General features: G+C 63.0%; 211 protein-coding genes, 6 tRNA genes, 1 other RNA gene, 7 pseudogenes and 2 riboswitches (2 of these 227 running past the window's edge). Of the genes and pseudogenes, 132 read left to right on the forward strand and 93 right to left on the reverse strand.

Features of this window, described 5'->3' with window-relative positions:
• A protein-coding gene (locus BLW25_RS07985; protein WP_092897967.1) for a Zn-dependent hydrolase crosses the window boundary here: on the reverse strand, positions 1 to 143 show its 5' end (the start). 1135 nt of this gene lie to the left of the window's left edge; 143 of the gene's 1278 nt are visible here — the first part of the coding sequence; the start codon lies at positions 141 to 143; its stop codon lies beyond the left edge, outside the window.
• A gap of 123 nt (positions 144 to 266) precedes the next feature.
• Here BLW25_RS07985 and BLW25_RS07990 point away from each other — a divergent pair, with 123 nt between their 5' ends.
• Together BLW25_RS07990 and BLW25_RS07995 are read left to right on the forward strand one after the other, a co-directional pair.
• Positions 267 to 911, forward strand: coding sequence for a TetR family transcriptional regulator C-terminal domain-containing protein (locus BLW25_RS07990; protein WP_092897969.1), 645 nt, complete (start codon positions 267 to 269; stop codon positions 909 to 911).
• 94 nt (positions 912 to 1005) lie between these two features.
• Entirely contained in the window at positions 1006 to 1311 is a 306-nt protein-coding gene (locus BLW25_RS07995; RefSeq protein ID WP_092897971.1) for a hypothetical protein, read from the forward strand.
• 215 nt (positions 1312 to 1526) lie between these two features.
• On the opposite strand, the gene preA is transcribed toward BLW25_RS07995, so the two are convergent.
• From preA to BLW25_RS23930, 4 genes are all read right to left on the reverse strand, one after another.
• Positions 1527 to 2828 carry an NAD-dependent dihydropyrimidine dehydrogenase subunit PreA gene (gene preA / locus BLW25_RS08000; protein ID WP_092897973.1) on the reverse strand — a complete coding sequence of 434 codons (1302 nt, stop codon included), beginning with the start codon at positions 2826 to 2828 and terminating at the stop codon, positions 1527 to 1529.
• 126 nt (positions 2829 to 2954) lie between these two features.
• Positions 2955 to 3491, reverse strand: coding sequence for a DedA family protein (locus BLW25_RS08005; RefSeq protein WP_092897975.1), 537 nt, complete (start codon positions 3489 to 3491; stop codon positions 2955 to 2957).
• Between the two features lie 141 nt (positions 3492 to 3632).
• Positions 3633 to 4949 carry an NAD(P)-dependent oxidoreductase gene (locus tag BLW25_RS08010; protein WP_092897977.1) on the reverse strand — a complete coding sequence of 439 codons (1317 nt, stop codon included), beginning with the start codon at positions 4947 to 4949 and terminating at the stop codon, positions 3633 to 3635.
• Positions 4946 to 5224, reverse strand: coding sequence for a hypothetical protein (locus BLW25_RS23930; protein WP_143040473.1), 279 nt, complete (start codon positions 5222 to 5224; stop codon positions 4946 to 4948). Before BLW25_RS23930 ends, BLW25_RS08010 begins: the two co-directional genes overlap by 4 nt.
• A gap of 63 nt (positions 5225 to 5287) precedes the next feature.
• Between BLW25_RS23930 and accB the strand changes: the two genes are divergently transcribed.
• The 3 genes from accB to aat are packed head-to-tail and all read left to right on the forward strand — an operon-like array spanning position 5288 to position 7801.
• Positions 5288 to 5782, forward strand: a complete 495-nt coding sequence (accB, locus tag BLW25_RS08015; protein WP_092897979.1) for an acetyl-CoA carboxylase biotin carboxyl carrier protein — start codon at positions 5288 to 5290, stop codon at positions 5780 to 5782.
• Positions 5783 to 5791: 9 nt separating this feature from the next.
• A complete protein-coding gene (gene accC / locus BLW25_RS08020; protein WP_092897981.1) occupies positions 5792 to 7147 on the forward strand; it encodes an acetyl-CoA carboxylase biotin carboxylase subunit in 1356 nt (451 codons plus the stop codon).
• A gap of 6 nt (positions 7148 to 7153) precedes the next feature.
• Positions 7154 to 7801 carry a leucyl/phenylalanyl-tRNA--protein transferase gene (aat, locus tag BLW25_RS08025; protein ID WP_092897983.1) on the forward strand — a complete coding sequence of 216 codons (648 nt, stop codon included), beginning with the start codon at positions 7154 to 7156 and terminating at the stop codon, positions 7799 to 7801.
• Here the strand turns inward: aat and BLW25_RS08030 are convergent.
• The 6 genes from BLW25_RS08030 to BLW25_RS08055 form a co-directional block, all read right to left on the reverse strand.
• On the reverse strand, positions 7741 to 8160 hold the full coding sequence (locus BLW25_RS08030) for a DUF2155 domain-containing protein (RefSeq protein ID WP_092897985.1): 420 nt from the start codon (positions 8158 to 8160) through the stop codon (positions 7741 to 7743). The two genes, aat and BLW25_RS08030, sit on opposite strands and share 61 nt — an antisense overlap.
• Positions 8160 to 8642, reverse strand: coding sequence for an outer membrane lipid asymmetry maintenance protein MlaD (gene mlaD / locus BLW25_RS08035; RefSeq protein ID WP_092897987.1), 483 nt, complete (start codon positions 8640 to 8642; stop codon positions 8160 to 8162). The genes BLW25_RS08030 and mlaD overlap by 1 nt, the downstream gene beginning before the upstream one ends.
• 40 nt (positions 8643 to 8682) lie before the next feature.
• Positions 8683 to 9060, reverse strand: a complete 378-nt coding sequence (locus BLW25_RS08040; protein WP_092897989.1) for an NADH:ubiquinone oxidoreductase subunit NDUFA12 — start codon at positions 9058 to 9060, stop codon at positions 8683 to 8685.
• 216 nt (positions 9061 to 9276) lie between these two features.
• Positions 9277 to 10542, reverse strand: coding sequence for an ATP-dependent Clp protease ATP-binding subunit ClpX (gene clpX, locus BLW25_RS08045; RefSeq protein WP_092897991.1), 1266 nt, complete (start codon positions 10540 to 10542; stop codon positions 9277 to 9279).
• 202 nt (positions 10543 to 10744) lie between these two features.
• Complete coding sequence (locus tag BLW25_RS08050; protein ID WP_092897993.1) at positions 10745 to 11377, reverse strand: ATP-dependent Clp protease proteolytic subunit; 633 nt, start codon at positions 11375 to 11377, stop codon at positions 10745 to 10747.
• A 123-nt stretch (positions 11378 to 11500) separates the two neighbouring features.
• Complete coding sequence (locus BLW25_RS08055) at positions 11501 to 12814, reverse strand: ATP-binding protein (protein ID WP_253188294.1); 1314 nt, start codon at positions 12812 to 12814, stop codon at positions 11501 to 11503.
• 24 nt (positions 12815 to 12838) lie between these two features.
• Between BLW25_RS08055 and BLW25_RS08060 the strand changes: the two genes are divergently transcribed.
• The 5 genes and pseudogenes from BLW25_RS08060 (at position 12839) to BLW25_RS08080 (ending at position 17449) form a co-directional block, all read left to right on the forward strand.
• The gene (locus tag BLW25_RS08060; protein ID WP_092897997.1) at positions 12839 to 13783 is read left to right on the forward strand and encodes an MBL fold metallo-hydrolase; all 945 of its coding nucleotides are present in this window, start codon (positions 12839 to 12841) and stop codon (positions 13781 to 13783) included.
• Positions 13784 to 13863: 80 nt separating this feature from the next.
• Positions 13864 to 13938, forward strand: a tRNA-Asn gene (locus BLW25_RS08065).
• Positions 13939 to 14172: 234 nt separating this feature from the next.
• Positions 14173 to 15320, forward strand: a pseudogene (locus BLW25_RS08070) (IS3 family transposase).
• Positions 15321 to 15395: 75 nt separating this feature from the next.
• A complete protein-coding gene (locus tag BLW25_RS08075) occupies positions 15396 to 15794 on the forward strand; it encodes an HVO_A0114 family putative DNA-binding protein (protein ID WP_092897999.1) in 399 nt (132 codons plus the stop codon).
• Complete coding sequence (locus BLW25_RS08080) at positions 15791 to 17449, forward strand: recombinase family protein (protein WP_092898001.1); 1659 nt, start codon at positions 15791 to 15793, stop codon at positions 17447 to 17449. The genes BLW25_RS08075 and BLW25_RS08080 overlap by 4 nt, the downstream gene beginning before the upstream one ends.
• On the opposite strand, the gene BLW25_RS08085 is transcribed toward BLW25_RS08080, so the two are convergent.
• From BLW25_RS08085 to BLW25_RS08130, 10 genes are all read right to left on the reverse strand, one after another.
• Positions 17420 to 17496, reverse strand: a tRNA-Arg gene (locus BLW25_RS08085). The genes BLW25_RS08080 and BLW25_RS08085 overlap by 30 nt on opposite strands.
• 56 nt (positions 17497 to 17552) lie before the next feature.
• Positions 17553 to 18776, reverse strand: coding sequence for a cysteine desulfurase (locus tag BLW25_RS08090; protein WP_092898003.1), 1224 nt, complete (start codon positions 18774 to 18776; stop codon positions 17553 to 17555).
• Positions 18766 to 19356, reverse strand: coding sequence for a Yip1 family protein (locus BLW25_RS08095; RefSeq protein WP_171909510.1), 591 nt, complete (start codon positions 19354 to 19356; stop codon positions 18766 to 18768). The genes BLW25_RS08090 and BLW25_RS08095 overlap by 11 nt, the downstream gene beginning before the upstream one ends.
• Positions 19353 to 19868, reverse strand: a complete 516-nt coding sequence (locus BLW25_RS08100) for a hypothetical protein (protein WP_092898007.1) — start codon at positions 19866 to 19868, stop codon at positions 19353 to 19355. The genes BLW25_RS08095 and BLW25_RS08100 overlap by 4 nt, the downstream gene beginning before the upstream one ends.
• A 59-nt stretch (positions 19869 to 19927) precedes the next feature.
• The gene (gene sufD / locus BLW25_RS08105) at positions 19928 to 21199 is read right to left on the reverse strand and encodes a Fe-S cluster assembly protein SufD (protein WP_092898009.1); all 1272 of its coding nucleotides are present in this window, start codon (positions 21197 to 21199) and stop codon (positions 19928 to 19930) included.
• The gene (gene sufC, locus BLW25_RS08110; RefSeq protein WP_092898011.1) at positions 21199 to 21954 is read right to left on the reverse strand and encodes a Fe-S cluster assembly ATPase SufC; all 756 of its coding nucleotides are present in this window, start codon (positions 21952 to 21954) and stop codon (positions 21199 to 21201) included. Before sufC ends, sufD begins: the two co-directional genes overlap by 1 nt.
• A 10-nt stretch (positions 21955 to 21964) precedes the next feature.
• Positions 21965 to 22522, reverse strand: coding sequence for an O-methyltransferase (locus BLW25_RS08115; RefSeq protein WP_092898013.1), 558 nt, complete (start codon positions 22520 to 22522; stop codon positions 21965 to 21967).
• Between the two features lie 39 nt (positions 22523 to 22561).
• On the reverse strand, positions 22562 to 24097 hold the full coding sequence (gene sufB / locus BLW25_RS08120; RefSeq protein WP_092901736.1) for a Fe-S cluster assembly protein SufB: 1536 nt from the start codon (positions 24095 to 24097) through the stop codon (positions 22562 to 22564).
• A gap of 31 nt (positions 24098 to 24128) precedes the next feature.
• Positions 24129 to 25172 carry a cysteine desulfurase family protein gene (locus tag BLW25_RS08125; protein ID WP_092898015.1) on the reverse strand — a complete coding sequence of 348 codons (1044 nt, stop codon included), beginning with the start codon at positions 25170 to 25172 and terminating at the stop codon, positions 24129 to 24131.
• A gap of 112 nt (positions 25173 to 25284) precedes the next feature.
• The gene (locus BLW25_RS08130; protein WP_092898017.1) at positions 25285 to 25794 is read right to left on the reverse strand and encodes a Fe-S cluster assembly transcriptional regulator IscR; all 510 of its coding nucleotides are present in this window, start codon (positions 25792 to 25794) and stop codon (positions 25285 to 25287) included.
• Between the two features lie 329 nt (positions 25795 to 26123).
• On the opposite strand from BLW25_RS08130, the gene BLW25_RS08135 reads away from it, so the two are divergent.
• From BLW25_RS08135 to BLW25_RS08185, 12 genes are all read left to right on the forward strand, one after another.
• Complete coding sequence (locus BLW25_RS08135; RefSeq protein ID WP_092898019.1) at positions 26124 to 26783, forward strand: alpha/beta hydrolase; 660 nt, start codon at positions 26124 to 26126, stop codon at positions 26781 to 26783.
• Positions 26783 to 27052, forward strand: coding sequence for a hypothetical protein (locus BLW25_RS08140; protein ID WP_092898021.1), 270 nt, complete (start codon positions 26783 to 26785; stop codon positions 27050 to 27052). The genes BLW25_RS08135 and BLW25_RS08140 overlap by 1 nt, the downstream gene beginning before the upstream one ends.
• Positions 27053 to 27075: 23 nt before the next feature.
• Entirely contained in the window at positions 27076 to 27825 is a 750-nt protein-coding gene (map, locus tag BLW25_RS08145; protein ID WP_092898023.1) for a type I methionyl aminopeptidase, read from the forward strand.
• 96 nt (positions 27826 to 27921) lie between these two features.
• Positions 27922 to 28554 carry an HD domain-containing protein gene (locus tag BLW25_RS08150; RefSeq protein WP_092898025.1) on the forward strand — a complete coding sequence of 211 codons (633 nt, stop codon included), beginning with the start codon at positions 27922 to 27924 and terminating at the stop codon, positions 28552 to 28554.
• 197 nt (positions 28555 to 28751) lie between these two features.
• The gene (locus BLW25_RS08155; RefSeq protein WP_092901739.1) at positions 28752 to 29966 is read left to right on the forward strand and encodes an NADP-dependent isocitrate dehydrogenase; all 1215 of its coding nucleotides are present in this window, start codon (positions 28752 to 28754) and stop codon (positions 29964 to 29966) included.
• A 237-nt stretch (positions 29967 to 30203) separates the two neighbouring features.
• Positions 30204 to 31373, forward strand: a complete 1170-nt coding sequence (locus tag BLW25_RS08160; RefSeq protein ID WP_092898027.1) for a Hint domain-containing protein — start codon at positions 30204 to 30206, stop codon at positions 31371 to 31373.
• A gap of 95 nt (positions 31374 to 31468) precedes the next feature.
• Positions 31469 to 33286 carry a translational GTPase TypA gene (typA, locus tag BLW25_RS08165; RefSeq protein ID WP_092898029.1) on the forward strand — a complete coding sequence of 606 codons (1818 nt, stop codon included), beginning with the start codon at positions 31469 to 31471 and terminating at the stop codon, positions 33284 to 33286.
• A gap of 246 nt (positions 33287 to 33532) precedes the next feature.
• Positions 33533 to 33700, forward strand: a complete 168-nt coding sequence (locus tag BLW25_RS24310) for a hypothetical protein (protein WP_171909511.1) — start codon at positions 33533 to 33535, stop codon at positions 33698 to 33700.
• A 383-nt stretch (positions 33701 to 34083) separates the two neighbouring features.
• Positions 34084 to 34326: a hypothetical protein gene (locus tag BLW25_RS08170; RefSeq protein ID WP_092898031.1), complete on the forward strand. Its 243-nt coding sequence runs from the start codon at positions 34084 to 34086 to the stop codon at positions 34324 to 34326.
• Positions 34319 to 34753, forward strand: coding sequence for a DUF4326 domain-containing protein (locus BLW25_RS08175; RefSeq protein WP_143040474.1), 435 nt, complete (start codon positions 34319 to 34321; stop codon positions 34751 to 34753). The genes BLW25_RS08170 and BLW25_RS08175 overlap by 8 nt, the downstream gene beginning before the upstream one ends.
• A 98-nt stretch (positions 34754 to 34851) precedes the next feature.
• Positions 34852 to 35037: a hypothetical protein gene (locus tag BLW25_RS08180; RefSeq protein WP_092898035.1), complete on the forward strand. Its 186-nt coding sequence runs from the start codon at positions 34852 to 34854 to the stop codon at positions 35035 to 35037.
• A gap of 111 nt (positions 35038 to 35148) precedes the next feature.
• Positions 35149 to 35553 (forward strand): BrxR family helix-turn-helix transcriptional regulator, encoded by a 405-nt coding sequence (locus BLW25_RS08185; protein ID WP_092898037.1) that lies wholly within the window; start codon positions 35149 to 35151, stop codon positions 35551 to 35553.
• Between the two features lie 468 nt (positions 35554 to 36021).
• On the opposite strand, the gene BLW25_RS08195 is transcribed toward BLW25_RS08185, so the two are convergent.
• Positions 36022 to 36372 carry a tyrosine-type recombinase/integrase gene (locus BLW25_RS08195; protein WP_253188296.1) on the reverse strand — a complete coding sequence of 117 codons (351 nt, stop codon included), beginning with the start codon at positions 36370 to 36372 and terminating at the stop codon, positions 36022 to 36024.
• A 653-nt stretch (positions 36373 to 37025) separates the two neighbouring features.
• Between BLW25_RS08195 and BLW25_RS08200 the strand changes: the two genes are divergently transcribed.
• Positions 37026 to 37340 (forward strand): GNAT family N-acetyltransferase, encoded by a 315-nt coding sequence (locus BLW25_RS08200; RefSeq protein ID WP_366267945.1) that lies wholly within the window; start codon positions 37026 to 37028, stop codon positions 37338 to 37340.
• A gap of 17 nt (positions 37341 to 37357) precedes the next feature.
• Here the strand turns inward: BLW25_RS08200 and BLW25_RS08205 are convergent, their stop codons facing one another.
• Entirely contained in the window at positions 37358 to 38236 is an 879-nt protein-coding gene (locus BLW25_RS08205) for a lytic transglycosylase domain-containing protein (RefSeq protein WP_092898043.1), read from the reverse strand.
• Between the two features lie 373 nt (positions 38237 to 38609).
• Here BLW25_RS08205 and BLW25_RS08210 point away from each other — a divergent pair, with 373 nt between their 5' ends.
• The 13 genes from BLW25_RS08210 (at position 38610) to BLW25_RS08270 (ending at position 50990) form a co-directional block, all read left to right on the forward strand.
• Positions 38610 to 38831: a Flp family type IVb pilin gene (locus BLW25_RS08210; protein ID WP_092898045.1), complete on the forward strand. Its 222-nt coding sequence runs from the start codon at positions 38610 to 38612 to the stop codon at positions 38829 to 38831.
• A gap of 288 nt (positions 38832 to 39119) precedes the next feature.
• A complete protein-coding gene (locus BLW25_RS08215; protein WP_092898047.1) occupies positions 39120 to 39329 on the forward strand; it encodes a hypothetical protein in 210 nt (69 codons plus the stop codon).
• A gap of 58 nt (positions 39330 to 39387) precedes the next feature.
• Positions 39388 to 40221: a Flp pilus assembly protein CpaB gene (gene cpaB, locus BLW25_RS08220; RefSeq protein ID WP_092898049.1), complete on the forward strand. Its 834-nt coding sequence runs from the start codon at positions 39388 to 39390 to the stop codon at positions 40219 to 40221.
• A gap of 227 nt (positions 40222 to 40448) precedes the next feature.
• The gene (locus BLW25_RS08225) at positions 40449 to 41858 is read left to right on the forward strand and encodes a type II and III secretion system protein family protein (RefSeq protein ID WP_092898051.1); all 1410 of its coding nucleotides are present in this window, start codon (positions 40449 to 40451) and stop codon (positions 41856 to 41858) included.
• A gap of 4 nt (positions 41859 to 41862) precedes the next feature.
• The gene (locus tag BLW25_RS08230) at positions 41863 to 42519 is read left to right on the forward strand and encodes an OmpA family protein (RefSeq protein ID WP_092898053.1); all 657 of its coding nucleotides are present in this window, start codon (positions 41863 to 41865) and stop codon (positions 42517 to 42519) included.
• Between the two features lie 241 nt (positions 42520 to 42760).
• Positions 42761 to 44092, forward strand: coding sequence for a CpaE/TadZ family protein (locus BLW25_RS08235; RefSeq protein WP_092898055.1), 1332 nt, complete (start codon positions 42761 to 42763; stop codon positions 44090 to 44092).
• A 23-nt stretch (positions 44093 to 44115) separates the two neighbouring features.
• Positions 44116 to 45564, forward strand: coding sequence for a TadA family conjugal transfer-associated ATPase (locus BLW25_RS08240; protein WP_092898057.1), 1449 nt, complete (start codon positions 44116 to 44118; stop codon positions 45562 to 45564).
• Positions 45565 to 45573: 9 nt separating this feature from the next.
• Positions 45574 to 46542, forward strand: a complete 969-nt coding sequence (locus BLW25_RS08245) for a type II secretion system F family protein (RefSeq protein ID WP_092898059.1) — start codon at positions 45574 to 45576, stop codon at positions 46540 to 46542.
• Positions 46543 to 46551: 9 nt separating this feature from the next.
• Entirely contained in the window at positions 46552 to 47535 is a 984-nt protein-coding gene (locus BLW25_RS08250; RefSeq protein WP_092898061.1) for a type II secretion system F family protein, read from the forward strand.
• 22 nt (positions 47536 to 47557) lie between these two features.
• The gene (locus tag BLW25_RS08255; protein WP_092898063.1) at positions 47558 to 48118 is read left to right on the forward strand and encodes a tetratricopeptide repeat protein; all 561 of its coding nucleotides are present in this window, start codon (positions 47558 to 47560) and stop codon (positions 48116 to 48118) included.
• Positions 48119 to 48179: 61 nt separating this feature from the next.
• Entirely contained in the window at positions 48180 to 49037 is an 858-nt protein-coding gene (locus tag BLW25_RS08260; protein WP_092898065.1) for a tetratricopeptide repeat protein, read from the forward strand.
• Positions 49038 to 49040: 3 nt separating this feature from the next.
• Entirely contained in the window at positions 49041 to 49538 is a 498-nt protein-coding gene (locus BLW25_RS08265; protein WP_092898067.1) for a prepilin peptidase, read from the forward strand.
• A gap of 120 nt (positions 49539 to 49658) precedes the next feature.
• Positions 49659 to 50990: an ATPase gene (locus BLW25_RS08270; RefSeq protein WP_092898069.1), complete on the forward strand. Its 1332-nt coding sequence runs from the start codon at positions 49659 to 49661 to the stop codon at positions 50988 to 50990.
• A 91-nt stretch (positions 50991 to 51081) separates the two neighbouring features.
• Here BLW25_RS08270 and BLW25_RS08275 read toward each other — a convergent pair whose 3' ends face one another.
• On the reverse strand, positions 51082 to 51372 hold the full coding sequence (locus tag BLW25_RS08275; RefSeq protein ID WP_092898071.1) for a head-tail connector protein: 291 nt from the start codon (positions 51370 to 51372) through the stop codon (positions 51082 to 51084).
• Between the two features lie 624 nt (positions 51373 to 51996).
• Between BLW25_RS08275 and BLW25_RS25315 the strand changes: the two genes are divergently transcribed.
• On the forward strand, positions 51997 to 52194 hold the full coding sequence (locus BLW25_RS25315; protein ID WP_171909512.1) for an AAA family ATPase: 198 nt from the start codon (positions 51997 to 51999) through the stop codon (positions 52192 to 52194).
• Here BLW25_RS25315 and BLW25_RS08285 read toward each other — a convergent pair.
• From BLW25_RS08285 to lon, 4 genes and pseudogenes are all read right to left on the reverse strand, one after another.
• Positions 52175 to 53107 (reverse strand): annotated as a pseudogene (locus tag BLW25_RS08285) (IS5 family transposase). The gene BLW25_RS25315 and the pseudogene BLW25_RS08285 sit on opposite strands and share 20 nt — an antisense overlap.
• Positions 53108 to 53339: 232 nt before the next feature.
• Positions 53340 to 53414: transfer RNA gene (locus tag BLW25_RS08290), tRNA-Val, on the reverse strand.
• Positions 53415 to 53426: 12 nt separating this feature from the next.
• Positions 53427 to 53831, reverse strand: coding sequence for an HU family DNA-binding protein (locus tag BLW25_RS08295; protein WP_092898075.1), 405 nt, complete (start codon positions 53829 to 53831; stop codon positions 53427 to 53429).
• 146 nt (positions 53832 to 53977) lie between these two features.
• Positions 53978 to 56383, reverse strand: coding sequence for an endopeptidase La (gene lon, locus BLW25_RS08300; RefSeq protein WP_092901742.1), 2406 nt, complete (start codon positions 56381 to 56383; stop codon positions 53978 to 53980).
• Between the two features lie 306 nt (positions 56384 to 56689).
• Here lon and BLW25_RS08305 point away from each other — a divergent pair, with 306 nt between their 5' ends.
• Positions 56690 to 57628 (forward strand): hypothetical protein, encoded by a 939-nt coding sequence (locus tag BLW25_RS08305; RefSeq protein WP_092898077.1) that lies wholly within the window; start codon positions 56690 to 56692, stop codon positions 57626 to 57628.
• 20 nt (positions 57629 to 57648) lie between these two features.
• Here the strand turns inward: BLW25_RS08305 and tgt are convergent, their stop codons facing one another.
• On the reverse strand, positions 57649 to 58779 hold the full coding sequence (tgt, locus tag BLW25_RS08310; protein ID WP_092901745.1) for a tRNA guanosine(34) transglycosylase Tgt: 1131 nt from the start codon (positions 58777 to 58779) through the stop codon (positions 57649 to 57651).
• Positions 58780 to 58958: 179 nt separating this feature from the next.
• Between tgt and BLW25_RS08315 the strand changes: the two genes are divergently transcribed.
• The 3 genes from BLW25_RS08315 to BLW25_RS08325 are packed head-to-tail and all read left to right on the forward strand — an operon-like array spanning position 58959 to position 64107.
• Positions 58959 to 59579 carry a TetR/AcrR family transcriptional regulator gene (locus BLW25_RS08315; protein WP_092898079.1) on the forward strand — a complete coding sequence of 207 codons (621 nt, stop codon included), beginning with the start codon at positions 58959 to 58961 and terminating at the stop codon, positions 59577 to 59579.
• Positions 59580 to 59582: 3 nt separating this feature from the next.
• A complete protein-coding gene (locus BLW25_RS08320; RefSeq protein WP_092898081.1) occupies positions 59583 to 60806 on the forward strand; it encodes an efflux RND transporter periplasmic adaptor subunit in 1224 nt (407 codons plus the stop codon).
• 10 nt (positions 60807 to 60816) lie between these two features.
• Positions 60817 to 64107 carry an efflux RND transporter permease subunit gene (locus BLW25_RS08325; RefSeq protein ID WP_092898083.1) on the forward strand — a complete coding sequence of 1097 codons (3291 nt, stop codon included), beginning with the start codon at positions 60817 to 60819 and terminating at the stop codon, positions 64105 to 64107.
• A 75-nt stretch (positions 64108 to 64182) separates the two neighbouring features.
• On the opposite strand, the gene BLW25_RS08330 is transcribed toward BLW25_RS08325, so the two are convergent.
• The 4 genes from BLW25_RS08330 to BLW25_RS08345 all read right to left on the reverse strand — a co-directional run bounded on the left by BLW25_RS08330 (position 64183) and on the right by BLW25_RS08345 (position 67292).
• A complete protein-coding gene (locus BLW25_RS08330; protein WP_092898085.1) occupies positions 64183 to 64575 on the reverse strand; it encodes a Fur family transcriptional regulator in 393 nt (130 codons plus the stop codon).
• A 457-nt stretch (positions 64576 to 65032) separates the two neighbouring features.
• The gene (locus BLW25_RS08335) at positions 65033 to 65551 is read right to left on the reverse strand and encodes a DUF2478 domain-containing protein (protein ID WP_092898087.1); all 519 of its coding nucleotides are present in this window, start codon (positions 65549 to 65551) and stop codon (positions 65033 to 65035) included.
• A 66-nt stretch (positions 65552 to 65617) separates the two neighbouring features.
• Positions 65618 to 66730, reverse strand: coding sequence for a 3-dehydroquinate synthase (gene aroB / locus BLW25_RS08340; protein ID WP_092898089.1), 1113 nt, complete (start codon positions 66728 to 66730; stop codon positions 65618 to 65620).
• 19 nt (positions 66731 to 66749) lie between these two features.
• Positions 66750 to 67292: a shikimate kinase gene (locus tag BLW25_RS08345; protein WP_092898091.1), complete on the reverse strand. Its 543-nt coding sequence runs from the start codon at positions 67290 to 67292 to the stop codon at positions 66750 to 66752.
• A gap of 198 nt (positions 67293 to 67490) precedes the next feature.
• Between BLW25_RS08345 and BLW25_RS25230 the strand changes: the two genes are divergently transcribed.
• The 5 genes from BLW25_RS25230 to BLW25_RS08370 all read left to right on the forward strand — a co-directional run bounded on the left by BLW25_RS25230 (position 67491) and on the right by BLW25_RS08370 (position 72786).
• Complete coding sequence (locus BLW25_RS25230; protein WP_092898093.1) at positions 67491 to 67625, forward strand: hypothetical protein; 135 nt, start codon at positions 67491 to 67493, stop codon at positions 67623 to 67625.
• 79 nt (positions 67626 to 67704) lie between these two features.
• On the forward strand, positions 67705 to 69261 hold the full coding sequence (locus BLW25_RS08355; protein ID WP_092898095.1) for a hypothetical protein: 1557 nt from the start codon (positions 67705 to 67707) through the stop codon (positions 69259 to 69261).
• A 4-nt stretch (positions 69262 to 69265) separates the two neighbouring features.
• Positions 69266 to 70252 carry a site-specific tyrosine recombinase XerD gene (locus tag BLW25_RS08360; protein ID WP_092898097.1) on the forward strand — a complete coding sequence of 329 codons (987 nt, stop codon included), beginning with the start codon at positions 69266 to 69268 and terminating at the stop codon, positions 70250 to 70252.
• A gap of 227 nt (positions 70253 to 70479) precedes the next feature.
• Complete coding sequence (gene ctaD, locus BLW25_RS08365; protein ID WP_092898100.1) at positions 70480 to 72150, forward strand: cytochrome c oxidase subunit I; 1671 nt, start codon at positions 70480 to 70482, stop codon at positions 72148 to 72150.
• 123 nt (positions 72151 to 72273) lie between these two features.
• Positions 72274 to 72786, forward strand: a complete 513-nt coding sequence (locus tag BLW25_RS08370) for a DUF2244 domain-containing protein (protein ID WP_092898102.1) — start codon at positions 72274 to 72276, stop codon at positions 72784 to 72786.
• Between the two features lie 51 nt (positions 72787 to 72837).
• Here the strand turns inward: BLW25_RS08370 and BLW25_RS08375 are convergent, their stop codons facing one another.
• Positions 72838 to 73299, reverse strand: coding sequence for a GatB/YqeY domain-containing protein (locus BLW25_RS08375; protein ID WP_092898104.1), 462 nt, complete (start codon positions 73297 to 73299; stop codon positions 72838 to 72840).
• Positions 73300 to 73494: 195 nt separating this feature from the next.
• Here BLW25_RS08375 and carA point away from each other — a divergent pair, with 195 nt between their 5' ends.
• Complete coding sequence (gene carA, locus BLW25_RS08380) at positions 73495 to 74652, forward strand: glutamine-hydrolyzing carbamoyl-phosphate synthase small subunit (RefSeq protein WP_092898106.1); 1158 nt, start codon at positions 73495 to 73497, stop codon at positions 74650 to 74652.
• 121 nt (positions 74653 to 74773) lie between these two features.
• Entirely contained in the window at positions 74774 to 76747 is a 1974-nt protein-coding gene (locus BLW25_RS08385) for a glycosyltransferase (RefSeq protein WP_253188298.1), read from the forward strand.
• A 3-nt stretch (positions 76748 to 76750) separates the two neighbouring features.
• Here the strand turns inward: BLW25_RS08385 and BLW25_RS08390 are convergent, their stop codons facing one another.
• Positions 76751 to 77386, reverse strand: coding sequence for a GntR family transcriptional regulator (locus BLW25_RS08390; RefSeq protein ID WP_092898108.1), 636 nt, complete (start codon positions 77384 to 77386; stop codon positions 76751 to 76753).
• 205 nt (positions 77387 to 77591) lie between these two features.
• On the opposite strand from BLW25_RS08390, the gene BLW25_RS08395 reads away from it, so the two are divergent.
• The 7 genes from BLW25_RS08395 (at position 77592) to BLW25_RS08425 (ending at position 84774) form a co-directional block, all read left to right on the forward strand.
• The gene (locus BLW25_RS08395; RefSeq protein ID WP_092898110.1) at positions 77592 to 78242 is read left to right on the forward strand and encodes a pyrimidine 5'-nucleotidase; all 651 of its coding nucleotides are present in this window, start codon (positions 77592 to 77594) and stop codon (positions 78240 to 78242) included.
• A gap of 187 nt (positions 78243 to 78429) precedes the next feature.
• Positions 78430 to 78675 carry a hypothetical protein gene (locus tag BLW25_RS08400; protein ID WP_092898112.1) on the forward strand — a complete coding sequence of 82 codons (246 nt, stop codon included), beginning with the start codon at positions 78430 to 78432 and terminating at the stop codon, positions 78673 to 78675.
• A gap of 114 nt (positions 78676 to 78789) precedes the next feature.
• Positions 78790 to 80004: a UbiH/UbiF family hydroxylase gene (locus BLW25_RS08405; protein ID WP_092898114.1), complete on the forward strand. Its 1215-nt coding sequence runs from the start codon at positions 78790 to 78792 to the stop codon at positions 80002 to 80004.
• Positions 80005 to 80032: 28 nt separating this feature from the next.
• Positions 80033 to 80111, forward strand: a riboswitch (SAM riboswitch).
• 57 nt (positions 80112 to 80168) lie between these two features.
• Positions 80169 to 81347 (forward strand): O-succinylhomoserine sulfhydrylase, encoded by a 1179-nt coding sequence (metZ, locus tag BLW25_RS08410; RefSeq protein WP_092898116.1) that lies wholly within the window; start codon positions 80169 to 80171, stop codon positions 81345 to 81347.
• A 202-nt stretch (positions 81348 to 81549) separates the two neighbouring features.
• Entirely contained in the window at positions 81550 to 82641 is a 1092-nt protein-coding gene (gene folE2 / locus BLW25_RS08415) for a GTP cyclohydrolase FolE2 (protein ID WP_092898118.1), read from the forward strand.
• A 3-nt stretch (positions 82642 to 82644) separates the two neighbouring features.
• Positions 82645 to 83268, forward strand: a complete 624-nt coding sequence (locus BLW25_RS08420) for a DUF1287 domain-containing protein (RefSeq protein WP_092898120.1) — start codon at positions 82645 to 82647, stop codon at positions 83266 to 83268.
• Between the two features lie 57 nt (positions 83269 to 83325).
• Positions 83326 to 84774 carry a TrkH family potassium uptake protein gene (locus tag BLW25_RS08425; RefSeq protein ID WP_092898122.1) on the forward strand — a complete coding sequence of 483 codons (1449 nt, stop codon included), beginning with the start codon at positions 83326 to 83328 and terminating at the stop codon, positions 84772 to 84774.
• Positions 84775 to 84832: 58 nt separating this feature from the next.
• On the opposite strand, the gene BLW25_RS08430 is transcribed toward BLW25_RS08425, so the two are convergent.
• A complete protein-coding gene (locus BLW25_RS08430; RefSeq protein WP_253188300.1) occupies positions 84833 to 86650 on the reverse strand; it encodes a serine protease in 1818 nt (605 codons plus the stop codon).
• Positions 86651 to 87239: 589 nt separating this feature from the next.
• On the opposite strand from BLW25_RS08430, the gene dnaG reads away from it, so the two are divergent.
• Complete coding sequence (gene dnaG, locus BLW25_RS08435) at positions 87240 to 89246, forward strand: DNA primase (RefSeq protein WP_092898124.1); 2007 nt, start codon at positions 87240 to 87242, stop codon at positions 89244 to 89246.
• A 90-nt stretch (positions 89247 to 89336) separates the two neighbouring features.
• Positions 89337 to 91346: an RNA polymerase sigma factor RpoD gene (rpoD, locus tag BLW25_RS08440; RefSeq protein ID WP_092898126.1), complete on the forward strand. Its 2010-nt coding sequence runs from the start codon at positions 89337 to 89339 to the stop codon at positions 91344 to 91346.
• 144 nt (positions 91347 to 91490) lie between these two features.
• On the opposite strand, the gene BLW25_RS08445 is transcribed toward rpoD, so the two are convergent.
• Positions 91491 to 92600: a GlxA family transcriptional regulator gene (locus tag BLW25_RS08445; RefSeq protein WP_253188302.1), complete on the reverse strand. Its 1110-nt coding sequence runs from the start codon at positions 92598 to 92600 to the stop codon at positions 91491 to 91493.
• Between the two features lie 178 nt (positions 92601 to 92778).
• Between BLW25_RS08445 and BLW25_RS08450 the strand changes: the two genes are divergently transcribed.
• Positions 92779 to 93477, forward strand: a complete 699-nt coding sequence (locus BLW25_RS08450) for a glutathione S-transferase N-terminal domain-containing protein (RefSeq protein WP_092898130.1) — start codon at positions 92779 to 92781, stop codon at positions 93475 to 93477.
• 112 nt (positions 93478 to 93589) lie between these two features.
• Here BLW25_RS08450 and BLW25_RS08455 read toward each other — a convergent pair whose 3' ends face one another.
• The 3 genes from BLW25_RS08455 to ftsY are packed head-to-tail and all read right to left on the reverse strand — an operon-like array spanning position 93590 to position 96586.
• Positions 93590 to 94207: an inner membrane-spanning protein YciB gene (locus BLW25_RS08455; RefSeq protein ID WP_092898132.1), complete on the reverse strand. Its 618-nt coding sequence runs from the start codon at positions 94205 to 94207 to the stop codon at positions 93590 to 93592.
• A 33-nt stretch (positions 94208 to 94240) separates the two neighbouring features.
• Positions 94241 to 95287 carry a hypothetical protein gene (locus BLW25_RS08460; RefSeq protein WP_092898134.1) on the reverse strand — a complete coding sequence of 349 codons (1047 nt, stop codon included), beginning with the start codon at positions 95285 to 95287 and terminating at the stop codon, positions 94241 to 94243.
• 36 nt (positions 95288 to 95323) lie between these two features.
• Positions 95324 to 96586 (reverse strand): signal recognition particle-docking protein FtsY, encoded by a 1263-nt coding sequence (gene ftsY / locus BLW25_RS08465; RefSeq protein WP_092898136.1) that lies wholly within the window; start codon positions 96584 to 96586, stop codon positions 95324 to 95326.
• Positions 96587 to 96777: 191 nt separating this feature from the next.
• Between ftsY and BLW25_RS08470 the strand changes: the two genes are divergently transcribed.
• The 3 genes from BLW25_RS08470 to BLW25_RS08480 all read left to right on the forward strand — a co-directional run bounded on the left by BLW25_RS08470 (position 96778) and on the right by BLW25_RS08480 (position 98927).
• The gene (locus tag BLW25_RS08470; RefSeq protein WP_253188303.1) at positions 96778 to 97887 is read left to right on the forward strand and encodes an alkane 1-monooxygenase; all 1110 of its coding nucleotides are present in this window, start codon (positions 96778 to 96780) and stop codon (positions 97885 to 97887) included.
• A 94-nt stretch (positions 97888 to 97981) separates the two neighbouring features.
• Entirely contained in the window at positions 97982 to 98416 is a 435-nt protein-coding gene (locus tag BLW25_RS08475; RefSeq protein WP_092898140.1) for a hypothetical protein, read from the forward strand.
• 1 nt (position 98417) lies between these two features.
• Positions 98418 to 98927, forward strand: a complete 510-nt coding sequence (locus BLW25_RS08480; protein ID WP_143040477.1) for a hypothetical protein — start codon at positions 98418 to 98420, stop codon at positions 98925 to 98927.
• A 27-nt stretch (positions 98928 to 98954) separates the two neighbouring features.
• Here BLW25_RS08480 and xseA read toward each other — a convergent pair whose 3' ends face one another.
• The 13 genes from xseA to BLW25_RS08545 form a co-directional block, all read right to left on the reverse strand.
• Positions 98955 to 100595, reverse strand: coding sequence for an exodeoxyribonuclease VII large subunit (gene xseA / locus BLW25_RS08485; protein WP_092898144.1), 1641 nt, complete (start codon positions 100593 to 100595; stop codon positions 98955 to 98957).
• A gap of 58 nt (positions 100596 to 100653) precedes the next feature.
• Positions 100654 to 100860, reverse strand: a complete 207-nt coding sequence (locus BLW25_RS08490; RefSeq protein WP_092898146.1) for a hypothetical protein — start codon at positions 100858 to 100860, stop codon at positions 100654 to 100656.
• A gap of 42 nt (positions 100861 to 100902) precedes the next feature.
• Positions 100903 to 101547, reverse strand: a complete 645-nt coding sequence (gene scpB, locus BLW25_RS08495; protein ID WP_092898148.1) for an SMC-Scp complex subunit ScpB — start codon at positions 101545 to 101547, stop codon at positions 100903 to 100905.
• Positions 101548 to 101560: 13 nt separating this feature from the next.
• Complete coding sequence (locus tag BLW25_RS08500; RefSeq protein WP_092898150.1) at positions 101561 to 102373, reverse strand: segregation and condensation protein A; 813 nt, start codon at positions 102371 to 102373, stop codon at positions 101561 to 101563.
• Positions 102370 to 103401 carry a glycoside hydrolase family 3 N-terminal domain-containing protein gene (locus BLW25_RS08505; protein ID WP_092898151.1) on the reverse strand — a complete coding sequence of 344 codons (1032 nt, stop codon included), beginning with the start codon at positions 103399 to 103401 and terminating at the stop codon, positions 102370 to 102372. The genes BLW25_RS08500 and BLW25_RS08505 overlap by 4 nt, the downstream gene beginning before the upstream one ends.
• On the reverse strand, positions 103398 to 104639 hold the full coding sequence (locus BLW25_RS08510) for an SPOR domain-containing protein (protein ID WP_253188305.1): 1242 nt from the start codon (positions 104637 to 104639) through the stop codon (positions 103398 to 103400). Before BLW25_RS08510 ends, BLW25_RS08505 begins: the two co-directional genes overlap by 4 nt.
• A 74-nt stretch (positions 104640 to 104713) precedes the next feature.
• Complete coding sequence (gene argS, locus BLW25_RS08515; RefSeq protein ID WP_092898153.1) at positions 104714 to 106456, reverse strand: arginine--tRNA ligase; 1743 nt, start codon at positions 106454 to 106456, stop codon at positions 104714 to 104716.
• 150 nt (positions 106457 to 106606) lie between these two features.
• Positions 106607 to 107068, reverse strand: coding sequence for a cytochrome c maturation protein CcmE (gene ccmE / locus BLW25_RS08520; protein ID WP_092901757.1), 462 nt, complete (start codon positions 107066 to 107068; stop codon positions 106607 to 106609).
• Between the two features lie 114 nt (positions 107069 to 107182).
• Positions 107183 to 108211: an N-acetyl-gamma-glutamyl-phosphate reductase gene (gene argC, locus BLW25_RS08525; protein ID WP_092901760.1), complete on the reverse strand. Its 1029-nt coding sequence runs from the start codon at positions 108209 to 108211 to the stop codon at positions 107183 to 107185.
• A 189-nt stretch (positions 108212 to 108400) separates the two neighbouring features.
• Positions 108401 to 109522: a peptide chain release factor 2 gene (prfB, locus tag BLW25_RS08530; RefSeq protein ID WP_092898155.1), complete on the reverse strand. Its 1122-nt coding sequence runs from the start codon at positions 109520 to 109522 to the stop codon at positions 108401 to 108403.
• Between the two features lie 127 nt (positions 109523 to 109649).
• A complete protein-coding gene (locus tag BLW25_RS08535) occupies positions 109650 to 112205 on the reverse strand; it encodes a penicillin-binding protein 1A (protein WP_092898157.1) in 2556 nt (851 codons plus the stop codon).
• 130 nt (positions 112206 to 112335) lie between these two features.
• Entirely contained in the window at positions 112336 to 113598 is a 1263-nt protein-coding gene (locus BLW25_RS08540; RefSeq protein WP_092898159.1) for an N-acetylmuramoyl-L-alanine amidase, read from the reverse strand.
• 90 nt (positions 113599 to 113688) lie between these two features.
• On the reverse strand, positions 113689 to 114840 hold the full coding sequence (locus BLW25_RS08545; RefSeq protein ID WP_092898161.1) for a pyridoxal phosphate-dependent aminotransferase: 1152 nt from the start codon (positions 114838 to 114840) through the stop codon (positions 113689 to 113691).
• A gap of 87 nt (positions 114841 to 114927) precedes the next feature.
• Between BLW25_RS08545 and BLW25_RS08550 the strand changes: the two genes are divergently transcribed.
• Positions 114928 to 115677, forward strand: coding sequence for a DsbA family protein (locus BLW25_RS08550; protein WP_092898163.1), 750 nt, complete (start codon positions 114928 to 114930; stop codon positions 115675 to 115677).
• A 69-nt stretch (positions 115678 to 115746) separates the two neighbouring features.
• Here the strand turns inward: BLW25_RS08550 and ispG are convergent, their stop codons facing one another.
• The 3 genes from ispG to hemA all read right to left on the reverse strand — a co-directional run bounded on the left by ispG (position 115747) and on the right by hemA (position 119645).
• Positions 115747 to 116871, reverse strand: a complete 1125-nt coding sequence (gene ispG, locus BLW25_RS08555) for a flavodoxin-dependent (E)-4-hydroxy-3-methylbut-2-enyl-diphosphate synthase (protein ID WP_092898165.1) — start codon at positions 116869 to 116871, stop codon at positions 115747 to 115749.
• A gap of 126 nt (positions 116872 to 116997) precedes the next feature.
• A complete protein-coding gene (locus BLW25_RS08560; protein WP_092898167.1) occupies positions 116998 to 118233 on the reverse strand; it encodes a helix-turn-helix domain-containing protein in 1236 nt (411 codons plus the stop codon).
• Between the two features lie 182 nt (positions 118234 to 118415).
• A complete protein-coding gene (gene hemA / locus BLW25_RS08565; RefSeq protein ID WP_092898169.1) occupies positions 118416 to 119645 on the reverse strand; it encodes a 5-aminolevulinate synthase in 1230 nt (409 codons plus the stop codon).
• A 282-nt stretch (positions 119646 to 119927) separates the two neighbouring features.
• Here hemA and BLW25_RS08570 point away from each other — a divergent pair, with 282 nt between their 5' ends.
• A complete protein-coding gene (locus BLW25_RS08570) occupies positions 119928 to 121322 on the forward strand; it encodes a M20/M25/M40 family metallo-hydrolase (protein WP_092898171.1) in 1395 nt (464 codons plus the stop codon).
• Positions 121319 to 121783, forward strand: coding sequence for a GNAT family N-acetyltransferase (locus BLW25_RS08575; RefSeq protein ID WP_253188307.1), 465 nt, complete (start codon positions 121319 to 121321; stop codon positions 121781 to 121783). The genes BLW25_RS08570 and BLW25_RS08575 overlap by 4 nt, the downstream gene beginning before the upstream one ends.
• Before the next feature lie 129 nt (positions 121784 to 121912).
• Here the strand turns inward: BLW25_RS08575 and BLW25_RS08580 are convergent.
• From BLW25_RS08580 to BLW25_RS08590, 3 genes are all read right to left on the reverse strand, one after another.
• A tRNA-Asp gene (locus tag BLW25_RS08580) sits at positions 121913 to 121989 on the reverse strand.
• Positions 121990 to 122021: 32 nt separating this feature from the next.
• Positions 122022 to 122098 (reverse strand) — tRNA-Asp (locus tag BLW25_RS08585).
• Positions 122099 to 122226: 128 nt separating this feature from the next.
• Complete coding sequence (locus BLW25_RS08590) at positions 122227 to 123165, reverse strand: pirin family protein (protein WP_092898173.1); 939 nt, start codon at positions 123163 to 123165, stop codon at positions 122227 to 122229.
• Positions 123166 to 123436: 271 nt separating this feature from the next.
• Between BLW25_RS08590 and BLW25_RS08595 the strand changes: the two genes are divergently transcribed.
• A tRNA-Val gene (locus BLW25_RS08595) sits at positions 123437 to 123512 on the forward strand.
• A gap of 314 nt (positions 123513 to 123826) precedes the next feature.
• Here BLW25_RS08595 and BLW25_RS08600 read toward each other — a convergent pair.
• The gene (locus BLW25_RS08600) at positions 123827 to 124084 is read right to left on the reverse strand and encodes a glutaredoxin family protein (RefSeq protein WP_092898175.1); all 258 of its coding nucleotides are present in this window, start codon (positions 124082 to 124084) and stop codon (positions 123827 to 123829) included.
• A gap of 260 nt (positions 124085 to 124344) precedes the next feature.
• Between BLW25_RS08600 and BLW25_RS08605 the strand changes: the two genes are divergently transcribed.
• A protein-coding gene (locus BLW25_RS08605) for an IS3 family transposase (protein WP_092898177.1) occupies positions 124345 to 125471 on the forward strand; the annotation gives its coding sequence in 2 pieces (ribosomal slippage) (positions 124345 to 124609 and positions 124609 to 125471; 1128 coding nt in all).
• A 116-nt stretch (positions 125472 to 125587) separates the two neighbouring features.
• Here the strand turns inward: BLW25_RS08605 and BLW25_RS08610 are convergent.
• Together BLW25_RS08610 and mnmH are read right to left on the reverse strand one after the other, a co-directional pair.
• On the reverse strand, positions 125588 to 125968 hold the full coding sequence (locus BLW25_RS08610) for a hypothetical protein (RefSeq protein WP_092898179.1): 381 nt from the start codon (positions 125966 to 125968) through the stop codon (positions 125588 to 125590).
• A gap of 3 nt (positions 125969 to 125971) precedes the next feature.
• Positions 125972 to 127015 carry a tRNA 2-selenouridine(34) synthase MnmH gene (mnmH, locus tag BLW25_RS08615; RefSeq protein WP_092898181.1) on the reverse strand — a complete coding sequence of 348 codons (1044 nt, stop codon included), beginning with the start codon at positions 127013 to 127015 and terminating at the stop codon, positions 125972 to 125974.
• 232 nt (positions 127016 to 127247) lie between these two features.
• Here mnmH and BLW25_RS08620 point away from each other — a divergent pair, with 232 nt between their 5' ends.
• The 8 genes from BLW25_RS08620 (at position 127248) to BLW25_RS08660 (ending at position 136025) form a co-directional block, all read left to right on the forward strand.
• Complete coding sequence (locus BLW25_RS08620; RefSeq protein WP_092901766.1) at positions 127248 to 128420, forward strand: M24 family metallopeptidase; 1173 nt, start codon at positions 127248 to 127250, stop codon at positions 128418 to 128420.
• A 162-nt stretch (positions 128421 to 128582) separates the two neighbouring features.
• Positions 128583 to 130187, forward strand: a complete 1605-nt coding sequence (locus BLW25_RS08625) for an ABC transporter substrate-binding protein (protein WP_092898183.1) — start codon at positions 128583 to 128585, stop codon at positions 130185 to 130187.
• 78 nt (positions 130188 to 130265) lie between these two features.
• Positions 130266 to 131273: an ABC transporter permease subunit gene (locus BLW25_RS08630; protein WP_092898185.1), complete on the forward strand. Its 1008-nt coding sequence runs from the start codon at positions 130266 to 130268 to the stop codon at positions 131271 to 131273.
• Positions 131270 to 132172 (forward strand): ABC transporter permease subunit, encoded by a 903-nt coding sequence (locus BLW25_RS08635; RefSeq protein ID WP_092898187.1) that lies wholly within the window; start codon positions 131270 to 131272, stop codon positions 132170 to 132172. Before BLW25_RS08630 ends, BLW25_RS08635 begins: the two co-directional genes overlap by 4 nt.
• A 4-nt stretch (positions 132173 to 132176) precedes the next feature.
• The gene (locus tag BLW25_RS08640; protein WP_092898189.1) at positions 132177 to 133013 is read left to right on the forward strand and encodes an ABC transporter ATP-binding protein; all 837 of its coding nucleotides are present in this window, start codon (positions 132177 to 132179) and stop codon (positions 133011 to 133013) included.
• A complete protein-coding gene (locus BLW25_RS08645; RefSeq protein ID WP_092898191.1) occupies positions 133010 to 133864 on the forward strand; it encodes an ATP-binding cassette domain-containing protein in 855 nt (284 codons plus the stop codon). The genes BLW25_RS08640 and BLW25_RS08645 overlap by 4 nt, the downstream gene beginning before the upstream one ends.
• Positions 133865 to 134492: 628 nt before the next feature.
• A complete protein-coding gene (locus BLW25_RS08655; RefSeq protein ID WP_092898195.1) occupies positions 134493 to 134825 on the forward strand; it encodes a hypothetical protein in 333 nt (110 codons plus the stop codon).
• Positions 134826 to 135401: 576 nt separating this feature from the next.
• A complete protein-coding gene (locus tag BLW25_RS08660) occupies positions 135402 to 136025 on the forward strand; it encodes a nicotinate-nucleotide adenylyltransferase (protein ID WP_092898197.1) in 624 nt (207 codons plus the stop codon).
• 61 nt (positions 136026 to 136086) lie between these two features.
• Here BLW25_RS08660 and BLW25_RS08665 read toward each other — a convergent pair.
• Positions 136087 to 136322, reverse strand: a pseudogene (locus tag BLW25_RS08665) (IS5/IS1182 family transposase); the annotation flags it as partial.
• A 150-nt stretch (positions 136323 to 136472) separates the two neighbouring features.
• Positions 136473 to 136646 (reverse strand): hypothetical protein, encoded by a 174-nt coding sequence (locus BLW25_RS24315; RefSeq protein ID WP_171909513.1) that lies wholly within the window; start codon positions 136644 to 136646, stop codon positions 136473 to 136475.
• 1531 nt (positions 136647 to 138177) lie between these two features.
• Between BLW25_RS24315 and BLW25_RS08680 the strand changes: the two genes are divergently transcribed.
• Positions 138178 to 138828, forward strand: a complete 651-nt coding sequence (locus BLW25_RS08680; protein WP_092898203.1) for a hypothetical protein — start codon at positions 138178 to 138180, stop codon at positions 138826 to 138828.
• 100 nt (positions 138829 to 138928) lie between these two features.
• Here the strand turns inward: BLW25_RS08680 and guaD are convergent, their stop codons facing one another.
• Positions 138929 to 140203: a guanine deaminase gene (gene guaD, locus BLW25_RS08685; RefSeq protein ID WP_092898205.1), complete on the reverse strand. Its 1275-nt coding sequence runs from the start codon at positions 140201 to 140203 to the stop codon at positions 138929 to 138931.
• Between the two features lie 165 nt (positions 140204 to 140368).
• Between guaD and mgtE the strand changes: the two genes are divergently transcribed.
• From mgtE to BLW25_RS08700, 3 genes are read left to right on the forward strand one after another with little or no spacing between them, the layout of a single operon-like run.
• Positions 140369 to 141739: a magnesium transporter gene (gene mgtE / locus BLW25_RS08690; RefSeq protein WP_092898207.1), complete on the forward strand. Its 1371-nt coding sequence runs from the start codon at positions 140369 to 140371 to the stop codon at positions 141737 to 141739.
• A complete protein-coding gene (locus BLW25_RS08695; RefSeq protein ID WP_092898209.1) occupies positions 141736 to 142281 on the forward strand; it encodes a 5-formyltetrahydrofolate cyclo-ligase in 546 nt (181 codons plus the stop codon). The genes mgtE and BLW25_RS08695 overlap by 4 nt, the downstream gene beginning before the upstream one ends.
• Complete coding sequence (locus BLW25_RS08700; RefSeq protein WP_092898211.1) at positions 142278 to 142835, forward strand: hypothetical protein; 558 nt, start codon at positions 142278 to 142280, stop codon at positions 142833 to 142835. Before BLW25_RS08695 ends, BLW25_RS08700 begins: the two co-directional genes overlap by 4 nt.
• Before the next feature lie 7 nt (positions 142836 to 142842).
• Here BLW25_RS08700 and BLW25_RS08705 read toward each other — a convergent pair whose 3' ends face one another.
• A complete protein-coding gene (locus BLW25_RS08705; RefSeq protein ID WP_092898213.1) occupies positions 142843 to 143928 on the reverse strand; it encodes a substrate-binding domain-containing protein in 1086 nt (361 codons plus the stop codon).
• 196 nt (positions 143929 to 144124) lie between these two features.
• On the opposite strand from BLW25_RS08705, the gene BLW25_RS08710 reads away from it, so the two are divergent.
• From BLW25_RS08710 to BLW25_RS08720, 3 genes are all read left to right on the forward strand, one after another.
• Positions 144125 to 145582: an aldehyde dehydrogenase family protein gene (locus BLW25_RS08710; protein WP_092898215.1), complete on the forward strand. Its 1458-nt coding sequence runs from the start codon at positions 144125 to 144127 to the stop codon at positions 145580 to 145582.
• Positions 145583 to 145699: 117 nt separating this feature from the next.
• Positions 145700 to 146662 carry a methionyl-tRNA formyltransferase gene (locus tag BLW25_RS08715; RefSeq protein WP_092898217.1) on the forward strand — a complete coding sequence of 321 codons (963 nt, stop codon included), beginning with the start codon at positions 145700 to 145702 and terminating at the stop codon, positions 146660 to 146662.
• Positions 146663 to 146939: 277 nt separating this feature from the next.
• Positions 146940 to 147149: a hypothetical protein gene (locus BLW25_RS08720; RefSeq protein WP_143040479.1), complete on the forward strand. Its 210-nt coding sequence runs from the start codon at positions 146940 to 146942 to the stop codon at positions 147147 to 147149.
• Between the two features lie 35 nt (positions 147150 to 147184).
• Here the strand turns inward: BLW25_RS08720 and BLW25_RS08725 are convergent, their stop codons facing one another.
• From BLW25_RS08725 to BLW25_RS08735, 3 genes are read right to left on the reverse strand one after another with little or no spacing between them, the layout of a single operon-like run.
• A complete protein-coding gene (locus tag BLW25_RS08725; RefSeq protein WP_171909514.1) occupies positions 147185 to 147703 on the reverse strand; it encodes a periplasmic heavy metal sensor in 519 nt (172 codons plus the stop codon).
• A gap of 12 nt (positions 147704 to 147715) precedes the next feature.
• Complete coding sequence (locus BLW25_RS08730) at positions 147716 to 148150, reverse strand: hypothetical protein (RefSeq protein WP_092898223.1); 435 nt, start codon at positions 148148 to 148150, stop codon at positions 147716 to 147718.
• 3 nt (positions 148151 to 148153) lie between these two features.
• Positions 148154 to 148768 (reverse strand): RNA polymerase sigma factor, encoded by a 615-nt coding sequence (locus BLW25_RS08735; protein ID WP_092898225.1) that lies wholly within the window; start codon positions 148766 to 148768, stop codon positions 148154 to 148156.
• 468 nt (positions 148769 to 149236) lie between these two features.
• Between BLW25_RS08735 and BLW25_RS08740 the strand changes: the two genes are divergently transcribed.
• Positions 149237 to 149584 carry a DUF983 domain-containing protein gene (locus tag BLW25_RS08740; RefSeq protein WP_253188540.1) on the forward strand — a complete coding sequence of 116 codons (348 nt, stop codon included), beginning with the start codon at positions 149237 to 149239 and terminating at the stop codon, positions 149582 to 149584.
• On the forward strand, positions 149556 to 150188 hold the full coding sequence (locus tag BLW25_RS08745; RefSeq protein WP_253188309.1) for an NUDIX hydrolase: 633 nt from the start codon (positions 149556 to 149558) through the stop codon (positions 150186 to 150188). The genes BLW25_RS08740 and BLW25_RS08745 overlap by 29 nt, the downstream gene beginning before the upstream one ends.
• Before the next feature lie 81 nt (positions 150189 to 150269).
• Here BLW25_RS08745 and BLW25_RS08750 read toward each other — a convergent pair whose 3' ends face one another.
• The 3 genes from BLW25_RS08750 to BLW25_RS08760 form a co-directional block, all read right to left on the reverse strand.
• Positions 150270 to 150806 (reverse strand): lipocalin/fatty acid-binding family protein, encoded by a 537-nt coding sequence (locus BLW25_RS08750; protein ID WP_253188311.1) that lies wholly within the window; start codon positions 150804 to 150806, stop codon positions 150270 to 150272.
• Positions 150794 to 151378 (reverse strand): hypothetical protein, encoded by a 585-nt coding sequence (locus BLW25_RS08755; protein WP_092898233.1) that lies wholly within the window; start codon positions 151376 to 151378, stop codon positions 150794 to 150796. The genes BLW25_RS08750 and BLW25_RS08755 overlap by 13 nt, the downstream gene beginning before the upstream one ends.
• A gap of 95 nt (positions 151379 to 151473) precedes the next feature.
• Positions 151474 to 152514, reverse strand: coding sequence for an aldo/keto reductase (locus BLW25_RS08760; RefSeq protein WP_092898235.1), 1041 nt, complete (start codon positions 152512 to 152514; stop codon positions 151474 to 151476).
• 330 nt (positions 152515 to 152844) lie between these two features.
• Here BLW25_RS08760 and BLW25_RS08765 point away from each other — a divergent pair, with 330 nt between their 5' ends.
• The 6 genes from BLW25_RS08765 to BLW25_RS08790 all read left to right on the forward strand — a co-directional run bounded on the left by BLW25_RS08765 (position 152845) and on the right by BLW25_RS08790 (position 158224).
• Positions 152845 to 153594 (forward strand): SDR family NAD(P)-dependent oxidoreductase, encoded by a 750-nt coding sequence (locus tag BLW25_RS08765; RefSeq protein ID WP_092898237.1) that lies wholly within the window; start codon positions 152845 to 152847, stop codon positions 153592 to 153594.
• A gap of 242 nt (positions 153595 to 153836) precedes the next feature.
• Positions 153837 to 155555 (forward strand): methionine--tRNA ligase, encoded by a 1719-nt coding sequence (metG, locus tag BLW25_RS08770; protein ID WP_092898239.1) that lies wholly within the window; start codon positions 153837 to 153839, stop codon positions 155553 to 155555.
• 223 nt (positions 155556 to 155778) lie between these two features.
• Positions 155779 to 156210, forward strand: coding sequence for a hypothetical protein (locus tag BLW25_RS08775; protein ID WP_092898241.1), 432 nt, complete (start codon positions 155779 to 155781; stop codon positions 156208 to 156210).
• 280 nt (positions 156211 to 156490) lie between these two features.
• Positions 156491 to 156757, forward strand: a complete 267-nt coding sequence (locus BLW25_RS08780) for a hypothetical protein (RefSeq protein ID WP_092898243.1) — start codon at positions 156491 to 156493, stop codon at positions 156755 to 156757.
• Between the two features lie 390 nt (positions 156758 to 157147).
• Positions 157148 to 157786: a hypothetical protein gene (locus BLW25_RS08785; RefSeq protein WP_216279343.1), complete on the forward strand. Its 639-nt coding sequence runs from the start codon at positions 157148 to 157150 to the stop codon at positions 157784 to 157786.
• 135 nt (positions 157787 to 157921) lie between these two features.
• On the forward strand, positions 157922 to 158224 hold the full coding sequence (locus BLW25_RS08790) for a DUF2218 domain-containing protein (protein WP_253188312.1): 303 nt from the start codon (positions 157922 to 157924) through the stop codon (positions 158222 to 158224).
• A gap of 113 nt (positions 158225 to 158337) precedes the next feature.
• Here the strand turns inward: BLW25_RS08790 and BLW25_RS08795 are convergent.
• The 3 genes and pseudogenes from BLW25_RS08795 to dusA all read right to left on the reverse strand — a co-directional run bounded on the left by BLW25_RS08795 (position 158338) and on the right by dusA (position 161640).
• A pseudogene (locus BLW25_RS08795) lies at positions 158338 to 159172 on the reverse strand (IS5 family transposase).
• Between the two features lie 320 nt (positions 159173 to 159492).
• Positions 159493 to 160521: an IS110 family RNA-guided transposase gene (locus BLW25_RS08800; protein WP_092898245.1), complete on the reverse strand. Its 1029-nt coding sequence runs from the start codon at positions 160519 to 160521 to the stop codon at positions 159493 to 159495.
• Between the two features lie 135 nt (positions 160522 to 160656).
• The gene (gene dusA, locus BLW25_RS08805; RefSeq protein WP_092898247.1) at positions 160657 to 161640 is read right to left on the reverse strand and encodes a tRNA dihydrouridine(20/20a) synthase DusA; all 984 of its coding nucleotides are present in this window, start codon (positions 161638 to 161640) and stop codon (positions 160657 to 160659) included.
• 866 nt (positions 161641 to 162506) lie between these two features.
• On the opposite strand from dusA, the gene dhaL (BLW25_RS08815) reads away from it, so the two are divergent.
• The 8 genes from dhaL (BLW25_RS08815) (at position 162507) to BLW25_RS08850 (ending at position 172834) form a co-directional block, all read left to right on the forward strand.
• Entirely contained in the window at positions 162507 to 164237 is a 1731-nt protein-coding gene (dhaL, locus tag BLW25_RS08815) for a dihydroxyacetone kinase subunit DhaL (RefSeq protein WP_092898251.1), read from the forward strand.
• 1 nt (position 164238) lies between these two features.
• Positions 164239 to 164892, forward strand: a complete 654-nt coding sequence (dhaL, locus tag BLW25_RS08820) for a dihydroxyacetone kinase subunit DhaL (RefSeq protein ID WP_092898253.1) — start codon at positions 164239 to 164241, stop codon at positions 164890 to 164892.
• Positions 164892 to 166943, forward strand: a complete 2052-nt coding sequence (locus tag BLW25_RS08825; RefSeq protein WP_253188321.1) for a bifunctional sugar-binding transcriptional regulator/dihydroxyacetone kinase subunit DhaK — start codon at positions 164892 to 164894, stop codon at positions 166941 to 166943. The genes dhaL (BLW25_RS08820) and BLW25_RS08825 overlap by 1 nt, the downstream gene beginning before the upstream one ends.
• A gap of 154 nt (positions 166944 to 167097) precedes the next feature.
• Positions 167098 to 168081: an ABC transporter permease gene (locus BLW25_RS08830; protein WP_092898255.1), complete on the forward strand. Its 984-nt coding sequence runs from the start codon at positions 167098 to 167100 to the stop codon at positions 168079 to 168081.
• 77 nt (positions 168082 to 168158) lie between these two features.
• Positions 168159 to 169160, forward strand: coding sequence for a substrate-binding domain-containing protein (locus tag BLW25_RS08835; RefSeq protein ID WP_092898257.1), 1002 nt, complete (start codon positions 168159 to 168161; stop codon positions 169158 to 169160).
• Positions 169161 to 169242: 82 nt separating this feature from the next.
• Positions 169243 to 170835, forward strand: a complete 1593-nt coding sequence (locus tag BLW25_RS08840) for a sugar ABC transporter ATP-binding protein (RefSeq protein ID WP_092898259.1) — start codon at positions 169243 to 169245, stop codon at positions 170833 to 170835.
• A complete protein-coding gene (locus BLW25_RS08845; RefSeq protein ID WP_092898261.1) occupies positions 170832 to 171851 on the forward strand; it encodes an ABC transporter permease in 1020 nt (339 codons plus the stop codon). The genes BLW25_RS08840 and BLW25_RS08845 overlap by 4 nt, the downstream gene beginning before the upstream one ends.
• A 38-nt stretch (positions 171852 to 171889) precedes the next feature.
• Positions 171890 to 172834, forward strand: coding sequence for a carbohydrate kinase family protein (locus BLW25_RS08850; RefSeq protein WP_092898263.1), 945 nt, complete (start codon positions 171890 to 171892; stop codon positions 172832 to 172834).
• A gap of 79 nt (positions 172835 to 172913) precedes the next feature.
• Here the strand turns inward: BLW25_RS08850 and BLW25_RS08855 are convergent, their stop codons facing one another.
• Complete coding sequence (locus tag BLW25_RS08855) at positions 172914 to 173894, reverse strand: sugar-binding transcriptional regulator (RefSeq protein ID WP_092898265.1); 981 nt, start codon at positions 173892 to 173894, stop codon at positions 172914 to 172916.
• A gap of 162 nt (positions 173895 to 174056) precedes the next feature.
• Between BLW25_RS08855 and BLW25_RS08860 the strand changes: the two genes are divergently transcribed.
• Positions 174057 to 176105, forward strand: a complete 2049-nt coding sequence (locus BLW25_RS08860) for a bifunctional aldolase/short-chain dehydrogenase (RefSeq protein ID WP_092898267.1) — start codon at positions 174057 to 174059, stop codon at positions 176103 to 176105.
• 264 nt (positions 176106 to 176369) lie between these two features.
• A complete protein-coding gene (locus BLW25_RS25235) occupies positions 176370 to 176504 on the forward strand; it encodes a hypothetical protein (protein ID WP_290438669.1) in 135 nt (44 codons plus the stop codon).
• Positions 176505 to 177313: 809 nt separating this feature from the next.
• Here BLW25_RS25235 and bluB read toward each other — a convergent pair.
• Positions 177314 to 178084, reverse strand: a complete 771-nt coding sequence (bluB, locus tag BLW25_RS08875) for a 5,6-dimethylbenzimidazole synthase (protein WP_092898273.1) — start codon at positions 178082 to 178084, stop codon at positions 177314 to 177316.
• A gap of 49 nt (positions 178085 to 178133) precedes the next feature.
• Positions 178134 to 178317: riboswitch (cobalamin riboswitch) on the reverse strand.
• 349 nt (positions 178318 to 178666) lie between these two features.
• Between bluB and BLW25_RS08880 the strand changes: the two genes are divergently transcribed.
• Positions 178667 to 179068 (forward strand): bactofilin family protein, encoded by a 402-nt coding sequence (locus BLW25_RS08880; RefSeq protein ID WP_092898275.1) that lies wholly within the window; start codon positions 178667 to 178669, stop codon positions 179066 to 179068.
• 76 nt (positions 179069 to 179144) lie between these two features.
• Here BLW25_RS08880 and BLW25_RS08885 read toward each other — a convergent pair whose 3' ends face one another.
• A complete protein-coding gene (locus BLW25_RS08885) occupies positions 179145 to 179573 on the reverse strand; it encodes a DUF1489 family protein (RefSeq protein ID WP_092898277.1) in 429 nt (142 codons plus the stop codon).
• Positions 179574 to 179757: 184 nt separating this feature from the next.
• On the opposite strand from BLW25_RS08885, the gene BLW25_RS08890 reads away from it, so the two are divergent.
• Positions 179758 to 182064 (forward strand): adenosylcobalamin-dependent ribonucleoside-diphosphate reductase, encoded by a 2307-nt coding sequence (locus tag BLW25_RS08890; RefSeq protein WP_290438705.1) that lies wholly within the window; start codon positions 179758 to 179760, stop codon positions 182062 to 182064.
• Positions 182065 to 182073: 9 nt separating this feature from the next.
• Here BLW25_RS08890 and BLW25_RS08895 read toward each other — a convergent pair whose 3' ends face one another.
• Positions 182074 to 182817 carry a YoaK family protein gene (locus BLW25_RS08895; RefSeq protein WP_171909515.1) on the reverse strand — a complete coding sequence of 248 codons (744 nt, stop codon included), beginning with the start codon at positions 182815 to 182817 and terminating at the stop codon, positions 182074 to 182076.
• Positions 182818 to 183065: 248 nt separating this feature from the next.
• Positions 183066 to 183421: a transfer-messenger RNA gene (gene ssrA, locus BLW25_RS08900) on the reverse strand.
• A gap of 322 nt (positions 183422 to 183743) precedes the next feature.
• On the opposite strand from ssrA, the gene BLW25_RS08905 reads away from it, so the two are divergent.
• From BLW25_RS08905 to BLW25_RS08925, 5 genes are all read left to right on the forward strand, one after another.
• Entirely contained in the window at positions 183744 to 184337 is a 594-nt protein-coding gene (locus BLW25_RS08905) for a TetR/AcrR family transcriptional regulator (RefSeq protein WP_171909516.1), read from the forward strand.
• A gap of 11 nt (positions 184338 to 184348) precedes the next feature.
• Positions 184349 to 184681 carry a DMT family transporter gene (locus BLW25_RS08910; protein ID WP_249497138.1) on the forward strand — a complete coding sequence of 111 codons (333 nt, stop codon included), beginning with the start codon at positions 184349 to 184351 and terminating at the stop codon, positions 184679 to 184681.
• Positions 184682 to 184762: 81 nt separating this feature from the next.
• Complete coding sequence (gene ppk2, locus BLW25_RS08915) at positions 184763 to 185671, forward strand: polyphosphate kinase 2 (protein ID WP_092898287.1); 909 nt, start codon at positions 184763 to 184765, stop codon at positions 185669 to 185671.
• Between the two features lie 158 nt (positions 185672 to 185829).
• Positions 185830 to 186207 (forward strand): DUF1428 domain-containing protein, encoded by a 378-nt coding sequence (locus BLW25_RS08920; protein WP_092898289.1) that lies wholly within the window; start codon positions 185830 to 185832, stop codon positions 186205 to 186207.
• A gap of 11 nt (positions 186208 to 186218) precedes the next feature.
• On the forward strand, positions 186219 to 186974 hold the full coding sequence (locus tag BLW25_RS08925) for a VOC family protein (RefSeq protein ID WP_092898291.1): 756 nt from the start codon (positions 186219 to 186221) through the stop codon (positions 186972 to 186974).
• Positions 186975 to 187751: 777 nt separating this feature from the next.
• On the opposite strand, the gene BLW25_RS08935 is transcribed toward BLW25_RS08925, so the two are convergent.
• A complete protein-coding gene (locus BLW25_RS08935; protein WP_092898295.1) occupies positions 187752 to 188135 on the reverse strand; it encodes a transposase in 384 nt (127 codons plus the stop codon).
• Between the two features lie 2 nt (positions 188136 to 188137).
• Here BLW25_RS08935 and BLW25_RS23940 point away from each other — a divergent pair.
• A pseudogene (locus BLW25_RS23940) lies at positions 188138 to 188245 on the forward strand (IS5/IS1182 family transposase); the annotation flags it as partial.
• Between the two features lie 155 nt (positions 188246 to 188400).
• On the opposite strand, the gene BLW25_RS24645 reads toward BLW25_RS23940, so the two are convergent.
• Together BLW25_RS24645 and BLW25_RS08945 are read right to left on the reverse strand one after the other, a co-directional pair.
• The gene (locus tag BLW25_RS24645) at positions 188401 to 190377 is read right to left on the reverse strand and encodes an OmpA family protein (protein ID WP_092898297.1); all 1977 of its coding nucleotides are present in this window, start codon (positions 190375 to 190377) and stop codon (positions 188401 to 188403) included.
• 218 nt (positions 190378 to 190595) lie between these two features.
• Entirely contained in the window at positions 190596 to 191522 is a 927-nt protein-coding gene (locus tag BLW25_RS08945) for a LysR family transcriptional regulator (protein WP_253188322.1), read from the reverse strand.
• A gap of 94 nt (positions 191523 to 191616) precedes the next feature.
• On the opposite strand from BLW25_RS08945, the gene BLW25_RS08950 reads away from it, so the two are divergent.
• Complete coding sequence (locus tag BLW25_RS08950) at positions 191617 to 192849, forward strand: acyl-CoA dehydrogenase (protein WP_092898300.1); 1233 nt, start codon at positions 191617 to 191619, stop codon at positions 192847 to 192849.
• 321 nt (positions 192850 to 193170) lie between these two features.
• Positions 193171 to 194094, forward strand: coding sequence for a hypothetical protein (locus BLW25_RS08955; RefSeq protein WP_092898302.1), 924 nt, complete (start codon positions 193171 to 193173; stop codon positions 194092 to 194094).
• A 70-nt stretch (positions 194095 to 194164) separates the two neighbouring features.
• On the opposite strand, the gene BLW25_RS08960 is transcribed toward BLW25_RS08955, so the two are convergent.
• Together BLW25_RS08960 and BLW25_RS08965 are read right to left on the reverse strand one after the other, a co-directional pair.
• Complete coding sequence (locus BLW25_RS08960) at positions 194165 to 194572, reverse strand: lysozyme inhibitor LprI family protein (RefSeq protein ID WP_092898304.1); 408 nt, start codon at positions 194570 to 194572, stop codon at positions 194165 to 194167.
• Positions 194569 to 194925 (reverse strand): GFA family protein, encoded by a 357-nt coding sequence (locus BLW25_RS08965; RefSeq protein WP_092898306.1) that lies wholly within the window; start codon positions 194923 to 194925, stop codon positions 194569 to 194571. Before BLW25_RS08965 ends, BLW25_RS08960 begins: the two co-directional genes overlap by 4 nt.
• 80 nt (positions 194926 to 195005) lie before the next feature.
• Between BLW25_RS08965 and pyrC the strand changes: the two genes are divergently transcribed.
• The 16 genes and pseudogenes from pyrC to BLW25_RS09045 all read left to right on the forward strand — a co-directional run bounded on the left by pyrC (position 195006) and on the right by BLW25_RS09045 (position 211298).
• Complete coding sequence (gene pyrC / locus BLW25_RS08970) at positions 195006 to 196049, forward strand: dihydroorotase (RefSeq protein ID WP_092898308.1); 1044 nt, start codon at positions 195006 to 195008, stop codon at positions 196047 to 196049.
• Between the two features lie 100 nt (positions 196050 to 196149).
• The gene (locus BLW25_RS08975; RefSeq protein WP_092898310.1) at positions 196150 to 196827 is read left to right on the forward strand and encodes an orotate phosphoribosyltransferase; all 678 of its coding nucleotides are present in this window, start codon (positions 196150 to 196152) and stop codon (positions 196825 to 196827) included.
• Between the two features lie 263 nt (positions 196828 to 197090).
• On the forward strand, positions 197091 to 198596 hold the full coding sequence (locus BLW25_RS08980; protein WP_092901775.1) for a replicative DNA helicase: 1506 nt from the start codon (positions 197091 to 197093) through the stop codon (positions 198594 to 198596).
• Positions 198597 to 198773: 177 nt separating this feature from the next.
• Positions 198774 to 199823, forward strand: coding sequence for an alanine racemase (gene alr / locus BLW25_RS08985; RefSeq protein ID WP_092898312.1), 1050 nt, complete (start codon positions 198774 to 198776; stop codon positions 199821 to 199823).
• 5 nt (positions 199824 to 199828) lie between these two features.
• Entirely contained in the window at positions 199829 to 200620 is a 792-nt protein-coding gene (locus BLW25_RS08990; RefSeq protein ID WP_092898314.1) for an MlaE family ABC transporter permease, read from the forward strand.
• The gene (locus BLW25_RS08995) at positions 200617 to 201363 is read left to right on the forward strand and encodes an ABC transporter ATP-binding protein (RefSeq protein WP_092898316.1); all 747 of its coding nucleotides are present in this window, start codon (positions 200617 to 200619) and stop codon (positions 201361 to 201363) included. The genes BLW25_RS08990 and BLW25_RS08995 overlap by 4 nt, the downstream gene beginning before the upstream one ends.
• Before the next feature lie 7 nt (positions 201364 to 201370).
• Positions 201371 to 201748: a hypothetical protein gene (locus BLW25_RS09000; protein WP_092898318.1), complete on the forward strand. Its 378-nt coding sequence runs from the start codon at positions 201371 to 201373 to the stop codon at positions 201746 to 201748.
• A gap of 156 nt (positions 201749 to 201904) precedes the next feature.
• Positions 201905 to 202699, forward strand: a complete 795-nt coding sequence (locus BLW25_RS09005) for a DNA repair protein (RefSeq protein WP_253188323.1) — start codon at positions 201905 to 201907, stop codon at positions 202697 to 202699.
• Positions 202700 to 202887: 188 nt separating this feature from the next.
• A complete protein-coding gene (locus BLW25_RS09010) occupies positions 202888 to 203337 on the forward strand; it encodes a paraquat-inducible protein A (RefSeq protein ID WP_253188325.1) in 450 nt (149 codons plus the stop codon).
• Complete coding sequence (locus BLW25_RS09015; protein WP_092898322.1) at positions 203330 to 204331, forward strand: LLM class flavin-dependent oxidoreductase; 1002 nt, start codon at positions 203330 to 203332, stop codon at positions 204329 to 204331. Before BLW25_RS09010 ends, BLW25_RS09015 begins: the two co-directional genes overlap by 8 nt.
• A 208-nt stretch (positions 204332 to 204539) precedes the next feature.
• Positions 204540 to 205415 (forward strand): annotated as a pseudogene (locus BLW25_RS09020) (IS110 family transposase).
• Between the two features lie 318 nt (positions 205416 to 205733).
• Positions 205734 to 206703 (forward strand): annotated as a pseudogene (locus BLW25_RS09025) (IS5 family transposase).
• A 164-nt stretch (positions 206704 to 206867) separates the two neighbouring features.
• Positions 206868 to 208226, forward strand: coding sequence for a DNA repair protein RadA (gene radA / locus BLW25_RS09030; protein WP_092898324.1), 1359 nt, complete (start codon positions 206868 to 206870; stop codon positions 208224 to 208226).
• 24 nt (positions 208227 to 208250) lie between these two features.
• Positions 208251 to 208910 (forward strand): CvpA family protein, encoded by a 660-nt coding sequence (locus tag BLW25_RS09035; protein WP_092898326.1) that lies wholly within the window; start codon positions 208251 to 208253, stop codon positions 208908 to 208910.
• A 121-nt stretch (positions 208911 to 209031) separates the two neighbouring features.
• A complete protein-coding gene (purF, locus tag BLW25_RS09040) occupies positions 209032 to 210507 on the forward strand; it encodes an amidophosphoribosyltransferase (RefSeq protein ID WP_092898328.1) in 1476 nt (491 codons plus the stop codon).
• A gap of 131 nt (positions 210508 to 210638) precedes the next feature.
• Positions 210639 to 211298 (forward strand): SDR family NAD(P)-dependent oxidoreductase, encoded by a 660-nt coding sequence (locus BLW25_RS09045; protein WP_092898330.1) that lies wholly within the window; start codon positions 210639 to 210641, stop codon positions 211296 to 211298.
• Here BLW25_RS09045 and BLW25_RS09050 read toward each other — a convergent pair.
• Positions 211291 to 212781: a MocR-like pyridoxine biosynthesis transcription factor PdxR gene (locus BLW25_RS09050; protein WP_092898332.1), complete on the reverse strand. Its 1491-nt coding sequence runs from the start codon at positions 212779 to 212781 to the stop codon at positions 211291 to 211293. The genes BLW25_RS09045 and BLW25_RS09050 overlap by 8 nt on opposite strands.
• Before the next feature lie 645 nt (positions 212782 to 213426).
• Here BLW25_RS09050 and BLW25_RS24650 point away from each other — a divergent pair.
• The gene (locus BLW25_RS24650) at positions 213427 to 213912 is read left to right on the forward strand and encodes a hypothetical protein (protein WP_092898334.1); all 486 of its coding nucleotides are present in this window, start codon (positions 213427 to 213429) and stop codon (positions 213910 to 213912) included.
• Between the two features lie 343 nt (positions 213913 to 214255).
• Here the strand turns inward: BLW25_RS24650 and BLW25_RS09060 are convergent, their stop codons facing one another.
• The 5 genes from BLW25_RS09060 to tam all read right to left on the reverse strand — a co-directional run bounded on the left by BLW25_RS09060 (position 214256) and on the right by tam (position 219001).
• The gene (locus BLW25_RS09060) at positions 214256 to 214915 is read right to left on the reverse strand and encodes a GntR family transcriptional regulator (RefSeq protein WP_092898336.1); all 660 of its coding nucleotides are present in this window, start codon (positions 214913 to 214915) and stop codon (positions 214256 to 214258) included.
• Positions 214916 to 215126: 211 nt separating this feature from the next.
• The gene (locus tag BLW25_RS09065) at positions 215127 to 216050 is read right to left on the reverse strand and encodes an NUDIX domain-containing protein (RefSeq protein WP_092898338.1); all 924 of its coding nucleotides are present in this window, start codon (positions 216048 to 216050) and stop codon (positions 215127 to 215129) included.
• A complete protein-coding gene (locus BLW25_RS09070) occupies positions 216026 to 216472 on the reverse strand; it encodes a TrgA family protein (RefSeq protein WP_143040480.1) in 447 nt (148 codons plus the stop codon). The genes BLW25_RS09065 and BLW25_RS09070 overlap by 25 nt, the downstream gene beginning before the upstream one ends.
• A 217-nt stretch (positions 216473 to 216689) precedes the next feature.
• The gene (locus BLW25_RS09075) at positions 216690 to 217922 is read right to left on the reverse strand and encodes an aminotransferase class V-fold PLP-dependent enzyme (RefSeq protein WP_092898342.1); all 1233 of its coding nucleotides are present in this window, start codon (positions 217920 to 217922) and stop codon (positions 216690 to 216692) included.
• A gap of 281 nt (positions 217923 to 218203) precedes the next feature.
• The gene (gene tam / locus BLW25_RS09080; RefSeq protein WP_092898343.1) at positions 218204 to 219001 is read right to left on the reverse strand and encodes a trans-aconitate 2-methyltransferase; all 798 of its coding nucleotides are present in this window, start codon (positions 218999 to 219001) and stop codon (positions 218204 to 218206) included.
• 271 nt (positions 219002 to 219272) lie between these two features.
• Between tam and BLW25_RS09085 the strand changes: the two genes are divergently transcribed.
• A complete protein-coding gene (locus tag BLW25_RS09085; protein WP_092898345.1) occupies positions 219273 to 220325 on the forward strand; it encodes an ABC transporter substrate-binding protein in 1053 nt (350 codons plus the stop codon).
• A gap of 452 nt (positions 220326 to 220777) precedes the next feature.
• Here BLW25_RS09085 and BLW25_RS09090 read toward each other — a convergent pair whose 3' ends face one another.
• Both BLW25_RS09090 and BLW25_RS09095 read right to left on the reverse strand, forming a co-directional pair.
• Positions 220778 to 221251, reverse strand: a complete 474-nt coding sequence (locus BLW25_RS09090; RefSeq protein ID WP_092901781.1) for an Hsp20 family protein — start codon at positions 221249 to 221251, stop codon at positions 220778 to 220780.
• 202 nt (positions 221252 to 221453) lie between these two features.
• Positions 221454 to 222425, reverse strand: a complete 972-nt coding sequence (locus BLW25_RS09095; RefSeq protein ID WP_253188327.1) for a trypsin-like serine peptidase — start codon at positions 222423 to 222425, stop codon at positions 221454 to 221456.
• 244 nt (positions 222426 to 222669) lie between these two features.
• Here BLW25_RS09095 and BLW25_RS09100 point away from each other — a divergent pair, with 244 nt between their 5' ends.
• The 5 genes from BLW25_RS09100 to BLW25_RS09120 all read left to right on the forward strand — a co-directional run.
• Positions 222670 to 223557 carry a LysR family transcriptional regulator gene (locus BLW25_RS09100; protein WP_092898347.1) on the forward strand — a complete coding sequence of 296 codons (888 nt, stop codon included), beginning with the start codon at positions 222670 to 222672 and terminating at the stop codon, positions 223555 to 223557.
• 229 nt (positions 223558 to 223786) lie between these two features.
• Positions 223787 to 225016 carry an FAD-dependent oxidoreductase gene (locus BLW25_RS09105; RefSeq protein ID WP_092898349.1) on the forward strand — a complete coding sequence of 410 codons (1230 nt, stop codon included), beginning with the start codon at positions 223787 to 223789 and terminating at the stop codon, positions 225014 to 225016.
• Positions 225006 to 225458, forward strand: a complete 453-nt coding sequence (locus BLW25_RS09110; protein WP_092898351.1) for a YbaN family protein — start codon at positions 225006 to 225008, stop codon at positions 225456 to 225458. Before BLW25_RS09105 ends, BLW25_RS09110 begins: the two co-directional genes overlap by 11 nt.
• A gap of 96 nt (positions 225459 to 225554) precedes the next feature.
• Positions 225555 to 226772: an efflux RND transporter periplasmic adaptor subunit gene (locus BLW25_RS09115; RefSeq protein WP_092898353.1), complete on the forward strand. Its 1218-nt coding sequence runs from the start codon at positions 225555 to 225557 to the stop codon at positions 226770 to 226772.
• Positions 226773 to 226796: 24 nt separating this feature from the next.
• Positions 226797 to 226953: the 5' end (the start) of a MacB family efflux pump subunit gene (locus BLW25_RS09120; RefSeq protein WP_092898355.1), read on the forward strand. It continues 1802 nt past the right edge of the window; 157 of the gene's 1959 nt are visible here — the first part of the coding sequence; its start codon is at positions 226797 to 226799; its stop codon lies off the right edge, out of view.

Consider the following 226953-nt stretch of genomic DNA (forward strand, 5'->3'; position numbering starts at 1 on the left):
GTCAACGCCTGGCGGTTATTGCCACCCGCGACACCCGGCCCGATCCTGGCCATCTCCATCAGGCTTTCCCACAGCCGTTCGGAATTGATACGGAGGTTTTCACCTGCGCCTGTTCTGGCCCCGATTCTGCTGGTGTTGGCCATGATGTTCCCGTCCTGCTGTGGTGTCAGCCAGAAGCCAGCACAGCCTGACCACATGGTCAAGAATTTTCCCCGGACGCGCGACAGAGGTTTGACCGAATGCCCCGCGCCTGATTTAAAAACTTTATGGAGAACCAGACCGTCCGCGCCCCGCGCCGCAGCCGTATCCAGCAAAAGAACCGCGAGACCATCCTCGCGGCAGCGCTGGAGGTGTTCTCGGCCCAGGGGTTTCGCGGCACCACGCTGGATCAGATCGCGCTTGAGGCCGGGCTCTCGAAACCCAATCTGCTGTATTATTTCGGATCCAAGGAAGAGATCCACCGCGACCTGCTGACCGGGCTGATGACCTCCTGGCTGGAGCCCCTGCGGGCGATGCGCGAAGACGGTGACCCGCTTGCCGAGATGCTGGCCTATATGCGTCGCAAGCTGGATCTGTCGCGCGATTTTCCCCGTGAAAGCAGGCTCTTCGCCAATGAGATCCTGCAAGGTGCGCCGCGTATCTCCGAGGCGATTCAGGGGGAATTGCACGATCTGGTACAGGAAAAAGCGCGGCTGCTGGCGCGCTGGATGGATCAGGGGCGGATCCGACGTTCGGACCCGGTGCATCTGATCATTTCGGTCTGGGCCCTGACCCAGCATTATGCCGATTTCGAAAGCCAGACGCGCGCGGTGCTGGGCGCGGGTCACGATCCCTGGACCGAGGCCGCGGGCTTTCTTGAAACCCTCTATCTGCGGCTGTTATCGCCGCAGCCGGGCATGGGCATCCCCTGAAAGACCATTAAAAAGCAAGACATTAACCCCTAGGGAGACAGGCTGATCTGTGTCAGGCTCTTCGGGTGGGGCTTTCTATCGTGGGGTGACGGTTATGGAATTCATTTCCGCCGTCCGGCCGGTCATGGCAGCCGTGGAACCGGTTGCGAATGCCCAGGCCGGGACTTCTGCCGGATCAGCTCCGGCATCACAAAGCGGCAGCCGCGCTTCGGCCGCCGCCGCAAGCGAGATCGCGCGTCCGGTGGCTCAGGCCTCGGGGACCAACAGTTCAAGACCGCCTTTGACCGATCAGAGCCTGCTCTCTGAAGCCGCGCGCGACAAGGTCGCGGCTGCGCAGCGGGCTTATATGATGACGCTCCGCGCGGTCGGAGTGAATCCGCTGGCAAACCGGGTGCCCTGAGGAACACAGGCAAGCCGCGACCTCCGGCGCGCTCCTATGGCCCAGGGGCCCCAAACGGCCCACGCACTGCCTCATGTGCCTCTGCCGCACGCAGGGTCGCGCGTGATCTTTTGCTGCGAACGACTGGCTGCACACCAAGCCCGCCGGAACAGGGTTTCCTGACCGGAGAGTGGCGCCGAACCGACATCTGCGGACGGCGCCAGAGCCCGTTCCGCCTATTCTGCCGCCGGGCGTGAGGACGGGTTGTTCGGATGCGTCGTCCAGTTCGCGTAATCGCCGACCACAAGCCCGGTGCGCGGATCGACAGAGCCCTTCGCCATCGGCTCCATCGTGATGCAATTCTCGACCGGGCAGACATTGACGCAAAGATTGCAGGCGACGCATTCATCGTCTTTCACGGTGAAGACACGCCCCGGGCCCATCGCAATCGCCTGATGGCTGGTATCCTCGCAGGCCGCATAGCAGCGGCCACATTTGATGCAATCATCCTGGTTGATATGCGCCTTGGCGACGTAATTAAGGTTCAGATATTGCCAGTCGGTGACATTGGGCACCGCGCGGCCGCGCAGCTCATCCAGCGTCATTCCCTTCTCATCGAGATATTCGCTGAGGCCCGAAATCAGCTCCTGCACCACTTTGAACCCATAGGTCATCGCCACAGTGCAGGCCTGCACCGTGCCACAGCCAAGGGCGATGAACTCTGCCGCGTCGCGCCAGGTGGTCACGCCACCTATCCCCGAAATCGGCAGGCCCGCAGTTTCCCGCGACCGCGCGATCTCGGCCACCATATTCAGCGCGATGGGCTTCACCGCCGGGCCGCAATAGCCGCCATGCGATCCCTTGCCGTCGATCATCGGCTCGGGCGAAAACGTATCGAGATTGACCGAAGTAATCGAATTCACCGTATTGATCAGGCTGACCGCATCGGCGCCGCCGCGTTTGGCGGCCTCGGCCGGCAGGCGGATATCGGTGATGTTCGGCGTGAGCTTCACGATACAGGGCATGCGCGAATGCTGTTTCACCCAGCGGGTCACCATCTCAATATAGTCGGGCACCTGGCCCACGGCCGAGCCCATGCCGCGTTCCGCCATGCCATGCGGACAGCCGAAATTCAGCTCGACCCCATCTGCTTCGGTATCCTCGATCTTCTTAAGGATGTCTTTCCAGCTCTCCTCATCGCAAGGCACCATCAGCGAGATGATCAGGGCGCGATCCCGCCAGCGGCGGCGTACCGATTTGATCTCATCCAGATTGACCTGCAAAGGCCGGTCGGTGATCAGCTCGATATTGTTGAGCCCCAGCAGCCGCCGGTCCGCCCCCCAGACCGCGCCGTAGCGCGGGCCGTTGACGTTGACCACTGGCGGGCCATCGGCCCCGAGGGTCTTCCACACCACACCGCCCCAGCCCGCCTCGAATGCGCGCTCGACATTATACTCCTTGTCGGTCGGTGGCGCCGAGGCCAGCCAGAACGGGTTGGGCGAGCGGATGCCGAGGAAATTCGTCGAAAGATCAGCCATTTGAGCCTCCCTGGAGATGAACGGCTCTGCGCCGTCTCTGGTGTCTGGGAACAGGTTTCGCACAAGAAAAAGGCGCGGTCGGATGCAGATCCGCCGCGCCGTAAAATGTGGTGCAGGAAGGGGCGTTCAGCCGAAGAGCCAGCCCCAGGCCCAGCTGATGAGCCAGCCGCCGACCTCGCCGAACTTCAATACGACCCCGGCCCAGGTGATACAGCCGAGGATGTTCCAGAAGGCAAAGCGTGGCAGCGTCATGCCGCTCATCCCCGCCATCAGAAAGACCACCGGGCGCAGCAGGGTGGCAAAGTGACCCGCGAAGATCGTCACCGGCCCCCAGCTGAGAAACGCCGTATTCGCCTTCGCCTTCCATTCCGGATGGTCGCGCATTGGCCGCATCTGCAGAATAGACGCGCCGTAGCGCCATCCCAGCCAATAGGAGAAGAACGAGCCGACCATCGCCCCGATCGAGGCCCCGATCCACAGCGTTGTGAAGTTCAGGATGCCATTGGCCGCAAAGGCGCCCACCCCGACCATGATCGCCGTCGACGGGATCAGGATCGACAGAAAAGCGGTGGTTTCGGCGGCCGCGAAGACCAGCATGATCCAGGGGGCAAACGCATGATGGCGCTCGATAAAGTCGATTATCTGGTCGATCAGATCGGTCATAGTGCCTCGCTAGTTGCGAGACCTTTGGACGAGAAAAACCCTGGGAACAAGACCAAAGCTCCGGCGCACCGTCGCAGTTACGCAAACTTCGCGTATAAGGCCCTGACCGGATTGCGATGCCACTTTGCTGTGCAGCCATGGTTACAATCCCGAGAGCTGGCGATGGATCGAGAGCGCGGCGTCACGGCCTTCGGCCACGGCGGTCACGGTCAGGTCCTCGCCCCCGGCGGCGCAATCGCCCCCGGCCCAGACCTGCGCGGGCGCGGTGTCGATCTTGCCGCCTTTGGCAGTCACCCCATCGGGCAGACCGGTGAGGCGCTGGCCGATGGCGCGCAGCACCTGATCGGCTTTCAGCGTGAAGGTCTCGGGCAAAAGCCGCAACCCATCGGGCCCGTCCTCGGTATAGGCGAATTCCACGGCCTCGGCGCGGGTTTCGCCGATCACCCGCAGGGGCGCCGCATTATGGATGATTCGAACGCCTTTGCTGGTGGCGTGATCCTGTTCATGTTCGGAAGCCGACATTTTCTCCTGGCTGCGGCGATAGACGATGGTGACGTTTTCCGCCCCCAGAAGCCGCGACTGCACCGCCGCATCCACCGCCGTCATGCCGCCCCCGATCACCACCACATCGCGCCCGACCGGCAGCGTCGAGAGATCATCTGACTGGCGCAGTTCCGCGATGAAATCGACCGCATTGCCGACGCCTTCCAGATCCTCGCCGCCGGCGGAAAGGAGATTCACGCCCTGCAAACCGATCCCGAGGAACACCGCATCATAGGTCTGGCGCAGCTCGGCCAGCGTGATGTCACGGCCAAGCTCCACCCCATTGCGCAATTCGATACCGCCGATCTGCAACAGCCAGTCCACCTCGGCCTGCGCGAAACCGCCGGTCGATTTGTAGCTCGCGATGCCATATTCATTCAGGCCCCCCGGCCGGGGGCGGCGTTCAAACACCACGATATCATGACCGAGCATCGCCAGCCGATGCGCGCAGGCGAGCCCCGCAGGCCCTGCCCCCACCACAGCCACCCGGCGCCCCGTGGGCGCCGCGCGCTGGAACGGATGCCCCTTCGGCATCGCAAAATCGGTGGCAAACCGCTGCAAACGGCCGATTTCAACAGGTTTTCCTTCGGCCACCTCGCGCACACAGACCCCTTCGCACAAGGTCTCGGTCGGGCAGACGCGGGCACAGATGCCGCCAAGGATGTTTTGCGACCAGATGGTCTTTGCCGCAGCCTCCGGCGTGCCGGTTGCGATCTGGCGGATGAAAAGCGGGATATCAATCGCAGTCGGGCAGGCCGTCATACAGGGCGCGTCATGGCAGAAATAGCACCGGTCTGCGGCCACCCGCGCCTCATGCACATCAAGAGCCGGCAGGTGGTCGAGAAAATTGCGGTCATATTCCTCGGCTGGCAAACGTCCCGATGCGATACCGGGGGTCAGCGGGCTGTTGCTCATCGCACAAGACCTCTCTGTTGGGGGATAGTTGCTGGTTTCGGCTCTTCCTGGGCTTCTTCTTCCGGACTCAGCGTCTCACAGGTCTTAAATTTTACCAAATGGAAAAATTTTAAACCTTGTTCCGGCTGGCATGCCGCGCGCCCGCAGCTGAAAAAAGCGCCAATCAGCGCCTCAGGCCCGGGGTGATGGATCGGCGCTTTTCTCTGGTGAATGGCTGCCCTATAAGCGGAGATCAGCAGAAACGGGGCCTTGTGAGCGCTGACAATCGCGCCCATATCCGCGCCGTTCAATCAGGTGCAACAAAGTCAACAGGCGATGAAACGCCATCAGAGGACGGCATGAGCAAACATTCTTCCGACGCAGACGTCGCATTCATCTCGGCACTCGCCGAGCTTCTGAACAAGAACGAGCTGACGGAGATCGCCGTCAAACGCGAATATGGCGAAGATGACAGCCTTGAGGTCCGGGTCGTCAAACAGGCGAATATCGTGACCACGGCTGTCGCCGCGCCTGCGCCGGTCTATGCAGCGGCACCCGGGCTCGCCCCCGCAGCCGCAGCGGTCGCAGCCCCGGCCGCCTCGGAAGATCCGACCCAGCATCCGGGCGCCGTGACCTCGCCCATGGTCGGCACGGTCTATCTGTCGGCAGAACCCGGCGCCGCGCCTTTCGTCACCGTGGGCGCCCAGGTCAAGGAAGGCCAGACGCTTCTGATCATCGAAGCGATGAAAACGATGAACCACATCCCGGCGCCGAAATCCGGCACGGTGAAGCGCATTGTCGTCGATGATGCGACGCCGGTCGAATTTGGCGCGCCCCTGATGATCATCGAGTGAGGCCATCGGATGTTTGAAAAACTCCTGATCGCCAACCGGGGCGAGATTGCGCTGCGCGTGATCCGGGCCTGCCGGGAAATGGGCATCAAATCGGTCGCGGTCCATTCGACCGCCGATACCGATGCGATGCATGTGCGGCTGGCGGACGAATCCGTCTGTATCGGGCCGGCTGCCTCTTCGGGGTCCTATCTGAACAAGGCGGCGGTGATCTCGGCCTGCGAGATCTCCGGCGCCCAGGCCGTGCATCCGGGCTATGGTTTCCTGTCGGAAAATGCCGATTTCGCCCAGGCGCTGGAAGATCACGGCATCACCTTCATCGGCCCGACCGCGCAGCATATCCGCATCATGGGCGACAAGATCACCGCGAAAGAGACCGCGAAGGAACTGGGGATCCCCGTGGTTCCCGGCTCGGATGGCGGTGTGCCGGATTACGAGACCGCGCAACGCGTGGCCAAAGAAATCGGCTATCCGGTGATCATCAAGGCGACGGCCGGTGGCGGCGGGCGCGGTATGAAAACCGCGCTGACCGAGGCCGATCTGGAAGTCGCCTTCCGGACCGCGCGTTCCGAGGCCAAGGCGGCCTTCGGCAATGACGAGGTCTATATCGAGAAATACCTGCAAAAACCGCGCCATATCGAGATCCAGGTCTTCGGTGACGGCAAGGGAAATGCGGTGCATCTGGGCGAGCGTGACTGTTCACTGCAGCGCCGCCACCAGAAGGTTTTCGAGGAAGCGCCCGGCCCGGTGATCACGCCGAAGCTGCGCGCCGAGATCGGTAAAGTCTGTGCCGATGCGGTCGCGAAGATCAATTATATCGGCGCCGGCACCGTCGAATTCCTCTATGAGGACGGCAAGTTTTACTTCATCGAGATGAACACCCGCCTTCAGGTCGAACATCCGGTGACCGAGTTCATCTATGGCGTCGATCTCGTGCGCGAACAGATCCGCGTCGCGGCCGGCCTGCCGATGTCCTTCGACCAGGCCGATCTGGAAGTGAACGGCCACGCGATTGAAGTCCGTATCAATGCCGAGAAGCTGCCGAATTTCACCCCGTCTCCGGGTCGGGTAAAGACCTTCCACGCGCCGGGCGGGCTTGGGGTGCGGATGGATTCGGCGCTTTATGGCGGTTATTCGATCCCGCCTTATTATGACAGCCTGATCGGCAAGCTGATCGTCCATGGCCGCGACCGGCCCGAGGCCCTGGCACGTCTGCGCCGCGCGCTTGGCGAGCTGGTTGTCGACGGGATCGAGACCACGGTGCCGCTCTTTGAGGCATTGCTGAACGAGCCGGACATTCAGAGCGGGGATTACAATATCCACTGGCTCGAAAAGTGGCTCGCGGCCCAGTTCGCGCCCCGCGACTGAGTCCGGATGACGGCGATTACCCCGGAACTCCTGCTGCACGCCTATGCGGCGGGAGTTTTTCCTATGGCGGATTCGCGCGTCGATCCCGAAATTCACTGGGTCGATCCGCGCAGGCGCGGCGTACTGCCGCTGGACGGGTTCCATATCTCGCGCAGCCTTGCGAAAACAATCCGCCGCGCGCCCTGGCGTGTCTCGGTCAATGAGGCATTTCGCGATGTGGTTCTGGCCTGCGCCGACCGCGAAGAGACCTGGATCAACCCGCAGATCCTGGCGCTTTACCAATCGCTTCACGAGATGGGCTTTGCCCATAGTCTTGAGGTCTGGGAAGATGATGCCCTGGTCGGCGGTGTTTATGGCGTCAGCCTCGGGGCGGCGTTTTTCGGCGAAAGCATGTTTTCGCGCCGGACCGATGCGTCAAAACTGGCGCTCGCCTATCTGACGCACCGGCTGCGGGCCGGCGGCTATCTGCTGCTCGATACGCAATTCATCACGCCGCATCTGGCGAGCCTTGGCGGCGTCGAAATCCCGCGCGCCGCCTATCATGAACGCCTGCGTGCGGCCCTGGGCCGCAAGGCCAGCTTTCTCCCGACGGGTTACTCGCCTTCACCCTCTTCGGTCTCTTCCGGCGTCTCGATTGTCTCGGGCGGCTTATAGCCCGGCACGATGCAACGCAGCACCCAGACGTCATAGCGCGGGTGATCCATCGCGGACAAAGCCGGTGCCGAAGCCAGCATCCAGCCCGAAAACACCGGGTCCTGGCGGCTGGAATCAAGAATGGTCAGATGGGCCTCGGCTTCGGCGGCCGGGTTTTCCTGGGGGTAGCGGCACTGGTTCAGCTGGATCGTCAGCCGCCCATTGGTCGCCGCCTGGCCGCGCGACAGCTCCAGATCGCCGGTGCGCCCGGTCAGCGTATCAAGCCAGCGGATCTCGGCGCCTTCGCCTTCTGCAAATCCCTGCGCGAAAGCAGGGCCAGCGGCGCAGATCAGAAGTAAAGCCAGAGCCCGCCGCCGCATCAGCCGCCATCCGCCGGCGCCGCCGCGCCGCTGTCAGAGGAGCCGCTGCCCACGAATTTCAGCAGGAGCGAAATCAGCGAAACCGAGCCCTGGGTATCCTCGATCTCATCGCCCGGGCCCAGCACATCCGCCATGCCGCCCGGTTGGATCTCGACATAACTGCCGCCCAAAAGCCCGTCCTGCGAGATCAGAATCGCGGAATCACTCGGCAATTCGATGCCCTGCCGCATCGAGATCGTGGCATCGGCGAAGAAGGTTGCCGGATTCAGTTCAAGCTTGGTGATCGTGCCGACCTTCAGCCCCGCGAGCCGGACATCCGAGCCAACCTGGATCCCGTCCACCGCACGAAAAGAGGCGGTCAGCGGATAGGTCTGGGTGGCGCCAAAGCCACGCCCTGCCCCATTCGCGGCCCAGACGGCAAAACCGATCCCAACGGCGAGCACAGCGGCCCCGGTCAGCACTTCTGCAACAGAATGGCTCATCCGTGAAACCTCACCCTGCCCCCTGGCCTGCGCGATCCCGTCATTCGGGCGCCCAGGCCTCGTAATCCTTGCGCTCTGCCGGCACACCGCGCCGGATCGAGCCGGGCGGCGCATAGGCCAGATCCGACCCCGAGAGATTCTCGTGATGCGGCTTTTCCCAGACCTTATGTTTCAGCGGCGCCTCGGTCGGCGGCTTTTCCCAGGTGTGGTGCAGCCAGCCATGCCAGTCCGGCGCGACACGGCTCGCCTCCATCTCACCATTAAAGATCACCCAGCGTTTCTTACCGTCTTTCGACTGGTAGAACACATTGCCCTGATCATCTTCACCCACCTTCACCCCGTTTCTCCAGGTGAAGAACCTCGTGTTCAGCGTCTCGCTGTTCCACCAGGTCAGAAGGCTGAGCAGGAACTTTTTCATACCTGTTTCTCCGGGCATATCTTCGTCCCCCCATATGAACCAGCCATCACCAAAGGTCCAGAGCCAGCGCGCCGCCTCCCCCTACTGGCGCGCCGTTCCGCCTTTCATCTGTCTGAAAATATCCCCGCCGGAGGCATCCGCAGTTGCGACAGCCTCAACAACAGAAAAAGGGCGCGCCGTTCCCGGCACGCCCCCTGACTTTCACCGACCAATGCCTCAGGCGCTGGCGGCCTGCTTTTTCTTGCCCGGCGTTTCGGTATGGACCAGCAAAGGCACCGCCTTGCCACCGACCACTTCCTCATTCACCACAACCTCCTGCACGCCTTCCATGCCCGGCAGTTCGAACATGGTGTCGAGCAGGATATCTTCCATGATCGAGCGCAGACCACGGGCACCGGTTTTGCGCTTGATCGCGCGCTGCGCAATCGCCGACAGCGCCTCGGTGGTGAATGTCAGCTTCACATTCTCGATCTCGAAAAGCCGCTGATACTGTTTCACCAGCGCGTTTTTCGGCTCGGTCAGGATGGTGACCAAAGCTGCCTCGTCAAGGTCTTCCAGCGTTGCCAGCACCGGCAGACGGCCGACGAATTCCGGGATCAGACCGAATTTCAGCAGATCTTCCGGCTCCAGCTCTTTGAACAGCTCGCCGACACCGCGCTCATCCGGGCCTTTGACCTTGGCACCGAACCCGATCCCCGACCCTTTGCCGCGCTGCGCGATGATCCGGTCAAGACCGGCAAAAGCGCCGCCGCAGATGAAGAGGATATTGGTGGTGTCGACCTGGAGGAATTCCTGCTGCGGATGCTTGCGCCCGCCCTGCGGCGGCACCGAGGCAACCGTGCCCTCCATGATTTTCAGAAGCGCCTGCTGCACCCCCTCGCCCGAGACGTCGCGGGTGATCGAAGGATTGTCCGACTTGCGGGTGATCTTGTCGACCTCATCGATATAGACGATGCCGCGCTGTGCGCGCTCGACATTATACTCCGAGGCCTGCAGCAGTTTCAGGATGATGTTCTCGACATCCTCACCGACATAGCCCGCCTCGGTCAGCGTGGTCGCATCGGCCATGGTGAATGGCACATCAAGGATGCGCGCCAGCGTCTGCGCCAGCAGCGTCTTGCCGGTCCCGGTCGGGCCGATCAGCAGGATATTCGATTTCGAAAGTTCGATATCCTGTTTCGACGAATGGTTCAGACGCTTGTAATGGTTGTGAACCGCGACCGAGAGCACCCGTTTCGCATGGGCCTGGCCGACGACATAATCGTCGAGAACTTTGCAGATCTCGCGCGGTGTCGGCACGCCCTCACCGGTTTTCAGCCCCGAAGTCTTGGTCTCTTCGCGGATGATATCCATGCAAAGCTCGACGCATTCATCACAGATGAACACGGTCGGTCCGGCGATCAGCTTGCGGACCTCATGCTGGCTTTTGCCGCAGAACGAGCAGTAAAGCGTGTTCTTGCTGTCGCCCGAATTGGTGGCCATGCGTAACCCTTTGCAGTCGCCGCGCAGATAACGCGGCCATTTCAGTGGAGAAGTCTAGGACAGGTCCGAAACCTCCACAACGCCAAATCGCCCGAGGATGGCCCGCTCCCGGGCCAATCTTCACATCGCTGTCATTATGCGGTCACGGCAGGCGATAAACCTGCCGCGCCGGTGCCAGAAATGATTCTTCCCTGGCCGGTTCTCACTTGGCGAGATCGTCGGCCTTACCACGCTCGGCCACGATCTCGTCGATCAGCCCCCAGGCTTTTGCCTCTTCGGCGGTCATGAAATTGTCGCGCTCCAGCGCGTCTTCGACCGTTTTCAGATCATTGCCGGTATGTTTGACATAGATCTCGTTCAGGCGCCGTTTCAGCCGCTCGGTATTGCGGGCGTGAATCAAGATGTCGGTCGCCTGGCCCTGGTAGCCGCCCGAGGGCTGGTGCACCATGACCGAGGAATTCGGCAGGCTGAACCGCATGCCCTTTTCGCCGGCCTGCAACAGCAGCGAGCCCATCGAGGCTGCCTGGCCGATCACCAGCGTCGAGACCTTCGGGCGGATATATTGCATCGTGTCATAGATCGACAGACCCGAGGTCACCACGCCGCCGGGGCTGTTGATATACATCGAGATTTCCTTGGTCGGGTTTTCCGCCTCAAGGAACAGAAGCTGCGCGCAGATCAGCGAGGACATGCCGTCATGCACCGGACCGGACAGGAAGATGATCCGTTCCTTCAGCATGCGCGAATAGATGTCATAGGCGCGCTCGCCCCGGCTGGTCTGTTCGACGACCATGGGGACCAGCGTATTCATATAGTGTTCAACGGGATCGCGCATCGGGACCTGCCTCTTCAGTTCAATCTCTGTGTTACTGCCGTAAAGTTTCCGGAATCTTAGTCATGCGACAGAGGGGCTGCAAGGGAGGGCTCCCACCTTTCCCCGCCCCGTCGCATCGCGCCCCTAGCGCCGCAACCGCATCTCGGCTCTGAGCCCGCCCAGATCCCTGCTTGTCCCAAGCCAGAGCGCACCGCCATGGCTCGCCGCAATATCCGCGGTGATCGAAAGGCCAAGCCCGACACCACCGCCCCGGTTGGGGTCACGCGCACTGCCGAGCCGGGTAAAGGGCTGAACCGCTTTTTCACGCTCGGCCTCAGGGATGCCGGGGCCATTGTCTTCCACCGCGAAGACAAGGGTGTGAGGCGAAAAGCTGAGGCTGATCTGCGCCATGCTGCCATGGCGGAGCGCATTGCCGACCAGGTTTTCAAGCGCACGGTGCACCCCCTGCCCCCGCAGCTTCGCCCGCCGGGAGACACCGGTCACCACAAGATCCGCCACAGTGCCGCCGCCGCGCCTGGCAGCCTGGATCACCTCGGTCGCGATGGCGGCGGGGTCGCAATCCTCCTCCCCCTCGGTCGCATCGCCGCGCACAAAGGCAAGAAACTCATCCACGAGGCGCTCCATCTGGATCACATCGGCCTGGAGGTCGCGGCTGTCCTCATCTTCCGGCATCAGCGACAGCGCCAGCCGCATCCGGGTCAGCGGCGTCCGGAGATCATGACTGACGCCCGATAGCATCAGCATCCGCTGTTCAATCTGGCGCTCGATCCGGTCGCGCATCTCGACGAAAGCCCGCCCTGCCGCCCGCACTTCCAGCGCGCCGCGCGGCCGGTAGGCGATCCGCTCGCCGCGCCCGAAGGCCTCTGCCGCCTCGGCCAGTTTCGCGATCGGGCGCAGCTGCCGGCGCAGGAAGAAGAACGAAATCACCGTCATCAGCACCGAGGTGAGCACCATCAGCACCAAAAGCTGATGCGGATTGGTCGCAGACATCCGCCGCCGCGCGATATCGGCCTGGATATCGCCGAAAGGCGTCGCGATTCTGGTGCGCACGATCCGGTCATCCCCCGAGACATCGGCCGCGCGCATCTCGGGGATCTCAGCATGGAGGGTTTCGACAATTGCCTGGCCGGAGAAATCGAAGACCGCGACCGAGTCATCGACCGGCGCAAACGGACCAGGCGGAAAGGTCACCGTGATCTGCAGCGGCCCGCCGATCGCATCGGCCCGCGCCCGCGCCTCTTCCGCGCTGCTTCCGGCCCTGAACTCCTGCAGGAGATAGGCGAGATCAATCGCCACACCGCCCGTCATCTGGCGCGTAACCCCCTCATAATGGCGCTGGATGAAAGCCATGGACACCACCAGCTGAATGATGACGATGGGCAGCACCAGGATCAGGGCGGCCCTGCCATAGATCCCGCGCGGAAGCAGATGTTTCATTGTGATCATGCGAAGAGGCTAGAGATGTCGTCCGAAGAAGAAAAGCCGTCCGTGCTTACCGCGACCGTCGGCGCAGCAGCTGGCGAGGCAATCGGTGAGACAACGCTTGCCGGTCTGCCGCTGCGCAGGGTGCTTGCGGAGAATCCAGGACCGCTGACCGGGCCGGGCACCACGACCTGGCTCGTCGGTCGGGGCGCGGTCACGGTGATCGACCCCGGCCCGGCCTCGCACGCGCATCTGGAGGCAATAGTCGCGGCCCTGGATCCCGGCGAGAGAATCGCCGCCATCCTCGTGACGCACCCGCATCTCGACCATTCGGCGCTTGTGCCCGATCTCGCCCGCGCGACCGGTGCCCCGGTTTACGGCTTTGGCCCTGCCGGATCGGGCCGTTCTCCGGCTATGCAGGCGCTTGAGGCAGCCGGCCTGAGCGGTGGCGAGGGAATCGACCGCAGCTTCGCGCCGGATATCCGCCTCGCAGATGGCGCAGAGTTTCAGATCGGATCCGAGACCTTTCGCACCCTCCACACCCCCGGTCACAGCGCCGAGCATCTGAGCTTCGCCTGGCGCGGCGCGCTGTTTTGCGGTGATCACATCATGGCCTGGGCCCCGAGCCTCGTCTCGCTGCCCGATGGCGATATGGGCGCCTATATGACGTCACTGCAGCGCCTTGCCACAGAAAGCTGGACCTGCCTCCTGCCCTGCCATGGCGAGGTTATTGACGATCCCGCCGCAAGAATCGCCGCGCTGATCGATCACCGCCTGAAGCGCGAGGCCAAACTCCTTGCCGCCCTCACCTCGCACCCGATGAGCCCGGACGACCTCCTGCCCATAGTCTATGCCGATACGCCCGAGGCCCTCTGGCCCGCGGCAAGACGCAACCTTCTGGCCCATATCGCCGATCTGACCAGCCGCGGGCAGGTCACAGCCACAGCCTGGCCCGGCCCCTCACCGCTGGTAACCGCCCGATGACGCAAAAGAATTTTTTCGCATGTTTTTCTGGTTTTGCCTCTTGCCGCCCCAGAATCCTCTGGCTATACGTCGCCCCATGTTCCGGCGTAGCTCAGCGGTAGAGCAGTTGACTGTTAATCAATTGGTCGTAGGTTCGATCCCTACCGCCGGAGCCATAAATCCTTAGGGATTACAGCTACTTAGAAAAGGCCCGCTTTCGAGCGGGCCTTTTCTAATTTTAAGCCGGGGAACACTGGGGGAACAAGTGCGTTCCCTTCATTTCCGCCCTGAAAATGACGCCCCTGCCCCGCCACAGCCGAATCGGAAATCTGAGCTACTCCCCGGAAATCGGACAGTGACGGAAGCTACGATCTGACGTTTGCTGGTCTCCACGGACGAGGAGATCAGGCATGCGAAAACGCAGGAACCATGACGCGGGCTTCAAGGCGCGCGTGGCACTTGAGGCCATCAAGGGCGAGCGCACTGTGTCGGAGTTGGCGGCCGAATACGGCGTGCATCCGACGATGATCCATCAATGGAAGAAATCGCTGCTCGACGGGGCTGCGGACATCTTCGAGCGCGGCGGCAAGAAGCCCGCGACGGAGGTGGATGAAGAGACGGTCCGGTCATTGCACGCCAAGATCGGGGAGCTGGCTGTCGCCAACGATTTTTTGTCACGAAAGCTCAAGCCGTGGAGCGGAAAGTGAGGCGTGGGATGATCGAACGGGACCACCCTGCACTGTCGATCGGGGCGCAGTGCCGCCTGCTGTCGATCTCGCGCTCGTCGTTCTGCCACGAGCCGGCTGGAGAGACTGATCAGAACCTCGGCCTGATGCAGCTGATCGACCGGCAGTTCATGGATACGCCCTTCTACGGCGTCCGGCAGATGACCTGGCATCTGCAAAACGAGGGGCACGGCGTGAACCAGAAGCGCATCCGGCGGCTGATGCGGCTCATGCGTTTGATGCCGATTTACCAGAAGCCCAACACCAGCAAGCCGAGAAAGGGCCACAAGACCTATCCCTACCTGCTGGGCGGGCTGCGGGTCGATCGCCCCGGTCAGGTCTGGTGCGCCGACATTACCTATCTCCCGATGCGGCGGGGGTTTCTGTATCTGGTCGCCATCATGGACTGGTTCACGCGCAAAGTTCTGGCCTGGCGCATATCGAACACCCTGGAAGCGGACTTCTGCGTCGAGGCGTTGAACGAGGCCATCCACCGGTTCGGCGCGCCCACAATCATGAACACTGACCAAGGCAGCCAGTTCACGTCCTTCGCTTGGACAGATCGGCTGAAACGCGTCGGAACCCGCATCTCGATGGACGGCAAGGGGCGGTGCATCGACAATGTCTTCATCGAGCGCCTGTGGCGGTCCCTGAAATACGAATGCGTCTATCTGCATGCCTGGGAGACCGGGTCTCAGGCAAAGGCCGCAATCGGATCCTGGGTCAGCTTCTATAACCATCGGCGGCCACACACTGCCCATGGCGGGTTGCCCCCCGCCGTGGTCTACTTCAACAGCATCGAAACCGACCGGCAGGCACAGGCAGTAGCTTAAACATCCTCGAAAACTGTCCAAGCATCGGGGAGTAGCTCAGGCGGTGGACGCGGTGTTGAAGGAACGAGGTGCCCTATGACCACATTGAAAGTTGGGATTGCCGACTACGAAGAAATGAAGGCCCGCACCATGCGGAACGCGCGCGGCGAGGAAAAACCTGCGCCCAGCGATCCGAAGGTGTGGTTCACCTCGACGGAATCCTTCGCCAAGGTGCTGTCGGCCGGGAATCGCGAGCTGCTGCGCATCATCGCCGAGAAAGCCCCGGCATCGCTTGAGGAACTGGCGGAAATCACCGGCCGGGCCGGCTCCAATCTGTCACGCACCCTGAAAACTATGGAGAGCTACGGCCTTGTGAGGCTTGAGCCGGGCCATGGGCGCAAGCTCGCGCCCAAGGTGGTCCATGACCGGGTGGAGCTGGCATTGCCCCTGATCGACCGCCCCAAGGCTAAGAAGGCTATTGGAGGCCGGCCATGAATATGCACAGCCCAACCGTTACCGCCCGCGCCGCCCTCTACCTGCGCGTTTCGACTGCCCGGCAGGCCGAGCACGATATTTCCATTCCCGACCAGAAGCGGCAGGGTGAAGCCTATTGCGAGCAACGCGGCTATCAGCTCGTTGAGACTTATGTGGAACCGGGCGCAACCGCCACCAACGATAAGCGCCCCGAGTTCCAGCGCATGATCGAGGCGGGCACGTCCAAGCCCGCGCCCTTCGATATAGTCGTGGTGCATAGCTTCTCGCGCTTCTTCCGCGATCACTTCGAGATGGAGTTCTACGTTCGCAAGCTGGCGAAGAACGGCGTCAAGCTGGTGTCCATCACGCAGGAGATGGGCGACGATCCCATGCACCAGATGATGCGACAGATCATGGCGCTGTTCGACGAATACCAGTCGAAGGAGAACGCCAAGCACGTCCTGCGCGCCATGAACGAGAACGCCCGGCAAGGCTTCTGGAACGGCGCACGGCCGCCTATCGGCTATCGCATCGTTGCGGCCGAGCAGCGCGGATCGAAGATCAAGAAGAAGCTGGAGATCGACCCGCTGCACGCCGACACCGTGCGGCTTATCTATCGTCTGTTCCTTGAAGGCGACGGCACATCCGGCGCGATGGGCGTCAAGGCCATCGCCACCTATCTCAACGAGCGCCGCTTCTTCACCCGCGACGGTGGGCGTTGGGGATTGGCGCAAATCCACGCCATCCTGACCCGCACCACCTATATCGGCGAGCACAGGTTCAATACGCGCTCGCACAAAGACCGGGAGAAGAAGCCAGAGAGCGAGGTCGCCATCATGGCGGTGCCGCCCCTGATCGACCGCGAGATATTCGATGCAGTGCAAGCCCGCCTGAAATCCCGCAATCCCATGGTGACGCCTGCGCGTGTCTCCAGCGGCCCCACGCTGCTGACAGGCATTTGCTTCTGCGCCAAGTGCGGAGGTGCGATGACGTTGCGCACCGGCCAAGGCAGCACGGGAGCGACATACCGCTATTACACCTGCTCGACCAAGGCGCGGCAGGGCAAGACCGGCTGCAAGGGCCGCACGATCCCGATGGACAAGCTGGACCATCTGGTAGCCGATCATATCGGGGATCGGCTGCTCCAGCCCAAGCGACTGGAAACTGTCCTCGCCAGCGTCATAGACCGCCGGCAGGAGCGCGCCGAGCGCCGCCGCGAGCATCTTGCCGAGCTTCACAGGCGAATCACGGAAGCCGACCAGCGGCTCGGCCGTCTCTTTGACGCCATCGAAGCGGGCATGGTGGACAAGGACGACGCCATGGCGAAAGAGCGCATGGTGAGCCTCAAGGCGTTGCGGGATCAGGCCGCCGCCGACGCCGAGCGCACCCAGCTCGCGCTCGACAGTTCAGGCAATCAGGGCGTCAGCCCCGATATGCTCAAGGGCTTCGCCCGCAAAGCCCGCAAACGGATACGACTCGATGATGGCGGCTACCGACGCGACCATCTGCGCGCTCTGGCGCAGCGCGTCGAGGTCGCCGACGACGAGGTTCGCATCATGGGATCGAAGTCGGAACTGCTGCGAACGCTGGTCGCCGCTTCTAGCGTAGAAACGGCGGCGTTCGGCGTTCATAGTTCTGTTCTGAAATGGCGCACCCGACAGGATTCGAACCTGTGACCTCTGCCTTCGGAGGGCAGCACTCTATCCAGCTGAGCTACGGGTGCAGCGCCCGGGTTTCTTAACCGCTCCTGCGCGCTGCTGCAAGGCTTGTGGTGCCGCTTCACGCAAAGAGTTCGTGACAGAATTCCAGCGCTTCGACCAGGGCATCCACCTCGGCCAGGGTGTTGTAAAGACCGAAGGACGCGCGGCAGGTTGCGCTCACCCCGAAATGGTCCAGCAGCGGCATGGCGCAATGGGTCCCTGCCCTGACGGCGATGCCTTTTTTGTCGAGAATCGTCGAGATATCATGCGGATGTGCGGCGCCTTGCAGGGTGAAGCTGAAAATCGCCCCCTTATCCGGCGCCTGCCCCTGGACGTTCAGCCAGTTCAGCCCGTTCAGCTTTTCGCGGGCGTAATCGCGCAAAGCGCGCTCATGCGCGGCGATATTTTCCATGCCGAGACCGGTCAGGTAATCGAGCGCCACGCCCAGACCGATCTGATTGACGATGCCGGGTGTGCCGGCCTCGAACCGCATCGGGGGATCTGCCCAGGTGACAGAGTCGCGATGCACCTCGCGGATCATGTCGCCGCCTCCCATGAAGGGGCGCATTTCCGCCATCCGCGCCTGGGAAATCCAGATCGCGCCGGATCCGGAGGGACCATAAAGCTTATGGCCGGTGATCGCGTAGAAATCGGCGCCGATTGCCGTCAGATCGACCGGCATATGCACCGAGGCCTGGCTGCCATCGACCATCACCGGCACACCGCGCGCACGGGCCGCGGCGCAGATCGTGGTCACATCAACCACGGTGCCGGTCACATTCGACATATGCGAGATTGCAATCAGCCTTGTCTTCGGCCCGATTGCGTCGATCACCGCCTGGGGATCGAGCACGCCATTGGCATCGACCTCGACCCATTTCAGCACCACCCCCTGACGTTCGCGCAGGAAATGCCAGGGCACGATATTGGCGTGATGTTCCATCACGGAAAGCACGATCTCATCGCCGGCCTGCAAACGAGGCGCAGCCCAGGCATAAGAGACGAGGTTGATCCCCTCGGTCGCCCCCGATGTGAAGACGATCTCGTCTTCCGAGGGCGCGTTCAGAAAGCGCGCGATCTTGCCGCGCACCGCCTCATAGGCCTCGGTCGCGTGGTTCGACAGGTAATGCAGGCCCCGGTGAACATTGGCATATTCCATCGAATAGGCCTGGGTGATCGCGTCGATCACCACCTGCGGCTTTTGCGCCGAGGCGCCATTGTCGAGATAGACCAGCGGTCGGTCATTCACCTTGCGCGCGAGGATCGGGAAATCGGCGCGGATTTTTGCGACATCATAGCTCACGCGGCAGGTACTCCGACGGGATGAAGGGGGCGAGGATCATCGTCAGGATGAAGACGCTGACGAGGAAGGTCAGGACCGTCCCGAAGAACACCTTCACCGGCGAGGCGAAGCCGTGGATTTCGGCGATGAAATTGCTCAGGAGCACCACGAAGATCCCGACGGCGGCGATGCCGATCAGACTGGAAAGCACGGGCAGGATGACGAGCGCCAGCAGCTGCACCAGCTGGATCGCCAGCATCACCGCCTGAAGCCAGGCGATCGCCAGCACGGCATCGGCAAAGGATCCGCGACCGCCGAACCAGCCGCCCACCAGCCAGGCAAGGAAGGCGCAAAGGAGGAGCGTCAGGAATTGCAGCCCGGCCGTCAGGAAAGGCGTTGAGAACAGCGCCGTGAAAGGGCTGCCATCGGGCATTGGCAGGATCTGCAGGCTCAGCTGCATCAACAGGGCCGAGGCCACCGCCATCAGAAGGAGCGCCACCATTTCGGTGCCACCGGGCCGGTTCAGCGCCTGGATCTGCCGCAGGCCCTGACGCGGGTCATGCAGCGACAAAAGCAGGGTGGAAAAGAAAAAGCCGATCACTGCATCGCCTCGCGCAGAAGTTTCACCCAGAGCCAGAGGAATGAGAGCCCGACCAGAAGCCCGACCACCGTCACCGAAGACCCCGGTCCGCTGAACCCGGCCAGAAGGCCCTGGAACAGCATCAGGGGGGCTGCACAAAGCAGTGCCCAGAACAGCGAGACCCGCGCTTCATAAGCGCCGATCCGGCCCCCGAAGGCGCGGATCACCAGCGCCGAGACCGCTGCGATGCCGTAAAAGAACAGCGGCACCACGAAGAGAAAGACGAAGAAATTGATCCCCATCAATGCCTGGATGCCCGGCACCTGATCCAGCGGCGTACCGGCGGCGGTTGCCGCCTCACGCGCAAGGAAAGCCTCGCGCGAGAGGCGCGGCCATTGAGCCACGAACAGCAAAAGACAGGCCGCAAACAACAGGATCAGCGCCCTGTCCTCGCGCGGGCCATCCGCCAGTTTCTCGCGGATGACCGCACCAGGCCGGGCCCAGGTCCGGAAGATATCGGTGGTGATCGACATGGTCTCTGCCCGTTTCCTGCTGGCCGTTAACGCGTTGGCGGTTCTAGCCCTGAGGGCTCTCAGCCGTCCAGCCCGTGCAGCCAGTCTTCCAGCCTTGCATGGACTTCGGCCGCGATGGCCTCATCCTCGATCTCTTCCAGCGTGCCGGCCAGGAAAGCCAGAACCAGAAGCGCCTGGGCGGTGCGTTTCGGCACCCCCCGCGATTGCAGGTAAAAGAGCGCCGTCTCGTCAATCGCGCCCGAGGTGGAGCCATGCGAACATTTCACGTCATCGGCGTAGATTTCCAGCTCGGGCTTGGCGAGGAATTGCGCATCCTCATCCAGCAGGAGCGACTGGCTCATCTGATAGCCATCGGTCTTCTGCGCGCCCTGTTTGACGAGGATCTTGCCCTGAAACACACCGGTCGCGCCGTTCTTCAACACTTTGCGGAAGACCTGGCGGCTTTCGCAACGCTCTGACGCATGGGTGATGAAGATCGTGTCGTCCTGGAGGAAATCCTTGCCATCCCCCAGCACGGTTCCGGCAACATGGGCCACGGAATCGTCGCCGGTAATCTCGAGGATCGCCTCATTGCGGGTCAGACGGCCGCCTGCGGTCAGGGTAAAGCTTTTGAACAGCGCGTGATCGGCGATATGGGCGAAGATATGGGTGACGCCGCGCCGATCGGCATCCGGTCCCTGCGTGCGGATATGATGGAAGCGTGCATTCGACGCCACATCGACCTCAAGCACGGTGTTAAAGCGCGCACCGGGCGTGCCGCTTTCCAGAAGGGTGATTTCCGCCCCCTCTTCCAGCTTAACAACGTGATGAAGGATCACATCGGAAGCCGCTGATTTCTGGACGTAAATCAGAGAAACTGGTTTTGCGGCCTGCCCGGTCACCCGGATCAGCACACCCTCATTCGCATAGGCGGTGTTCAGCGCCGCAAGCGGACGTTCAACCGGGGAAGAGCCCCGGGTCTCAAGCTGGCCATAAAGCCCCTGCGCCCAGTGGATATCCGACTGACCCGCCAGCGACAGCAGCTCGACCCCGGCAAGCGCCGGATCATCCGAGGCGGAAGCATCGAACACGCCATCGGTAAACACCAGCTTCACCGCATCCAGCGCCGCGAAGGACGGCGCGAGATCGGCGGGCGCACCGCTGATTTCCGGCTTTGTCAGCTGGGCCGGGTCACTGTAGCGCCAGTATTCGTCGCGCCGGGTCGGCAGGCCCTGAGCCGCCAGCCGATCAGAGGCCGAAGCGCGCGCCGCAGCCGTCCAGCCCTTTGCGGGAGCGCTGAGCCCCTGCAGCCGCGCCGTCAGCGCGTCCTGTTTGACCTGTGCCAGTGCCATTACTGCACCCCGTCCAGCAGATCGGCATAGCCGTTATTCTCGACCTCAAGCGCCAGCTCCGGCCCGCCGGTTTTGATGATGCGGCCATTGGACATGATATGGACCACATCCGGTTTGATATGGTCGAGAAGGCGCTGGTAATGGGTGATCACAAGGAAAGACCGACCCGCGCTGCGCAGCGCGTTGACACCTTCTGCGACAAGTTTCATCGCATCGACGTCAAGACCGGAATCGGTCTCATCAAGGATGCACATCTTCGGCTCCAGCATGGCCATCTGGAGGATTTCATTGCGCTTTTTCTCACCACCCGAGAAGCCGACATTGACCGGACGCTTGAGCATATCAGCGTCGATCTTCAGCGTTTTCGCCTTTTCGCGCACGACTTTCAGGAAGTCGCCGGCCGAAAGCTCCTCTTCGCCGCGCGCCTTGCGCTGCGCGTTCACCGCCGTCCTGAGGAAGGTCATATTGCCAACGCCGGGGATCTCGACCGGGTATTGGAACGCCAGGAACAGGCCCGCTGCGGCGCGCTCTTCCGGCTCCATCTCAAGGAGTTCTTCATCATCCAGCGTGGCCGAGCCGTCGGTTACCTCATAGCCATCGCGGCCCGCCAGCACATAGGAAAGCGTCGATTTGCCCGAGCCGTTCGGCCCCATGATCGCATGAACTTCGCCAGGCCCGATTTTCAGGTCGACGCCTTTGAGGATAACCTTATCCTCTTCCTCAAGTTTCACATGCAGGTTCTTGATCTCAAGCATTTTTCTCTCCTCAGACCGGTTGTAACAGCGCCCGCGTATAAGCGCGCAGCCGGTCCGGCGTCAGTGTCACAGGTTCAAGATCGAAACGCGCCATGCGTCCGATCATCTCGGTTGGCCGCGCGATCTGTTCGGCCTTGTGATAGGCTTCGCGCGGGGCATAGTCGTCAAAAAACAGCGTCACCGGACGGGTGATCCGATAGGCCACCGTCAGGAAACAGGCGAGCCGGAAACGGCCATCGATCAGCACCAGATCCGGGTGAGAAAACCCGGGCAAGTCCCAGATTTTCAATGCATAATCCGGCCAGCGGCGAAACGCGGACTCATCCGCAGGATGGCCCCATTCCTTTGTCGGGCCAATATCGGCATGATGGATATGGACACTGGCCTGCGCCGGATGTGCCGCGAACCAGTCGCCCATCATCCTGGCCCAGGAGGCATCGGATTCCACCGACCAGACCTCTGCCCCGGCCTCGGCCGCGACAAGCGTCGATCCGCCGGAGCCATATTCCAGCACCACCCGCGCAGCGGCGCAGGCATCCGTCCATGCCCGGGCAGCCGCCTCGGGCATGGTCAGATCAGGACGCTGAAGCACCGCACCGGACAAGGTTCAGCCCACCGAACCTTCCAGCGAAATCGCCACCAGGCTTTGCGCTTCCATGGCGAATTCCATCGGCAGGGCCTGGAGGACTTCCTTGCAGAAACCGTTCACCACCAGCGCGACCGCCTCTTCCTCATCCATGCCCCTTGAGCGGCAATAGAAGAGCTGATCCTCGTCGACCTTCGACGTGGTCGCCTCATGTTCGCAGCGCGAGGAATTGTTCTTCACCTCGATATAGGGAACCGTATGGGCACCACACTGATCGCCGATCAGCAGGCTGTCACATTGGGTATAGTTCCTCGACCCGGTCGCTTTGGGGTGAACCGAGACCTGGCCGCGATAGGTGTTCTGCGCGCGCCCCGCCGAGATCCCCTTCGACACGATCCGCGACTTCGAATTCTTGCCCAGATGGATCATCTTGGTGCCGGTATCGGCCTGCTGGTAATTATTCGCGATGGCGATCGAGTAGAATTCGCCCTGGCTGTCATCGCCGCGCAGGATGCAGGACGGGTATTTCCAGGTGATCGCCGAGCCGGTTTCCACCTGGGTCCACATCACCTTGGCCCGGTCGCCCCGGCAATCGGCGCGTTTGGTGACGAAGTTGTAGATGCCACCCTTGCCATCCTCATCGCCCGGGAACCAGTTCTGCACGGTCGAATATTTAACCTCGGCATCGTCAAGGATGACGATTTCCACCACCGCGGCATGCAGCTGGATCGTATCGCGCTTCGGTGCAGTGCAACCCTCAAGGTAGCTCACATAAGAGCCCTTGTCGGCCACGATCAGCGTGCGCTCGAACTGCCCGGTATTTTCGGCATTGATGCGGAAATAGGTGCTCAGTTCCATCGGGCAACGCACGCCTTCCGGAATATAGACGAACGAGCCATCCGAGAAGACCGCCGAATTCAGCGTCGCAAAGAAGTTGTCCGATTGCGGTACGACCGAGCCGAGATATTTCTGCACCAGCTCGGGATATTCGCGGATCGCTTCCGAGATCGAACAGAAGATCACGCCGGCTTTCTTCAGCTCTTCCTTGAAGGTGGTACCGACGGAAACGCTGTCAAACACCGCATCCACCGCAACCTTGCGCTCGCCTTCCGGCGCCTCGACGCCGGCAAGCAAAGCCTGCTCTTTCAGAGGAATCCCCAGCTTCGCATAGGTCGCCAGCAGCTTCGGATCGACTTCATCCAGCGATTTCGGCTTTTCGGCCATGCTTTTCGGGCGCGCATAGTAATACTGGTCCTGATAATCGATCTCAGGATAGCTGAGCATCGCCCAACGCGGCTCCTTCATCTCGAGCCAGCGATGGTAAGCCTTCAGGCGCCAGTCCAGCATCCATTCCGGCTCGCCATTCTTCTCGCTGATCAGCCGGACGATATCCTCGTTCAGACCTTTGGGCGCATATTCGGTCGGGATCTCGGTTTCCCAGCCGTATTTATATTTGCCGGCCATCGCCTGGACGGTTTCAATCGTCTCGCGGTCGACGCCTTCCCGGATCGCCTCATCGGGGATGCGGATATTATCCTCGGACACATGGGTATTCATTTCGGTCACTCCATCCTCACGCGGCCCATCTTCACGCAGCACGGGCGCGGGCTTTTCCGTAAGCTCTGGTCCACGCCTCCGCGAACCTGAGCACATTCTCTTCATTCACGCCGGGACCGATCGAGATCCGGATCATCTGTCCGGCCTGATCGCCATATCCCATGGCGCCGAGCACTTTCGATCCCCTGACCTTGCCCGAAGAACAGGCCGATCCGGCCGAGACCGCGAAACCCGCAAGGTCCATCGACATCACCTGTGTCTCGCCCTTCCAGCCCGGCGCGATGAGGCAAAGCGTGTTCGGTAACCGTGCCCGGTCTTTCGAGACCGAGATAATGCCCTCAGCGCTGGCAAACAATGCTGATTCCAGAATATCCCTTATGCGGGCGACCTCTTCCCAGGTCCCGTTCGCCAGATCACGCGCCGCAGCCGTCGCCGCAGCCGCCATGCCGGCAATCCCGATCAGATTCTCTGTGCCGGACCGCCGCCCCATCTCCTGGCCGCCGCCTTTCAGCTTTGCGTCCACATCAAGCCCGCGCTTCAGCAAAAGCGCCCCAATGCCACGCGGCCCGCCGAATTTATGCGCCGAAACCAGTCCCATATCGCAGCCGAGCCAGTTGAAGGCGACCGGCAGCTTGCCCATTGCCTGCGTCAGATCCGACACCGCGAGCCCTTGGGGCAGATTCTGCACGATCCCGGTCTCTGGATTGGCCAGCTGCAGGGTGCCCTGCCCCGGATCCGGAACCGAAACCATACCATCGCGCCCGACAGGCAATATCTCGTCACACCAGGCCGAAACCGCCGAATGCTCGACACCGGCGCAAACCAGCCCCCGCCCCGCCAAAGCCAGCGCCGAGGCCTCGGTCGTTCCCGAGGTGAAGACCAGGTCCGCACCCTCCGCGCCAAAGGCCGCCGAGATTTCTTCGCGCGACCGCTCCATCAGCGCCTTGGCCGCGCGCCCCTCGCTATGGACCGAAGACGGGTTCCCCACCACATCCATCGCTGAAATCATCGCCGCCCGCGCCTCGGCCCGCAAAGGCGCCGTTGCATTCCAGTCCAGATAAAGCCGCGTGCTCATGGCGCGCCCCTTTCATCTGTCGAAAAATATCCTCGGGGGGAGCCGGACGCGCAGCGACCGGCGCGGGGGGCAGACAGCCCCCCGGCGATCTCAGCCATGGCGCGCAACATTCTCATTCCTCATCCACCACCCGGAACAGGTTCGGCACCGCCGGACAGGGCGTCATCTCATTGCCGATCACATCCGAAAGCCGCGCCTGGTGCAAAAACACATAGACATTCGCCGAAAGGCTCTGCCAGAGCCGGTTGGTCAGCGACTGCGCCCGCGTGCCAGACGAGCCCCCCGTGGCGCCTGCGCCGGTATGCATCGCATCGACCGTCTCGTCGACCGCCTGCAGGACCTCGCTCACCCGGATCGAATCCGGTGAACGCGCCAGCCGGTAGCCGCCGCCGGGCCCCCGCACGGCGTCCACCAGCCCGGCCCGGCGCAGCTTGACGAAAAGCTGCTCCAGATAGGGCAGCGAAATATCCTGACGTTTCGAAATCTCGGCCAAAGCCACCAGTTCCTCGACTTCCGCCGCCTCCCCGCCCGCCTTTGCCAGCGCCAGTTTCGCCTTCGCCTCACTCATGGCGAGATCGGCAAGCGCAACCATCGCATACCGGCCCTTCGTCGACAGCTTCATCCCAAACTCTCCTTAACGAGCGCGCCGCAAGGCTTCGCCGACTGCCCCGAACCGGCCGCAAGACTGGCCGCAAGACTGGCCGCAAGACTGGCCGCAAGACTGGCCCCGGATCGCCTCCGACGCCCCTTGCGCAAACCCGTCGTCCCCCGGCAATCCGGCCACATCCCCCCGGGGAACGGGCCATTTCCAGGCAGATCCATTGACGAGCCAGCCCCGGGCCATTACCTCAGGTGCAATCCGGGGGACAAGACTTGCCCCCTTTAGAACAGTTCTAAATTACCCGGGCGTTTCAGTCAAGTTTCGATCCCGGAGAAATCAGGCGAGAGCGTATGCCCGAAGTTATCTTTGCCGGCCCCGATGGACGTCTCGAGGGACGCTACCATGCACAGAAGGAACGCGACGCTCCGATCGCCATCGTTCTGCACCCGCATCCCGCCTATGGCGGCACGATGAACAACAAGGTTACCTATAACCTGCATTACGCCTTCTATAATCTGGGCTTCAATGTGCTGCGGTTCAATTTCCGTGGCGTGGGGCGCAGCCAGGGCGAATATGACCAGGGCATCGGCGAGCTGTCGGATGCAGCCTCGGCGCTCGACTACCTCCAGTCGATGAACCAGAATGCGAAACATTGCTGGGTCGCGGGCTTCTCATTCGGCGCCTGGATCGGGATGCAGCTCCTGATGCGCCGCCCCGAGATCACCGGCTTCATCTCGGTGGCACCTCCCGCGAATCTTTACGATTTCAGCTTCCTCGCCCCCTGCCCTTCGTCAGGTCTCGTGATCAATGGCAGCGCCGATAAGGTGGCCCCGCCGAAAGACACCCGCACCCTCGTCGGCAAGCTGCACGAGCAAAAGGGCATCACGATCACCCATACCGAGGTCGAGGGCGCCGATCACTTCTTCAAGGATGAAGAAGCGCATATGAAACCGATGATCGAAACGGTTTCGGATTATGTCAGGCGGCGCATGACCGAAAGCACCCGCTGATGTCCTTCATCCAGGAGCTTGCCGACCAGCTTGCGAAAGACGTGCTCGCCTCGCAGAACGAATTGCAGGATGACCGTTTTTACGAACAGGTCGGCAGGGTCCTGGGGGCGGCGTCGCCGACGCTGCAAGAGGCCTATATGACCTCGATCCGCATCCGCCTCGCCGAGGCGCGCGGCCGTGACTTCCTCACCCGCGCCCTCAGGGCCAAACGCGAGGGCGCCGCCGCCCCGGATGCGCCGCGCGATCTCAGCCCTGGCAGCGGCCACTGACCCCGAAGCGGAACGGTCCGGCCATGACGATCACCCATCAGGACGAACTCGACAGCCTGCGCCATATCGGCCGCATCGTCGCCAATACCTTGCTTGCCATGGCCAAAGCGATGGAGCCGGGCATGACCACGCTTGAACTCGACGAGATCGGCGCCCGGCTCCTTGACCGCGAAGGCGCGGTCTCGGCGCCACGCAGCGCTTACGATTTCCCCGGCGCCACCTGTATCAGCGTCAATGAGGAAATCGCCCATGGCATCCCCGGCCCCCGCGTGATCGCCGCCGGAGACCTCGTCAATATCGATGTCTCGGCCTCGAAAGACGGGTTCTTCGCCGATACCGGGGCAAGCTGGCAGCTGAAGCCCGAACGCGAGGCGCTGAACCGGCTCTGTCGCGACGGGCGCCTTGCGATGGAGACCGGCATCAATGAGGTCCGCGCCGGCAAACCCCTCGCAGGCATCGGTAATGCCATTGGCAAATTCGCACAGAAACGCGGCTATACGCTGATCCGCAATCTCGCAAGCCACGGCATCGGCCGCAGCCTGCATGAAGAGCCGACCGAAATTGCCACCTGGCCGACCCGCGGCGACCGCCGCCGTATCGAAAAAGGCCTGGTTCTGACGGTAGAGCCGTTCCTCTCGACCGGCGGTCTCTGGGCCGATGCCGGCGAGGATGGCTGGACGCTGTACAGCGAGCCGATGGCGCCGGTGGTGCAGTATGAACATACCGTGGTCGCAACCGGGTCGCGGGCCATCATCCTCACTCTGCCCGGCTGAGCCGCCCCGCCTGAACCCTCGCGCCTGATTTTCCGGCCTGATCAGGCCCCGCCTTCCCCCTTGCCAGAATCCGGCCTTTCGCGCGATGACTGCGGCATGGATATTCCGCTCACCACCCCCGTCCCGCCTGTACAGCCCGCCACCGATCCCCGTCTCGACGCCCAGTTCGCCTTTCTGAACGAGGCCGACCGCCTGAAATCGGTGCTGCGCGCCACCACGCTCTGCGATGGATCGAGGCGCGAGAATTCGGGTGAACATTCCTGGCATCTGGCGCTTTATGCCATGGTTCTGGCCGATCAGGCCCCCGAAGGCGTAGAGATCGACCGCGTCATCCGCATGTTGCTCCTGCATGATCTGGTCGAGATTGACACCGGCGATGTGCCGATCCATTCCGCGAACGGCGCCGCCCATGCCAGCACCGACACCGTCCTTGCCGAACAGCGCGCGGCCGACCGCATCTTCGGCCTTCTGCCGCCTGACCAGGCATTGGCCTTCCGCGCGCTCTGGGATGAATTCGAGGCGGCCGAGACCCCGGATGCCGTCTTTGCCAAATCTCTCGACCGGGTGCAGCCGGTCCTCGCCAATCTGCAATCCGGAGGCGGCACCTGGACCACCTATAATGTCACCTGGGATCAGCTTGTCGCCCGGGTCGGCCAGAAAATCGCGCGCGGAGCACCCGCGATCTGGGCCTGGGTCAGCCAGAGGGCCAAAGCCTGGTTCACGCCCTGACGCGCCTCGGACATTCTTGCCCCCTCCTTCTGACGCAAATGCCCCCGCCGGAGGCATCCCCGGCCAGCCGGAAAGCCGCCGGTTCTACAGGCAGTGGTTGATGAACTTTTTGTATACCATCGCATACCATCTTCCGTGACGCCCGGATTTCCGCTAAATCAGGCCCCAGGCGTAACCCAGTCCAGAAAGGGCGAATGATGACCAGGATCAAGGTGGCCAACCCGGTGGTGGAACTTGACGGCGATGAGATGACCCGGATCATCTGGGATTTCATCAAGCAAAAGCTGATCCTTCCCTATCTCGATATCGACCTGAAATATTACGATCTTGGCATCGAAGAACGCGACCGCACCGCAGACCAGATCACCGTCGATGCAGCGCATGCGATCCGGAAATACGGCGTTGGCGTCAAATGCGCGACCATCACCCCCGATGAGGCACGGGTCGAGGAATTCGACCTGAAGCAGATGTGGAAATCGCCGAACGGCACCATCCGCAACATCCTGGGCGGCGTGATCTTCCGCGAGCCGATCATCTGCAAAAACGTACCGCGCCTTGTGCCGGGCTGGACGAAGCCCATCGTGGTCGGCCGCCACGCCTTTGGTGATCAATACAAGGCAACCGATTTCCGCTTCCCCGGGCCGGGCAAGATCACGATGAAATTCGTGGGTGAAGACGGCACCACCCAGGAATATGACGTCTTTGACGCGCCCGCCGCAGGCGTCGCGATGGGAATGTACAACCTCGATCAGTCGATCATCGACTTCGCGCGGTCTTCCTTCAATTACGGGCTGATCAAGGGCTGGCCGGTTTATCTCTCCACCAAGAACACTATCCTCAAGGCCTATGACGGACGGTTCAAGGATCTCTTTGCCAAGGTCTATGCCGAAGAGTTCGAGGACCAGTTCAGGGCCAGAGGCATCCATTACGAGCACCGCCTGATCGACGATATGGTGGCTTCGGCGCTGAAATGGTCGGGCGGCTATATCTGGGCCTGCAAGAATTATGACGGCGATGTGCAATCCGACACGGTGGCGCAGGGCTTCGGCTCGCTCGGTCTGATGACCTCGATCCTGCTGACACCTGATGGCAGGACCGTCGAGGCCGAGGCCGCACATGGCACCGTCACCCGCCATTTCCGCCAGCATCAGGCGGGCAAACAGACCTCGACCAATTCCATCGCCTCGATCTTCGCCTGGACCGGCGGGCTGAAACACCGCGCCAAGCTCGATGACAATCCGCAGCTGACGCGGTTTGCCGAAACGCTGGAACAGGTCTGTATCCGCACCGTCGAGGACGGGTTCATGACCAAGGATCTGGCGCTGCTGGTCGGGCCGGATCAGAAATGGCTGACCACGACGGGTTATCTGGAAAAGGTAGATGAATATCTGAACAAGGCGCTTGCCGGCTGAGTGGCAGAAACTCATCTGTGCGTTGGGGCGGTATCAGCGGATGCCGCCCTTTTCCATATCCGCACAGGGATCTGGCCTGTCTTACGGCCCTGCTGTCTTTCGGGCGATTGCTGAGATGCGCCTCATTTGAGGCATTATTCGGGTCAGGAGCCAGCCTTCGCCACAGGATGCTAACCGCGGCTTAAGACTGATCTGACAGATTGGGTGTCGCTGCAGCTGACCGGGACGGAGGGTCGGATGAGAACGATCACGGTTCAGGTCTGGACCCTCGACCCCAGCTTCAGCGTGCAGTCACCCGGCATGGTGATCCGGCCCGATGACTGGAGCGCATCGCCGCAGGACGATTTCGTGGATATGCAGGGACAAGGGGTCGACCTCTCCCCCTATCTGCTCAGCGCAGAGCTGACCGATGGCGATGAAAGTCAGATCATCACCTCTGATGAAAGCGACTCTTTTACTGTGGGAGGAACCGCTTATCAGATCTACGCCGTTTATAACGGTGACAGCGCGGTGATTGCCGGTGCCACACAAAAGCTGGTGACATTCTACGGCCAGAGCAGCGCAGGCGAGTCGCGGGCGATCGCCCTGCCGGTCGATGAGGATGGCAAGGTCTCTGCGGCCTATCCCGGCACGATGACAGCAACCAGCTGGCTGTGGGAGCCAAATGAATTCGCGCTGCCATTCTCCTCAATTCCCTGCTTTGTTTCCGGCACCCTGCTCCGCACGCCCGAAGGGGACTGCCGGATCGATGACCTGCGGGCCGGAAGCCTGGTCATGACCCGTGATCACGGCCCCCAGAAAGTCCGCTGGATCGGCGCCGTCACCCTGACCGAGGCGGATCTGCGCCGCGCCCCCGCGCTGCGGCCGGTCATCATCGCCGCCGGGGCACTCGGTCCGGGCATGCCCTCAACTGAGCTGCGGCTGTCACCGCAGCATCGCGTGCTCCTGCGCTCAAAAATCGCCGCGCGGATGTTTGGCGCAGAGGAAATGCTGATCGCCGCAACCCGCCTCATCGGCCAGGACGGGATTTCGCTGGCCGCCGGGACCGGCCCGGTCACCTATCTCCACCTGATGTTCGATCAGCATGAGCTGCTGTTCTCGAACGGCGCAGAAGCCGAAAGCCTCTATCTCGGGACGGAAGCGGCAAAGGCCTTGCCCGCCACCGCCCTGCATGAAATCCTGGACCTGTTTCCCGGCATTCGCCCCGGCACATCCAAGCCGGCCCGCCCCTTCCTGGCCGGCAATAAGGCGCGGATGCTGGTGCAGCGCCACCGTCTGAATCGCAAACCCCTGGTCGAAGCTGCGCGCAGGCCGATGCAGATACCGCCCGGAACGCGCCACACTCTGACGCCCGCAGAGCAGCTTCAGCACCGCCCGGATTGCCATTCAACTATGCCCGCCAGATAGTGATCTGCCCCTCAACGCCAGCTCTGCACGAAACCGCATTTCCAAATCCGGATTTCTCCTGTATTTGCGGCACCGCAGCAAACAGGTAGAGCTTAATGGACCTTCGCAACATCGCGATCATCGCCCACGTTGACCACGGCAAGACCACCCTGGTCGACGAACTTCTCAAACAGTCGGGCACCTACCGCGAAGGCCAGGCCACGACCGAGCGCGTGATGGACAGCAATGACATCGAACGCGAGCGCGGCATCACCATTCTCGCCAAGGCCACTTCGGTCGAGTGGAACGGGTTGCGCATTAATATCGTCGACACCCCCGGCCACGCCGATTTCGGCGGCGAGGTGGAACGCATTCTGAACATGGTCGATGGTGTGGTCCTGCTGGTTGACGCCGCAGAAGGCCCGATGCCACAGACGAAATTCGTGACCTCGAAAGCCCTCGCTCTGGGCCTGCGCCCGATCGTTGTGCTCAACAAGGTCGACAAGCCCGATGCCGAACCCGAGCGCGCGCTTAATGAGGTGTTCGATCTGTTCGCCAACCTTGGCGCCTCGGACGAACAGCTTGATTTCCCGCATCTTTATGCTTCGGGACGCTCTGGCTGGGCCGATGATTCGCTCGATGGCCCGCGCAAGGATCTGACCGCGCTTTTCGAGCTGGTGGTGAAACACGTCCCCGCACCGAAGCAGATCGCCAAGGTCAACGAGCCCTTCTCGATGCTCGCGACCACGCTTTCGGCTGACCCTTTCCTTGGCCGTCTGCTGACCGGCCGTGTGGAATCGGGCACCATCCAGGCCGGCGCTTCGCTCAAGGCGCTGACCCGCGACGGTGAGCGGATCGAACAGTTCCGCGTCACCAAGATCCTCGCCTTCCGTGGCATTGCCCAGACCGCGATTGACGAGGCCGTCGCCGGCGATATCGTCACGCTGGCCGGCATGACCAAACCGACCGTCGCGGACACGCTTTGCGCGCTTGAAATTGACACCGCGCTGCCCGCCCAGCCGATTGACCCGCCGACCATCACGGTGACCTTCGGCATCAATGATTCGCCCCTTGCGGGCAAAGACGGCACCAAGGTGCAAAGCCGCGTGATCCGCGACCGTCTGATGAAAGAAGCCGAACAGAATGTCGCGATCAAGATCGCCGACACCGCCGGCGGCGACGCTTTCGAGGTCTCGGGCCGCGGCGAATTGCAGATGGGCGTTCTGATCGAAAACATGCGCCGCGAGGGCTTCGAGCTCTCGATCTCGCGTCCGCGCGTGATCTTCAAAGAAGAGAATGGCGTCCGGATGGAGCCGATCGAGGAAGTCATCGTCGATGTCGATGATGAATATTCCGGCGTAGTGATCGAAAAGCTGACCGGCGAGCGCAAGGGCGATCTGGTCGAGATGAAGCCGGCAGGCGTCGGCAAGACCCGGATCATCGCGCATGTGCCGTCGCGCGGGCTGATCGGCTATCAGGGCCAGTTCCTGACCGATACGCGTGGTTCTGGCGTGCTGAACCGCATCTTCCACGGCTGGGTGCCGCATAAGGGCCCGATCCAGGGCCGTCGCCAGGGCGTGCTGATCTCGATGGAGAACGGCGTCTCGGTGTCTTACGCGCTGTGGAAACTGGAAGATCGCGGCCATTTCTTCATCGGCGCGCAGGAAGCGGTTTACCAGGGCATGATCCTGGGCGAGCATAACCGCGACAATGATCTGGAAATCAACCCGATCCGCGGCAAGCAGCTCACCAACGTCCGCGCCTCCGGCACCGATGAGGCCGTGCGCCTGACAACCCCGGTGCGGATGAGTCTCGAAGAAAGCATCGCCTATATCCAGGACGACGAGCTGGTCGAAGTGACGCCGAAGATCATCCGGATCCGCAAGCGCTATCTCGACCCGCATGAGCGCAAGCGCATGAGCCGCGAAAACTGATCTCAGGGCTGACGCCCGACGTAACCCGGCCGGCAGAGGACCCCTCCTCCGCCGGCCGTATCCATTCTGCCGCCGGTCCATCGCAGCGGATACACCGGTGCTTCGCCTGTCGGGCGTCCTCTTAACTCTCTGACCTTTGGAGTGCCGGAGGTATCGCGGCCCGGCTTCCACGCACAGGAATCAGACGCCCCCGCGCAGCCCGCCGCAAGATCCACAGCGCTGGAAGCCTTCTTGTGATTACAGGACATGCTGCCCCCATCGCCCGGCGACAGGTTCACGGGTGGCGCGGTCGAGGCCTGGTATCTCAACGTCGAGGCAGAGGTGCGTTATTGGGAAGACGGCACGATCAACGGCCAGCCCGACAATGACGATGCAACCCTCGAGGTCAACATGATCGCGCTTGGGATGAGCTGACCAGTTTAGCAGGCGCGAACGGCATGCCTGCCCCGCGCCTACTCCCCCGGTGGCGCCCTGCCAGGTGACCACCGGGGTTTCTACCCCGACCGGGGCGGCGGGTGATCCGCCCCAACCTCCCTGTTGGACCTCTCCCGGCCAGATCAAAGGCCGGGAGCCTTTTCCCGGAGCAGCCATATAAATTCTGCCTGAGACGCGCTTCCGCAATGCCGTTGTCGCGAATTTGCAGGCACCACCGGGCAACTTCTTCTTTCCCGGTGAGGTCCTCAAGCTGGTGAGGCTGGCCGAAGATCTGGGCATCGCGGAACCGCTTGCCCGTCAGATCATCACATCCACAGTAGCGCGCCCGCGTCACCCGATTACCGCGGGGATCGAATAGCGCCATGGCTGGCCCCACCCTTCATGGCAACGGTCATCCCTGCCCGGCCGGCGAGCTTCGCCGCGAGGTCGAGGACAAGACGCTGATCCTGCGCCCCGGGATAGCCTGTAGTGTCTGCAAGGGTGTCGGCAGCCTCGGCTTCACAGAAGCAGAAATCGTAGCCCGCACGGTCAAAGAAGCGCGCCGCCTCTACTGGCCCGCCTTTGAAGTCCGCGCCACCCGTCAAAATGAAGTCGATCATGCGTGACCACACCCAACCTTCTCGCATCCATCTGTCGCGCGCCAAAGGATCGCGCCTGCCGGCCAATACCGTGCGCTGCGACCGCAGTACCATCCTCGGCAATCCATGGGTGCCGGGAGAGAACGGTGGCCTGCGCATCCCGAACGGATCGCTGCAGGGCAAAATGGACTGGTATCCGCCGATCCCCACGACCGAGATCCTCACGGTCGAGCGCGCCGTTGCACTTCTCGCCGAATGGCTCCTCACTGAGAACTCGTCTCTGCCAGCTGGTCTGAGCGACACAGATGTGACCCGCTGCATTGACGCCCTCGAAGAGCTGCGCATCGCTGTGCTGGACCGCCTGCCCGCCCTGCGCGGTCACAGCTTCACCTGCTGGTGCATGCCGGGCTCGCCCTGCCATGCCGAAACGCTGATGGAGATCGCAAATGGGTGATCGCATCTTTATGCACAACGGCTATGCGCTTTCGTGCCTAAAAAATGCCCAAATAGAGTGCGTATCTTCGGCTCTCATTACAAGTACGGATGTATATTATGTCAGTGAAACGGATCCTGGATCTCGCCAGCTCTCTCGAATTCTCGGTCGCCAATGCCAGGATGAACAATACGACAATCGCATTGACCCCGGAAGCTGCCCAGCGGATCGCTTCGGAGCTCTTTATTGCCGCCGAGATCCTGCAGCGGTCCACACCATCAGAGGACGTCAAAAAAGCTGCCTGACCGGTTCTGACGGCCGGTACAGCACAGCTCTCACCTACAGGCGGTTTCGGCACGACATCAGCGCCAATGTGACGCGCGGGCGCGTCCCGGAGCAAATGCGGGAGGTCGCCAATGGGTGACCTCTCCCATGCCGTCCTGACGCAGATGATCTGGATCGTTGCCCGCGTGATCGGCGCTGGCACCATTGGGAGGCAGGATCTGGTCACTGCCTTCGGCATCAGCCAGTCTCAGGCTGCTATCGATTTCCGCTCATACCGCGCCATCAATCCCGACCGCCTTATGCATGACCGCCAGGCGCGCACCTATCTCGTTTCGCCGGGATCGCTTACGGCATATCCGACCGCCCTACGCACGCGCGTGATCCATGCCGTGCGGATGGTGATGGACCTGATCACCGACGGCAGTCAGCCCGCGAAACCTGCGCCGAGTTGCGCGCGCTGCGAGGACATGCGGTTTCTGGATAGCCACGTGATCCTTGAGCAGTGCCTGGACTGCAATCCGGAGATCCCGAAATGACCCGGGCGAACTGCGCCCATCTGATGGTGAGGGAGGAAGCGGCGTAAGTGCTCCGATGCAGTTCGTGATGATAGAGGCCGACCGACTTGACCGGATGGAGCGCAAGCTTGATGCCCCGACCGAGGCACTGAGGTCGTCAACCGTCATCCCGGCCCCAGAGTGGTGCCCAATTACCGAGGCCGCGAAGCGCAAGGGCGTAAGCACCACCACAATCGGACGCAAAATCGCCTTGGGTCTGATTGAGGCTCGTGGGAATGGCAAACTGAAGGAAGTTCGGATCTAGTCGAGTTTTTTGGCCAGATTTGCCGCGCTCTCATTGCAATAGGTCATGAGCATCTTCAGATCGCGATGCCCGACCATTCTCGCCAACTCCAGCACTCCTGGCTTTTTTGCCAGATTGGTGATTGCCGCATGTCGGCTGTCGCGGAAGGTTAACCCCTTAACTCCAGCCCGATCCCGCAGCTTTCGTCAGAGCGCGTCCAGCTGCGCAGAATTCAGTCCGAACACAGGATCATGACGCCGCAGGCTTTCTATGATCCTGACCGCCTCACCGGAAAGTGGAACATCGCGGGGTCTGCCGATTTTGGTGCGCTCCAGCTTTGCAACGCGTGTTGTGAGATCAATCTTTTCCCACCGCAGACCAACGATTTCTCCGGCGCGCATCGCGGTCTCGGTTGCAAATCTGAAAGCGAGGAAGGTCCTCGCCGTGGCCTTTTTCAGATCATCACCCGCCGAGAAAGCGAAGACCGCCGCCCTGCGGGCACCCAGGCGGTTAATTTGGGCCCGCCATTTGTCTCGATATTTTCTGATCGATGCCATGATGACGCACAGTGCGTTATTTGTGCGTTAATGGATGCCTCGTTTTGCACATCTCAGGCAATCAGAAAATTGCAGACCAATCCGGAAGCATTGATTTTAAAAGAAAAAGCGCCCCAAGGCGCTCATTGCTTTGTAAGTGTGGTGCGGACGACGGGTCTCGAACCCGTAATTCCTTTCGGAAGGCAGATTTTCATCCCACTTCGGCTTTCGCCGCCGCCGGTTTCCCGGCGTTCGTGGGCTGGACTGTCCCTTTGCCATGGCCGCCGGGTCGCCCGCAAAAGGCTTTCCGAAGGCTACAGGCACCACCCGTCCAGTCTCTACACCTTCCCCGGCATAGTCGCGCCGGGGCTTGGCTCGGGATTGGCGTAGGAGCCTGCCTCACGGCCTGCCCCCTTAGCTTTCCCCGAATTTGAGCGGTTCTGCACCGCAGGTTTCCCCACGGGCACTCCAATTGTCAAAGTCTGCTGCGTATACCAGTTTCGCCACGTCCGCCCGGGCCCAAACGGGGCCGGTTGCGCCTCAATACACGGGCGGGCGCGATTCGACAGCCCCGCAGTTATCCCCACTGTCACTGCATCGCCTATCGCGCCGCAGATTGACAGCGCGCGCCTCCGTCCCTTTATTTGCCAGAGATCCGGAGGCGAGACCCCGCCGTGAGACCCAGAAGGAGGCAGACTGTCATGGCCGATTTTACCATAGGGAAAGAGATCACCGACCGGGGAGGCCGTTTTGTCATCTATAAGGAGGGCGAAGTGGCAGAGCTGACCTTCACCCGCCGCGCGCCGGACCTGGTCTCTGCTGATCATACCGGTGTGCCGGATGCCTTTCGCGGCACTGGTGCCGGCAAGGCCCTGGTCGAGGCGCTGATCTCCGATGCAAAAGCGAACAATTACCGCATCATGCCGCTTTGCAGCTTTGTTGACGCACAGCGTCGCCGTCACCCGGAATGGGCCGATCTCTTCGTCTGAACCTCAGCGCCCGTCCTTCATCCCCCCGTCGCCGACAAAACGCGGAAAACGCAAGGATCGGTGACCAGTTCCGGCGGGGTCTGGCAGAGGCCCTGCGCGACCTGCCAGGCCGCGAGCACCTTGGGCACGTAGTCGCGGGTTTCGGCATAGGGGGGCACGCCACCATTCTTGCGCACCGCCCCCTCGCCCGCATTATAGGCCGCCAGCGCCATCAGCGGATCATTGTTGAATTCATCGAGCAGCCAGTCGAGATAGGCGACACCGCCTTTGATATTCTGCACCGGATCGGTGGAATCAGTGACGCCAAAGCGGGTGGCGGTCGCGGGGATCAGTTGCATCAGCCCCACCGCCCCCGCGGAAGAGACGGCATCCTTGCGCCCGGCACTTTCGATCCCCATCACCGCCAGAACCAGCGCGGGTGAGACATCGGTCCCGACCGTCGCAATCAGGATATCGCGGCCATAGGTTTCGGCAATGGTCTGCATCGACTGCATCCGGGGCGCCTTCACCGAGGCCCCGCCCGGTCCTTTGGTCAGCGCCGCCATCGCGTCCGGAAAACGCCCGGCAGAGCTGTTAAGATCCGACGGAATCACATCCCAATACCAGGCGTAATTCGATTTCGGGCCAGGTCCGGGCGTGACATCGCCGTCTATGCCCTGCTCGATCGGTGCCAGCGGGCGCTCTTCATGTTGCAATGCCGGGTCCTTCCAGGCGGTCGCGGCCAGGCGGCGCGCCTGTTCCACCGGATCGATCTGTACCGTGATCCGCTTGCCGGGCAGCGAGTCGCCGACCTTCACCCTCCGGAAGGTGAAATCCTCCTGCTCAGCGCGCCCGGCCCCGGGAATCGCCAGCAAAACCAGAGCCACCGCCAGGGTGCCTGAGACTCGACGCGTCATTTCGGATGCCTGCTCTTCTTATTTTTCTGAGAGAATCGCAGAGATCTCTGCTCTGGCAAAGCAGAAAAGCAGGTCAAAAAAGGCAAAACTGCCCCAATTGATCGAAATGCAACGCAGTTTGCCGGCGGAAATTAATCAAATAGGCCAGAATCAGAATTACAAAAATCACAAAAAAACATCACGTTAACGCAATATCAGCCAGGCCACTGCTCCTGCTGCGAAAATGCCCTCACCTCATCCAAAAGCTGCCACGATCAGGGGGCTATATGCACTCATCCCGAACGGAAGAGACGGACCGGAACAGAGGCCGACCGACAGACACCGTGGCGGAGATGAACAGAAAACATGAGCACCTTTTGAAAGGGACAGACCAATGAACGCTATGAATTTCATCAAAGACGAAGACGGCGCAGTCACCGTTGACTGGGTTGTGCTGACCGCTGCTATCGTCGGTCTCGGCCTGCTGGTTATGAACGCTGTACGCCCGGCCATCTCGGGCCTCGCAACCGATATCGCCGCAGAAGTCACCGCAACCGGCGAATGGATGACCGGCGAAGGCCGCACCGGCGGCGGCGGCGGCGGCGAAGAGCAATAATCCGGATAGTCTGGCATAACGCCTGACTGGACTGAAATCAGACCGCGCCCTTTCCGGGGCGCGGACGCTCCATGTTTAAAGTGCGGCCGGTAAGATCACTGGCGGGGATGTGGCACACAGACAGCGGATGAACAGATCCACCGGTCAGCGTAAACTGCGCAGCAATTTCCTGCACATTTCATGATTTTGCTGCAATATGGCCGCCATCGTCAGGCATGCGCAGCGCTGCCCTGCCAGGAGCACCAAGACCCGGCAGAAATCACGTCAGAACCCTTGGGGAGACGCATTATGACCAAAGCGGTTGAAGCTTTCGTCAGGAGCGAGAACGGGGCTGTTACTGTCGACTGGGTTGTCCTGACGGCTGCGGTCTGCGCGCTGAATATGGTCGTGCTCTTTGCACCTGCCCGCGAGGCGATCGTTGATCTGCTGGCACAGGTGGCAGAATCGATCGGGATTGTGAGCCAGGATTTGCAGGAAGCCGGCAATCGGGATGGGTAGACGGGGGTCGGCAGGCGGTGAGATCTGCGATCCTGCACCTATTGTATAAGAGGTAACAATGCGAGCGATCTTCGGCCTCGTCCTTATCATCGGCGTCGCCCTGGCGGGCTTTGCCGTCTACATGGCGCAGGGCTATATTCAGAGTAACGAGATCAGGATGAATGCGGCCCTGGAGCGCGAGCGCCAGACCGGCAAGCTGGTTCAGGTCTTCGCGCTTAAAAAACCTGTGAAATATGGCGACGGCATCCTGAAAGACAATGTCCAGCTGGTCTGGGTCCAGGAAAAGCTCATGCCGCCGGCGGCCTATACCGATGGCGACGTCCTCTTCCCCCCTAACGCCACCAAGCCGCGTTTCGCAATGCGCTCGATGGAAACCAATGAAATCCTGCTGAGCACGCGCCTGACCGAACCGGGCCAGGTCGCCGGGCTTGCCGGCAAACTTGAGCCGGGAATGAGCGCCTTCCAGGTGCGCGTAAGCGCCGCCTCCGGTGTGGCGGGCTTTGTGATGCCCGAAGATCTGATCGACATCTACTGGACCGGTGCCAGCGGCTCGGGCGAGATCACCCAACTGATCGAAAGCGCCATGCGCGTGATCGCGGTCGATTCCGCCATCGATCAGTCAGAAGCCCGCTCGGGCACGGCCAGAACCATCACTGTCGCGGTCTCGCGCGAACAGGTCGCCCGTCTGGCACAGGCACAGGCCTCCGGACGTCTCACCATGTCGGTGGTCAGCGGACCCGCTGCCTCAGATACCGCAAAGGTTGAAATCAACCGCGATCAGCTTCTGGGCATCGAAGCCCGGCAGGTCGTCGAAGTCGCGCAACCTTGCTACCGCACGACCCGCAAAGGAACGGAAGTTGTCAGGGAAGAGATCGCCTGCGCGACCAACTGATCTGAAAACTCGACCAGGGCCGCGCGAATGCGCGGCCTCAGCCATACCGCATCTGGGGGATACTTTACTGCTGTGTACCTGGAACTGCCCGTCTGTTGCAGGTTATCCACATAAGAAAAACGCTCCAAGAGTTTGATTATTGCAAAAAAATCCATCTTCCGGCACTTTAGGACGATGTAAGGGCGCAAAGACCCACATAACGAGGCGTGGTCGAAAGGGCAGATCACATGAGCATTAAGACCAAAGTTGCGGCCGGTATTTTCGGCCTTGCAGTCGCGGTGTCGGTTGTTCCGGTTTCCGCTGAAGTGTTGCGTGTGATGTCCGGTCAGGCATCAGGCGCGTTGAATGTACCGATGAACCGCGCGGTCGTTGTCGAAAGTGATGTTCCCTTCGCGGAGCTCTCGATTGCCAATCCGGGAATTGCCGATATCTCGACGATCTCTGACCGTACGATTTATGTTCTTGGCAAAGCACCCGGGCGCACCACGCTCACCCTGCTGTCGGCGGAGGGCAAGCTCATCTCGAATGTGGATGTGCATGTCACCCCCGATATCGCCGAATTCAAAGAGCGCCTGGCGCAGATCCTGCCAAATGAGAAAATCGAGGTGCGGACCGCCAATGACGGGATCGTGCTCTCGGGCACCATCAGCTCGGCTGCCCGGCTTGACCGCGCGCTGGATCTGGCCAGGCGCTATGCGCCGGACCGGGTCTCGAACCTCATGGTCGTGGGCGGCACACAGCAGGTCATGCTGAAAGTGCGTTTCGCCGAGATGCAGCGCTCGGTCTCGAAAGGGATTTCGGCATCGATGGCCACCGCTGGCAATAGCGGGAACTGGAACGGTGGGACCATCTCGGGCAGCAACGGGAATGTTAATAACATTATCGGCGGCGGTCTTGTGACCACGGCAGCCCAGGGTGCACTCGGCCTTGGTTTCTCCTCGGGCTCCTTCCAGCTTGGCGTCCTGCTCGAGGCGCTGGAATCGAAGGGCATGGTCCGCACGCTTGCGGAACCGAACCTGACGGCATTGTCGGGCCAGGAAGCTCGCTTCCTGGCAGGTGGCGAATATCCGATCCCTGTCATGCAAAGCGGAAGCGGCACGGGCGCCAATTCGATCACCGTCGAATACAAACCCTTTGGTGTCGAGCTGAACTTCACCCCCTATGTGGTGGATGGCGATATCATCAACCTGCAGATCAACGCGGCTGTCAGCTCGATCGACACCACGGTTTCGGTTCCGACCGGCGCGGGCGGCCAGATCAACGGCTTCAAACGCCGCGAGACCACGACCACTGTGGAAATGCGCGACGGTGACAGCTTTGCCATCGCGGGTCTTTTGCAGGATGATTTCCGCAACTCGGCCAGCCAGGTTCCGTGGATCGGCGATGTTCCGATCCTTGGTGCCCTGTTCCGCTCGACGGATTTCCAGCGCAACCAGTCGGAACTGGTGATCATCGTCACGCCGCATCTTGTTTCGCCGGTGAAAGGCGAGGCCCTTGCCCTGCCAACGGACCGCGTCCGTATCCCGACCGAGAGCGAAATGTTCCTCTACGGAGATATAGCCAAGCCCGCCAGGGGCGCCGCCGGTGAAGTGGCCCGGCAGGACTTTTCGTCTTCCTACGGCTATGTGATGGAGTGAGCCGATGCGCATGACCCCCTCCACGCTCCTCGCCTCTGTCTGCGTGTTGTCGCTGGCCGCCTGCGGCGCCAGTGCCAACCGCGAGCTTGGCGCTCAGGTCGATACCGGCAGTTTCGGCAATTCGACCATGCATAATGCACTGATCCAGACCGGTCAGATGGATTATACCATTGCCCTGGCACAGCGCTTTGCCGCCGAAGTCCCCGATACCGTGACCTTCGCCTTCAACTCGGCGCAGCTGACACGGGAAGCGACGGCCATCCTCGACAGGCAGGCGAATTTCATCCGCCAGTTCCCCGAAGTGCGCTTCAAGGTCTTTGGTCATACCGACCTCGTCGGCAGCCAGGGCTACAATAAAAAGCTCGGCCAGCAGCGCGCCAATGCAGTCGTGGCCTATCTCGTCTCGCGTGGCGTGTCGAAATCACGCCTCCAGGCCGTGGTCAGCTTTGGCAAGACGCGCCCGCTGATCCAGACCAATGCGCCGGAAGAACGCAATCGCCGCACCGTCACCGAGGTGTCGGGATTTGTGAAATCGAACCCGATGGTGCTGAACGGCAAATATGCCGAGATCGTCTGGCGCACCTATTCGCGGGAATCGGCAGCGCGCGATCATGGCGGCACGACCGGCACCGTTTCCGAGGTTGCAGGTTCCGGCGGCTGAGGCGGTTCCACCCAGGATTGCAAAGGCCGGGCTTTCGCCCGGCCTTTTGTTTTTTCAGACCGCGAATGACCAAAGATTGACGCTATTTCGGCCCCAATCTCGCCCAACTCACCAGGCAAATTGCTGCAATGAGAACGGTGTGCGGCCAATTCCGCGCGCGGCGTCTTTGGGGCTTTCTGCGTCTGGCCAAAATCCGGCGCGCGATTTCCCGATGACGCAGGGCAGAACAACGTGAGGCGAGATGACGAGCGTGGCAACAATCCAGCCAGATCCTGCACCGATTGCGGCGTGCACTGTTTCGCGCGATGTGCAGAACTTCGAGATGCTCATCGATGAGATGGAGCGGGAAATGGGCGAAGCCTGGGGCGACCTGAGCTTCGATGACGCACTGGTTTTTCTGGACCAGCCTGAAGCGTCCGAACTGGAATTCATTGCGATCGCGCTGGATGCTGATGACGAAGGGGATCTCTCGCTGATCTCCGGCGTGATCCGGGCGGCGCGGGCCACCGGGACCCATGTCATCCTCGTCGCGAACCAGCTCAGCCCGACGGGATTGCATCAGCTGATGCGTCTCGGCGCTGATGATTTTGTTCCCTACCCGCTTCCCGATGGCGCGCTTCATGATGCGATCAGCCGCGTTCGCGCGGCCGCAACCGCCAAAGCAGCCGCCACAGCAAATGCGGCCGCTGTACGGACAGCGACCGCACAGGCCGCCCCCCCTGCCGCAACCGCGAATGCGCTTGTTCTGGTAGAGGATGCGAGCAACGCACCTTCCTTCCGCGCCAGCGGCAATCGCCATGGCCTCGTGCTGCCGATCCATGGCATGGCCGGTGGTTCCGGGTCGTCCACCTTCGCGGCAAACCTCGCCTGGGAGCTGGCCAATGCCGATAAGCTGAACCCGCCGCGCGTCTGCCTGATGGATCTCGATTTTCAGTATGGGTCTATCGCGACCTATCTCGACCTGCCCAGGAAGGATGCGATCTTCGAGATCCTCACCGATCCTGGCCAGGTCGACAGCGATCTGCTGATCAAGTCGATGCAGACCTTCAACGAGCGGCTTTGCGTCTTTACGGCACCTGCCGAGATGCTGCCGCTTGATATCATCTCGGGCGAAGATCTCGGCCGGCTGATCGACATGGCCGTGGCGAATTTCGATTTCGTGCTGATCGACATGCCGAAAACGGTTGTGACCTGGACTGAAGCCGTGCTGTCGCGCGCCCATATCTATTTCGCGCTGCTCGATCTCGATCTGCGCTCGGCGCAGAATGTCCTGCGCTTTGTGCGCGCCCTGAAAGCCGAGGCGCTGCCGCATGAGAAGCTGCGCTATGTGCTGAACAAGGCGCCGAAATTTACCGATCTTTCCGCTAAGGCGCGGGTCAAGCGGATGTCGGAAAGCCTTGATATCCAGATCGAGGTTCAGCTTCCCGATGGCGGAGCTGCGGTGACGCAGGCCAATGACCACGGCCTGCCGCTGTCCGAAAGCTCTGCCAAAAACCCGCTGCGCAAGGAACTGCAAAAGCTCGCGAAATCGCTGTTCGAGCTCAATAAGGCCCAGGCCAGCGCCCGGTCGTAATTCTTTCCCAAAGGCACGCTTTCATGTTCAGCCGTTTCAAAAAAGATGCTGCCCAGGGTAAGCCCGCTGCGCCTGCCGCTCCGGTGGACAGGGCGCCCGCTGCGGCCACCGCTGCGGGCACCGTCAAGGTAACACGCCCGACCTCGATGATGGGCGGCAAAGCCTCGCCGGCCGAGGTCGCACAGGTCGATAAGGAAGCCAAACGCCGCCACCGGATGATGGAGCTCAAGCTAGAGATCCACAAACGGCTCCTGGAAAACCTGAACCTCTCGGCGCTGGAACATGCCTCCGAGCAAAGCCTGAAATCAGAGATCTCGACCCAGACCTCCGAGGCGCTGGATGAGCTTTCCGTCGCGCTGAACGCCAGTGACCGCGCCATCCTGGTGCAGGAGCTTTATGACGAGGTCATGGGGCTTGGTCCGCTGGAGCCTTTGCTGAAAGACGAAACCGTCAACGATATTCTCGTGAACGGCCCTTTCCGCGTTTTCGTCGAGCGCGGCGGCAAGCTGGAACTGTCGGACATCACCTTCCGCGATGAACGTCACCTGATGCGGATCATCGACAAGATCGTGTCCGCCGTGGGCCGTCGCGTCGATGAATCGAACCCCTATTGCGACGCCCGTCTGCTGGATGGGTCGCGTTTCAACTGTATGGTGCCGCCGGTTGCGGTGGACGGATCTCTGGTTTCCATCCGGAAATTCAAGAAAGAAAAGCTGAAGATCGAAGACCTCGTGCGCTTTGGTGCCTTTACCGAGGAAATGGCCGCCTATCTCCAGGCCGCCGTATCGACGCGGCTGAACATCATCGTGTCGGGCGGCACGGGGTCAGGGAAAACCACCACGCTGAACGCGCTGTCCTCATTCATCGACAATACTGAACGCGTGCTGACCATCGAGGATACGGCGGAACTTCAGCTGCAACAGGTCCATGTCGGCCGGATGGAAAGCCGCCCCGCCAACGTCGAAGGCAAAGGCGCCGTGACGCAGCGTGACTGTCTGCGCAATGCGCTCAGGATGCGGCCTGACCGGATCATCGTGGGCGAAACCCGCGGCGAAGAGGTCATCGATATGCTGCAGGCCATGAACACGGGCCATGACGGATCCATGACCACGATCCACGCCAATAACCCGCGTGACGGCATATCGCGTCTGGAAAACATGGTCGCGATGGCCGGGATCGAAATGCCGCTGAAGGCCGTGCGCAGCCAGATCGCCTCGGCGGTGAACGTGATCGTCCAGGCCTCGCGCCTGCAGGACGGCTCACGCCGCATGACCTCGATCACCGAAATCACCGGCATGGAAGGCGAAGTGCTCTCGATGCAGGAAATCTTCCGCTTCGAACGCCTTGGCGTCGAGCCTTCGGGCAAGATCATCGGCCGTTTTAACGCGACCGGCATCCGTTCGGCCCATTCCGAGCGTTTCCGTTCCTGGGGCTTTGATCTGCCCGCCTCCATCTACGAACCCATCGCGTAAGGCCAGGCCATGACCATTTCGATTGCGCCCCTCATCTATGTCATGATCTTCGTTGCCGTCATTGTACTGGTCGAGGGGATTTACCTCACGGTCTTCGGCAAATCGATCAAGCTGAACAGCCGCATCTCGCGCCGGCTGACGCTGCTTGAGAAGAACGGCAACCGCGAAGAGGTGCTCGCCCAGCTCCGCAAGGAGATGAACCAGCACCTGAACTCGAAGAATATTCCGCTATATTCGATCCTGGCCAAAAAGGCGCAGCGCGCGAATATCGCCTTTTCGCCGGTGCAGCTGATCGGGTTGATGGGGGCGCTTGGGGTTGTGGCCTTCCTGCTGCTGACCATCGGCACCTCCGCCGAATTCGGGGTCCGGATCCTTGCCGCCATCGGGATGGGCGTGGGTGGCATCTATGTCTGGGTCAATGGCAAGGCCAAAAAGCGGATGAACCTTATGGAAGAGCAGCTTCCGGATGCCATCGACCTGATGGTGCGGTCTCTGCGCGTCGGTCACCCGTTCTCAGCGGCGATCAACATCGTCTCGAAAGAGGTCCCCGACCCGCTCGGCACCGAATTCGGCGTGATCGCTGATGAGGCCGCTTATGGCGCGGATATATCCGAGAGCCTGAAGAACTTTGCCGAACGGATGGACAGCCAGGATCTGCGCTTCCTTGCCGTCGCAGTGACCATCCAGCAGCAATCGGGCGGCAACCTTGCCGAGATTCTCGACGGATTGTCGAAAGTGGTGCGGGCGCGGTTCAAGCTGTTCCGCAAGGTACGCGCCATCACCGCCGAGGCGAAATGGTCGGGCATGTTCCTCTCGGCCTTCCCGATCCTCGCGCTGATCATGATCAACGTGATCCAGCCGAACTATTATGACGGCGTAAGGGAAACCCCGGTCTTCGTTCCCGCCGCCCTCGTGGTCTGCGCCTTCCTCATCATCAACGTGATCTTCATGAAGATCATGGTCAACATCAAGGTCTGAGGCACGATCATGCTCCAATCCATCAACTCTGTGCTTACGGGACTGCTCGGGCCACTGGGGCCGCTGATCGCAATCGCCGGGCTCGGGATCGTGCTGGTGCTGATCGCCCTGCCGACAATGTTGAAAAAACAGCGCGACCGTTTCGCCGAACTCGGCGTCCAGGCGGGCATCCGGGGGGCGGCTGCCGACGCAGGCAAATCAAACCGCCTGCGCCGCATGAGCTCGGGCGACCGGCTTGAGAAATACGCCCATCTGCTGGAGCCGCAAAAGGCCGAAGAACTCTCTGCGCTGCGTCTGAAACTGATGCGGGCGGGCTATCCCGACAAGGGCGCGGTGCGCCTGTTCCACGCCGCCAAAATGGTGCTTGGTCTTGGCGGCCTTGTGCTGGGTGTGGCTTTCGCGCTGATCAATTCGACCGATGAGACCTCGACCACCAGTTTGCTGATCTATGGCGCGCTGCCCGGGGTTATTGGCTATTACCTGCCGGTATACTGGATCGAAAAGCGGGTCGCCATGCGCCAGACCGAGATCATCCAGGGCTTTCCCGATGCGCTGGACATGATGCTGGTCTGCGTCGAGGCAGGTCAGTCGCTTGACCAGTCGATCATCCGCGTCGGCCGTGAAAGCCGCGCCGGCTACCCTGCCCTTGCCGATGAATTCGACCTGGTCGCCCAGGAGGTCAAGGCCGGCAAGGAACGCACACAGGTGTTGCGCGATATGTCCGACCGGGTCGGCATCCCGGATGTCGCCTCTTTCGTGACCACATTGGTGCAATCGGCGACCTTCGGGACGCCCGTCGCCGAGGCCCTGCGTGTCTATTCCGCCGATATGCGGGACAAGCGTGTGATGCGGGCCGAAGAAAAGGCAAATATGCTGCCTACGAAGCTCACTCTGGGAACTATGATGTTCACAGTTCCGCCGCTGCTGATTATCCTGATCGGGCCTTCGGTCTGGGGTATCGTGACCATGCTGGGGCAAATGGGCGGCAAGTGAGGTCGGGATTGAGCGTGTTGGTTTGAGATTTGCGGTCAGTGTTGTGCTGATCGCGACCCTGCTGGCCGCCTGTGGAAATACGGGCGGTCCTGGTGCGTCGCGAAATACGCCTTTCGGGGTGAATCCCAAAGGCGCGGCGGTTGACGGGTTGATTGTCGGACATCGTCTGATGGCGGCGGGCGAGCCGGAGCTTGCGCTGAAAGCCTATTACCGTGCCGCCGCCGAAGACGGGATCAGCGTCGATACGCTTTCCGCAATCGGATCGGCCAATCTGGCGCTTGGCCGGCTGGGCCAGGCCGAACAGGTGCTGCGCAATGCGCTGAAACAGGATGAGACCTTTGTCCCTGCCCTGAACAACCTTGGCGTCGTGCTGATGGAGCGCGGCAAGCTTGGCGAAGCGCGGCTTGTCTTCCAACAGGCCTATGCGCTGGACAGTGGCCAATCGGACTCGATACGCGACAATCTGAAACTCGCTATCGCCCGGACCGAAAACAGGGTGTATGATGACGCCAGTGAGGAAAAGGGCGAATTCCAGCTCGTGCGCCGCGAGAAGGGGCAATATGTCCTTCTGACAGAGCTCTGAGACGTCGGGCAAAGGCTGGAACCAGGCCTGAATTGGGCAGTAAAAGATAAAAGGACGCAAAATGCGCCACCTGGTTTTTGTGACACTGTGCCTCGGGGGCGCAGTTTTTCTTGCCGGATGCCAGAAGAATTCCGACGCGCAGGTTCAGCGCGCGCTCAAAGACGTCAATGTCATTGATGAAGCGAACCTCAACGACATCATGCTCACGGTCAGCGATCCCAAAGAGGCCGTGGCCTATTTCCAGGGTGCCCTGCAAAAGGACCCGGGCCGGATCGATCTGATGCGCGGGCTCAGCAAATCGCTGGTGCGCGCCGGCAAGCCGATGGAAGCTGCCCAGGTGCTGGAACGGATCGTCACCATGGAAGGCAGTAATCCCGAAGACAAGGTGATGCTGGCAGACGCGCAGATCCGCTCCAATGAATGGGCCAGGGCCAAGGCGACGCTCGCGACCATTCCGCCGACCCATGAGACCTTTGACCGCTACCGGCTGGAGGCGATGGTCGCCGACAGCGACAAGAACTGGAAAAAGGCCGACAGCTTCTATGAAATCGCGGCCGGTCTGACCACGAAACCCTCGGGCATCTACAATAACTGGGGTTTCTCGAAACTGACCCGCAAGGAATTCGCCGGCGCCGAGCGGCTATTCTCGCAGGCGCTGACCTATGATCCGACGATGTTCACCGCCAAAAATAACCTCGTCATGTCGCGCGCCGCACAGCGCAAATACGACCTGCCGGTGATCGATATGACCCAGACCGAACGGGCCGAGCTGCTCTACACCATGGCGCTGGCCGCGATCAAACAAGGCGATGTCTCGGTCGGCAAGGGGCTCTTGCAGCAGGCTGTCGACACCCATCCGCAACATTTCGAAGCCGCCGCCCGCAGCCTGGCCGCCCTCGACAACAATGTGACCAACTGAGCCATGACAATACCAACCATCACTCAGGCCCTGTGGTTCCTGCCCTTCTGCCTGCCGATTGCGCTCTGGGTCTCTTATACCGACCTGAAATACATGAAGATCCGCAACAATGCCTGTCTGGCGATGATTGCGGCCTATGCCGTTGTCGGCTGGCCGGCGCTTGGGCTGCACACCTGGCTCTGGGGCTGGGCGATCATGGCAATCGTGCTGGTCTTCGGCTTTTTCGGCAACGCGGTCGGCCTTTTTGGTGCCGGGGATGCCAAATTCGGCGCCGCGATGGCCGGCGTGTTTTCCGGCGGCGACCCCTGGCTGATTGCGATGCTCTATGCGGGCTGCTCGATCGCCGCCCTTCTGGGCCAGCGCATCGCGCGGATGATCCCCGCAGTGCGGCGTGCCTCGCCCGACTGGGTGAGCTGGTCCTCGAAGAAATTCCCGATGGGACTGGCGCTGGCGCTGATGCTGATTTTGTACCTTCTCGCCGCCTTCCTGCCCAAAGGCTGACATTATTCCCTGCAAACTGCAGCGATAACGGGCCGCTCTCTCCGGGGCGGCCCTTTGCTTTTCCGGCAGTGCCAAAGGCGCAGACCGGCTGTGGGACAGAGACAGACAGGGACGCGGAAGATGAATGTGCAGCTGACCAATCCAGATGGCGTCACCTCCGGCGTCCAGGCACCGCCTTCGCCGCGCTCGCTGGCCGATACCGGCATAGGCATCGTCATGCTGCGCGATATCCTGCTGAAGACCATGTTCCGCACCAATCTTGATCTTTGTTCGAAGATCAGTCAGGCAATCTCGCTGCCGGTGCCGCTGACCCAGGAGCTGATCGACCTCGCCCGCAGTCAGCGCCTTTTGGAGGCGACCGGCACCATGCATGCCAATGCCGGCAATGAAATGGGCTATCAGCTGACCGACGCCGGCAAGGCACGCGCGCTGGATGCGCTCGCCCAGTCGGAATATTATGGCGCGGTGCCGGTGCCGCTGGATCAGTATGGCGAACAGATCAAACGCCAGTCGATCCGCAATATCTCGCTCAACCGTGACCAGCTGATGGCTGGTATGGGCGGGCTGATCCTGCCCCCGGACCTGATCGGCAATCTGGGCCCGGCCGTGACTTCGGGCCGCTCGATCCTGATGTATGGCCCCCCGGGCAACGGCAAGTCATCGATCTCGCACGGGATCCGCAAAGCGATTGGCGACAAAGTCTATGTGCCGCGTGCGATTGAATATTCCGGCCAGGTGATCTCGGTCTATGACCCGATCGTCCATGCCGCAGCCGAGGCCGCGGTCGACGACCCGAACAGCCTGCGCCGCACCTCGAACCGTTTCGACAACCGCTATGTCTATTGCGAGCGTCCTTCGGTGATCACCGGAGGTGAGCTGTCGCTCGATATGCTCGACCTCGCCTATAATCCGGTGTCGCGCACCTATCAGGCGCCGTTGCAGCTGAAGGCGACCGGCGGCATTTTCATCATCGATGACCTTGGCCGCCAGGCCGAGCCGCCGCAAAAGATCGTCAACCGCTGGATCGTTCCGCTGGAGGAAAGCCGCGATATCCTCGCATTGCAATCGGGCGAGAAATTCACCGTGCCCTTCGACACGCTGGTGATCTTCTCGACCAACTTCCACCCCAACCAGATCTTCGACGGCGCGGCTCTGCGCCGGATCTTCTTCAAGATCATCATCAATGGTCCAAGCCAGGAGATGTTCCTGAAGATCTTCGCGATGGTTGCACGCAAAAAGAAAATGCCGCTGGATGAAAAAGCGCTGATGTATCTCCTGAAGGTCAAATATCCGACCATCGACATGAATTTCGCGAATTATCAGCCGACCTTCCTGATTGATCAGATGATCTCGATGTGTCAGTTCGAAGGCATCCCGAACCAGATGAGCCCCGAGCTGATCGACCGCGCCTGGGGCAATATGTTCGTAGAACAGGCCGATTTCGCGCATTGAAACTTAAGGACGATACGCACGTCAGCACGACTCCCTTCTCACTCGCCTACGTGATCCAGCCGAGCGGGAACGCCGCGACGAAGTGGTGAGCCTAGCCAGTGACGCGCTCTTTCAGGGGAGACAGCAGATCATGGACGCCGAAAGGAAGCTGGTGCGGGCTGGCGAAGGTCACGCCCTCGCGACTTTCATACTGGTGCGCCACCAGAAGAAGCGCGGCCTGCACCATCAGGGCATTGTCAGCGGTGAAGGGCTGGCCGGTATAAGCCGCCACCCACATCGCCGCGACATTGGCGTAATGGGTCAGCAGTTCGGGGTCGACATCACCAAATTCACCTTCGGCAAGGTCGAGATGCGCCCGGTCAAGGGCGATAGACAGGGACATGGCAGCACTCACAACAAACGATTTTGTTATAATACAACACCTCCATGCCAGGGAGTGAATCTGAAAAGAGAAGCTCTGACACAACTTGACCGTGAATTTTCATTGCTTAAGACTACATGCACCAACGCTGCGGCAGGGTGTCGTAGTGGGATGGTGATTTACGCGGAGGCGCTAAACACAGGAGGTTTATTATGAACTACTTTGAGGTTTCTCCGGATATTGAATGGAGAAACAATAATGAAGGTAAAATACAAAACGAAGCAAAATGAAACCGAATATCCTTGCGGAACAAAGGTGAAAACCTTTTCGAGCAGCATTGATTTTGATACTGGGACGGATTGGCTAGCTGTTGTGTCTTCGATCTTTTCTATCATCCCAGTGCTGATGGAAGTTATTTCGAAGTTCTTCTAACATTAAAAAAGGTTCAGCCCCTTGGATATCCTTGGGGCTGGTCACTGAAAAGTTATATTCCGGCGTATCTTGCGCGAAGGACCACACGCCGGTTCCCTGAAAGGGGCGGAAGTTCGGGGATACCCCCATCCGGGCTGATGGCAGAGCATTAAAAATTGACAACGCTCAACCCTACATTGCAGCATGGTGCGCGCAGAGCATCAGGGAAATAAAATGAGAATTTCTAAAATAACTATTGAAAACCTCCGGTCAGTAGCTCACATGTCAGTAAATCTTGACAGCGTCACAACATTGATCGGCGGAAATAATGCCGGAAAACCAACAACACTAAAGACGCGGCTCTGTTGCACAAATCGGCTGCTGACCGGACTGCCCCCTTCCGCAGATAGACCTATCCTGCAACCTCTGTGATAGGTGTGCCAAGTGCGGTGAAGCCGTTCAGGACGGCTACGCGGACTTGGAACTCTGCAACCTGACGGTCGAAGTCCCTGGCTGACAGGCGCTGGCCCAGCAGTTTGACGCAGTGCATCTTGGTCTCTACTCGGCTTCTACGGTGGTAGCCGCTCCATCGTCGCCAGATGATGCGCCCGACCCGCTTCGAAGTGCGCAGGATCTCGTTGCGGGCGATGGCCCCGGGGGTGTCGGGCGTCCAATACTTGGCGTTCTTACGGGGCGGGATGATCGCGGCGGCCCCTCGGGCGGCGATGGCTTCATGGCATTTGCGGGTGTCGAAGGCACCATCGGCGGTGACGGTTGCGATCTCCTGCTCGGGCGGGATCTGGTCGAGCATCTCGGGCAGCAAGGGCGCATCGCCCACATTGCTGGTGGTGAACTCGGCTGCACGGATTTCCAGGGTTTTCTCATAGATCCCGATGTGGATCTTGCGCCAAACTCTGCGTTTCGAGCCGCCATGCTTGCGGGCGTTCCACTCGCCTTCACCCTCGACCTTGATCCCGGTGCTGTCGACCAGCAGGTGCAGGGGCCGTCCGAACCACGAAAGGGAATGTTGACCTTCAGAGCCTTCTGGCGCCGCGACAGCGTGCTGAAGTCGGGCACGGCCCAGTCCAGGCCGATCAGCCGTAGCAGGCTCTCGACGAAGCCGGTCGTCTGGCGCAGCGCCATCCCGAACAGCACCTTCATCGTCAGACAGGTCTGGATGGCGGCGTCGCTGTAGTCGGGATGCCGCCCACGCTTGCCCATCGGCGCGGCCTCCCAGATCATGGCGGGATCGAACCAGATCGTCAGCGAACCCCGGCGCTTGAGCGCCTCGTTATAGGCGGGCCAATTCCTGGTCTTGTAGGCGGGGGGGCGTAGGTCTGCTTATGCCGCCTAGCTACCATGATGAATTCTCGAGATGAATCCCTCAGCCGATTTGTGCAACAGAGCCGCCCGCAAGTCTTTCGGCACCACAAGTCGGGCGAAGAATCTGCCATCGCGGTTAAGAAGGTATCGTTGTGCGCCAGCCATCACAGAACCGTTTTGTAACAGAGTTTGCAACGGTAGAATGGGAAATGCCCAGCAAAACAAGGGATTTCCTTAGTTTGCTGGGCCAATAATGGTGGGCGATAACGGATTTGAACCGCTGACATCTTCGATGTGAACGAAGCGCTCTACCGCTGAGCTAATCGCCCGGTGAGGGGCTTTTAGCTATCCTCTCCGTCCTCCGCAAGAGGCTCTTTCCCGCTTGCCTCTTTCTTTTCTCCGGCGTTCTTCACTTTTACAGTCAGAACTGTCGCGCCCGATTTATCCGATGATTTCACCACCTTGAGCCTGCCGAGACCGGGCAGGTTCAGCTCTTCTCCGGCCGCAAGCGCGGCTCCAAGCACCGCCAGAACAGCCTCGGACACTTCACGCTGCGTCTTTTTCGGAGCGTCGCTCTGCTCCGCCACACGGACCAGCAGCTCCCTGAGCTTAAGCCCCGCGGATTTCACCCGGGCCTCTTCACCGCCCTTGTCCGCCGGCGCAGCCGGGGCTTTTGCCGCTTTGGCGGGCCGCGCCTTTCTGGCCGGGGTCGCCTTCGGTTTCACCGCAGTTTTAAGCGCTGGCATGGCCAAGTTCCCGCATATGTTTCACCTGCACCGAGCTTATCCATCCGCCCCTTGGCCCGCCAATGAAATTGCAGCAGCGCAAGACAAAACGGCGCGGCAGGTGGGGCCTGCCGCGCCGTCTTTGCTGTCAGCCTGTCAGGCAGTGATCAATGAGCGACCTGAGCCCGGTCGCGGCTTTCCGCTGCGCGGGCGGCCGCGGCAGCCTCTTCGGCAGCCTCATCCCAGTCAACCGGCTCGGGCTGACGGGTCAGGGCGCGGGCGAGAACCTCACGCACATGGGTCACCGGCACGATCTCCAGGCCCTCTTTCACATTGGCAGGGATCTCGGCGAGATCCTTTTCGTTCTCTTCAGGGATGAACACCGTGCGGATGCCGCCCCGAAGTGCCGCGAGCAGTTTCTCTTTCAGGCCCCCGATCGGCATCGCATTTCCGCGCAAGGAAACCTCACCCGTCATGGCAATGTCCTTGCGGACCGGAATACCGGTCAGCGCCGAGACAATCGCCGTCACCATCGCGAGACCTGCGGAAGGCCCATCTTTCGGCGTCGCCCCATCCGGCACGTGAACGTGAATGTCCACCGTGTCAAACTTCGGCGGCTTGATCCCCAGCTGCGGGCTGATCGAGCGCACATAGGAGGAGGCCGCGTCGATGGATTCCTTCATCACATCGCCGAGTTTGCCGGTCGTCTTCATACGGCCCTTACCGGGCAGTTTCAGCGCCTCGATATGCAGCAGATCACCGCCGACAGAGGTCCAGGCAAGCCCCGTGACCACACCGACCTGATCTTCCTTCTCGGCCAGACCGTAGCGGTAACGCTGCACGCCAAGATATTCCTCGGCCTTGGCGGGCGTCACATCGACGGATTTCGACTGACCTTTCAGGATCTCGGTCACCGATTTCCGCGCCAGTTTCGCGATTTCCCGCTCAAGATTCCGCACCCCTGCCTCACGCGTATAATAGCGGATGACATGGTTCAGCGTCTCGTCCGGGACAGCGAATTCGCCCTTCTTCAGGCCATTCGCCTTGACCTGCTTGGGCAGCAGATATTGCTTCGCGATCTCGCGTTTCTCGTCTTCGGTATAGCCCGAAAGCGGGATGATCTCCATCCGGTCAAGCAGCGGCCCCGGCATGTTGTAGGAGTTCGCCGTGGTGATGAACATCACGTTCGAGAGGTCATATTCGACCTCCAGATAGTGGTCCACGAAGGTGCCGTTCTGTTCCGGATCAAGAACCTCCAGCAGTGCGGATGCCGGATCGCCCCGGAAATCCTGGCCCATCTTGTCGATTTCATCGAGCAGGATCAGCGGGTTGGTGGTCTTTGCCTTTTTCAGCGCCTGGATGATCTTGCCGGGCATCGAGCCAATATAGGTCCGCCGATGTCCGCGGATCTCGGATTCGTCGCGCACGCCGCCAAGCGAGATGCGGATGAATTCACGACCCGTGGCTTTCGCGACCGAACGGCCAAGCGAGGTTTTCCCCACGCCGGGCGGGCCGACGAGGCAGAGGATCGGGCCCTTGAGCTTCGTCGCCCGCGCCTGAACGGCGAGATATTCGACGATCCGCTCTTTGACCTTTTCCAGCCCGTAATGATCACTGTCGAGCACCTTCTGCGCGGCCGGCAGATCCTTCTTGGTGCGCGACTTCACGCCCCAGGGAACGCCCAGCAGCCAGTCGAGATAGTTGCGCACAACGGTGGCCTCGGCCGACATCGGCGACATCGATTTCAGCTTCTTGACCTCGGCATCGGCCTTTTCGCGTGCTTCTTTGGACAGCTGGGTCTTTGCGATCCGCGCTTCCAGTTCGGCAATCTCGTTCTGGCCGTCCTCGCCATCGCCGAGTTCCTTCTGAATGGCCTTCATCTGCTCATTCAGATAATACTCGCGCTGCGTCTTCTCCATCTGGGTCTTGACGCGGGTCTTGATCTTCTTCTCGACCTGAAGGACGGAAAGCTCGCCCTGCATCTGGCCGTAAACCTTCTCAAGCCGCTCGGAGATCACCAGGGTTTCAAGAAGATCCTGTTTCTGCGCCACATCAATCCCAAGATGACCGGCCACCAGATCCGCCAGCCGCGCCGGTTCGCGCGTGTCGGAGACAGCAGCCATCGCCTCTTCGGGGATGTTCTTCTTGATCTTGGCGTAGCGTTCAAACTCTTCGCCAACGGCGCGCAGCAGCGCATTGACCGCTTCCTGATCGCCGGTCTCTTCCGACAGCGGCTCGACGCTCGCCTCGAAGTAAGACGGGTTATCGATGAAATCGGTGATTTTCACCCGCGACTTGCCCTCAACCAGCACCTTCACGGTGCCATCGGGCAGTTTTAAAAGTTGCAGCACATTGGCAAGCACGCCAGTGCGGTAGATCCCTTCGGGCGAGGGGTCATCAACGGTCGGGTCAAGCTGACTGGACAGGAGGATCTGGCGATCATCCTGCATCACCTCTTCCAGCGCCCGCACCGATTTTTCCCGGCCCACAAAAAGCGGCACGATCATATGGGGAAAGACCACGATGTCGCGGAGCGGCAGGACGGGGTAAGTGGAGGTTCTGATATCGCTCATCATTCATCCTTCATTTCGGCAGACAGTGCGGCCCCGGGTATCGGCAGCCATCGCCATCTCCATCGGATCGCCTGTTAATCTGTGTTGACCACAGTATGAATTCAAGTCTCCCCCCTCTCGCGGGGTCAGCAAGGCAGAATAGCGTGCGGGCATGGCTCTGCAAGAGGGGTTGGCATCCGAAATAGCCAAGTGACCCGGAACTCCATCCCCACCAAAGCCCGGGCCGGGACATTTTTTCCCTGTTCGCGCCACATCATCGCCCGGAAGCCGGATAACAAAAAGGTGACACCAACCAGGAGCCGGGTCATGCTCAGGCGGATCATTCACCAGTATAAGCGCATGCTCTTCGGTGGCACCTTGCTGACCCTGACGCTTTGCTATGCCCTTTATGCGATGGACCAGTTCGACGCGGGCATGGTCGAGAGATTGCAAACGCCAGAGGGGCTCATTGCCATCGCCGTCCTCAGTTTTGGCTTTATCGCTCTGTGCACCGCGCTTCTTGCGGCTTTCACGCAGCGCTTTCTCGACGTGATCGAGGTCCTGCCCATCTCCCTCGCCCTGACAGCGCTGATCGTCTCGGTCCTGGAACGGATCATGCCACCGCTGATGGCGCTGATCGGTCCGAACCTTCCAAAGCCGCGCGACCTGACCCATTGGGGCGAGGTTGCAGGCTGGGCGGAGTGGAGCATCCTTTTTGCCTGTTTCTGCCTTGTTTGTCGTTTTTCAATCGGCCCCTGCCCGGACTGGATGCGCAGCAATGCAGGCCCATATCGGGGTCGCTTCACCTCACCAGAACCACCCGAGGAGGCGTGGAAGCTGCTTTACCCGCTGCCTGGACAGCTGGACCGCTATTTTTACCCCGAAAGCACTGTCAGTGCCGCCCCCGAGGGGATCAGCGCCGATTTCATGCTTCAAAGAAAAGGCGAGGCCCCGCATCTGGTCACCGTCCACGACTATATGCCCGGACGGCAGATCAGCATGGAAATGAACTTCTGGGATCCCGATGGGAAAGCAGCCTTCCCGGCGCGCGGTGGCACATTGTCTTTCACGCTCAGTCCCGACCCAGGTGGCGGCAGCAAGATCTCCTGGCAGGAAACTGTCCGCGGCGCATATCCGATGCTGCGCCTCGGTATGGCGCTGAGCTGCATCGCCCGCGAGGTGAATGACGGCTACGCCGCACGGGCAAACGGGCGCCCGGACCGTTCCCTGCTCGCCACGGGCACCCCACAAATGCCGCCGCGCTGAATTCTGTGGCTGGCACCCGGTCAGAGCGGCTCGATATCGCCCTCTGCCCGTTTTGCATGGAAATCTGCGACAAAAGCTGACAGCCGCCCTGCCCCGACGGCTTCACGCAGGCCGGCCATCAGTTCCTGATAGTAATGCAGGTTGTGCCAGGTCAGCAGCATCGAGGCAATGATCTCCTGCGACCGCAGCACATGGTGCAGATAGGCGCGGGAATAGTTGCGGCAGGCCGGGCAGGTGCATGCCTCGTCCAGCGGGCGCGGATCGTCCTGATGGCGGGCGTTCTTGATATTCACCTGACCGCGCCGGGTCCAGGCCTGGCCCGTCCGGCCCGACCGCGACGGCAGCACGCAGTCCATCATATCGATGCCGCGCTCCACCGCGCCGACGATGTCATCGGGCTTGCCGACGCCCATCAGATAGCGCGGCTTATCCTCTGGCAGGAAGCCTGGCGCATAGTCGAGAACGCCAAACATCGCCTCCTGCCCCTCGCCCACGGCGAGGCCGCCGACCGCATAGCCGTCAAAGCCGATCTCTGTCAGGGCTTTGGCGGATTCTTCACGCAGATCGCGGGTAACGCCGCCCTGCATGATCCCGAACAGCGCATGGCCAGGCCTGTCGCCAAAGGCATCGCGCGAGCGCTGTGCCCAGCGCATCGAAAGCCGCATCGATTTCGCGACCTCTTCCTCGGTCGCCGGCAGCGCCGGGCATTCGTCGAAACACATCACGATATCCGATCCCAGCAGCTTCTGGATCTCCATCGAGCGCTCGGGCGAGAGCATGTGTTTTGAGCCGTCGACATGGGAAGAGAACTTCACCCCCTCTTCGGTCAGCTTCCTCAGCCCCGCGAGGCTCATGACCTGGAAGCCGCCGGAATCGGTGAGGATCGGCTTTTGCCAGTTCATGAACTTATGCAACCCGCCAAGGCGGTCGATCCGCTCCGCCCCGGGGCGCAGCATCAGGTGATAGGTATTCCCGAGCAGGATATCCGCCCCGGTCGCGGCAACCGACTCCGGCATCATCGCCTTGACCGTCGCCGCCGTGCCGACCGGCATGAAAGCAGGCGTGCGGATATCGCCGCGGGGCGTATGGATCACCCCCAGCCGCGCCGCGCCATCTGTCGCCTTCACCTCGAACGAGAACCGCTCCTGCATCACCATCTCCTGCCGCATCCTGGGCCACTCCTGCGGATTTTCGCCCGCCACCGGCCCATATGGGCGGCTTCTGCCACAGTCCGGCAGGATTTGCACTTGCAGAGTCGCTTGCGGTCCGCATTATGAGAATGAACGTTCATTCACGCCCTGCCCCTTCCTGTGCCGCAAGAAAGCTCCTGATGGAATCCCCTGCCGTAACCGCACCGGGTCAGAGCCCGAACCAGCCCCGTACCGCCGGGATCCTCACCGCGATCCGCAGCACCTTTGCCGCGAAGGGGTTTGACGGCACCTCGATGAATGACCTCGCCCGCGCTGCCGGAATGAGCGTCGGTAACTTCTACCGCTACTTCCCGTCGAAAACCGCGATCGTCGAAGCACTGGTTGCCCAGGATGTCGATGAGGTGCGTGTGCAGTTCCAGGCCATATTGGCGGCGCCCGACAAGATGGCGGCGCTGCGCGCCGGCATCGCGCAGCATCTCGAAGAGACAGGCCCGGATGACTGCCGGCTGGCGGCTGAGATATCGGCAAGCGCGCTCCGGCAATCCGAGATCTCCACGACCTGCCAGCGGATGGAAGAAACCGTCTGCGACATGCTGCTTGAGGTTTTCGCCGCCGTCTCCGGGCTTTCTCCCGAGACATGCCGCGCGCGTTTCAGCTCGCAGGCCCGCTTTGTGGTCCTGGTGCTGCGCGGCTATGGCCAGCGCTCTGACCTGAGCCCCGACCCGATGCTGTCCCAGCTGATCCGGCGCAGCATTGACCAGATCCTTGACGATATCCCTCTCGCTCCTGCTCACGGTTGACCGATGCGCCAGCTTCTTGCGATTGCCGCCCTTGCCGCCCTGCCCGCTTTCCCGCTTCTGGCAGAAGACCAGCCTGCGCCCGGGATTGCCCTGCCGGCGATCCATGTCACCCCGGTCACGATGCAGGATCTAACCCAGCGCCTGATCGTCACCGGGCTGATCGCTGCGGTCGAAGAGGTCCAGGTGCAACCATTGATCGAAGGGCAGCCCATCGAGGAACTGCGCGCCGATATCGGCGACTATGTCGAAACCGGCGCGGTTCTGGCGGTGCTGTCTTCATCGTCGCTCGACCTCCAGCGCGCACAAAGCCTTGCGGGTCTGGCCCAGGCAAAGGCGGCGATTGCCCAGTCCGAGGCGCAGCAGATCGAGGCCCGCGCCGCGCGGGACGAGGCAAAACGCGTGTCCGAACGCACTGCCAGGCTTGAGGCTCAGGGCACCGCGACTTCGGCGGCCTCCGACAGCGCTTCGGCGGCGCTCCAGGCGGCCGAAGCGCGGGTTGATCTGGCGCATGAGACCCTGGCGGCTGCACAGGCTCAGGCCGATCTTGCGGCAGCGCAGCTTGCCAATGTCGATCTCATGCTGACCCGGACCGAAGTAACGGCCCCCTATGGCGGGCGCATCACTGCAAGGAATGCCACCATCGGCGCGGTCGCCTCGGCGCAAGGGATGCCGATGTTCGTGCTGGAAAAAGACGGCGCCCTGGAATTGCGCGCAGATGTGCCAGAGGCTGCGCTGCCCGCCTTGCGCGCCGGCCAGGCTGTGCACCTGCGCGCCGCCGGCCTCGCCGACATGCCCGGCGGCACGATGCGCCTGATCGAACCCGCCATCGACACCACCACCCGTCAGGGCCGCGCGCGGATCAGCCTGCCGCCCGAGCCCTCTCTGAGGACCGGCATGTTTGCCGAAGCGACGATAACGCTGGCGCAGGATCACCTGCCCGCCGTGCCGCTTTCGGCGATCAGCAGCAAAGAGGGCGGCGAGATGCTCCTGCGGATACGGGGCGGGATCGTCGAAGAGATCCCGGTGGTTGTGATGATCCGCGATCAGGGGTTTGCGGGGCTTGCGGCGGGCGATCTGCAGCCCGGTGATCTGGTCGTCACCCGCGCCGGCGCCTTCATCCGCCCTGGCGAGAAGGTCAATCCGGTCACGGGAGCATCACCCGCCGCAGCGCCGGCGCCCAAAAATCCGGCTCCCCGGGAACCGGCCAGCCCGACCCCGGCGCAGTGAGGACTATCTGATGAATTTCTCTGCCTGGGCGATCCGCAACCCCGTCGCGCCGATCCTTGCCTTTGTCCTGCTGATGGCGCTTGGCTGGCAAAGCTTCAACAGGCTGCCGATCACGCGCTTTCCCAATATCGACCTGCCGCTGGTCTCGGTCACCGTCGCCCAGGCCGGCGCCGCACCCGCAGAGTTGGAAACCCAGGTCAGCAAAGAGATCGAGGATGCCGTCGCCGGGCTGAACGGGGTGAAGAATGTCACCTCGAACATCTCGGACGGGCTTTCGACCACGCTGATCGAATTTCGTATGGAGATCCCGACCGAAACGGCGGTCCAGGACGTCAAGGATGCGATTGACCGCATCACCGGCGATCTGCCGGCCGATGTCGAGACCCCCATCGTCACCAAAGTCGATGTCGAGGGTCAGGCGATCCAGACCTTCGCGGTTTCCTCTCCGGCCATGACCATCGAGGAGTTGTCATGGTTCACCGATGACACGCTGACCCGCGCCTTGCAGGGCCGGCCCGGCGTGGGCCAGGTCAGCCGCTATGGCGGGGTCGACCGCGAGATCCGCGTCGATCTCGACCCTCTGCGCCTCGGCAGCTACGGCATCACTGCGCTTGCGGTCAGCCAGCAACTGGCCCAGACCAATGCCGATCTCGGATCGGGCAAGACCGAATTTGGCGGTGGCGAACAGGCGATCCGCACGCTGGGGAACCAGCAGACGGTACAGGGGCTGGCGGATGCGACCATCGCGCTGCCGAATGGCCGTTTCGTCCGCCTTTCCGATCTGGGCGAGGTCCGCGATGGTTACAGCGATCCGCAGAGCTTTGTGCGCCAGGACGGCAATCCGGTGGTGGCGCTGGCGGTCTACCGCTCGAAAGGCGCATCCGAGGTCTCGGTTGCGGCCACTGTGGCCGAGGCACTGACCAGGGTGCGTGCTGATCACCCGGAGGTGCAGATTTCCCTGATCGACGATCAGGTCTATTATACCCAGGGCAATTACCAGGCCGCCCTTGATACGCTGATCGAGGGGTCGATCCTTGCGGTTCTGGTCGTGCTGGTTTTTCTCAGGAACTGGCGCGCGACCTTTATCGCCGCGGTCGCGCTGCCCCTGTCGGCGGTGCCGACCTTCCTTGTGATGGATATGATCGGCTTTTCGCTGAATCTTCTGTCATTCCTCGCGCTGACGCTGGCGACCGGGATCCTCGTCGATGATGCGATTGTCGAAATCGAGAATATCGCGCGGCATATGCGGATGGGAAAATCGCCCTGGCGCGCCTCGATTGATGCGGCGGATGAGATCGGTCTGGCGGTGATTTCTACCTCTGCGACGATCATCGCGGTTTTCGTGCCGGTCTCTTTCATGCCCGGCATTCCCGGCCAGTATTTCATGCAATTCGGGCTGACGGTCGCGGTTGCGGTGTTCTTCTCCCTGCTGGTTGCCAGGCTGATCACACCGATGATGTCGGCCTATATCATGCGCCCGAAAGATGCCGACGGCCATACGGATGACCATCGGGATGGTCCGGTGATGCGCTTCTACATGCGGCTCGTAAGACTGAGCACCGGCCCTGCCCGCATGGGCCGCTGGCGCTTTCTCGCCCGCTACCTGACCCTGATCTTTGCCATCGTGCTGGTGACCGGATCGGTGATCGCCATGTCACGGATTCCCGGCAACCTCTTCCCGCCCGATGACGAAAGCCGCTTCACCATTTCGGTCGAACTGCCGCCCGGCTCGGGTCTCGCAGAAACCGACCGCGTGACCGACGAGATGCGCGCCGCCATCGCCCGGACCGAAGGCATCGAACATATCCTCGTCACCGGCGGCGCATCGCCTCTGGGCGACCGCGAACTGCGCCGCGCCACCATCACCGTGCTGCTGGAACGCCGCGATGTCAGCCTCCTGCGAAGGCTCTCAGATGTGATGGGCCAGCTGCCGCTGATCGGGTCCTGGGCCACATTGCCGCCTTCTGACACCCGCACCCGCCCCCAGGACGTGATCGAGGCCGAAGTCTTTGCCCGTCTTGCCACTCTTCCCGATATCCGCGCCTTCAAGCTCGGGGGCCCCGGAGGACCGGGCGGCCGCCCCCTCGCCTATGACATCCTCTCGCCGGACGCCGATGCGCTGAACAAGGCCATCGAACAGCTGGAAAGCGCGCTGACCGGCGAGCCGCTCCTGATGAATGTCTCAACCGAGGCCACTCTGCCCCGGCCAGAGATCCGCGTCACCCCCCGCCTTGACGAGGCCGCGCGGCTTGGCGTCACCACCGGCGCCATTGCGGCCACCCTGCGCACCGCGACCATCGGCGATTTCGATGCGGCTCTTGCGAAACTCTCGATCGACAATCGCCTGATCCCGATCCGGGTGCGGCTGAATGACGAGGCGCGCGGCGATCCGGACCGGCTGGCCGCGCTGAAGGTTCAGACCGCCACCGGCATTCTGGTGCCGCTGGCCTCGGTCGCCGATATCACCATCTCGCAGGGTCCGGCGCAGATCAAACGGCTGAACCGGCTCCGGGTCGCGCAGATCGGCGCCGACCTCGCCCCCGGCGTGGCCCTTGGCGACGCCACCGCCCGGTTCGAGGCGGTCACTGCGGCGCTTGACCTGCCCGAAGGCGTCATCCTGCGCCCCTCGGGCGATGCCGAGATCCAGGCCGAACTTCTCGACAGTTTCGCCAATGCCATGATCATGGGGCTGATGCTGGTCCTTTCGGTGCTGATCCTTCTGTTCCGCTCGGTCATTCAGCCGATCACCATTCTCGCCTCGCTGCTCCTCTCGGTCGGAGGCGTCGCCATCGCCCTGATCATCACCAATAACCCGGTCTCAATGCCGGTGCTGATCGGCATTCTGATGCTGATGGGGATTGTCACGAAAAACGCCATCCTGCTGATCGATTTCGCCATCGAGATGCGCGCGCGCGGCATGGAGCGGATCGCCGCCGTGGTCGAGGCCGGCCATAAGCGTGCCCGCCCCATCGTCATGACCTCGATCGCGATGTCGGCAGGGATGCTGCCTTCGGCGCTTGGCGTGGGCGAAGGCGGCACCTTCCGCGCGCCGATGGCCATAGCGGTCACCGGCGGCATCATCGTCTCAACGGTCCTCAGCCTCGTGATCGTGCCGGCCTTCTACCTGATCATGGACGATATCTCGCGCCTCTTCGCCTGGATCTTCGGCCGCCTGATCGGCAGCCCGGAGCGCGAACCAGAGGCCCCACCAGCCGAAGAACTTGCTGCCCGCATCGAAACCCTCAGCAAAAGGCTCGACAGCCTCACCCCGGCACGACACCGCAGCCACGCCGCCGAATAACCTTCCTCCTGGCCCGGATGCTCCGGGGGGAGGCCGAAGGCCGTGGGGGTCAGCGCCCCCAGCCTCGCTGGCCGCTCACACTTTGCGGCAGTAAAGCTCCAGCCGGTGATGGACGATCTCATAGCCCATCTCGGCCGCAATCCGTCGCTGCAGGTCCTCGATCTTTTCGCTGTGGAATTCGATGATCTCGCCGCTGTCGAGATCAAGGATATGATCGTGATGCCCCTGCGCCGCCACTTCGAACCGGGCCGAGCCGTTCTCAAATGAATGGCGATGGATCACGCCCTCGCGCTCCAGCACTGTCAGCGTTCGGTACACGGTCGCCAAAGACACCGTGTCATCGATCACCTGTGCGCGGCGGTGCAGCTCGGTCGCATCCGGATGATCGGCGGATTCGGTCAGGACCCGGACCAGCGCCTCGCGCTGCCGGGTCACCCGCACCCCGCCATCGCGGAGCGCCTGGGTCATTCTTGCTGCCTGATCGGAGTGTTTTGCTTTCATGCCAGGACCTTACCATGTCCGTTCTCAGATGGAAACCGCAGTTGAGAATCCATCCACAGCTTCCTCGCATCCTGGGCGCATAGCCGCCGCTCCGGATGCCTGTGTGCCTCGATAGGATCCATCCGCACCCTGCGCGAAGCCGGGAACCAGCTGAAGACCATACCGACAATGGCCGAAAGGCGAATGCCATCAGGACCACCAGCGGATCAGCCTCTGCAAGCGTTACATCCGCCGTCTGGAGCCCCACCGCGGCAGAGGACTGGATTGCGTCACGTCAGGATGCGTCATTCCGCCTTGCAGCACCTGGCCCGGATGCCGCAGGTCGCCGACCGGAGGCCGTGTCGCCGTATCACGGCGGGTGCCGGTCAAGAACGGTATCGGAGTTTCAGCCCCCGAGGCGAAGATTTGACCTTCCCCGACCAGCTCAGACGGTTGCGAGCCGGGCCTGATGCGCTTCCAGCACCCAGGCGAAAACCTGATCAGCATCGCGGGGCAATTCCTCGGCATGGCCGGCGGCGTAGTTCAGGAAGCCTTCGAGGAAGTGATCCGCCATGCCGCAGAGCACGGGCTTGCCATCCCCAAGCGCCTCGGCCACGGAATCGGCGAGACCATGGCCGTCGGCCTCCTGCTTGCCGAATTTATTGACCATCAGCACATCCGCCGCGCCAAGCCGCTGCGCCACGATCACCGCCGCCTCTTCCAGCGCCGATGTGTCGAGCCGGCAGCCGGTCGCCGCGTCACCGCGGTCAAGGCTGATGCGGATCTGCGGCCCTTCGGGCAAAACCCAGAGATCCATGTCGCTTTTCGTGCGCCCCGGGCGCAGCGTATTGATCTGCACCGTGCCCGCCGGGGTCAGACCATGCGCGCTCAGGCGGCGCGCAACGTCCTGGAGCAGGAGGTCGGTTTCGCCCTCGGGGCCAGCAGAAATATAGCCGAGCTTCATGGCAGCCTCTCAGGTCGATGCGTTATGTTTCAACAATTATATCGAACCTTTCTGGCAGGTAAAGCCTCAGCGCCGCACCAGCGCGTCCCGCAGCACCGAAAGCACCATATCCGGCGGCACATCATCGGCCACGAAAGCCTCGCCAATGCCGCGCGCAAGAATGAAGCGCAGCTTGCCGTCGACCACTTTCTTGTCCTGGCCCATCAGGCGCAAAAGCCCCTCGGCATCGGGAAGATCGCCTTCGATATCAGCCAGATCGGTCTTCATCCCCATCGCTTTGAGATGGGCGCGAACCCGGCTCGGCGCCTCCTGGGCGCAAAGCCCAAGCCGCTGCGACAGCTCGAATGCCAGCGCACAGCCGATGGCCACGCCCTCGCCATGCAAAAGCCGGCCGGAATAACCGGTCGCGTTTTCCAGCGCGTGACAGAACGTATGGCCGAGGTTCAGAAGCGCGCGCTCGCCTTCTTCGGTCTCGTCGCGCTCGACGATCCCGGCCTTCATCTCGACTGAACGCGTCACTGCCTTCAGCCGAGCCTCGCGGTCACCGCGCGCCAGCGCCGGACCCTCAGTTTCCAGCCAGTCAAAGAACAGCGGATCCCCTAGAAGGCCGTATTTCACCACCTCGCCATATCCGGCCAGAAAGTCGCGCGGTGTCAGCGTTTCCAGCACACCGATATCGGCCAGCACCAGTGAGGGCTGGTGAAAGGCGCCGACCAGGTTCTTGCCCTGGGGCGTGTTGATCCCGGTCTTGCCGCCGACAGAACTGTCGACCTGGGCCAGCAGCGAGGTCGGGATCTGCACGAACCGAACGCCGCGACGCAGCACGGCCGCAGCGAAACCGACGAGATCCCCGATCACACCGCCGCCAAAAGCGACCACGACATCTTTGCGCTCGACCTTTTGCTCCAGCAGCCATTCGACGGTCTGCGACAGAGAGCTCCAGGACTTGGTCGCCTCGCCCGCCGGCAGTGCCATATGGGACATTTCAATGCCGATAATGGCAAGACCGGCCCTTAGCCGTTCCAGATGCAGCGCGCCGACCGTCTCATCGGTGACCACGGCCAGCTTCTTTCTGCGCAGCATCGGCAGGATTGCCGAACCTGCATTATCGATCAGACCAGAGCCGATCCGAACCTCATAGGAGCGCTCGCCCAGATTGACCGGCACAATATTCAACATGTTCTTCTCCGGATTCCCGTCAGAGTTCTTCCAGCACATCGGGGCGCGTCACCAGCGCCCCGACGACCCGCGCCGCCATCTGTTCGACCGAAAGGCCGGCCGCCGAATCCACTTCCAGATCGGCAAGCCGGTAAGACGGCTCGCGCGCGGCACAAAGCTCCATAAGCGTCTGGCGCGGATTGGCGGTGCGCAGCAGGGGCCGCGTCGTCTTGTGCCGCACGCGCTGCCACAGGACTTCGGGCTCGGCCTTCAGCCAGACCGAGATCCCGTGTTCCGCAATCTGGTCGCGGTTGCGGACAGCCAGAAAGGCGCCGCCCCCGGTCGAGAGCACCGCCGGGCGGCCGCGCAACAGCCTGCCGATCACCTCGAATTCGCGGTCGCGAAAGAACGGCTCGCCATCGCGGTCAAAGATCTCGGCAATGCTGCGATCCGCTGCTTTGACGATTTCCTCATCCGAATCGACAAAGGGCACTTTCAGCAGTTTCGCCAGCGCCGTTCCGACGGCGGTTTTCCCCGCCCCCATCATACCGACCATGGCGACGGTCTTTTTCAGTCGATACATTGCCTTCACCATCGCGTGAACGCGGCGGGGATCACGGTAAGCCGCCGCGCTTTTCGTTCTCCAATGGCGTGATCTTGGCCGGAAAGCCATATATATTCACCCGGCGGGCAGACGATCAGGCGGGAAAAGGACCGGATCGGCAGGAATTACCTGTCCGCGAGGCAGCGCTGAGACAGGCGAATACAAAGGGACTGGTTTATGGGGCGGATTATCAAGGCATTGCTGGTTCTGGCGATTCTCGGCTTTGCGGCGCTGGCCGCCTATGCCTATCTCGTCGATATGACACCGACACCGGCCGAAGTGACAAAACCTGTGGTGCTGGATGCGAGTTGATCGCTTTTGCGCGCTGCTGCCGCGGGCGATTTCCCGATCCGCGCCGCATCCCGGCGCCGGGAGGGCTCTGCGCCGGCTGATGGCGTCGGGGGTCGTTGGCCTCGCCTGCAGCATGGGCAGCGCTCCGGCTTTTGCGGCCGGTGATGATCCGCTGTCGGCGATCGACTGGCTGTCACAATCAGTCAGCACGCCGGGCGCGGGCAAAGCAGGCAAACCTGCCGGTCCGGTCAAGACCATCGAGCCACCGGTGACCAGCGAAGGCGCGCTGCCGGTGACGGTGTCGTCAACCTCGCTCGATATCCCCTCGCCCGATTCCGTCGGGCTGATTTCCCCGGCGGTCTCGGGCCTGCCGCGCAATCTCTGGGGCGCGGGCCTCTCGGATGAGATTGCCCGCGCCGTGATCCGCGACCGGATGGAAAGCCTGCCGGCGCTCCGCCAGCTTTTCCTGACCATGTTGCTGGCCGAAGCCGATCCGCCGATTGACGCCGGCAATGACGGGCGCCTGCTTCTGGCCCGGATCGACAAGCTTTTGCAGATCGGCGCGCTGGAACAGGCAGCGGCGCTGATCGACATTGCAGGGGATGGGACACCCGATCTGTTCCGCCGCGCCTTCGACATCGCGATCCTGACCGGGCGCGAGGACAAGGCCTGCGAGAGGATGCAAAAGGCCCCGGGTCTGGCACCGACACTGCCCGCCCATGTCTTTTGCCTCGCCCGTGGCGGGGAATGGGATGCGGCCGCGCTGACCCTGACCAGCGCCGATAAGCTTGGCGATGTCGACAAGGCGCAGACCGCGCTGTTGTCGCGCTTTCTTGACCCCGATCTTTTCGAGGCCGATGCCGTGCCACCGCCGCCCAGCCCGGTGACACCGCTGGACTGGAAGCTTTACGAAGCGATTGGCGAGACCATGCCCACGGGGCGGATGCCCATTGCCTTCGCCTATGCCGAGATCGGACCGCAATCGGGCTGGAAGGCCCAGATCGAGGCGGCCGAGCGGCTGACCCGCGCCGGAACCATCGCCCCCAATGTCCTGCTCGGGCTTTATACCGAACGCGACGCGGCGGCGTCGGGCGGGGTCTGGGACCGGGTCGATGCGTTCCAGGCCTTCGATGCGGCAATGCAGTCGAAAGACAAGACCCGGATTGCAGCGACATTGCCGCCGGTCTGGGCGAGGATGCAGGAAGCCGAGCTCGAAGTGCCCTTCGCCTCGCTTTACGGCCCCCCCCTGGCGGCGCTGGATCTGCCGCCGGATGTCGCGCGGATCGCCTTCCGCATCGGATTGCTGTCACCGCAATACGAGGCCATCGCCAGCGCGCATAAGGCGCTGGACGAGACCGAGATCTTCCTGACGGGGCTGGCGCTTGGCGATATTACTGGGCTGCGTGCGCCGGATATGATGGGCCGCGCCATCGCCCCGGCCTTCCTGACGCCGGAAATCTCCGACGAGGCGCGTATGCTTCTGGAAGGGATGCGGCTTGGCGAGGCGATTTTGCTGGCGATTGAAGACATCCAGCGTGGCGTTGACGGCAATGTTTCGGGGGTGACACGCGGCCTGTCACTGCTGCGCAAGGTGAAGCTGGAAAATGTCGCCCGCCGCACCGCGCTGGAACTGATGATCCTCGAGCGGCGGGGCTGAGCCGATGACAGGCCCGACAGCTGGCACAAAAGGGGGGAAACCGCCGGTCAATCCGGCCTGGCGCTGGATCTCGACCTTTCTCGATGCCATCGCAGCCGAAGCTGGCGCGGCGCGCAATACCAGCCTTGCCTATGGCCGCGACCTCAGGGATTTCGCCGAATGGGTTGCGGCCGAGGGGCATGATATCGCGACGCTCGACCGTATGACCATCGAGGCCTATCTGGTCCATTGCGACGCCCAGGGGCTTTCGGCCGCAACACGCGCGCGGCGGCTCTCGTCGATTCGCCAGCTCTACCGTTTCGCTTTTGAGGAAGGCTGGCGCGAGGACAATCCCGGGCTGCGGATTTCCGGCCCCGGCAAATCGAAAAGCCTGCCGAAGACGCTTTCGGTCGAAGAGATCACCCGGCTGCTGGATGCCGCAGCCGGACATGGCCGCAGCCCGGCAGACCGGCTGCGCAACACAGCCCTGATGGAGCTGCTTTATGCCACCGGCATGCGGGTGAGCGAGCTGGTGACCCTGCCCCAGGCGGCAGTGCGCGGCAATCCGGCGATGATCCTTGTCCGCGGCAAGGGCGATAAAGAACGGATGGTGCCGCTCTCGCCCCCGGCGCGCGCGGCGGTTGCGGACTGGCTGACCGCGTTGGACACGCGCGAGGCCGCCCAGAAAGCCGCTGGCCAGCCCGTATCGAAATACCTCTTTCCGGGCAGTGGCGCAGACGGGCATATGACCCGGCAAAGCTTTTTCGTGCTGATCAAGGCCATGGCGGTTGCCGCCGGGATCTCGCCGGCAAAGGTCACTCCGCATGTGCTGCGCCACGCTTTCGCGACGCATCTTCTGGCAGGGGGCGCCGATCTGCGGGTGATCCAGACGCTTTTGGGTCATGCCGATCTGGGCACCACCGAGATCTATACCCATGTGCTGGAAGATGAGCTGAAAGACCTCGTCTATAATCACCATCCGCTGGCGAAACTGCCGGGAAAACCTGGCTGATCCGTACGGGTCATGCCCCTGCCCCCCACGGCTGAGACACGAAAACCCGGCACTTCAGTGTGTTCGTGCCACAGGCCGGGCCCTGCCTCCTGGCGAATTTGATCCTGATCAATTCATCGTTGCGGCCCTTCGCCGCGCCCGCTAAACACGGATCAGCAAGGGAATGAGGCCCCAGCCACTGGCGTAAGCCCGGGCGTGGGGCCGAAGTGCAATAGCGGGAGACGCCTATGGCGGATGCAGCCATCCACGGGCATGACCATGACAAGCGCGGATTTTTCGTCCGCTGGTTCATGTCCACCAACCACAAAGATATCGGGATTCTCTATCTGTTCACGGCGGCAATCGTCGGGCTGATCTCGGTCATCTTCACCGTCTATATGCGGATGGAGCTGATGGAGCCGGGCGTACAGTATATGTGCGCCGAAGGAATGCGTCTGACCGCAGCGGCGCCCGGAGAATGTACTCCGAACGGCCATCTGTGGAACGTGACCGTCACCGCGCATGGCATCCTGATGATGTTCTTCGTGGTGATTCCGGCGCTGTTCGGCGGTTTCGGCAACTATTTCATGCCGCTGCAGATCGGCGCGCCGGATATGGCTTTCCCGCGCATGAATAACCTCTCCTACTGGCTCTATGTTGCAGGGACCGCGCTGGCCGTGGCCTCGCTCTTTGCGCCGGGCGGTGACGGGCAGCCGGGATCGGGCGTGGGCTGGGTGCTTTACCCGCCGCTTTCGGAAAAAGAAGCCGGTTTCTCGATGGATCTGGCGATCTTCGCTGTTCACCTGTCGGGGGCTTCCTCGATCGTCGGCTCGATCAACATCATCACCACCTTCCTCAACATGCGCGCGCCTGGCATGACCATGCATAAGGTGCCGCTGTTCGCCTGGTCGGTCTTTGTGACCGCCTGGCTGATCCTGCTGGCGCTGCCGGTTCTGGCTGGTGCAATCACCATGCTGCTGACCGACCGTAACTTCGGCACATCGTTCTTCGTGCCCGAAGGTGGCGGCGACCCGATCCTTTACCAGCATATCCTGTGGTTCTTCGGCCACCCGGAAGTGTACATCATCGTGCTCCCGGCCTTTGGCATCATCAGCCAGGTCGTGGCGACCTTCGCGAAAAAGCCGGTCTTTGGCTATCTGCCGATGGTCTATGCGATGGTCGGGATCGGTGTTCTGGGCTTCGTCGTCTGGGCGCACCACATGTATACCGTCGGCATGTCGCTCTCGCAGCAAAGCTATTTCATGATGGCGACCATGATCATCGCAGTGCCGACCGGCATCAAGGTGTTCAGCTGGATCGCAACCATGTGGGGCGGCTCGGTCGAATTCAAAACCCCGATGCTCTTCGCCTTCGGCTTCCTCTTCCTCTTCACCGTTGGCGGTGTGACCGGGGTTGTGCTGTCGCAGGCACCGCTGGACCGTGGCTACCACGACACCTATTACGTCGTCGCCCATTTCCACTATGTGATGTCGCTGGGCGCCGTCTTCGGGATCTTTGCCGGGGTCTATTTCTGGATCGGCAAGATGTCGGGCCGCCAATATCCGGAATTCGCAGGCAAGCTGCATTTCTGGGCGATGTTCATCGGCGCGAACCTGACCTTCTTCCCGCAGCACTTCCTTGGCCGTCAGGGCATGCCGCGTCGTTACATCGACTACCCGGTGCAGTTCGAATACTGGAACTACATCTCCTCGATCGGCGCGTTCATCTCGTTTGCTTCGTTCCTCTTCTTCATCGGCATCGTGTTCTACACCCTGTTTGCAGGCCGCCGCGTGACCGAGAACAACTACTGGAACGAATATGCCGACACGCTGGAGTGGACCCTGCCCTGCCCGCCGCCGGAGCATACGTTCGAAACGCTTCCCAAGCGTGAGGACTGGGACCGTTCGCACAGCCACTGAGCGGATGTGACAATCCTGAATCTGAAAAGGCCCCGGAGATTTCTCCGGGGCCTTTGCCTTTGGCGGCGACGCGGTTTATGCGACAGATCAGACGATCAGGCATAAGTTCAGTTCGGATCCGCCATGCCCTATCACTGGTCAAGGCCCGCAGACGGGCCGGAACATCTGCACCTGGTGCCCTATTCCGCACTGAGCCGGCCGGGCTTTGCCTGGTTCATCGGCGCCACTGCCGCGCTGATCGCGCTGCCGCTGCTTTCCGTGATTGCGACGCCGGTTTTCTGGGGGCTGCTGCCATTTCTTCTGATCACACTGACGATGATCTGGCTGGCGCTGAAACGGTCCTGGAGCGACCGTAGCATCACCGAAGATCTGCAGCTGAGCCGGGATCATATCAGCCTCACCCGGCGCGGCCCGCGTGGCCGGGTCCAGAACTGGGAGGCCAATCCCTATTGGGTCAGCGTGCATCTCTGTCCGAATGACGGGGAAAACAGCGGGCCGGTGCCGGATTACCTGACCCTGCGCGGCAGTGAACGCGAGGTTGAACTCGGCGCCTTCCTCACCCCCGAAGAGCGCCGCAGGCTCGCGCAAGAGCTGCGCGAGGCGCTGGCCCGGGCGAAAGCTGCCGACCGGGCCTGATCCTCAGAAAACAGAGCCGGGGCCGGGCTGGCTCCGACCCGGAACCTGGCCTCAGGCCAGCCTGGCGCGGATCGTGGCACCGACCTGCGCGAAATCCATCTGGCCGGTGTATTTCTCTTTCAGCTCCGCCATCACCCGGCCCATATCGCGGATCGAATTCGCGCCAAGCGCTGCGATGGTCTGGTCGATCACCGCCGCCGCTTCTTCGGGATCCATCTGGCGCGGCAGGAATTCCGAGATCACCTTCACCTCGGCAAGTTCCTTTTCAGCCAGCTCCAGCCGGCCGCCTTCCTCATAGATACGGGCGGATTCCTGGCGCTGTTTCACCAGCTTGCCCAGCAGAGCCAGCAATTCGCTGTCCGCGACGCCCTCATCGCCACGCCCCTCGCCGCGCGCTGCAATGTCACGATCCTTGATCGCGGCATTGATCAGCCTGAGCGTCGAGGTCCGCGCAGAATCGCGGGTCTTCATCGCCTCTTTCATCGCCTCATTCAGGCTGTTGCGCAGGCTCATCGCGGGGCTCCTTCTCGGTCCGGCGTCTAATCTGCCATGCGGCACCGATTCCGGCAAGTCACCACCTTTGAACCAAGACACTGATTTTTCACAACAATATCAAAGACCCCAAAGCCTTGACCCTGCCCTGGCAGAGGCATAGGTTGCGCCCGTTTAGCCAGCACACCAGAATCCTCTCACGCTCCGGAGCCAATCATGCCGCATGCAGCACCCCGTCCTACTGCCTGTCTTGTGCTGGCGGATGGCACGCTCTTTTATGGCTACGGCTTTGGCGCGACCGGCGAGACGGTGGCAGAGCTCGTTTTCAACACCGCAATGACCGGCTACCAGGAGATCATCACCGATCCCTCTTATGCGGGCCAGGTCGTGACCTTCACCTTCCCCCATATCGGCAATACCGGCATCACGCCCGAGGATGACGAAACCGTGGCCCCGGCGGCGGCGGGGATGGTGGTGAAATGGGATCCGACCGAGCCCTCGAACTGGCGTGCAACCGGCGATCTGAGGTCCTGGCTGGCAAAGATCGGCCGGATCGGCATTGGCGGCATCGACACCCGCCGCCTGACCCGCGCCATTCGCCAGCAGGGCGCCCCGCATGTGGCCCTCGCCCATGACCCGGAAGGCAGGTTCGACGTCGAGTCGCTGGTGGCAAAGGCCCGCGCCTGGAAAGGTCTTGTCGGCCTTGATCTGGCAAAAGACGTGACCTGCCCGCAAAGCTACACCTGGGATGAGAAACGCTGGGCCTGGCCCGAGGGCTATACCAAACGCACGGCCCCGGGCCCGAAAGTCGTCGCCGTCGATTTCGGCGCGAAAAAGAACATCCTGCGCTGCCTCGCCTCGACCGGCTGCGAAGTCGTGGTGCTGCCGGCCTCGGCCACGGCCGACGATGTTCTGGCACATAAACCGGATGGCGTGTTCCTGTCGAATGGCCCTGGCGACCCTGCAGCGACCGGCGAATATGCCGTGCCGATGATCAGGGGCGTCCTTGAGAAAGATCTGCCGGTCTTCGGCATCTGCCTCGGCCATCAGATGCTGGCGCTGGCGCTTGGCGCCCAGACCCGCAAGATGAACCATGGCCATCACGGCGCCAACCATCCGGTGAAAGACCTGACCACCGGAAAGGTCGAGATTACCTCGATGAATCATGGCTTTACCGTCGATGCCGATACCCTGCCCGAAGGCGTGATCGAGACCCATGTCTCGCTGTTCGACGGCACCAATTGCGGCATCGCCATCAAAGACCGCCCGGTGTTTTCGGTGCAGTATCACCCCGAAGCAAGCCCCGGCCCACAAGACAGCTACTATCTCTTCGAGCGTTTCGCGGCCGAAATGAATGCGCGCCGCGCCCTGTGAGGGTACAGGCCCGGAGTATTCCGGGCCCGACCAATCAGACTTAACCGCCCGTTAACTGATCCCTGCGCAATCTCGGGCCCGGAAGTGACCCGGGATGCGCAGTGCGATGACGGTTCGGCATTTGATCAGTATCGGTGGCGCCTCGCCCCTGGACTTGGGGTATGAGACTGTCACGCCGCGAAAAGCGCGGTGGAACGGATCCCTTCGTCAGCCCTGCGGCCTTCACGCGGACGTCACACAGGACCGGCCTACGCGCTCTGACGCGCGGCCGGATCCTTTCGCGATTGCACTCCTGCGCCATGGGCTGATCCGGCCCGAACAACCCGGCTCTGCGGCTTCGGCACGGCACAGTTCGGCAGCAGGTGATTGCGTTCCGCCGCATGGCACCCTGGCCGAAGATGATCTCCTCGCCGCAGCCCGCGACCATTTCGGCGCGCCGTTTGTCGATCCGCTGTCCCCACCACCCGAAGCGGCCGCGATTGACCGGCTCGGGCTTGGTTTCTGTCAACGGCATGGCATTCTGCCCTTACGGCGCGCCGGGGCAGTGACGATGGTCGCAACTTCGCGACCCGAGGCTTTCGCCCGGCTGCGCCCGGTGATCGAGGCACAGATCGGCCCGGTTCTGATGGCGCTGGCACCTGCCGCTTCCATCGCCCGGGCGCTGATGCTGGTGCGCGGCTCACAGATTGCCCATACCGCCGAGACCAGGGTGACGGCCGATCTCTCCTGCCGCGACTGGGGCGGGATCGGGCTCAGGCTGATCGCCGCCGCAATGGCGGCCAGCCTTCTGGCAAGCGTTGCGAATTTCCCGATCAGCACCGGGCTTTCACTGTTGTTTTTGGCGCTTGGCTCGATGGTGCTGTCGACGCTGATGAAACTGGTCTGCGCGATCGCCACCCTGCGTCACCGCCCCCTGCCCCCGCCTTGCCCGGCGGCCGGGCCGCTGCCCGGGGTCTCGCTCCTTGTTGCACTCTATCATGAAAGCGATATCGCGCCGCGCCTCATACGACGGCTGTCCCGGCTCGATTATCCCCGCGACCTGCTGGAAGTGGTGCTCGCGGTCGAGGCGGAAGACCATTCGACCCGCGCCGCGCTGGAAAACGCCGGCCTGCCGGCCTGGATGCGGATCGTTGTGGTTCCGCCGGGCCGGGTTAAGACAAAGCCACGCGCGCTGAATGTGGCACTTGACCACTGCCAGGGCGCGATTATCGGCGTCTATGATGCCGAGGATGCGCCCGAAGCCGATCAGATCCGCCGCGTCGTCGCCCATTTTCGCCAGAGCGATTCGGGTCTCGCCTGCATTCAGGGGGTGCTGGATTATTATAACCCGGCGACCAACTGGATCGCGCGCATGTTCACCATCGAATATGCCGCCTGGTTCCGGCTGATTCTGCCTGGCGTGGCACGGCTCGGGCTGATGGTGCCGCTCGGGGGGACAACGCTGTTCTTTCGCCGAGATGTGCTGGAAGAGCTTGGCGCCTGGGATTCGCATAATGTCACCGAAGATGCCGATCTCGGCATCCGGCTGGCGCGCGCCGGCTACCGCACCGGGCTTTTGTCAACGGTCACCCGCGAAGAAGCCAATTGCCGCCCCTTCCCCTGGGTCAGACAGCGCTCGCGCTGGATCAAGGGCCATATGATGACCTGGATCGTCCATATGCGCAGTCCGCTCAGGCTCTGGCGCGAGGTCGGAACCCGCGCCTTCCTCGGCTTTCAGGTGATGTTCCTCTGCGCCGCGCTGCAAACGCTGCTGGCACCGCTGCTCTGGAGCTTCTGGATCATCGCTCTGGGGTTTTCGCATCCCCTGGCCGAAGCCCTGCCCGCAGGCCTCACCTGGGCGATGCTGGGCGCCTTCCTGTTTTCTGCGGCGGTCGATTTCACCCTCGGCTGGCTGGCGTTGAAACAGGCCGGGCACAGGATCTCGAAATTCTGGGTCTTCACCCTGCATTTCTACCAGCCCCTCGCGACCTTCGCCGGTCTCAAGGCGCTGTGGGAGCTGATCACCCGCCCGTTCTATTGGGACAAGACCAGCCACGGGATCTTCGATACTGTAGAGGCCGGCTGCGGTGCTGGCCGCAAGAAACCCTCAGGATGAGGTTCAGCGCAGTTTCAGCTCGCCCGCCTCAACCCTCAGACGCGTCTCAAAGGCCCGGCTGATATGGGTTTTCAGCGCGGTCCAGGCACTGTTTTCGTCACGCGCCGCAATCGCCGTCACAATCGCCTCATGTTCCGTGAGGGCGACCCCGTCCCGCCCCTCGGCGGCGAAAGAGGTCTGTGCCATCAAAGCCATCGAACGGTGCAGAAGATCCAGTTGCTGCACCAGAAAACGGTTATGGCTGGCAAGATGGATCTGGCGATGAAAGCGCTTATTCGCCCGGCTGAGCGCCGCCGGGTCCCCGCCAAGCAGCGCACGGTCATCGGCGACCATGCTTTGCAACACGCGGATTTCCTCTTCCGTCGCGTGACGCGCCGCCAGCCGCGCGGCAAGGCCTTCGAGTTCCGTCCTGACCGCGTAAAGCTCTGCCAGCTGATTATGATCCAGCGTCGCGACGATCAGGCTGCGCCCGTCGCGTTTCAGCATCGATTGCGTCTCGAGCCGCTGCAACGCCTCGCGCACCGGGGTCCGCGAGACCCCGAATCGTTCGGCCAGCTCGCTTTCAACCAGCCGCTCGCCGGGCCGGAACTCACGCGCTTCGATCGCTTCAAGGATCAGCGTATAGGCGTCTTTCTGCACTGGACCCGCTCCTGTTCGCGCATCATCGCGGCGCCATGATCTCGCCCCGGGGCCAACACAGCCGGCCAGAAAGCGCACGCCCCGCAACCCTGGCCGGGAACCCTAGAGGCGGGAACGACGGCAGGCAAGCCCGCCCCGTCCCGAAGCCTCGCGACTGCGCGCAAGTTCCGGCTGCATCCCGCCCGCGTCCATGCTAAGAAAGCCCATGCCAAACGAAGCTTTCAGCAATATCAGCACCTGGGTCTTTGACCTCGACAACACGCTTTACCCCGCCGGGGCCTGCCTCTTTCCCCAGATCGAGCGCAAGATGACCGATTGGGTGATGCGCAATCTTGGCCTCGACGAGGCCAGCGCCGATGCGCTGCGCCATGGGTACTGGCAGGAACACGGCACCACGCTTGCCGGGCTGATGTCCGGCCATGATATTGATCCGTCAGATTTTCTGGCCTTCGTGCATGATATCGATTTCTCGGGTCTCTCCCGCGACAATGCCCTTGCCCACCGCATCGCCGCGCTTCCGGGTCGGCGCATCGTTTTCACCAATGCCGACACGCTTTATGCCACCCGCGTGCTGGAACGGCGCGGCCTTTCCGGCCTGTTTGACGCGATCTATGGCATTGAAGAAGCCGGATATTTGCCAAAACCACGCCGCGATGCCTTTGATTGTATCGTCCGGCTTGACGGGTTCGACCCTGGGCGTGGCGCGATGTTCGAGGATGATCCGCGCAACCTGCTGGAACCGCACCGGATGGGGATGCGCACCGTCCTCGTCGCCCCCGAGCCGCTGGTTGAGGACCATATCCATCACAATACCGGCGATCTGCGCGACTTCCTTGACCGGCTTGCGGCCGGCTGAACCCGCCCCCGGCGGGGCCGACGGGACGCGAGGCAGATTGACGCAGTGCGACACCACGCCCCGCCCCTGCGGCCTGTCCGGCGGATGAAAGCCCGGTGGAAATGCGGTATATCCCAATCAGTCATTGAAGATACGGCTTTCGCCCCCCCCTCTCCGGGGCGGCCAATGCCGTCAGAGGGATCCCGCCATGTCCGACAGCCTCACCCTTGCAGCCCGCCCGGCGCGCCGCAGCCTTATCAGCCGTATCCCGCTGATTGGCCGGATCGCGCGCGAGATTGACCAGGATGTGAACAATTTCTTCTGGCTCCTGCCGGTGGTCATCCTTGGCCTCGTGCTTGGGATCAAGTTTTGGGGCATGGCTGCGCTCACCATGCTGGCGCTGGCCCTGGTGCCGGTTGTGTTCGCCTTTTTCATCGCAATCTCCTGGCCCTGAACGACCGCCTGCAAACGCCCGCCCGGGCGACATCCTGTCCACTGGCCCCGCGCGGGCCGAAGGCGTAGACTGGCGGCCGAAGCAGCCAGAGGGTCCCGAGGGAGTGAAACCGGCATGAAACGCGCGGAAACCGGAATCCTGATCTCGGGCGGCGGTATTGCCGGGCTGACGGCGGCTGCAGCTTTTGGGTCGGCCGGGTTCGACGTGATCTGCGTCGATCCGGCCCCGCCGCCGCAATCCGAAGCGGCAAATGACGCCGATCTGCGCAGCACGGCCTTTTTGCAGCCCTCGGTTTCGGTGCTGGAAGAGGCCGGGATCTGGCAACGGCTTGCCCCCCATGCGGCGGCATTGCAGGTGATGCGGATCGTCGATTCCGGAAAGGCAGATCCGGGCAGCGCGGATGCGACGGCCCGCACCATCCGCGATTTCGACGCGGCTGAAATTTCCGACCAGCCCTTCGCCTGGAATCTGCCGAACTGGCTTTTGCGCCGCGAGATCGCTGCAAGGCTGGCCGAGCTTCCGAATGTGACCTTCCGCCCGGGCATCGGCACGAAAGGCCTGATGACCCGTGACAGTGAGGCGCTGGTCACGCTTAGCGACGGATCCCAGGTCGCGGCGCGGCTTCTGATCGCGGCGGACGGGCGGCATTCTCCGATGCGTGAGGCGCTGAATATCCCGGTGAAAACCATCCGGTACGGGCAAAAGGCCCTGGTGTTTTCGGTCACCCATGATCTGCCGCATGACAATATCTCGACCGAAGTGCATCGCTCAGGCGGGCCGTTCACGATGGTGCCACTGCCCGATCGCGACGGGCGCCACGCGTCCTCGGTTGTCTGGATGGAACATGGGCCCGAGGCCACGCGGCTTGCCGCCCTGCCCGAGGCCGAGTTCGAGGCCGAGATGAATGCGCGCTCCTGTGGCATTCTGGGCAGGATGCGGCTGGTGACAAGGCGCCTTGTCTGGCCGATCATCAGCCAGGTGGCGCAGCGGCTTTCGGGACAGCGCGCGGTTCTGATGGCCGAAGCCGCACATGTGGTGCCGCCCATTGGCGCGCAGGGGTTGAATATGTCGCTGAAGGATCTGCGGGTGCTGCTGGATCTTGTCAGAGGATCTGGCGGCGACCCGGGGGCGCAGGGCATTCCAGACGCCTATCACCGGGCGCGGCACGGCGATATCACGCTTCGGGTCGGCGGCATCGACATGCTCAACCGCGCCTCGATGGCCGGCGCGCCGACGCTGCGCGCCCTGCGCAGCGGTATGCTCGAGATGCTCTATGCGCTGCCGCCGGTGCGGCAGGGGCTGATGCGCGCCGGGCTGGGTGTGTCGTGACGGTTGACCCTGGACTGAGCGAGGCGTAAGCAAGTGCCGTGGCGATTTGTTGACCGGATTGCGGGCCACGTTAAATAAGCCGCTAAAGAGGTGACGGGACGTCTTCGCCCTGCCGCGCTTTCCGGTCATTGGATCTGCTTATGGCCCGGGAGCCTTGTGCTGCGATGACGAACTGGAAGACACGCACCAAACTTGTCCATGAAGGCAGCCGCCGCAGCCAGTACGGCGAGATGGCCGAGGCGATTTTCCTCACGCAGGGCTTCGCCTATCCTGATGCCGAAACCGCCGAGGCGCGGTTCATCAAATCGGGTGCGGATGAATTCATCTATGCCCGCTACGGCAATCCCACCACGCGGATGTTCGAAGAGCGGATCGCGGGACTTGAAGGCACCGAGGATGCTTTCGCCACCGCCTCGGGCATGGCGGCGGTCAATGGCGCGCTGACCGCGCTGCTCAGGGCCGGGGATCATGTGGTCTCGGCCAAGCAACTCTTCGGATCCTGTCTTTATATCCTCGAAGAGGTGCTGACGCGCTACGGGGTGAAGGTCACTTTCGTCGACGGGACTGATCTGGCAGCCTGGGAGGCCGCCGTGACACCGGAGACGAAGGCGGTGTTCTTTGAAAGCATGGCGAATCCGAGCCTCGATATCGTTGATATCAAAGGGGTTGCGGAGATCGCGCATCGTCATGGCGCGCTGGTGATCTGCGACAATGTCTTTGCGACGCCGATCTTTTCGCGGGCGGTCGATCTGGGGGCCGATGTGGTGGTCTATTCGACCACCAAACATATCGACGGCCAGGGCCGCGCGCTTGGTGGCGTGATCTGCGGATCGGGCGACTATATCCAGAAGATCGTCCAGCCCTATATGAAACACACGGGCGGCGCGATGAGCCCGTTCACCTCCTGGATCATGCTCAACGGTATGGCGACGCTGGATCTGCGCTGCCGCGCGATGGCGGCTTCGGCGCTGGAGATTGCGACCTTCCTGGAAGGCCATGACAAGATTGAAAAAGTGCTGTTTCCGGGCCTGAAATCGCATCCGCAATATGATCTCGCCATGGCGCAGATGGGAACCGGCGGTACGATTGTGAGTTTCGTGGTCAAAGGCGGCAAAGAGGGTGCCTTCCGGCTGCAGAATGCGCTGGAGATCCCGAAGATCTCGAACAATCTCGGCGATGCGAAATCGATCACCACGCATCCCGCGACCACCACGCATCAGCGGCTTTCCGATGAGCAGAAAGTGAGCCTCGGGATCGCGCCGGGGCTGATCCGGTACTCGGTCGGGCTGGAGGATGCGGGCGATCTGATCGCCGATCTTGATCAGGCGCTGGCACTGGTGTGAGCAACCGGCGGCGGGGGCCAGCCCCCGCCCCTCCGAAGTAATTCGGTCAGGAGGAAGGCCGCAGCGTTTCGAGCTTGCTTTCGCGGCGCCAGTGCCTATCTCATAGGCGTCCCGGCGATTTATCATTCCGCTGGTTCATCCGGAAATTGACGGCCCGATGCCCCCGGGAAGGAGGCGCGGCCGGAACCGAAAGGATCTTCCCATGACACGCCATGACAGGATTACCGACCGCGCGCCCTCGCGCGAGGAGGCCGCCGCCGCGCTTTTGACTTTGCGTCGCTGGGCAGAGGAAGCGGGCGAAGAAGAGATCGCGGGGCTTGACCCTTCGATTGGCAATCTGCTGCCCGATCTGTCCTATCCCGCATTGCGCCGCGCCTACCCCGAGGATTTCGCGGTTGACCAGGCCTATCGCGCCACGCTTCCCGATCTGCAAAACGGGCCATCGAGCCTGATCGTCGGCGCAAAGACGCAGATCCAGCATGTTGGCATCTCGAATTTCCGCCTGCCGATCCGGTTTCGCTCACGTGAAGCCGGCGAGCTGATGCTGGAGACCAGCGTGACCGGCACGGTGAGCCTGGAGGCAGAGAAGAAGGGCATCAATATGAGCCGCATCATGCGCTCATTTTATGCCCATGCAGAGGAGCAGTTCAGCTTTGAGGTGATCGAAGCCGCGCTGGAGGATTACCGCCGCGATCTCGACAGTTTCGATGCCCGGATCCAGATGCGGTTTTCCTTTCCGGTGAAGGTGGAGAGCCTGAGATCTGGCTTAAGCGGCTGGCAATATTACGATTTCGCGCTGGAACTGGTCGATCTGAACGGCGAAAGGGTCAAGATCATGCATCTTGATTACGTCTATTCCTCGACCTGCCCCTGTTCGCTGGAATTGTCAGAACATGCGCGGCGCATACGCGGTCAGCTGGCGACGCCGCATTCGCAGCGTTCGGTCGCGCGGCTTTCTGTCGTGGTGAAGACCGGCGAGATGCTCTGGTTCGAGGATCTGATCGATCTGGCGCGAAAGGCGGTTGTGACCGAGACGCAAGTGATGGTGAAACGCGAGGATGAGCAGGCCTTTGCCGAGCTGAACGGCGCCAATCCGATCTTTGTCGAGGATGCGGCGCGGTCGTTCTGCGAGGTTTTGCGCAGCGATCCAAGGATCGGTGACTTTCGCGTGATGGCGAGCCATCAGGAGAGCCTGCATTCCCATGATGCGGTATCCTTGCTGACCGAGGGGCCGACTTTTTCGGCCACCAGCCTTGATCCGCGCCTGTTCCAGTCGCTGTTCCATGTGGGGTAGAAGATGATCCGCCGTTCCGTCCTGGGCCTGCTGGCTGTGCCTTTCTTCATGCCGGCGGTGCTCAGGGCGGACGGCGCGACAGCCGGCCAGAAGATCGCGCAAGCGGCCGAAGCACAGGAAGGCGTTGTCCGGATTTATGACCCGGCCTATGTCGCGCTGGATTTTCCCGGCGGTGACGTGGCACCGGATCGTGGGGTCTGCACCGATGTTCTGGTCCGGGCGCTGCGGGTGGCCGAGAGCATTGATCTGCAAGTTGCGATCAACCGCGATATGAAAGCGGATTTCGCGGCCTATCCGAAAAACTGGGGGCTGACGCGGGCCGACCGCAATATCGACCATCGCCGGGTGCCCAATCTCAGGCGTCTTTTCGAGCGGGTGGGCGCAGAGCTGCCGCTCAGCGAGACCGCTTCTGATCATCTGCCGGGCGATGTGATCACCTGCCTGATCCCCGGCGACCTGGCGCATCTGATGGTGGTGGGGACCGGCCTCGCCGGACCGCGCCCGCTGATCGTCCATAATATCGGCGCCGGCACCAGGGTCGAGGACCGGCTTTTTGAGTTTCGCATGACCGGGCGTTACCGGTTTACGCCTTCTGTGCTGGAAAAGCTGCGCCGGCTGAGCGCCTGAGCCCTCTATCCGCCGCAGGGTTTGACGACAGCCCCGCGCGGGCCTAAGCCTTGCCCCATGATCGACCTCAGACCCGTGGCCTATGTGATCGGACGGATTCTGATCGTCCTCGCCATTCTGATGGTCGCGCCTGCGATTCTCGACTGGCGGGCGGGCGATCCGAATGCGCGTGCCTTTTTGCGCTCAGCCCTGATCACCGGCTTTGCAGGCGTGAGCCTTGCCCTGTCGACGGCGAACAGCCAGACAGCGGCGCTTGGGGTGCGGCAGGCCTGGCTTCTGACCTCGGCGATCTGGTTCATCCTGCCCTTCTTCGCCGGCCTGCCCTATGTGCTGGGAGAGCCCGGTCTGAGCTATCTGCATGCCTGGTTCGAAGCGGTCTCGGGCCTCACCACCACCGGCGCCACTGTGATCACCGGCCTTGACCATCTGCCGATGGGGATGAACCTCTGGCGCGGTATGACGACCTGGATCGGCGGGCTTGGGATCGCCTTTATCGCGATGATCTTCCTGCCACTGATGCGGGTCGGCGGCATGCAGTTCTTCCGCACCGAGGGGTTCGATACATTCGGCAAGGCCCTGCCCCGCGCCACCGATATCGCGCGCCAGCTGATGCTGATCTATGCCGCGCTGACCCTGACCTGCATGGCCTCATATCTGATGATCGGGATGCCGGCGCTTGGCGCGGTGGTGCATGGCATGACCACGGTCGCGACCGGAGGCTTTTCGCCTTATGATCAGTCCTTCAACAACTTCCAGGGCGCCGGAGAATATATCGCGGTGTTCTTCATGCTGGCGGGAAGCCTGCCCTTCATCCGCTATGTGCAGATGGTGAATGGCCAGCCCTTCGCGCTCTGGCATGACCCGCAGGTCCGGGCCTATCTGCGCTGGCTGCTGAGCGCCGTGATGATTGTCGCGGTCTGGCGCATCCTTACCGCCGATATGGAGATTGAGCCGGCTTTCCGCGAAAGCCTGTTCAATCTGACCTCGATCATGTCCTCGACCGGGTTCTTTTCCGGAAGCTTCCCGAGCTGGGACGGGCTGATGCTGGTGGTCGCGCTGATTATCGGCATAGTCGGGGCCTGTGCAGGATCGACCGCTTCCGGGCTCTCGGTGTTCCGGGTGCAGATCGCCTTTTCAGTGCTTCGCGCCCAGGTGCGGCGGATCGCCTGGCCGAATTCGGTCGAAGCGGTCAAATATGACGGGCGCACGGTCGAGGATGATCTGATCCAGGCGCTGATCATGTTCATCTCCAGCTATATCCTGATCCTCGGCCTGTTCAGTGTTGTGCTGACCCTTGTGGGGGTGGATCTGGAATCGGCGATGTTCGCGATCTGGACGACGCTTGGGAATGTCGGCTACGGCTTTGGCCCGCTGGTCGAGCGTACCGGCACTTTCGTCGAATTCCCCGATGCGGCGATTGCGGTGATGGGGCTTGCAATGATCCTCGGCCGGCTCGGGCTGCTTGCGGTGCTCGTGCTGCTTTTGCCGGCGTTCTGGCGGTCCTGAGGCGGGCCAAAGATCGGCCCGAAGAAACCGGGGGCATGCCCCCGGTCACGAGGTCAGATCACGGCTGATCCCAGCACGAGACCAGCACCGTCATCCCGCGTGCCTCGCGGGTCAGCGTCTCGGGCGGCAACGCGACCGTGCTCGCGCGCTCCAGCGGCGTGATGCTGGCCTGGCCCAGCACAGCGGCAATCTGCGCCGCATCGGCAGCAAAGGCGACATCGGCGGGCAGGTCGCGTGTGCTGTTGCGCAATTCGGGCAGCAACATGCCAAGCACCGCCCCCGATCCGTCGATCACCGCCCCGCCCGCATCGCCCGGCCGGGTCGCGACCGTCAGACGCAGCATGCCTGCCGCGCCGTCCAGCCCTCCGGCCTCTTCAAAGGCGCCATGGGTCAGAACCGGCGCCGGCAGCCGCCCCTCATAGGGATAGCCCGCGATCACGACCCCCGCACCCGGCCTGGTCCCGCTGCTGAATTCCGCGACCGCAGGCGGTGCAAGCGCCGTCACCGGCTGCAGGACCGCAAGCCCGGACGCGGCATCCTCCACCATCAGCTTTGCCTCGACCGCATGGTCAAGCGTGATGCGGGCGCAGGTTTTCACCGCATCTACCGTGGTCAGCACCGCCCCCGCTTTCGAGACATAAAAGCCCGAGCGATTGCGGATCGGCTGGCGGACCTCAAGCCCGGCCACAAGGCCGCGCCGCGCCGCCTCATCCAATGGCACGAGGCCCGGATCAAGCGCGGTGTCACCAACTGCGCGGAAGCTTGCATCGATCACCTCGAACACCCGCGCATCACGGCCCGCGTTCTGCGGTTTGCCGAACGCCATCCAGCCCTTGATCAGCCCGCCCGAAAGCCTGGCCCAGGCGCGGCCATCCTGATCACCAGTCTGCCCCGTCAACCGGATCTCGGTATCGCTGCGCTCGCGCGCGCCGCCTGCAGGCATCGCGGTCAGCGAACTGATCACCTCGTAAAGCCCGCCTAGACTGCTGGCATCCCCCGGCTGCGAAATCAGCACGATCGACAGGCCCGAGCCGTTTTTCTCGCGGAAATGCACGAAAGGCGGCTCGTAACGGTCGAATTCCACCAAAGCGAGCGGCAGGGTCGCGTCGATGCCGCTTTCCTGTTCCTCGACAAGGGCAAAGCCGAAAGCCGCAACTTCGCCCTGATGCGCCCCGACCAGCGCCGCGCGCTGTGCCGTGGTCAGAATGCCGCTTGCCTCATGGCCGCTGGCCGCCTGCCAGGCCGCCATGGAATTGCGGGTGCCCGGCCCGAAAGCGCCGTCAATGCCGCCATTGTAGAACCCGAACCATTGCAGCGCGACCTGCAATTCCTTGCGTTGATCCAGATCAAGCGCCGCCTCGGAGGCCCGAGCCTCTGCCGGTGTCTCTTCGATGACTGCAGGCTCCGCCACCTGCCCGGCGATCACCTCCGGTTCGGGAACCGGCTCAGCAACCGGATCGGGCAGAGCCCCAACGGCGACCTCGGGCTGCAGGACCGTCTCCGGCACAGACCCCTCCGGTGGCCAGAATTGCGCCCTGAACTCTGCGCCATCGGTGATATAGCTGTCAGCCGGGATCCTTGCACCCGATTTCAGCGCCGAAAGCACCGAGCCCACCTCGGCGCCGTCATATGGGCCAAGCACCACACCATACCAGCCCGATGGCAGACCAAAGCCCCAGACATTTCCGAACTCCGTGGCGAAGTCCGCCGCGCGCTCATTGGCCCGCGCAAGACCCGGCAGCGCCTCGACCTGGATCCAGCGCCGTTCCTGCGCCGCAGAGGGCGCGGCAAATGGCACTGACAGCACCATCGCGGCTGTCACGGCAGTGATCGCCCTGAAGGGCGCAACCAGAGATTTAAAACGGGAAATGATCATACGGTCTCGCTGCTTCCGGCTGGCCGGGGGCGAGGCCGCCCGGTCGTCACATCGTGCTTCACATCTGCGTAACCAATACCTGGCATGCGCCCGAGAACAAGGGCCAGAGGCATGGGAGGGTCCCTCCTCCCCAGCTTGTGACCGGCTTTCATCGCAGCGCGGCCATGGTGCAATGGGCCATGAGGACCGCGCGCGGGCAGATCAGCCTGACCTCCCGGGCTCCGGGACTGCTGAGGCGCATGCACCCGCCCACGTCTTTTCCGGTGCCTGTCGCCCCGATCCCGGGCGATACAGTCCTGAGAAACGGTCAGCCCCCTGCCTGCCAGACCCGGAAATCGACGGAGAGGGAAAGGGCGCGCGCATCACTCGCCCCTGCATCCTGTGCCTCTGTCGATCCCCGCCGCATGGCCGTGCTGACAGCAAGCGCTCCTGCACCCCCCGTCCTTCTGCACTTACCACCGGGATCTGTCCGCGCTTAAGTGCCATTTTTTCGAAAGAAGATCAGTTCAGGTTAGCGAAACCTTACCGGGTGGGCCGTCACTGAGGTTTGGGCTGGCATCCGGGCGCGGCTCGTCCCATATTTGGCACCATGAGCCTGCCCCCTGGTTTCCTTGATGAATTGCGCAACCGCGTCTCGCTTTCCGCCGTGGTCGGCCGGAAGGTCACCTGGGATATGCGCAAATCGAATATGGCCAAGGGGGACTGGTGGTCGCCCTGCCCCTTCCATCAGGAAAAATCCGCAAGCTTTCATGTCGATGATCGTAAAGGGTTTTATTACTGCTTTGGCTGCCATGCGAAGGGTGACGCGCTGACCTTTATCAAGGAAAGCGAAAATCTCGGTTTCATGGAAGCGGTCGCGGTGCTGGCCTCGGAAGCCGGGATGCAGATGCCCGAGCGCGACCCGCGTGCCGCCGAAAAAGCCGACCGCCGCACACAGCTGATCGAGGTCATGGAAGAGGCGGTGAAATGGTTCCGCCTGCAGCTGAAGACCCAGGCCGCCACAGACGCGCGCGCCTATCTCGCGAAACGCGGGCTGTCTGAAGCCGCGCAGGACCGCTGGGAAATCGGCTTCGCCCCCGATGGCTGGTCGGGGCTGTTCCAGGCGATGACCGGCAAGGGCATCGCGAAAGAGCTGCTGGTCGCTGCCGGGCTCTGTGCGACCTCGGCCAAAGGGAAAGAACCCTATGACCGGTTCCGCAATCGCATTATCTTTCCGATCCGCGACGGGCGTGGCCGCGCGATCAGCCTTGGCGGGCGGGCGATGGACCCGAATGACCAGGCGAAATATCTGAACGGCCCCGAGACCGAGCTGTTCGACAAGGGGCGCAACCTCTTTAACCATGGCCCGGCGCGCGAGGCGGCGGGCAAAGGCCAGCGTCTGATCGTGGCCGAAGGCTATATGGATGTGATCGCGCTGTCCGAGGCCGGGTTCCAGGCGGCGGTGGCTCCTCTGGGCACGGCTGTCACGGAAGATCAGCTGCGGCTGTTGTGGCGGATCTCGGATGAGCCGGTGATCGCGCTGGACGGTGACAAGGCGGGGATCCGGGCGGCTTTGCGGGTGATCGACCTTGCGCTGCCGCTGCTTGAGGCCGGCAAAGGGCTCAGGTTTGCGGTGATGCCGGACGGCCTCGACCCGGATGATCTGATCCGGGCGCGTGGTGCGCCTGCGCTGCAGGAGGTGCTGGACGCCGCCCAGCCGATGGTGCGGCTGTTGTGGAACCGCGAAACCGAGGGTCAGGTTTTCGACAGCCCCGAGCGCAAGGCGGCGCTGGACAAAAACCTGCGCACGGCGCTGAAACGCATCCAGGACCCCTCGATCCGCAGCCATTATGGCGAGGATATCAAGGAGCTTCGCTGGGACCTGTTCCGCCAGGGCCGCCGTCCGGCGGCGCGCAGCCCGGGCCGGCCCTGGCAACCGGGCCCGCGCGGCCAGATGCGCGGTGGCAAATTCGTGCCCCCCGCGCTGCCTGCAACCGATGCGGCAAAAAACTCGGCCCTCGCAGGGACCGAGGCCGATCTGCTTTATCCCAGCCGGGTCTCGGACGGGATCCGCGAAGCGGTCGCCTTGGCGATTCTGATGCGTTTCCCGGGCCTTGTCGCGCGATTTGAAAGTGATCTGGAGCGCCTGGAGCTGAGCAACGAGGCGCATTTCCGGCTGCGCAACCTGATCCTGACGCATTTCCATGCCCCGGATTGCCGGGCGCTGATCGAGACCGACAGCCCCGGCCTTCTTGACGAGCTGACCCGCAGTAACCATGTGCGTTCCAACCCCGGTCTGCAGCCGAAGGCCGATGAGGAGTTCGCCGCCGCCTGTGTCGAAGAAGCACTGGCGCGGCTCCAGGCCGATCGTGGTCACCGGGTAGAGCTTGCCGAGGCGGTCGAGGACCTCTCGGGCCTCGTGGACGAGGGTCTGACATGGCGGCTGTCAAAGGCCGCCGAGGCCAAAGTCAGCGCCAGCCGGGGGCCGCAGGACCAGAAAACCGAATCGGTCATTGCGCCAAATGGCGTCGAACTGGACCGCGAGGAACTCGACAGACGCCAGAAATTGTTCGATTCGATTGATTTCAGTGCCGGTGGCAAGGCCAGACCGGGCTGACATGTATGATTCGCCCTTTCCCCCGCTGTGATTCGCGTTATTGATTCGAATAAAAGAAGCGCGATTCGCACCATCCCCACAGGAGCATCCATGGCCCTCAAGGAAAATGACGACGTTAAGCAGGATGGCGACGAGACTGATATCTCGCTCGACATGTCGCAGGCTGCCGTCAAGAAAATGATCGCCGACGCCCGTGAGCGCGGCTATATCACGATGGAACAGCTTAACGCCGTCATGCCGCCCGATCAGGTCTCCGGGGACCAGATCGAAGACGTGATGTCGATGCTCTCGGAAATGGGCATCAATGTCGTCGAAGATGACGAGGCCGAGGAAGCCGAGGATGGCGGTACCGGCTCTGAGCTGATCGATCCGGGCGCAGCCCCAGGCTCGCGTGAAGTGGCCCTCGCCGGCCCTGCAGCCGAGACGCTGGACCGCACCGATGACCCCGTGCGGATGTATCTGCGCGAGATGGGCTCGGTCGAGCTTTTGTCGCGCGAAGGCGAGATTGCCATCGCGAAACGGATCGAGGCCGGTCGCAACACGATGATCGCCGGGCTGTGTGAAAGCCCGCTGACCTTCCAGGCGATCACCATCTGGCGCGACGAACTTCTGTCGGAAGAGATCCTCCTGCGCGATGTGATCGACCTTGAGGCGACCTTCGGGCGCAATCTCGACGGCGACGAGGAACTCGAAGGCCCGCCGCTCGACGAGATGGGTGTGGTCGAGGCAGGTGCTGCCCCCCGCCGCGCGTCGAACGAGCCCGAGCTGGACGCCGATGGCAATCCGATCTCGCGCGAAGACGCCGATGACGAGGATGACGACGGCTCGAACATGTCGCTGGCGGCGATGGAGGCGACGCTCCGCCCCAAAGTGCTTGAGATCCTCGAGCAGATCGCGGCCAATTACGCACAGCTTTCCGAGATGCAGGAACAGCGGATGGCGGCGACAATGTCGTCTTCGACCCGCTTTACCACCACCGAGGAAGGCGCCTATCAGAAGCTGCGCGGCGAGATGGTGTTGCTCGTGAACGAGCTGCATCTGAACAACAGCCGGATCGAGGCACTGATCGACCAGCTTTACGGCATCAACAAGCGCATCATGTCGATCAATTCCGGCATGGTGAAGCTGGCGGATGCCGCACGGATCAACCGCCAGGAATTCATCGCCGAATACCAGGGCTTTGAGCTCGACCCGTCCTGGGTCAGACGCATGGCCGAGAAAGCCGGTCGTGGCTGGCAGACCCTGATCGAGAAGAGCCTCGAAAAGGTCGAGGAGCTGCGCGCTGACATGGCCCAGGTCGGCCAGTATATCGGCGTCGATATCGGCGAATTCCGCCGCATCGTGAACCAGGTGCAAAAGGGCGAGAAAGAAGCCCGGCAGGCCAAGAAGGAAATGGTCGAGGCCAACCTGCGCCTCGTGATCTCGATTGCCAAGAAATACACCAACCGGGGCCTGCAATTCCTGGACCTCATCCAGGAAGGCAATATCGGTCTGATGAAGGCGGTCGATAAATTCGAATATCGCCGCGGCTATAAGTTCTCGACCTATGCGACCTGGTGGATCCGCCAGGCGATCACCCGCTCGATTGCAGACCAGGCCCGCACGATCCGTATCCCGGTCCATATGATCGAGACGATCAACAAGCTGGTCCGCACCGGGCGCCAGATGCTCCATGAAATCGGCCGCGAGCCGACACCGGAAGAGCTGGCCGAAAAGCTGCAGATGCCGCTTGAGAAGGTCCGCAAGGTGATGAAGATCGCCAAGGAGCCGATCTCGCTTGAGACGCCGATCGGCGATGAGGAAGACAGCCAGCTCGGCGATTTCATCGAGGATAAGAACGCGGTCCTGCCGCTGGATTCGGCCATTCAGGAGAACCTGAAGGAAACCACGACCCGGGTTCTGGCCTCGCTGACCCCGCGCGAAGAACGTGTGCTGCGGATGCGCTTCGGCATCGGCATGAACACCGACCACACGCTGGAAGAGGTTGGCCAGCAATTCTCGGTCACCCGCGAACGGATCCGGCAGATCGAAGCCAAGGCGCTGAGAAAGCTGAAACATCCGAGCCGCTCGCGCAAGCTGCGCAGCTTCCTCGACCAATAAGAAAAGGCGCCCTTCGGGGCGCCTTTTTCATGGCCTTTGTGATATCCTGAGTTGGGTGCCGTGGCAGGCAGCCATGGGGGTTCTGTACCTCACCGGACTTCGCTGCATCGCATTCTCGTCGTAAGGAAGAATGCGCGCCGCGGGTCAGATCGACAGCCGCACCGGCATTGCGCCAGGCATACCGCTCTGGGTGCCGCGTTCGCGGTAAGGCGTGGTATTGTAATGCGCGCGGTAGCATTTCGAGAAATGCGAGGGGCTGGCAAAGCCGCAGGCCAGCGCCACATTGATCACCGACATATCGGTCTGCATCAGCAGGTTGCGCGCTTTGGAAAGCCGCAGCTCCATATAATAGCGCTTCGGGCTGCGGTTGAGGTAACGGCGGAACAGCCGCTCCAGCTGCCGCGTCGACATCCCCACCCGCTCGGCCAGATCGGCGGGGGAAAGCGGGTCTTCGATGCTGCCCTCCATCATCTGGATCACAAGGCTCAGCTTCGGATGGCGCACCCCGATCCGGGTCGGGATCGACAGGCGCTGCGTATCCTGATCGGTGCGGATCGTCGAATAGATCAGCTGGTCGGCGACAGTATTCGCCAGCGTCTCACCATGATCGGCCGCAATCACCTTCAGCATCAGATCAAGCGACGAAGTCCCCCCTGCCGTCGACCAGCGATTGCCATCCATCACGAAGACAGATTTCGTCAGCCGCACCTCTTCGAAATCCTCAAGGAAACCGTCCTGGTTTTCCCAATGGATCGTGGCTTTCTTACCGTCCAGCAGACCCGCCTTCGCCAGCGCCCAGGCGCCGGTGCAAAGCCCGCCAATGGTCACGCCCCTGCGCGCCTCACGCCGGAGCCAGGACAGCACCGCTTTTGATGTCGCCTTCTGCACATCCAGACCGCCGCAAACCAGGATCACATCCTCGCGGTCGATCTCTTCAAGGCCGATATCCAGCCGGAAGGCGGTATCATTGGAACAGGTGGCCGATGCGCCGCCCTCCCCCGCCAGCACCCAGGAATAGATCCTGCGCCCCGCAACCCGGTTCGCGATGCGCAAGGGCTCGATGGCCGAAGCAAAAGCCAGAAGCGTGAACCGGTCCAGCAGCAGGAACACGAATCTGCGGTTGCCACCACTGCGCCCTGCTGCGCTTCCGGCACCAGCACCGGCACCACCGAAAGCACTGTCAGCCGCACCACCAGTGGCAGGCTTTGCTGCTCCTGACTGTTGCACCTTGCTCTCGGGGCTGGGCATCTGCACTGACCTTTTCTCAATACGACAGATTCATGTCGTTAATCGCGATGGAAGCAGTAATTTTACACTTGTGCAAGAGAGCAGAATTGCATTTGCCCGCCAACCTGACACGCCTGCCTCGCTTGCATCCCAGCCGGCACTCGCGCAAAGTCATGACAGTTCAGAACTGATGCAGGAAATGCCGATGTCCGCCCCGATCAGCCTCTATTTCTGGCCCACGCCCAATGGCCATAAGATCGCCATCGCGCTTGAGGAACTCGGCCTGCCCTATGAGGTAAAACTGATCAATATCGGCAAGGGTGATCAGTTTGCGCCGGATTTTCTGGCGATTGCGCCGAACAACCGCATCCCCGCCATCGTCGATCCCGATGGCCCTGATGGCGCGCCGGTTTCCCTCTTCGAATCCGGTGCCATCCTGCAATATCTCGCCCGCAAAACCGGCAAACTCTATGGCAGCTCCGAGCGTGAGAGGATCCAGGTCGAAGAATGGCTGATGTGGCAGATGGGCGGCGTCGGTCCGATGGCGGGCCAGGCCAATCACTTCCTGCGCTATGCCCCGGAAATGGATCCGCCCCAGGTGCTGCCCTATGCCCAGGACCGCTATCGCCGCGAGGTCGGTCGTCTCTACGGCGTGCTTGACCGCCGCCTCGCTGACCGCGCTTTCGTCGCCGGTGACAGCCTCTCCATCGCCGATATCGCGATCTGGCCCTGGGCGCGCGCCTGGGAGAGACAGCAGCAAAGCATCGAAGACAAGCCGCATTTCAGCGCCTGGCTCGACCGCCTCGCCGCCCGGCCGGCCTTTGCCAGAGGCATCGCAGTTGCAGCCGATGCCCGTCCCGCTACCCTCGACAAGACCGCCATCGAAAACCTCTACAAACGCTGATGCAAAAAGGCCCGGGAACCATATCCCCCGGGCCTCCTTTCATCTGTCCCTAAATATCCCGGGGGGAATGCCCTTCACGGGCATCGGGGGGCTGGCCCCCCGCTCGCCGCTTTCAGCCCTCGCCGCGTTTTTCATCCTCGGGCTCAATCACATAGCGCCCCAGCATGGTGATCTGCACCATCAGGAACACGAAAAGCGCCGCCGGAAAGGCAAAGGTCTCCAGCGTCACCCAGGTCGCTTCCGACATATTGCGCCAGATCAGCTCATTCGCCACCGCCAGCACCAGAAACACCAGCGCAAGCCGCCGCGTCAGGATCATCCAGCCCTCATGCTGCATCGGCAGCGCCGAGCCGAGCACCCATTCCAGCCAGCTCTGCCGGCGCAAAAGCCCGACCCCCAGCAGCGCCGCGAATGTCCCATAGACGAGCGTCGTCTTCATCTTGAAGAAGCTCGCATCGTTGAAATAGACCGTCAGCCCGCCAAAGAAGATCACCACCAGCCCGGTAAAGACCTGCATCCGCGACAATTGCCCGGTCAGTACCCAGAGCGCTGCGATCGATACCAGCAGGATCGGCACAAACACCACTGCCGCCACGATGAACCCGGAATAGTCGGTGCCAGCGATCAGATATGTCTCATCCTTGATCCACATATAGATCCCGAAAAAGAGCACCGTCGGCCCCAGTTCCAGCACCTGTTTCAGCACAGGATTGATCGCTTTTTCTGCCATATTCGCCTTCCACCTGCCGCGTCCGGCAACCGCTCAGCTGCGGTCGCCCCGACGCCAGTCGATATCAAACCGCGTGCCATCGAACAATGGCGCGAGCTCTTTCATCGTCTGCGGCAGGCCCGTCAGCGCAAAACGCGCAAACCGCGCCGCACCAAAACCGCTGGCTGACCGGAAGTTCACCACCAGCTTGCCGCGCGGGCCCGGCAGATCCGACAACAGCGCCGCAAGCGCCGCGCGTGACGGGGCCGGAAAGGCCGCATCCGGCAGCTGATTGATCGCCGTTCGCAGTTCCAGCTTTTTCTCGCTCACCAAGGCTGCAAAACCGGCATCGCTTTCGGTATTTTCCGTATCCGGGATCATCATGACCAGCACCGGCAGCAAGAGCTGCTCGAAAAGACCAAAACTCCTGATCTCAAGGTCGAGATCGGTCAGCGCCGCCCCCATGATCGCCATCTGCGCAGCACCCGGGGTGGAGAGGTCGATATTCTTTGCCCGCGCCGTGAAAAGGATCCGCGAGTCCCCCGCGAAAGTCAGGTCAAAGCGAGAGATCTCCACCTCTTTCGCCGATCCGTCCCAGGCTGCCCGCAGATCCAGCACCATCTCGCCGACCCGCGCCTGGGCGCCCAGCAGATAGTCCATCCGGGCATCGCCCATCTTAGTGGCAAAACGCATCCCCGTGGCCCCGACCACGATATCCGAGGATGGCATCTGCCCTTTGCGATCCCAGGCAAGAATGCTGCCATAGACCGTCACCGTATCGGCGTAGAAACCCGGGGCATAACGCTCTCCGCCCGTGATCACCACGTCATCAAAGGCGCAGCCGCCATCCTTCAGGCTGCGGGGCGTCGCGCTGATATCAAGCCGGTTGCTGTGCAAAACCTGGCTGAAGTCGTGAAGGATTGCGGCGCAACTCTCATCCGACGGCCCGGCCTGCTGCGCCTGAACCGGCAGCGCGGCCATCCCGAACCAGAGCCCGGTAAGGGCCGTGGCCAGATATGCAAGGGGCGCCCGCTCAGGGTGCGCCCCGGAAACAGCCGGGCCCGTGAAACTGGTGCGACCCGCGAAAACCTTGTAAAACATCACAATTATCCCAGTCTGGCGCCGCCCCAACCGGCGCTATTTGTCCAGCCCGACCAGAGCCCGGGCGAAATCATCCGGATCGAAGGGCGACAGATCGTCGATCTGTTCGCCAACGCCGATCGCATGGATGGGCAGGCCGAATTTATCGGCCAGCGCGACAAGCACACCGCCTTTTGCCGTGCCGTCAAGTTTGGTCATCACCAGACCCGAGACATCGGCAATTTTGCGGAAAATATCGACCTGGGTTATTGCATTCTGCCCGGTGGTCGCATCCAGCACCAGAAGGGTATTATGCGGCGCGGTCGCGTCCTTTTTCTTCAGCACGCGCACGATTTTCGCCAGTTCCTCCATCAGATCCTGGCGGTTTTGCAGCCGGCCGGCAGTGTCGATCATCAGAAGATCCGCGCCTTCTTCCTGCGCGCGGCCAAGCGCGTCAAAAGCGAGGCTTGCCGGATCAGAGCCTTCCGGCGCGGTCAGAACCGGCACGCCGGCGCGCTCGCCCCAGACCTTCAGCTGCTCCACTGCCGCCGCGCGGAATGTGTCTCCGGCGGCAATCACCACCGTTTTTCCGGCGGCGCGGAACTGGCTTGCAAGCTTGCCGATGGTCGTCGTCTTGCCCGAGCCATTCACACCCACCACCAGGACGACCTGGGGCTTTTTCGCGTAAAGCGGCAACGGTTTCGCCACCGGCGTCATGATCCGCGCCACTTCGCCCGCCAGCGCCTCTTTCAGCTCGCGGGTCGAAACCTTCCGGCCAAAGCGTCCCTCGGCGATATTGGCGGTCACCCGCACGGCGGTATCGACGCCCAGATCGGTCTGGATCAGCAATTCCTCAAGGCTTTCAAGCATCTGGTCATCAAGCACCCGACGCGGTTCTGCCGTCTCGCCCCGGCCGAAGAGGCGCCCGAGCAGACCAGGTTTCGCAGGCTCCGCCGCCGCTGGCACCGCAGGCTGCACCAGAGGCGCATGCTCGGCGGCCCGGCTGACCGGAACCGGCGGCACGACATCAGCGGGCGTCGCGCGCTCGGGGGCCTCCGGCACGTGTTTTGCCGCGCTGGCCTCTGTTTCGGGAAGGCTGGTCGCCGCAGTTGCCGCCTGCCGATCTTCGCCATCCCGGGTTCCGCTGCCCCGGGTCGGGCCGGTCTGAACCGGGTCCGCCTGACCCTGGCCAGCATCAACCGCACCATCCTCTGCCGCACCCTCCTGGATCGCCCCCTCCTGGACCAGGGCATCAAGCCCCTCGCCGATCTTGTCGGATGAGCGGAACAGCCGGTCCTTGAGCTTGCGGAAGATCGACATGGCAAAACCCTTCATTCTGTCAGGTTTTACCTGGTCATTTTGACCTGTGAAGTAAAGGGCATTGGGTCTGCGCCCGGCTGTCCTGGCGCGGGTGATGTTCACGCCCGCCCGTCGCCCCGAGCGCCGCGGCCCGCCCCGCGACACGGCGCGGCCTTTTCCCTGCCCGGGTTTCGTGCTTCGGTGCCGTTATCATGTCTGACCCCGCTCCCCCCTCGCCCCCTGCGGCACCGATCCCGATGCCCGTCTTCGCGCTGGCCGCCGCGACGCCGGTGCCGCTTTTGATTATCGGCGCGTTCATGGGCGGGGCCTGTCTCTGGGCCGGGTTCCTTTACATGGCGCTTTTGTCGGTGCTGCTTGATCAGCTGATCCCCTGGGTCGCCGGCGAGGGCGAAGACGGTCAGGAATTTCCCGGCGCTGATGCGCTTCTGGCCGGGATCGGTTTATCCGCCCTGGTGCTGCTGCCGGTGGCGGTCTGGGCGATTGCCGGTGCGTCCGACCTCTCCACCGGCCAGCGTCTTTTGATGTTCTTCGGGTCGGGCTTCTGGCTGGGTCAGGTTGGCCACCCGGCGGCGCATGAGCTGATCCACCGGACCAGACGCCCGCTTTTCCGTCTCGGCCAGGCCTTTTACGCCGCGATCCTTTTCGGCCAGCATGCCTCGGCGCATCGCTTGGTGCATCACCGCTTTGTCGCAACCGACCAGGACCCGAATTCCGCCCGTGAAGGCGAGAGCTTTTACCATTTTGCGCCGCGCGCCTGGATCTGGTCTTTCCGTCTGGGCCGGCAGGCGGAAACCGATCTGCGGGCACGGGCGCAATCGCGCCAGGGGCTGCACCCTTACACGATTTACGCGCTGGGGGGCGTGATTTCGCTGGTGGTGGCCTTTGCCGTCGCAGGGCCAGCCGGGATCTTCGCATGGATCCTTCTGGGGATTCATGCCCAGATGCAGATCCTCGTCTCGGATTATGTGCAGCATTACGGGCTCAGACGCCGCATCCTTGAAAATGGCCGGCCAGAGCCGGTCGGGCCACGGCACAGCTGGAACACCGCGCATTGGTTCAGTTCGGCCATGATGCTGAATGCGCCACGCCATTCCGACCATCACGCCCATCCCGCGCGCCCCTGGCCCGCGCTGCGCCTGCTCGGGGCCGATGAGGCGCCGCACCTGCCCTGGCCATTGCCGGTGGCCTGCACGCTTGCCTTCCTGCCGCGGACCTGGGCGCGGGCCATCCGGCCGCATCTGAAACGCTGGCGCCAAAGCGACACGGGGCCCGGGGCAAATCCCGGGGTAACAGATGCCTGACTGGCATATTCCGCCAGCCTCTGGCAGGTTTCGCCCCAGGACGGACCCGGCCCGGCAGATCCCCCCGTCGCCAGACCGCGTTAAAGGAGTTCAGATGCGTTTCACCCCTGCCCGCTCCCGCGGTCTCTGGCTCGTCTTCGGGATGGCATTGTCCCAGAGCTTCGCGCTGCCTGGCGCGGCCGACACGGTCACACCCATGACCGGGGCGGAATTCGACGCCTATGTCGAGGGCAAGACCCTCACCTGGTCGCAATTTGGTGCGATCTTCGGGATCGAGGAATATCTGCCCAATCGCAAGGTGCGCTGGAAGACCTCGCCCGATGAATGTCAGTATGGCAGCTGGTTTGAACGTGAGGACCAGATCTGCTTTGTCTATGAATACGGGGTTGGCGAGCATTGCTGGACCTTCTGGACCGAAGGGGATGATCTGCGCGCGCTCTCGGCCAATGGCTTTGAGGGATCGGAACTGACCGTGATCAACGAGACGCCGGAGCCGCTGGCCTGCCCCGCGCCGGATGTGGGGGTGTGAAATGACGACAACAATCCGTGGAATGACGCCCGTGCTGGCGGTCCTGGCCCTGCTCGCGGCCCCGGTCATGGCTCAGGACGGAGGCGCACAGCAGTTCCAGTCGCCGCCCCAGGCCGAATTCGGCGATGAGGCCCCTCTGGATTTGCCCGATACTGCCCCTGAAGCGGGCGCGGATCCCGCGCTCGACGCTGCGGCTTTTGATGCGCTGACCCGGGGAAAGACCTTCGACACCTATGATTCCGAAAGCGGGCTTTACGGCGTCGAAAGCTTCCTCTCCGGCCAGAGGGTGATCTGGCGCGACGCCGAACGCTGCATGCATGGCAGCTGGGACCAGGTCGGCGACAACATCTGCTTCCTTTACGAGGACAAGCCGGATCAGCCGGTCTGCTGGACCTATCATGACCGCGCCGGCTGGATTCTCGGGCGCTATGAGGGGCTTTATGAGCTGCCGCCGATCATGCTCTACCCCGCCCAGGGGCCGATCTCGTGCCAGTCCTATCTGGGTGCCTGAGCCGGGTTAAAGCCAAGGCGGAAGCGTTCAGAAAAGCGATCCCTGACCACCGGTTTCCGGACCATCACCGCGGGGTTTCGCCGGTTTTGCCGGCCGGGCCGGGGCGGCTGGTGCCGGGCCCGGCATTGGTCGATCTGTCGCGCCCGCCCCTGACGGGCCTGCAGGCGTGAACCTTCCGCCGGCGAATTCAATTTCGAGATGGGCCGCCTGGCGCGCCGCATCGGCGCTGGTCACGACATGGCCATCGCCCCAGACCACCGCGAAGCCGCGTTTCAGGGTCTCGCTGTAGCCAAGGCTCTGGCGGGTACGATCCAGCCGTTCCAGCGCCTCGCGCGCGCGCGCGATGCGCTGGCCTGGCACGGCGTCCAGTCGCAAAGAAACCCCTTCAAGCCGCTGGCGCTGTTCGGAAATCCGCCGCGATGCATCCTGGGCCAGCCGCGTCAGCGCCGGCTCCAGCCGCGACGACCATTGCGCCAGCTGCATCTGGGCGCGCTCATACCGGCGGGCAAACCGCGCCTCCAGCGCGTCGCCGCGATTGGCCACCTGGCCGCGCCGCTCGCGCACATAACCAAGCAGCAGCCCCGGCTGCACCCGCCCGGCCACCCGCGCGAAATCGCCGCGCCGGCGCGCCACCATCAGGCCAAGCGCACCGCCAAGCCGCCCCGCCACATGATCGAGCCGTTGTGACGCAAGGCCCGTCAGCGCCTCCGGGCGCGGCAGCGCGCGGGAAAGATCGCTCAGACGCTGGCGCTTACGCTCCGCCGCTTGCAGGGTCGAACGCAGGAGCCGCGACGACAGCCCGTCCAGGCCCGCGATCAGCTCAAGGCGCACCGGAACTGCAAGCTCTGCGGCAGCGGTCGGCGTCGGGGCGCGCAGATCAGCGGCATAGTCGATCAGCGTGGTGTCGGTCTCATGCCCGACCGCCGAGATCAGCGGGATCCGGCTTTCCGCCGCCGCGCGGACCACGATTTCCTCGTTAAAGCCCCAGAGATCTTCGAGCGAGCCGCCGCCCCGCGCCACGATGATCAGATCCGGGCGCGGGATCGCCCCCCCGGGCGTCAGCGCGTTAAACCCCCGGATCGCCGCCGCGACCTCGGGGGCGCAGCGCTCGCCCTGCACCGCCACCGGCCAGATCAGCACATGGCGCGGAAAGCGGTCGCGCAACCGGTGCAGGATGTCGCGGATCACCGCGCCCGAAGGCGAGGTTACCACCCCGATCACGCCCGGCAGCCAGGGGATCGGCTTTTTTCGGCCAGGGTCGAACAGGCCTTCGGCCTGCAACATGGCGCGGCGTTTTTCCAGCATCGCCATCAGCGCGCCGGCCCCGGCGGGGGCAATATCGTCGATGATCAGCTGATATTTCGACTGGCCCGGAAAGGTGGTCATCCGCCCAATGGCGATCACCTCCATCCCCTCTTCGGGCCGGACCGTCAGCCGCCCCGCCTGGCCCTTCCAGGTGATGGCCGCGATGACCGAACGGTCATCCTTCAGGTCGTAATAGAGATGGCCCGAGGCCGGGCGCGACACCCGACCGATCTCGCCGCGCACCCGGACCATGCCGAATTCGCCCTCGATCACCCGTTTTACCGCGCCCGAAAGCTCGGAGACGGTGAATTCCGGGCTGTTGCCACCGCCCTGACCGGGCTCGCTGTCATCGAAAAGTTCCATAGGGGCAGTTTTGCCCTGCCCCGCGCCGCAGCGCAACAGGCCCCGTCACTCCGGCCCGTCAGAGCCGCCGCCCGAGCCGCGCCACTTTTTTCGCCCTGTCCGTGAGGTCGCGCATCCTGCGGGCATTTTCGCGCTCCTCCGGCGTCAGCTCCACCTCGGTTTTACCGCGCCGCGCTGCGTAATCGGTTGCCGTGCGGATACCCTTGTTCACCGCTTTGCGCAGGAACATGTTCACAAGCATATTGATCAGCCGGTTCAGATCCATCTCATCCTCCTCGGGGTGGCGCGGCCCGGGCCTTCGGCAGGCTCAGTCCTCAAAAAGCTCGCTCTGGCCGCTTTGCGCTTCATCTTCATCATCATCACGCGGCTGATCGAGGCCCGGCATCGGGCGGTTTTCAAGCAGCCCGGCCGAGCGCAGCTCTTTCAGACCCGGCAGATCGCGCGCGGATTCGAGACCGAAGTGATCGAGGAACCCTTCGGTCACCACAAAAGTCACTGGCCGCCCCGGCGTCATGCGGCGCCGTCCAAAGCGGATCCATTCCATCTCCATCAACTGATCGACCGTGCCACGCGACACGGCAACCCCGCGGATTTCCTCGATTTCCGCCCGGGTGACCGGCTGATGATAGGCGATGATCGCCAGCGTCTCGATCGCCGCGCGCGACAGTTTGCGGGTCTCGACCTGTTCACGCACCATCAGATGGCCCAGATCGCCGGCGGTGCGAAAAGCCCAGGCATCCCCGACCCGCGCCAGATGCACGCCGCGCCCCTCATAGCGTTTGCGCAAATAGGCCAGCGCCTCGGCCGGATCGCAGCCATGCGGCATGCGTTTGACCAGTTCCGCCACCGTCATCGGCTCTGTCGCGGCAAAAAGCATGGCCTCGACCATCCGCTCCTGCTCGCCCATTGGCGGGGCGTCAAAAAGGCTCTGCTCCTCGGGCTCCCTGGTCATCTGATACCCTGGCTCATTCGGGATCCCTCCGCCGGATCTGGATCGGCGCGAAAGTCTCGCCCTGGCGCAGCGTAAGCTGGCCGCGTTTCACCATTTCCAGCACGGCCGCAAAATGCGCCGCCGTGACCGAACGCCGCGCCATTGGCGTCGCATCCCAGCCTTCGGGCATGAACCCCGCCAGATCCGCCCAGTCGCCGACATAACCGATCAGGCCGCGCATACGGTCCAGCGCCTGTTCCATGGTGAACACATTTTCGCGGTCCATGACAAAGGGGCGAAACTCGTCACGGGTGCGGATACGGGCATAGGCGCGCATCAGGTCGAGAAGGTTCGCCTCCCATTGCGTCTTGCGCTGCAGCGACACGGTCTCGGGCTGGCCACGCACAAAGAAATCGCGGCCCTTCTGATCGCGCGCCATCAGCCGCGCGGCGGCCTCGCGCATCGCCTGAAGGCGTTCCAGCTGGAAGGCCAGATGCGCCGCGAGATCCTCGGCCGAGGGTCCGGCCTCGCCAGGTTCGGGCGGCAAAAGCAGGCGCGATTTCAGAAAGGCGAGCCAGGCCGCCATCACCAGATAATCCGCCGCCAGTTCGATCCGCAGTTTCGCGGCCTTGTTCACGAACAGAAGATACTGTTCCGCCAGCTGCAAAACCGAGATCCGCCGCAGATCGACCTTCTGCGTCCTCGACAGCGTCAGCAAAAGGTCCAGCGGCCCTTCGAACCCGTCGACATCAACAATCAGCGCCTCGGCTGCGAGCCGGGCGGCAGGGTCAAGCCGTTCCGGCAGGGACCAGTCTTCGGCCAGAGGCAGCTGTTTCTCGTCACTCATCCATCGGCATCCCGCGACAGAGCAAGAAACTCCGCCCCGAGGCCTTCGATGTCAACCGTATCGGGCGCAACCCGGCGTGACAGCGCCCGGGCGGCGCGTGCCTTTGTGGCCTCAGTCATCTCACCGGCGGCGGTGGCCACTTCCTGCATCTGGTCAAAGTCACCCTTGCAATGCAGCGCGATATCGCAGCCCGCCCGGATCGAGGCAGCTGCGCGGTCGGCAAGACTCCCCGACAGCGCCTCCATATTCAGATCATCCGTCATCAACAGGCCGTGAAAGCCGATCTCGTCGCGGATCACCCGGATCATTTCGGGGCTCTGGGTCGCGGGGTGATCCGGATCATAATCGGCGAAGACGATATGGGCGGTCATCGCCATCGGCAGATCGGACAGCGCGGTGAAGGGCCAGAAATCCACCTCATGCAGTTCAAGGCGCGACGAGGTCACGCAAGGCAGTTCGTGATGGGTGTCCTGGCGGGCAAGGCCATGGCCGGGCATATGCTTAATCACCGGCAGCACGCCGCCGGCAAGATAACCATCGGCCACGGCGCGACCGATCCTTGCTACCGCTTCGGGGCCGGTGCCATAGCAGCGGTTCTTCAGGAACGGGTGGGTGTCGGCGCGGGCCACGTCAAGAACCGGTGCGCAATTCGCATCAATCCCGACGGCGCGCAGTTCACCTGCAATCAGCCGCGCCATGATTTCCATCGCGCGCGGCGCGTTGTCAGGGCCGATGCGGGCGATCAGATCGAAGGGCGGCTCCCAGTCGCGCCAATGCGGCGCGCGCATCCGCTGGACGCGGCCGCCTTCCTGGTCGATCAGGATCGGCGCGTCCCGCCCCACGGCGTCGCGCAATTCAGCGGTCAGGCGCGACAACTGTTCAGGATCTTCGACATTGCGCGCGAAAAGGATGAACCCGAACGGGTCATACTCACGGAAAAAATCGCGCTCCTGCGGCAGGAGATCCGGGCCCGCAAGGCCAAAGATCGCCGCACCGCGCCCGATTTCGGGCCCTGCCGCCGTGCTCATCTGTGGGTCACCGGGATGCAGTTGATCTGTTCCGCCACCGCAGCCGAGCAGAAGCGGCGCGCGTCATCTTCGCTGGCAAAGCCAAAGCCGCGCAGCCGCCAGAAGGTATGGCCACCACTTTCCGCAGATTGCACCACCATCTGTTTTTCCACCATCAGCGGCCCAAGTCTGGCGGCGATCTTCTGCCATTCGGCCCGGGCCTGCGCCTCGCTGTCATAGGCACCGAACTGAACCAGGCGCGCGCCGGCCTCGATGGTGGCGGGGTCTTTGCCGGCACCCGAAGGCGCAGAGGCAACAGCTGCGGTCTGCATCACATTTTGAGGCGTGCCGGCTGCGGAGCCACCGGTTGCGGCAAGCGTAGACGGCCGCGCGCGCGGGCGCGGCGAAGAGGTCATCGCACCGGGCGTTACAGGTGCCGCCGCTGCGACCAGATCTGCCGAGGCCGTCTCATCCATGCCAAGGGCTTCGGCAAGGGCAAGCGCCACCGCCTCATCCTGGCTGATCGTTGCGGGCTGGCTGTCGGTGGCCAGGACCGGCGCGGCGGGAAGCTGATCGGGGCTGACCTCAAGCGGCAGGGGAGACTCTTCCGCCGCCGACATGCGTGGCGCCTCGGCCGATCCCGTCATCGCCACCGCAGGCGCCAGAGGCGCGACCGCAGGCGCGGCAGAGGCCAGCGCAAGGCCCGCCACATCATCCGCCGCCAGATCGACCGGCGCCGGTGCCAGCACCACCCGGTCCGAATTCTTGCCGCCATCGCGTGCTGCCACATCATTGACCGCAAGGCCCTGATGGTCGACCACCATGCCGCCACCCTCTTCCGGCGCGGTCCGCATCGGCCCTTCCAGCGCCCGCACCACCGGCACGCCGCGCACATCGCGCACCGCGAGTTCCCAGCCCCAATAGCCAAGCGAAAGAACCAGCGCGACAGAGCCCAGGGCACCGGCCATATTGACCAGGCGCTGCCCGCGCGTCAGCGGGACCTGCGGGGCCACATGCTGCTGCATCTGCGGTTCGGACTGAGCCCCGTAGCCGTCATGATCGTCATAAGCCTGAAACGCCCCGCGCCTCGCCATTGCGGCCTGAGGCTGTTGCGGTTGTGACTGGGCCCGCGCGGCCTGAAAACCACCGCGCTGAGCCCCGCCAATACGGGCCGGCCGCATCGGAGCGGCTTCGGAAAAATTGCCCGGCCGCGCCTGTGATGCGTAGCCGCCGTAATCGCCGTAATCAGCGTTTGCCATGCCTGCCCTCTGCGCCTGCTCTCAGGGCTTATAATGCCCTTTGCCTGTTCGTGGCCGATTGCGGGCGCTTTTGGTCAGCGCATCTCTTCAACCGGCGTCACACCCAGGATAGCAAGACCTGCGCAAATGACAACGCCCGTGGCACGTGCAAGGGCGATTTTCGCCTGTGAATCAGCCACTTTCTCCTGCACGAAGCGCAATTCCGTTTCATCATTGCCACGGTTCCACAGGGCGTGGAACTCGGATGCCAGTTCATAAAGATAGAAGGCAATGCGATGCGGCTCGTTATTGCGGGCGGCAATTTCCACCAGACGCGGCCATTCGGCGATCTTTTTCAAAAGCCCGATTTCTGCCGGATGCGACAGGGAGCGGTGATCGGCTGCCAGAAGCGTTGCGTCATCGACCGGCGTTCCGGCATCGCGCGATTTGCGCAAAACCGAATTCACCCGCGCATTGGCATATTGCACATAGAAGACCGGATTGTCCTTGGATTGCTCCAGCACTTTGGCGAAATCGAAATCCAGCGCGACGTCATTCTTGCGAGTGAGCATGATGAAACGGGTGACATCGGCCCCCGCCTCTTCCACCACATCGCGCAGCGTGACGAATGTCCCGGCGCGCTTCGACATCTTGAAGGGCTCGCCGTTCTTAAAAAGCTTCACCAGCTGGATCAGCTTGATATCCAGCGGCACGCGGCCCCCGGACAGCGCAGCCACCGCCGCCTTCATCCGTTTGACATAGCCGCCGTGATCGGCGCCGAAAATGTCGATCAGCTGATCGAAGCCGCGTTTCACCTTATTATAGTGATAGGCGATATCAGGGGCGAAATAGGTCCAGGAGCCATCCGATTTCATCACCGGGCGATCAACATCATCGCCGTGATCGGTCGAGCGGAACAGGGTCTGTTCGCGGGCTTCCCAATCTTCGGGCAGCTTGCCTTTCGGGGGTTCAAGCACGCCTTCATAGATCAGACCTTTGGCGCGCAATTCGGCAATGGCGGCTTCGATCTCACCGGTGCCGTAAAGCGCCTTTTCCGAGGAATAGACATCCATCCGCACGCCGAGGGCTGCGAGATCCTCGCGGATCATCCCCATCATCGCTTCGGTCGCGAATTCGCGGATATCCGCCAGCCAGACGGATTCAGGCTGGTCGATCAGGCTGGCGCCATATTTCTCTTTCAGCGCCTCGCCGACCGGGATCAGGTAATCGCCGGGATAGAGACCTTCGCGGATCTCGGGTTCAAGCCCATTGGCCTCGCGGTAGCGTTCATAGGCCGAGCGCGCCAGCACATCGACCTGGGCGCCGCCGTCATTGATGTAATATTCGCGGGTGACATCCCAGCCCGAGAAGGCCAGCAGATTGGAAAGCGCATCGCCCACAACCGCGCCGCGCACATGGCCGACATGCATCGGGCCGGTCGGATTGGCCGAGACGAATTCGATATTCACCTTCTCGCCGCCGCCAATGGCAGAGCGGCCGAAATCATTGCCCGCCGCGAGGGCGGCACGGACGAGCCCCTGCCAGACGGCCTCATCAAGCCGCAGGTTGAGAAAACCCGGGCCTGCGACATCCGCACCGGCAATCCGGGGGTCTTCCAGCAGGCGGGTCGCCAATTCGCTTGCGATCACGCGCGGCTGGAGGCCTGCGGGTTTTGCCAGCACCATGGCCGCATTGGTGGCCATATCGCCATGCGCGGCATCGCGCGGCGGTTCGACCGCGACATTCGAGAGGTCGAGACCTGCGGGCAGAACGCCGTCCTGAGCCATCCGGCCCAGAGCATCCACCACCGCGCCGCGGATATCCGCAAAGAGGTTCATCTGATCAAATCCTGTCCTGATGGATCAGGCATTGCCAGAGGCGGCGGGATTGGTCAAGCGAAGCGCGGGATTTCGGACCGGGAAAGGGGGCGCTGCCCCCTCGCAGCTGCGCCGCTCACCCCCGGGATATTTAGAGACAGATGAATTGGGTCAGGAGGCGGGCTGGTCTTTCGGGTCTTTATAGACGCCCTGCTCCTTCAGCGCATCCATCACCTCTTTCGGCATATAAGTCTCATCATGCTTGGCGAGAAGCGTGATCGCCTCGAAGGTTCCCCCAATGAGATTGCCGGTCGCAATGGTGCCGGTGTTTTCCTTGAAGAGATCGGGACGCGGATCCTTGCCGATGTAGCGGACCGGGATCTCGGCGCCGCCATCGGTGATGATGAAATCGAAATGCACGCCGGCGCGGTTGACGATCGAGCCGGTTTTCACAAGACCGCCAAGCCGGAAGATCTCGGTTTCGGGCGGGGCCTCGGCCAGCACCTGGGTCGGGCTGCGGAAAAAGTTGATGCCGTCTTTCAGGGCGAAGCCGATGAAGATCGTGGCCAGGACCATGGCAAGCGCCGCGAGCACGATGATCTGGATGCGGCGCTGTTTCTTCAGCCCCTTCATCCCCCGGAATTGCGGTTTCGCTGTGCTTTGCATGGCTGTCCTTCCTTCGTCAGGGCAGTGGTGGCAGGTATTGCTTCCCTTTGCCCTGACTTCGATCAAGTCCCCTGAAGGATGTTACGGGAAAACGGGCGCCATCAACAGGCCCGTGGTTTCATCGATCCCAAGCATGAGATTGGCGTTTTGCAGCGCCTGACCGGATGAGCCCTTGGTCAGATTGTCGAGCACCGCGATCACCACCACGCGCCCCGGGATCCGGTCGGCGATCACCCCGATATGGCAATGGTTCGAGCCGGCAATATCCCGCGTCGAGGGCAGCGCGCCGAAAGGCAGCACATGCAGGAACGGCTCTGACGCATAGGCTGCCGCAAGCGCGGCATGGACGGCCTTTGCATCGCCTTTGACATAGGTCGTGGCGAGAATGCCCCGATTCATCGGCAGAAGATGCGGGGTGAATTGCACCAGCACCGGCCGCCCGGCGATTTTCGAGAATTCCTGATCGAATTCGCCGAGATGGCGGTGTTTGCCGCCCGCCGAATAGGAATGGGTGCCGCCGGAAAGTTCGGCATGAAGAAGGTTTTCTTTGAGCGAGCGCCCCGCCCCCGACACCCCGGCCTTGAGGTCGATCAGGATGTCATCAAGGTCAATGATCCCTGCCGCGATCAGCGGGCGCAACGCATATTGCCCGGTTGCGGCATTGCAGCCGGTTCCGGCGATCAGGCGCCCCTTGCGGATATCATCGCGGTAGAATTCAGTGAGCCCGTAAACCGCCTCTTTCTGCATCTCGACGGCCGTATGGGGCTGACCATACCATTTCTCATAATCCGCCGGGTCGCGCAGACGGAAATCGGCCGAGAGATCGACGATCTTCAGATCCTTTGGCAGCTGTGAGATCACCGCCTGGCTGGTGGCATGGGGCAGCGCGCAGAAACAAAGGTCGATCTGCGCGAAATCGATCTCGTCGATCTTCACCAGTTGCGGCAGGTCGAGATGGCGCAGGAAGGGAAACACATCCGCCATCGCCATGCCGGCCTTGCGATCCGCCGAGAGTGCGGTGATCCGCATCTGGGGATGGCCGGCGATCAGGCGGACAAGCTCTGCCCCGGTATAGCCGGAGGCACCGAGAATTGCGATGCGGAAGGTCATGGGCAGCATCCATCAGCAAAGGGAGATTTCTGCCCGCTTTCCTGACGTGATTTCCCGCTGTTTGCAATGCGGCATAGCGGCAAAAGAGCGGGTCCATGCCCCGCATCCCGGAGTATTGAGATCAGGAGGAAAGGGCCCGAAAACGCCATGTTCCTCCTGACAGGAATGCCCCCGCCAGAGGTGCGGCTCTCAGCTCTCGGCGTCGGCGCGGCTTTTGCCGGCCATATCCAGCGCGAGCGTTGCCGCCATGAAAGGATCCAGATCCCCGTCAAGCACGCCTTGCGTGTCCGAGGTCTCATGGTTTGTGCGCAGATCTTTCACCATCTGATAGGGCTGCAACACGTAAGAGCGGATCTGGTTGCCCCAGCCCGCATCCCCTTTGGCATCATGCGCCTCGTTGATCGCCGCCGAACGCTTGTCCAGCTCTTGCTGGTAAAGCCGCGCCTTCAGCGCATTCATCGCAATCTCGCGGTTCTGGTGCTGCGATTTCAGCGAAGAGGTCACCACGATCCCGGTCGGGAAGTGGGTGATCCTGACCGCCGAGTCGGTTTTGTTCACGTGCTGACCGCCGGCGCCGGATGAGCGGAAGGTGTCGATGCGGATATCCTTATCCAGCACCTCGATCTCGATATTGTCATCGACCACCGGATAGACCCAGACGCTCGCGAACGAGGTCTGGCGCTTGTCGCCCGAGCCAAAGGGCGAAATGCGAACCAGGCGATGCACCCCCGATTCCGTCTTCAGCCAACCGTAAGCGTTATGGCCGGAAATCTTATAGGCGACCGATTTGATCCCCGCCTCCTGCCCGGCTTCCTCCGAGAGCATCTCGACCGTGAAACCGCGACGCTCCGCCCAGCGGGTAAACATCCGCGCCAGCATCTCGGCCCAGTCCTGCGATTCCGTGCCGCCCGCGCCTGCATTGATCTCAAGGAACGTGTCATTGCTGTCGGCCTCGCCATTCAGCAAAGCTTCCAGCTCTTTTTGCGCCGCCACTTCCAGGAGTGCCTTCAGCGCATCCTCGGCCTCTGCGACCAGCGCATCCTCGCCCTCGGCCTCGCCCAGCTCGATCAGCCCGAGATTGTCATTCAGCCCGCTCTCGATCAGGCGGTAGCCGTTCAGCGCATCCATCAGGGATTGCCGCTCGCGCATCAGCTTCTGCGCCCGGGCCGGATCATTCCAGAGATCCGGCTGCTCGATCAGCGCATTGAACTCCTCAAGCCGGTGCGGCGCCATCTCAAGGTCGATCCGCTGCGCCAGAAGGCCCAGCGACTTGCGGATCTGATCAACATTGCCTTGCGTCTCGGCGCGCATAACTCACCCTCTCAATCATCGAGCGGCGTCATATCTCCTGGGGCTCTCCGGAACAAGGGGCCTGTGCGCGCGCGCCCCAAGCAACACCACCCCGAGGCGCGGCGCCCGGCGCGCGTCCCTGCCATGGTCAGTAGAGCCCGCCCGATGACACCGTGCCGAAATCCGCCTTGCCCGGGATCACCCGCGTCTCGCCCGTCGCAGTTGTAACCGAAGCCGAGCCGCTTTCCGTCTCGCCATAGGCAAACAAGGGCAGGTTCTGGCCCATCTCGAAGCCGCCATCCACCAGCGCGCCCAGACCGAAATCGGTATCCGTGCCCTCGCGGAAATATTCCGCCACCACATTCGCACCCGAAGCATCATCCGAAAGGCGTGCGCCGGTGAACCGGTCGATCTTCACGAAATAACCCCCCGGCGGCACTTTGAACTTCGAGCCGCCGTATTTCTTCACGACTTCTTTCATGAAATCCTGGAAGACCGGTACGCAAAGCGTCCCGCCATAGGCGCGCGACCCAAGCGTCCTCGGCTGGTCAAACCCGATATAGCAGCCCGCCACGATGTTCGACGTATAGCCGATGAACCAGACATCCTTGGCGTCATTGGTCGTGCCGGTCTTGCCCGCCACCGGCACCGGCAGCCTGACCCCACTGCCCGAGCCGCGCTGCACCACGCCTTCCAGCATCGATGTCAGCTGATAGGCGGTGATCGCATCCATCACCCGCTCGCGGTTCGAGGTGATCTTCACCCCATTGCCTCTCGGCAGATCACCGGCGCCGCAATCCTCGCAAGAGCGTTTGTCATGGCGGTAGATGGTGCGCCCGTAGCGATCCTGCACCCGGTCGACCAGCGTGGGCTCCACGCGCTCACCACCATTGGCGAACATCGCATAGGCCGCCACCATCTTGTAAAGCGTGGTCTCCTGGGCACCGAGGCTGTTCGCCAGATGCTGGCCCAGCCGGTCATAGACGCCAAAACGCTCGGCATAGGCCGCGACCGTCGACATCCCCACTTCCTGTGCCAGACGAATGGTCATCAGGTTCCGCGACTGCTCGATCCCGGTCCTCAGAGGTGTTGGTCCGTAGAATTTGTTCGAGGCATTCTTGGGTGTCCAGAGCCCCTGCGGCGTCTCGATCTCGATCGGCGCATCGACCACGATGGTCGCGGGCGTATAGCCGCTGTCCAGCGCTGCCGCATAGACAAAGGGTTTGAACGAAGAGCCCGGCTGGCGTTCGGCCTGGGTGGCACGGTTGAACACAGAATACTGATACGAGAACCCGCCCTGCATCGCGAGCACCCGGCCGGTATTCACGTCCATCGCCATGAAGGCGCCCTGCACTTCCGGCACCTGGCGCAGGGTCCAGCGGATGAAGGCGCCATCGGCATCCTTCACCATGCGGCGCACCAGCACCACATCTCCGACTTCGACCAGATCAGAGGCGCGTGTCGCCTTCTTGCCCAGCTTGCCATCGGCCAGGCGTTTCCTGGCCCAGGTCACGTCATCAGCCGGAATATCACCGGTTTCAGCCACGCCCTCGATGCCGATTGTGGCAGAGCGCTCGCCCAGCGAGAGCACCACCGCCGGATACCAGCCCTCGATATCGCGCGACACATCCGTCGCACTCAGCGCCGCGCGCCAGTCTTCCTCGCGTGACAGCTGATCGACCGCGATGGTCTTCCCGGTGCCGCGCCAGACGCCGATGCCACGGTCATATTTCTCCAGCGCCTTGCGCAAAGCCGACTGGGCGATTTCCTGCAATTCCTGGTCGATGGTGGCGCGGATCGTCATGCCGCCTTCAAAGAATTCCTTGCGGCCGAAATCCCGCGACAACTGGCGCGAGACTTCTTCGGTGAAATAGGTGCGCCCGGGAAGCTCTTGCCGGAAAGACGGGAAATCGCCGTTCTGCACCGACAAAAGCGGGGCTTCGCGCTCGGATTTCCAGCTGGCCTCGTCGATATAGCCGTTATCGCGCATCTCGCGCAGCACATAGTTGCGCCGGTCGATCAGCTTCTGGCGATTGCGCACCGGGTGGAAATCCGATGGCGCCTTCGGCATCGAGGCCAGGGTCGCCGCCTCATGCGGTGACAGCTCGGTCAGGGATTTGTTGAAATAGGTCTGGGCCGCCGCCGCAACGCCGTAGGAATTCTGCCCGAGGAAGATCTCGTTGAGATAGATCTCGAGGATTCTCTCTTTTGACAGCGTCTCCTCAAGCCGTGTGGCGAGGATGATTTCCTTGATCTTGCGCTCGACCCCGGCTGCGCCCTTACGGGTGCCGTCGAGCAGCATGTTCTTCGCCACCTGCTGCGTGATGGTCGAGGCGCCGCGCACATCCTGGCCGCGCGATTTGACCGCCTCGGATAAGGCGGCGAGCATACCACCGGCATCATAGCCCTGATGGCTGAAGAAATTCTTGTCCTCCGCCGAAACAAAGGCCTGTTTCACCAGATCGGGAATATCCTCGGCCGAGACAAACAAGCGGCGTTCATCGGCGAATTCATCCAGGATCCGCCCCTCACCGGAATAGATCCGGCTGATGGTGGCGGGGGCGTATTTCGCGAGGCTCTCATGGCTTGGCAGATCGCGCGAATACATCCAGAAAATCGCGCCAACCGTCAGGGCACCAAAGAAGATGCCAAGCGTGACAGCTGAAAAGATAGCCCCAAAGAAAGAGGCGATGAATCGCAACACTGCTCTGATCCCCGGATGATGCTGCCTTTCCCTATATCAGACGCGCCCCCCCGTCAAAACCCTGGCCATCACCAGATCGTCACCCCGGCGGAAACCGCCCCCCTGCGCGGCCTGTCACCGGACAGAACGCTCAGTCCCGCGCCGCCCGCAAAGCCGCATCTTCCTTTGCCCAGACAAGGATCCCGTCCCGCATCGCCGCAGCCATCCTGGCCCGCCATTCCGGATCGGTCAGCCGCTTCAGATCCCGCGCCGAAGACAGAAAGCCCAGTTCCACCAGAACCGAGGGAATATCGGGGGATTTCAGCACCGAGAACCCGCCCTCCTGATGTGGCTTGCGGTGCATCCTGAGATCCGCCCCCTTTATCGAGGCCTCCAGCGCTGACACCAGCCGGTCGATCCTCGGCTTTGTCTCGGTCCGTGCCATGTCGATCAGCACTGTCGCCACCAGATCGTCCTGGGCCGAAAGATCGATCCCCGCCAGCAGATCGTCACGCTCATGCCGTTCAGCCAGCGCCTCCGCCGCCGCGTCGCTGGCCGCACCCGAAAGGGTGTAAAGCGTCGCGCCATGCGCCTCGCCTTCGGCCAGAGCATCGGCATGGAGCGAGAGGAACAGATCCGCGCCCGCCGCCCGCGCCACCGAGATCCGCGTCTCAAGCGGGACGAAGATGTCTTCCTCGCGGGTCAGAACCACTTTGAACCGTTCGTCCCGCGCCAGCAATTCCTTGAATTCGCGGGCGAATGTCAGCATCAGATCGGCTTCTTTATGGCCATCCCGCTCGGCACCAGGATCGATGCCGCCATGACCGGGGTCAAGCACCACGATGATCGGCCCGCCCGCGCGCCTCGCGATCACCGCAACATCTGCAGGTGCTGGGAGAGACCATTCCTGAGGCTCCGGCAGCGCGGTGATTTTTGCGAAATTTGCCGCCGAACTCGGGCTGAGACGAATGGTCAGCCGTGCCGTCTCGGCGGCCCCTGCCCGGCCGGTCTCCATCCCCGCCCGGAGCACCTGCCAGGGCCCGTCCAGCTCGATCACCAGCCTCGACCAGCCGGGGCGGAAGATCCCCGCCCGCATCGCACGAACAGGCTCTGCCGCCTGGGGCATCCGTTCAAGGCCCGCCCAGTCGACCTCTCGCATGTCAAGGATCATGCGCGGCGGGTTATCAAGCATCCTCACCCGCCAGGGCACCGGCTGGCTGATCGAAAGATCCAGCACCAGATCGCCGGTCTCCTGCAAAAGCGACGATTTAGCCGGGTCAAACCGGGCCAGCGCGCTCAGCGCGGGCGCGACGGGCGGCGGGCCTGTCTCGGCCCTGAGGTCCGGCACGGATGCACCAGACAGCATGACAGCAAGAGCGATGACAACTGCCCGCGCCAGCCTTGAAACGCCCATAAAGCCCGATCCCCGCAACCCGCATCCGGCACCGATCAAAGGCCGGAAATTGTTCCCGCGACTATGGAAAATCCGCCGCGTGAAGTCCATTCACCTTGCGGCCATGAAGCGCGAGAGCCGCGCCAGCCCCTCGACAATATCCGCCGTCGCCCGCGCATAGGAAAAGCGCAGCCGCTGCCGGCCCCGGATCGGGTCGAAATCCAGCCCCGGCGTCACCGCCACGCCTGCGTTCTGCAGGATCTCGCTGGCAAATTCCAGGCTGTTCTCCGTCAGGTCAGACACATCGGCATAGATGTAGAACGCCCCGTCCGGCGGCGCGATCCGGGTGAAACCGGCTTTCGGCAGGCCTTCCAGCATCAGACGGCGGTTCTCGCGGTAGACGGCGCGATTGGCCTCCAGCTCGTCGGTGCAATCCAGCGCCGCCAGGGCCGCGATCTGGGCAGGATGGGGCGGGCAGATGAACATATTCTGCGCCAGCCGCTCGACCCGGCGGATCTGATCCTCAGGCACCACCATCCAGCCGATGCGCCAGCCGGTCATCGAGAAATATTTCGAGAAGGAATTGATCACCCAGGCATTATCGCTGACCTCCAGCGCCGAAACCGCCCGCGCGCCGTAATGCAGCCCGTGATAGATCTCGTCCGAGATGAAGGGGATGCCGCGCGCCCCGGCCCAGCCGGTCAGCGCCGCCAGGGCCTCGCGGTCAAGCATCGTGCCGCTCGGGTTGCCAGGTGAGGCGACGATCAGCCCGTCGAGATCATGGCCCTCAAGATCCGCCGGCACCGGCTGCAGCCGGTTCTCGTCCTGCGCCGGGATGCCGACCGGCACCAGCGACAGCGCGCGCAGGATCTGACGGTAGCTCGGATAGCCCGGCTCTCCGATCCCGACCCGCTGACCGGCATCGAAAAGCGCCGTGAACGCCAGCAGGAACGCGCCGGAAGAGCCAGAGGTCACGATGACCCGGGCAGGATCGAGATCGATATTGTACCAGCGCCGGTAAAGCGCGGCGATGCCCGCGCGCAGCTCTGGCAGGCCGGTCGCGACCGTATAGCCCAGTGGCTGGTCAAGGGCCCGGATCAGCGCGTCGCGGGCGGCTTTCGGCGCGGGCGTGCCGGGCTGGCCGACTTCCATATGGATGATATGGCGGCCTTCGGCCTCAAGCCGGCGGGCCTGTTCCATCACATCCATCACAATAAAGGGATCGACATCACCCCGCCTGGATCCCTGACTTGTAATGCCCATCCGCTGCCCCCTAAAATGCCGGAAATCACGCGCCAGCCGGCTGACTGGACCCTGCGCGTGCCAAGGTCAACCCGGAAGGATTCCCCTATGCGCCCCGCCCTCGCCCTTGCCGCGCTTCTGACGGCTGTCTCAGTTCCTGCGGTAAAGGCGGAAAGCCTGAAAGACATGATCACCGCCGAGCCGGAGGTTTTCAACGAAGCGGTTGCCGACTACCTTCTGGCCAATCCCGAAATCATCATCGAGGCGATGAAGGTTCTGCAATCGCGCGAGGATGATGCCGCCGCCAGCCGCGATATCGACATGCTGGCCGCGAACCGCGATGCGATCTTCAACAATGCCGCCGACTGGTCGGGTGGCAACCTTCAGGGCGATGTGGTGCTGGTCGAATTCATGGATTACCGCTGCGGCTATTGCCACAAGGCCTTTGAAGAGGTCGAAGAACTGGTGAAAAGCGACGGCAATATCCGTTTCGTGCTGAAGGAATTCCCGGTGCTGGGCGAGCAGTCGGTGCTGGCGGCGAAATTCGCCATCGCGGTCAAGATGCTCCATGGCGACGAGGCCTATAAGAAAGCGCATGACGCGCTTTTCGCGATGCGCGGCGATATGACGCCCGAGACACTGACGCGGCTGGCGGAAGGGCTGGGCTATGACGGTGCGGCGCTGCTGGCAAAGGCCGCGACGCCCGAAGTCCAGGCGGTGATCGATGCCAATTATGCGCTGGCCGATACGATGGCGATCAACGGCACGCCGACCTTCGTGATCGATGACGCGATGGTGCGCGGCTATGTGCCGCTGGACGGAATGCGCCAGATTGTCGAGCGCCAGCGCAAGGGCTGATCTTCACATCTCAGATTAAAAAAGCCCCGCAATCCTTTCAGATTGCGGGGTTTTTTGATGTCTGCGTAATTACTCTGCCGCTTTGATCGTCTCGGCGTCGATCTCGACCGCGCGTTTCTCGACCAGCTCGACGATATGGTCGATCATCTGGTCATTGTTCATCTTATGGCTTTGCTTGCCGGCCATATAGACCATGCCATTGCCCGCACCGCCGCCGGTAAAGCCGATATCAGTCATCAGCGCCTCACCCGGCCCGTTCACCACACATCCGATGATCGAAAGGCTCATCGGCGTCTTGATATGCTCCAGCCGGCGCTCGAGTTTCTCGACAGTTTTGATCACGTCAAAGCCCTGGCGCGCGCAGGAGGGGCAGGAGATGATCTGCACGCCGCGCGTCCTGAGGCCAAGCGATTTCAGGATCTCATAGCCGACCTTGACCTCCTCCACGGGGTCCGCCGAAAGCGAGACCCGGATCGTATCGCCGATGCCGAACCACAAAAGGCTCCCCAGCCCTACTGCCGATTTCACGGTGCCCGACATCAGCCCCCCCGCCTCGGTGATCCCGAGGTGAATGGGCGCATCGGTGGCGGCCGCCAGTTGCTGATAGGCGGCGGCTGCGAGGAACACATCCGAGGCCTTTACCGAGATCTTGAACTCGTGGAAATCGTGATCCTGCAGGATCCTGATATGGTCGAGCCCGCTCTCAACCATCGCATCCGGGCAGGGTTCGCCATATTTATCAAGAAGATGCTTTTCCAGAGATCCGGCATTCACCCCGATCCGGATCGAACAGCCATGGTCTTTCGCTGCCCTGACCACCTCGGCCACGCGTTTCGCATCGCCGATATTGCCGGGATTGATGCGCAGACAGGCCGCACCTGCCTCGGCGGCCTCGATGGCGCGTTTGTAATGGAAATGGATATCCGCCACGATGGGCACCGGGCTTTCGCGGCAGATCTCGCGCAAAGCGGCGGTCGAATCCGTATCGGGCGTCGAGATACGGACGATATCCGCCCCCGCCTCCGCCGCGCGGATCACCTGATCCAGCGTCGCGCGCACATCCGAAGTGATCGTGTTGGTCATGGTCTGCACCGAGATCGGCGCATCGCCCCCGACCGGTACAGAGCCGACCATGATCTTCCGGCTCTGGCGGCGTTCGATATTCCGCCAGGGGCGGATCGGGTTGAGACTCATTCCCGCATACTCCGGTTGATGCCTCGCCTTATGTAATCCCGCCCGTGCCGCACGGCAACCGGCCCGCAACACGGGCCGGGTCACATTGCAGCAATATCGCAGATTACCGCGCCCGGGTTGCCGGGATTACTGGGCGGGCTTTGTGGTCGCACAGCTGGATGCCAGATTCGGCATCGCGCCGCTGGCATCTGCGGTCATGATCCGCGCCAGATCGCGGTCTTTTGCGAGATCGGCCTCGGCATATTTGCCGGTCACCGCTTCGGGCGAAAGCGCGATATTCGACGCGACATTGGCGCCTGGTGCGGCCGGACCATAGGTCTTGCCGCCCACCACGAAATAGACGCCGCCGGAATTGCCGGTGCGCAGGCTTGCCACCTCTTCCAGTGCCGGCACCTGATAGCTTTCGCAGGTGTTCAGGATCTTTTCGAACAGGACCGTGCCATCGGCGGAACTCACGCGCATCCAGGCCGGGCGCACCGCGAGGATCTGCACGCCCTGAGGCGCATCGGCGGTGACCTGGATCACGCCATCCTGCAGCCCGGCTCCGGCCTCGGCCGCGATAACGCCGCTGACAGTGCCGGCCTCGGACCCACCGATGCGCGGGTCAATCGAGCCGATCGGGCCATTGCGCGATTCAAACACCGGCACATCAAGCGCCTGCGGACGGTAAAGCCGGTCCATCAGATCGGGCGCTGCCCGTGCCTGAGCGGTCTGGGTCACCGGGGTCCGGTTCGCCTCATCGCCCATGGCTGTCTGCAGCGCCACATCCTGTTGCAGCGGGTCGATCGAGACGACAACCGCAGGGGCCTCATCCACCGGCGCCAGCTGCACGCGCTGCACTTCCTGAAGGATAGACCAGCCGCCATAGCCGATGGCGCCGATCAGCACGATCAGAACGGCAAGCGAGCCCACGGCCCCCGGCTCAATCTTCGAAAGCCAGCTTTCGCCGCGCGGAATGAAGGCAAGATTGGGATTGGCGAGCGGTTCCGAGAAGTCGCTGCGCGGACGCGCCTGCGCCGCGCGCGGCGTTCCGGCCTGGGCCGACATGCCATGGGCGGGGGTGAAATTCGCTTCCTTGCAGAAGCGCGCAAAAGCGATATCCGAATCCATGCCCAGATAGCGGGAATAGGACCGCACATAGCCCGCCACGAAACCGGGCGATTCAAAAGCGGAGATATCGGCATTCTCGATGGCAGCGATATATGTCGCCTTGATCTTCAGATCGCGCTGAACATCAAGAAGGGACTTGCCCAGCGTCGCGCGTTCACCGCGCATAATATCACCAAGCCGCAAGTCGAAATCGTCAAAGCCTTTCGGCTTTTCGTCTTCCGCTGCCTGAGGTTTCGACCTCCAGCTGATCATGCGATGCCCGTCCCCCAGCCTGCGCCTCTGGACCCGTTTCGCCGCGCCTTATCTGGCATCGGTCTCCTCGGGTTGTCCCACCGGGTGAGTCTCCGCGTCCTTATCACGTTCGCGCGACTCACCTCGCTTCGTATTGCGAAAACGCTAACACAGGGCAAGAGTTTTTGCACATGCGAGAATGCTCAGGCGGATGCTTCGGCGCGATTCAGCGCACAATGCCCCCAGAGCTGATCCATCGCCTTCACAAGCTGGTCAATTTCCGCCGCACCATGCACCGGCGAGGGCGTGAACCGCAGCCGTTCAGTACCGCGCGGCACGGTCGGGAAATTGATCGGCTGCACATAGATGCCGAACTGGTCGAGCAACATATCCGAGAGCATCTTGCAATGGATGGGGTTGCCGACATGAACCGGCACAATATGTGTGTCATGGTCGATAATCGGCAGGCCAAGGCCACGCAGCCGCATCTTAAGGATGCGCGCCTGGTCCTGGTGCTGTTTGCGCAAAGCCCGACCGCCCTCGCCCTTCAGAAACCGGATCGCGGCCGCCGCACCTGCCGCAACCACCGGCGGAATCGAGGTGGTGAAGATAAAACCGGGCGCATAGGAGCGCACGGCATCCACCATCTTCGCAGATGCAGCAATATAGCCGCCAAACACGCCGAAAGCCTTGCCCAGCGTCGCGTTCACAATATCGATCCGGTGCATCTGGCGATCACGTTCCGCAAGCCCTGCCCCGCGCGCGCCATACATGCCAACGGCATGGACCTCGTCGAGATAGGTCAGCGCGCCGAATTCTTCGGCCAGGTCACAGATCGCGCTGATCGGCGCCACATCGGCATCCATCGAATAGATCGATTCAAACGCGATCAGCTTCGGCGCGGCAGGGTCATCCGCCGCCAGCAATTCGCGAAGATGCGCCACATCATTATGGCGGAAAATCCGCTTTTCACCGCCGCCGCGCCGGATCCCCTCGATCATCGAGGCGTGATTGAGCGCGTCCGAGTAAATGATCAGCCCGGGGAAAATCACCTTCAGCGTCGAAAGCGTCGCATCATTGGCAGTATAGGCGGAAGAGAAAACCAGCGCCGCCTCCTGGCCATGCAGATCGGCGATCTCGGTCTCGAGCCGTTTGTGATAGACGGTCGTGCCCGAGATATTGCGGGTGCCGCCCGAACCGGCGCCGGTGGCCTCCAGCGCCTCATGCATCGCGCCCAGCACTTCCGGATGCTGCCCCATGCCAAGATAGTCATTGCCACACCAGACGGTGATCTGCTGCTCGCTGCCATCGGGACGGGTGCGGATCGCATGCGGGAACTGGCCCTTGCGACGCTCGATATCAATGAAGGTGCGGTAGCGCCCCTCGTCATGAAGCCTGCCAAGCGCGGAATCGAGCGCTGCATCGTAATTCATGGGTCCGTCCTCACGTCTTTGCGGCGCCCTTTATGGACCTCAAGCCGCCGCCCGGCTTTGATATGCGTCATGTCACGACACAAGTGAACCTGACGAAATGTCGCTGCCACCATATAATCATTCTAAACCCAGCTTTAGCGTGGTGCGACGCAAAATGCTACCTCTCCGGATTGGTTAACTGATATCCGGACGGCCTCACCGCAAACAGATGGCAGGCGCCGCCTCTGGACAGTTGCGCCCGGTCCTGGCAGGTTTCCTCAACATGACCCGGGAGAGACCGCGATGAGCGCCGCCGACACCAACAATCACCTGGACCAGATCCTTGCAGGGATCGACAGGGCCCTGCCCGACGCGATTGAGCGCCTGAAAGAGCTTTTGCGCATTCCCTCGATTTCGACCGACCCCGCCTGGAAAGCCGATTGCGCCCGCGCCGCCGACTGGCTGGTCGCCGATCTGCAGAGCCTTGGCTTTGAGGCCAGTGCCCGCCCGACGCCGGGGCATCCGATGGTGGTCGCCCATGCCGGCGAGGGGCCGCGCCATATCCTGTTTTACGGCCATTACGATGTGCAGCCGGTGGATCCTCTGGCGCTGTGGCACCGCGATCCCTTTGATCCTGTTGTGGAAAGCACCCCCAAAGGCGATGTGATCCGCGGCCGTGGCACCTCGGATGACAAGGGCCAGCTGATGACCTTTATCGAGGCCTGCCGCGCCTGGAAGGCCGTGAATGGAAGCCTGCCCTGCCGCATCACCATTTTCCTTGAGGGCGAAGAGGAATCCGGCTCGCCCTCGCTGATCCCGTTCATGCAGGAAAACGCCGCCGAACTGACCTCGGATATCGCGCTGATCTGCGACACGTCGATGGTCTCGCCCGGCGTGCCCTCGATCGCGGGCCAGCTGCGGGGGATGCTCAAGGATGAGTTCACCCTGCACGGGCCAAAGATCGACCTTCATTCCGGCCATTACGGCGGCCCGGGCCTTAACCCTTTGCGCGAAATCGCAAAACTCATCGCGAGCTTTCATGACGACCAGGGCCGCGTCGCGGTAGCGGGCTTCTATGAGGGCGTGCATGAGGTCCCGGCCGAGCTGAAACGGCAATGGGAACTGAGCGGCTTTGACGAGAAGGACTACCTCGAATCGGTCGGCTTCACCGTGCCGCATGGCGAGGCCGGCTATACGACTTTGGAACAGCAATGGGCGCGCCCGACGCTGGAGATCAACGGGCTCTGGGGCGGCTATCAGGGTGCCGGGTCAAAAACGGTGATTCCCGCCGAAGCCCATTGCAAGATCACCTGCCGCCTCGTGGGAGATATGGATCCCGATGATCTGCGCCGGAAGGTTCGTGCCCATGTCGAGGCCCGCCTGCCGAAGGACGCGAAGATCACCTGGGATAACAATCTCGAAGGCTCGCCGGCGGCGGTGATGAACACCGACCGCCCGGAATTCGAAGCTGCGCGCCTTGCGCTGTCCGACGAATGGAACCGTGAGGCGGTGATTGTCGGCATGGGCGGCTCGATCCCGATAGCGGGGTTTTTCAAATCTGTGCTCGGGATGGATGCGATGCTGATCGGATTCGCGAATGACGATGACGCGATCCATTCACCGAATGAGAAATACGATGTGAAAAGTTTCCATAAAGGCATCCGCTCCTGGGCGCGCGTGCTGGATCGCATCGCATGAGCGGCGCCGTCACACACAAGGCGATGGAGATTCGCGATCTGACAGCGGCGGATGAAGCCGCCTGGCGCGGCATCTGGGATGAATATCTGACCTATTACGAGGTCAGCCTCGCCCCCGAGGTCACCACCCATACCTGGTCACGCCTGATGGACCCTGCCGCACCGCTGAACGGCCGGGTGGCGGTGCAGGACGGTCGCCAGCTCGGATTCGCGCTTTACCTGACGCATGGATCGACCTGGGTGATCGGCGAGGATTGCTACCTCGAAGACCTCTGCGTCACCGAAGCGGCCCGGGGTGAGGGAATCGGCCGCGCACTTCTGGAAGACCTGGTCGCGCTTGCGCGGGAGAGAGGCTGGAACCGGCTCTACTGGCATACGAATGAGACAAACGCGCGCGCCCGGGCGCTCTATGATACATTCGTGCAAAGTGACGGGCATATCCGCTACCGAATGCGCCTCTGACGGCGGGGGATGCCTCTGGCGGGAGTATAGAAGTCAGGAGGAAATGCCAATTTCCTCCTGATACGAATACGCAAAGCAGCCCTGAACGGGCTGTTTATTTGTGTCTTTCAGGAGAAATTATGTACGAAATGGCGCGGTTGACGGGGCTCGAACCCGCGACCCCCGGCGTGACAGGCCGGTACTCTAACCGACTGAGCTACAACCGCGCTATCGTCCCTGTTCGCATCCGGAAAGCAAGTGGCGCGGTTGACGGGGCTCGAACCCGCGACCCCCGGCGTGACAGGCCGGTACTCTAACCGACTGAGCTACAACCGCGCTTTTGGTCTCTTGCTTCCCCGGCGAACCGGGTGTGGGGGCTAGATACCTGGGGTCGCCCCCCCCGTCAAGCGGCGGAATGAGGAAATTTCACCTTGTCCGCCAATACCTCGATTTTTCGTCAAAAATCATTTTTCCGGCGCGGGGATGAACTCCTGGTCATCCTGCGGCGGCAGGCGGAACCGGCCATGTGCCCAGTCCCCAGCCCGCCAGGCCTCTTTCGCGGCATCAATCCGGTCTTTCGACGAGGCGACAAAGTTCCACCAGATATAGCGTGGCCCATCCATCGTCGCGCCGCCCAGCAGCATGATCCGCGCGCCCTGATCGCCGGCTTTCACCGAGACCCGGTCGCCGGGACGGAACACCAGCATCCGTCCGGCCTCAAAGACCTGACCGCCCTGTTCGACCTCGCCGGTCAACACATAGACGCCACGATCCTCATGATCATCGGGCAGCGGAATTGACGCGCCCGGAGCCAGCACCGCATCGGCATAGAAGACCTCCGAAGGCATTTCGAGATCCATCCGCGCGCCCCAGGCATGACCAAGGATGAGACGCACCTGTTTCCCCTCGCCCTCCAGCTCCGGCAGCCGCGACTTTTCGACATGGATAAAGTCTGCAGGATCATCCTCGCGGTCCTTCGGCACGGCAAGCCAGGTCTGGAGGCCGAACATCGTCAGGGGCGCGCGCCGCGCCGCGCCATCGGTGCGTTCGGAATGGGTGATGCCATGGCCCGCCATCATCCAGTTCACCGCACCCGGCTCGATCCACTGATCGGTGCCGAGGCTGTCGCGGTGATGGAGACGCCCCTTCATCAGATAGGTCACGGTGCCAAGCCCGATATGGGGATGCGGACGCACATCGATCCCCTCCCCGGTCAGGAATTCGGCAGGGCCCATCTGATCAAAGAAGATGAAGGGCCCCACCATCTGACGCTGGGCCGAGGGCAGCGCCCGGCGCACCTCGAAACCGCCAAGGTCACGCGCCCGCGGAACAATGACGGTCTCGATGGAATCAACCTGATTGCCGACAGGGATCGAGGGATCGAGGGCGGGGTTCCAGCTCATGGCTTGCCTCCTGGGGTCTGGTGCGGGGTCTGGCGCGTCTCTGAAAGGCCTGCATGACCCGCGCTGTCCCTGCGCCGGTCCTTGCGGCCCCGATCTGAAGATTAGTCGCCTTTTCGCAGCATTTCACCCTTTGCATCCTGCGGCAGGGCTGTTCAAAACCGCACAACAAACCACCAGACCCGCACCCCGGGTGATCTGCCGAACAACCACCCCGCCTGCTGCGCAAATCCCTTGCGTCCAGGCCCTGTCCGGGTTAGGTCCCCGGCGAGGCGGGCGGTTAGCTCAGTTGGTAGAGCGCTTCGTTTACACCGAAGATGTCGGGGGTTCGAGTCCCTCACCGCCCACCATAAATTCAATGACTTACGAGTTATCTACGAAGAGCCCATAGGTTCACGGAACCTAGCGCTCTGATTCCTCCCCACCACGCAAAATCCTCCGAGCGACAGGCCGAGGGCTTCGCAATCCGGATGCCTGCGGTGATCGGCCCGCGCAGAGCGTAGAATGGGAACGGTGGAGATCGGTGATATATACCTGCTGGTGCATACATTGGATGCCAGCCCATCAACCTTTAGGCTCCGATCAGCCTGTCACAGTATCCCTGTGACCGCCGGGGCTATACCTGCCCCACTGAGGTTTGCCGGGCGCTACCCGGCGCGAGACTTTACGCTACCACATCGGGCGAATCGTGTGAATCCCTTACCAGCAGCCCCGTGATCAGATCCGCCCGAAACCCCGACCGGACCTGATCCCCGGCCGCCACCAGCGGCCCTTGCCGCGCCCCGGCGATCACGGCCAGCCGCTCGACCTCTTCCGGCCAGTCTGCCCCTGCCCGCTCTTCATATGCGAGCCCTGCCCGATCCAGCGCGCGTTTCGTCGCAACGCACGGGCCACAGCCCGGCGAGGTGTAGAGGATGATCATGGGTGCCTCACTGATCCTGAGATCGGCTTTTGAGCAACCAGCCATCGCCGGCTGGCCCGGTGCAGACGGGCAATATGATGGTCGACTGCGGGCGCCCGCGCGTGCCGCAGGCGAGGCAAAGCATCCGTTCGAAGACCTCGGGCCGAATGTTCAGCCGGTCACGTTGCCATGCCTCGGGAATATCCTCAGCGCGGATCTGGCGGTGGTGAAGTGGTCCAGCCACAGGGATATGCTTATCCCGTTTTCAGGAGGACCAGATTATGGCTGGCAAGCGAGAGAAGCCCGAAGCTATCGTTCTGAAGCTGCGGCAAGTTGAAGTGCTGCACGGCCAGGGCAAGTCGGTCTCTGATGCTGTGCGACAGATCGGAGTGACGGTGCAGACCTATTATCGATGGCGCAAGGAATACGGCGGTATGAACCGCGATCAGCTCAAGCGGCTGAAGGATCTTGAGGCGGAGAACCAGCGGCTCAGGCGAGCGGTTTCGGATCTGACCCCGGACAAGATGATTTTGGCTGAGGCTGCCCGGGGAAACTTTTGAGCCCTTCGCGCCGCCGCCAATGCATCGACCATGTGCGGCAGCCCCTGCGGATTTCCGAACGCCGGGCCTGTCGCACGCTGGGTCAGCACCGATCTACGCAGCGCAAAGTGCCCTGCGGCCTGGCCGATGAAGAGCGGCTGACCGAGGACATCATCGAGCTGGCGCGAGAGTTCGGGCGATATGGCTACCGCATGATCACCGGCATGCTGAACAACAGCGGCTGGCATGTGAACCATAAACGGGTCGAACGGATCTGGCGGCGGGAAGGGCTGAAAGTCCCGCAAAAGCAGGCCAGGAAGGGGCGGCTTTGGCTGAACGATGGCTCTTGCGTTCGGCTGAGGCCGGAGCGCCCCAATCACGTCTGGTCCTGTGATTTCGTCCAGGACCGGACCCGGGATGGGCGGATCTTCCGCACGCTCAACATCATCGACGAGTTCACGAAGGAAGCACTGGTGATCCGCGTCAAGCGCAAGCTAAACTCGACCGACGTTGTCGACGCCCTGACTGATCTGTTCATCCTGCGCGGCCCGCCCGAGTTCATAAGGTCCGACAATGGCGCCGAATTCATTGCCAAAAAGGTGCAGGCATGGATCGGGGCGGTGGGTGCCAAAACGGCATTCATTGCGCCAGGATCACCGTGGGAGAACGGCTACTGCGAGAGTTTCAACGCCCGGTTCCGGGACGAAATGCTCAACGGCGAAGTCTTCCACACCCTGCACGAGGCACAGATCCTGATCGAAAGGTGGCGACGGCACTACAACACCGTCAGGCCCCACAGCGCTCTGAACTACCGGCCACCGGCCCCAGAGACCTTCGTGCAAATGGACCACAGGCCGACAATGCACTAACATTCAAACCGGACCACTCAGTGGGGGCATTCCAACGGCGCGTTGTAACGAGTGTTAAGTCGGCGGTGGGCATCACGTCCGCCGCCTCTTTCCCCGTCTTCGGGATCACCTCCGCCTCAACTGGCCAGCTTGTCACCCGCGAAAGCGCCATGCGCGTCCCAGCTGTCTCTCGTGCGGTCTCGCTGATCGCCGAACGTGATCCCCTTCCCTCGCCTCATCGAGGTCGATCCCGATCTGATCGAGAGCAACGTGATCTTCGCGGCGGACCGTTTCGGCGACTTCACCCCGCCGACCGGCGCACCCGCTGCGGCTATACCGAGGGCTGCGTGATGGGCGCCGCAGCTTTCCCCACGCACTTTTTCATCGACCAGGCCGATTATGGCGACAAGCTTGGTGGAATTGGCGGCGGAACCGACTTTGTGACCGACATTGAGGACACCGCTGACATGCTCGGTGAGCTGGAGCGCATGGGGATGCGAGACCGCGCGCGCCTGCATCTGCTACAGGCGCTGTATTTTTTCGGCCAGACTGTCCGCTGCGGCAAGCAGCCCGGCCGGATCGAGGCTCGCCACAAAGATCCTGTGGCGGGCCGTGCCGCTTCTTGCCCGGTGTTTCGCGTAGCGCGGGTCGTAATGGGCGGCGATCAGCGCTTCTGACAGCGCCACGTACTCCGCCCGCCGGGCAAGCATATGCCATTCTGCGACACGCTCAGCCGGATGGAACGGGCGCAGCTGATCGATGGTAGTGCTGAGCCGGTCATGATCGGCCGTCAGGTCGCCATAGGCGCTGGCAAGGTATCTGGCCCGCTCATGCGCCGGAACATCAAGCTCGATCCTTGGCGCCGCACACATCGCTTTCCACAGCTGTGACGGAAGCCGGCACTGACCGATAGCCGAGCTTTCGGCCTCAATGACCACAGGGCGGGCGGGATCGAGTTCGCTCAATGCCCGGGCGATGCGCCCCTCGAACATCCGTTGCGACGGCTGAAGGCCCCTGCTGCCAAACAGCGACCCCCTGTGGTTCGCCATGGCTTCAAGATCAATGGTCTGGATGCCGCGCAGCGCCAGCAGTTGCAGGAGCTCCGTCTTGGCCGATCCGGTATTGCCATCAAGCAAGATGATGCGCGACGGCGGCACGGCCTCCAGCGCGCGCACCACCAGCCCGCGCCAGGCCTTGTAGCCGCCGGTAATGATCTCCGCGCGCCAGCCGATCTGAGACAGGATCATGGCCATTGAACCGGAGCGTTGACCGCCGCGCCAGCAATAGAGCAATGGCCGCCAGCCGCCCGGCATGGCGGCAAGCGGCCCTTCGAGATGGCGCGCGACATTGCGCGAAATCAGCGCCGCGCCGAGTTTGCGCGCCTCGAAAGGCGCGACCTGTTTGTAGATCGTGCCGACGCGGGCGCGTTCCTCATCATCGAGGACAGGAAGACTGATGGCGCCGGGCAGGTGATCGGCTGCAAATTCTGACGGCGACCGAACATCGATGACGCTGTCGAAGCCCTGTCTTATAAGATCATGAAGTGAGTTCAGCATGATGGCCATGCGGCAGCGTTATTCCAAATCCCGCGCCTGGAAAAGACGCCATCAGACCCCGCATGACGAAGGGGACGCGTTTCATGCGCCCCTTCCCACAGGCAGATGGCGGGCGTGGGCCGGGGCGGAACCGGAACACCGCGTCATCGGCACCGAAATTCCGCCGTCACCGGCCGCCGCTCTTGCTCCGGGCCGAAAGGAAAGGGACAAAGGTGGCAGATCAGCCGGGGAGTGGCAGAAGATGAGCTTTGACAAGGCGCTTGGCGGGTTTCGTCCGGTTTCGGTTCCGGCAATTGGCGGCGCGGAATATGAAGCGCGGGTCGGGGCTTTGCAGGCGGGGATGCGGGCGGCGGATATCGGCGCGGTCTGGCTCGACGCCTCTTCCTCGCTGAGCTACTTCCTCGGCCACAGCCTCGGCCTTTCAGAGCGGATCCACGGCGCCCTGATCCCCGCCAGAGGCGCGCCGGTTCATATCAGCCCTACTTTTGAAGAGCCGAAGCTGCGCTCGTTGTTGCGCGAAGACGGGCATATAGCCACCTGGCAGGAAGACGAAGACCCTTATGCGCTGATCGCAGCCGAGGTCGCCCGGATTGCCGGCGAAGGCGCGGTCCTGGCGCTTGACCCCGCGACGCCCTGGCTTTTCGCGGCACCGTTGCAGGCCGCAATGGCGGGACGGATCACGGTGGCGAAACCGCTGATCTCGGCGCTGCGCCAGGTCAAATCGGCCGCCGAGATTGCCATTATCCGGACCGCGATGGAGGCCAGCTATCAGGTCCAGAAAGCCGTCTGGCAGAACCTGCGCGCCGGGATATCGACCTCCGAGACCTGTGCTTTCATCTCGGCCGCGCATAAAGCGCTCGGGCTAAAACCGCTTTTCGCGGCGGCACAATTCGGCGTGGCCACCGCCTATCCGCATGGCGTGCCCGAGCCGCAGATCCTCGCCCAGGGCGATATGGTTCTGATCGATATGGGCGGGGTATTGCACGGATATTGCTCAGATATCACCCGCAGTTACGTCTTCGGCACGCCAAGCGCGCGCCAGCGGGAGCTATGGGGACATGAACATGCGGCCCATGCGGCGGCTTTTAAGGCGGCCCGGATCGGAGCCCCCTGCGAAGCCGTGGATCTGGCCGCGCGCGACAGCCTGACCGCTGCCGGTTTTGGCCCCGGATACGCGGTGCCCGGCCTGCCCCACCGCACCGGACACGGGCTTGGGATGGACATTCATGAAGAGCCCTTTATCGTCAGAGGCAACCGGACTCCGCTCGCCCCCGGCATGTGTTTTTCAATCGAACCGATGCTTTGCCTCTATGGCGAATGCGGCATCCGGCTGGAGGATATTGCCTGGATGGCGGAAGACGGCCCGCGCTGGTTTTGCCCGCCTTCGGCAAGTCTGGACCGGCCTTTTGACTGAATGCTGTCCGGCCTGTCATTGTGGCAGGAATTTCGTTCGCTTTTCGACCAAATAAAGTGGAACATCGACATTCTGACGATGTAAGAAATCAGAATAAAGTCCGGACATTTAGCACGAATCCGGAACAAAAAAAACGTCAACAGTGAGTGAAAGGAACCACTTATGAAGCTTCTCTCGCGCAGCCTGATTGCTGCCTCGGCGCTGGCGCTCAGCGCCGCAGCGCCCGCCATGGCGAAAACCTTCATCTATTGCTCGGAGGCCTCGCCCGAGGGCTTCGATCCGGCCCCCTATACCGCCGGCACCACTTTTGACGCCGGCGCGCATCCGGTTTACAGCCGCCTCGCCGAGTTCAAGAAGGGCACAACCGAAGCCGAACCGGCGCTGGCAGAGTCCTGGGATGTGTCGGAAGACGGCACCGAATATACTTTCCACCTGCGTAAGGGCGTGAAGTTCCATTCGAACGACAAATTCACCCCGACCCGCGATTTCAACGCCGATGACGTGATCTTCTCCTTCGAGCGTCAGTCCAGCGCCGACCACCCCTGGCACCAGTATATCCCCGGTATTACCTACGAATATTACACCTCGATGGATATGCCGAACCTGGTGAAATCGGTCGAGAAGGTCGATGATTACACCGTCAAGGTGACGCTGAACCAGCCTGAGGCCCCCTTTATCGCCAATATCGCCATGCCCTTCATGTCGATCGTGTCGAAAGAATATGCCGATGCGCTGGACGCCGCCGGCACCCGCGAAGATTTCAACAATCTGCCGATTGGCACCGGCCCGTTCAAATTCGTGGCCTATCAGAAAGATGCTGTGATCCGGTATCAGAAGAACGCCGATTACTGGGGCCCTGCCCCGCTGATCGACGATCTGGTCTTCGCGATCACCCCGGATGCGGCCGTTCGTCTGCAAAAGCTGAAGGCCGGTGAATGCCACCTGATGCCGTTCCCGGCGCCCGCCGATCTGGCAGCAATCGCGGCAGATCCGAACCTCAAGCTGGACGAACAGGCCGGCCTGAACGTCGGCTACCTCGCCTATAACACCACGCTTGCGCCCTTCGACAATCCGAAGGTCCGCAAGGCGCTGAACATGGCGATCAATAAGGAAGCCATCGTCTCGACCGTGTTCGAGGGCCATGCTGAGCCCGCCAAGAACCCGATCCCGCCGACCATGTGGTCCTATAACAACGCCATCATCGATGACCCCTATGATCCTGAAGCCTCGAAGAAGATGCTTGAGGAAGAGGGCGTCTCGGGTCTCTCGATGGAGATCTGGGCGATGCCGGTGCAGCGGCCCTATATGCCGAATGCCCGCCGCACCGCCGAGATGATGCAGGAAGACCTGTCGAAAGTCGGCGTCAAGGCCGAGATCGTCTCGTATGAATGGGGCGAATATCTCGACAAGTCGATGGAGCCGGGCCGCAAAGGCGCCGTTATCCTCGGCTGGACCGGCGACAATGGCGACCCCGACAATTTCCTCTCGGTTCTGCTGAGCTGCGCCGGTGCGGCACCTGGCGGTGCGAACCGCGCCTTCTGGTGCAACGAGGATTTCTCGGCATTGCTGCAAAAGGCCAAGGTCACGTCGGACCAGGCCGAGCGCACCAAGCTTTATGAAGAGGCCCAGGTCATCTTCAAGGATCAGGCGCCCTGGTTCACCATCGCCCATTCGACGCAATATGTGCCGATGAGCAACAAGGTGACCGGCTTCGTACAAAGCCCGCTTGGCGATTACACCTTCGACACTGTCGATATCGCCGAGTAATCAGCCCGGAACTCTCCACCCGGACGCGCGGGAAGGCCAGGCCTTCACCGCGCGTCTCTTTCAGGGGCAAAGAGGCGTATGATCCGTTTCATCCTTTCGCGACTTTTGTATCTGGTGCCGACCTTCCTTGGCATCACCATCGTAGCCTTCTCGTTCCCGCGTTTACTGAAGGGCGATCCGGTGCTGCTGATGGCGGGCGAACGTGGCGTCTCGCCCGAGCGCCATGCCGAGATCTCGGCGCAACTGGGATTCGATAAGAACATCGTCCTGCAATATTTCGATTTCGTCGGGCGGCTGTTTCAGGGCGATTTCGGCAATTCACTGGTGACAAAAAAGCCGGTCCTGTCGGAATTCCTGACGCTCTTCCCCGCAACGATCGAGCTCGGCTTTGTCGCCATCGTGCTGGCGACGCTGGTTGGTGTGCCAATAGGCGTGCTGGCGGCGATCAAGCGCGGTTCCTGGTTCGATCAGCTGTCGATGTCTGCAGCCCTTGTGGGCTTTTCGATGCCGATCTTCTGGTGGGGCCTGCTGCTGATCATCGTCTTCTCTGGCAATCTTGGCTGGACGCCGGTCTCGGGCCGGATCTCGCTGATGTATTTCTTCCCCAATGTCACAGGCTTCATGCTGATCGACAGCCTGCTTTCGGGGCAAAAGGGCGCCTTCGCCTCGGCTTTGCATCACCTGATCCTGCCTTCCATCGTGCTGGCGACGATCCCGCTGGCGGTGATCGCGCGGCAGACGCGGTCCGCCATGCTGGAAGTCCTGGGCGAGGATTATGTCCGCACCGCCCGCGCCAAGGGGATGCCGGCGCGCCGGGTGATCGGCGTCCATGCTTTGCGCAACGCGATGATCCCGGTCGTCACCACCATCGGCTTGCAGATCGGCGTATTGCTGGCGGGCGCGATCCTGACCGAGACGATCTTCTCCTGGCCGGGGATCGGCAAATGGATGATCGATTCCATCTCACGCCGCGATTATCCGGCAGTGCAATCGGGCCTTTTGCTGGTCGCGGGCGTCGTCATGCTGGTCAATCTTCTGGTCGACCTGACCTATGGCCTCATCAATCCGAGGATCCGCAACAAATGAGCGACACTTTCGTCAAACTCACCGATGCGCAGATCCGTCGCCGGATGCTCGCCGAATTCTGGTTCTATTTCTCGCGCAATCGTGGCGCGGTGATCGGGCTTTGCGTCTTTGTCCTTCTGGTGCTGATGGCCTGCTTTGCCGATCTGCTCGTGCCGCACAGCCCGACGCTGCAATATCGCGGCATGGAGAAACTGCCCCCGGCCTGGGCGGCGGGCGGCAATTCCCAGTTCTGGCTTGGCACCGATGCGGTCGGGCGCGATATGCTGTCGCGGCTGATCAAGGGCTCGCAATATTCGATGTTTATCGGGGTGGTGGTGGTGTCCATCGCACTGGTGGGCGGCATCGTGATCGGGCTGATCGCCGGCTTCTTCGGCGGCTGGGTCGATGTGGTGATCATGCGGGTGATGGATGTGATCCTCGCCTTCCCGTCCTTGCTGCTGGCGCTGGTGCTGGTGGCGGTGCTGGGGCCCGGGCTGACCAATGCGATGATCGCCATCGCCATCGTCTATCAGCCGCATTTCGCCCGGCTCACCCGGGCGGCAGTGATGTCGGAGCTGAAGCGCGATTACGTCTCGGCGGCGCGGGTCTCGGGGGCGGGCAATCTGCGGCTGATGTTTAAGACAATCCTGCCGAACTGTCTTGCCCCCCTGATCGTCCAGGCGACGCTGTCGTTTTCCTCGGCGGTGCTGGATGCGGCAGCGCTTGGTTTCCTCGGCATGGGGGCGCAGCCACCGACCGCCGAGTGGGGCACCATGCTGGCCGAGGCGCGCGAATTCATTCTCAGCCATTGGTGGATCGTTACCTTCCCGGGCCTTGCCATCCTGATCTCGGTGCTGGCGATCAACCTGATGGGTGACGGGCTGCGCGACGCGCTTGATCCGAAACTGAAGCGGAGCTGAGACGATGGCGCTATTGAAAATCCGCAATCTGACGGTGCGCTTCGCCACCTCGACCGGCTCTTTCACCGCCGTCGATGGCATCGATACCCAGGTCGACCGCGGCGAGGTACTGGCCATCGTCGGCGAGAGCGGCTCGGGGAAATCGGTCTCGATGCTGGCGGTGATGGGGCTTTTGCCTGATACCGCCACCATCACCGCTGATGAGATGAGCTATGACGGCCACGACCTTTTGCATATGACAAAGGCCGAACGCCGCCAGCTGATCGGGCGTGAGATCACCATGATCTTCCAGGAACCGATTGCTTCGCTGAACCCGTCCTTCACGGTGGGGTTCCAGATCGAAGAGGTGCTGCGTCTCAACCTCGGCATGTCGCGCCGGGAGGCCCGCGCCCGCGCGCTGGAGCTGTTCCGCCAGGTCGGCATCCCCCTGCCCGAGGAAAAGCTGAGCTCCTATCCGCATCAGATGTCGGGCGGGCAATGTCAGCGCGTGATGATCGCCATGGCGATTGCCTCGAAACCGCGCCTTCTGATCGCGGATGAGCCGACCACCGCGCTTGACGTGACGATCCAGAAACAGATCCTCGATCTGTTGATGGATCTGCAGGAGGAATATGGCATGGCGCTGATCCTGATCACCCATGACATGGGGGTCGTCGCAGAAACAGCCGACCGGGTGGTGGTGCAGTATAAGGGCAAAAAGATGGAAGAGGCCGATGTGCTTTCGCTGTTCGAAGCCCCACAGCACCCCTATACGCGGGCGCTCCTTTCGGCTCTCCCCGAGAATGCGACCTGCGACCGGCTGCCGACCGTCTCTGATTTCTTCGGGGAGGCGGTGCGATGAGCGTGGTTCTTGAAGGCCGGAACATCACACAGGAATATCACACCGGCGGCGGTATGTTCGGCGCATCAAAGACCGTCCAGGCGCTGAAAGGCGTCAGTTTTTCGGTGGAAAAGGGCAAGACGCTGGCGATTGTCGGCGAAAGCGGGTCAGGCAAATCGACGCTGGCAAGGATCATCGCGCTGATCGACGCCCCCTCTGGCGGGGATCTCCTGATCGAAGGCCAGCCGGTCAATATCGCCGTGAAGCGCCCCGATCCGGTGCTGCGCTCCAAGGTTCAGATGGTGTTCCAGAACCCCTATGGCAGTCTCAATCCGCGCCAGAAGATCGGCTCGGTGCTGATGGAGCCGCTGGTGATCAACCGGCCCGGGATCGGAGCCGAAGAACGCCGCGCCCTGGCCGAGGCGATGCTGGTCAGGGTTGGCCTTGGACCCGAACATTTCAACCGCTTTCCGCATATGTTTTCAGGCGGGCAGCGGCAGCGGATCGCGATCGCGCGCGCTTTGATGCTGAACCCGTCTTTGCTGGTGCTGGACGAGCCGGTCTCGGCGCTGGATCTGTCCGTCCAGGCGCAGGTGCTGAACCTACTTGCCGATCTGCAGGAGGAATTCGGGCTCACCTATGTTTTCGTCAGCCATGACCTGTCTGTGGTGCGCTATATTGCCGATGATGTGATGGTGATCAGCCAGGGCCTGGCGGTCGAACAGGGCAAGCGGGAGGCGGTTTTCGCCAATCCGACCGATGCCTACACCCGCCAGCTTTTCGCCGCGACCCCGGTCACCGATGTCGAGGCAATCCGCGCCCGGGTGGCAAAGCGCCAGGCCGCGCGCGAGGCGGCAGGCGCCGCGCGCTGAAGCCCTGCCCGGTTAATATCAGCGCCCGCCCCGGCAGATCCCCGGAGGGACGCAATCTGTGCGCTTGCAACCATCCGCCGCGGCTGTGGTCACGCTGACCGCCCTGCCCCTCCCGATGACGCAAGGCCAGCAGCAGATTGTGGATGGGGAGCCCATCACCGGGGGGCATAAGCCTCGCCCGGTGCCCCATGTTTCTGCGCTTCATGCGGGCAGCACCACAGGGATGTCAGGAGATCACAGCGCTGCATCCCGCGCCATGTCTGACCGCGGCCGGCCATCGAGGCCAGGCTTACGCTCTGCGCGCAGAGCATTTGCGCATTTGATGAGCTGGCTGAATGGCGGCATGCCGGCGAAGCGTTCAGAGCGTCGGTCTGCAGTTTTTCCATCTCTCCACCATTGCGGCAGCGCCGCGTGCGCGAGGAGCAGACGACACGCGGCCTGATCCCACTTCGGTCGGGTGGAAAGCCAAGCCGAAGTGCCGCGCGGGCAAGAATTGACGCGATCCCGGGGCAAACAGAAAAACGGATGAAATGGCCAGATTGTCGCCACATTGTGACCACATTACCCAGACGATACTCAACCCACAGTTGGTTACCGAGTCTTAAGCAATACCTAAGAGGAGGATGCCATGTTTCTTGTCTCACTGACCGCCGCAACCCTTGCCGGAGCTTTCGCAGCCGGAGTCGCCTATTGCCTCGGATCTGATGTCTTTGGCATTGTCGTGACCTATGCAATCGCGGGCAACATCACCTTTGCAGCCATCATTGCAATGCTCACCTCCGGCGCCCAGACCAGCGATATCGACTTCCAGCAACAAGCGGAACTTGATCTTCTCGCGATGAAACTGGACCTCATGCGCCAGAATGAAAGCGGAAAACGCGTAAGCCTGTTCCGTCAGGAGCGTCACGGTCAAAAGCGCAGGTCCCGGGTGGTTCCCCGGCCGATACGTTCTGTGAACTGAGTGCCCATGCGACCATCGGGTCGGGGATGAGCGCGCCCTGCGCCAGACCTTTCCCGGTTCGGTGATTGGCCAGGGGGGCATGCGCGGGCATCAAAAGCCATCGCATGGTCCCCGTTGCCACCAGCGTTACGATCGCGGCGTCGACCGGCGCCTGGCCGCCCCACGCAAAAAACCGCGCCAGTGCCACCCGCATCGCCACAGGTTTTTCGACGGGGCGAAAACGGAGTTCAGGACAACCCCGGCCACCTTGCCCGCCTGGTGTGGAAAAAGCGGGAGCTTCGGCCTGATGCTGATCGCTCGCCATCAAGTCGAGCATGATATGCCCCGCGACGTCAGGTGACAGCCGTGGCCCACCCTGCCCCCCCCGCGATCGGGCGAAGTCAGGCCCACCCCGTCGTTACCGCCGGATACGCCCTGAGGCTCTGCCACGGCCTTTGCGCAGGCGCGCCTGCGATCAGGTGATCATCCGGGGCGACACCGTCGCCCGGCGACAATCCGGATTGCCAGTGCCGTTTTCCCCGACGGCGCCGCTATCCATCGTTCCATAGCCGTCATGAATGAAATATGAACCCGGCTATGGCACAGGGCTTTCCTTTCGCGACACGCGGCATGGTTGTGGGTCTTCTCGGCGGATCATTCGATCCGGCGCATGAGGGGCATGTCCATATCACCCGTGAGGCGTTGAAGCGGATGGGGCTTGATCAGGTCTGGTGGCTGGTCTCGCCCGGAAATCCGCTCAAGGCGCGTCAGCCGGCACCGCTTTCGGTGCGGCTGCAACAGGCGCGGCGGGTCATGCGGCATCCGAAGGTCCGGATCACGGATCTCGAGCGGCGCCTCGGCACACGTTATACCGCAGATACCATCGCGATGCTGCGCGCGATCTACCCGGGCGTGACCTTTGTCTGGCTGATGGGGGCCGATAATCTCGCGGATTTCCATCGCTGGGACCGCTGGCGGCGGATCATGGAGACGGTGCCGGTTGCGGTCCTCGCGCGGCCAGGCGCGGGGCTGCGCGCACGGCTGTCACCGGCGGCACAGATCTATGGCGGCAATCGCGTCGGGCGGGGCGAAACCCTTGCGCGGATGAAGCCACCGGCCTGGGTTTTCATTAATCTGCCGATGAAGGATGCCTCGTCTACCGAGATCCGGGCGATGGGGGGCTGGCGGGCGCCGGAGGGGGGCGCTGCCCCCGGCTCCTGACGGAGCCTCCCCCGGGATATTTCAGGACAGATGAAACAGGCCCTGGCCTCGCGAGGTATTCCACGACCTCTGTGACAGAGATGACTGGCGCGGTGTAGCCGTTCAGAACGGCGATACGGACCCGAGGTTCTGCGAGCTGGCGGTCGAAGTCCCGCATTGTGGCGCGGCCCCGGCAGTTTCGCACACCGCATCTTCGTCCGGACGCGGTCTCGGCGGTGGCATCCCCTCCCTCGTCGCCAGAGGGCACGACCGCGGTACGTCGAGTGCTGCGTTTCGTGCAACTGCGCCTGGCCGGACCAGTTGGATCTGGTTCCGGTCTCCTCGTTTTGTGCCGAACTCGGCCGGGCTGCGATCGCCAAGTGGATTCCCAAATCGCGGAAGCTGCAGCCTGATCGTGCCTGGTGCCCACGTGACGTTGGTTGACGTTCAACCCATCTTTTGCGTTGGTTAGGCGATCGGGGCCAGCTGGACTTCGAGGTAATAGAAGTCGGGCAACAGCATCGCTTCCATCGCGACAGCGCTTTCCAGCTCGCTCTCGAACAGGAAGACCTGCCGCTCCCCCAGAAGATGAGGCGTGAAAAAAGTCGCCGAGACACGGCTGGTAGTATTGCTCCGCGTCAATGGCTTGTGCTGGCCGATAAATGGCAGCGCGCCATGGATCGGAGGGATCACGAGCGCGGGTTGTTTTGGCAAAACTGGGCGGGGTCGGATCCCAGTGCTCAAGATTGAACGTAATTTCTCCTGTCCCGGGCGAGCCTGTGCCGCCGGGTTGAAATGTTGATTTCAGCACAGAAAGCCGTTCTTGCCAGAGCCATTTTGGCTTCTACGGTGGCAATGAACATCCGGCGGCATTCGTCCCAACTCTCGGCGCATCTTGCGCGCGTGTTCTCTTTTCGGTTGTTGAATCCTCTGGTGGTTCACGTCTGTTCAGCAGAATCTTCTGAACCCGTGAAAGTCCAAAGAGGATAATGAATCTTTCCTTATTTTGATTGATGGCATTGAGTCAACGAACCAGAAAATAACGAAAAATGCGAAAAATGTAAATCTGAAAGCCGACGCTGAAAATTGCCCGGAAAGCGCTTCTGGATTGATGCCTGCCGCTATTTGCGGTAATCTCGCGACAAAATGACTTCCCTCCCTCTGACCGTTACACATTTTTCGGGTGAACCGCGTTCAGTCTTCTGGCAAGGCTGGCAGAGCGCAAATTTTGCGCAACGGACGAATTCTGCAATGACAAGGGTATCGCAGGGGATGCTGTCTAGGAGGGCGAGCCCAATAGCGTCAGGCAGGTTGCTGATCTGTCGGGCGCGCCAGCCGATCTCCTGATGTTGACGGTTCCTCGCCATCTCGATGCTCGCAAGACAATGCTGCACGGCATGGTCCTCAATCGCGCGCGCATTTCCGTCAAAGAGGTTCGGTGCTGTCTGGCATGCCTCGCTGAGTGAGGCGATGACAATGGAAGTGGACTCCACTTCGTGTTGACTGGTTGCATGAGCTAAGTTTTGTCTGCCCTCAACATGGACAATGGCTGAATCCTTTGGCCACGGCAGGCGAACTTTGCCGGCGAAGAGATTTCGTCGATAGGCCTGCCGGGAAGATCTCACACGGTGAGGCGAGGATAGCGCATCTGACCACACCCTATAATTTTTTGGGTTTCGTCACGACTGAGGGGACAGGCTGGATCGACATGGCTGGATCGGTTTGATTTTCAGGCCGCGACCGATGCGTGAGATCTGCTCGGCCGAAGCCTTGTGCGAGAGACCTTTCCGTAATCTCGCGATATGACACATGCAGACCGGCACAATGCCATCGCTGTGGCCTTCGACATATTGTCGAAAGGGGAAGACGCCTTTCGGGAAACTCTGTTCAGCATGCAGCGCGCCGGAGGTGCGCCCAACGATGGTCCGTCGTGCCGTTTCGGTGTCCTTTACCGCAACCTGGATCGTTATCTGACCGGTCCTGCTTATGAGCCGTTTCGTGCAATCCTGCGGGACCATATCTTCCAGACCTGGCCGATCGCTACGGGACAAACCGTCCTTGGAGAAGCTCTGTCTACCCGAGGCTGAGATCATGACGGCTGCCGGCGAGGATGGGAGCTGCCCGCCGGAGTGGAGGCTCATCGGCAGCACTGAAGCAAGGGCGCTGTTTGCGCATGGGCTGGCCGAGGCTGGTTTCTGCAAAGCCCTCTCGCTTTCAACCCCACAATTTGATCAGGCGCGAGATGCGGTTTTTTTTGCATCCCATCAAGAGCGGGTTTTGGGACGTTTGGGCGGCGCAGGATCTGATCGACGGGCTGTTAAATGGGGCCGAGCCGATATCTTTCGTCCTGCATGACTGGTGCAGTCTGGCGGAAGCCTCTGACCGTTTGCAGATGACATTTCCCGAGATCATCGACGACATCCGCTCCGGACGGATTGCGCGGGTTGGCAAGTATTTACAGCGGTCCGGCTTTGCCTCGATCCTGATCAATCTTGGCCATTTCGAACAGGAAGGAGGGGCGATTTCGATTGAAACTTTTGCCTTTTCGCTGGGGCTTCGACCAAGTGAACTCATCGCCTTCGTTCGTCGAAATGACCTCTCGTCTCAGCAGTTGCGCGGAAAGCGGGGCAATGCGCAAGTGCGAATGAGCGCGGCGGACAGGCAGGCCTTCCATGACCGCTTCGTCAGCTTTCGTGCTCTGGGAATAGCGGCGGGTTTGGGATGGCAGGCGCTTCAGGCCTGGTTGGACGCAAGTGAAATTGGGCCTGTGGGCCGCAGTGCGAGAATTTATTCCCGCACCGAGGTCAGCCATCTGCTTCCCTGAACGCAGGTCTCATGCCGTTTCTCCTTGATGCCTTTGCGCACGCTATTCCTTGCTTTTGCGCAAGCTTCCCCTTTTTTGGCATCTAGCCGTCACCAGCCATTCACCGCAGCCTGCCCCCCACCCAGACCGCGCGGATGGCGCGGTCGTCGCCCATCATCACGGTCGGGAACAGCGCCTGCCAGAGGGTTTCGGCGCGGGCGGCGGCCTGGGCGATGGCCGGGGTGGAGGCCAGGTCGATCACCGCCAGATCGGCTTCCATCCCGGGGGCGATATTGCCGATCTGGCCTTCGGCATGCAGCGCGCGGGCCGAGCCGACGGTTGCCAGCCACCAGAGCTGCGCCGGATGCAGCGCCTCGCCGCGCAGCTGCGCGACCTCATAGGCAGCGGCCATGGTGCGCAGCATGGAAAACGACGATCCGCCGCCGGTATCGGTGGCCAGCCCGACCCGCAGGCTGCGGGCAAGCCCCATATCGAAAAGCCCCGAGCCGATGAACGTATTTGAGGTCGGGCAATGCACCAGCGAGGCACCGGCCTCGGTCAGCCGCGCCTTTTCGCGTTCCGTCAGCCAGATCGCATGGCCGTAAACCGCGCCCTCGCGCAAGAGCCCCTGGGTCTCGTAAGTATCGAGATAATCGCGCGATTGCGGGAAAAGGTCTTTCACCCAGGCGATCTCATCCGTCTGTTCCGAGAGATGCGTCTGCATCAGGCAATCGGGGTTCTCGCGCCACAAAGAGCCAAGCGCCGCCAGCTGCTCCGGCGTCGAGGTCGGCGAAAACCGCGGCGTGATCACATAGGACAGCCGGTCCCGGCCGTGCCATTTCTCCAGCAATGCCTTGCTGTCATCATAGGCGGATTGCGCGGTATCGCGCAGACCCTCGGGGGCGTTGCGGTCCATACAGGTCTTGCCGGCATAGACCCGCATCCCCCGCGCCTCGGCCGCGCTGAAAATCGCATCGACCGAGGCCGGATGGATCGTGGCATAGGAACAGACTGTCGTGGTGCCGCGCGCCAGCACCAGATCGAGATAGCGACCGGCGATCTCAGCTGCATAGGCAGGATCGGCAAAGCGCATTTCCTCGGGGAAGGTGTAAAGGTTCAGCCAGTCGATCAGCCGCTTGCCCCAGGAGGCGATGATCGCCGTCTGCGGGTAATGCACATGCGCGTCGATAAACCCGGCCGAGATCAGACACTCGCCGTAATCATGCAGCCGTGCAGCGGGATGGGCCGCGCGCAGATCGCCCGCCTGCCCCACCGCCATGATCCGGCCGTTCTCCACGAGGACAGCGCCCCGGCTCAGATGCCTGGCCGCCGCCTCACCCTCCACAAAGGGATCACCGGTGAAGCTCAGCACCTGTCCCAGCAGCAGATCCGCCATTCGCCTCTCCGATCCGTTCACATCCTGTCAGCAAAACACCGCCACCATGTTACAATAAGCCATCATCAGCGAAAGGAAATCCGCCGCTTGCCCCCTGTTTCCCGCATACGGCTTCCGGTAAACCCCGGGAATGCGGTGCCGGGCTGGTGCGGTGAAGGAGTATCCATGAAGGAAACGGTTCAAGAGCGCGACGAAGAGGAACTGGCCGCCGAACGCCTGACCCAGGTGCTTGAGGCCGTTGCGGCAAAGGATACCGCGCGGCTTGATATGCTGCTTGATCCGCTGCACGCCGCCGATATCGCCGATATTCTTGAACAGATCTCCTCAGCAGACCGCAGCGGGCTGCTGGCGCTCTGGCATGGCGGGATCGATGGCGATGTGCTTTCCGAGATCGACGAGTCAATCCGCGAAGAGGTGATCGAATCACTGCCGGACGAGGTGGTGGCCGAGGCTGTCCGCGAACTCGACACCGATGACGTGGTCGATATTCTCGAGGATCTCGACGAGCCGGCGCAGGAAAAGATCCTTGATGCGCTGGAAGATGCCGACCGGATCGCGGTCGAACAGGCGATGTCTTACCCGGAATATTCCGCCGGGCGTCTGATGCAGCGCGAAGTGGTGATCGCCCCCGAGCACTGGAGTGTCGGAGAGACGATCGACTTTCTGCGCGGCGCCGACTGGCTGCCGGATCAGTTCTATCATGTCATCCTCGCCGATCCGAGGATGCGCCCCATCGGCTATGTCACCCTTGGCCGCATCCTCTCGGCCCCACGCGATGCAAAGCTGAAAGACATCACCGAAGAGAGTTTCCGCACCGTCAGGGCGACCGATGAAGAGGCCGATGTCGCCTATTACTTCAACCAGTATCACCTGATCTCCTGCCCGGTGGTGGATGAGGACGGGCGGCTGGTTGGCGTCATCACCATTGATGACGCGATGAATGTGCTCGACGAAGAACATGAAGAAGACATGCTGCGCCTCGCCGGTGTTTCGGATGAGAGCTCGATCCAGGACGGGGTGATCGCGACGGTCAGAAGCCGCCTGCCCTGGCTGGTGGTCAATCTTTTCACCGCCTCGCTTTCCGCATTGGTGATTTCACAATTCGAAGGGGTGATTGCCTCGCTGGTGCTGCTGGCGGCTCTGATGCCGATTGTGGCCTCGACCGGAGGGATTGCAGGCACGCAGTCGCTGGCGGTGGCGGTGCGCTCGCTTGCGACGCGCGATCTGACCCCGGCAAACGCGCGCCGGGTGATCTGGCGTGAACTCCGGGCGGGAATGGTGAACGGGATCTTCCTCGCGCTGGTGCTGGCCTTTGCAGCCGTGGTGTTCTTCCACGACCCCTGGCTTGGATCGGTGCTGGCGATGGCGATGATCTGCAATCAGGTGGTGGCGGCAACGGGCGGGGTTCTGGTGCCGCTTGCCTTTAACCGGATGGGGATGGACCCGGCGCTTGCCTCGGGCACCTTTGTGACTACACTGACCGATGTGATGGGCTATCTTGCCTTTCTTGGCTTCGCTGCACTGGTGCTGTTGTGAAAGAAATCAAAGCTGAAATCCGCAGAAAGGCGGCCGAAGCCCGCGCGCTCGCCTATGCGAAAGGGCAAGGTCAGGCAGCCGATCTGCTGGCGGATTACCTTGCGGCGCATTCCGGCAAGGTGCTGTCGGGCTATATGCCCTTCCGGACCGAGATCGACCCCCTGCCCGCCATGGCTGCGCATCAGGGGCCCGTTTCGCTGCCGGTGATCCCCGGCCGCGACCAGCCGCTCAGGTTTCGCGAATGGAGCCCGGGTGCCCCCCTTATCGAGGGCACTTTCAAGGCGCTGATCCCGGCAGAGGGCGCCTGGCTGGAACCCGAGATCCTGATCGTGCCCATGCTGGCCTTTGATGCGCGCGGCTACCGGCTCGGTTATGGCGGCGGCTTTTACGACCGCACGCTCGAAGCCCTGCGTGCGCGCCGCCCGACGCTGGCAGTCGGTTTCGCCTTTGACGCGCAGGAGATGGACGAGGTCCCGATCGAAAGCACCGATCAGCGGCTCGACGTGATGATCACCGAAAGCGGCGTCAGGGTTTTCGGGTGATCCGCAGCCTGGTCCTCGGCCTCCTCGCCGCGGGCCCCGCAACAGCCGGTTGCTTCACCACAGAGGACCTGCCCGCGCGCGCAGTCTATTCCGACGGTGCCGCGCTTGAATATCTCGACCTGACGGATGATGTGCTGACCTATCGCAGCGGCCAGATCACCTCGCGCCTGGCGGCTGGCCTCTGGCCGATCTCAAGCGAGGCGCCGGGCTTCCGGATCAGCTATGACTGGAACGCCCCCCTGCCCTTGCCCGGGCCAGAAGCGATCCGGGATCAGGGCGGCGAGATCACCCTGAAGGCCCGGATGACGCGGCAAAAAGCAGCGCCGGTGACAGTCTCGCTCACCATCCGGGTCCTGGGCGAAGAGGCGGTGACCTGGGAAGATTGCATCTATACCAGCTTCCGGATCCATAAGGTGATGACGGCGGCGGATGGCCGGAAGATGATGGATGCCAGGCTTTTGTTCGCGCCATCGGCCATGCTGGCCATATCGACCGAATCCTTAGATCTGACGGATGATACATCGCGGGTCAGCCAGCTGAAATCGCTCGAATAGCGCCATATCAGCCGCGCGCGCGGAACACCTCACGGATCGTCTTGACCTTACCCGGCTCCTTCACCTGATAGCCAGGCAGCTGCGAGATCTCGCGCGCGAATTCCGGCCCGCGCATCACCGCCAGCACCCGCTCCATCGCCGGGTGGTCCAGGATGCGGCGATGGCAGATAAAGACGTAATCCTCGGTCAGCACCGGCACGAAATCGAGCCCGAACTGCCGCGCCGCCGCCTCGACGCCAAAGGCCACATCGGCAAAGCCCGAGGCGACATAGGCCGCAACCGCCGCATGGGTGAATTCCGAATGTGAATAGCCGTTGATCGCCGCGCCCTGAACCTGGTGCTGCGCCAGCAGCTGATCGAACAGGATCCGCGTGCCGCTGTCGGGATCGCGGTTCACCAGCCGCACGCCTGAGCGCGTCAGATCATGGCAATGGGTGATCCCCAAAGGGTTCCCCTTGCCCACAATCAGCCCCATCTCGCGCGTCACGAACGAGATCACCCGATGTTCCTCGGGATCAAGCCAGCCGCGTGTCATCGCAAGCGTGCGCGCGCGCAATTCGCCCTGTGGCAGATGCATCCCGGCAAGATCACAGGTGTTTTCCACCATCGAAACCAGGGAATTCGAATTCGAAACATAGCGGAAATCAACGCTGCCCTCGAAATCCCGCGCCAGCAGCTCGCGCAGTTTCGGCACCGCAAAGCCATGGCTTGCCCGCACCCGCAGCTCCAGCCGCCCGCTGGCAAGCGTCTGGTTCACCTCGGTCTGCAATTCCTGCGCCAGGTTTTGCAACAAAGGGCGCAGCCGCGCCTCAAGCCGTTCCGCCGCCCAGACCAGCTTGTCGCCGAAGGCCGTCAGGCTGGTCCCGCTGCCCTGCTTGCGCTCCACCAGATCCGAGCCGAAAAATTCCGACCATTTGACCAGAAGGTTCCAGGCATGGCGATAAGACATCCCCGCCCTGGCCGCCGCGACCGAGAGCTTGCCGGTATTGCGGATATCCGACAGCAGGCCCAGCGTGATCTCCAGCCGTTCCTGGGTCTCACGACGCTGAAACGCCCAGACCGGCGCGATTTCAACCCTGACTGACCTGTCCATCTTATGAAATCCTGTTCATGTATTTTGCCTGCAAGTCCGGCACAAGATTGCCAGACCTTGGTCGGCAAGTCATGTAACCTGTATCATATTCACAGAATTTTTCACCAGGGTAAGGTTATTTTCATCAGGCGATTCCCGGAGGAGAGTGGATCGCCCGGTCAATATATGAACTGACGTGCATATGATGGAGGGAACTATGCTCGACCAGAAGACCGGCGGGATCTATCCGCTGCTGATCGGCGGCGAGACGCGGCCCGCACTTTCGGGGCGCACATTCGAGACGCTGAACCCCGCAACCGGCGCCCATCTTGCCCATGTGGCCGAGGCCGGGGTCGAGGATGTCAATCTCGCCGTCGCTTCTGCGCGCAAGGCGTTTGAAGAGGTCTGGGCCCCGATGCGCGCCGCCGACCGTGGCGCACTTCTTCTGCGTTTCGCCGAGGTGATCCGGAGCCACAGCGAGGAACTGGTCGAGTTGGAAAGCCTTGATTCGGGCAAGCCGGTTTCCGCGATCCGCCGCCAGGATCTGCCGGCGGTGATCGACACCCTGACCTATTACGCGGGCTGGGCCGACAAGATCACCGGCACCGTGACCCCTGCCCGCCCCGATGCGCTGACCTATACTGTGCGCGAGCCGCTGGGTGTGGTCGGCGCCATCATCCCGTGGAACTTCCCGCTGATGATCGGCATGTGGAAAATCGCACCGGCACTGGCCTGTGGCTGCACGGTGGTGCTGAAACCGGCCGAGATCACCCCGCTGACCGCGATCCGGCTGGGCGAGCTTGCGCTGGAAGCCGGGCTGCCGCCGGGTGTGCTGAACGTGGTGCCGGGCTTTGGCAAGGTCGCGGGCCAGGCCATCGTGGATCACCCCGATATCGACAAGGTGACCTTCACCGGCTCGCCGGTTGTCGGGCGCCAGATCCTGCAGGGTTCGGCAGGGAACCTGAAACGCGTGACGCTCGAACTCGGCGGGAAATCCGCCAATATCATCTTCCCCGATGCCGATATCGATGCGGCAGTGCGGGCGGCGGGTTCGGGGATCTTCTTCAATACCGGGCAGGTCTGCTCGGCCGGCTCGCGCATCCTCGTCCATGAATCGATCCATGACGAGGTGGCTGAAAAGCTCGCGGCCCGGGCCAAAGGCATGCGGCTCGGCAACCCGCAGGAGTCGGGCACCTCGATGGGGCCGGTGGTCTCGGAAGTGCAGATGAACCGCATTCTGGACTATATCGAGATCGGCCGGGCCGAGGGCGCAGAGGTCGTGACCGGCGGTGCCCGCCATGGCGACCAGGGCTACTTCATCGAGCCGACCGTCTTCGCCAATGTCCGCCACGACATGCGTATCTCGCAAGAAGAGATCTTCGGCCCGGTCGCCGCAGTGGTTCCCTTCAAAGACGATGATGATGCGCTGCGCCTGGCCAATGGCACTGTCTACAGCCTCGCCGCCGGGGTCTGGACCTCTGACATGACCCGCGCCCACCGCTTCACCCGCAAGCTGAAGGCCGGCACCGTCTGGGTCAACACCTATGGCCCGACCGATATCCGACTGCCCTGGGGTGGCGTGCGCGATTCCGGTTTCGGGCGCGAACATGGCGAAGAGGCCATCGCCAATTTCACCGAACCGAAAGTGGTCTGGATCAATACCGGACCTGCCTGACCTGCCCCCCTAACTCCCTGAAGCCTTTTCCCGAGGCTCACTTCGGGGTCCGTCTGACTGGTCACGGCCAGGGTGACGGACCCCGCTTTTCCCAAAATTCCGATAAAGGATCCTCCGATGCGTATCGCGATCATCGGCCAGCAGGCCTTTGGCAAAGCCGTTCTTGAAGCCTTCCTCGCGCGTGGCGATGATGTCGCCGCCGTCTTCTGTGCGCCCGAAAAGCCTGGTGCCAAACCCGATCCGCTGCGGCTTGCGGCCGAAGAAAAGGGTGTAAAGACCCTGCAGCTCCCCAATCTGACCAGCGAGGCGGCGGCAGAGGCGCTGCGCGCACTCGATGTCGACCTCGCCGTCATGGCCTATGTGCTGCAATTCGCGCCGCAGGGCTTTGTGACCATCCCGAAACATGGCGCCATCTGCTATCACCCCTCGCTTTTGCCGAAATATCGCGGCCCGAGCGCGATCAGCTGGCCGCTGATCCGGGGCGAGACCGAGACCGGGCTGACGATCTTCCGCCCCAATGACGGGCTGGATGAGGGCGATATCGTTTTGCAAAAGACCACTGCGGTCAGCGCCGACGACACGCTGGGCACCGTCTATTTCGACCGGCTTTTCCCGATGGGTGTGGCCGCGATGCTTGAAGCCGCCGATCTGATCCTTGCGGGTAAACACAGCGAGACCGTGCAGGATGAGAGCCAGGCCACCTATGAGGGCTGGTGCCGCGACCCCGAAGCGCGGATCAACTGGTCGGCCCATGCAATCGATATCCATAACCTGATCCGGGGCTGCGACCCGGCACCCGGCGCCTGGATGCTGGTCGGCGATGAGAAAATCCGCATCTATGAGAGCCATCTGATCCCCGCACGCCGCTTTGCTGATGTGAAAGGCAAGCCCGGCACCATCGCCGCAATCGGGGGCGGCAAGGTGCAGGTCGCATTGCAGGGCGGTCTGGTCGAGATCGGCCGCGTCCGCACTGCCCAGGGCGAAAAGCTCAGCGCGGCAGACTATGCCAGCCGCCTCGGCCTTGCGATCGGCGACCGGATCGACAGCCATAACGCCGGTCTGCGCACCGCTGCAGAATGACAAAAAAACCGCCCGGGCCTTACGGTCCGGGCGGTCTTTTCAGAGACAATTGCCCGTCTTCCAGGGCAGCGGCATATCGTAGGCCACGATGCAGCCGGGAGGGTCGATGCAATCGACCACAGCTGCGAGGTCATAATCGCGGATCTGATCCATCATCGCGCCCGCACGCTTACAGCTCTGGGGCAGGCCCTGCGCGAAGCCGATTGCGGTGTGCTGTTTCTCAATCAGATCGACGCGCGCGGCCTAGACTGACCCCTGTATTGCGCTTCTGCGAGTGGTGCTGCGGGCACCTGAAACGATTGACGAATTCGACCACACCCAGCTTGCGGCAATTACCCGTGCCCGCCGCAACTGCACGAGCCCGTCCGAGGCCGGACGCAGGCTTTTTGCAGGCTCGCGTCAGGAAAAGGCCAGTCAGAATGATGCCGACGGGCTGCGCAAATATCTTGCGCGTTTCGGGCTGAACCGGGCGGCGATCCGCGCCTGACTGGCGCCTGAAACCCCGTCTAGAAAGTCCTGTGCTCAGTCCTTTTTCTTCTTCGGCTGCAACGCGTGTTCCAGCCGTTCCGCATAGGTGCGGCGCTCGGTCTCGTTCAGGGTGGCCAGATAGGCACCGATCACCTCGCTGGCGCTGATCAGGCGGCGGCTGTTGCTTTCCGAGATCGTCGCCAGCGCGTCCTGCATCGCTCCGGCATCAAAAGGCTCGGCCCGAAGCGCGGCCAGAAGCGGGTCATAATCGGCGCGCAGCTGCGCATGGCCGCGCTTGAGATCGGGGTTTCGGCTGACCCAGGCCTCGCGCATCGCATGCCAGTCCTCGCCCCGCATCGCCGTTGCCAGCGGCCCGAGCCCATTGTCGCGCCTTGCACCCGAACCATGTTCCCCGCCGCTTCTGGCGCCCGATTGCATATCGGACCAGGCCCCCAGCCAGGCGCCGGCGAACAGGCCGCCAATTGCCAGATTAAGCGCCAGTGAGGCCGCCAGAAGCGCCCTGACCCAGCCGCGCGTTCCAGGTTGTTTCGCGCTGTTGTGCGGATCACTCACACCCATCTCTCCTCAGCCTCCGGCCAGAAAATAGATCGCCACCGGCTCCAGTTCGGGCCCGTCATCGCCTTCGGTCACAGTCATGGCCCCGGCCGCGGTCAGGAACCCGTCGCCGAGCCCGGCCGGATCGGAATAGCCCAGAAACAGTGCAAGTGCGGCCACCGCGCCAAGGCTGGCCACCACGCCGCTGCCGCCAAATCCCGCGCTGAAGGAAGACCAGAGCCGCGCGATCCCTGCAAGGAAACCGGCACCCGCGGGGCGCAAAACCCGTGAGGGCGCGCCCGAAGACGCCGGCATCGCCGCAAGGCCCGCCTGCAGCACATGCGCCATCAGCGCCCCGGATGGTTCGGGTGCGGTCGCCCGCGCAAGAAGAAAGACGCGGTCAAGCTCGGCGCCCGTCAGCTCCGGCGCATTCCGTTCTGGTCCATTCAGCTCTGTCTTGCCCATCGCTCAATCCCCTTCAAACCCCAAAAGCGCCCGATACGGCCCGAGCGCCTGCGCCAGACCGCGGCGCCCGCGTGCGGTCAGGCTTTCGACCGCTTCAATCCCCACGCCCATCACCGCCGCGATCTCGGGGTTCGAGAGCCCCTCGATATGGCGCAGGACCACCGCCTCGCGCTGACGCTCGGGCAAGGCGGCCAGCGCGCGGTCCAGCGCGGCCATCCGCTCCGACGCGATCAGCCGCGCCTCGGCCCCCGGCGCGCCATCTGCCGCTTCGGGCGCATCGCTCAGTTCCAGCGTCGCGCCGCCGGTATGACGGTGGCGGCGCTGCCGGCTGCGGATCCGGTCGGTCGCCAGATTGGCCACCACCCGGTAGAGCCAGGTCGAGACCTTCGCCTCTCCCTCGCGCCAGCCCGGGGCCGCGCGCCAGAGCCGCAGCATTGCCTCTTGCGCAATGTCTTCCGCCTCGGCCCGGTCGCCCGCCATCATCCGGCTGGCAAATGACAGGACCGGCGGCAAAAGCCGCGCCGTCAGAAGCCGGGCCGCAACGGCATCGCCCTGCGCATAGCGCGCGAGCAAAACCGCCTCATCCTCGTCCTCGACCGTATCCCGGGGCATCCTCATTCCCATCTGTTACCCCGGAACCCGGGGCCACCGCAAAGCCCGGCTTGCGGCCCCGCCCTTAACCGATCTTTCTCTGAGCGACCCGCGAAGCAGCCCGCTATCCGATATAGCCTGTCCGAAACCGGCCCTTCCCGTATTGTCTGACAGCTTTATAACGACACGGATCTGCGCTTCCGTCGCGGCATTGCGGATAAATCGCGCCCGCCACCGCCAGAGCATTCCCGATCAGGGACCTGCGCCGGCGCGGGATGCGACTAAACATCCCTGTGAAACAGGTTTCAAACTGCCTAATCTGACGGCAGGGACGAGAATCGAAGAGGCAGAAGACGCGGCATGCAGAGCAGCAATCTGAAAACCGCTTCCGGCTATGATCTGCTGGCGGAAGGGCGGGCTGACAAAGAAGCCGGAGGCACAGCAGAGCAGACAGCGCCAGACCAGGATGCCGGAGAACGGCCTTTGCGCCCGGCCATGTTGCGCGGCTGGCGCCGCCGCTGCCCGTCCTGCGGCGCGGGGCCGCTGTTTCAGGGCTTTCTCAAGGTGCGCGATCACTGCCCGGTCTGCAATGAGGCGTTGTTTCACCAGCGCGCCGATGACGGGCCGGCCTATGTGACGATCCTGATCGTGGGCCATATCATCGGGCCGCTGATGCTTGCGCTCTATATCAGATGGACGCCCGATCCGCTTATTACCGCTGCACTTTTATCGGTGGCGAGTGTGGCGATGTCGCTGTTTTTACTGCCCCGGATCAAGGGGGCATTTGTCGGATTGCAATGGTCGCGGAGGATGCATGGCTTTGGGGATAATGAGCGTGGATGAGCCGCAGATCCGCGATGCGGCCACGGTGATCCTCACCCGGCGCGAAGGCGGTGAGGCGCGGATCCTTATGGGTCAGCGCGGCGCGAAAGCGGTCTTCATGCCGTCGAAATTCGTCTTTCCGGGCGGTGGGCTGGATGCAGCGGATGAGGATGCCGGGGTCGCGGCGCTGACGGCGGATTGCGCTGCAAGGCTGGCGCAGATCAGCCCGGGTGTGCCCGGCGGGGCAGCGCCTGGCCGGCTGGTCACGGCCGCCCTGCGCGAGCTGCGCGAAGAGACCGGGCTCGGCTATCCGCCGGGGGCGGCAAAGCTGCGCTATGTGTTTCGCGCCATCACGCCGCCCGGGCGGCCGCGCCGCTTTGATGCGCGGTTTTTCCTTGCCGATGCGGCCGGGCTGGACGGCGACCCGGATGATTTCTCGCAGGCCTCGGACGAGCTGTCGCATCTGGCCTGGCTGGGGCTTGATGAGGCAAGGCGGCTCGATCTGCCCTTTGTTACCGAAGTGGTTCTGGCCGAGATCAGCAATCTTTTGCGCGGTGGCGATCAGCCCGGCGTGCCGTTTTTCGACAATTCCGGCGCGCGGCCGGCGTTTCGGCGGATACTGTAGGGACGGGTTTCTGGCCGGGGGCTGACGCCTCCGGCGGGATTATCTTCGTCATGAGCAGGCGGCATTGCCGGAAAGACCTGGTCAGAAGGGCTTCAGCCGGTCTTTCGGATAGCCGTTGAAATCGAAGATCTCGGCGGCGGCGCGCAAGCGGTCTGGGCCGATGCGGCCCCGGTCAAGCACAAAGCCGAATTCGCCCCTTGGCGTCGCGATGGCGAGGGTGCGGTAGCCGCTGTCGACCCAGATCACCCACCATTCTCCCATTCCGGGCACGGTGAATCTGCCGGGGCCGGTCACGGTCACGGGGCCGGAAGCGGTGATCTCGCGCCCGTCGAGGCAGAGCCGGGCTTTGACGGAAAGCTGGCCGGAAGCTGTCTGGCTGAAGACAGCGCCGCCGGGTGCGCAACTCTGGGCCGCGCCCCTTGTATAGGCGGCGGCCTGGCGCCAGTCGCCTGTGATCCGGGCGGGCTGGAAGGCGGCCGCGGACCAGATCCCGGCGCCTGAGTTGCGAAACACCGTGCGACCGACGGTTTCAGATGCGCGGGGGGCGCAGGCCTGGAGGGCAAGGGCAAGCCCCGCCCCGGCAAGCACAAGGCGGATCAGACGCGTCATTGCAGGCATTCGGTCATTCTCCGGCCACTGTCATCGAGGATCTCACTGCAGCCAAACAGCGGCGTGAACGGCGCGCAGGTGCCCGACCGCGCGAGGCATTGCCCCTCGCATTGCGTCGACGCCGTACAGCGCTTGCCGGAATCTTTGGTGCTCCAGACACAACTGTTGAAGCCGGACCCGGTTTTGGCCCAGTTGCCCCCGGCCTTTTCACAGGTCAGGCGGGCCTCGGCGGTGAAAGGGTTGGTCTCGACCGGCGCAGCTTCGGGCGGGGCAACTTCGGGCGGGACCGTTTCGGGCGGCGCGGGCGCTGCAGCAGCGGCGGCTTCAGCCGGGGCATTGCCGGAAGTCGCGACTGCGGCCGCGGCGGGTGCCGTCTTTGCCCCCGGCGCGCCAACAGCAGCGCCGGGGGGCCCAAGCGCTGTGGTCTCGATCGCGTCGCCGGTGATAACCGTCGTCGCGGTTTTTTCCACACCTGCCCCGCCCGCGCCGGATTTCTCGAATCCCGGCAGGCAGCCGCCAAGCGTCAGCGCAAGCGCAACCGCCCCGGCCAGTGTCGCAAACCGATACCCGATACCTGTCATCCGGCTGTTCCGCCGCTCTTGCCCATGTTTATCATTATCGCGCGAGACTGCCCCGAAACGGCCAGGCGGGCAAGCGCGAAGCGCCCCGCACCGGCTCAGAACGGGCGCGGATGCAGGCGATAGACCTCGTTCAGATCGTCCAGCACCTCGGGCGACAAATTCAGCCCCGCCGCGCCGATGCAGGTCGCGAGATCGGCAAGCCTGGTCGCCCCGATGATCGGGATCGTGGTGAAGGGTCGCGTGCGGCAAAAGGCAATCGCCATCTGAACCGGGTCGAGCCCATGATCCGCCGCCACCGCAAGGCAGGCCGCCACCGCCGGAAAGACCTGCGGCGTGATGCGGCCACCCAGATCCGGGACCCGCGCCCGGCGGCTGTCAGAGGGGGTCACATCACCGGCATATTTCCCAGACAAAAGCCCCGCCGCCAGTGTCGAATAGGCCAGAAGCGGCAGATCCTCGATCAGGGAAAGCTCGGCATGATCGGTGTCGAACTGGCGGCACAGAAGCGAATATTCGTTCTGCGCGCTGACCATGCGCGGCAGGCCCAGCGTGTCGGCCAGATGCAGCCAGCGCGCCGTGCCCCAGACGGTCTCGTTCGAGAGCCCGATGGCGCGGATCTTGCCCTCGGCGATCAGGCTTTGCGCGGCGGTCAGGATATCGGTCATCGCGGCGGTCTCGGCGGTGCGGTCGATGCCGGTCGGCGCATAGCTCCAGTTCTGGCGGAAATGGTAGCTGCCGCGATTGGGCCAGTGCAGCTGATAAAGGTCGATATAATCGGTGTTCAGCCGCCGGAGCGAGGCCTCTGCCGCCTCTCTCAGGCTGGTGCCGGTAATCGGCTGGCCGGGGCGGACATGCTGGCCGGTCCCGGTGATCTTGGTGGCAATCACCAGCCGGTCGCGCCCGCCCCGCGCTTTGATCCAGGAACCCACGATCTCTTCGCTGACGCCCACGGTTTCGGCCCGGACCGGGTTGACCGGATACATCTCGGCGGTGTCCCAGAAGGTGATGCCGCGATCCAGCGCCAGATCGGCCTGGACATGGCCCTCGGCCTCGGTATTCTGGCTGCCCCAGGTCATGGTGCCGAGGCAGAGCTCTGAGACGGTCAGGCCGGAACGACCGAGGGGAATCATTTTCATGGCAGAGCTCCTTTTGCGGGCGAGACTGCGGGCACCGGAGGCAGGAGGCAAGGCCGCCCGGACAGGCCGGCGCATGAGAGCCAGGGTTGTGCAAAAGGCCGCCAAACCAGCACCCGGCATGGCCCGTCTGAAATCGCAGGTCGGTGATCGGCGGCTGATCCTGCGGTATCGCTGTCTGCGGCAATGCCCGGAACTCCGCCCCCTGCGACCCGGATTTCACATCAGTACATCCCCTTCCGCAGGGACGGTTTGCGCCAGATCAAGGCAGGGACGCCCCGGAAGGCCCAGACTGTACCCTGAGCCCATCCCGGACACAGAGGAGCCCTGAATATGGAAATCAGGTTTGACGGAAAAACGGCACTGGTGACGGGGGCCGGATCGGGGATCGGTGAGGCGGTCGCGCTGGATCTTGCCGCCTCCGGTGCTGTCGTGGTCGTGTCGGATCTGACCGAGGATGCAGCGCAAAAGACGGTTGCAAAGATCATCGCCGCAGGGGGCGCGGCAGTTGCGGCTTACGGCGATGTTGCGGATCCCGCGGTGGTGGAGGCCCAGATCGCGCTGGCCGAACAGCATGGCGGGCTGCATCTTCTGGTCAATAACGCCGGGATCGGCGGCCCCTCAGCCCCGACAGGCGCCTATCCGCTGGACGGCTGGGACCGGGTGATCGCCGTCAATCTGAATGCAGTTTTCTACGGACTGCGTTTTGGCCTGCCCGCAATGGAGCGCGCAGGCGGCGGTGCGGTGGTCAATATGGCCTCGATCCTCGGCAGTCAGGGCTTTGCCGGATCGGCGGCCTATGTCGCGGCGAAACATGCCGTGCTGGGCCTGACGAAAACCGCCGCGATGGAATATGGCGGCAAGGGCATCCGGGTGAATGCGGTCGGCCCCGCCTTTATCGACACGCCGCTGCTTTCGGGCTTCGACAAGGAGACCCGCGACTGGCTGATCTCGAAACATCCTGTCGGCAGGCTGGGGCGCGCAGACGAGGTCTCGTCGCTGGTCCTGTTCCTGCTCTCGGACCAGGCGAGCTTTGTTACCGGAAGCTATCACCTGGTCGATGGGGGTTATTGCGCGCCGTAAAAGAGGGGGGCACTGCCCTTCGATACCTCTCAGGCCCCGCCTTTGGCGGAGCCTCCCCCGGGATATTTCCGGACAGGTGAAAGCCCTGCCCCGCCCAGAGCGATGATCCGGCCCTGCCCCGGTCATGACAGGCGGTCCCCGGGGGGCAGCCCGGCCCGGAGGGGGCGGTTTTTCGCAAAGCACTGGCCCTTGGCGGCGCCCCGCGTTAAACCCCGGATCCGAACCGGTCGAAAGGCGTCTTCATGGCCCGCATTCTCATCACCTCTGCAATTCCTTATATCAACGGGATCAAGCATCTGGGGAACCTTGTTGGTTCGCAGCTGCCTGCGGATCTGTTTGCCCGTTATATGCGCGGCCGCGGCAATGAGGTGATGTTCATCTGCGCGACCGATGAGCATGGCACCCCCGCAGAGCTTGCAGCTGCAAAGGCCGGTAAGCCGGTCGAGGACTATTGCCGCGAGATGCATCTCGTCCAGGCCGATCTGGCAAAGGGCTTCCGGCTGAGCTTTGACCATTTCGGGCGCTCCTCCAGCCCGGAAAACCACCGCCTGACCCAGCATTTCGCCGGGGTTCTGGCCGATAACGGGCTGATCCGCGAAGTCACTGAAAAGCAGTTCTATTCCATCGATGATGGCCGTTTCCTGCCCGACCGCTATATCGAGGGCACCTGCCCCAATTGCGGGTTTGAGAGCGCACGCGGCGATCAATGCGACAATTGCACCAAGCAGCTTGACCCGACCGATCTGATCAACCCGCATTCGACCATCTCCGGCTCGACCAATCTCGAGCTGCGCGAGACCAAACATCTCTACCTGCGCCAGTCGGCGCTGAAGGGCGAGATCGAGGCCTGGATCGACGGCAAGAAAGACTGGCCGGTCCTGACCACATCGATTGCGAAGAAATGGCTGCATGATGGCGATGGCCTGCAGGATCGCGGCATCACCCGCGACCTGAAATGGGGCATCCCGGTGAAAAAGGGGGACCAGCCCTGGCCGGGGATGGAAGGCAAGGTCTTCTATGTCTGGTTCGACGCTCCCATCGAATATATCGCCTGCACTGCCGAATGGGCGGATGCGAATGGTCGTCCGGCCGCTGACTGGGAACGCTGGTGGCGCACCGACAAAGGCGCCTCTGACGTCACCTATTACCAGTTCATGGGCAAGGATAACGTCCCCTTCCACACGCTGTCCTTCCCGGCAACGATCATCGGGTCAAACGAGCCGTGGAAGCTCGTGGATTACCTCAAATCCTTCAATTACCTGAATTATGACGGCGGCCAGTTCTCGACCTCGCGCGGGCGCGGTGTGTTCATGGACCAGGCGCTCTCGATCCTACCCTCGGATTACTGGCGCTGGTGGCTGCTGTCCCATGCCCCCGAAAGTGCGGATTCCGAATTCACATGGGAGAATTTCCAGGTCTCAGTGAACAAGGATCTCGCCGATGTGCTGGGGAATTTCGTCTCCCGCATCACCAAATTCGCGCGGTCGAAATTCGGCGATGATGTGCCTGCAGGCGGCGCCTATGGCCCGCAGGAGGCGGCGCTGATCGCCGATCTGAGCACTCGGATCCGCGAATATGAACGGCTGATGGATGCGATCGAAGTGCGCAAGGCGGCGGCCGAGCTGCGAGCGATCTGGGTTGCCGGCAATGAATATCTGCAATCCGCCGCGCCCTGGTCGGTGGTGAAAACCGACCCCGAGGCCGCCCAGGCTATCGTGCGCTTCGGCTTCAACCTGATCCGGCTTTACGCGGTGCTCTCGCGCCCCTTCATCCCGGATGCCGCGGCGGCGATGATGGCGTCGCTTGGGCGCGAGGACTGGGCCTGGCCCGAGGATGTCGCCGATGCCATGGCCGGCGTGGTCGCGGGCAGCGCCTTCACCGTGCCCGAAAACCTCTTCCGCAAGATCACCGATGAAGAGCGCGCCGACTGGCAACAGCGCTTTGCCGGCATTCGCAGCTGAAGACGCCGCCTTTTCCGGCACCGGGCGCGGCAGGAAACCTGCGCCCGGGCCAGTCCTGACAGGGAAAATCCGCCCTGTCACCATTTCATGACGATGTAATTCATTTGCCGGATTCACAGGGATCCAGCAATCTCGGCACGTGCCGGTCCCGAAATCCTGAGCGAGACAGCACATCCCAATTTCACCCGGAAGGCACCGCGCCCTTCCGGAACCGGAGAAACACATGAAACGCTTTATTACGCTTCTGGCTTTTGCCGCCGCCGTAACTGCTTCCGGCGTTCCTGTAACCGCCGAGACCCCCGCCGCCCCGCCTGCGATGAAACCCGCCGAACAGGCTGAAAAGGGCTCCACCCTGCAAACCGCCAATGCGATGATCAATTATGGTCGTTCCAAAGGTGATGCGCTGGCGATGATCGCGGGCGTCAAGATGATGCTCGACGTGACGGCTGGCACCACGATTGAAACCGGCGGCACGCCGGTCGATCTGGGCAAGGTGCTGGATGAGGCCGTGGCGCTGGCCAAGGATGACCCGCTGATCATCGCCAAAGCCGACAGCCTGCGCGATGCCGCCGAAACCCAGAACCGTGCCATGTGTTACTGGGAATACTGGTGCGACTGGTATGGCTACTGCGAATACTGGTATGTCTGCTACTGATCAGAGCACAGGCATCTCCTGATCAGCACACCCCTGCCGGAGCAATCCGGCAGGCTTTTTTATCTCGCGGCCCCGGCCTTCCGCAATGCTGCAGATGCGAAGAAATTCCTGCGATTGCGAAAAACTCGCCAGATGTATAGCAAATATTTCCCAAAATTTAAACATGAAAGGGAAATAGTTCCGCACCGGGGCAAAAACTGAGAACCACAGGCCTCCCGTTCCATGGCAGACTGTCGCCACTGCTCGTTCCGCTTCCCGAAACTGCCAGAGGGAGAAACATATGAACGACATTTCCCGGAAGCGACACGCTCTGACACGGGGGCCGGTTCTGGCGGCAATCGTTTTTGCGCTCGCCTATGGCTCCGCCATGATGCTCGTGATCGCGCCGCGCGGCCTCCTCGGCGGGTCACAACCGGTGATGGCAGAAGGGGGCGTGTTCTCCGGTGCCATGTTCTCCGGGGGAGCCGCATCTGATCAGCCGCAGCTCCTGCGGGCCGGGTTCACCCCAGTCCCTTCCGACCGTTCTGCCTATGGGATCCGGGACTGACAGACCAGGTGGCTGGTCAGTTTGCCGGATGGCCAAATCGATAAACCAGTTCAATCGCCCGGCCCGGAGCTTTCCGCGCCGGGCGATTTTCTGATTTCTCGCAGCAGCGCCTCGCTTGAATGTGAACACGCCCCTGGGGCAAGCCACTGAAAAGATAGCAAACATTCGGCTTGATCAATTCCGAGTATTTTAATAGGAAATACATGTCCAGCTTTTCGCCAGATATGTCCGGGCGCGCCGCCCGATGTCATCCTGACTTTACGATCTGCGACTTGCCTGCTCTCCCACGCCCGCCCCAGTTTACCGAAACAGCGACCGTTTCCGCACAGGACCAGCATAAGCCGGGACTGTACCTTGCGAAACGGCCCCCGACCGGAGCCACCTGCCCCGATGCCTGAACATCTCGCCGATGCCGATGCTTTGCCGCTTGCCTCGCTGGGGCTCGATGCTTTCGAGACCGGGATGCTCGCCGTCACCCGCCATTTCATGACCGCCTTCGCGCGGCCCGAAAGCCAGGCCTGGCAGAGCGCCTATACGATTGCCGCCGAACGCTGGGGCCAGGCGCGGGGCCCGCAGATCGCGCATGGGCTGCTCGCGGTGATTCAGGCGCTGCGCCAGGCCCGGGACGAGGATTTCCACTACGCCAACCCGCTCTGCATTTCCTGCCGCGATCAGGTGACGCCCGAAGAGGCCGCCTTTTGCCTCATGCTGCACGCAATGCGCCGCGACCGCGCCGATCTCGCGCGCGGCCCGGTGCTGGAAGTCACCGGCGGCCGGATGGATCCGCTTCTGATCCAGGTGGCCTTGTCTTTCGCGGCGCGTTTCCCGGCAGAGGATGCGGAAAATACCGCCGCCGCAAAGGCCGCCGCGAAATCTGCCACCCAGGCCGAGGGCCTGAACCCTGCCCCTGTTGCCGCCGGCACCGCCTCGCAGCGCCCCTCACTGAGACCCTCACTGGCCCCCTCGCAACGACCGGCCCATCGCCCGACCCATCCCCCTGCGGCACGGCATCTGCGTCTCGTGCATTGATCGCATAACTGTCGCAACCTGTCGCGCGTCAGTGCGAATTTGCACGCTCGCACCCCCGGGCTGAGCGTAAACCCGGTCTTGCCCGGCGGAGATTCCGCTCTTAGATCCGGAAGGACAAAAGCGAAGGATCCAGCGATGTTGACATCATCGGCGCGTTTCGAGACCCAGAATGGCTCGAAATATATGCAACAACTGTTCCGGCATTTCGCCCATAAGATCGAGGTCGAAGTGGACGCGCATCACGGGCGGGCCACGCTCGGCCCGGGACCGCTCAAGATGGAGGCCGATGCCAGCGGCCTCTCGGTGAAGGTCTCGGCGGAAGATGTGCGCGGCATCATCGAAGCGCGCTATATCGTCGACAAACATCTGGTGGTCTTTGCCTTCCGCGACGGCTTTTCCGGCTTTGCCTGGTCGCTGGACGAGACGGCCCTTGCCTGAAACGGGGCCGCAACCAGCGGCGCGCCTGATCGGGTCAGGATGCAGTGATCCTGCCACCGGGCTTTGTTACGTAATTCGGATTGAGGCCGCATGTGTCCCTTGCCCGGCTTGTGTCAGCGCATGTGAAGGGTCTCAGGCGAGCCAGGTGATGTGAAGCAGTTCATGGGTGCGTTTCGTCTCTGAACCTCCGCATCCTGCCTGTTGAAGTCTCTCGCCATGACGCGCTCGCCGAGGAGTTTGAGGTCGAGCAGGTGAAGACCACCGGTTCGAGTGAACCGGCGAGGTCATCCTGGCTTCCACGCGACTTCGTCGGTGATATCCGGACCATTTCTTCCAGTTGGCCCGCGCGAAGCGTTTGCAGGCGCGCAACGAAGCGCTACCCGCCTGCAGGCCGGGATCATCTCCCTGCCAGGCCCTGGTATTTTGTCCTGGAGGTATGATGGCATCGGCACCTCGGGCAGCGATGGGGCATGGCGCCCCTTGATGTCATAAATGCCATCGGCAGTGACACTCTCAATCCGCTCATCAGTTGGGACCTGCCCCAGCGGGTCCGGCAAAACGCCTCGCCGGTTCGTTTGAACCGGTGGCACTTTACCGGCTCGACATCACCGATACGGCTGCTGGTCACCCCGACCGCCCGGACTTCCAGCGTATCAGCATCAACAACGATATGAAGCTTACGCCACTGGCGACGGCGACCGGCCCCGTGCTTGCGGACCAGCCCCTCCCCCTCGCGCGGGAACTTAATACCGGTGCTGTCCATCAGCAGGTGCAGCGGCCCGGACGCCGCGCGATACGGGATCTGCACCTTCACAGGATGACCCGCCTTGCCGCTCGGGGTCGTGAACCATGACATCTCCGGATCAAACCACACCAGCAGGGAGTCGCCAGCACCTGGCTGTAGCCGGAGCAGTTCGTTGTGCGGAAGAGGGGGACAGGCTTGCTCATGTGCCTACCCTAAGCCGCTGACTCACAAACATGAATCCGAAGCTCACAGGGATAGTGCAACATGTGTAACCGCCCCTTGCGCAAGAGGGATCTTCAGAGCTTCTTTTGGCGCGTCATCGGCTGCTGACATGTGTCCGGCCTCATGATACGACCGTCTCTCTGCCGCGGGCCCGTATGGTGTTCGAAGGTCGGGTCCAGATCAAAGCCGCGTGCTCGAAGTCACTCTGTTGCACACAGGTTCTCCCGATCCCGTCTCACGACGATTGCGCCAAACTGCTCCTTGCCCTCCTTCGCTCCGACGTCCTCGCGACCGTGACGGCTTACGCCGCTGCGGCCGGAGCCTCGTAGACACCACCTCGGGCCATCAGGGCCCAAACGATGCGTGCCATCTTGTTAGCCAGCGCGACCCGCACCAACATTGGCGGCTTGCGCGTCAGCATGCCGCCGAGCCATGTGCCCGGTTGCGCCGCCGCATGGCAGTGCCGTTTGATGATGACGCTGTTGGCGCCAATGATGAGCAGGCGCCGCAGAGATCGCTCCCCCATCTTCGTCGTAGCGCCAAGCCGCTGCTTGCCGCCTGTTGAGTGCTGCCGTGGCACGAGGCCGAGCCAGGCGGCAAAGTCACGCGCCTTGCGGAACATCGTTGGCGATGGTGCCAGCGCCGTGATGGCTGTGGCAATCAGCGGCCCGATCCCGGGCACCGTCATCAGCCGGCGGGCCACAGCATCTTCTTTGGCTCGGCGCTCGATCTCGGCGTTGAGTTTGCCGATCTCGGCCTCGAGATGCAAAAGCATGGCGACCAGAACCGTCAAAGTGGCAACAGCGTAGGCGGGCAGGCCATTGTCCGGATCTTTCACGATGGCGATCAGCCGAACCGCATTGGCCGCCCCCTGCGGCACGATCAGACCAAACTCGGTCAGATGGCCACGCAGGGCGTTGATTGCCTGAGTGCGCTGACGGATCAGAAGTTCTCGGATGCGGAAGACCATGGCCGCGCCTTGTATCTCCTCGCTCTTCACCGGCACAAAGCGCATCGTCGGCCGCACTGCCGCTTCGCAAATCGCCTCGGCGTCTGCTGCATCATTCTTCTGCCGCTTGACGAAGGGCTTCACGTAGGCGGGCGGGATCAGCCGCACCTCATGGCCGAGCTTGCCAATCTCGCGGCCCCAGAAATGCGCGACGCCGCACGCTTCCATGGCCACGACGCAATGTGGCAACCCGCCGAAAAAGTCGAGCACCTGGTCGCGCCGCAGCCTCTTCCTAAGCAAAGCTCGCCCGAAGGCATCAGCCCCATGAACCCGGAACACATTCTTAGCAAGATCGAGCCCGACCGTGGTAATCTCAAACATGACCGTCCTCCTCTGTGGATCGTTGCTGACCCACCTTGGCACATTGACGCAGTCGGGCGGCGGTCACATCATCAATGCCGCACGGGATTAAATCAGCCGCCTGTCAGGCCTGCGCCCGGCTCGGTCTAAGGTCTGTCACGCAGGCAACCGGGTGACCTGCTCCAGCGCCTCCAGCACGACATCCCCCCCTGCGCCCTCACGGCTCGCTTTCGTTGACAGAACCTGACGCCAGCCCCGCGCGCCGGGCAGGCCGTGAAACAGCCCCAGCATATGGCGGGTAACCTGATGCAGCCGCCCGCCGTCAGCGATATGGGCGTCGATATAGGGAAGCATCTGCCGCACCACCCCGTCGCGCGACAGCGTCCGCTCTTCGCCCCAGAGATCATCCGCCCCGATCAGCACTTGGCCGGGATCGTGGTACGCCGCCCGACCGACCATCACCCCGTCAAGCCCCTGATCAAGCAGGGTTCTGGCGGTCGCGAGATCGGCAACACCTCCGTTGAGGCAGATGGTCAGTTCCGGGAACCGGGCCTTCATCCGCAAGACAAGGTCATAGTTCAGCGGCGGAATTTCGCGGTTCTCTTTCGGCGAGAGACCCTGCAACCAGGCCTTGCGCGCATGGATGATGAAATGCGTGATCCCGACCCTCGCGAGGCGCTCGATAAAGGCAGGCAGCACTGCCTCTTCGTCCTGATCATCGACCCCGATCCGGCATTTTACCGTCACCGGCACATCTGCCTCGGCCTGCATCGCGGTCACACATTCCGCGACGAGATCGGGATCCTTCATCAGCACTGCGCCGAAACAGCCCGACTGCACCCGGTCGGAAGGGCAGCCACAATTCAGGTTCACTTCATCATAGCCCCAGGGGCGCGCGATCCGCGCAGCCTCGCCCAGTTCACGCGGGTCAGACCCGCCAAGCTGCAATGCCACCGGATGCTCTTCGCCGGAGAAATCCAGCAGCCGCGCTTTGGGCCCGTGAAGGATCGCAGGCGCAGTCACCATCTCGGTATAGAGCATGGCGCGTCGGCTCATGATCCTGTGAAAATAACGACAATTTCTGTCAGTCCAGTCCATCATCGGGGCGACAGATAGTCTATGAGATTGATTTTCAAGCATTTTTATAGTATCTTCAATCCGTTGACCCAGTTTACCCTTACGCGAAGTTACGCCCTGATATCCCCGAATACCCCTCTTTACGACGACTCATTGCACACAGAGCGCAAACGAAATGGCCTCGATCTCCAAGCTTCCCTCCGGCGCATACCGGGTCCGGATCAGACGGAAAGGCCGCTACTCGAGCGAGACTTCAGTGCGTCGGGACAACGCCCCGAAATGGATCCGGCAAGCTGAGACGCTGGTCGATCAGGGGTTGCCCCCAACAGATCGTCCGTCGCTCGCCTGCACACCTTCGGTGACCTGACTGATCTTCATATAGCCGATATCTGTGCGGCAAGGAAACCTCCCCGCCGCAGCGAGGAAGCCTCTCTCACGGCTCTTAAGCGCGACCTCGACAAGAAGAAGGCAGGTCGCCAGGGTTTCCCGGACCAGTGGCGCGCACATGGCCCGATGCCCACCGGCAGGTTCAGCGGACCCGGTGCAAGGCGGATCGATATCCGCAGCGTGACCCGGTTTTGTCGGCGGCATTTGCAACAAGGCCCATGACCGCTCTCCTCTGCGGAGCCTCGCAGGCCCACCCTGCACGCAGATGCCATCGCGGAGCGGTCGCATCACCACAGCACAGATCCGGCGGCACTGGCGGCAGGGAAATCTGTGCCGCCGGCGCGCGCCCAAGGCGGATCTGACATTTTTCAGTTGCGTCTTGACAAAAATCAACCGACGCGAAAAAACAGGCGCAGGACGGGGCGCGCAGCTTTGCAGCCCGCCGTCCGGAGGAGACCAGCACAGTCCCAAATCCGGCCAGACCGCGCAGCCTGCGCGGGGCATGGAGGCGGGCTGGCTGCGAACGGAAAACGGGATCAGATATGCAACGCTTCCTCAATAACCCCGACGATATCGTCGATGAAACCGTCGCGGGATTTGTCCGTGCGCATCGCGATCTTGTGCGGCTTGATCCCGACAATCCGCGTGTGGTCGTTTCGACTGCGGCGCCGCAGCCGGGCCGTGTCGGCATCGTGACCGGCGGTGGTTCGGGGCATGAGCCCGCCTTTATCGGCTATACCGGCCGCAATCTGGTTGATGCAGTGGCGGTGGGAGAGCTCTTCTCCTCGCCGACCGCCAAAAGCTTTGCCGACGCGATCCGCGCAGCAGATGGCGGCGCCGGGGTCGCAGTGCTGTACGGCAACTATGCCGGCGACAATATGAATGTGCGCATGGCGAAAGAGATGGTGACCCCCGACGGGATCGAGGTCGCCACAGTCGTCGCCAATGACGATGTCTGCTCGGCCCCGCTGGCCGAGCGCGAGCGCCGGCGCGGCGTCGCGGGCGAGATCTTCATGTGGAAGATCGGCGGCGCGAAGGCAGCCAAAGGCGGTTCTCTGGCCGAGGTAATCCAGGCCGCGCAAAAGGCGATTGATGCCTGTCGGTCGGTCGGTGTCGGCCTTGGGCCCTGCACCCTGCCCGCCGTGGGCCATCCGAATTTCAAAATCGAGCTAGGCACGATGGAGGTCGGGATCGGCCATCACGGCGAGCCCGGCGTCCGCGTCGAGGCGCTGAAAACTGCCGATGCGGTGGCCGATGACATGCTGGACATCGTGCTGGGCGATCACGGGCTGCAGGAGGGCGCCGAGGTTTCGGTGCTGCTTTCGGGCCTTGGCGCGACGCCGATCAACGAGCTTTACGTGCTTTATGACCGGATCGAGAGCCAGCTGGATGCAAAGGGTATCCATGTTCACAAGGCTTTCGTCGGCAATTACTTCACCTCGCTTGAGATGGTCGGCGCGACGCTGACCGTGATGGCGCTGGACGCCGAGCTGAAAGAGCTCCTTGATCTTGCAGCCGAGGCGCCTGGCATGGCCACGGGTGCGGTGGCAGCGCCGAAAAACGCAGGGGTGGCCCATGGCCGCCATGCCGCCAGCGCGGCTGCGACCGCCACCACGATTGCAAAGAATGTCACCCTCACCGGCGCATCTGTGCCGGTGGCGGGCAGCGCCGGGATTGTCCGCGAGATCGCCGCCGTGATCGTCGCCAATAAGGCGCATCTGTCGGAAATCGACGGGCTGATCGGCGATGGCGACCACGGGATCAATATGGCCAAGGGCTTTGGCCGCGCCGCGGACCGGATCCCGGCGGATGCCAGCCTCGATCAGGCGCTGCGGATCCTCTCGGATGTGCTGATGAGCGAGATCGGCGGCTCGATGGGCCCGCTTTACGGCTTCATGTTCCAGGGAATGGCCGATGAGGTTGCGGGCCGCCCGGGCCTGGATGCCGATGGTTTCGCCGATGTGATGAACGCGGCCCTTGCGGGCGTAAGGAAGACCGGCTCGGCCCAGGTGGGTGACAAGACACTGATCGATTGTCTGGTGCCTGCGGTCGAGGCCTTTGATGCGGCGAAATCCCAGGGCCTTGCTGCCGCGCTGACGGCGATGTCTGAGGCCGCAGTCAAAGGCCGCGACTCGACCGTTGATCTGGTGGCAAAGATCGGCCGCGCCAGCCGGCTTGGGGAACGCTCGCGCGGGGTGCCGGATGCCGGCGCGACATCCTGCTGCCTGATCCTGACCACGCTGGCGGATGCCGCCCTGAAGCGGCTGGCCTGATATGACCGATCTGAGCGCCGCAGATGTGACCGACCTGTTCCGCACCGTCTCGTTGCGGATCGGAGAGGCACGCGCGGCGCTTGGCGCGCTTGACGGCGCCATCGGCGATGGCGACCACGGCAATTCCATGGCCGAAGGCTTTGCCGCCCTGACCCGCGCACTTGTCACCGCGACCCGGGAGGGCAAGGGCGCGGGCGACCTTTTCCCCATCGCCGCCGAGAGCTTTCTCGATGCGGTGGGCGCCACCACCGGGCCGCTTTACGCCTCGGCCTTCCTCAGCGCCGCGCAGCTGTTCAGCGGCATGGACACCATTCCTGCCGAGCGCATCCCCGAACTGGTCACCGCCTTCCATGAGGGTATCGCAAGGCGCGGCAAGGCGAGCGCCGGCGACAAGACCATGCTCGACGCCTGGCGGCCTGCGGCGCGCGCGGTTGCCGCCGCCGGCCCCGACCCGCTGGCCGCCCTTGCCGCCGCCGAAGCCGCAGCAAATGAGGGCCGCGATGCCACCCGCGCCATGGTTGCAGCCCTGGGGCGCGCCGCGCGGCTGGGCAGCCGGACGCTGGGTCATATCGACCCGGGCGCGGCCTCGGCGGTGATCATCATCCAGGGCCTGCGCGAAGGTCTGAAGGCCCATCTTGCGCGGGGGGCCGGCTGATGGCTCTGAAACCCGAAAGCGGCGCGCTGGCGGAAATGCCGATGCGCTTTGGCGATGATGCGCTGCTCTGGGCCGCCTGGCTTTATTACGAGGACGGGCTGACCCAGAGCGATATCGCACAGAAGATGGGCCTGTCACGCGCCTCGGTGAACACCTGGCTGGCCGATGCCCGCGCGCGCGGCCTCGTCAATATCGAGATCCAGCCCGAGCGCTTTCGGGCCGTCTCGGTCGCACGCGGTCTGAAGGACCATTTCGGCCTGCATGACTGCCTTGTGATCCCCTCGGAAGGCGATGGCAAACCGCTGATTGAACGGCTTGGACAGGCCGGAGCAATGGTGCTGAAGCGGCTGGTGCGGTCGGGCGACACGCTGGCGGTGACCTGGGGGCGGTCGGTTCTGGCGCTGGCTTCGGCGCTGGATCATCCCGGGCTTTCTGACATTCGCGTGGTTCAGGCCACCGGTTCGACCACCGCACGCATCGCCTGGACGCCCGAGGCCTGCGCCTCGCGCCTCGCCTCGGCGCTTGGGGCGCGCTGGATCCCGCTCGCAGTGCCCGCGATCGTCTCGTCGCCAGCGATGCGCAGTATGCTGATGGAAGAGCCGGTTCTGGCAGAACAGCTCCAGGTCCTGTCCGAGGCCAATCGCATTATCATGGGCATCTCGTCTATGCGGCCCGAAAGCACCATCCACAGCTCGGGCTTCCTCGAAGGCGTCGACCGTCACGCCCATTACCAGGACGCGGTCGGCAGCCTTCTGGGCCGGTTCATCTCGGCCAGGGGCGAGCTGGTCGCGGGGCCGGTCAATGACCGCACCATCGGGCTGGATCTCGACGGGCTGCGCCGCGTGCCGCAAAAGATCGCGGTGGCGGGCGGGATCGACAAGGTGGCCGCAATCCTTGCGGCGCTGCGCGGCGGGCTGATCGATGTGCTGGTGACCGATGCAGCCACCGCGCGCGGCGTGCTGACCGCCGATGGCTGGCAGGAAAGCAGCCGCCGTCCGGCGCCTGTTGCACCCGGCCCCGCAACCACCCGAAACCACGGCAAAAAGCTGATCAACGAGGCACGGAATGCCGTTGATGAAAGCCTTGCAGGCGCGCTTCTGGCGCATGAGGGCCAGATCATCCTGGTTCCCGGCACCAGCCGCGCCGTGATGGCAAAACAGGGCCCGCGCCCGGGGAAAGTCGGCATCGTGATCGGCGGCGGCGCCGGGCATGAGCCGGGATTCTGGGGCTATGTCGGCCAGGGCCTCGCCGATGCAGCGGTGGTGGGGAATATCTTCGCCGCCCCTCCGCCCGGACCGATCCTTGCGGCCAGCCGCGCCGTCGATGGCGGCGCGGGGCTTCTGTATATCTTCGGGAATTTCTCGGGCGATGTGATGAATTTCGAGATGGCGCGCGAGATGGCCGAGGCCGGCGGCATCCCGGTGCGCCAGATCATCACCACCGATGACATCGCCTCGTCAGAGCCCGAAAGCCGCGGATCGCGCCGGGGCGTTGCTGGCAATGTGTTTGTCTTCCGCATCGCGGGCGCGGCCGCCGATCTTGGCGCCTCGCTTGAGGCCTGCGAGGCGGTGACACGGCGCGCAGCGCAGCGCGTCTATACGATGGGCCTCGCGCTGGAGCCCGCCCGCCTGCCCGATACCGGCCGCCCCGGCTATGAGCTGGGCGCGGATGAGATGGAGATCGGCGTCGGTGTACATGGCGAGCCTGGGGTGGAGCGCCAGCCGCTGGTCTCTGCCGATGACGCCGCCGATCTGCTGCTGGACCGGATCCTCGCCGAGATGGCGCCCGCGCGCGGCGACCGGGTGGCGGTGCTGGTCAATTCGCTGGGCGGGACCCCGGCAATGGAGCTTTACATCCTCACCCGCCGCATCCGGCAGCGCCTGACGGCGCATGGCATCACTGTCAGCCACATGCTCGTCGGCCCCTATTACACCTCGCTGGATATGGAGGGCGTCTCGCTCTCGATCCTGCATCTCGATGATGAACTGGCGGCGCTGATGGATCATCCCTGCGACGCGCCGGCGCTGATGAGCAAAGGGGGCCGCGCATGACCCGCTGCCCCGCCGGAAACCAGGCTGCAAACCAGGCCATAAAACAGGCTCGTGACATACGACAGCAGGCATTGACATTTGTCACGGACCTGTGTCGATATACAGAACCGGATCAGGGCGCGCAGTCTGCCCCTGCCCCGGCGGGAGGAAAACCGTGATCAAGACCGCTGACCGCCAGACCGTGTTTCTGGCCCTGATCAATGTGATTGTGCTGGTGGCAGGCGCCCTGCTGGCCGGAGCAAATTTCGTTGACAGCTATAACCTGCAGGTGATGGCCGCGCAGGTCCCGGAACTGGGCCTGCTGGCGCTTGGCGTCGCGCTGGCGATGATTTCCGGCAATGGCGGCATCGACCTTTCCGGGATCGCGCTGGCGAACCTTGCCGGCATCACCGCCTTTCTGGTCGCAAGCCGCATCCTGCCCCCGGGTGATGCGCCGATGGCCTTCTCTTGGACCTTCGCCGGCATCGCGCTTTGCGTGGGTCTGGCCGGCGGGCTCATCAACGGGCTGATGATTGCCTATACGGGGCTCACGCCGCTGATCGCCACGCTCGGCACCCAGCTTCTGTTCACCGGGATCGCGGTCTGGCTGACCAATGGCTCGTCCGTCAGCCTCGGCTATATCCCGCCGCTGGATGATTTCGGCAATCTGCCGGTGCTGGGTGTGCCGCTGTGTTTCGCGCTGTTCGTACTGATCGCGGGGCTGATCGGCTATCTGCTGCGCTTCACCCCCTTTGGCGTCAAGCTGATGCTGCTGGGATCGAACGAGAAAGCCGCACGCTATGGCGGCATCCCGGTGAAGCGGATGATCGTCATCACCTATGCGATCTGCGGCATCCTCGCCTCGGTTGCGGGCATCGTGATCGCCTCGCGGGCAGGTTCGGTGAAATGGGATTACGGCAGCTCTTACGTGCTGATCGCCATCCTGATCGCGGTGCTGGGCGGGGTTAAGCCCGAAGGCGGATATGGCCGTGTGCTCTGCGTGTTGCTGGCCGCCACCGCATTGCAGATGCTGTCGAGCCTCTTCAACTTTCTCGGCATCTCGAACTTCTTCCGCGATCTGGCCTGGGGGGTGCTGCTTCTGGCGCTGCTGGCCTCGGCGCGGGTGAATCTGTCGTACTGGTTCCGACCGGCGCGATAACGGACGCGGCGCCGGCCCCGCAGGGCAGGCCGGATCGCTGCAAGACATATGCCCCTGAAAACCGGAGGAGGACTACCATGAAGACACTCGCGAAACTGGCCGGAAGCGCCATGATCGCCGGTGCGATGGTCGCAGGCGCGGCCATGGCCCAGGACAAGCAGTCGATCACCACCGTGGTGAAAATCACCGGCGAAGGCTGGTTCGTGCGGATGGATGAAGGCGTGAAAGCCTTCGCAGCCGATCACGCCGATATTGACGCGGTTCAGGTCGGACCGGCTCAGGCCGATGCCGCGCAACAGGCCCGCATCATCGAAGACCTCGTGGCCAAAGGCGTCTCGGCCATCGCAGTCGTGCCGATGGACCCGGCGGCTCTTGAAGGCGTGCTGCGTCGTGCCCAGGCCCGTGGCATCAAGGTCATCGCGCATGAAGGCGACAGCATCGTCAACGCAGATGCCGATATCGAAGCCTTCGACAACGCAGCCTTCGGCCGCAAGATCAATGACGGCCTTGCGGAATGCATGGGCGGCGAGGGCAAATGGACGAGCTTTGTCGGCTCGCTCGGCAGCCTGACCCATAACATCTGGGCCGATGCCGGTGCCGAAAGCGCCGCAGCAAACCACCCGGGCATGGAACTGGTCGCCGCCAAGAACGAGTCGTTCAACGACGCGAACAAGGCCTATGACAAGGCAAAGGAAATCCTGCGCGCCTATCCGGATATCAAGGGCTTCCAGGGCTCGTCCGCCATCGACGTGATCGGCATCGGCCGTGCGGTTGAAGAGGCCGGCCTTGTCGGCAAGGTCTGCGTCTATGGCCTCGGCCTGCCGAAAGACACCGGCCCCTACCTCGAATCCGGTGCGGTCAACCGCATCTATTTCTGGGATCCGAAAGACGCGGGCTATGTCATGAATGTCGTCGCCGCCAAAGTGCTGGCCGGCGAGGAAATCGCGGATGGCGCCGATCTCGGCGTGCCGGGCTATAACGCCGTCACCGTAACCCAGGGCCCGGGCAAGGGCATCATCATCCAGGGCGCTGCCTGGGTTGATGTCGGCAAGGACGAATACAAGAACTACCCGTTCTGATCTGCCCTCCCTGACCGGACAACCAGGCGAAGGCGCGGCATTCAGCCCGCGCCTTCGCATCCACAAGCTGAGGACGACCGCGATGCAATCGCAGCCAGGCCAGACAAACCAATCCACCGGCCAGAAGCCCTTTCTGGAAATCCGCAACCTGCGGAAGTCCTTCGGCGGCGTACAGGCGCTGAAAGATGTCAGCCTCACGCTGGAGGCGGGCCAGATCTATCACCTGATGGGCGAGAATGGCTGCGGCAAATCCACCCTGATCAAGATCGTCTCGGGCGCCCAGAATGCGACCTCGGGGCAGATCTTCATCGATGGCGAGGCTACCGGCCCGCTGGCAGGCGATATCGGTGCCATCGGCGCGCTGAAGGCCGGGATCGAGACCGTCTACCAGGATCTCTCCCTGCTGCCGAACCTGTCGGTGGCAGAAAATATCGCGCTGACCGGCCAGCTGGTCGCGGCAGGCGGGCGTCTGGCGCGGCGGCTGAAACGGGCGGAACTGTTCGCCATAGCCGCCAAAGCGCTGGCCGAGGTGCATCTGCCGACCGACGCTGCCTTCCTGACGCGCCGCACCGATACTTTGCCGCTCGCGACCCGCCAGCTCGTGGCCATTGCCCGCGCCATCGCGGCCTCGGCGCGGCTGGTCATCATGGATGAGCCGACCACCTCGCTGACCCGCCAGGAGGTCGAGAACCTGCTTTCCGTGGTGCGCCGCCTTCTTGATCAGGGCGTGACGGTGCTCTTCGTGACCCATAAGCTCGACGAGGTGAAATCGCTGGGCGGGCACGCGATCATCATGCGCGACGGCCTGAAAGTGGCGGAACGCGAGGTCGCCACCACCAATAAATCCGAGATCAGCCAGCTGATGACCGGCCGCGAAATCTCCGAGGCGCGCTACCGGACCGAACCGAAAATCGGCGAGGGGCTGCTGGAGGTCGAGAACCTCACGCAGACACGCGCCTTCCGGAACCTGTCGCTGAGCCTGCGTAAGGGCGAGATCCTCGGCATCACCGGGCTTCTCGATTCCGGCCGCAATGAACTGGCGCTGGCCCTGTCGGGTGTGCGCCCGGCGAGCAGCGGCGCAATCCGGCTGGAAGGCAAATCCGTCTGGCCGAAAAACCCCGGCGACGCGATCCGGGACGGCATCGGCTATGTCCCCGAAGACCGCCTGACCGAAGGGCTGTTTCTGGAAAAACCGATCCAGGACAATGTGACCCTGCCGGTGCTTGACCGGCTGAAAAACGCAATCGGCATGATCAGCCCGAAACGCGCGCGCAAACTGGCCGAAGACCAGATTGCCGACCTCCAGGTCGTGGCGCCGAATGTCGCGGCCCCGGTGCAGTCGCTGTCCGGCGGCAATCAGCAGCGCGTGCTGATCGGGCGCTGGCTGACCATCGAGCCACGCCTTCTGATCCTGCATGGCCCGACGGTCGGCGTCGATGTCGGGTCGAAAGACACCATTTTCCGCATCATCCAGCGCCTTGCCGATGACGGCATGGGGGTCATCATCATCTCGGATGACCTGCCCGAGCTTTTGCAGAATTGCGACCGGATCCTCGTGATGCGCCAGGGCGCGATTGCCGCGACCTATGACGCGGCGACCACCAGCGAAGACCGCATCTATCAGACAATGGCCGGCGGCGCGCCCGCCGCCTCAGACCTGGGTATGCCAGCATGACCGACGCCACTTCTTCCGCCGCAACGCCCGGCCTCGCCGCCCGGATCTGGGATCTGATGGGCCGCCGGCCCGAGCTTTTCACCCTTGCCCTGATCGTGGTCACGGTGATCGGCGTGGCCATCGCAAACCCGAATTTCTTCGCGATGAACAATGTCTTCGACATCCTGCGCGCCTCGGTGGTGCGGGGGATCTTTGCGATGGGCGTCCTTGTGGTTCTGGCCGCAGGCGGCATTGACGTCTCCTTCACCGCCATCGCAGCCTTTGTAATGTATTCGCTGACCATGCTGGTCACGAATATCTTCCCGGGAATGCCGCTTTGGGTGATCCTGCCGCTGGCGGCCCTGGGCGGCGCGGTCTTTGGCGTGATCAACGGGCTTTTGGTGCATTCCCTGCGCGCGCCTTCGCTGATCGTCACCATCGGCACGCAGTACATCATCCGCTCGGCGCTGCTGACCTTTGTCGGGACGGCCCTGTTCATGAACCTGCCCGCCTCGATGGAAGCGTTCGGCAAGGCGTCCCTCATCACCTGGACCGGCGGGACCGGGGTGATCTCGACCCTGCCTGCGACCGTGCTGGTGCTGGTCGTGGTCGCTTTCGCCACCTGGTTCATCCTTGAGCGCACCCTGATGGGCCGCGCGATCTTTGCCTCGGGCGGCAATCCGGGGATTGCAGAACGCCTTGGCTTCAACCTCTTCCATATCCGGCTCTTCGTGTTCGGCTGGGCGGGGCTGCTGGCTGGTATCGCGGGCATCGTGCATGTCGCCTCGAACCGTCTTGCGAACCCTTTTGACCTGGCGGGGATGGAGCTTGAGATCATCGCGGCCGTCGTCCTTGGCGGCGCGCGAATCACCGGCGGCTCCGGCACCGTAATCGGCACCCTGCTGGGTGTGCTGCTGATCACGCTGGTGAGCAATGTGCTGGTCTTCGTGGGCATCCCCTCGACGCTGCAGCTTGCCATTGTCGGCATCTTCATCCTGATCGCCGGCACCATTTTCGCGCTGCGCCAACGCAACTGAGCAAAGCGCGGCTGAACAACCTTTCGGGAGGAACCACCATGAGCCATGATGTTTCGGTCATCGGCCTCTATATTCTTGACGTTCTGGGGCGGCCGGTCGATGCGATCCCGCCGGGCGGCTCTGTCGCCTTTATCGACGAGATCCGCCTGACCGTGGCCGGTACAGCCGGCGGAACGGTGGTCGATCTGGCGAAGCATGGGCTGAACTGCCTCGCGGTCGGTGCGGTCGGTGATGACGAGAAGGCCGATTTCGTGCTGGCGACGCTGGCGCGGTTCGGGGTCGACACGAGCCAGATGCAGCGCCTGGCCGGCGTGCCGACCTCGGCCTCGATCCTGAACATTCGCCGCAACGGCGAGCGCCCTGCCCTGCATCAGCGCGGTGCGTCAGATCATTTCGACATCATCCCCGAAACGCTGGATGCGGTGCTGGCCGCCCCGATCATCCATCTCGGCGGCACCGGTCTTCTGGCCAAACTTGACGGGGAGCCGAGCGCGAAACTTCTGGCCGAGGCCAAGCGGCGCGGGCGGACCACCACCTTTGACCTCCTTGGCGCCGATGAGAATACGATCAACCTCGTCGCACCGCTCTTCCCGCATATCGACTATTTCATGCCCTCGGTCGAAGAGGCTCAGGCGATCTCCGGCGCGACGACCGTCGAGGGCGCGGGGCGCTTCTTCCTCGATCGCGGGGTGAAGCAATGCGTCTTTACCCTTGGCGGGGACGGCGTCTGTTTCATGGACAATAAGGGCGCCGTGGTGCGCCAGCCGGCATTTGAGATCGAAGTGGTCGATACCACCGGCTGCGGCGATGCGTTCGACGCGGGCTTCATCACCGCGCTCCATCACAAAATGGATCTGAAAACCGCGCTGAACTTTGCCCAGGCGACGGCGGCGCTGGTGGCGACCGGGCTTGGATCGGATGCGGGTGTACAGTCGTTTGACCATACGCTTGAGTTCATGAATACGGCGAAGATCAAGGGCTGATCGCCCTTTGGCGAAGCGCCGGAGGGGTGTTGCATCCCTCCGGGCCTTTCCCGATCTTTTTATCGGGTGGAAGAAAGCGTCAGGGGGTCTGTGCCAGCAGGCCCGCGGCTGTTTCGGTATCGGTTACCAGATGGCTGACATAGCCGCCTTTCAACGTGGCACGCAGCGCGGCGATCTTTCCCGGGCCACCTGCCACGCAGACCCGGCGAGGGATGGCGCGCAGCTCATCAAGTTCGATCCCCATCATGCGGCTGTCGAAGTCACGGCGGATCTGCTGGCCTCCGGCATCGAGGAAACGGCAGATCAGCACCGCTTCGGCGCCGTCTGCTGCATAGGCATCGATCTCATCCGTGCCGGCAATGCCGGCAACCCGCATCGTGCTGTCGGGCCCGAGACCTCCGAGACCAAAGACGATGGTGCGCGCTTTGCGGATCAGCGCAAATTGCTCGGAAAGCGCCGGTTCTTCGCGCAAAGCGGTGCAGAGCGCGGCGCTCGACAGCACCGCCGGCGCATGCATCACCATGCTCAGCGCGCCGAGATTGCGCGCCATGATCGCGGTGCAGAGCTCGGCCGAGAAATCGCGCCGCCCCATTGCCGCGCCAGTGACCTGGACCACGCTCAGCCCCTCGACGGGCTGCGAGATCGCATCGGCCACTGCCAGCACCGTGCGCCCCCAGGAGATGCAGAGCGTCTCGCCCGCGGTCAGCATCCGTTCGAGCTGCCGCGCCCCGGCGGCTCCAAGGGCTGCAAGTCGCGTCGCCGCATCGTCTCCGGGCTGTACCGGCACCACCAGCGCCTCTTCGAGGCCAAAGCGCGCGGCGAGGGCCAGCGACAGCGAATGCCGCGCCATTACGCCCGCATCAATGCTGATCCGCACCGCGCCGCGTTCGCGCGCTTCCTGAAGATAATTGACCACGCTGGCACGCGAGACGCCGAGCCGCGCGGCGATGTCGCTCTGGTTCAGGCTTTCCTCATAATAGAGCCAGGCGGCCCAGATCACGATATCGTCGAATTCTGCCGGCACGGCCCCCCGCCCGCGTATCTGCGCCTCTGCCGACATCAGTCCCCCTGCCCGTCACGCCCAGTCATGCCATCAGCTTTGCCACGAAACCCAGGCCTTGGCGAGGCTTTCACCGATCTCTTTCGTACTCGCATTGACATTTGACACCAATAACTGTCATTTGACATCAACTCAGACCTGAATGTCCAAGGAGAAGATCCGATGCAATCCCTGTGGTCCGATGCGGATTTCGAGAAAACCGTTGCCGCCTATGTCGCGGCCGGCGTGAACCGCGATGTGGCGATCCGCACCTGGACGACGCGGCTGCTGGGCCAGGTGCCGCAGCTGGTGCTGCATGGCGGCGGCAATACATCGGTGAAAACCGTGATCAATGACCATGATGGTACGCCGGTCGAGGTGCTCTGCGTCAAGGGGTCGGGCTGGGATATGGGCCAGATCGAACCGGCAGGCCTGCCCGCGCTGCGGCTTGCCGAACTGAAGGCGATGGTGAATTACGAGACGCTGTCGGATGACGATATGGTCATGCTGCAGCGCCGCCTGTTGCTGGATCCGGCCTCGCCCAACCCTTCGGTCGAGGCGATCCTGCATGCGATCCTGCCCTTCCGCCATGTCGATCACACCCATGCCAATGCGATTGTCGCACTGACCAATCAGCCGAATGGCGAGGCGCTGATCCGCGCGCTTTACCCCGAATATATCGTCATTCCCTATGTGATGCCGGGCTTTGACCTCTCGAAGGTCTGCCTCAGGGCCTTTAATGAACGCCCCGATGCGCCCGGGATGATCCTGATCAAACACGGGATCTTCACCTGGTCCGACGATCCGCGTGTCGCTTATGAGGCTATGATCGAGGCGATCACCCGCGCCGAAAACCGCATCGCGGAGGGCAATCCGAAACCCTTCGGCACCGCGCCGGTGCTGAGCGGGCTGGCAGACGCCGCAGAGATCGCGCCGATCCTGCGCGGCGCCATCGCATTGCCGGGCGCGCAGGAAGGCCTGCCCCGCCGCTTTGTGATCGAACATCGCGTGACCCAGGATATCCTGGATTTCTGCGGCGCGGAAAATGTCGAAAGCCTGACCCGGCGTGGCAATGCGACACCGGAACATGTCATCCATATCAAGCGCTTCGGCCTGGCACTGCCCGCGCCAAAAGCGGGTGAACTGCAGGCCTGGGGGGCGCTGGTCCGCGAGAAGATCGCGGCCTATATCGCGGATTACACCGATTATTTCACCCGCAACAATGCGCGGGCGGGCGGCATCAAGACCATGCTCGACCCGATGCCCCGCGTCTTCTACGTCGAAGGCGTCGGCGTCTTTGCCGCTGGTCCGACTGCGAAAGCCGCCCGGATCGGGGCGGATGTCGCCGAGGCGACGATCCAGGTGATCCGGGGTGCCGAAGGGATCGACGCTTTCGAAGCGCTGCCCGAGGCAGACCTTTTCGATCTGGAATACTGGTCGCTGGAACAGGTGAAGCTGAAAAAGGTCGCCGAAAAGCCGCTGACCCGTCAGGTCGCGGTGATCACCGGGGGCGCCGGTGGCCTGGGTCTTGCCATGGCCGAGGCCCTGCGCGCGGAAGGCGCCGAGATCGCACTGCTTGATATCGACGGCGCGAAGGCCTCCGAGGCGGCAAAACGGCTGGGCGGCATCGGCATCGGTTGCGATCTGACCGATGCGGCGGCGGTAGATGCGGCGATTGCGCAGGTGGCGCTGCGGTTTGGCGGCGTTGATATCCTTGTCTCGAATGCCGGGGCGGCCTGGCAGGGCGCGCTGCTTGATGTGTCGGATGCTGATTTCCGCGCCGCATTCGAGCTGAATTTCTGGGGTCACCACTATGTCGCCCGCGCGGTGGTGCGGGTGATGCAGGCCCAGGGCACCGGCGGCGCGCTTTTGTTCAACGTCTCGAAACAGGCGGTGAATCCGGGCCCCGATTTCGGCCCCTATGGCACGTCGAAAGCCGCGCTGATGGCCTTGATGAAGCAATATGCGGTGGAACATGCGGCCGATGGCATCACCTCGAACGCGGTCAATCCGGACCGGATCCGCACCGGGCTCATGACCGATCAGATGATCGAAGAGCGCGCCCGCGCCCGTGGCGTCACGCCCGAGGTCTATATGCGCGGCAACCTGCTGCATCGCGAAGTCACCGCCGCCGATGTCGCCCAGGCCGCGCTCGCGCTGATCCGGGCGCGCACCTCGACCGGGGCGGTAATCACCGTCGATGGCGGCAATACCGCTGCAATGCTGCGCTGAGGCGCTCTTTTCCCCTGGTGCCGGCGCAGCAATGTCGCCGGCGCCTTCGTCTGTCCCGCGCGAGCGGCCCCGGTTACCGCAATCCAGGGGCCTCGCGGACCTGTACGTCCCGATCGCACACAATCTGATGTGGTCACTGCAAACCCGACATTGATGTAAGCTCAGTCTTTGCTGTCTGCCGATGTGCCTCACGAGGGAGATTGACGATGTCGAAACGAAAGCAGCACGTCCGCTGAATTCTGGGAGAAGGAGGCCCTTGAGGCCATGAAAGGCGAGGCGCCCGCGTCGGAACAGACGAGCCTGTCCGGCGTGTTTCCGACGATGATCAATCACCGGCAACGCGCGCTGCTCGATGGCGCATCCGGTGTTTTGAACGCGCTGGCCGCAAAGCGTCGGTGACCGATGAGGTCCTGGATCTGCATGCCAGGATCGGAAAGCTGGCGGTGGCCAACTCTTCTTTGGGAAGAAAGCTGCAGCTATGGGGCGGAAAGTGAGGCGCTGCATGGTGCAGGCAACCATCCGGGTCAGTTGATCGGCCGGCACTGCGCTTTGCCGTCGCTCCCCTGGTCGTCGTTTTACCATATACTGCCGGGTGAAACGGACCAGAGCCTCGCGCTGATGCGGCTGATCAATATGCAGGCCTGGACAGGCCTTTCTTTGGCCTCGGTCAGATGACCTCGCACCTGCGCAATAAGGGCCATAAGGTGAATGAAAAGCGCAAGCGCCGGCTTATGCGCCTGATCGGGCTGATGCCGGTCTGTCAGAAGCCCGACAGCAGCGGGCCAACTGCAGGGCACAAGATCTCTCCCCGCCTTCTGCGCGGGTTGCGGGTGGAACGGCAAACCAGGCCTGGGGCGCGGACTTCCCCTGTCTGCCAATGCCTCGCGGCTTTCGCTGTCTGATGGCGAACATGGATTAACAACATAGCCCAACGGGCCGGGCTCCCGTGCCCGGCAATACCTGAATCCACAGGCTTCCAATCCTGTAAGACATGGCTCAAGGCGCTGAAAAATGAGAACATCTGAGCGCGCCGCAGCGACCGGCTGAACGCCACCGAGCCGGCAGCATTCACTCCGGGTGCGTCATTCCTTGGGAAAGCTACGGAACGCCCGCCTGGTCCGGGCCATCCCGCATCCGCGCCGGGTGTCTCTTCCCCGCCTGCCGCGTTGGCCCGAGGGATGCGGCCCATGGGAGCAGAGGCGGGATCTTCAGCGCCCCTGCCAGCGGTCGGCGAAGACCATGTCTTCCAGCCGGTGACGCTGCCCCCAGCCCCGGACCTCAAGCTCTGGCCGGTCATAAAGGTCGCGCACATGCCCAAGGCACAGGAGCGCCACCGGCACCACTCCATCGGGCAGATGCAGGATGCGCTTGAGATCACCTTCGCGGAAGATGCTGACCCAGCCGACGCCGATCCCCTCGGCCCGCGCGGCGAGCCAGAGGTTCTGCACCGCGCAAACCGTGGAATAGAGGTCGGTCGCGGCATCATGGGTGCGGCCCAGCACCACCGGACCGCCACGTGTACGGTCACAGGTGACGCAAAGGCAAAGCGGCGCCTCAGAGATCCCCTGGAGCTTGAGCTGCGAATAAAGCGCGCGCCGCCCCTCGCCGAACATCGCCGCCGCCTCGGTATTGGCGGTCTCGAAGGCGGCACGGATCTCGCTCCGCACGCCATCATCACGGATCAGGATGAAGTTCCACGGCTGAGAGAGCCCGACCGAAGGCGCGGCATGAGCCGCCGCCAGGAGCCGGAGCAGCAGATCGTCGCTTAACGGATCGGGCAGGAACTGGCCCCGCACATCGCGGCGCTCAAAGATCGCGCGGTAGACGGCGGCGCGTTCCTCTCCCGAAAAGGCAGCGGCGGTGCCGGGCGGGCGAAAGTCCGCACCGGAAGCGCCCGGATCTGCGCCTTGGGGTTTGGAAGCGAGCTGTTCGGCAGGACCGTGATCGCAACGGGCCGCGCGCGGCACATTTATCGGCATGACATTTCCCCTGTCAGGCAAACCGGCGCCCCTGCTGCCGTCCGCGCAGCCGGGGCCGTTCTGGTCTGGCCGGTCTTCTGGCTTGGTTTCACCCCGAAGCGGCGCCTTCCCGGCCAAAGCCAGTGGCATCTGCCGCCCGGTCCGCAAAAGCGGTCCACCTTACAGCGTTGGGCACGCGGCGGATTTGCACCGCCTTCCCGATTATCCCTCCGGCCAAAGGCAGCGCAGGGCCTGCGCCGCTGCCCGGGCCGGAAAGCACCAGACCGCAGCACTATCAGAGAAGTCCGGCCAGAACGCAACCGCGCCGCCGCCTGATTCGCAGCGACGGGCTGCGCCCTGCGATCCGCCCCGGCCGGCATCGCCGCCCGCACCGGACAGGATGCCCCGCCCCCAAAGAGCGCGCCTTCCTGTTTCACGCGCCTTTTCACCGGCTTTGCGCTGACGCTTGCCGCCCCGCCCTGTCGTGATCATTGAGTTTCGGCAGAAAACCGGCTTTCCCCGGCCTCACCGGTCGCACTCCACTTGACCCTTGCGCCGCAATTCCGCCTTATCGCCCCCGAGACGCTTTCAGAAAGATCCCCCATGTTCTCGAAAACTGCCGCTCCGAATGGCGAGCCCGGACAGGCTGGCTCCCAGGTGACCACGCCTCCCGCCGGCGCCAGCCGCAGCAATGCGACCCGCTCTGTGCTTGGCTCTGACCTGAAGATCACCGGCGAGATCAGCTCGACCGGCGCGCTTGAGGTTCTGGGCGAGGTTGATGGCAATATCACCGCCGACGCGCTGGCTGTCGGGCAGCATGGCCGCATCTCCGGCTCGGTCAGTGCCAAATCGGTCGAGGTGCATGGCCGGCTCGACGGCAAGGTCGACAGCCAGCATTTCATCATGCGCGCCACCGCCCAGGTGACCGCCGATATCACTTACGACACCCTGGTGATCGAGAGCGGCGCCACCATCGAAGGCCGCTTCACCCGCGGTCGCGGCTGATCGCCAGCATCTGCATTGGCCGATCTGAACCAGCCCTGGTCGGGCAGTTCGGATCGGGCCGATTCCGCAAAATGCTTCAGCGCAGGCCGATCTCGGCCAAAGCGCGTTCCAGCTCAGGCGGCAGGCTGTCATCGCCGTCCCGGCTCAGCGTCAGGTCACGCGGCACGTCCTCTGGCCCGATATAGCGCCAGCCCTGAAACGGGCGGCGCGGCGCGGATTCGGTGCGGATGATCTCTCGGTCCATCACGATGGCGCAGCGGCTGATACCATCGCCGGTCTCGACCCGCTCCAGCGCGGTGATGCGCTGCCGGCAGAGGATCACCCCCTTGATCACCCAGTAAAGCGAGCCACCCGCCAGCACTTCTGCCTCGCGTTTGGGCCACATACGGGTGACGTGCACCGCCTGCCCTGCCGGCCAGCGCGCCGCATTTTCCTCTTGCCAGGTCGCAAGATCCCCGATGCTTTCGGCACCGACACAAAGCTTGAGTATATTCACGAATCCCATGGCCGGATCATAGGCGCCTGCCCCGCCGCCGCAAGATTGACCGATGGCCTCCGCCTCCCTATCCTGTGGCTCTGGCCGGATCCGGCGCAAATGCTGGCCCAGTCCTCGCGCCGCTGACGGCCCTCTTTGCCGGAGGGTCTGCGCCTTGCCCGATACTGAACCCGATGCCGCCGCCGCCGACCGCCTGACCGGACCCGCTGCTCAGGCCGGGTCTGTCGCGCAGGGTGGGTTTGCCACCCCCATCGCGGCCCGGATCTGGGATATGAAATACCGGCTGAAGAACGCAGATGGCATGCCCATTGACCTGACGGTCGCCGACAGCTGGCGCCGTGTCGCCCGCGCCCTTGCGGTGGACGAGCCCGATCCCGCAGGCGCTGAGGCCCGGTTCATGTCGGCGCTGGAAAGCTTCCGCTTTCTGCCCGCCGGTCGCATCCTGGCCGGGGCCGGCACCGACCGCGCCGTCACGCTGTTCAACTGTTTCGTCATGGGCGCTATCCCCGATTCGATGGAGGGGATTTTTCAGGCCCTGAAAGAGGCCGCGCTGACCCTGCAACAGGGCGGCGGCATCGGCTATGATTTCTCGACCATCCGGCCGAAAGGCGCATTGGTGGCGTCTGTGGCGGCGGATGCTTCGGGGCCTTTGTCCTTCATGGATGTCTGGGATGCGATGTGCCGCACCATCATGTCCGCCGGCGCGCGTCGCGGCGCGATGATGGCGGTCCTGCGCTGCGATCACCCTGATATCCTTGACTTTATCACCGCCAAACAGGATCCCGCGCGGCTGAGGATGTTCAATCTCTCGGTGCTGGTCACCGATGCCTTCATGGCGGCGGTGAACGCGGATCAGAGCTGGGAGCTGGTCTTTGGCGGCACGGTCTATCACAGCCTGCCCGCCCGCGCGCTCTGGGACCGGATCATGCGCGCGACCTATGATTATGCCGAGCCGGGCGTGATCTTCATCGACCGCATCAACCGGATGAACAACCTCCATTACGCCGAGGTGATCAGCGCCACCAATCCCTGTGGCGAACAGCCGCTGCCGCCCTACGGCGCCTGCCTGCTCGGGTCGGTCAACCTGGCCGCGCTGGTGCGGGACCCTTTCACCGAAGCGGCCCGGATCGCGGGTGATGAGCTAGCCGATCTTGTCGCAACGGCCGTGCGGATGCTGGATAATGTGATCGGTCAGTCACGCTTTCCCCTGCCCGAGCAAGAGGCCGAGGCCCGGGCCAAGCGGCGGATCGGCCTTGGTGTCACCGGGCTTGCCGATGCGCTTTTGATGTGCGGGCTGCGCTATGGCTCGGATGAGGCGGTGGTGCAGACCGATGCCTGGCTCAAAGCACTGTCGCGGGCGGCCTATCTTGCTTCGGTGGATCTTGCGAAAGAACGCGGCCCCTTCCCGCTGTTCGAGGCCGATGCCTTCCTCGCCGGCGGCACCATGGCGGCGATGGACAGGGATATCCGCGACGCCATCCGCAGCCATGGCATCCGCAATGCGCTGGTGACCTCCATCGCGCCTACGGGGACGATCTCGCTTTATGCGGGCAATGTGTCTTCGGGGATAGAGCCGGTCTTTGCCTGGAGCACAAGGCGCAGGGTGCTGCAAAAGGATGGCAGCGCGCGCGAGGAGGAGGTCGGGGATTACGCCCTGATGCGCTGGCGCGCGCTTCAGGGCGAGGCGCCCCTGCCCGCGCATTTCGTGACCGCACAGGAGCTTGCGCCGATGGATCATCTGCGGATGCAGGCGGCGGCACAGCGCCATATCGACAGCTCGATCTCAAAGACGATCAACTGCCCGGCGGATATCCCGTTCGAGGCCTTCCGCGATGTCTATCTTGCCGCCTGGGATATGGGCTGCAAGGGGTGCACCACATACCGGCCCAATGCGGTAACAGGATCGGTGCTGAGCGTCGCGCCCGCCCCCGGTGACAGCGAAACGCCCCGGGATGCGCCGCTGCCGCGCCCCGCCACGCTTTCGGGCGAGACCTATAAGATCCGCTGGCCGGGCTCGGAACACGCGCTGTACATCACGGTGAATGATATCGTCTCGGGCGGGCGCCGCCGCCCCTTCGAGGTCTTCATCAACTCGAAAAACATGGAGCATTTTGCCTGGACGGTGGCGCTGACGCGAATGATCTCGGCGGTGTTCCGGCGGGGGGGTGACGTGTCTTTCGTGGTGGGCGAACTCAAGGCGGTGTTCGACCCGAGGGGGGGCGCCTGGATTGACGGGCGCTACATCCCCTCGATCCTTGCTGCGATCGGCGGTGTGATCGAACGCCACCTGATCGCGACCGGCTTCATCGCGGGCGAAGGAATGGGGCTGAACTCCGACCCCGGCGCCCTGTCGCCGGGCGAGGCCCCCGGGAGCGGGATGGGAACCAGGGCCGGAGAGCCCGGACCCCAGGCCATCTGCCCCAGTTGCGGATCCTTTGATCTGCGCAGGGAAGAAGGCTGCCTGATCTGCGCCAGTTGCGGCTTTTCGCAATGCAGCTGAGGCGCGCCCTCAGCCTTGTCGGTATTTCCAGAGCGCCGGCAGCGCCATCGCCAGCAACAGGCATCCCAGCGGCAGCGAGAACCCGAACCCGACCCGCGCATAGCCAAGCGCCCCGGTCACCCCGCCCAGAAAGAAGGTGAAAACCAGCTGCGTCATCAGCCGCATCCGGTGCCAGTCAACCCTGTGGACCGCGTCGGGCGCATGGCGGCGATACAGGGCGCGACCGAGACCTATGCCGATATCGGTGATCATCGCCGTGGCATGGGTGGCGCGCAGCCTGCCGCCCGAGATCTTGGTCACGGTGGCGTTCTGCATCCCCATGGTGAAACAGAGACACGCCATGCACCAGAGCCGCCAGGCCGCGCCCTCATACCAGCCGCCGGTGGCGAACAGCATCAGGCAAACGCCCTGCACCGCCACGCTCACCGCATATTGGCGCCCCGGCAGATGCAGCCGCGCCCAGTGGATCAGGGCCGAACAAAAGGCGGCGCCGCTGACAAAGGCGCCGATGGCGATCACGGCAACAAGGCAGATCCACCACTCAGCCACCACCAGGTGATCGGCCAGCTGCGACAGATAGCCGGTCACATGCGAGGTATATTGACCAAGCGCGAAGAAGCCGCCCGCATTGGCCGCGCCGGCGGTGAAGGCGATGACCGTGGCCAGCAGCAGATCCGCCCCGGCAGATCGCCTGTGCCCCAGGATGATCCGCGCCGATTGCAGCGGATGCAGAATATGACGGTGCCGTTTCACAGCAATGCCTTTCGGGAATGCCTTTCTGGCGATTTACCCGCCGGGGCCGGGTCAGGCGTCGGGGCGAGGCCTCATTGCCATAGCGCGGCTGCTCTGGCGGGAAAAGCCTTAGCAATAACGTAACGGATACCGGCGTCGCATGTATGCCAGTACCCGAGCGGCGATGATGGTGAAAGCCACCATTATCACAGCCGCGATGCCGGTTCTTACGACCTGAGGCACAGGTGAGCGGGCTGAAACGGGGGGAAGGTGCAGGTTTCTGTTGCCAGGTACCTGCGAACCCCGCCTTACGCGGCTAAGCGCAAGGACTTAGGTTTGGTATTGAGAGCTGCTTACGCAGCCATCGCCACCGGAGCACTGTTGTCATTGGCAACTGTGATCATGGACCGATAACGGTGGTACCTTACCGAGCGAAAGCTGGCCTCTTTGAACGTCCGTCGATCCTGTTTCGGCCCCACACGCCCGCAATGAACGGGAGATTTGGTGGAGCCGCCGGGTACCGCCCCCGGGTCCGAGCCGCCTATTACAGGTGCGTTTATCGCCATAGTCCGGGTTGCCCCGGACAAGATGGAATATAGGACCACACCTGCCCGGGCGCAAGCGGCGGCAGAGACCGGCGCGATGAAATCCCGACCCCCCATCGCTTATGGCCCGGACCTGTCTGCGATCCGGACGTTATGCTCCGACATGCGATGACCCGAACTGGCATTCCGGATCTGCCCGACAGCGGTGCCCCGTCCGGCACAGGTAACTGACACTGCAAAACTGGGCTTTGCCGGTCACGCGACAGCGAGCCGCCTGCCTTCCAGCGCGGGCCTGGACCTTTTCCCGTCTTTTTCAGCCCCCGGGTATAGGCCGAAGGCTGCAATGACGGCAGGCAAGAAATCTGTTGCCGATTACATACCAAGCGGTATGTAATCGGCCGCATGACCGCTGCCCCGCCCACTCGCCCCCCGGCCTTGCCATCCCCGTCGCCGCCCCGTCGCCGCCAGCCCGAGATTCTGCGGCGCCGGCTGCTTGATGCAGCGGCGGCGCTGGCGGTCTCTGGCGGGCTCCAGGCGATGACCATCGCGGCGGTGGCCCGGGCCGCCGGAGTGACCAAGGGCGGGCTTTTCCACCATTTCCCCGACAAAGAGGCGCTGATCACCGCGCTGTTGCGTGATCTTCTCGATCATTTTGATGCGGCCATCGACCTCAGCATAGCGGCCGATCCCGAGCCGAAGGGCAGCTTTACCCGCGCCTGGATAGCCGCCACGCTTGACCCGGGGCTGGCGGCTTCAGCGCCGCTGAACGCGGTCCTGCTGATGAATCCCGGGATGCGCAGTCTCTGGTCCGACTGGCTGCGCGCCCGCCTCACGCGCCATGCCGCGACCGATTCCGGCCCCTGGTACGAGATCCTGCGCCACGCCGCGGATGGCTTCTGGCTTGCCGATCTCTGGCAGGTCGAAGCCGATCTGCGCCAGCCGATGGCGGAATTATGCGCAACATTGCTTGACCTGACCCGAAGGAACCCCGGCTGATGAACTCAACGCTGACAACCTATGTCACGCTCCTCCTCGCGGTCTCGCTGGAGGTGATGGCGACCTCGCTTTTGCCCCAGACAAAGCAATTCACCAAAGCGGTGCCGACCATCATCATGCTCTGCCTTTATGGCGGCGCCTTTTTCTTCCTGTCGCAGGCGCTCAAGACCCTGCCGGTGGGGATCGCCTATGCGATCTGGTCGGGATTTGGCATCGTGCTGATCTCGATGATCGGCTGGATCTGGCTGAAACAGTCGCTTGATCTCGCGGCGGTGATCGGGATTGGGCTGATCCTTGCCGGTGTGCTGGTGATCAACCTGTTTTCCCAGGCCGCTCCGCATTGATTTCCGTCACCAGACCGTCATGCTTCCGTTACGCTGTACTGCCATTGAGATCCCGAACTCCCCTCACGCGCGACGGATGCCATGAACGAACAGACCCCGATGGACTGGCTGGAAGCCGAACTCTCGGATTCCTTCGATGAGGATTACGAGCTTGAGCTGGAAGATGCCGAGCTGTCCGAAGAAATCGCGAAGATCTACAAAAGGCGCCACGGGCCGGGGATGGAGCGCAAGGATTATCTGCGCGCGCTGATCCGCCTTCAGGCCGAGCTGATCCGGCTGCAATCCTGGGTGCAATATCACAAGGAACGCGTGGTCGTGATCTTTGAGGGCCGCGATTCCGCCGGCAAGGGCGGCGCGATCAAGCGCATCACCCAGCGGCTGAACCCGCGCGTGGCGCGCACCGTCGCCTTGCCGGCCCCGTCCGACCGCGAGAAAACCCAGTGGTATTTCCAGCGCTATGTTCCGCATCTGCCGGCGGGTGGCGAAATGGTGCTCTTCGACCGCTCCTGGTACAACCGCGCGGGGGTCGAGCGGGTGATGGGCTTTGCCTCGGAAGACCAGGTGGAACAGTTCTTCCAGGACGTGCCGGAATTCGAGCGGATGCTGGTGCGCTCGGGCATCAAGGTGGTGAAATACTGGTTCTCGATCACCGATGAGGAACAGCAGATGCGCTTCCTGATGCGGATCCATGATCCGATGAAACAATGGAAGCTTTCGCCGATGGATCTGCAAAGCCGCGTGCGGTGGGAGCAATATACCAAAGCGAAGGAAGAAATGCTGGCGCGCACCAATATCCCCGAGGCGCCCTGGTATATTGTCGAGGGCACCGACAAGAAACGCGCGCGGCTGAACTGTATCGACCATCTTCTCGGCCTCTTCCCCTATGAGGATGTACCGCATGAGGAAATCCAGCTGCCCGAACGCGTCTTCAACCCCGATTATGAACGCGCCGTTCTGCCGCCCGAGCTCTACGTGCCGCTGAAATACTGATTACACTGATGCCCCGGGGGGCTGCAGCCCCCCGGAGGAACAGACGAGCCGGTCATTTCCCGCTGCTTTCGGCCGTGTTTTGATATTCCGTTTGCGTTTCGGGGCGATCACCCGGAGCATATGCGGGAAATGCAAACTGTGATCCGGAGGAGTTGATCATGGCAAAGCAGACCCCAGGTTACATTGACGGCTTTCTGATCCCGGTCCGCAATGAGGATCGCGAGACCTACCGCGCCCATGAGGCGAAATGGTGGGGCGAGTTCAGGGCGCTCGGGGCGCTGTCCCTTGTGGCGGGCTGGGGGGATGAGGTGCCCCCGGGAAAGCAAACCGACTTTCTGCGCGCGGTAGATCTGCAGGACGGCGAAAGCGTGGTCTTTTGCTGGATGACCTGGCCCGATAAGGCGACCCGTGACAAGGCCTATGCTGCCATGGAGGCGCGGTCAAAAAGCGATCCCGACATGAAGCCCGAAGCCATGCCCTTTGACGGCAAGCGCATGGTCTATGGCGGCTTTGTGCCCCTTTTGGTCGAAGAATGAGGATCTGAGCCATGACATTGCAAGGAACCCCGTGCTGGTACGAGCTCTGCACCATGGATGCAGGGGCGGCACGCGACTTTTACGCTCCGCTGCTGGGCTGGACCTTCCAGGATGCCGGAATGGAGGGCTTTGACTATGGCCTTGCCACCAAAGACGGAGCGATGGTTGCCGGACTGATGACACCCGACAGCCCGATGCCGGAATTCTGGATGATCTATTTCGCGGTTGATCACTGCGATCATGTGGTCGCCAAAGCCAAAGCTCTCGGGGCCAATGTTCATCGCGCGCCAGAAGACATTCCCGGCACCGGCCGTTACGCGATCCTCGTCGACCCTCAGGGCGCGGTCTTCGGTCTGTTGCAGCCCGAAGACGGCACGCCCGGCCATGCCTTCGACCAGGCCAGATCCGGTCATGGCAACTGGATCGAGCTGCATTCTTCGGACCCTGAGGCCGGGTTCCAGTTCTACGCCGCCCTGCTTGGCTGGAGCGCGACCGATGCGATGGATATGGGGCCGGATGGCAAATATCAGCTTTTCTCGCATGATGGCCGCGATATTGGCGGCATGATGGGGATGCTGGGCATGGAGGGCGTGCCGCCGCACTGGCTGCCCTATTTCGGGGTGCCCGGGATTGATGCGGCGACGGCTGCGATCCCCTCGCTGGGGGGCAAGGTGCTGCATGGCCCGGTCGAAGTGCCGGGCGGCGCCTGGATCACCATGGCAAGCGACCCGCGCGGGGCGGGTTTTGCGGTCGTCGGGCCGCGATGAGGCATAAGCGCTGCCCTGTGGCCCCGTCCTGGCGGCATAGTTCCACATCAGGAGATCGTCGATCCGGCCTCTCCTGATGGCCATTGACGATGGCGGTGAGCGTGCCGGCCAGTAAGGCGTATGGATCGGCGCCGTTCCTCTTGCAGGTGTCGGCCATCGAGACGTTGACCGCCCGGTTTTCGGCCCCGGCGTCCAGGCCGGCGCGGAGGCATTTTGCAGTTCAGGGCGATGGGACGGATTGCGCGTTCGATAGAATTGCCGTCAGTTCCTGCGCGACTTTCAGTCAGCAAGAGGTCCCGGCCATCACGGTATTTGGCGAAACAGGCCAGGGCCTCACCGGGCGTTCCGGTAAAATCGCTGGCGTGGTGATGGCGCAGCCCTGCATGAGGACGGGGCAGGATCCGGACGGTGCGATCCTGGCGCGCGGTGAGGCGGATGGGGATCGCTGCCGCAAATCCCGGAATTGATGGCGCAGAGGTCGCGGATCTGGTCTAATTCAACAATCAAAGCTGCCCTTCTCTCTGGGGAGATGTGGTTATCGGATCCGGATTTTTACGATCATTTTCCCTTACTTTCATGGGTGTGTTCAAATTCTCCGAAGCCCTTGGGCACTCCCGGCGCCTGTATTGCCAGGATTGCCTCAGGGTTCCGAAAACCCTGCTGCCGCGTCAGCATAGCCCGAACGGCTCTGGCCATTTTACGGGCGGGTGCTATGCCGCCCGGCGGTCCGGGCTTTCTCTCCCACATGGACACAAGCCATTTGGTCTTTGTTTTCCCCTATCGCGTGGCGGCTGACACAACGGCCATCGCGCTGATGATCAACGGCCGGCGTATGTCACGCTGCGTCACTTTCGACATGCGGCCCATGACCTGTTGGCCGCCGGACGACCGCTGTCGAGGCCTCATGCCAAACCATGCTGCAAACTCGCAGCCGCGCCGCAAACCCTTGATGTTCGACGCCATGGTTTCGATCATCATGGCAGTAATCGGCCCGATCCCCGGCATGGTCTTTAAACGCCGCGCTGTGTCCGACCGATCCGAAACTGTTTTCAAACGATGTTCGAGGCCTTCGATCCTGGTCATCGACTGCCGGATCGGCATTGTTGCAGAAATCCCCATCGAGCAGGATTCACACGGGGCATCCATGTGGTTAGTCTTCATGCATAGCCTCACGCGATCCGGACCGTCAAACAGCCGAGGTGCAGATCCGCGTTGCGCTCATGAACCACTTCAATGCGCTCGGCACGGCGGAGATCATGCGCGTGGCGTGAGATCAGCGGGAAAAGGGGCACATCCTGTCAACGGCAGACTTTTGCAATACTGTGGATCGGATGAACAAAGACAAAAGCCGCGCTTTCAGCGCGGCTTTATCATTCAGATCAGGCCTTTATCAGACTTAGTCAGACCTTTGATCTGGTCATCTGTCTCAGCCCGCATTGCGCAGCAGCGGTGTGATCAGACGCACGAGAACCCGGCGATTGGCGCGCTCTGCCGCCTCGGTCCGGATCTTCAGCTCAGACTCCCCATAGCCCTGCACCACGAGGTTTTCCGGCGGAATGCCGAAATATTCAGTCAGCGCCAGTGCAAGGCTCTCTGCCCGCCGGTCCGACAACAGCAGATTAGAGCTCGCAGAGCCCACCGCGTCGGTATGGCCTTCGATCAGGAAGACATGGCCCGGGTTCGATGCAAGCAACTGCTGCATCAGCCGGCCAAGATCGGCAAGCTTCTTCGCCTCGGTCGCATTGATCACCGAAGAGCCGGTGTCAAAGGTGATGCTGTCCACTTCGACCGTCGCCGCCAGGGCCCGCACCTGAGGAATGTCACGCACCTGGCGCAGGCTGAATTTGCGGCCAAGGCCTTCAACCTCCAGCGCTGCCATTTCCGCCTTCAGCGCCGCGTTCTGGTCAGAGGTCGAGATCACAACCCGGTCCGGGCGCGGCTTGGGCAGCTGCGTCACGATGATCGGCTGCTCCGGCTCCAGATCGTTGATCAGAAGCACTTCCTGACCATATTGATCATAGGCGGCACGGCGCAGCACCCTGCCGGACGCGTCGCGGATCGTCACCACCTGGGTGCCATCGGCGCGGCTGACCACAGTGCGGGTCGAGCCGTCATTAAAGCTCTCGGTCTGGGTGCGCACGCCGGGACGGCGCAGCACGGCATCATCATCCTTATAGACGACGTAAGAGCCATCCGCATTCTCGACCACCACCCGGTCGCCGGAATTGCTGACAACGCGGCGTTCATCCTTCTTGCCGCCATTGATGATGGTGCCCACCGCCAGCGCGCCCAGCGCCAGCAGGCCGACCTTCTCAAGGTCCGAGAGGCCGGATTTCTTGCCTTTACCGACCGCGACCGGGGCGGCGGCAAATTCATTGACCGAAGTCCGGGTATTGGCTTCGGTGATGATCGCATCAACCACCGAAACGGGTGCAGCACCCGTCGCCGGAGTGGTCCCTTCCCCTGCGCCCGGCGCAGAAGTCGCCGTGTCCGTACCAGTTGCCTCGCCGGGAACATTCACCCCGCCCGGGACGCCTTCAAGGAAGGAAGCCGCCGCGACAGCGGGCACCGCGAGGGCTGTTGCATCCGCTTTCGTGCCAGACTCAGATTCCGCACCCGCATCGGCCTGTGCCTCCGGCATTCCGAGAATATCCGCGAGGCTGCTGACCGCCTTCTCTTCCGGCACCGGGACGTCGATCGCATTGGCGAGGTCCTCGGGGGAGACCTCTGCCTCAACGGCATCGGCCGGCTCAATCGCATCTGCAACATCCGCCGGCAAAGCAGGTTCAGGCGTTTCGATATCCGGGGTCGCAGCTTCGGCTTTCGCCGCTGCATCGCTGGCGGCTGCGGCACTGGCCTCTGCCGCTTCGGCCGCAGCTGTCTCAGCCGCAGCCTTGGCCTCCGCTGCCGCCTGAGCATCCGCCACTGCCTGAGCCTCTGCCGCTGCCTGAGCATCCGCTGCTGCCTGGGCCTCCGCCGCGGCCTGAGCCTCCGTCGCCGCCTTAGCTTCCGCCGCAGCCTGTGCTTCCGCCGCAGCCTGAGCTTCCGCTGCGGCCTGAGCCTCCGCCGCAGCCTGAGCCTCTGCCGCAGCCTGTGCTTCCGCCGCAGCCTGAGCCTCCGCCGCAGCTTGTGCCTCTGCCGCCGCCTGAGCCTCCGCCGCAGCCTGTGCTTCCGCCGCAGCCTGAGCCTCTGCCGCTGCCTGTGCTTCCGCCGCAGCCTGAGCTTCCGCCGCAGCCTGTGCCTCTGCCGCTGCCTGTGCTTCTGCTGCTGCCTGAGCCTCCGCCGCCTGAGCTTCTATCTCAGCCTGTGTCTCTGTCTCATTTTCCTGCGCATAGACCGGCAGCGTGTGGAACGAGCTCAGCGCGACCGAGAGTGCGGTCGAGGAGATGAGTAATTTGCGCATTGGTCTTCCTCTGAGATCCTGGCCCTGATGCTGACGCCGCGTCCCGGGGCCCTGCCGGCATCTTTGCCCACATAGAGCCCGAAACACTCTTCCGGATACTACTGCGGGCAATGCCCCGAACAAGCCCCGGGAATCGCGGTATCTTCAGCCTCTGACCCTGCACCGGACAGGGCGTGCTATGCGATAGCAACGCAGGTTCCGGAGCGGGGTTCCGCCTGTCATCGGATATCAGTCGCGCCCCCGGCGGCTCCCGGCCCCTCGCCCGTGCCGCCCCCTGCAGCAAGCCAGCGCCGAAACGAAGTAAGCGGCGCGCGTTCCGCGCGTGTGGCGGGCCAGACGAGGTAATAGGCGCCCGAGGCCGCGACCGGCCCGCCCCAGGCCGGCACAAGCCGCCCCGCAGCGAGATCCCCCGCCGCAAGAAAGGTCGGGAGCAGCGCCACCCCCATCCCATGCACTGCCGCCTGGGCCATAGTGGCGAACTGGTCGAACAGCATCGCGGGCGGGCGCTGACCCGGCAGATCATGGCAGCCGAACCAGCGCCCCCAATCCCCCATCCGGCTTTCCAGCTGCAAAAGTGGCAGCGCCAGCAGATCCGCCGCCCCGGTCAGCGGGCGCGTGATCAGCGAGGGCGCCGCCAGCGCGATCACCTCTTCCTCCATGAGTTTCATGTAATTCACGCCGGGCCAGTCTTCGCGGCCATAATGGATGGCGGCATCGAAAAAGGTGCCGTCGAAATCAAAGGGCCGAAGCCGGGTCGAGAGGTTCACCGTCACCTCCGGGTGACCGGCCGCAAACCCCGCGAGGCGTGGGGCCAGCCAATGCATGCCGAAGGCCGGCAGGATCGACAGATGCAGCGTGCCGCCCGACGGGTTCGCCCTGAGCGTCAGTGAGGCATCTGACAGCAATTTCATAGCCTTGCGCACCTCTGCCACATAATCCCGCGCGGCCGGTGTCAGAACCAGCCGCTGGCGTTCGCGCGTGACAAGGGGCGCGCCAAGCTGCCCCTCGAGAAGCTGGATCTGCCGTGAAACCGCACCCTGGGTCAGCGACAGTTCGGCCGCCGCCGCCGAGGCTGTGCCCAGCCGCTCCAGCGCCTCAAGCGCGGCAAGCGAAGCGATTGACGGCAGATAGCGACGCGGCAGCATATGAGTTTTCCTCATGATCCGGTGACAGAGTTTCGATACCCTGACCGCGCCCTTCCATGCAATATGGCAGCAGATGATTCCGGAGGATCAGCCCATGTCAGATGCCAGCAGCACACGCCCGAAACTGAAAGCCAAGGATGCGCCGGACCTTTCGCGCTTTGACTGGGAGGACCCCTTCCGTCTCGAAGACCAGCTTTCGGAGGAAGAGCGCGCCATTCGCGACGCCGCCCGCGCCTATGCCGATGGCAAGCTGCAGCCCCGCGTGATTGAAGCCTTCCGCAATGAGGAAACCGACCCGTCGATCTTCCGCGAAATGGGCGAGATGGGCCTTCTCGGCGTGACCATCCCCGAGGAATATGGCGGGCTTGGCGCCTCTTATGTGTCTTATGGCCTCGTCGCGCGCGAGGTCGAACGCATCGACAGCGGCTATCGTTCAATGATGTCGGTGCAGTCGAGCCTCGTCATGTACCCGATCTACGCCTACGGGTCCGAAGAGCAGCGCCGGAAATACCTGCCGAAACTGGCCTCGGGCGAATGGATCGGTTGTTTCGGCCTGACCGAACCCGATGCCGGGTCCGACCCCGCCGGCATGAAGACCACCGCGAAGAAAACCGCGAATGGCTATGTGCTCAACGGGTCCAAAATGTGGATCTCGAACGCGCCGATCGCCGATGTTTTCGTGGTCTGGGCGAAATCCGAGGCGCATGGCGGCAAGATCCGTGGCTTCGTGCTCGACAAGGGCAGCAAAGGCCTGACGGCGCCGAAGGTGGGGGGCAAGATCTCCCTGCGGGCATCGATCACCGGCGAAATCGTGATGGATCAGGTTGAGGTCGGCGAGGATGCGCTGCTGCCGCATGTCGAAGGTCTGAAAGGGCCGTTCGGCTGCCTTAACCGCGCGCGCTACGGCATTTCCTGGGGCGTGCTGGGGGCTGCGGAATTCTGCCTCCATGCCGCGCGCCAATATGGGCTGGACCGCAAGCAATTCGGCAAACCCATTGCCCAGACACAGCTTTACCAGCTGAAACTGGCGAATATGCTGACGCAGATCAGCCTTGGTCTGCAGGCCAGCCTTCGCGTCGGGCGGCTGCTGGACGAGGCCAATGCCGCGCCCGAGATGATCTCGCTGATCAAGCGCAACAATTGCGGCATCGCGCTGGAAGCCGCCCGCCACGCCCGCGACATGCATGGCGGCAATGGCATTTCCGAAGAATTCCAGGTCATCCGCCATATGGTGAACCTTGAAACCGTCAACACTTATGAGGGCACACATGACATCCATGCGCTGATCCTTGGCCGCGCCATCACCGGGCTGCAGGCGTTTTTCTGATCCCGGCGCTGCCGCGTCAGTGACATCAAAGGGCGGATCCTGACGGATCTGCCCTTTTCATTTGCCTTCTCCCGGCGCGACAGGACCTGCCCTGCGACCTGCGCGTCACATTGCGCAGCCGTCAGACAACAGATTGTTCACGAATGCAGAGTTCACATTCCGGCGTGATCCCTTGCAGCAACCGTCCCGACTGCCGATACTCGACAGCACGTGGTTCGCTGTGATGCCTGCGGCGTCGCAATGGCCTGACCCTTCGCCAGACCTGAGCCAGATATCCCGGCCAGACCCGACAAAATGCAGCTTAATGCTACAGGAGTGACGATGTCCTTCCCCGACAGTGCCGACAACTTTCCGGCACATCCCGGCACTGAATGGCTGGCGGCGATGGAACGTGTCGCTGATGAGGATGGCTATCTCGATCCGCTTGGCCCGAACCACTGGGCGTTTTTTGCCGAAACCGGCACGACATTGCTGGTCACCTTTGAACGTGCCGAACAGATCGAGGCCAATGACGGCAATATGCCCGCGGCATGGGATCTCGCGAAACGCAATGGCTGGTCGCTGCTGTGCCTGATCGCGCGCGGCGAGACCTTCTGGCGCGCGCCCGAGGTCTGGGGTTACTTCGACCGCCTCGTCGATGACGCCTTTTTTGACGATTTCGACCAGGTGCTGTTTTACGGCTCGGGCGCGGCAGGCTACGCCGCCGCCTCTTATGTCGTGGCAGCCCCCGGGGCCCGGGCGCTTTTGCTGGCGCCGCGCGCGACGCTCGCCCCCGATATCGCGGGCTGGGACCGTCGTCACCTGGAGCAGCGGCGCCTCGATTTCACCAGCCGCTACGGCTATGCCCCCGACATGACCGAAGGGGCCGGGCATGTCTGGCTGATCCATGATCCGCTTTCGCCCGGCGATAACGCCCATGCGGCGCTGTTCCGGCGCAGCTGGACCACCATACTCCATACCCGCTGGGGCGGCGAGCAACCCGAGCGCAGCATGCCCGCCGGGGTTCTCGATCAGGTGATCCAGGCGGCGATGGCCGGCACCCTGACCCCGACCGATTTCGCCAGGCTCTGGCGCGCGCGCCGCCGGTCACCGGCCTGGGTGCGCTCTCTCCTGACCGCCATTTCGGCCAAGGGCGATCGCAAACGGCAGATCCGCGTGTTGCGTCAGGTTCTGTCTGAACAGCAGTTCCCGCGATTCGAGCGGCGCCTCGCAGCACTCCTCGCGCAAGAAGAGACCGAAGGCTGAGATCTGAGCCACCGGCTCAGATCTCAGCCTTCAGACTGGGCCCGGATGACCGGCCCGCCGGCAGACCCTGTCAGTGCTCGCCTGCTTCGATAAGCCCCACGAGGTCTTCGGTCCTTGCCTCGGTCAGCCGCGCCTTACAGCCATAGACAAGCAACGGCTCTGCACTGCCGCCGCGCATCGCGTAGCCCTCGGCGGCACAGGCGGAATCGCGATAGGTGATCCAGGCGCGCTGTGCCGCGCGCAGCTCTGCCGGCCCGCCCTTCAGCGCCTCGGGCAGATCCGCGTCCCATGCCTGCAACTGCGCCATCGCCTCTTTATATCGCTGGTTCAGCAGCACATCCGCCGCCTGCCATTCCGCAGCGGCGCATTCGTTCAGATCGGCCTGCACCATGGCAGTCGCGCAATCGGCATTCTGCGCCGCCGCCTGCCCGGCCTGCCCCGCCAGAGCCATCAGAACAATCAGTGCGAATCGTGTCATCTCGACGCTCCATCCACCAGTTTCGCCTGCGCCGCCAGCGCATGGCCATCCACGCCGTCAAGGCAGCGCGCATTCACCGCCACAATCTCGCTGCCATCCGGCATCGCGCCGAGGGAATAGCTTTGCACCCCGCAGGTCTTACAGAAGTAATGCCGGATGACGTGATCATGGAAAAGATATTCCGTGCTGGCGCCGGCGCCCTTTTCCAGCGCAAAACCGGCCGCAGGCGCGAAAACCAGCACCGCGCCGATCCGGCTGCATCGCGAGCAATTGCAGATCAGCGGCGCCTCCAGCGAGACATCGACACTGTAGCGCACGGCCCCGCACTGACATCCGCCCATATGGCTGGCCATTGGATTCCCTCCTCTGCGATCCCTCCCGATCCTGACGGAAGTCTCTGGCAAAGACACGCGGTTTCGGCTAGCTGCGGGGTATGGAAAACAGCTTTGAGATCCGCCGCCCCGATGACTGGCATCTGCATCTGCGCGATGGCGCGATGCTGAAGGGCGTGCTGCCTGAAACCGCGCGCGATTTCGCCCGCGCAATCATCATGCCCAACCTGGTGCCGCCCGTTGTGACCGCGAAAGACGCAAGCGCTTACCGCGACCGCATCCTGAGCGCCCTGCCCGAAGGCATGGCGTTCGAGCCGCTGATGACCCTTTACCTGACCGAGGAAACCGACCCCGCCGATGTGGCGCAGGCGGCGGCTTCGGGGCTGATCAAAGCGGTCAAGCTCTACCCTGCGGGCGCCACGACCAATTCTCATTCCGGCGTGCGGAATTTCGATAAGGTCATGCCGGTGCTTGAGAAAATGGCAGGGATCGGCCTGCCGCTCTGCACCCATGGCGAAGTGACAACGGCCGAGGTCGATATTTTCGACCGCGAGGCGGTGTTCATCGACACGGTACTGGATCCGCTGCGCAAACGTCTGCCGGAGCTGCGGGTGGTGATGGAGCATATCACCACCGAAGAAGGTGTCGCCTATGCGGGCGAAGGTGGAGAGACGCTGGCGGCCACGATCACCACGCATCACCTGATCATCAATCGCAACCATATCCTCGTGGGCGGGATCAAACCGCATTACTATTGCCTGCCGGTCGCCAAACGCGAGAAACACCGCCAGGCTTTGCGCCGTGCCGCCACTTCGGGCAGCCCGCGCTATTTCCTAGGCACCGATTCCGCGCCCCATATCGACGCGCTGAAAGAACATGCCTGCGGCTGCGCCGGCTGTTTCACCGCGACGAATACGATGCCGCTCCTCGCGCATGTCTTCGAAGAAGAAAACGCGCTCGACCGGCTCGAGGCCTTCGCCTCGCTGAATGGCCCCGCTTTCTACCGGCTGCCGGTCAATGAGGCGAAGCTGCGTCTCACCAAACGCGATGCCCCCACCACTTTCCCGGAAAAAATCGAAACCGGCGCTGGCCCGGTTACCGTCTTCAACCCCGGCTTCCCCGTCCACTGGTCGGTCGAAAACTGACTTCCTCCTGATCTGAATATTCCCGCCGGAGGCACCTCTGGCCAGTCGGGGAAGCCCCGCGGGAGTATTTTCTCAGAAGGACGCTGCAAAGGAGCAAAGAATGATCCCCGCCGCCTTCCCGTCGAAAGAAGAGATCGCCCGTCTCACCGCCCGCGCCTTCCTGGAAATCGGCGCGGTGCATTTCAATGCGCGCGAACCCTTTACCCTGGCCTCCGGCCTGCCCTCGCCGACCTATATCGACTGCCGCAAGCTGATCTCCTATCCGCGCATCCGCTCGATGCTGATGGATTTCATGGCAGTGACCGTGATGCGCGAGGCCGGGTTCGAGGCATTCGACAATATCGCAGGCGGCGAGACGGCGGGCATTCCTTTTGCGGCGCTGGTGGCCGAGCGGCTCGCGCTGCCGATGACCTATGTGCGCAAGAAGCCGAAAGGCTATGGGCGCAATGCCCGGATTGAAGGCACCATGACCGAGGGGCAGCGCGTGCTGCTGGTCGAAGACCTGACCACCGATGGCGGCTCGAAACTCAGTTTTGTCGATGCGATCCGCGAGACAGGCGCCACCTGCAACCATACGACCGTGATCTTCTATTACGGCATTTTCAAAGAGACCGAGGCGCGGCTGGCCGAACATGGCGTCAGCCTGTCCTGGCTCTGCACCTGGTGGGATATGCTGGCCGAGGCGAAAGCTCAGGGCTCCTTCGACCAGGAAACGCTGGAGGGTGTCGAAGACTTCCTCAATGACCCGCGTGGCTGGCAGGCGGCCCGCGCGAAGTAGAGCGGGAAACCGCCGGGCTGGCCCGGGACGCGGATAATATTTCAGTATTCCGCCCCCCGGCCCCGCCGAGGCCCACATACGAATCGCGAAACCTGTCTTTCCTCCAGACAGGATACGCAAGATATGGTATGCTCAGGCTCAGATACCCCAGGCCACTCTGCCAGAGCAGGCTTATCCTGTCACTTTTCCACAGACCTGTGCAGCGGTTGCTCTGACGCGCCCTGACAGGCTAAAGCTGATCCCTTAATGGGGCGCAGGTGATCATGAACGAAGTCGCGAAAATCCGCAGCGATCTGCCGGCGCCGGCCGTGACAGAGGCGCTGCCGCAGAATATCGAAGCCGAGCAGCAGCTGCTCGGTGCGATCCTCGTCAATAATGACATTTATGACCGCATCGCCAGTGTGGTGAAGACCGAGCATTTCTACGACCCGGTGCATCGCCGCATCTTTGACATCGCCGCCTCGCGGATCCAGAGGAATGCCCTGGCCTCGCCGGTAACGCTGAAGGCGTTTCTCGAAGAGGATGAGGGGCTGAAAGAGCTCGGCGGTGCCGCCTATCTGGTGCGCCTGGCGGGTGCCGCGATCTCGGCCTTTGCGGCCCGCGACTATGCGCAGATGATCTATGATCTGGCAGTGCGGCGTGAGCTGATCCAGCTCGGCAAGGACATCGCCGACCGCGCCGGCAAGATCGATATCGACTCCGAGCCGCGCGCCCAGATCACCGAGGCCGAACAGCGGCTTTACAAGCTGGGCGAACAGGGGGTAGCCGAGCGCGGCTTCCAGAGCTTCCTCAAGGCCGCAACCGATGCGGTCAATGTGGCGAATGCCGCCTATCAGCGTGGTGGCGGTCTGGCAGGGATTTCGACCGGGCTGGTCGATCTCGACAAGAAGATGGGCGGGCTGCATGAGAGCGACCTGATCATCCTCGCCGGGCGCCCCTCGATGGGAAAAACCTCGCTTGCGACCAATATCGCCTTCAACGTGGCCAAGGCCTATAAGCGCGGCCGCAAGCCCGACGGGCATGAGGGCGCGGTCGAGGGCGGTGTGGTCGGCTTCTTCTCGCTCGAGATGTCGGCCGAGCAGCTGGCAGCGCGGATCCTCTCCGAGGCCTCCGAGGTTCCGTCGGAACAGATCCGGCGCGGCGATATGACCGAGCCCGAGTTCCGCCGCTTCGTCGACGCCGCGAAATCGCTGGAGAGCTGCCCGCTTTATATCGACGACACGCCGGCGCTGCCGATCAGCCAGGTCGCAGCGCGGGCGCGGCGGCTGAAGCGGACGCATGGGCTGGATGTGCTGATGATCGACTACCTGCAGCTTCTGAAGGGCTCGTCGAAAAGCTCAGAGGCGAACCGGGTCCAGGAGGTCTCCGAAATCACGCAAGGCCTGAAGGCCATCGCCAAAGAACTGAACGTGCCGGTGATCGCGCTGTCACAGCTGTCGCGCCAGGTGGAGAGCCGGGAAGACAAGCGGCCGCAGCTCTCGGATCTGCGGGAATCCGGCTCGATCGAGCAGGACGCGGATGTGGTGATGTTCGTCTATCGCGAGGAATATTACAAAGAACGCGAAAAACCCGGCGATCATGAGCTGGAGAAAATGGCGGCCTGGCAGCAGATCATGGAACAATGCCATGGCAAGGCAGAAGTCATCCTCGGCAAGCAGCGCCACGGGCCGATCGGTTCGGTGGAACTCTCCTTCGAGGGCCGTTTCACCCGCTTTGGCAACCTCGCCCGGCCCTGGGATGGCGGCGCCGGCCCGGATGGGGGCTTTTGATGGCTGAGGGCGCAGAGGGGGCTCTGCCCCCTCACCCCCGGGATATTTAAGGACAGATGAAAGACAATGCCGATTTCATCTGTCCTTAAGTATCCCCGCCGGAGGCTCCCTGCCTGACCAGAGGCGCCGCGATTTCCCCCTTGACCCCAGATTTCCAGATGCCAGGAAGTTATCCTCATGGCCACATCGTCCCTCACCATTGATCTCGACGCCATCGCCGCCAACTGGCGCGCGCTGGACCGTCTTTCCGCGCCCGAAGTGCAGACCGCTGCCGTGGTCAAAGCCGATGCTTACGGTCTGGGCGCTGGCAAGGTGGCGCGGGCACTGGCCTGGGCCGGGGCACGGCGGTTCTTTGTCGCGGCCGCCGAAGAAGGCGCGGCGGTGCGTCAGGCGCTTGGACCCGGACCGCAGATCAATATTCTCTCGGGTCATATGGCCGGCGACACCGAGATGCTCAATGATCTTGAGCTGACGCCGATGCTCAACAGCCTCGAGCAGATCACCCGCCATCTGGAGGCGTTGCCGGGCCATCCGTTCGGGGTGCAGCTCGACAGCGGGATGAACCGGCTCGGTGTTGAGCCGGTGGAATGGCAGGCGGTGGCGCCGATCATCATCGAGGCCGGCCCGGTCATGCTGATGAGCCATCTCGCCTGCGCCGACGAGCCGGACCATCCCATGAACCAGGCGCAGCTGGAGGCCTTCCATGAGATGACCGATGGCACCGGCCTGCCGCGCAGCTTTGCTGCCACGGGGGGCATCCTGCTGGGGCCGAAATATCATTTTGACCTGACCCGCGCCGGGATCGGGCTTTATGGCGGGCGGCCGTTTGAGATGGCCGAACGCGTTGTCACCCTGTCTTTGCCGGTGATCCAGACCCGCGATGTGATGCCCGGCGAAGTGGTCGGCTATGCCGCCTCATGGGAGCCGGAAATGCCCTCGGTCATCGCCACGGTGGCTGCCGGCTATGCCGACGGGCTGCCGCGCAGGCTTTCGAACAATGCGGTCTTGTGGGATGGCGACACACCCTGCCCGCTGATCGGCCGGGTTTCAATGGATCTGATCACCGTCGATGTCACCCATCTGAAAGAGATCCCGAAAAGCCTCGACATTCTCGGCCAGCATCAGTCGGTAGATGATCTGGCCGATGCGGCCGGCACCATCGGCTATGAGATCCTTACCGGGCTCGGCAAGCGCTACAGCCGCCGTTATCTCGAGACGCGCGGGTGACGGGGATGCTGAACGGACGGCCGGCGGCGTTTCTGGCGGCACTCGGGCGGCCGGTGCTGGAGCTGCTTGCAGCGATCGGGCGGGTGGCGCTTTTCGCGATGGTGGCGGTGAGCCACATCTTCCGGCCGCCGTTTTACTGGCGCGAATTTGGCCAGGCGGTGATGCAGATCGGCTGGTTCTCGCTGCCGGTTGTGGGCATGACCGCGATTTTCACCGGCGGCGCGCTGGCGCTTCAGATCTATGCCGGCGGCAACCGTTTCGGGGCCGAGGCGGTGGTGCCGCAGATCGTCGCCATTGGCATGGCGCGCGAGCTTGGCCCGGTTTTAGGCGGGCTGATGGTGGCGGCACGGGTGGCCTCGTCCATCGCCGCCGAGATCGGCACGATGAAAGTCACCGAACAGATCGATGCCCTGACCACGCTTTCGACCGATCCGATGAAATATCTGACCGTGCCGCGTCTGCTGGCTGCGGTGCTGACGCTGCCGGTGCTGGTCGCGGTTGGTGATTCCATCGGGATCATGGGCGGCTGGCTTGTGGGCGTGACGCGGCTTGATTTCAACTCGGCCACCTATATCAGGAACACAGTCGATTTCCTGCAGGTCTGGGATATTGGCTCGGGCCTCGTGAAGGGTGCGGTCTTTGGCTTCATCGTGGCGCTGATGGGCTGCTGGCATGGGATGAATTCGGGGCGTGGCGCCCAGGGCGTGGGGGCTGCGACCAAATCTGCCGTGGTCTCGGCCTCGGTGCTGATCCTCGCCGCCAATTACCTGCTTACAGAGGCCTTCTTCTCGGCATGATAGAGCTCAGCGGCGTATATAAGGCCTTTGGCAGCAACCAGGTCCTGAACGGCGTCGATCTGAGCATCGCGCGCGGCGAGAGCATGGTGATCATCGGGGGCTCGGGCACCGGCAAATCGGTGATGCTGAAATCGGTACTGGGGCTGGTCAAGCCGGATCGCGGCACGATCACGCTCGACGGCCAGGATGTGGCGCGTCACGAGCGCGACGCCTTTCTGGCGCGGTTCGGGATGCTGTTCCAGGGCGCGGCTTTGTTCGATTCGATGCCGGTCTGGGAGAATGTCGCCTTCCGCCTGCTGCGCGGCAGCCTGAAACGCCCCAAACGCGAGGCGCGGGAAATCGCGATCGAGAAACTGCGCCGCGTGGGTCTTGGCCCCCAGGTCGCCGACCTCTTCCCGGCCGAGCTCTCGGGCGGCATGCAAAAGCGCGTCGGCCTCGCCCGCGCCATTGCCGCCAATCCGGAGATCATCTTCTTCGATGAGCCGACCACTGGTCTCGACCCGATCATGTCGGGGGTGATCAATGAGCTGATCCGCGAGATCGTGCGTGAGATGGGCGCGACCGCAATGACAATCACCCATGACATGACCAGCGTGCGCGCCATTGCCGACAAGGTCGCGATGCTGCATGGAGGCATCGTACGCTGGACAGGGTCTGTCACTGAAATGGACCAGACATCAGACCCTTACGTGCAACAGTTCATTCATGGTCGCGCCGAAGGCCCGATCCCTTCCCTGCGCTGAGGCTGTGATGGAAAGCGACTTTCTCAACCGGCTCCTGACGCCGTCGCCGGTGATGCAATGGCTCTTGCTGCTTTTCCCGGCGGTGGTTCTGGTGGCCGGGCTGACGGGGATACGGCGGCGCCATAACGGCGCGTTCCGCCTGACGGGTCTTGCGCTGATCACGCTGGTATGGCTGGCGCTGCCGCTGCATTTCGCCGATCCGTCGGGCCATGCTGTATCGGTGCTGGTCTCGACCCTGCTATGGGTCTCGGTGCTGGCCGCCTGGGGCGCCCATGTCTGGAACCGCTGGCCCAGCCCGGTCTGGGCACATGGCTGGGTGGTGTCACACCTGGTGACCATCGTGATCGCCTGTCTGGTGGCGCTGGTGCGCGCGCTGTCGCACTGAGCCAAGCACAACCACACCGCGCAGAACGTTGACAGGATGGAAACAGTCCCGGATTTCCACAGGATTCAGTTTCTCACTCACCCGTAAATTCTGGTTTTTCCTTGCAAATTTAAGATGTTCAGCCTTTGCCTGAAAAGGCCGTAACGGGGGTTGGGCATGTTTTCAGATGATCGCGCAGCTTTGCGCAGGGTTTTAGCTGCCGGCCAGGTCTGTGCCCATGCCGCGATTTTCGGGGCCTGCCTGATCCTGATTGGGGCCAGCCTTTTCGCAGCCCTCGGCTGGAGCGCCTGGCCGGAAGTCGCATTGTCGCTGGGTGGCGCGCCGGTTGCCAATGCAGGCATGTGGCTGCAGATCGGCCTGACCGCGCTGCTGGCGATGCTGGTCTTCTGGTTGCCCGCAAACAGCCGCATGGCGCGGCTCGAGGCCGGGCATCGCAGCTTTGCGATGGGCGTCTCGGATGTCGCCCGCGCCTATCGGATGTCGCATGAGGCGGACCGCAGCGGGCTCTTCGGTCTGTCTGCGGAATTCGATTCGATCCGCGCGCGGATGGAAGAACTGCGCCGACACCCCGATTTCGCCGGGCTGGAGCCGGAGCTGCTGCAGCTCGCGGCACAGATGAGCCATGAGACCCGTGCCCTGGCCCAGACCTATTCCGACGCAAAAGTGGCGCGGGCAAAAGGCTTCCTGGAACAGCGCCAGCAGGAAATCGATGCGCTGAACGAGCGGCTGCGGCTCGCGCGCGGCATCTGCGACGAAATGCGCCGCTGGCTTGCCGCTATTGAGGCCGAGGAACACCAGGCCAGGACCCAGCTGAAACGGCTCGAGGCCGATCTGCGCGAGATCCTGCCCGGGCTCGGCTATGCCGTCGATATCGAAGAACGTGGCGAGCCCGAAGGCAACGTCGTGACCCTGCCGAAACCCGGCCCCTTCCGGCCAGATCCCCGCAGCTGAACGCCTCTGACAGATTGCGGAAGCCTCCGGCGGGGATATTTAAGAGACAGATGAAATCAGCGCAGCGCAGTTCTTTTCATCTGTCTCTTAAATATCCCCGGGGGGGACCGGCGGAGCCGGGCCGGGGGCAGCGCCCCCCTCTTCCGCGCTCCCCTTGACCTCGCCCCGAGCGGATGCAAGCTGCCGCCATGCGCTGGCTCAATCTCTCGCTTCTGGTTCTCTTCCCCATCGCCTGGTTCGCACCGCTGATGCGCGCGGCCTTGCTGCCGCTGTTCGGCATGGATGAGATATCCGTCATCACCGGGTTGCAAACGCTCTGGGGCACGGATCCCGCCCTTGCCTTGCTGGTGACCTTTCTTGCGGTGTTTGCGCCCTATCTCAAAACCATCGGACTTGCGCTTTTACAGTTTGACCTGCTTTCCCGCGCCGTGTTGCCGGTGCTGCAGTTCCTTGGCAAGCTGGCCATGGCGGATGTTTTCCTGATCGCGCTTTATATCCTGGTCGCAAAAGGCGCCGGCTGGGTCACAATAGAAACCGCCTGGGGCCTCTGGCTTTTCACCCTTTGCGTGCTTACCTCGATCCTGATCGCCTGGGATGCCGGGCGCATTCCCGGCACGGAGAGACCTGCAAATGACTGACAATATTCCACTTTCCCTTCTTGATCTTGTCCGGGTGCGCGAGGGATTTGATGCGGGCAACGCGCTGTCCGAGGCCCAGAGCATTGCGACCGTTGCGGACAGGCTGGGCTATCATCGCTATTGGGTGGCCGAGCATCACAATATGGAAAGCATTGCCTCGGCCGCGACTGCGGTGGTGCTGGCCCATGCCGGGCAGCACACCAGGCGGATCCGGATCGGATCGGGCGGGATCATGTTGCCCAACCATTCACCCTATATCATTGCCGAGCAATTCGGCACGCTGGCATCGCTTTTTCCAGGCCGCGTCGATCTGGGCCTTGGTCGCGCGCCGGGAACCGATCAGGCGACGCTGCGCGCCATCCGCACCCCGGCCGGAGCCGCCGAACGCTTCCCGCAAGAGGTGATGGAGCTGATGCACTGGTTCGCGCCTGCCGATGAGCCGGGCTATATCCGTGCCTGGCCCGCCGCCGGAACCGAGGTGGATTTCTGGATCCTCGGCTCGTCTGAATTCGGTGCCATGCTGGCGGCAGAACTGGGCCTGCCCTATGGGTTCGCCTCGCATTTCGCGCCAGATTACCTTGATGAGGCGCTGCATATCTACCGCTCACGTTTCAAACCATCGGCGCAACGGAACACGCCCTATGCCATGGTCGGCGTCAATGTGATCTGCGCTGAGACCAGTGCCGAGGCCCGCCGCCTCTTCACAACAGCTCAGATGAGCTTCACCGGTATTTTCCGTGGCGCGCGCGGCCTGTCGCAGCCACCGATCGACGATATCAGCACCTATTGGAACATCCGCGAGGAAAGCCAGGTCTCGCGGATGCTGGGTTGCACTGTGGTCGGCACGCCCGATGAGGTGAAAGCCGGGCTTGCCGCCCTTCAGACCCGCACCAAAGCGGATGAATTCATCATCGTCTCGGATATCTGGGACCCCGCCGCACGGCGCCGCTCGCTGGAACTGACCGCAAAGGCCTGGGGGCTGCCGGCCGTCTGACGGGTTGCCCGGTCTCCTCTGGCCGGGCGGCGGAAGCCTTCGGCGGAGCCATTCAGAGGCTACCACGCGGTTTTTGGATTTCAGATTGGCATGTTTACCCATCTGATCGCCGCGAGGTGATCCACAGATTGGCGTTGATGATGTAACCGCCCCCGACGGCATCGACGTGCCAAGGTGGGATCGCAACACTCCATTCTGGGAGGCGGTCATGTCGGAGATTACCATTGTCGGACTCGATCTGGCGAAGAATGTATATCAAGCCCACGGCGCTGATGCTCGCGGCGCCGCCGTGCTCCGAAAGAAGCTGCGGCGCGCGTAGGTGTTGGCTTTCTTCGCGACGCTGCCGCCTTGTTTGGTGGCGATGGAAGCTTGCGGAGGCGCGCATTTCCGGGCGAGGGAACTGGTCAAGCCTGGCCATGACGTCAGGCTCATTCCGCCCGCCTATGTGAAGCCGTTCGTCAAACGTCAGAAAAACGATGCGAACGATGCCGAGGCGATTTGCGAGACGGCATAGCGTCCGAGCATGCGTTTTGTCCCTATCAAGACCGAGAAAACGCAGGGCGCGGCCAGCGTCTTTCGCGTCCGGGCGCTGTTGATCCGACAGCGGACCCAGGCAATCAACGCCCTGCGCGGACATCTGGGCGAATATGGTCATGTCGTGCCTCAAGGCGTGAGGAACGTGAGCCGGTTGATCGCACTGATCGAAAGCGAGGCTTCGGACCTGCCCGCCACGGCGCGGGCCTCACTGGGGCCGCCTCCGGAGGTCTTTCGCAAGGGGCGCGACTTTGCCGCCTGGCTCGGCTTCACCCTGCGGCAGCATTCGACGGGCGGGAAGCAGGGGTTGGAGGCTACAACCAGGATGGGCGAACGCTCCCTGAGGAGGCTGCTGATCATCGGCGCCAACAGCTTCATCATCAAACGGCACTGCCATGCTGCGGCACAACCGGGCACCTGGCTCGGTAACATGCTGACGCGCAAGCCACCGATGTTGGTCAGGGTGGCATTGGCCAATAAGATAGCACGGATCGTCTGGGCGATCCTGAAGACGAATGAGGTCTGCCGGGCTCCGGCCATGGCGGCATAAACCCCGTCAGCGGTCGCGAGACGTCGGAGCGGAGGAGGGCTGAGAGCAGTCTGGCGCAACGGTCGTGAGACGGGGTCAGGAGAACCAGTTATGCAACACGCGCCTTTGAGCACGCGGCGTTGATTTGGACCTGATCCGAGAACACCATACGGGCCCGCGGCATGGAGACGGCCGCATCATGAGGCCGGATACATGTCAGCATCCGACACCGCGCAGAACAGCTCTGAAAACACTCTGGCGCAAGGGGCGTTTATACATATGCACTATCCGGTCGGTTCACGGATTCATGTTTTTGAGTCAGCGGGGCAGATTGGCGCCATGAGCAAGTCGATCCCTCTTTTCCGCACGACGAACTGGTTCAGTTACAGCCAGGCTCTGAAGCGGCGCGGGGCACTGATGGTTTGGTTTGACCCGGAGATGTAGTGGTTCGCGGCGCCGAACGGTAAGCCGGGTCATCCTGAGAGGTTCTCGGCGGTGGCCATCCCGTTTTGCCTCTCGCTCAAGGTGCTGTTCGGGCTGCCGTACGGCAAACGACGGGGTTCGTGGAGAGCCTTCTGGCACTGGCCGGGCTCGACTGGCCGGCGCCCTTCGTCGGGCGATCCTTCCACTGGAAGGATCGCTGATCCTCCTCAGTACATGACGCTCTGCCGTCGGCAGAAGCACCTGAGGGTGCAGATCCCATATCCTGCGGCGTCCGGACCGCAGCATCTGCTGGTTGACATCGAGCCGGTAAGCGCCACCGGTTCAAGCGAACCGGTGAGGTCGCATCAAGTTCTCGGGCGAAGGCGCGTGGCAGGTCCGTAAACACGGGGCCAGCCGCCGCAGGCAATGGCACAAGATCCACATTGGCATTGACGCTGATACTCTGGAAGTGTGGGCCGTGGAGATGTCCAACAACCGTATAGGGGACGCCTGGTATTGCCGGATCTTCTGGCACAGATCTCCGCGGAAGAACAGATCAGCAGCGTTACCGCCGATGGCATCTACAACACCAAAGGCTGTCACACCACCATCGCGGCACTGGGTGCAGATGCAACGTCGGGCATTCTCTTGAACCAGTGACGTTCATGCCCTCCACCCGCCACGCCGGAATGCCCGGAACTGGAAGAAATTGTCCGGATATCACCGACAAAGTCGTGTGGAGGCCAAAATGAGATGCCTCAAACTTCTGGGAGAGCGCATCATGGCGAAAGACTTCGACAGGCAGAATACAGAGGTCCAAATCCGCATCGCACTCATGAACCGCTTCACATCACACGGAACGCCCGAGACCGTACGCACGCGCTGACGATAGCCGGGAAAGGGACACGCCCGGCCTCAATCCGAATAGCACAACAAAGCCTCGCCAGACCTTTTCATCTGTCTCTAAATATCCCCGGGGGTGAGGCCCTGAAAGGGCCGAGGGGGCTGCCCCCTCTTGCCCCCGCCTGCCCCGCCATGCGAGGTCAGAGCATGAGCAAATCCGCCCCCTCCTTCACCTGCACCGCCTGCGGCGCGAATTCGCGCAAATGGGCCGGACGCTGCGATGCCTGTGGCGCCTGGAATTCGATCATCGAGGAGGCGCCGCTCTCCTCAGGTCCGAAACCGCTGGGCCCCAGGGGCAAGCAGGTCGCTCTGACGGATCTTGCGACGGAAGAAGCCCCGCCGCCCCGCGCCACTTCGGGCATATCCGAACTGGATCTGGTGCTGGGAGGCGGCCTGGTGCCGGCCTCGGCCATTCTGGTCGGCGGCGATCCGGGGATCGGGAAATCGACGCTTCTGTTGCAGGCCGCCGCCAGTTTCGCGAAGACCGGGCTGAAATGCATTTATATCTCCGGCGAGGAGGCGGCAGCCCAGGTCCGGATGCGGGCGCAGCGCCTTGGTCTCACCGATGCGCCGGTCATGCTCGGGACCGAGACCAGTCTGAGAGACATCCTCACCACGCTGGATGCCGAACGCCCCGGCCTTGCCATTATCGATTCGATCCAGACCATGTGGCTCGACTCGGTCGCGGCGGCGCCAGGCTCGGTCTCGCAGGTTCGTGCCGCCGCGCATGAGCTGGTGAACTTCGCCAAACGGTGCGGCGTCGCCATCATCATCGTGGGCCATGTCACCAAAGAGGGCCAGATCGCCGGCCCGCGTGTGGTCGAACATATGGTCGATACCGTGCTGTATTTCGAAGGCGAGCGCGGCCATCAGTTCCGCATCTTACGCGCCGTCAAGAACCGCTTTGGCGCCTCGGACGAGATCGGCGTTTTCGAGATGACCGGCCGGGGGCTTTCCGAAGTCACCAACCCTTCGGCGCTGTTTCTCGCGAACCGCGATGCGCCCGCCCCCGGTTCCGCTGTCTTCGCCGGGATCGAAGGCACAAGGCCTGTCCTGACCGAGATCCAGGCCCTTGTCGCGCCCTCACCTCTGGGCACGCCGCGCCGCACAGTGGTCGGGCTTGATTCGGGCAGGCTCTCGACCATCCTCGCTGTGCTCGAGGCGCGGGTCGGCATCCCTTTCACCGGGCTTGATGTTTTTCTCAATGTCGCGGGCGGCATGCGCGTGACCGAGCCTGCCGCCGATCTGGCCGTTGCCGCCGCCCTCTTATCGGCGCGCGAAGATGTGGCAATCCCGCGTGACATGGTGCTTTTCGGGGAAATCTCGCTCTCGGGCGCGCTGCGTCCGGTATCCCAGACCGAAAACAGGTTGAAAGAAGCGGCGAAACTTGGTTTCACACAGGCGGCACTGCCCAAGGGATCGAAACCCGGCGCGCAGGGTGGGTTGAAACTGCGCGAAATGGCCGATCTCACGGCCTTTACGGGCGAGATGTTCGGGGCGGGCTGAGGCGCGTCCGGCAGGAGAGAGCGAATGGACAATTTCACCTGGGTCGATGGCGGCGCGGCCCTGATCATCCTGCTCTCGGCGGTTCTCGCCTATTCGCGTGGCCTTGTCCGCGAAGGCATGGCGATTGTCGGCTGGATCGGCGCCGCCATCGTGGCCTTCATCTTCGCGCCCTCGGCCATGCCCATCGTGCGCGAGATCCCGATGGTCGGCCAGTTCCTCGCCGACAGCTGCGAATTGTCGGTGGTGGCTTCCTTTGCGGCGGTCTTTGCCATCGGCCTGATCGTGGCGGCTTTGTTCACGCCCCTGTTCTCGTCGATTGTGCAGCGCTCGGCGCTTGGCGGCATCGACCAGGCGCTTGGCTTCGTCTTTGGTGTGGCGCGCGGCGTGCTGCTCATCGCAGTCGCCTTCATCGTCTATGACCGCGCTTTGGCGAATCACTCCATCACCGCGATCGACAATTCCCGCACCGCCAAGGTCTTCGCGAATTTCCAGGCATCGATCGACAATGCGATCCCCACCGATGCGCCTGGCTGGATCGTGGCACGCTATAATGACCTGACCAATGTATGTTCGGCCGAAACCGCCCAGCCGGTGACGCAGCCGCCCGCAAATGGCGAAACCACGCCCGGACAGGACCCGGCAGCGGCCCCCGTTCCTGCCCCCGTTCCGGCCCCGGCCCCCTGATCCGCGCCGGCTGTGCATTTGCGCAGCGCCCGACCTGCAACATATGCATGACAACGGGGGGTGACTCTGGCACTCTCAGCGACTACATCAGCCGCGAAGAAGCAGCCGGATCGGAGGCCAGATGCGCCGTTTTCCCGCCCACCCGTTTGAACCCCTGAATGACTGGGACAAGCTGAAGGAAGAATGCGGGATTTTCGGGGTCATTGGCCTCGCCGATGCCGCGAATTTCGTGGCGCTCGGGCTGCATGCCCTGCAGCATCGCGGCCAGGAGGCCGGTGGCATCGTCACCTATGAGGCCGAGACCGGTTTCCATTCCGAACGCCGTTTCGGCTATGTGCGTGATAAATTCACCTCTTCTGCCGTGATGAACCTGCTGCCGGGCGATCTGGGCATCGGCCATGTGCGCTATTCCACCGCCGGATCGAAAGGCACCGCCCAGATCCGCGATGTGCAGCCCTTCTTCGGCGAATTCGCCATTGGTGGCTGCGCCATTGCCCATAACGGCAACCTGACCAATGCAGCACGGCTGAGAAAAGACCTGATCGCGCGCGGCGCCATCTTCCAGTCTTCCTCTGATTCGGAATGCATCATCCATCTGATGGCGCGCTCCCTGCAGAAAACCCAGGCCGAACGTCTGAAAGACGCGCTGCGTCTGGTCGAAGGCGCGTTTTCCGTCATCGCCATGACCCGTACGAAACTGATGGGGGTACGCGACGCGCTCGGCGTGCGCCCGCTGGTGCTGGGCCGCCTGGGCGAGGGTTATGTGCTGGCCTCGGAAACCTGTGCGCTCGACATCATCGGCGCCGAATTCATCCGCGAGATCGAACCGGGCGAGATGGTCGTGATCGAAAACGGTCATATCGAAAGCTCGCGCCCCTTCCCGCATGCCAAAGGCCGCTCCTGCATCTTTGAACAGGTCTATTTCTCGCGCCCCGACAGCATCGTCGGTGGCCGGTCAGTCTATGAGACCCGCCGCCAGATCGGCGTGGAACTCGCGCTGGAATCTCCGGTCGATGCCGATCTCGTCTGCCCGGTGCCGGACAGCGGCACGCCCGCCGCCATCGGCTTCGCCGCGCAGTCCGGCATCCCTTTCGGCCTCGGCATCACCCGCAACCAGTATATGGGCCGCACTTTCATCGAACCGACCGAGCAGATCCGCAATATGGGGGTCCGCCTCAAGCTCAACGTCAACCGCGCTTTGATCCGTGGTAAACGCGTGATCCTTGTCGACGATTCGGTCGTGCGTGGCACCACGTCGCGCAAGATCAAAGACATGATCCTCGACGCCGGCGCCGCCGAGGTGCATTTCCGCATCGCATCCCCCCCGACCGCCTGGCCCTGTTTCTACGGCGTCGACACGCCTGAACGCTCGAAGCTCCTCGCTGCCACCATGACCGAAGACGAGATGCGCGACTGGATCGGCGTCGACAGTCTGAAATTCATCTCGCTGGACGGGCTCTACCGGGCGGCAGGCGAGGCAAAGGGCCGCGACAATCGCAGCCCGCAATATTGCGATGCCTGCTTCTCCGGCGAATATCCGGTCATCCCCGCCGACAAGCTGGATGAAGGTTTCGAGATGAAAACCGCCGCCGAATAACGCAGGCAGGACAGAGGCGCGGCCCCCGGCCGCATCCTCGCTGCCCCTTTTCATCTGTCCAGAAATATCCTCTGGGGGTCCGGGGGGCGAAGCGCCCCCGGCTTTCCAGCACCAGCTATCGGAGCCAGCTCATGTCCAGAACAGCCCTTGTGACAGGTGCTTCCCGCGGTCTTGGTGCCGGCCTCGCCGAACAGCTGGCACTGCGGGGCTGGCATGTCATTGCGGTCGCGCGCACCACCGGCGGGCTGGAAGATCTCGATGACCGGGTCAAGGCCCAGGGCCTGCCCGGTGCGGGCAGCCTGACGCTCGCGCCGATGGATGTCACCAATGAAGATGCGATGCGCCACCTGACCGACTCGATCGCCGCCCGCTGGGGCAGCCTCGGCTTCTGGGCCCATACTGCGATCCATGCGACCGCCCTCGCGCCGGCCTCTTCGGTCGATCTGAAAGACCTCGATAAATCCATCGCCACCAATCTGCGCGCGACCTCGCAGCTGATCACCCTGGTCGAGCCGCTGTTGCGCGCGGGCAAGGGCACCGCCCTGATCCCTGATGACCCCTTCCCCGGCACGGCCAATTCCGCCGCTTACGGCGCCACCAAAGCCGCACAGCTGGCACTCGCCCGCGCCTGGGCGGCCGAGACACAGCGCATCGGCCCGAAAGTGGTGATCGCCGCCCCTGCCCCGATGCCGACCGCGCTTCGCGCCCGCTTCCATCCCGGCGAAGACCGCGCGCCCCTTGCCGATCCGAAGGCCGAGGCCGCGCGCCTCCTCGATCTCGCGCTCAGCTGACCGACGCCATAGCCCGCGCGATCTTCTGGATCCCCTCAGGGATCCGCGCCGGCTGGATCGACGAATAAGCCAGCCGGTAGTAATTCCGCGCCACACGCTCCGGGTCGAAAAAGCTCTGTCCCGGCTCGATCAGCACGCCCTCTTTGCGCAGATCCTGCGCCACACGGGCGGTATCCACACCCGCCCCCGCCCGCATCCAGAACGAGGACCCGCCATAGCCGCCCTGGCCCGCTATGGTCAGGCCCTCGGCCTGGATCGCCTCTTCCATCCCCTGGCGGCGACGCCGGAACGCAGCCCGCATCCGGTTGATCAGCGCATCATAATGGCCCTCGGCCAGGAAATAGGCGACGGTGCGCTGGATATGACCCGGCGGATGTTTCAGCGCCATGGCCCGCAACGCCCGCGCCTCGGCGATAAACCCGGGCGGCGCCACCAGATAGCCCAGCCGCATCCCAGGAAAGATCGACTTGGAAAACGAGCCCGCATAGATCACCCGCCCCGCCTTGTCCAAAGACTTGAGCGCCGGTGAGACCGGCTTCAGAAAGCTCATCTCGAATTCGTAATCATCTTCGATGATGATGAAATCCTCGCGGCTTGCAGCCTCGAGCAGCTTCAGCCGCCGCTCCAGCGCCATGGTCGCATTGGTCGGCGCCTGGTGCGAGGGTGTGACATAGACCACATCGCCGCGCCGGACCTGACCGCCCGGCGCAAAGCCCGACAAGGGCAGCCCGCCCTCATCGACATCCAGCGAGACCACCTCGGCGCCCGAAACCTCCAGCACCCGCCGGATGCCCTGATAACACGGGTTCTCGATCACGGCGCGATGGCCGCGCGCGGGCTCGCCCAGCAGGATCTCGGTCGCGATCCAGAGCGCATTCTGCGCCCCCATCGTCAGCAGCACCTCATCCTGCCCCGCGGCGATTCCGCGCCGTGGCAGGATCACCCGCAAAACCTGTTCGATCAGCGCCGGATCGTCACGCTCATAGAAATCCGAGGTGAGGGTGGAAAAATCCCGCCGCCCCAGGGCCCGCAACGCGCAGGCCCGCCAGTTCTGATGGTCAAACAGTGTGGGGTCGGTCTGGCCATAGATAAAGGGCCAGGGATAGCGCTCCCAGTCATCCGGGCGCTCGACACCCTGCATCGCGCGGGTAAAGCGCCCACCGGAAAAGGCATGATAATCAACCTCTTCCGCGGGACGGGCGGGGCTTGGAAAATCCGGTGCGCGCGGGGCATTGTCCGAGACATAATAGCCCGAGCGTCCGCGCGACGTGAGATAGTCAGAGGACACCAGGTCGCCATAAGCCAGGGTAACGGTGATGCGCGAGATCCCGAGATGTGCCGCAAGCCCGCGCGAAGAGGGCATCTTCTGCCCCGGCCGGAAGCGCCCCGAAAGGATCCCCTCAGTCACCATGGCCCGGATCCGGCTTTGCAGCGTCCCCGCCGCGCCGGAAGCCAGAAAGAATGCCTCGACTGGAATAGCCATCTGCCGCCCCTCCGACTGGACCGAAACCCACGACAAGACTGGCCATATACGACGCGCGCTACAATGAAAAGCGGCTTGCCCCAGGCCCGGGATGCGAGAGGCGCGTCTGCCGGTCAGGCGGCCTCGACCAGGATGTTCAGGACCAGATGAAAGATGCTGGTGATCTGCTCGTGGATAATTTCTGCCGGCGAAGACGGCAGCGGATCATCTGTAGGGTATTGAAGTCACGCCTCCCTGTTTCGCGATTTTAGCAGTTGCGTCATGGTTGTCTGCACCAGGTGACGCGCGGACTGACGGCATGGCACATAACCGGCGGCGCGGGCCGCTGACAGTCATTCCAACCATCAGAAGATCGGACCCATCCGCCCCCGCCGCCAGCTGCGGGCCTCATCACTTTGATCTGAAAAGTCGCAGAACCAGTCAGCGCTCGGCCTGCGATGCGGCACATGTTTCCCCCTGTTCCGGTCGGGGTGGGAAACACAGATGCGCGGGACAGACGCCGAGGGCGGCTCGCTTTTCAGCTATGCAGATGAGGCGCATCCCCGCGCGCCGCCCGCTGCGCGAGATCCGGCAGGTGGCAAACAGGGCACTGGTGTAACGTAGTGCCGAAATCGGGGGCTTTATCCCGGCTTCGGCCGCTCCCCGATGGCGCCTGTACTGCTGATCCCGGCTGGGCTGATCCAGATCCTCTGTTCGGTCCGCGCCAAGCGGCAGCTGACAGAGCTGACGCGGTATGATCCTCCATTTCGCGGGTTCGTCGGTACCGGCGTAGATGATCCCGGCGACCTTACCGGAGCCGGCGCCCCCGACACCGCGCCCGCAAAGCCCCTTGTAGCCGGGACCGGTCCGGATGCGCGGCTTTACAAGAAGTCCCCCGGCACCGGCGCGGAGTTCTTCCTCATCGGTGGAGGAAGGGGCCTAAACCGCCAGGGGAGCGTTTTCCCGACAACGGCGCTGATGGGGAACCGCCCGGTCCTGATCGTGCAGGGTGATCTCATCCGCCGCGAGGGCCACGCCAGACGGCACCCGCCCCTTGCCCCTTTTTCATGGGCCATGGGCCTTGACCAGTGGCGGCAGCATGAATCATCCTCTGCCACTTTCCGGGTTCACCCCGCTCGTCCGGGCGGCTGAGGCTCTGCGCCGAGTTGTGCCATACCTGCGTCACACCGCAAGGCGCGCAGACCGTCTGTTGCGGCCTCAAGACGCCGCTCCCGCGTAATCTTCGCCGTCGCGGCCCACACTTCCACCCGACTGCCGGGCTGCCCGCCGCCTGAACGTTGCGCACGGAAAAAGGCGTATCGCCCATTGAAACAGTGGAAAGCCATAAACCAACCGAAGGCGAGGCGAGGAAAACAGTCCGGCCGCGTGACTGTTTCAGGTGCCTTTTAAAGCTAAAAGCTGGCGCGCCCATTCCCGACTGGTCCCGCCAGAGACTGCGACGCGCAACATCTGGCACCTGGCAAAGCCGCCGGCCTCAGAACGCCCCTTCGGCAAGCGCAAGCCGCACCTGATCCATACCCTGGCCGATATCCTGCGCAATCGCGGCGGCAAGGGCCTCGGCATTGCCCGCCTCCATCGCCGCCAATGCCTCGACATGCTGATCCGGCAGGCCTGCCCCTCCAAGCCGCCCCATCACGAGGCGCAGCGAAGGCCCGGCCCGCAGCCACAGCGATTGCGCGATATCCAGCAGCACCGGGGCATCCGCTGCCTCGTAAAGCGCGAAATGGAACGCATGATTGAACCGCAGATAGGCGGCGATATCGCCCTCGCTGATCGCGGTGTTGATCCGGTCGTCCAAAAGCCGCAGCTGCCGGATCAGCGCCGGTTGCATCGCCCGCATCGCAAGCCGCGCCAGCTGTGGCTCGATCGCAAATCGCGCCCAGCCCAGCTGATCAAGCACCGATTCCGTCATCTGCGGCACCGAGACCCGACGATTGCCCTGGGGCATCAGTGCGCCCTCGGCCGCGAGCCGCCGGATCGCCTCGCGCACCGGCGTCATGCCGGCGTCAAGCTCTCCGATCAGCCCCTGGATCGTCACCGGCTGCCCCGGCGCCAGAGCCCCAAAAAGGATCATGTCGCGCAGCCGCGAATAGGTGACCTCATGGGTCGGGATCTTGCGGCTCTCTGCATCCATCTCGGTCAATCCGGCCCTGAAATCCCCGGCATTCCACCGGAGCCGCACCCATCAACCCACCCCATGGCGGCCTCCCCGGCGACTGAGGCAGAGTTATGACCAGCCGCCAGGCCCGGATCAAGTGTAACAGGCGTGAAACCTGCGCTTGCGTGACAAAACGCACAGCTTTCCCGCCCCGGGCGCGGCGCATAGGCCGCCCCGGGGTCTCTGGTCAGCCCTGGCCCGCAGCTGCACGCAAAGCCGGCCGCTGCCGCGCCAGCCAGAACAGCGACAGGATCAGCGGCGCATTGGCCAGCCGGCCCTCGGACAGCCAGGCCATCGCCGTGTCAAAGGGGATCACATGGGTACGGATATCCTCGCCCTCGGTCGCAAGGCCAAAGAGCCCGCCGCTTTTTTCAGGCAGATCCGCCAGCCCGACCAGTGACCAGATATATTCGGTATGGGCGCCGGGAGACGGGTAGTAATCGCTGACATGCAAAAGCTCGCCGATGGTCAGGCCGGCCTCTTCCTGCGCCTCGCGCCGCGCGGCCTCTTCCGGGGTCTCGCCTGCGTCGATCCGGCCCGCGACCGCCTCGATCAGCCAGGGTCGCGCTTCGCCCCTGATCCAGGGGCCCATGCGAAACTGTTCCACCAGAAGCACATGATCGCGCACCGGATCATAGGGCAATACGGTCACCGCATCCGTCGCGACAAAGGCCTCGCGCAACAGCCCCCCGCTCATGCCCCCGGCAAATTGCCGGTGCCTGAGCCCGGCCCGCGCCACCGCAAAAAAGCCGCGAAACGGGTGGTCCATACTGTCGGTCTCGACCAGAGCATCTTCGGGTCCATTGGCGCGGGTTTGCCCGGCCGCGCGCAAAGCAGAGGCCGCACAGGACAGCATCGGCCCGCGCAACGCATAAAGCCGTTCTGCTGACGCGGCCCCCTCCTGCGCCAGAATATCCTGTGCAAGCCGCAGTTCCAGCGCCGGATCGCCGGCCTCTGCGCCGCGGGTGGCCGCCTGCCAGAAGGCGAGACGCGCCTCCCCTGCGGCACCGCCCGGCCCGGCGATCAACGCGCGCAGACCAGGACATTTCGCGAAACGGGGATCCTCGCCCGGCACATCCGCCGCGCTCACCGCCAGCGCCGCCTTGTCCATTCGGCAAGCGGCCCGCCAAAGACCCCCGCCAGGATCAGCACGCCCAGGACGCCGACCGTCAACATATCCCAACCGTTTTCCATCATTTTGGTGAACCAGCCCAGCATGGCATCCATCGGCCCTTCATAGCGCATCTTCATCGAATCGGTGATCATCTGCCGCCCCGAAAACACCATAAGCGCGAGAATCGCCATAACAATCGAGGTCTTGAGCCCGGTGCCGATGGAATCGGCATAGCTGGACCCAACGCCATTTCCCATGATTTTCCAGCCGCAAATCAGGCCGATCGCTGCCGAAACCCCGCGAAAGACCATGGTTCCGCCGGCCCCGCCATCGGGAAGCGCGGGGATATGGGCATTGGCCGCAAGCCAGCCCATCAGGGCAAACCAGACTGCGGCCACCATTTTTGCGGATGTCGGCATGTCACTCCTCAGACCCCGGAAGGCCCATCCAGACTGTTTCACTACAGCTGCAAACTCACGCGGGATTTTGTCAATTTGCGGGACGAGTTAAGACAATCTCTGACAGATCAGCACTCTGCGCGCGAAAAACGGCACCGCAGGGCCAAGCTCTTTTGCCCTCTTCCTTATGACCCGGATACTTCGGGGGGCCGGGCTGGTCCCCCGCCCCCCGGCTGTCTCAAAGCACCTGATCCAGCGCCCGGATCAGCCGCGCGACATCATCGGCGCTGGTATAATGTGCAGCCGAGAGCCGCAGCACCCCCTTTTCGCGCGCAATGCCGAGTGCCTCCAGCGGCCTGACCGCGTAGAAATCCCCGGCCCAGCAGGCGATCCCGTGTCGGCCAAGCTCTTCCGAGACCGGTTCCGCCGCGCCGGACAGCTCCACCGCCACCGTCGGCGCGCGCCGCGCGGCGTCGCGGGGGCCGATCAGCCGCAGGTCGTTGCGCGCTGCAAGGTAGTCCAGCAAGGGCTGGATCACCCGTATTTCCTGGGCGCGCATCAGATCATGAACGCCGCGCCCCCGTGCACCTGCATCGCCGGTGATGCCGTGATGCGCCGCCAGGGCGTCGACATAATCGGCCATCCCCGCACAGGCCGCGACCTGGGCGTGATCTGGCCCGGCGGGCGTATGCCGCTTGTAAAGCGAGCCATGATTGAAGAAATGCCCCTGCCCCGGCAGATCCATCCCGAACGCCTCGTCCAGCACCATGATCCCCTGATGCGGGCCATAGGTCTTATAGGCGGAAAACAGATAGGCATCACAGCCAAGCGCCGGGAAATCCGGGAAACCATGCGGCGCGTAAGACACGCCATCGACCACCACCTTCGCCCCCGCCGCATGGGCCAGCGCCGAGATCGCCCCCACATCATTCACTTCGGCAATCACATTCGAGCAATGCGGAAACGCGACCAGGCGCACATGCCCATCCGCCAGCAGCGCGCTCAGATCCGCCGGGTCGAGCGAGCCGGTCGCAGGATCAAGCCGCCATTCCCGGACCTCGATCCCCTCATCAGCCAGACGCCGCCAGACACCGCTATTGGCCTCGTGATCCTGGTTCGTCACCACGATCGCAGCCTTCGCATCCCCCTTCAGCCAGGCCCGTACCGCCTGAGCCAAAACATAGGTATTTGCGCTGGTCGAGGGGCCGAACGAGACCTGCGCCGGCTTTACCGCCATCATCGCGGCCAGCTTTTCCCGCGCCTCATCCATCTCGGCGCCCGCCGCCTGCCCACCCGGATAGGGCCCGTAAGGCTGCACTTTGCGGTCATGGTAGAACCGCGTCAGCCGGTCGATCACCTGGATGCAGGGATAGCTGCCGCCGGCATTCTCGAAAAACGCATGTGAGGACAGAACCGGCGAGGCAAAGGCCGGAAACTGTTTGCGGGTAAAGTCCAGATCAAGTGCGGTCATGCCATTTTCCCAGTCATTCTGATCCCTGTCATTATGGTCCCAGTCATTCTGGGGCCTGTCTTTAGGACTGCTGAAAAGTGGGCGGCAAAAACCTGCGGCCCGGGGCGCATCCGGTCTCCCGGCCCCCCTTTTCGCAGCAGGTCTTCCAGCCAGAGCCGGCGATGTCTCCCGCCGGCCCAGACCCCGCGACAGAGCAGTTTGCCCCCGGGGATCGCTGCCGAGATTTATCCGGCGCCTCCTGAAAGGCAAGCCCTCTCTTGCGGGGGCGGCCCTGACGCTGTTCAGGCCCGGGTCGCGACAAAGAAGGCGCGCGGGAAGGGCAGGAGAACGCGCCCGTCTTGTTCGGGATAGAATGGCGCGATCCGCGCGCGGAAGGCGTCGAGGAAATCCGCACGTTCCGCTTCACTCAAAGGCGCGAGCAAAGGTCGCAACGCCGAGCCGAGGAACCATTGCGTCACCGCATCCGTGCCGGTCAGCTCCACCTGGTAGACTGTCCGCCAGATATCAAGCTGCCGGCACTCCGCGCGCAAAAGCCCGTGCAGATCCGCGGGGGTCAGAAGCGGCACGCGCCGTGCCCGGGCTGCCGTCAGCCGCTCGGCCCAGCGGGGATCGCCCGAGATCTCGCGCATGGCGATATGGGTCGGCTCGTCAAGATTATCGGGCATCTGCACCGCAAGCACGCCGCCCGGGCTCAGCTGTGCCAGAAGCCGGGGAAAGAGCTGCCGGTGATCCGGGATCCATTGCAGCGAAGCATTGGCATAGACCAGATCCTGCGGCGGCGCCGCCGTCCAGGTCGCAATATCCGCCGCCTCAAAATGACAATCCGGCAGCGCCTCGCGCGCGGTTCGCAGCATATCCGCGTCAGTATCAGTCCCGGTGATCCGCGCCGCGCCGAACCTTGCGCGCAAAAGCGCCGTGGAATTCCCCGGGCCTGAGCCAAGATCGGTCACCTCCTGCGCCGTTTCCAGCGGCACCGCCGCCAGCAGATCGCGGGCCGGGCGCGTGCGCGCATGAAGGAATTTCGCATATTGGCTCGCAGACCATCCGCCTTCCGTCTGTTCTGCCCCGGTCACTGCCATTGTCGCCCCCGTTTCTTTTCAGCTCTGGCCCCGTCTCATCGCGCCGGGGGCCTCACGCCTGACTTCACGCAGCCACAAATCAGCCGCCCGGAAATCAGCCAGCGGAATTCTTTCCCATATCCGGGACGGCGGAAAGCCGGTTTTGGGTGTCAAAGATGCTTGTGAGAGAATTTCACCTGTCATAGCCTCAGAGAGATCACCCGTGCCCGGATCTGCCCCACGGGGCCAGACTGACGGCACCTGCCTGATATTAACCGCCAGAGGAGTCACGATGACCCGTTGCCTTTCTTACCTTGCCGGAGCCGCTTCGGCCATCGCGATTGCCACCGCAGCGCAGGCCGCCGACCCCGAGCTGACCGTTTTCGACTGGGCTGGCTGGGAAATCGATGGCGCGCTCGCCCCTTATGTTGCGAAACACGGCCAGAAGCCGACCTATGCGTTCTACGCCGATGACGATGAGGCGTTCCAGAAAGTCTCCTCGGGGTTCAAGGCCGATGTTGTCCACCCCTGCCCCGGCGCCGTGCCGAATTACCGTGAAGCCGGGCTGATCGAGCCCTGGGATACCTCGAAAATCGAGGCTTTCGCCAATATCGACCCGGAATTGCTGGAATCGCATCACATCAAGGATGATGAGGGCGTCTGGTTCATCCCCTATGACTTTGCCTATACGGCCATCGCCTATAACAAAGACAAGGTCTCCGACGACAAGGTCGCCTCGCTGAGTGTTTTCCTGAACCCCGACTTCAAGGGCAAGATCGCGATTTCGGACAATTCCGATGACGCCTGGGCGCTTGGCTTCCTCGCAACCGGCACCGACTCCTGGGATGAGGTGACCGATGAGCAGATCGAGAAAGCCGCCGCCTGGCTGCGCGAAGCCGCGCCGAATGTGCGCTCCTGGTGGTCGGATCCGTCGGAACTGGCGCAGCTGATGGCATCGGGTGAGGTCGAGGTCGCCTGGTCCTGGAATGACCCCGTCGCCATTTTGCAGGCCGATGGTTTCCCGGTGGGCTTCAACCGCGCGCCGGCCGAGGGTTCCACCACCTTCTTCTGCGGTTTCGTCAATATGAAGAACGGTCCCGGCAAAGAAGACAAAGTCTATGACTGGGTGAATTCGATGTTCGCAGTCGAAAGCCTGCCGTCGATCATCGAGGCGATCGGCTATGCCAATACCAACAAAGCCGCGACCGATGCCATCGATCCCGAAAGGCTGAAATCCGCCTTCCTCGACCCGGTCGAGACCACGCTGTTCCGCCAGACGCCGATGGACCCCGATCTGCGCGCGCGCCTGCTGGAAGAGTTCGAACTGATCAAGATGGGGCTCTGATCCCGTTCTGACCCGAAAAGAAACCCCCGGCGGAGCGATCCGCCGGGGGTTTTTCTGTGAGTGGCGGCGTCGCAGGCCAGGGGCCGACCACATCTCCTGCCCGCCCCCCGCGCGCCTGCCGCAGACACCTTTGGCAGAGTTTGCGTGGCCCGGGCGGCGTGTTCGATCTCCCAAAAGAACTGCAAGGTTTGCGGCTACGGGATCAGGCAAGGTGCCGTCCGCGACGCCAGCTGCGCCTGCACCGCGCAGGTGGTGCTGTAACAGACCCATGATCGCGCCTGGCGGCACATGCAGCCCTGGCAAGAGATTTCAGCCTTCACCTCTGCCGGCAACACCAGCCATAGCTTTCGGATCAGCCCACAGGGTCGAAGCAACCACCCAGATGAGAAAAGGCGCATCGGTTGCCCGATGCGCCTTTGTCTTTGCCACATAGTCTCAGGAAGACCAGGGCCTCAGTTCACCTGTTCCGCCCTTGCCTCAAGCGCGGGGGCTTCTGCCCTGACCGGGCCAGAAATCTCGATGCGGCGCGGCTTCATTGCCTCGGGGATCTCGCGCGCGAGGTCGATATGCAGCATGCCAAGCTCATGCGTCGCGCCGGTGACGCGAACATGATCAGCCAGCGCGAAGCGACGCTCAAAGGCGCGGGTCGCGATGCCACGATGCAGGAAGCTGCGGGGGGCCTCATCGGTGGCCTTGCGGGCGGTCACAAACAGGCTGCCATCGCGGACTTCGACCGTAAGATCCTCGGGGGCAAACCCGGCAACGGCGACCGAGATGCGGTAAGCATCTTCGGCGGTTTTTTCGATATTATAGGGCGGATAGCCCGGCTGAGCGACATCGGATGTCAGAACCCGGTCCATCAGATCGGCCACACGGTCAAAGCCGACAGTGGCACGGTAAAGCGGTGCGAAATCATAGCTGCGCATGATCATCCTCCTTGGGAAGCGATGCTCTTTGGATCAGACCCTCCCCTCACGGGGCCGGGCATTGGCGCCGGACCCATCATGGCGCCCGGCATGACCCTGATCTGGGAAGCGCGGCCCCCTGCGTCAAGGGGCCTGCAACAGCCGGGCAGAGGTCACATCCGCGTGAACACCGCGCTGTGTCGGGAGGCCCCCGCGAGATGCGTTACGGCCGGATGAATTTGGCGCCGCCCTGCCCCATGCTAGTAGCCTGGCCGCCACCGCTGGCCGGGTCCGCTGTTTCCGCCGCTGTTTCCGCCGCCGCTCCGCCACCGCGATTGGCGCCACCGCCAGAGATCACCCGTACTCCCGCCGCCCCGCGCCCGGGCAAATCGAGCCCAAGTTCATCGCGCAGCCGTTGCAGCGGCGCGTCCACCGCGACGGCAAGCGCGACTTTCTCGCCGTTGTAATCTGCCTTGGCCGAGATCACCGCCACGACCTCGGGCCGCCCGTCGCGCAGCGCGAAAACCGGTGCACCCGAGGAGCCGAAATCGATGTCACAGGTCAGGACCAGCGCCGATGTCTCAAGTGCGAGCACGGCACAGTCGCGCTCGATCGAGGGCACTTCCGAGCGGTCCTTCGCATAGGAAACCACGCTGACGGCGGCGTCACGCATCGGGCGCGGGCCGGTGGGGAAAGGCTCGATCTGCGGCAACATGATCGGTTTGTCGAGTTCGAGAAGCGCCAGATCCCAGGCAACGCGGCCCAGATTGTCACTGCCGGAATAGACGTAATCCGGATGCGCGACCGAACGGCGGACGCCGCGATAGGCCTCAGCCCGGCCATTGCGCCAGCCGGCCTGGAAGGTGATCATTTCATCCCTGAGCCGCGCGCCGGTATCCTTGTCAAAGAGGCAATGCGCCGCTGTCAGCACCAGTTGCCGCTCGATCAGCACCCCGGTGCAGAACCCGCGATCCCCAAGCACCAGCTTGCCCACCGGCTGCCAGCCCCGTGCTTCATCGGCAGTCTGCATCCCGATCACCGCCTTCGGATCGGCCGCAGCCGGCGCCGGCCAAAGGATCGGTGCCAATGCGGCCCCGACCAGCGCGATACCGGTCAGTGGAATTCGGAGCAGCGAGAGCGCCAGCCTGACCGCACCTACAGCCCTTACGACAAAGAAACCCGGCAAACTGATCATCGCTGGTGCAATCGCCCTTTGTATCCATCCGGACCGGCGCGCAGCCGGACTGGCGCGCATACTCACCCGGGCAAGCTCTCGCATCATTCTGGTGAATTTGCGGCAAAAGCAACCCAATCTCATGCCCCTCATTGGCCCGGGGAAGATTTCCCTGCATCCTTGCATGTTTACCCCGGAGCCCCCTTGCCTCTTGCGCCAATCCGTAATCATCTGTGCGCTGACGCACAGCCAGCCGGGGGAGTTTATGGAAAACTGGGACGAGATCCGCACCGCCTATCAGGTCGCCCGCCTTGGAACCGTCTCGGGGGCTGCGGAAGTGCTGGGCGTCCACCATGCCACGGTGATCCGCCATATTGATGCGCTGGAAAAACGGCTCGGCACGCGACTTTTTCAGCGCCATACCCGCGGCTATACGCCGACCGAAGCCGGGCGCGACCTTCTGACCGTCGCCCAGACCACCGAAGAGCAATTTGCCCAGCTCGGCTCGCGCATCAAGGGTCATGGCGAGACGGTGCAGGGCGAGTTCATCATCACCTCGATCGCCGGACTGTCGGGCCTGCTGGTTCCGGTGCTGGCGGATTTCCAGCGCCAGCATCCGGCGGTGATCGTACGGCTTCTGACCGACATGCGCATCTTCCGGCTGGATTATGGCGAGGCGCATGTGGCGATCCGCGCCGGCGCGGCCCCCGAAGAGCCCGACAATGTCGTCCAGCCGCTGATCCGGATCCGCTACGGGCTTTACGCATCGAAATCCTATGTCGAGGCCTGGGGCAAACCGGAATCGGAACATGATTTTGCCGGCCACCGCTTTGTCATCGCCGAAAGCGAGGGCAGCCGCGCCGCGTTTTTCCGCTGGCTGCGCGACAAGGTGTCGAACGAACAGCTCACCTTCCGCTCGACCGAACCGGCGGCCTGGGATGCGGCGCTGGAAGATGGTGTGGGCATCGGTTTCCTGCCCGCCTGGGAGGCCGCGACCCGTCCCGACCTCGTCGAGGTTCTGGCGCCGCGCCCGGAATGGGATTCGCCTTTGTGGATCGTCACCCATGTCGACCTGCACCGCACCCGCAAGGTCCAGGCCTTTGTCGGGCTGCTGAAGGAAAAGGCCCGCAGCTGGCCGCAATGCGCCGGATAATCCCCCTGCGCTGACCCTGCAGGCCCGGACACACTTGCGTGTCGCAGGCCGGGGCGGCGGGGAGGCTCTGGAAACCCGCCCGCCCGCATGCGAAGATAGCCGTATGCGTTCAGCCAGCCAGGGCCGCCACAAGCCGCGCGCCCCGCTTTCGCCAGAACGGCAGCGCCGACCTGCCCCCGAGGGCAGAGCGGAGGCGGCTCAGAGATGGGCCTGAGGCGAGGACAGGACGATGCCGGAACAGGATCAGGACTGCGTGATCGCAGGCGGCGGCCCGGCGGGCATGATGGCGGGGCTTTTGCTGGCCCGCGCGGGGCTGCGGGTGAGCGTTCTCGAGAAACACCCTGATTTCCTGCATGATTTTCGCGGCGACACCATCCATCCCTCAACCCTGCAACTGATCGCCGATCTGGGCTGGCTAGAGGAATTTCTCGCCCTGCCGCATCAGAAGGCACCTGATCTTCATGCCGAGATCGGCGGGCGGCAGGTGACCATCGCCGATTTCCGCAGGCTGAAGACCGAATGCCGCTTTATCGCCTTCATGCCGCAATGGGATTTCCTGAACTTCCTTGCCCGAAAAGCCGCCGCGCTTCCCGGTTTCACCCTTAAAATGGGGCATTCCGTCACCGGTCTTCTGCGCGATGGCGAAAAAGTCTGTGGCCTTGCCTGGCAGTCGGATACCGGGGCGGGCGAGATCCGCGCGCCGCTTGTGATTGGCGCCGATGGCCGGCATTCGGTGATCCGGCGCGAGGCGGGGTTTAGCGTCACCGATTTCGGCTCGCCGGTGGATGTGGTCTGGCTGCGGCTCTCGCGCCGGGCCGATGACCCCGCGCCCGCGATGAGCCATGCCGGCCCGGGCCAGGGCCTCGTGCTGATCGACCGGGGTGAGTACTGGCAATGCGGCTATGTGATCCGCAAAGGATCCTATGACGATCTGCAGGCCGCTGGCCTGCCCGCGTTTCGTGCGGCACTGGCCGCGCTGGCGCCGCTTCCGCCCGGCCGGTTTGACGAAATCACCGCCTGGGATCAGGTCCATCTTCTGTCGATCCGGATGGACCGGCTGACGCGCTGGTGGGCGCCCGGCGTGCTGTGTATCGGCGATGCCGCCCATGCGATGTCGCCTGTCGGGGGCTTTGGCGTCAGTCTGGCGATCCAGGATGCGGTGGCGGCGGCGAATATTCTGGCTCGCCCCCTTCGCGAAGGAAGGTTGAGCCCGCGCGACCTCGCCCGGGTCGAGACGCGCAGGCTCTTTCCGACACGCGCAACGCAAGGCTTGCAAAAGATGATGCGCCGCAAGCGCCGCCCTGACGGCGAGACCAGCCCGCGCCCGCCGGGCTTTATCCGCATGATCACGCGTTGGCCGGTGCTGGCGCGGCTGATGGGGCGGCTGATCGGACAGGGGTTCCGCCCGGAACGGATCGCGCCCTACCTCCTGAAACCCGGGTTACCCGATGACCGCTGAACGCCCCCCGACCAATGATGCAGCCGCGCCTGAGCACATCGCGAATGCCTGCCCTGAGAGCCGCGCGGCCAGCGGAACCGCCCTCACCCGTGCGCTTTTTCTCATCCTCGGGCTGTTTTTCACCGGGCTAGGCTTTGTCGGAGCCTTTCTGCCGGTGCTGCCGACCGTACCCTTCCTGTTGCTCGCCGCCGCCTGTTTCACCCGGTCCTCGCCCCGGCTGGAGCGCTGGCTGCTGGATCACCGCCATTTCGGCCCGCTTTTGCGCGACTGGCGCGACAAGGGGGCGATCCCGCGCCGCGCGAAATGGATGGCAGCCGGAGGTTGCAGCCTTGGCTTCGTGCTGTTCCTCTGGGGCAGCAATCCCGGCTGGCCGCTGATCCTGGTGGTTGCCGCGATTATGGGGTTCGGCGTGGTCTTCGTCTTCACCAGACCTGATGCCTGAACGATAAATCCCGCACCCGGCCGCGACGGAAGCTTGCATCGCGCACGTATAATCCGGCAACAGACGAGCAGCACAAGCAAGCCGGATCAAAGCCAGATGCGCAAAATCCTTTGGACCACCCTTATCCTCGCTCTTGCCGGCGGCGCGGGCTTTGGCCTGTGGCGGATGCAGATGAGCGAGGGCGCCGCCCAGGCCGCGCCGGCCTCGGAGGCGGTGATCCGCGGCACGTTCCGCAAGACCGTGCTGGCAACCGGCGTGATCGAGGCCGCGAGCCTTGTCTCGGTCGGTGCCCAGGTCGGCGGTCAGATCCAGTCCCTGCCGGTTGAACTGGGGCAGAAACTCGCCGCCGGAGACCTGGTCGCACAGATCGACCCTGAAGATCAGAAGACCGACCAGCTGCGCGCCCAGGCCTCCCTGGCCCAGATCCGCGCCCAGATCGCGGCCCAGGAGGCCAGTATCGAAGAGGCCCGCCTCGCGCTGGAACGTCAGCGCGAGCTGAGCAGCCGCAAGCTGGCCACCGCCCAGACGCTTGAGGCCAGCGAAGCGCAGTTCAAGGTCGCTGAAGCCAATCTCGCAGCGCTGAAAGCCAGCGAATCCCAGGCCGAACTGGCCGTTCAGGCCGCGAATATCGCATTGGAACGCACAAGGATCACGGCGCCCTCAGACGGAACGGTCGTTGCCCTGGTCGCCCGCGAAGGGCAGACGATCAACGCCAACCAGTCCAGCCCGACGCTGATCAAACTGGCCGATCTGGACCGCATGATCATCAAGGTCGATATTTCCGAGGCCGATGTGATCGCGGTCCAGCCCGGGCAAAAGGCGAGCTTCACCCTCTCGGGGGCGCCGGATATGCGCTTTGACGCGGTCCTGCGCGATATCGAGCCGGCCCCGGCCTCGATCGCGACCGCAGACGAGGTCGATACCAGCTCGGCGATCTATTACCGCGCCATTCTCGAAGTGCCGAACCCGAAAGGCATCCTCAGGATCGGCATGACCGCCGAAGTGGTGATCGTGATGGAAGAGATCCCCGATGCGCTGATCGTACCGACCGCCGCCGTGATTTCTGGCCGGAGCAGCGGGAAGAAAGTGCGGGTGCTGGACCCGACAAGCGGCGCAGTCGAAATCCGCGATGTCGAGACCGGGGCCGCCACCGCCAGCCAGACCGTGATCGTCACGGGGATCAGCGAAGGTGAACGTATCGTGACCGCGCCCTCCGGCGCCATGTCGCGTGGGGCGGGCCAGTCCGGTTCGCAACCGGGCCAGGCGGGCCGGACACAAGGCGCAACGCACCGGCCTTCGGGTGGGTTGTTCTGAGGCCCGATGGATGAGTGACGACGCATGAGTGACACCGTCAGAAGCGGCCCGCCGCTGATCGATTTGCGCGGCATCAGCCGCAGCTTCACCAGCGGCGGCGAGAGCCTCACCGTGCTGAAAGATGTCAGCCTGACCATCCATGCCGGTGAGATGGTGGCGATTGTCGGCACCTCCGGTTCGG

This window comes from Rhodobacter sp. 24-YEA-8 (assembly GCF_900105075.1).
Lineage (GTDB): Bacteria > Pseudomonadota > Alphaproteobacteria > Rhodobacterales > Rhodobacteraceae > Pseudogemmobacter.

Excerpts from the sequence above, each read along its gene's own strand:
- BLW25_RS08640 (WP_092898189.1), top strand. The coding sequence starts at position 132,177 with ATGGCGCTATTGAAAATCCGCAATCTGACGGTGCGCTTCGCCACCTCG.
- BLW25_RS08975 (WP_092898310.1), top strand. The coding sequence starts at position 196,150 with ATGATCCCCGCCGCCTTCCCGTCGAAAGAAGAGATCGCCCGTCTCACC.
- BLW25_RS08405 (WP_092898114.1), top strand. The coding sequence starts at position 78,790 with ATGAAACGCGCGGAAACCGGAATCCTGATCTCGGGCGGCGGTATTGCC.
- BLW25_RS07990 (WP_092897969.1), top strand. The coding sequence starts at position 267 with ATGGAGAACCAGACCGTCCGCGCCCCGCGCCGCAGCCGTATCCAGCAA.
- BLW25_RS08100 (WP_092898007.1), bottom strand. The coding sequence starts at position 19,868 with ATGTCGATCACCACCGATATCTTCCGGACCTGGGCCCGGCCTGGTGCG.
- BLW25_RS08750 (WP_253188311.1), bottom strand. The coding sequence starts at position 150,806 with ATGCCTGCAATGACGCGTCTGATCCGCCTTGTGCTTGCCGGGGCGGGG.
- BLW25_RS08305 (WP_092898077.1), top strand. The coding sequence starts at position 56,690 with ATGCTCAGGCGGATCATTCACCAGTATAAGCGCATGCTCTTCGGTGGC.
- BLW25_RS25315 (WP_171909512.1), top strand. The coding sequence starts at position 51,997 with ATGAGAATTTCTAAAATAACTATTGAAAACCTCCGGTCAGTAGCTCAC.
- BLW25_RS08055 (WP_253188294.1), bottom strand. The coding sequence starts at position 12,814 with ATGAAACATCTGCTTCCGCGCGGGATCTATGGCAGGGCCGCCCTGATC.
- pyrC (WP_092898308.1), top strand. The coding sequence starts at position 195,006 with ATGGAAAACAGCTTTGAGATCCGCCGCCCCGATGACTGGCATCTGCAT.
- mlaD (WP_092897987.1), bottom strand. The coding sequence starts at position 8,642 with ATGAGCCATTCTGTTGCAGAAGTGCTGACCGGGGCCGCTGTGCTCGCC.
- bluB (WP_092898273.1), bottom strand. The coding sequence starts at position 178,084 with ATGCCGATAAATGTGCCGCGCGCGGCCCGTTGCGATCACGGTCCTGCC.
- tam (WP_092898343.1), bottom strand. The coding sequence starts at position 219,001 with ATGGCAGTGACCGGGGCAGAACAGACGGAAGGCGGATGGTCTGCGAGC.
- BLW25_RS08825 (WP_253188321.1), top strand. The coding sequence starts at position 164,892 with ATGGCTCTGAAACCCGAAAGCGGCGCGCTGGCGGAAATGCCGATGCGC.
- BLW25_RS08185 (WP_092898037.1), top strand. The coding sequence starts at position 35,149 with ATGGGTGACCTCTCCCATGCCGTCCTGACGCAGATGATCTGGATCGTT.
- BLW25_RS08260 (WP_092898065.1), top strand. The coding sequence starts at position 48,180 with ATGCGCCACCTGGTTTTTGTGACACTGTGCCTCGGGGGCGCAGTTTTT.
- BLW25_RS08125 (WP_092898015.1), bottom strand. The coding sequence starts at position 25,172 with ATGAGCACGCGGCTTTATCTGGACTGGAATGCAACGGCGCCTTTGCGG.
- BLW25_RS08040 (WP_092897989.1), bottom strand. The coding sequence starts at position 9,060 with ATGAAAAAGTTCCTGCTCAGCCTTCTGACCTGGTGGAACAGCGAGACG.
- BLW25_RS08630 (WP_092898185.1), top strand. The coding sequence starts at position 130,266 with ATGATCCGTTTCATCCTTTCGCGACTTTTGTATCTGGTGCCGACCTTC.
- BLW25_RS08425 (WP_092898122.1), top strand. The coding sequence starts at position 83,326 with ATGATCGACCTCAGACCCGTGGCCTATGTGATCGGACGGATTCTGATC.
- sufD (WP_092898009.1), bottom strand. The coding sequence starts at position 21,199 with ATGGCACTGGCACAGGTCAAACAGGACGCGCTGACGGCGCGGCTGCAG.
- BLW25_RS08925 (WP_092898291.1), top strand. The coding sequence starts at position 186,219 with ATGACATTGCAAGGAACCCCGTGCTGGTACGAGCTCTGCACCATGGAT.
- BLW25_RS08475 (WP_092898140.1), top strand. The coding sequence starts at position 97,982 with ATGCGTTTCACCCCTGCCCGCTCCCGCGGTCTCTGGCTCGTCTTCGGG.
- BLW25_RS07995 (WP_092897971.1), top strand. The coding sequence starts at position 1,006 with ATGGAATTCATTTCCGCCGTCCGGCCGGTCATGGCAGCCGTGGAACCG.
- BLW25_RS08560 (WP_092898167.1), bottom strand. The coding sequence starts at position 118,233 with ATGATCAGCTGGAGGTCGAAACCTCAGGCAGCGGAAGACGAAAAGCCG.
- BLW25_RS08270 (WP_092898069.1), top strand. The coding sequence starts at position 49,659 with ATGAATGTGCAGCTGACCAATCCAGATGGCGTCACCTCCGGCGTCCAG.
- rpoD (WP_092898126.1), top strand. The coding sequence starts at position 89,337 with ATGGCCCTCAAGGAAAATGACGACGTTAAGCAGGATGGCGACGAGACT.
- BLW25_RS09050 (WP_092898332.1), bottom strand. The coding sequence starts at position 212,781 with ATGGCTATTCCAGTCGAGGCATTCTTTCTGGCTTCCGGCGCGGCGGGG.
- BLW25_RS09060 (WP_092898336.1), bottom strand. The coding sequence starts at position 214,915 with ATGGATGCAGAGAGCCGCAAGATCCCGACCCATGAGGTCACCTATTCG.
- BLW25_RS08730 (WP_092898223.1), bottom strand. The coding sequence starts at position 148,150 with ATGGGCAAGACAGAGCTGAATGGACCAGAACGGAATGCGCCGGAGCTG.
- BLW25_RS09090 (WP_092901781.1), bottom strand. The coding sequence starts at position 221,251 with ATGCGCAGCTATGATTTCGCACCGCTTTACCGTGCCACTGTCGGCTTT.
- typA (WP_092898029.1), top strand. The coding sequence starts at position 31,469 with ATGGACCTTCGCAACATCGCGATCATCGCCCACGTTGACCACGGCAAG.
- BLW25_RS08965 (WP_092898306.1), bottom strand. The coding sequence starts at position 194,925 with ATGGCCAGCCATATGGGCGGATGTCAGTGCGGGGCCGTGCGCTACAGT.
- BLW25_RS09070 (WP_143040480.1), bottom strand. The coding sequence starts at position 216,472 with ATGCCGACATCCGCAAAAATGGTGGCCGCAGTCTGGTTTGCCCTGATG.
- BLW25_RS08490 (WP_092898146.1), bottom strand. The coding sequence starts at position 100,860 with ATGGATCTGAACCGGCTGATCAATATGCTTGTGAACATGTTCCTGCGC.
- ctaD (WP_092898100.1), top strand. The coding sequence starts at position 70,480 with ATGGCGGATGCAGCCATCCACGGGCATGACCATGACAAGCGCGGATTT.
- BLW25_RS08230 (WP_092898053.1), top strand. The coding sequence starts at position 41,863 with ATGCGCATGACCCCCTCCACGCTCCTCGCCTCTGTCTGCGTGTTGTCG.
- BLW25_RS08135 (WP_092898019.1), top strand. The coding sequence starts at position 26,124 with ATGCCCGAAGTTATCTTTGCCGGCCCCGATGGACGTCTCGAGGGACGC.
- argC (WP_092901760.1), bottom strand. The coding sequence starts at position 108,211 with ATGACCTTCCGCATCGCAATTCTCGGTGCCTCCGGCTATACCGGGGCA.
- BLW25_RS08545 (WP_092898161.1), bottom strand. The coding sequence starts at position 114,840 with ATGGGCATTACAAGTCAGGGATCCAGGCGGGGTGATGTCGATCCCTTT.
- radA (WP_092898324.1), top strand. The coding sequence starts at position 206,868 with ATGAGCAAATCCGCCCCCTCCTTCACCTGCACCGCCTGCGGCGCGAAT.
- alr (WP_092898312.1), top strand. The coding sequence starts at position 198,774 with ATGGCCACATCGTCCCTCACCATTGATCTCGACGCCATCGCCGCCAAC.
- BLW25_RS08150 (WP_092898025.1), top strand. The coding sequence starts at position 27,922 with ATGGATATTCCGCTCACCACCCCCGTCCCGCCTGTACAGCCCGCCACC.
- BLW25_RS08625 (WP_092898183.1), top strand. The coding sequence starts at position 128,583 with ATGAAGCTTCTCTCGCGCAGCCTGATTGCTGCCTCGGCGCTGGCGCTC.
- BLW25_RS08610 (WP_092898179.1), bottom strand. The coding sequence starts at position 125,968 with ATGCAGGCGCGCGCGGTCTCGCATCCCCATGCGCTCCAGCTCACCGAG.
- metG (WP_092898239.1), top strand. The coding sequence starts at position 153,837 with ATGGCCCGCATTCTCATCACCTCTGCAATTCCTTATATCAACGGGATC.
- BLW25_RS08840 (WP_092898259.1), top strand. The coding sequence starts at position 169,243 with ATGCAATCGCAGCCAGGCCAGACAAACCAATCCACCGGCCAGAAGCCC.
- BLW25_RS09045 (WP_092898330.1), top strand. The coding sequence starts at position 210,639 with ATGTCCAGAACAGCCCTTGTGACAGGTGCTTCCCGCGGTCTTGGTGCC.
- accC (WP_092897981.1), top strand. The coding sequence starts at position 5,792 with ATGTTTGAAAAACTCCTGATCGCCAACCGGGGCGAGATTGCGCTGCGC.
- BLW25_RS08885 (WP_092898277.1), bottom strand. The coding sequence starts at position 179,573 with ATGGGATTCGTGAATATACTCAAGCTTTGTGTCGGTGCCGAAAGCATC.
- BLW25_RS08995 (WP_092898316.1), top strand. The coding sequence starts at position 200,617 with ATGATAGAGCTCAGCGGCGTATATAAGGCCTTTGGCAGCAACCAGGTC.
- ftsY (WP_092898136.1), bottom strand. The coding sequence starts at position 96,586 with ATGTCGATCTTCCGCAAGCTCAAGGACCGGCTGTTCCGCTCATCCGAC.
- BLW25_RS08705 (WP_092898213.1), bottom strand. The coding sequence starts at position 143,928 with ATGGACAGGTCAGTCAGGGTTGAAATCGCGCCGGTCTGGGCGTTTCAG.
- BLW25_RS08845 (WP_092898261.1), top strand. The coding sequence starts at position 170,832 with ATGACCGACGCCACTTCTTCCGCCGCAACGCCCGGCCTCGCCGCCCGG.
- tgt (WP_092901745.1), bottom strand. The coding sequence starts at position 58,779 with ATGCAGGAGCGGTTCTCGTTCGAGGTGAAGGCGACAGATGGCGCGGCG.
- BLW25_RS09095 (WP_253188327.1), bottom strand. The coding sequence starts at position 222,425 with ATGATCAGTTTGCCGGGTTTCTTTGTCGTAAGGGCTGTAGGTGCGGTC.
- BLW25_RS24645 (WP_092898297.1), bottom strand. The coding sequence starts at position 190,377 with ATGCGCAAATTACTCATCTCCTCGACCGCACTCTCGGTCGCGCTGAGC.
- aroB (WP_092898089.1), bottom strand. The coding sequence starts at position 66,730 with ATGTTGAATATTGTGCCGGTCAATCTGGGCGAGCGCTCCTATGAGGTT.
- BLW25_RS08030 (WP_092897985.1), bottom strand. The coding sequence starts at position 8,160 with ATGCGGCGGCGGGCTCTGGCTTTACTTCTGATCTGCGCCGCTGGCCCT.
- BLW25_RS08480 (WP_143040477.1), top strand. The coding sequence starts at position 98,418 with ATGACGACAACAATCCGTGGAATGACGCCCGTGCTGGCGGTCCTGGCC.
- BLW25_RS08505 (WP_092898151.1), bottom strand. The coding sequence starts at position 103,401 with ATGAGCACGGCGGCAGGGCCCGAAATCGGGCGCGGTGCGGCGATCTTT.
- BLW25_RS08735 (WP_092898225.1), bottom strand. The coding sequence starts at position 148,768 with ATGAGGATGCCCCGGGATACGGTCGAGGACGAGGATGAGGCGGTTTTG.
- cpaB (WP_092898049.1), top strand. The coding sequence starts at position 39,388 with ATGCGAGCGATCTTCGGCCTCGTCCTTATCATCGGCGTCGCCCTGGCG.
- sufC (WP_092898011.1), bottom strand. The coding sequence starts at position 21,954 with ATGCTTGAGATCAAGAACCTGCATGTGAAACTTGAGGAAGAGGATAAG.
- BLW25_RS09010 (WP_253188325.1), top strand. The coding sequence starts at position 202,888 with ATGCGCTGGCTCAATCTCTCGCTTCTGGTTCTCTTCCCCATCGCCTGG.
- BLW25_RS08130 (WP_092898017.1), bottom strand. The coding sequence starts at position 25,794 with ATGAAGCTGTCGACGAAGGGCCGGTATGCGATGGTTGCGCTTGCCGAT.
- BLW25_RS08115 (WP_092898013.1), bottom strand. The coding sequence starts at position 22,522 with ATGCCCGAGGCGGCTGCCCGGGCATGGACGGATGCCTGCGCCGCTGCG.
- preA (WP_092897973.1), bottom strand. The coding sequence starts at position 2,828 with ATGGCTGATCTTTCGACGAATTTCCTCGGCATCCGCTCGCCCAACCCG.
- BLW25_RS08660 (WP_092898197.1), top strand. The coding sequence starts at position 135,402 with ATGGCACAGGGCTTTCCTTTCGCGACACGCGGCATGGTTGTGGGTCTT.
- BLW25_RS23930 (WP_143040473.1), bottom strand. The coding sequence starts at position 5,224 with ATGGGCGCGATTGTCAGCGCTCACAAGGCCCCGTTTCTGCTGATCTCC.
- dnaG (WP_092898124.1), top strand. The coding sequence starts at position 87,240 with ATGAGCCTGCCCCCTGGTTTCCTTGATGAATTGCGCAACCGCGTCTCG.
- BLW25_RS08335 (WP_092898087.1), bottom strand. The coding sequence starts at position 65,551 with ATGAAGCTCGGCTATATTTCTGCTGGCCCCGAGGGCGAAACCGACCTC.
- BLW25_RS09035 (WP_092898326.1), top strand. The coding sequence starts at position 208,251 with ATGGACAATTTCACCTGGGTCGATGGCGGCGCGGCCCTGATCATCCTG.
- BLW25_RS08180 (WP_092898035.1), top strand. The coding sequence starts at position 34,852 with ATGTCAGTGAAACGGATCCTGGATCTCGCCAGCTCTCTCGAATTCTCG.
- BLW25_RS08635 (WP_092898187.1), top strand. The coding sequence starts at position 131,270 with ATGAGCGACACTTTCGTCAAACTCACCGATGCGCAGATCCGTCGCCGG.
- BLW25_RS08655 (WP_092898195.1), top strand. The coding sequence starts at position 134,493 with ATGTTTCTTGTCTCACTGACCGCCGCAACCCTTGCCGGAGCTTTCGCA.
- BLW25_RS08470 (WP_253188303.1), top strand. The coding sequence starts at position 96,778 with ATGTCTGACCCCGCTCCCCCCTCGCCCCCTGCGGCACCGATCCCGATG.
- BLW25_RS08140 (WP_092898021.1), top strand. The coding sequence starts at position 26,783 with ATGTCCTTCATCCAGGAGCTTGCCGACCAGCTTGCGAAAGACGTGCTC.
- BLW25_RS08905 (WP_171909516.1), top strand. The coding sequence starts at position 183,744 with ATGACCGCTGCCCCGCCCACTCGCCCCCCGGCCTTGCCATCCCCGTCG.
- BLW25_RS08450 (WP_092898130.1), top strand. The coding sequence starts at position 92,779 with ATGTCCGCCCCGATCAGCCTCTATTTCTGGCCCACGCCCAATGGCCAT.
- BLW25_RS08355 (WP_092898095.1), top strand. The coding sequence starts at position 67,705 with ATGGCGTCGGGGGTCGTTGGCCTCGCCTGCAGCATGGGCAGCGCTCCG.
- xseA (WP_092898144.1), bottom strand. The coding sequence starts at position 100,595 with ATGGAACTTTTCGATGACAGCGAGCCCGGTCAGGGCGGTGGCAACAGC.
- BLW25_RS08645 (WP_092898191.1), top strand. The coding sequence starts at position 133,010 with ATGAGCGTGGTTCTTGAAGGCCGGAACATCACACAGGAATATCACACC.
- sufB (WP_092901736.1), bottom strand. The coding sequence starts at position 24,097 with ATGAATACCCATGTGTCCGAGGATAATATCCGCATCCCCGATGAGGCG.
- dhaL (WP_092898253.1), top strand. The coding sequence starts at position 164,239 with ATGACCGATCTGAGCGCCGCAGATGTGACCGACCTGTTCCGCACCGTC.
- BLW25_RS08060 (WP_092897997.1), top strand. The coding sequence starts at position 12,839 with ATGTCGTCCGAAGAAGAAAAGCCGTCCGTGCTTACCGCGACCGTCGGC.
- dhaL (WP_092898251.1), top strand. The coding sequence starts at position 162,507 with ATGCAACGCTTCCTCAATAACCCCGACGATATCGTCGATGAAACCGTC.
- BLW25_RS08680 (WP_092898203.1), top strand. The coding sequence starts at position 138,178 with ATGGGCTGGCCGAGGCTGGTTTCTGCAAAGCCCTCTCGCTTTCAACCC.
- BLW25_RS08590 (WP_092898173.1), bottom strand. The coding sequence starts at position 123,165 with ATGAGCTGGAACCCCGCCCTCGATCCCTCGATCCCTGTCGGCAATCAG.
- BLW25_RS08330 (WP_092898085.1), bottom strand. The coding sequence starts at position 64,575 with ATGACCCAGGCGCTCCGCGATGGCGGGGTGCGGGTGACCCGGCAGCGC.
- BLW25_RS08345 (WP_092898091.1), bottom strand. The coding sequence starts at position 67,292 with ATGTATCGACTGAAAAAGACCGTCGCCATGGTCGGTATGATGGGGGCG.
- BLW25_RS08240 (WP_092898057.1), top strand. The coding sequence starts at position 44,116 with ATGTTCAGCCGTTTCAAAAAAGATGCTGCCCAGGGTAAGCCCGCTGCG.
- BLW25_RS08080 (WP_092898001.1), top strand. The coding sequence starts at position 15,791 with ATGAATATGCACAGCCCAACCGTTACCGCCCGCGCCGCCCTCTACCTG.
- BLW25_RS08765 (WP_092898237.1), top strand. The coding sequence starts at position 152,845 with ATGGAAATCAGGTTTGACGGAAAAACGGCACTGGTGACGGGGGCCGGA.
- hemA (WP_092898169.1), bottom strand. The coding sequence starts at position 119,645 with ATGAATTACGATGCAGCGCTCGATTCCGCGCTTGGCAGGCTTCATGAC.
- BLW25_RS08245 (WP_092898059.1), top strand. The coding sequence starts at position 45,574 with ATGACCATTTCGATTGCGCCCCTCATCTATGTCATGATCTTCGTTGCC.
- ispG (WP_092898165.1), bottom strand. The coding sequence starts at position 116,871 with ATGAGTCTCAACCCGATCCGCCCCTGGCGGAATATCGAACGCCGCCAG.
- BLW25_RS08155 (WP_092901739.1), top strand. The coding sequence starts at position 28,752 with ATGACCAGGATCAAGGTGGCCAACCCGGTGGTGGAACTTGACGGCGAT.
- BLW25_RS08250 (WP_092898061.1), top strand. The coding sequence starts at position 46,552 with ATGCTCCAATCCATCAACTCTGTGCTTACGGGACTGCTCGGGCCACTG.
- BLW25_RS08320 (WP_092898081.1), top strand. The coding sequence starts at position 59,583 with ATGCGCCAGCTTCTTGCGATTGCCGCCCTTGCCGCCCTGCCCGCTTTC.
- BLW25_RS24310 (WP_171909511.1), top strand. The coding sequence starts at position 33,533 with ATGCTGCCCCCATCGCCCGGCGACAGGTTCACGGGTGGCGCGGTCGAG.
- BLW25_RS08710 (WP_092898215.1), top strand. The coding sequence starts at position 144,125 with ATGCTCGACCAGAAGACCGGCGGGATCTATCCGCTGCTGATCGGCGGC.
- BLW25_RS08510 (WP_253188305.1), bottom strand. The coding sequence starts at position 104,639 with ATGGCAAACGCTGATTACGGCGATTACGGCGGCTACGCATCACAGGCG.
- BLW25_RS25235 (WP_290438669.1), top strand. The coding sequence starts at position 176,370 with ATGAAAGGCGAGGCGCCCGCGTCGGAACAGACGAGCCTGTCCGGCGTG.
- BLW25_RS08790 (WP_253188312.1), top strand. The coding sequence starts at position 157,922 with ATGTTGACATCATCGGCGCGTTTCGAGACCCAGAATGGCTCGAAATAT.
- BLW25_RS08990 (WP_092898314.1), top strand. The coding sequence starts at position 199,829 with ATGCTGAACGGACGGCCGGCGGCGTTTCTGGCGGCACTCGGGCGGCCG.
- clpX (WP_092897991.1), bottom strand. The coding sequence starts at position 10,542 with ATGGCCACCAATTCGGGCGACAGCAAGAACACGCTTTACTGCTCGTTC.
- accB (WP_092897979.1), top strand. The coding sequence starts at position 5,288 with ATGAGCAAACATTCTTCCGACGCAGACGTCGCATTCATCTCGGCACTC.
- BLW25_RS09085 (WP_092898345.1), top strand. The coding sequence starts at position 219,273 with ATGACCCGTTGCCTTTCTTACCTTGCCGGAGCCGCTTCGGCCATCGCG.
- BLW25_RS08850 (WP_092898263.1), top strand. The coding sequence starts at position 171,890 with ATGAGCCATGATGTTTCGGTCATCGGCCTCTATATTCTTGACGTTCTG.
- BLW25_RS09100 (WP_092898347.1), top strand. The coding sequence starts at position 222,670 with ATGGAAAACTGGGACGAGATCCGCACCGCCTATCAGGTCGCCCGCCTT.
- BLW25_RS09015 (WP_092898322.1), top strand. The coding sequence starts at position 203,330 with ATGACTGACAATATTCCACTTTCCCTTCTTGATCTTGTCCGGGTGCGC.
- BLW25_RS08500 (WP_092898150.1), bottom strand. The coding sequence starts at position 102,373 with ATGAGTGACGAGAAACAGCTGCCTCTGGCCGAAGACTGGTCCCTGCCG.
- map (WP_092898023.1), top strand. The coding sequence starts at position 27,076 with ATGACGATCACCCATCAGGACGAACTCGACAGCCTGCGCCATATCGGC.
- BLW25_RS08835 (WP_092898257.1), top strand. The coding sequence starts at position 168,159 with ATGAAGACACTCGCGAAACTGGCCGGAAGCGCCATGATCGCCGGTGCG.
- BLW25_RS08170 (WP_092898031.1), top strand. The coding sequence starts at position 34,084 with ATGGCTGGCCCCACCCTTCATGGCAACGGTCATCCCTGCCCGGCCGGC.
- BLW25_RS08235 (WP_092898055.1), top strand. The coding sequence starts at position 42,761 with ATGACGAGCGTGGCAACAATCCAGCCAGATCCTGCACCGATTGCGGCG.
- BLW25_RS08295 (WP_092898075.1), bottom strand. The coding sequence starts at position 53,831 with ATGCCAGCGCTTAAAACTGCGGTGAAACCGAAGGCGACCCCGGCCAGA.
- BLW25_RS08620 (WP_092901766.1), top strand. The coding sequence starts at position 127,248 with ATGAGCTTTGACAAGGCGCTTGGCGGGTTTCGTCCGGTTTCGGTTCCG.
- BLW25_RS08160 (WP_092898027.1), top strand. The coding sequence starts at position 30,204 with ATGAGAACGATCACGGTTCAGGTCTGGACCCTCGACCCCAGCTTCAGC.
- BLW25_RS09115 (WP_092898353.1), top strand. The coding sequence starts at position 225,555 with ATGCGCAAAATCCTTTGGACCACCCTTATCCTCGCTCTTGCCGGCGGC.
- BLW25_RS08715 (WP_092898217.1), top strand. The coding sequence starts at position 145,700 with ATGCGTATCGCGATCATCGGCCAGCAGGCCTTTGGCAAAGCCGTTCTT.
- BLW25_RS08370 (WP_092898102.1), top strand. The coding sequence starts at position 72,274 with ATGCCCTATCACTGGTCAAGGCCCGCAGACGGGCCGGAACATCTGCAC.
- prfB (WP_092898155.1), bottom strand. The coding sequence starts at position 109,522 with ATGCGCGCCGAGACGCAAGGCAATGTTGATCAGATCCGCAAGTCGCTG.
- BLW25_RS08430 (WP_253188300.1), bottom strand. The coding sequence starts at position 86,650 with ATGATCATTTCCCGTTTTAAATCTCTGGTTGCGCCCTTCAGGGCGATC.
- mgtE (WP_092898207.1), top strand. The coding sequence starts at position 140,369 with ATGAAGGAAACGGTTCAAGAGCGCGACGAAGAGGAACTGGCCGCCGAA.
- BLW25_RS08010 (WP_092897977.1), bottom strand. The coding sequence starts at position 4,949 with ATGAGCAACAGCCCGCTGACCCCCGGTATCGCATCGGGACGTTTGCCA.
- BLW25_RS08420 (WP_092898120.1), top strand. The coding sequence starts at position 82,645 with ATGATCCGCCGTTCCGTCCTGGGCCTGCTGGCTGTGCCTTTCTTCATG.
- mnmH (WP_092898181.1), bottom strand. The coding sequence starts at position 127,015 with ATGGCCATCATGCTGAACTCACTTCATGATCTTATAAGACAGGGCTTC.
- BLW25_RS08275 (WP_092898071.1), bottom strand. The coding sequence starts at position 51,372 with ATGTCCCTGTCTATCGCCCTTGACCGGGCGCATCTCGACCTTGCCGAA.
- BLW25_RS08360 (WP_092898097.1), top strand. The coding sequence starts at position 69,266 with ATGACAGGCCCGACAGCTGGCACAAAAGGGGGGAAACCGCCGGTCAAT.
- BLW25_RS08550 (WP_092898163.1), top strand. The coding sequence starts at position 114,928 with ATGCGCCCCGCCCTCGCCCTTGCCGCGCTTCTGACGGCTGTCTCAGTT.
- BLW25_RS08880 (WP_092898275.1), top strand. The coding sequence starts at position 178,667 with ATGTTCTCGAAAACTGCCGCTCCGAATGGCGAGCCCGGACAGGCTGGC.
- BLW25_RS08375 (WP_092898104.1), bottom strand. The coding sequence starts at position 73,299 with ATGAGCCTGCGCAACAGCCTGAATGAGGCGATGAAAGAGGCGATGAAG.
- BLW25_RS08460 (WP_092898134.1), bottom strand. The coding sequence starts at position 95,287 with ATGTTTTACAAGGTTTTCGCGGGTCGCACCAGTTTCACGGGCCCGGCT.
- carA (WP_092898106.1), top strand. The coding sequence starts at position 73,495 with ATGCCGCATGCAGCACCCCGTCCTACTGCCTGTCTTGTGCTGGCGGAT.
- BLW25_RS08855 (WP_092898265.1), bottom strand. The coding sequence starts at position 173,894 with ATGTCGGCAGAGGCGCAGATACGCGGGCGGGGGGCCGTGCCGGCAGAA.
- BLW25_RS08455 (WP_092898132.1), bottom strand. The coding sequence starts at position 94,207 with ATGGCAGAAAAAGCGATCAATCCTGTGCTGAAACAGGTGCTGGAACTG.
- BLW25_RS08780 (WP_092898243.1), top strand. The coding sequence starts at position 156,491 with ATGAACGACATTTCCCGGAAGCGACACGCTCTGACACGGGGGCCGGTT.
- aat (WP_092897983.1), top strand. The coding sequence starts at position 7,154 with ATGACGGCGATTACCCCGGAACTCCTGCTGCACGCCTATGCGGCGGGA.
- BLW25_RS09105 (WP_092898349.1), top strand. The coding sequence starts at position 223,787 with ATGCCGGAACAGGATCAGGACTGCGTGATCGCAGGCGGCGGCCCGGCG.
- BLW25_RS08570 (WP_092898171.1), top strand. The coding sequence starts at position 119,928 with ATGAGCGCCGCCGACACCAACAATCACCTGGACCAGATCCTTGCAGGG.
- BLW25_RS25230 (WP_092898093.1), top strand. The coding sequence starts at position 67,491 with ATGGGGCGGATTATCAAGGCATTGCTGGTTCTGGCGATTCTCGGCTTT.
- BLW25_RS08800 (WP_092898245.1), bottom strand. The coding sequence starts at position 160,521 with ATGTTTGAGATTACCACGGTCGGGCTCGATCTTGCTAAGAATGTGTTC.
- BLW25_RS09110 (WP_092898351.1), top strand. The coding sequence starts at position 225,006 with ATGACCGCTGAACGCCCCCCGACCAATGATGCAGCCGCGCCTGAGCAC.
- BLW25_RS08265 (WP_092898067.1), top strand. The coding sequence starts at position 49,041 with ATGACAATACCAACCATCACTCAGGCCCTGTGGTTCCTGCCCTTCTGC.
- BLW25_RS08960 (WP_092898304.1), bottom strand. The coding sequence starts at position 194,572 with ATGACACGATTCGCACTGATTGTTCTGATGGCTCTGGCGGGGCAGGCC.
- BLW25_RS08920 (WP_092898289.1), top strand. The coding sequence starts at position 185,830 with ATGGCAAAGCAGACCCCAGGTTACATTGACGGCTTTCTGATCCCGGTC.
- BLW25_RS08760 (WP_092898235.1), bottom strand. The coding sequence starts at position 152,514 with ATGAAAATGATTCCCCTCGGTCGTTCCGGCCTGACCGTCTCAGAGCTC.
- BLW25_RS08205 (WP_092898043.1), bottom strand. The coding sequence starts at position 38,236 with ATGACGCGTCGAGTCTCAGGCACCCTGGCGGTGGCTCTGGTTTTGCTG.
- BLW25_RS08315 (WP_092898079.1), top strand. The coding sequence starts at position 58,959 with ATGGAATCCCCTGCCGTAACCGCACCGGGTCAGAGCCCGAACCAGCCC.
- BLW25_RS09065 (WP_092898338.1), bottom strand. The coding sequence starts at position 216,050 with ATGGACAAGGCGGCGCTGGCGGTGAGCGCGGCGGATGTGCCGGGCGAG.
- BLW25_RS08215 (WP_092898047.1), top strand. The coding sequence starts at position 39,120 with ATGACCAAAGCGGTTGAAGCTTTCGTCAGGAGCGAGAACGGGGCTGTT.
- BLW25_RS08775 (WP_092898241.1), top strand. The coding sequence starts at position 155,779 with ATGAAACGCTTTATTACGCTTCTGGCTTTTGCCGCCGCCGTAACTGCT.
- BLW25_RS08195 (WP_253188296.1), bottom strand. The coding sequence starts at position 36,372 with ATGGCATCGATCAGAAAATATCGAGACAAATGGCGGGCCCAAATTAAC.
- BLW25_RS08935 (WP_092898295.1), bottom strand. The coding sequence starts at position 188,135 with ATGAAGACTAACCACATGGATGCCCCGTGTGAATCCTGCTCGATGGGG.
- metZ (WP_092898116.1), top strand. The coding sequence starts at position 80,169 with ATGACGAACTGGAAGACACGCACCAAACTTGTCCATGAAGGCAGCCGC.
- BLW25_RS08400 (WP_092898112.1), top strand. The coding sequence starts at position 78,430 with ATGTCCGACAGCCTCACCCTTGCAGCCCGCCCGGCGCGCCGCAGCCTT.
- BLW25_RS08210 (WP_092898045.1), top strand. The coding sequence starts at position 38,610 with ATGAACGCTATGAATTTCATCAAAGACGAAGACGGCGCAGTCACCGTT.
- BLW25_RS08600 (WP_092898175.1), bottom strand. The coding sequence starts at position 124,084 with ATGATCATCCTCTACACCTCGCCGGGCTGTGGCCCGTGCGTTGCGACG.
- BLW25_RS08860 (WP_092898267.1), top strand. The coding sequence starts at position 174,057 with ATGCAATCCCTGTGGTCCGATGCGGATTTCGAGAAAACCGTTGCCGCC.
- BLW25_RS08755 (WP_092898233.1), bottom strand. The coding sequence starts at position 151,378 with ATGACAGGTATCGGGTATCGGTTTGCGACACTGGCCGGGGCGGTTGCG.
- folE2 (WP_092898118.1), top strand. The coding sequence starts at position 81,550 with ATGACACGCCATGACAGGATTACCGACCGCGCGCCCTCGCGCGAGGAG.
- BLW25_RS08540 (WP_092898159.1), bottom strand. The coding sequence starts at position 113,598 with ATGGGCGTTTCAAGGCTGGCGCGGGCAGTTGTCATCGCTCTTGCTGTC.
- BLW25_RS08950 (WP_092898300.1), top strand. The coding sequence starts at position 191,617 with ATGTCAGATGCCAGCAGCACACGCCCGAAACTGAAAGCCAAGGATGCG.
- BLW25_RS08945 (WP_253188322.1), bottom strand. The coding sequence starts at position 191,522 with ATGCTGCCGCGTCGCTATCTGCCGTCAATCGCTTCGCTTGCCGCGCTT.
- BLW25_RS08740 (WP_253188540.1), top strand. The coding sequence starts at position 149,237 with ATGTTGCGCGGCTGGCGCCGCCGCTGCCCGTCCTGCGGCGCGGGGCCG.
- BLW25_RS08785 (WP_216279343.1), top strand. The coding sequence starts at position 157,148 with ATGCCTGAACATCTCGCCGATGCCGATGCTTTGCCGCTTGCCTCGCTG.
- lon (WP_092901742.1), bottom strand. The coding sequence starts at position 56,383 with ATGAGCGATATCAGAACCTCCACTTACCCCGTCCTGCCGCTCCGCGAC.
- BLW25_RS24650 (WP_092898334.1), top strand. The coding sequence starts at position 213,427 with ATGGCGCCTGTACTGCTGATCCCGGCTGGGCTGATCCAGATCCTCTGT.
- ppk2 (WP_092898287.1), top strand. The coding sequence starts at position 184,763 with ATGAACGAACAGACCCCGATGGACTGGCTGGAAGCCGAACTCTCGGAT.
- purF (WP_092898328.1), top strand. The coding sequence starts at position 209,032 with ATGCGCCGTTTTCCCGCCCACCCGTTTGAACCCCTGAATGACTGGGAC.
- BLW25_RS08175 (WP_143040474.1), top strand. The coding sequence starts at position 34,319 with ATGCGTGACCACACCCAACCTTCTCGCATCCATCTGTCGCGCGCCAAA.
- BLW25_RS08075 (WP_092897999.1), top strand. The coding sequence starts at position 15,396 with ATGACCACATTGAAAGTTGGGATTGCCGACTACGAAGAAATGAAGGCC.
- guaD (WP_092898205.1), bottom strand. The coding sequence starts at position 140,203 with ATGGCGGATCTGCTGCTGGGACAGGTGCTGAGCTTCACCGGTGATCCC.
- BLW25_RS08745 (WP_253188309.1), top strand. The coding sequence starts at position 149,556 with ATGGCTTTGGGGATAATGAGCGTGGATGAGCCGCAGATCCGCGATGCG.
- BLW25_RS08050 (WP_092897993.1), bottom strand. The coding sequence starts at position 11,377 with ATGCGCGATCCCGTTGAACACTATATGAATACGCTGGTCCCCATGGTC.
- argS (WP_092898153.1), bottom strand. The coding sequence starts at position 106,456 with ATGAACCTCTTTGCGGATATCCGCGGCGCGGTGGTGGATGCTCTGGGC.
- BLW25_RS09000 (WP_092898318.1), top strand. The coding sequence starts at position 201,371 with ATGGAAAGCGACTTTCTCAACCGGCTCCTGACGCCGTCGCCGGTGATG.
- BLW25_RS08980 (WP_092901775.1), top strand. The coding sequence starts at position 197,091 with ATGAACGAAGTCGCGAAAATCCGCAGCGATCTGCCGGCGCCGGCCGTG.
- BLW25_RS08225 (WP_092898051.1), top strand. The coding sequence starts at position 40,449 with ATGAGCATTAAGACCAAAGTTGCGGCCGGTATTTTCGGCCTTGCAGTC.
- ccmE (WP_092901757.1), bottom strand. The coding sequence starts at position 107,068 with ATGAAGGGGCTGAAGAAACAGCGCCGCATCCAGATCATCGTGCTCGCG.
- BLW25_RS09075 (WP_092898342.1), bottom strand. The coding sequence starts at position 217,922 with ATGACCGCACTTGATCTGGACTTTACCCGCAAACAGTTTCCGGCCTTT.
- BLW25_RS09005 (WP_253188323.1), top strand. The coding sequence starts at position 201,905 with ATGTTTTCAGATGATCGCGCAGCTTTGCGCAGGGTTTTAGCTGCCGGC.
- BLW25_RS08325 (WP_092898083.1), top strand. The coding sequence starts at position 60,817 with ATGAATTTCTCTGCCTGGGCGATCCGCAACCCCGTCGCGCCGATCCTT.
- BLW25_RS08395 (WP_092898110.1), top strand. The coding sequence starts at position 77,592 with ATGCCAAACGAAGCTTTCAGCAATATCAGCACCTGGGTCTTTGACCTC.
- BLW25_RS08575 (WP_253188307.1), top strand. The coding sequence starts at position 121,319 with ATGAGCGGCGCCGTCACACACAAGGCGATGGAGATTCGCGATCTGACA.
- BLW25_RS08005 (WP_092897975.1), bottom strand. The coding sequence starts at position 3,491 with ATGACCGATCTGATCGACCAGATAATCGACTTTATCGAGCGCCATCAT.
- BLW25_RS08955 (WP_092898302.1), top strand. The coding sequence starts at position 193,171 with ATGTCCTTCCCCGACAGTGCCGACAACTTTCCGGCACATCCCGGCACT.
- dusA (WP_092898247.1), bottom strand. The coding sequence starts at position 161,640 with ATGCTTGAAAATCAATCTCATAGACTATCTGTCGCCCCGATGATGGAC.
- scpB (WP_092898148.1), bottom strand. The coding sequence starts at position 101,547 with ATGACCAGGGAGCCCGAGGAGCAGAGCCTTTTTGACGCCCCGCCAATG.